Consider the following 222,303-nt stretch of genomic DNA (forward strand, 5'->3'; position numbering starts at 1 on the left):
CCAGCGTCCATAGCTTTCCTCGGGCAGGTCATAGCCACGCGCGCCACAGCGCAGGACCGCGCGGCGGGCGGCCTCATAGGCCTGGCGGGCGGCTGTTTCCGAACCACCCGAATACTCGATCATGCGCAAGGTGCCCTCAATCGGGCGCGCGTCGCGGTCCAGTTCGAAGGCAATCGCAACGGTGGTGCCCTGCGCCTCGGTCGACAGCGAGCCCACATTCCAACAAGCGCTGACGGCCACGCGGAACCCTTCGGCGACGCCCTGGCTAATCGGCGGACCGGCTGGGATCGAGTCTGCCGCCGGTTCCTCTGTCTCGACCGCCTCGGCCACGGCACCCGCAATGGCCGCCGCCAGCGGATCTTCTTCCGGCTCGACGCTGGCCGTGTCTTCAACGGGGGTCTCCGGGGCGGGGTCCTCGGCGGGTGCTTCCACCTCGGCCACAGCCTCCTCGACCGGCTCTTCCACCGGCGCGGGGCGATTGGGGCGTGCCGTCGGGCGGACGGAGGCCGTCGGCGCGAGTGCTGCTGCGGGTTCCTCGGCCTCGGTCACGATCTCGGTCGTGGCCTCCTCCGGCGCGGTCTCGGGCACCTCTTCAACCGGAGTTTCTTCAGCAACAGCCTCTTCCGTTGGCTGCTCCAATACCTCTGGCGCGGTTTCCACATCCGGTTCTGGCAACGGCGCGGCAACCGGCGCGATGCGCGGCGCTTCCTCAGGCGTCGGCGTGTCAGACGGCTCGGCGTCCGTGACATCGGGTTGCGGGGCGAGTGCGATAAGATCGTCGCTGACCTGCGTATCCGGGATCGGGTCAACCGGCACAGGATCGCTTTCCGGCGCGGGGGCGGCGGTTTCCGTTGGTTGTTCCGTTGACGGCGGCGGCGCTTCTTGCGTTGGCACCTCAGGTGCTTCTGTGACCTCGGGCAAAGACGGCGCTTCGGGCGCTTCGATCACTGCAGGCGCGTCTGCGGCACCGCTGGTCAGCGCCTCAAATTCCTCCGCCGTGATCAGCGCCACACCTGTCACCTCAAACTCCACCTCCGGGCTGCGGTCGAACAACAGCCCGCCAAAGGCGACCCAGGCCAGAAGGCCCACATGGATCGCGGAAGAGGCGTAGAGGGATCGGCGCATGGGGGTATCACTCCTCCCCATCCGAGTTGGGCCCATCGAGCGTCGGGCCACCGGCATCGGTCACAAGACCGATTTCGCGGAAGCCTGCCGCGTTCAGCGCCCCCATGACCTGCATGACTTCTTCATAGGGGATGCCCCCGTCAGCGCGCACGAAAATGCGCGGGCTGTCGCGTTCTGCGGCGATGGCTTGCAGGCGCGGGATGATCTCGTCGCGGGTCACTTCGGTTGTCTGCAACATCACACGCCCGTCAGCGGCAAGCGTCACTGTCAGCGGCTCTTCATCCTCACTCGGCAGCGCCTCGGCGGACGTATCTGGCAAGTCGATCGGCACGCCTACTGTCATCAACGGGGCGGCCACCATGAAGATGATCAAAAGGCACAACATCACGTCCACAAAGGGTGTGACGTTGATCTCGGACATCGGGCGCGACGCGCGGCGGCCCCTGCCCCTGCGGCGACGCTGACCGCCGCCCGTCTGGACGGAGGCGCCCATTAGTCAAGCTGCCTGCTGAGGAGCGTTGAGAATTCGTCAGCAAATCCTTCGAAGGTCGCCACGATCTCATCCGCATCGCTGGAAAGCTTGTTGTAGAGGATCACGGCCGGGATAGCCGCGAGAAGACCCAAGCCCGTGGCGAGAAGCGCCTCAGCGATGCCGGGGGCCACAACGGCAAGCGAAGTCTGCCCGGAAATCGCGATTTCCTGAAACGACCGCATAATGCCCCAGACGGTGCCAAAGAGACCCACGAAGGGTGCCGTCGCGCCAGTCGTAGCCAGAAAATTCAACCCATTGGTCATCCGCTGGCTTTCGCGGGCGATGGCGACGTCCATCGACCGGTCCACCCGCTGCTGCACACCGGGGATCAGCGCGCCATCATCGCGAAGCGACCGGCGCCATTCGGTCATACCGGCGACAAAGACCCGTTCCGAGGCAGAGCCCGGCGCATCGGCCACCTGGTCGTAAAGCTCATCCAACGGCTCGCCCGACCAGAAGGCCGCATCAAACCCTGCCGCATTGCTGCGCGCCTTTCGGAACATTGCGAATTTCGCGAAAGCAATCGCCCACACCCAGACAGAGGCGACAATCAGCGCCACCATCACGAGTTGAACGATGAAACTTGCACGGAAGAAAAGGGCGACGAGGGTGAAATCCGCCTCGGTCGCCAAAGCGAGCGTCTCTGTTTCCATAACTGGTTTGCTGTCCTCTGCCCGGCCTCAATCGTAAAGGGCGCGATTTTTGATGCGCCTCATTTGAGCGTTAGATTAACAGCAATAAAGGGTTATGGCGAACACTTCTGCGTCACGGGCCATCACTTGCCGCGATTGCTGTGACTTTTGCGCGAATATCCGCCGGAAGACGGGCCGCACGCCCTGTTTCATTGAGGATCACGACCTTGATCCGCGCCTCCAGCAGCACCTCTTCCCCTCGCAAGATACGCTGTGGCATGTCGAAAGAAGCGCCTTTGAGGGTGTCGAGGCGGGTCTCGACCACCAATTCGTCGTCATAACGGGCAGGTTTGAGATAATCGGCCTCCACTCGGCGCACGGCGAAAACCAGCCCCGCCGCTTTCATGTCCAACTGGCTGATGCCCGCTGCGCGCACCATTTCGGACCGGCCGCGTTCAAGGTATTTGAGGTAGTTCGCATAGTAGACGATCGCCGCCAGATCGACGTCTTCATAGTAAACGCGAAGAGGCCAGTGGTGGATCATTGCACGGCTCCAATCCGGGCCGCGATCCGCAGGCAAGTGGCAGGTTCAATCGAGGCAACCGGTAGGACCGGATCGTATCCCGCCCGGATCACATCCGCGATCTCGGGCCGCAACACAGCCGCCCCGTTTTCAAGCACCGCAAGCGGCGATGTCCCCAGGAACGCCTGATCCGACCAGAGCAGGATCGTTTGCACCACCTGGCTCAGCGCAATTGTCTCCGCCGGGGCGGCGGACATCGCCTCGTCCATCCGGACGAACACAAAGGCCGCCTTGATCCCGCCATCGGCATCGAACCGGAAGCTGCGATACTGGTTTGCATCTGCGCCTTTAAGCCGTGCGACCGTCGGCGCAAGGTCAGGGATCAACCGGTCCAGATCGGGCACCTCGACCAATTCATCCCAGTCGCGGATGAAGAAGATCATCAGGTTTGCGCCAAGCTCAGGGTCCGTCTCGGCCATCTTGTGATCGGCCAGCGCAACCACCGCTTCAATCGCCCCTTTCAGGACGCTGACCGTCGCATCATCGACGCCAAACACCACCGGCACGATAGGCCGCCCCCAGCGGGCAAACAGGAATTGTCCGTCGGCGCGCGTGAAAAGGGCCTCGATCTCGGTCGCGTCGCTCATTCAAACCAATCCGAAATCGCCGCGCGGAAGGCCGTATCATTCCCAAGCCCAAACACCCGATCCGGACTGCCCGAGGATCGAATGATTGCCGCACCGACGCCATCGCTGATGCGCAAACCAAGTGCTCCCATATCCAGCCCGCAAGCGTGGGGCTGGCAGCCTGTCGCGATCACCCAATCGCCCACCTGCATGACCTCACCACCAACCAGAAGCCGCACCCAAAGGTCCTGCATCTCCCATGTTTGCAGGATGTCCGCCAATCGCGCGCGCTCGCTGGCATCTTCCAAAATGTCTGAGCCATGCGCACCGATCCAACGGGTGACATCTGGACCGGGCTCGGCGGCGTCGGCAGGCGGGGCGCAATGAAAGGTCTCGGAATAGGCATCGCCCTGCCAGCGCAGCGTGACAAGCGGCACAAGGATGTTGGTGTCCGTCCGGTCGATTTCGATCGCATCGCCATCGTTGCGGATCTCGACAAACCAGCCATCGCAGTCGCTGATCGGTTGCGAATAGTCGACCCCATCCGCCCCGACCCGCAGGATATAAGTGGCCCCTCCGCAGGAATTTCCGCCGTGATGGTGTGTCGCCAGCACCCAGTCGAACCCCGCGTCGGAGGGCGCCTGCCATTGCACAAACCAGCGTCCATCCTCGGGCAAGGGCAATTGGGTCTGATTGTGCCAGAGCGTGAACTGAAAATTTGCCCCGACCGCATGGATCTCGCCAAACCGTGTATCGACCCGCTCAGCATAGTCCAGTTCGACCTGAGCGTTCGCCGCCCCAGCCAAAGCAAGGAGTATCGCCAGCCATCTCATAGCAATTCCCCCTGATCCGGACGCTTCGGCGCGGCAAGCCCCAAATGGCTCCACCCTTTGTGCGCCAGCATACGGCCGCGCGGCGTGCGCGCGATCAGGCCCTGTTGCAGGAGGAAGGGTTCAATCACCTCTTCCAGCGCATCACGCGGCTCCGCCAGCGCAGCGGCGACAGTTTCAATCCCGACCGGCCCGCCGTGGTAATTCTCCGCGATCAGCGAAAGGTATCGCCGATCCGCACCGTCGAGGCCCAGTTCATCGACGCCGAGCCGCGTCAACGCGCTGTCGGCAATGGATTGGCTGAGCCGCCCGTCCCCTTCGACCACCGCAAAGTCGATCACCCGGCGCAACAATCGCCCGGCGATCCGCGGCGTGCCGCGCGCCCGTTTGGCGATTTCGCGCGTGCCCTCAGGGTCAGCGTCAATCCCTGCAAGCCGCGCGCCACGCGCAACGATCAGGTCCAGTTCATTTTCGGTATAGAAGTTCAGGCGCGTGGGAATGCCGAAGCGATCGCGCAAGGGTGTTGTCAGAAGCCCAAGTCGCGTTGTCGCGCCGACCAGCGTGAAAGGCTGCAACTCGATGCGCACCGTCCGTGCGGCTGGCCCTTCGCCAATCACCAGATCCAGCTCAAAATCTTCCAGCGCTGGGTACAGCACCTCTTCCACCGCCGGGTTGAGCCGGTGGATTTCATCGATGAACAGAACGTCCCGCGCTTCCAGGTTCGTCAGGATCGCGGCCAAATCACCAGCCTTGGCCAACACTGGGCCCGAGGTCATGCGAAACCCGACCCCCAGCTCTTTCGCCATGATCTGCGCCAGCGTTGTCTTGCCGAGGCCCGGCGGGCCATGGAACAACACGTGATCCATCGCTTCGCCGCGCCGCTTGGCGCTTTCGATGAACACGCGCAAATTGGCGCGGGCCTCTTCCTGACCGGTGAAATCGTCCAGGCTTTGCGGACGCAAAGCGCGGTCATCCTCGGGCAGTTTGTCCGGGCGCAGGGTGGGATCGGAGTCGGTCATGTTCATCGCTTATGTCCCGTCGCCGCGCGCGCCGCTAGTCCTTGGGCGCCAGCAATCGCAGTGCTGCGCGGATCAAGCCGGACGTATCGCTTTCACCATCCGCCGCCTCGGCCACGGCACGGGCCGCGTCTGCTGGCGCGTAGCCAAGGTTTTGCAGGGCTGACAAAGCCTCGGCCTGCGCATTGGATGCCGCCGCACGTGGCTTGGGCTCTGGCGCATCCTCGACAACCAAAGGCTCCGCCGCGTCATCCCCCATCGCAGCCCCAAGGGAGCCGCCCTGCGCCATTGCCGCAGGCGCCTTGTCTTTCAACTCATTGACCACGCGCTGGGCCAATTTCGGCCCAACGCCCTGCGCCGCCTTCACAGCCGACGCATCGCCAAGTGCGATCGCGCGCGCCACACCTTCTGCGCCCAAGGTGCCAAGGATCGCCATGGAGGCCTTGGCACCAACGCCTTGAACGGAAATCAGCAACCGATGCCATTCTCGCTCATAAGGCGTTGTGAACCCGAACAGCTGCAGCAGGTCTTCCCGCACCAAAAGCTCGGTATAAAGCGACACAGCCTCGCCCGGGCCGGGCAACGCGGCCAGCGTCCGATCTGAGCAATGCACCACATAGCCCACGCCACCCACATCGATCAGCGCATGATCATTTGCACGGTAATCCAAACGGCCTGTCAGCTTGCCGATCATGACGCGGCCCCGATTGCGGCTGCCAAACGGCCCGACGTTGCAGCATGGAAGGAATGGCAGATCGCTATCGCCAAAGCGTCGGCAGCATCCGCATTCTCTGGCGCGCATCCGGGCAATTGCAGGCGCACCATGTGGTCAATCTGTCGCTTGTCCGCATGGCCTACCCCTACCACCGCCTTCTTCACGGCATTGGGCGCATATTCCGCAACCGACAAGCCCGCCTGTGCCGGCACCAGCATCGCGATGCCGCGCGCCTGCCCCAGCTTCAACGTGCCTGCCCCATCGCGGTTCACAAAGGTCTGCTCGACTGCGGCCGTCTCGGGCGCATAGCGCGCAACAACGTCAGACAGCTGAACGTGAAGCGACAGCAACCGGTCCGCCAGATCGGTGCCTGTGCTTTTGCAGGTACCATTGGCAACATGGCTCAGCCGTCCATTTTCGGCGTCGACCACACCCCAGCCCAGACATCTCAGCCCGGGGTCTATTCCAATGATCCGCATGCCCTGCTCTTCCCGCCTGTGTCCGGCCTTTGCGCGACGGTTAGCACGAAACGCGAACATCGCCAAGCGAAGCCTGTGCAAAGACGATTTTCGACGCGGCGATGTCGCTTTCAGACCGTGCGATAGATTTGCGACATTTTTCTGCAGATTTTCGACATCACGATCACGGATTCTTGTATGAAAAACGGTAGGTTACGCCGAGTTTAAGCTATGCAGAAAATGCATGGAACCCATGCAAAAAAATCGTCTTGTATGGCGCGATTTTCAACTCTAGATGCCGTCCAGCTTGAGGCGGCGAAATTCCTCGCCGGACAAGTGAGAAACACAAAACTGGAAAGGATGAGACCTATGGCCATCATCACCAATCGCCCGCTCGGCGCGGGGTTCAACGCCACCCGGATCTTCTCCGATCTGGTTGCAAAAGTCGCCGCCTGGAATGACGCGCGCGTCACTCGCAAAGCGCTGTCGGCTCTGTCGAACCGCGAACTCGACGATCTCGGCCTGAACCGCGGCGACATCGAAGACATCGCAGCTGGCCGTCACGTCCGCTGATCTGCGACTGCTCTCAATAAGAAAAGGGCGACCGGTGGGACATCCGGTCGCCCTTCTTTGGTGTCGGTGACGGGGTGGGACGACTCCGCAACCAGTTCAAAAATCAGATGCGAAGCGCGCGCGGTTTAGCGCAGGCCGCTCGCAATCAGTGCGTTAATCTCATCGATGCGGTCCACACCCCACATGGTCAGCGCATCAGGAAGCAAGATGATACCGGCGATCTGCTCAAAGCTGGACCCTGAAAGCAGGCTCTGCACTTCAAGCGTGTAGACTTCGACGCCAAGGAACCAGATCAGGTAGGACTTCACGGCCGCCACAACAAAGAGCGACAGCATGAGTCCCTTGAGCGGGAACGCGAACCGAAGACGGGACGAGGGTTGACCGATCGCAGTGACTACACCGTCAGGATGGACAACAAAGCCCATTCCGCCACGCTTCCGACGCCGAGAGCGTTGGATGCGGTGCAACCGCGACTGGAACTGTTCAGTTTCATTTACCATTGGGCAGCTCTAACACAACATTGCTGCCCCCACCGGGAATTTACATAGCAATTCTCTGGCTTAATTGCGACAGATTTTAGGCAACTCGTTTGCGTCGATCTGACGTTACGTCATTTTCGCCGCTGAAGCGTCAGGGTCGTCCATTCTCCGATTTCATCACGCGATCTCAGGTCAAATCCGACCGCGCCATAGGCCGTGACAACCTCGTCGGCTTGGGGGATCAAGATGCCGGACAGGATCACATGGCCATCCGCTGCTGTATGGGCTGCCATAGACGGCGCCAGATCAATCAGCAGCCCTTTCAAAATATTAGCAAAAACAAGGTCATAAGGTGCATTTTCCTGCAAATCCGGGTGTTCAAAGCCGGCCGCTTCAACGCAATTCACATGCGTCTCAACACCGTTTGCACGGGCATTCGCCACAGCCGTTTCAACCGCCTGTGCATCAATGTCGGACGCCATCACCGACCGGTTCAGAACCTTCGCGGCCGCAATCGCCAGAACAGCCGTTCCGCAACCGATATCAGCGACAGATTCCGGCAAATTCCGATCCGTAAACAGTTTGTCCACGGCCTCAAGACACCCTTTTGTGGTCCCGTGATGCCCGGTTCCGAACGCCATCGCAGCCTCGATTAACAGCGGAACCGACTCAGACGGCACCTTGTCAGCATCATGGCTGCCATAAACAAAGAAGCGTCCCGCCTCGACCGGATGCAATTCGCGCCGCACCTGCGCCACCCAATCCGTCTCGGGCAACTCCGACACGGCAAAATCCTTCGCCCCAAAGGCTCTCGACAGGATGGCCAAGGCGACCTCATCAGGGGCTTCGATGAAATAGGCCCCAACCTCCCACAGACCTGAATCGTCCTCGACCTCGAAGACACCCACTCCGGTCGGCGTCGGATCAATCTCCTCCAGCGCAAGGCCAAGTGCCTCGGCCTTTGGTTTGTCGGTCAATGTTGTCAGGGCAGTCCAGGTGGGCATGGGGCCTCCAATTCTCAGTCAAAGGACCGCTATCCGCTTCGTTGCGCAATGGCAAACAAGGCGATGGTATTCCTGACTACACCCTGAGGTGGAAATGCCTCTATCCTCCGGATCACATACAAAAGGAGCCCCAATCATGTTCCGTGGACCCCGAGGCCTGATCATTGGCCTGCTTTGCGCGGCTGTTGCCATCGGCTTTGCTATCACCTTCGGCCTGCGCGGCTCTAATCAGGATGCCGACACGGTGCGAGCCTTCCTGAACCATCTGGCCGCGGAAGAGATCACGCAGGCTCACGGCCTTCTGCACAACTCGATCACCGAGCGCTTGCCCGCGGAAGAATTGCGCGCCTCGGTTGCGGGGCTGCAAACCTTTGACGACATCTCATTCCCGTCGTTCAGCTTTTCCACATCCAACGGAACGCGCACGACCGAGTTGACGGGCACCGGAACAACTGCCAGCGGATGCGAAAGCGCGCTCGACTTCGAGCTGCTGAACGGCGTCATCACCTATTTCAACATCGAACCGCTTTGCCTGGGCGGCGCGACCGACACCTAGACCCTATTCGGCGGGCTGCGCCGCGCCTCGGGTCAGCACAGTCTCGTTGCCCTCTTTCGGGTGGCGTGGCACGAGGCACGATAGCCCGAGCGAGATGCAAGCCAAAAGTGCCGCAGCAACGAACACGGCCGTGGGTGAGGTCAGCCAAAGGTATCCAAGACCCGCAGGCAGGAACACGGCTGCAATGTGATTGATGGTGAACGCCACGGCGGCCGTGGGGGCAATATCGGCGGGATCCGCAATCTTCTGGAAATAGGTTTTGATCGCCAAAGCCAGCGCAAAGAAGATGTGGTTCACAACGTACAAGACCGCGGCAAATACAAAGCCCCAGTCAAAGATGTAGAGGCCCGCATACAACACGAAGACGGCGGCCAGGCCTGAATATTCCACGATCAGTGCCAGACGTTCCCCAAAGCGTGCAACCACACTGCCGAGCATTGGCGCCACAACAATGTTGACCAGAAGCGTCACCATATAGAGCGAGGTGATGTGATGCACCTCGAACCCGTAGCGCTCGACCATCATGAAGCCCGCGAAAACGACGAAGATCTGCCGCCGTGCGCCGGACATGAACTGCAGTGCATAATAAAGCCAATAGCGCCGCCGCAGCACCATCTGCTTGCGTTGAGGATTGGGGCTTTCAAATTGCGGATAGATCAGGAAACAGAGCAACGCCAGCAAAGCGGTCGCCCCACCCGACACCCAATAAACAAGGTCGTAGCTAAGATCGTAGGTCCGCCAAGTGACCACGATCAGCAGATAAGCCAGCAGGGTGGCGCCTGAACCCACGCTGAGCAACCAACCCAGCACCTGCGGGGCGCGATCCTTCTCGATCCACTGCAATTGCAGGCTTTGGTTCACGGTCTCGTAGTAGTGAAAGCCAATCGAACTGATCAGTGTCACAAACAGCAATCCACCCAGCGAGGGGAACTGTGCCGTCAGCGCCGTGGCGACACCCAGCAAGATGAGGGAGACCAGGCCAAGCACCTGCTCGCGGATAAAGAGCAGCAGGAAGATCACGCCAATCGCCAGGAAGCCGGGGATTTCGCGCACCGTGTGCAGCCAGCCAATGTCCGAGCCATCGAAGCTCGCAACCTCAATGACGAAGTTGTTCAAAAGCGCCGACCATGTTGCAAAGGCCACCGGCATGGCAAAGGCCATCACCGCCAACAGCGCAATGGGCGTGCGCCAGAAGGGCAGCTGACGCCCCTCATCCAGGGACGTGATCTTCAAGGTATCACCAATCGCCATGCGGCTGGCTTACGCCTGTTTTGGGGGAATGGCGAGGGCTGGGATCGCGCAAGTCGGCGTGCAATACTGCACAGACTATGGCCGACACCGCATCCCTAACCCAGCAATATGACCGCGCCGCGAACACGTGGGGCGATAAGATGCGCCTGCTTGGCTACGCGGATGCTTATCTGGGCTTTCTCACCGGCACAGGTTTGCGCGCAAATGCGTCAGACCGGGTCTGCGATGTCGGGTGCGGCACCGGTGCCTTCGCAGACGGGTGGAGCGCGATCTACGGGCCCGAGGCCGACATCACGCTTCTCGATCCCTCCGCCCCGATGCTAGATCGGGCCGAGACCGCATTGGTCCGGCGCGGCGGGACAGCCAGCAAGGTCCAAAGCGGCATTGATGATTTTTGCCCTGACCAGCCGTTCGCGCATTTGCTGATGGCCCATGTCATCGAACACGTGGCTGACCCGCACGCGGCCCTTGCAACCTTGCGCACATGGGTCGAACCCGGGGCAAAGCTCTGGCTGGTGCTGTCAAAACCGCATTGGTGCAATGCCATCATCTGGCTGCAATGGCGGCACCGCACGTTCGAGATCTCCGAGACCACCGCGCTTCTGGCAGGGACCGGTTGGCGGCTGGATCAAACCTATGCCTTCCCGTCAGGCCCCCCGTCCCGCACAAGCCGTGGCTTCCTCGCGACGGTGGTCTAAGACCAAGGGCCTTCCTTGTTCCATGAAAATGCAAATCCGCCCTGCGCTGCACAGGCCGAACCGGGCTGGTGTCCCTCTGCGGGAGGGTGGGCGGGGCGATGGCGATAGCCGAGCGTCGAACCCGCCCGACCCCTTAGCTCGCCAGCACGTTGCGGAACGCCCAAGGCTCGCTTTCGTCGATATCCTCCGGGAACATCTCCCAACGATCCTGCAGCGGCGTCCAATCGGTGTAATGGGCTTCAACGGGTCCCAGGTAGGGTCGCTGCACTTCAAGACAGCGCGCATGGTCCATCTCGTCAGCCTCCACGATCCCCGCTCCAGGGTTTTCCAGCGCCCAGACCATCCCGGCCAGAACGGCCGAGGTCACCTGCAATCCCGTCGCGTTCTGATAGGGTGCCAGGTCCCGCGTCTCTTCATTCGAAAGCCGCGAGCCAAACCAGAGCGCGTTCTTCTCATGCCCGTAAAGCAGCACCCCCAACTCGTCGATGCCTTCGACAATCTCGTCTTCGTTCAGGATATGATGCTCGGTCTGTGTGGTACCCGAGCCAAACATCTCGTGCAGGCTCAGCACTGCGTCATCGCAGGGGTGATAGGCATAGTGGCAGGTGGGGCGGTACTCGGGCTCATGCCCCTCGCCCACTGTATAATAGTGGCTGATCGACACGGCCTCATTGTGGGTCACCAGAAATCCGAATTGCGGCCCCGGCGTCGGGCACCAGGTATGGACCCGCGTGATGGCTCCGGGCCGCTCCATCCAGATCGCGGCTTTGCAGCCCGTTTCCTGCCGGTGGGCATTTTCCGGGAACCACGGCTCGTGCGTGCCCCAGCCAAGTTCTGCCGGCTGGAAGCCTTCGGCGATGAAGCCCTCGACCGACCAGGTGTTCACAAACACATTGCGCGGACGTGGCGCAAGGCGCGCTTGGGTGTCCCGCTCGGCGATATGGATGCCCTTTACCCCGAGGTCGCGCATCAGTGCGGCCCAATCCTCGCGGCTTTCCGGCGCGGCCTCGTGCCCGAGGTCATTGGCCAGCGTCAGCAGCCCTTCCTTCACGAACCACGACACCATGCCCGGGTTCGCGCCACAGCAGCTGACCGCCGTTGTCCCACCCGGATTTGCGACCTTTTCATCCCGAACGCGCTGGCGCAGGGCGTAGTTGGTGCGCGCAGCATTGTCTTCCGTTCCGAAGTAGTACCCAGCCCATGGCTCAACGACCGTGTCGATATACGGCACACCGATCTCACGGCAGAACTTCATCAGGTCGAGCGAGTCCGTGTCCACCGACAGGTTCACGCAGAACCCTTTGCCGGGTTCCAGCAGCCCACCCAGAACGTCCCGGTAATTCTCGGGCGTCAGGGACGTATCGATGAAATTCAGTCGATGTTGGCGCAGGAAATTGTGTTGGCGCGCGTCCGGCTCGATCACCGTGAACCGGCTGGCATCGTACTCAAAGTGCCGCTCGATCAGGGGCCAGGTCCCCTTCCCGATCGAGCCGAAGCCGATCATCACGATGGGGCCGTCGATCTTGGCGTAGACGGGATGAGATGTGGTCATGGCGTGCCCTCCGCAACAGATGCGGCCTGATACGCGCGGACAGGGGAAATAGGAACCATTTTGCACGCCAAAACGCCGGTGCAGGGGGTTTTCCGGCCGGTTGGAGAAGCGGCTCAGGCTGGAAAGGTGCGGGACAACGGGTCCGGCGGAAAAGAGCGAACAGGATGGGCAGCGCTGCCGGAATGCGATCGAAATGCCAATGGGTGCCACCCCAACGGCTGGATTGATGCGCGATCCGCGGCGCAAGGTTTGCGCCGTCAATCGTCCTGTCGTTTGGCGGGTTGATGGCCCACCGGCCTAGGCTGATCAGGGGTTATGCCGTGGCGCGGTTAAAAATGCGTTACGAGCGCGTGAACATGCCAAGCTGCGCCGCGACCGACTGGCCGAGTGCCTGTGTATCGGTGTCCGCATCCGGACCAATGACCAGCACACGAACATAGCGGTCCGTGAGGGTTGTGGTCGCCAGGCCATGACGGTGCGCCGTGGACGTGGACACCCCCACAATATCATCGGTGTTTTCCATGATGCAAACGGCGACCGGCCGACCATTGGTGTCAAGATACGCGAACTGGATCAAGGTCTGATCCTGCCAGCCAAGAATCTGTGCGCGACGGAAATCAAGGCCCTCAATATCCGCCAGCGCCGACAGGTCGTAGCCGAGCGCTTCGGAGACCTGTGCCACGCCGCCATCGCCTTGCATCGGCGCAGCCAAAGTCTCCGGCTGATAAAGTAGGTGATAAGCAGCTGCAAAATCGCGCCAATCCTCGCCCCCGCCCAACCGCGACCCGATCAAAGCCCCCGAGCACAAGCGCCAAGGCAACGGACGCCGCCATCGCAAGACCCGCAAGTGACCCGCGCGGCGCGGCGCCCTCCGACATCGGCGGGGCGTCTGCCAATAACGCATCTGCCTGAGCGCTCAGAGAAGAGAGATTGACATCAAGCGCGTCCAGCCGTGCCTGCACATCAGGGTCAGCCGCAATCTCGGCGCGCAGGGCTTGGGCCTCCGCCTCGGGCAAAGCTCCGTCCACAAGCGCCACAAGACGGGCATCCAGATCCTCTAGCATTCCCGGTCTCCCAACCGTTCCTTCAACTTGACCCGCGCAGCAGCCAGCCGGCTCATGACCGTCCCCACGGGGACATCCAACATGTCGGCGGCTTCGGCATAGGCATTTCCTTCCACGTAGACCAGCACAACCACGCTGCGCTGGACGTCAGAAAGCCCCATCACCGCAGATAACACCTCAGCCCCGAAAAAAGTCTGTTCCGGATCGTCGGGCGAGATCAGCCCCGCTTTTTCCGCATCGACCACGCCCGTCCCGCGCCGGACCTTGGCCGCGCGCAGCCGGTTCAGCCAGAGATTGTGCAGGATGCGCATCAACCAGCGATCGACCCGCGTGCCGGGGGCAAACTGCGCCGCCTTGGAAAGGCCCTGAGCAACGGCTTCTTGTGCAAGATCCTCTGCCTCCGACCGGTCTCGGGTCAGCGTCAGGCCATAGCGCCACAGGCGCGGCCAAACCTCTGGCAACGCGGCGCGAATTTCGCGCTCCGCTTGCGATGGAAAAAGGCGCCGAATAATTTCTCTGTCTCGCGTGTTGTCTTCCCAAGGACAGGCCAAGGCCGGGTCCGCGTACGACTTTAGGGAGGACACCATGTCGTTGAAACACATTATCGCCGCCGCGTTGATCACATTGCCGGGCGCAGCGCTTGCGCAGGACACGCCCGCGCCAGAGGGGGCGGCGGTCTACTTCGTGAACCTGGAAGACGGCGCATTCGTTTCGGGCCCGGTCACGGTGATCTTCGGGCTGGAAGGCATGGGGGTAGCCCCTGCCGGAACCGAGCGTGAGATGACAGGTCACCACCATGTATTCCTGAACCGTCCGCCGCTTGGCGAAGGTGAGGAAGGCGCGGAAGAGCTGCTCTACGGGATCCCGGCAGACGACAACCACATCCATTTCGGCGGAGGCCAAACGCAAGTGACGCTGGATCTGGAGCCGGGTGAGCACACGCTGCAGCTGGTTCTGGGCGATCTGAATCATGTGCCGCACGTGCCGCCGGTCGCATCCGAGCAGATCACGATTACCGTGGAATAACGCGCGCATTCGCCCCCGAAAGCGCAGCGTTTCGGGCGGCTTCCAGGGCCGCCCGCTACAACGTCTTTCCGCTATTTTGTGAACGCCCATGGCGCATTTGCTAAGGTTTTCCATAGCGGTGACGGGCTTGCCAGACAGGGTTGCCGTGAGCAGGATGACTCCATTCAAAGAAAAGGAGTTTTCCATGCGCACTGTCCTGGTGACTGCCGCCGCCCTTGTTCTCACAACTGGATTTGCAAGCGCTCAGACCGACCCTGTCGAGATTTGCCTTTTTGAAGAAGAAGATTGGGCCGCAACCCTAGAAGCCTGCACGACCGCTCTGGCCAACAGCGACGATCCCGTGGAACAGGGACGCTTCATCCTGCACAGGGGCTGGCTCACGATAACCTCGGGGATTTAGAAGCCGCGCGCCTGGACTACATCCTGTCTGGCGACTACCGGCCCGATTGGTTTCGAGGCTATGCCAATGCGGCCATCGTAAGTGACCTGTTGGGCGAACCAGAGGCGCATCTCCGTTGGGCGCAAGCCGCCATCGACGCCGAGCCTGACAACCCACGCGCCTACACTGAAATGCTGACGATCGCGAACAATGCGGACGATCCGGCCGCTTGCGAACCCGTTGTTGAGGCGGCTGTCGCAGCACTCCCCGACCTCGTCGACTGGCCTTTTCAAGCTACGTCGGACGAATATCTCATGGGCAACCTTGCCCTGTGCCTAGCCATCTTGGAACGCAATGAAGAAGCGCTGCTGGCCTTCCAATCGGCTGATTTTATGGGGCTGGATGATTATTGGTTCCACACCCACTACGCCTACTACGCACAATACGTCTTCGGTCGCCCTGATCTTGGGGCGGAACACGCGAGGCGCGCATTGGAGAGGGGTGAGCGCAACCTCTATGACGCCGACACGCTGATTTACGCGCTTGTGGATCTGGACGACGTCGATGGGGCGTTGGAGTTGGTGACTGATTACGCCGACCTCTTGGACACTCAGGAAGAGGATTGGGGCACCCGAAATGCGGTGGGCTGGCGTTTGTTCCTTGTTGATCGAATTGGCGAAGCCTCAACCGTGATGGAGGCTTGGGCCGATTGGGCGGAGAATGAACTCGCCGAAGGACGCCCGACCTACGGCTACATCTGGGATACCTTGGCTCACATTCGAGCCGCTCGCGGGGAAACGGAGGGCGCATCGGAGGCGTTTCGTCTGGCGTTCGAGCACTATGGCGACGAAGATTTCGCCCGTGAGCTTTATTCCGGCGGCCTCACCGCTCTTGGGTTCGATATCGGTGAAGGGGACGAAGGGCTGCTGGCCGCGCTTGAGGCCTGTGCCGCGACCGGGCCTGCGTGCCGCATTATCCCCGACGATGATCCTTTCGCCACGTCCACTGACTAAATTTCAAAGAAAAAGGCCGCCCGATGGGGGCGGCCTTCGTATTCGAAACTCGCAAAGAACCTTAGTTCTTCGCGTAGAATTCCACGACGAGGTTCGGTTCCATCACAACCGGGTACGGCACATCGCCAAGGCCCGGAGTGCGCACGAACGTGGCGGTCATTTTGGAGTGGTCGACGTCCAGATAGTCAGGCACGTCACGCTCGGCCAATTGGGCGGCTTCGAGCACGATGGCCAGCTGCTTGGACCGATCACGGACCTCGATCACATCACCTTCCTGCACACGGTAGGAGGGGATGTTGACCTTCTTGCCGTTCACTTTGACATGGCCGTGGTTCACGAACTGACGTGCCGCAAAAACGGTCGGCACGAACTTGGCGCGGTACACGAGGGCGTCGAGGCGACGCTCCAGCAGACCGATGAGAAGTTCACCGGTGTCACCACGCAGACGCTCGGCTTCGGCGTAGATGCGGCGGAATTGCTTTTCCGTCAGGTCGCCGTAATAGCCCTTCAGCTTCTGCTTTGCGCGCAGCTGCAGGCCGAAGTCGGACATCTTGCCCTTGCGGCGCTGGCCGTGCTGGCCGGGGCCGTATTCGCGGCGGTTGACGGGGATTTCGGACGGCCCCAGATGTTTTCGCCCATCCGGCGGTCGATTTTGTACTTGGCAGACGTGCGTTTGGTCACGGCTGATCTCCTTTTGCGGCATTTCAGCTTGTTCCGAAAACCGGTTCCCACTTTTCGGGCTGAAATTGCGTCTCCGCGGGGCCCAAAGTGCAAACCCGCCCGGAGGCTTCGTGCCAATGTAAAAGGGCGTTGTCCTCTAGGCTTGCGCCTCGACAGGGATCCTCTTGCGAGGGCCACCAACACCAAATGAAAACCCCACAACGTGCGCTGCGGGATTGGCGGGCTTTTAGGAGGGGTTTAGCGGGGTGTCAATGCACCGTGCCAAGGATCGGTTTGGTCGGCGCGCCGTGGATCAGAATGGCCGCTTCTGCCCGCGTCAGCATGCGCCGTACCGGGGCGCCGTAGGCGTGCGGATTGCGCGCCAGTTCAGGCCGCATCTCCAGCAGGCTGTCGCGCTGCAGGTTCGACAGATGCTCCAACCCCATAAAGCCGGGGTGGAACGTCTCCACCTCTAGCCCATTGGCCCAGATCACCTCGTGCCGGTCGAGCATCAGGTGAATATAGAAGGTCTCGCGCAGGGAATGATCGACCGTCACCCGGCTGTCGCCCACCAGATCGGCGGCCCGCACCAGAACCTCATGCTCGCCCCACAATTCAAGCGCCGCGCGACCCGTCACCAAAACGCGGTGCTCCGGGCTGACGATCAGATCACCGTCGGGCCGATCTATGCCAAGGGCCCCCGCCCGCATGCGGATCGGGCGTTGGTCAGGCATGGCAAACAGGCGCGCGCCGGACATCCGTCTATGGCCGGACCAGAGCACATCTTGCGGGCCATTGTCGCGCGTCAGGACGCGGTCGCCGGTGCCAAGCTCTTCGATCGCGACATCGCCGTCCTCGGTCCGGATGCGGGTGCCGGGAGTAAAGCAGATGACCGCCGGTTCATCCGTTGGCGTGGGTTTCAGCGTTTCCTCGTTGCGATGCACAATCGTCAACTCCCGGCCGGATGGCGGGGGATCACTGGCAAACATCAAGAGCGGCGGCGTGCCGTCTTCCAGCAGGATCGGGACAATCGTGTAGAATTTCGCACCGTCCGACACGATGAACGAACCCCGGTAAAGCGGGTCAGATTCTGACGCGGCAAATTCGGCGGGGCTCGGCGCCGGGTGCTGCAAAAGTTTGCGCACGACACGGGCCGCACGGCTGCGAAGCTCATCCTGATCCCGGCTGGCGGTCAGAAGAAGTGCCGCGGGATCTCCATCCAGCGGTTGGAGCTTCCCGTGCCAGCTCCAGTTCATTCCTTCGGCCAGTTCTTGTTGTGGTTCTGCCGGAAACCCTTCGATGCAGGTCTGCGCCCATGCGATCACGAACGCGCCCTGAAAGCCCGTAGCCATGTTGATATGCCCCGCCTCGGAGTTTTTGACGTGTTGGCCGGTGGTTGGTCCCCGACCTTTGGCAGGACGCTAGCAGAGGTGATTCGTCTGGGGCAAGCCTCCGATCTCGCATTTTGCGAATCGGGTGAGTCGTTTTTGTCAGAAACGCAGCATCAAAGAGAGCGTTCCAACCAACTGACCTTCGGGCTGGGTCACGAATTCTTCCGAAAGATACGTAATGCCGTAGGACAGGTCCGCCGGGCCGAACCCGTAATGCACTGCACCGCGCGCGCGCAAGCGCGTCTCTTCAAGATCCGGGCCTTGCGCGGGCAAAAGCGCGCTTTCATGGACATAAGCCACATCGGCCCCCGCCGAGAAGCTCCACCCCGAAACACTGTCGCCCGGCAAGGCCACGACGCGCTGTCCGGTCACGACATCGCGGACCAGAAACGCCCCACTGTCATAGTTGCCCAATCGGATATCTGCCCCGGCGCGCACCAGAGTTTCGACGCCTGCCTGTGCCTCAACAAAGGGTCGTAGATCGCTTGTACCAAGATCAAAGCTGCGGCCAACCTCGGCGGTCGCGTTAAAATACACGCCGTCCTCGATCATGAAGCTGCTGAGATCGACCGGTGTGCCGCCAAACGCCTGGTGGATGGAGTCGTGCAGCCCCATCAGGCCCGTCTGATCGCCGAGAATTGCGATATCGGCGCCAAGGCTGAATTCAAAAGCGGACCGCTCAAAATGGGTCGACGCGCCGAAGTAGAGCGCAGGCGCATAGAGGCGATCGTCCGCCGCCGGTACTGCAAGATTGTCTGGCGCGATGATCTCGGCCCGGACACGCGTCTCTATCAGGGCAAAGGGTCGATCCGGCAAATCGCCATCCCAATCCTGACCCCAAAACGCGCTCAGCTGGTAGGAGCCCGTCCGCCACCGATCAAATCGGTCGCCAATCGGCATGCCATACCAGTCGTTGGAAAAAATCTGCGTCACGCCCTGATAGGTATACGCGCTGTCTTGCGCCGCAACGGGTTGCGCCAGAAGGGCAGCGCACGCCGCCAAGGCCCGGATGGGTGAAATTGCCATTTGCTCTGCCTGTATCTTTGTTTCCGGTCTCAATGCCGGTGATTTGTGGCGAAATTAGCACCAAAGCAGGCAATTGCCGGGAAAAGTTGCGCATTCAAGGACAGCACGCGTCGGGATGCGACCTATCTGCGACACCTAATGGCGCATTAGAATCGCAGAAACGCCAATGCACTGCCGTGCTTCGCGCTCTCGCGTCATTGACGATTTTTGATGTTCCAGGTTCGACCCAAAGCGCTTCAGTCGAACAAATCGCGGATCGCAGCATCAGCCCGGTCAAGCGGTTTGGGCATCCGCGCCCAGTGTCCCCGCCGCCAGACGAGCTTGCCGGTTTGCGTGGTGATCAGGTGATCTTCCACGCGCCGAAACATGGGCTTAGCCGCACTTGGAATGGCCGCAATTGCCGCAAGTCATGCAGCCTTCGACCATCCGCATTTCATACTGACCGCACGACGGGCAGGCCGGGCCGGGGCGGTTGCCGAGGTTCACAACCTGCGCCTGCGGGTCGGATTTCAGGCCCATCCCCTCACCCGCGAGGAAGCCGGTGGCGATCATGTGTTTTTCAATAACGCCACCAATCGCGGCCAGGATCGACGGCACATACTTGCCCTGCATCCAGGCGCCACCTCGCGGGTCGAAGACGGCCTTGAGCTCTTCGACAACGAAACTCACATCGCCGCCGCGCCGGAACACGGCCGAGATCATCCGGGTGAGCGCTACGGTCCAGGCGAAATGCTCCATATTCTTGGAGTTGATGAACACCTCGAACGGGCGGCGGTGCCCGTTCAGCACGATGTCGTTGATCGTAATATAGAGCGCATGCTCGCTGTCGGGCCATTTGACCTTGTAGGTATTGCCCTCAAGCTCGGACGGGCGGTCGAGCGGTTCAGACAGGAAGACGACTTCACCGGTCGCGGCCTCGGCGGCTTCTTGCGCTTGCGGTTTGTCCTCGGCCTCGCTGACAGACAAGACGGACCCCGTCACATCGTTCGGGCGGTAGGTCGTGCAGCCCTTGCAACCGGTGGCATACGCTTCCGCGTAGACGTCTTTGAACGCCTCAAAGCTGATATCGGCGGGCACGTTGATGGTTTTGGAGATCGATGAATCGACCCAAGGTTGTGCGGCGGCTTGCATGCGAACATGATCCAACGGCGCCAGAGTCTGGGCGGTGACGAAATAGTCAGGCAGCGGCGTGTCGCCATGGGTGTCACGCCATTGGGCGACGGCATAGTCGACCACTTCTTCTTCGGTTCGGGTGCCATCGGGTTGCAGGACCTTGCGGGTGTAGGAATTGGCAAAGATCGGCTCGATCCCCGACGAGACGTTGCCCGCATAGAGGCTGATCGTGCCGGTCGGCGCGATGGAAGTCAGCAGTGCATTGCGCAGGCCATGCTCAGCGATGAGGGCCTGGACGTCGGCGTCCAAGCGCTGGACCATGGGGGCCTTGGCGTAGGCGTCCGCGTCAAAGAGCGGGAAGGCCCCCTTCGCTTTCGCGAGCATGGCCGAGGCACGGTAGGAGGCGTTGGCGATGCGGGCCATCCACTCTTCGGTCAACGCGACAGCCTCGTCCGAGCCATAGCGCACGCCGCACATGGCCAGCGCGTCGGCCAAGCCGGTGACACCAAGGCCGATGCGGCGCTTTGCCTGCGCCTCTGCCGCCTGTTCAGGAAGCGGGAAGCGGGAGGCATCGACCACATTGTCCATCATGCGGATCGCAGTTGCGACGAGGTCATCGAGCGCGGCGTCAGGGATCGCACCGCCGTCAAACGGGTTTTCGACAAGCCGCGCGAGGTTGATCGAACCCAGAAGGCAAGCCCCATAGGGCGGCAGGGGCTGCTCACCGCAGGGATTCGTGGCAGCGATGGTCTCGGCGTAGCTCAGGTTGTTTTCGGCATTGATGCGGTCGATGAAAATCACGCCCGGCTCGGCGTAATCGTAGGTCGCGCGCATCATCTTGTCCCACAAATCGCGGGCCTGCACCGTGCGGTAGACCGTGCCGTCGAAGACCAGATCCCAAGGGCCATCGTCCTTCACCGCCTCCATGAACGGATCAGTCGCAAGGACGGAGACGTTGAACATGCGCAGCCGCGCCGGGTCCTGCTTGGCCTCTATGAATGCCTCGATATCGGGGTGATCGCAGCGCAGCGTCGCCATCATCGCACCCCGGCGGGAGCCTGCGGACATGATCGTGCGGCACATCGCGTCCCACACATCCATGAATGACAGAGGGCCGGAGGCATCCGCCGCCACCCCGCTGACCGCCGCACCCTTGGGCCGGATGGTGGAGAAGTCGTAACCGATCCCCCCACCCTGCTGCATCGTAAGCGCGGCTTCCTTCAGCATGTCGAATATGCCGCCCATGCTGTCCGGGACGGTGCCCATGACAAAACAGTTGAACAGCGTCACCGAACGGCCTGTGCCCGCACCGGCCACGATGCGCCCGGCGGGGAGGTATTTGAAATCCTCCAACGCGCCGTAGAATTCGTCGGAATAAGTGGCTTTATCCGTGTCCACATCGGCCAGCGCATCCGCGATCCGGCGCCAGGTGGCTTCGACATCTGCGTCCATGGGCGTGCCATCCGCCTCTTTCAGGCGATATTTCATGTCCCAGATCTGCTCGGCAATGGGGGCGGCAAAGCGGGTCACAGGCACTACTCCTTGGTGGGTGAGGGTCGGATTCTACCAGATAGGTTGTATGACACAAATGTCGCGGATTGGCCAGAAATGGCTTTGGAATCGGCCTTTACTTTGCGGTGGAGGAGTGACCCCGATGTCTCAATCTGCCGACTTCCGCGCAAAGGGCTATGCCGTCTTGCCGGAGCCGATCCCGGCGCAGGCGTTGAGCGCCTTGCGTACCGCCGCCGATGCATTGATCGCAGAGCCCGCTGCAGCCGATGGCGGCAATCACGACATCAACCGCGGTGCGGACCGGCAATTTCTGCACAAACGCCACGCGGATTTTCCAAGCGTGGAGCGCTTTCTGTTCAGCCCGTTCCTGCGCGACGTCACCCGGATCGCCTTGGGCGAGCCGCACCTGTTCAATGAGCAGTTCGTGGTCAAAGGCCCGCGCACAGGCGCAAGTTTCGCGTGGCACCAGGACGGCGCTTACGTGCCGTTTGAACACCGCCCTTACCTGTCCGTCTGGATCGCGCTGGACGACACGACACTTGAGAACGGCGCTTTATCGATCTTGCCGCGTGATCTGGACCGCGAAGGCCATATTGATCCGCACCGTTGGGACGAGGTCGGCAAGGAAAAGGTCGGCTATGACGGCCCGAATGAAGGGATCGCCCTGCCCTGTCCGGCGGGAACGATGATCCTGTTCTCGTCGCTGACCCTGCATCGGTCTGGCGCGAACACCACCGACCGGCCCCGCCGCGCCTACCTCGCACAGTACTCGGACGGGCCGATCCTTGATCCATCCACAGGAAATCCGCGCAATTTCGCCAAACCGCTGCGCTGAGCCTTGCCCTGACGGGTCAGCCTGCTAGCCTTCACTACCACATCATCGGGGGATGAGGCTTGGCTGACACCATACATCTTGTGAAACTCTGCGTCGGTGCGGAGAAGGTCGAAGACCTGCTGGATTGGCAGGCAAGCGCCCGCGCGAAAGGCCCCGACGGGCTGCCGCGCCACGTCACGCGGATGTGGCCGAAGCGCGCGGATCAGGTGCTGAACGGCGGCTCGCTCTATTGGGTCTTCAAGGGCTTGGTTCTGTGTCGCCAACCGATCCTGCGGCTCGATCCGGTGGACCGCGGTGACGGGATCAACCGCTGCGGTATCGTTCTGGACCCCGAGGTGACGCGGGTCGCGGCCACCCCGAAACGTCCGTTCCAGGGCTGGCGGTACTTGCAGCCCGGCGATGTGCCGCGTGATCTGCCCAAGGGCCGCTCGACTCAAGACCCCCTGCCCCCGCAGCTTGAGAATGCGCTGGCCGAGATTGGCGTGCTCTGAACAGCAAAAGGCCGGGCGCATTGGCCCGGCCCTCGCATTCATTTGGCGATGAATCAGAACGAGTTGATCAGCGCCGCGACGGCCGAGCGATACTCACCCCGCGCCGTGCGCGTGTTCGAGTTCAGCGGCGTGGTGGAGCCGTTGCCGATCGGGATCGTCACGCCAAGGGCGAAACGGTCAACGGTCAGGTCATTGCCCGCGGTCAGCAGGGGCGCCAGCGTGCCCAGATCGACATTGGTGCGCGAGTACTCAGCACTCAGCACCAGCGGCATGGAGCCCGATGCAGACAAGTCATAGGATGCACCGATGGTCGCGCCAAAGGCCGTGATGTCGTCGATGGGGCCCAGATCGCTCAAATCAAAGGTGGAGCCACCGACCGAGCCGTAGATGTCAAAGCCATTGCCCAGATCGTATTCCGCGCCAATCGCATAGGCCGTGATCGGAAGGCTCGTTGGACCCGTTTCGATATTGGTGCGCATCACCGAGCCGAAGATGTCCAGACCGTCCATCACTTCGTAAGAGCCGGACACACCGAAATCAGTCACGTCGGTATTGAGGGCAACCGGGAACAAGGCATTATCGCCAAGCTCGGACATGCCGTAGAAGGCCTCCACATGGCCCTGACCGAAGTCGTAGCCACCGAAGATGCCGTATTGCGAGGTGTCGATGCCGATGGTGACCGGACCAAAGATGGCCAGATCCAGATCACCCATGCGGTAATAGGCACCGACATAGGCGCCGCTCGAGAACTGGTAGACAGGCTCGATCGACAGGCTGATCAGATCAACGCTGATTTCACTTGGCGCGCCGGTGACATCCAGATTGCCGGTGTTGAAGCCCGCGCCGATCCCAACCGAGAACGACTCGTCAAAGTGCAGATCGCCATCGAAATCGAACGAGTAGCCGTTCAGCGTGATGTCCGTTCCGGGGATACCACCGATGGAGTTGAAGTTTGCGCCCGCCGTTACGGAACCGTCAAATTCCAAACCTTGGGCCATAGCGAGAGACGGCAGTGCCACGACGGCACCAGCCAACAAAATTGGTCGGATCATATCCATGTTCCTTGTTTTAAACTTTAGAAGGCGTCGCCGGGGGCAGAGTTTGAAAATTCCCGACGGCAGTCGTTAATGCAGGTTAAGAATACATTAACGCCCCCGAAGCGGGCAACTTGCGGGAAACCACACCTATAGATTGAGTGGGTTAGTATTTGGGTGTTGCCAAAAAAGCACGAAATCCCGCCCTCAGGCGCCGGTTTTGAGCTGCTTCTCAAAAATATCTAGCGCGGACCGGGTCGAATCGTTCCACTTCGCGGCCCGAGATCGGAACAGCGTCGCCTCCGATCTGTGGATCAATCCATCGCTCAGAATCGCTAGATGGTTGGCGCGCAACGTCTCACCGGTTGAGGTGATGTCGGCGATGGCCTCTGCCGTGCCATGGGCAACGGTGCCTTCCGTCGCGCCCTGGCTGTCGACCAGCCGGTAATCGGCCACACCTGCATCGCGCAGGAAATCACGGACAAGGCGGTGGTACTTGGTTGCAATCCGCAAGCGCTGGCCATGGGTCGCGCGGAAATCCGCAGCGACTGCATCGAGGTCATCCAAAGTGCGCACATCAACCCACCATGCGGGAACGGCGATAATCAGATCGGCATGGCCAAAGCCCATCTCGGCCAGAACCTCCACGGCTTGATCCCAGGCAGGGATACGCTCCTGCACGAGATCGCTGCCGGTGACACCCAGATGGATGCGCCCCGCAGCCAGTTCGCGCGGAATTTCACCAGCGCTCATCAGGCGCAGATCGATGGGCAGGCCCGCAACCTCAGCCCCATAATCCCGGTCAGATCCGGTGCGCCGCATCTCGACCCCGCGCGCGGCGAACCACTGGAAGGTTTTTTCCATCAAACGGCCTTTGGACGGGACACCAAGCGTGATCATGCCTGCGCCCTCCGCAAGGCATGGACCTGCTCGGGGCGGATGACGCCGCCAACGGCCGGGATCTCACGCCCGCCACCAAGCTGGCGGGTCAGTGCATCATAACGCCCACCGGTCGCCAGCGGGGGCAGGCTGGGGCTTGGCGCAAGAAGGCCGAACACAAAGCCGTCGTAGTACTCCATCTGCGTGCGCCCGTAAGACGCCTCATAGGGAATATCCGAGACGCTCACGCCCACATCCTTCAACGCATCCACGCGCGCCGCAAAATGCTCGACGGCCCCCTGCAAGCCCGGCAGATCAACGGCAAAATTCTGCAGCGCCTCCACTGCTTCGGACAGCGGGGATTTAAGCGCGAGCAGGCTGACAAGCACCTCCGCCTGGGTCTGATTAATTGGGTCAGCGGCGGCCTCTGCGCGCAGGCGTTCAAGGCGCGCGTTCATCTCATCCGTTGTGCGCAAACCGATCGGCGGGCCCGCACGCGCAATCAGGGCGGCAAGACCCTGGTCTTCCGCGGCTTTCAGGTACTCAGCACGGCCCTTGGCAGGTTTTCCCATCCCGGTGAACCGGTCCAACAGCGCGCGGAACCGGCGCGGACGCCAGACATGGCGGCGCAGCGCGGCCTTGCGTGCTTGCGTGGTGTCGAGTGCTTCAATGGCCGCCAGCAACACGCCAATATCACCCGTCACCGCGCGCACCGGAAGCCCATCCAACGCCTTGAGCATCAGGGCAAATACCTCGGCATCGGCTTTTAACGGATTGGCCCGGTCGAAGACCTCATACCCCAACTGGAGGTATTCCGTCGGGCGCCCGCTGCCGGCGTCCTGCATCCGGAACACCTCGCCCAGATAGGTATATCGCGCGGGCTCTGCCCCGCCATCCATGTGCATCTGCACAACAGGGACGGTGAAATCGGGCCGCAGCATCAATTCACCCCGGTCCGGGTCGTGGGTGGTAAAGGCGCGGCCCCGAATATCCTCACCGTAGAGGTCCAGCAGCGTATCGGCGCTGACGAGCATCGGCGCATCCACCGGCACGGCGTCTGCGAAGATGGCCTGAAGCGCCTCCGCCTCGGCCCGGATGTCGGATTTCAGGGTCACTGGTGACGGGCAATCATGGCTTGGACCTCTGCAACAAGGTCAGCAAGCGGCACTTCGGTCTGGGCGGGTTGGGATTTCCATTCTTCCAGCGTCGCGTCCTGCGCAAGCTTCGCCCCAAGGATCAGGTCCTTGAGCTGAACCACGCCACGCGCGGCCTCGTCCGAGCCCTGAATGACGGCAACCGGCGAGCGGCGCTTGTCTGCGTATTTCAGCTGATTGCCGAAGTTCTTCGGATTGCCGAGGTATACCTCAGCCCGGATGCCCGCATTGCGCAGGGTCGATGCCATGGCCTGGTAGTCGGCCATCCGATCCCGATCCATGACAGTCACGATCACCGGGCCCGCATCTTCGCCCTTCAACTTGCCGGTTGCGCGAAGGGCCGCGAGCAAACGGTCAACGCCGATCGACACGCCCGTTGCCGGAACCTCCTGCCCGGTGAAGCGCTTGACGAGATCGTCGTAACGGCCCCCGCCTGCGACGGAGCCGAACTGGACGGTCTGTCCTTTCTCGTTGTGGACGTCGAAGGTCAGCTCCGCCTCGTAGACCGGGCCGGTGTAGTAACCGAGGCCGCGCACAACCGACGGGTCAATGATGATGCGGTCCGGGCCATAACCCTGAGCGGCAAGCAGATCAGCGATTTGTTCGAGTTCTGAGACACCTTGTGTGCCGATATCGGAGCCATCGGTCAGCGCTTTCAGGTTGCCAATCGTCGTGGGGTTATCCCCAGCGGTTGCTTGCACAAACGCGATAATTTTGCCGGTCTGCTCCGCAGATAAGCCCGCGCCCTTTGTGAAATCCCCGCTTTCATCCTTGCGGCCTTCACCGAGCAGATCGCGCACGCCGCTCTCCCCCAACCGGTCCATCTTGTCGATGGCGCGCAGCACGATCCCGCGTTCGGCTTCCTTGTCGTCACCGGCCAGGCCGGCCACTTCCATCACGCCGTTCAAGACCTTGCGGTTGTTCACGCGCACCACGTAGTCGCCGCGCTCGATGCCCACGGCCTCAAGGCAATCGGACAGCATCGCGCAGATCTCCGCATCGGCCGCAACGGATCCGCTGCCGACTGTATCCGCGTCGCACTGGTAAAACTGCCGAAACCGCCCCGGCCCCGGCTTTTCGTTCCGCCAGACAGGCCCCATCGTGTAGCGTCGATAAGGCGAGGGAAGTTCATTGCGGAACTGCGCCGCGACACGGGCCAGCGGGGCAGTCATGTCGTAGCGCAGAGCCAACCACGTCCCGTCTTCCTCGAACGCAAAAACGCCCTCGTTCGGGCGGTCCACATCGGGCAGGAATTTGCCCAACGCCTCCACCGTCTCAACCCCGGACGTCTCCAACGGATCAAAGCCATAGCGATGATAGACCTCCGCGATCTTCGCCAGCATCTGCTGACGCTCGGACACTTCGGCGCCGAAATAGTCGCGGAAGCCCTTTGGCGTCTCGGCCTTGGGGCGGGGCTGTTTCTTCTGCTTTGCCATGGCGATTGGGGCCTTAAACTCAGGTCGCGCATCCTCTAACGGGTGGGGGGCCAAGGGGCAAGGAGAGTGCAGGCATGGATCAGCGATTGGAAGAACAGGTGGCACACCTGACAAAGGCCGTCGATGAGATGTCGGAGGTCGTGGCGCGGCAGGACGCCGAGATTGCGGTGCTGACGCGACGGGTCGAGATGCTGATGCAGCGCGAAGCAGAGCGGGAGGTCGACGCAAGCGGAACCGTTCCGCTCGCCGATCAGAAACCACCGCACTGGTGAGAGAGAGGACTTGGGGGCCAGCCCCCAAACCCCCGGCATTTTCGGGGAACAAAGAGGGGCGTGCGGGGCGCATCAGCCTTAGCCGTTGACTATGCAGGAACCGAGGCAGACCCCCGGGGTCGGGAGCGCGTCAGAATGTAGACCATGATCGCCACGTTCAGCGCGTTGAACGCGATGCCATTCAAGAAGGCGAGCTGATAGCTGCCGGTGGCGTCGTAGATCAGGCCCGATAACCATCCGCCGATGGCCATGCCGAAGATCGTGGACATGATCACAAAGCCCACCCGCGCCCCGGCCTCGCGCGCGGGCAGGTATTCGCGGACGATCACGGCATAGGATGGCACGATGCCCCCTTGGCTAAGACCAAAGACCAGGCTCACGATGTAAAGCGACGTCAGGCCCGAGGTTGGCAGGTACAGGAATAGGGCCAACATCTGCAGGGTTGAGCCGATCAGCAGCGTCATCACCCCGCCCAACCTGTCGGCCATCACCCCCGACACGAGCCGCGAGGCGACGCCGCCCAGCAGCATGAGGCTCAGCATCTCTGCCCCCACAACGGGCCCGTACCCAAGGTCCACACAATAGGCGACGATGTGAACCTGTGGCATCGACATCGCCACGCAACATCCAATCCCGGCGACAGCCAGCAACCAAGTGAGCGCACGGGGCTTAGCCCCGTGGTTTTCGCACGCTCCGCCGCGGCCACGTCAGACCGCGCCATGGCCTCCGGCGGCAGTTTGCGGCGCAACAGCGCGCAGGCGGGCAGCATCGCCACGATGCAGGACAGGGCCAGCACCAGATAGGCCGCGCGCCAGCCGTCGTCTGCAAGCGTCCCGGCCAGAAGCAGGGGCCAAATCGCGCCGGACAGGTAGTTGCCCGAAGCCGCAATCGCCACCGCGAGGCCACGACGGCGCAGGAACCATTGCGACGTATCCGCAATCAGGGGGCCGAAGCTGGCAGACGATCCGAAGCCGATCGCCAGCTGCGCCAGCGACAGCAGCCAGATCGACGGGGCCACCATGGCCAATCCATAACCCGCCCCCATCAAAACGGCCGAACCTGCCAGCGACCATGCCAACCCCAATCTGTCCACCGCACGGCCGATCAGGAAGTTGCCAAAGGCAAAGCCCACCATCGTCAGCGTGTAAGGCAACGCGGCTTCCGCCCGACCCACGCCGAATTCGGCCTGTACATCTGGCAGGATCAAGATGATCGCCCACATGCCCGCATTGCCGATCAGTGAGACCAGCAGCGCCAGGGCAAGCCGCCCCCACGAGGCGCGGCTATCCAATGTGGTCTCAGGGGTCATGGGCGGACCCTAGGGGCCATTTCTTACGGGGAAAAGCGAAAGGTTGTCGGCAGAATTGGCGCCTCGTGGCGAGGTCAGGAAATGTTCAATTGACACCGCGCGCCGCACGCGGCCTAACGTCAGCTATGGTTACTACACGCATTACCCCCGCCCTCACCCTTGCTTTCGTCTGCCTTGCCGCACCCGCCATGGCCGAGCCCCAGTGCTCGGGCGGTGGATATGTTGCGGATGCCATCGTGGTCCCCTCGGATGCGATCGGCAACATCACGGTCGCCACGCAATATGCGTGGGACGGTGGCGGACGCCTGCATGATGTCTGCAACCTTCTGACCGACAGTGGCTTTTTCGCGACCTGGTCGCTGTTCTCTGGCGAAGTCGATGCCAGCTATCCCGGTATCTGCGTCTCGTTGACCAACGACGCGGGCGAGGAATGGTTCTCGTGCCAGACGCCGGAGGCCACAACGGCGGCCTATAACGCGACGCCGGGCACCGAAGAAGCCATCCTGCGATTTGAGGAGTGGATGCCTGAGGCCCCGGTCCTTCAGTAAATCCTTTCTTCGGAAAGACTGACGCATCCAATGGAAAAGCCCCGTCTGCACGGGGCTTTTTTCCCTAAACTTCTTCCACGTCCATAACCCCGTCCAGGCTGCGCAGCGCGCCTTTGATCTGGGGAGAGACCGGGAAGTTGTCGCCCAGGATCACCTCGACTTCGCCCGGCAGATCCGGGGCCATCAGGCACAGGTGGATCGGGCCTTTCGCGGCCTTGGCCGCATCGGCGGCGGTGCGTTCCAGCAGGCTTTCGACCGAAATGATGCCGGTGGGGTCGTCGATAAACACGCGCAGGCCATTGGCCTCACCCGCAATTGCGTTATCGACGGGCGTGATCGCACGGGCCAGCAGTTTGAGCTGATCCGCCTCCAGCGTCGCTTCGGCCTGCACCTGCACATTGCTGCCGGTCTCAATGAATTCGCGGCTGGCCTCCAACGCCTCGGAGAAGACAGTGATCTCATAAAGGCCAGTGGGGTCGGACAGCGAGACAAAGGCAAAGCGATTGCCGCGCTGGCTTTTGCGTTCCTGTTTCACCGAAACTGCCCCGGCCATCTTCGCCACAAACGGCCCCTGCTGCACGCGCTGCTCAACCTCTGCAAGCGTCATCACCCCGCGCCGTTTCAGGGCGGGAAGGTAATCGTCCAACGGATGGCCCGAGAAATAGAAGCCAACCGCCTGATGCTCCGCTGCGAGTCGCTCATTCGGCAGCCAATCGGGCGGGTTGGGCAGGCGCGGTTCGGGCAGATCATCGCCCGCATCGCCGAATAGGGACACTTGATCGGACGCCGCCTGATCGTGCACCGCCCCGGAATAGGCGGTCAGCGCATCGAGGCTGTCGATCACCCGGCGGCGGTTGCGGTCGAGTTCATCGAACGCGCCCGCGCGGGCCAGCATTTCAAGCGAGCGTTTGCCGACACGCTTGAGGTCCACGCGGCGGGCGAGGTCGAACAGCGTCGCATAGGGTTTCTCTCCCTGTTCTGTCTGACGGCCCTCGACGATCATCTTCATCGCCTCAACGCCGACATTCTTCAGCGCGCCAAGTGCGTAGAGGATCTTGCCCTCTTTCACCGTGAAGGTCGCGGCAGACCGGTTCACGCAAGGCGGCAGCGTTTCAATGCCAAGCCGGTCAACCTCCTGCTTATACACCCCCAGCTTGTCGGTCAGGTGGATATCGCAATTCATCACGGCAGCCATGAATTCAACCGGATGGTTCGCCTTCAGCCAGGCCGTCTGGTAGCTGACGACCGCATAAGCGGCAGCGTGGGATTTGTTGAAACCGTAGTTGGCGAACTTGTCGAGAAGGTTCCAAACCTCCAGCGCCTTCTGCTCATCCACGCCATTCTCGGCGGCCCCTTTCAGGAACTTCGGACGCTCGGCGTCCATCGCTTCCTGGATCTTCTTACCCATCGCGCGGCGCAGAAGGTCGGCGCCGCCAAGGCTGTAGCCCGCCATTTCCTGCGCGATCTGCATCACCTGTTCCTGGTAAACGATGATGCCCTGCGTCTCGTCAAGGATATGGTCAATCGTCGGATGCAGAAGTTCGCGCTCGGAAATCCCGTTCTTCACCTCGCAGAACTTGGGGATATTCTCCATCGGGCCGGGCCGGTAGAGGGCCACCAGCGCGATGATGTCCTCGATACAGTCTGGCTTCATGCGCCTGAGCGCGTCCATCATGCCCGAGCTTTCCACCTGGAACACGGCGACCGTCTTGGCCGAGGCATAAAGCTCGTAGGTTTTCGCATCGTCCAAGGGGATCGCGTTGGCCTGGTTTTCCGTTCCGGGTTCGGGGGCGTAAAGCTGTGTTCCGTCCGGCCCCTCGTGCAATTGCCGCCCTGAGGCATGGATCAGGTCGATGGCGTTCTGCACAACGGTCAGGGTCTTCAGGCCAAGGAAGTCGAACTTCACCAGCCCCGCCGGCTCAACCCATTTCATGTTGAACTGTGTGGCCGGCATGTCGGAGCGCGGATCGCGGTAAAGCGGCACCAGCTCATCCAGCGGGCGGTCGCCGATCACGACACCAGCGGCGTGGGTGGACGCATTGCGCAGCAGTCCCTCCACCTTCTCCGCATAATCCATCAGGCGCCGTGTCGGGTTCACCTTACCGTCGCGCTTGTCCTGCTCCGTCTCGCGCATTTCTTCCAGGAATCGTGGCTCATCCTTGATGGCCTGCGCGATGCCTACGGGCTTTACGCCTTCAACAGGGATCATCTTCGACAGACGGTCCACCTGCCCGAATGGCATCTGCAAAACACGGCCCACGTCACGCACGGCGGCCTTGGACAACAACGCACCGAAGGTGATGATCTGTCCCACCCGGTCGCGGCCATACTTCTCCTGCACGTAGCGGATCACTTCTTCCCGGCGGTCCATGCAGAAGTCGATGTCGAAGTCGGGCATCGACACGCGCTCGGGGTTCAGGAAGCGCTCGAACAGCAGGCTATAGCGCAACGGATCAAGGTCAGTGATCGTCAGCGCATAGGCCACAAGTGACCCCGCACCCGAGCCACGGCCCGGCCCCACCGGAATGTCGTTGTCCTTCGACCATTGGATGAAGTCGGCCACGATCAGGAAATAGCCCGGAAAGCCCATTCCTTCGATAATCCCCAGCTCAAAATCGAGCCGTTTCTGGTATTCCTCGACCGACACCGCCTGGGGGATCACAGCAAGACGCGCTTGCAAGCCCTCATTGGCCATCCGCCGTAGCTCCGCCACCTCATCATCGGCGAATTTCGGCAGGATCGGATCGTGCGTCTCTGCCCGAAATGCGCAGCGTTGCGCGATCTCAATGGTGTTTTCCAACGCTTCAGGCAGATCGGCAAACAATGCCGCCATTTCCTCAGGTGTCTTGAAATAATGCTGCGGCGTCAGGCGGCGGCGCGGCTCAGACTGGTCGACATAGGCGCCCTGGGCCACGCACAGCATGGCGTCGTGCGCTTCATACATGTCTGACTTAGGGAAATAGACGTCGTTCGTCGCGACAAGTGGCAGGTCCAGCGCGTACGCAAGCTCAACATGGCCCCGCTCTGTCGTCCGTGTGCCGTCATCAGGGTGCCGCTGCAACTCAACATAAAGCCTGTCCGGGTAAATCGCAGAAAGCGTCTTCAACAGGGCCTCTGCCTTGGGCCGCTGCCCGCCCTGTAGATGCATCCCAACAGGCCCATCGGGCCCGCCGCTCAGGCAGATAACGCCGTCCGAATGCGCCTCCAACTCAGGCATGGTTACATGCGGCACGGATCCGTCCCCACGCAGATAGAGCGCGGAGTTCAACTTCATTAAGTTCTCGTACCCTTGCCGATCCTGCGCCAACAGGACCACCGGCGCAGGTGCACGCGGCCGCTCGCCCGGCGCGGCGACCTCGTATTCCACATCGATCTGACAGCCCACAATCGGCTGCACGCCTGCCTTTTTCGCCATTTCCGAGAATTCGAGCGCGCAGAACATGTTGTTTGTGTCCGTCACGGCAACAGCAGGCATGCCTGCATCGGCCACCATGCCGGGCAATTTCTTGACGCGCATAGCGCCTTCAAGAAGCGAATATTCCGTGTGAACGCGAAGATGGATGAATCGTGGGGCAGACATACAGACAGCCTATCTTGCGGCTCGGGAGGCAGAAACCCCAATCTGTGCTGTTTCCACGATTGTTTCCAAACCAGTATCTTGCCGCCGACACCCAGACGCATTTATGCCTTATTTTAGTCACTGTCTGCAAAGTGCGCCCGATGAAAATTGAACTGGAACAAGCGTTTGCGACGCTTGGCGTGCCTGCCAGCGCGTCTGCGTCCGATGTCCGATCTGCCTATCGGACATTGATCCGTCAAAACCACCCCGACCATGTCGCGGGTGATACGTCGGCCGCGACACAACGCCTCGCCGAGATCAATGCCGCCAAGGACCTGATCGACCGCCACCCGGCACCATCACCGCGTCGCCCGGCCGCGCAACAGGCCGCATCCGGCCCGTCCCGGACAGACACCCTGACCCCCGAAGAACAGCGTGCCCGCCGCGAAGCGGAGGCTCGCGCCTTCCGCAAAGCAATGGAATCGCGGGCCCATGCGGAGCTGGAGGCCGAGCGTCGCGCCCGGGCCGCCGCTGAAAAGGCCGCCCACAGGCGCAGCCATTCCCTCGACATGGCAGAAGCGCAAAGGCGCGCATCCGACGAAGCGCGTCGCCAACGCCAGGCCGCCTTCGCCGCAGCTCTGCGCAGTGGCTCCGAGGCAGCTGGCCCCGTGTCCCTGCTTGACCGGCTTCGCTCAATCGGGTCGCGGACATCGGCTGGGATCTGACGCCGCCCTTAATCCAATATCCGACGGGCTCGCTCCCTCAACGCTCCAGTAAGAAAATCGTGTCATTTCGGTCATACCGGGGAGCGGTCGCACCTCTTTCCCCCGGATGAGCTGTATACAACCGCCTGCCACTGCCTGTAGCTACGATCTACCGGACGCCGGGGACTGCGCTCGGACGACTGTAAAAGAATTGTCGGGAAAACCGATCTGATGGACCGTTTTGTAATCAATTCCGTTGTTGCCCTTGGCACCGGACTGTCGCTTGTTCTTATCATCGGCCTGGTGGAACTTCAGCCTGTGGGCGCAAGCACCGATGGCTATGAAACTGTGCTGAGCGCCACGCAGGCCAAACCCTCGAATACCTGAGACAACAGAAAGTTAGCTGATTGGCTATCTTTTTGAATTACGCCATGTTAGTTAGCCATATGGCTAACAATCTTGATCACATCTTTTCTGCGCTGTCAGACCCCACCCGCCGCGCAATCGTTGCGCGCCTTGGTCGGGGCGAGGCCCCGGTAAAAACCCTCGCTGCACCCCATGACATGGCTCTGCCGAGTTTCCTCAAACACATCGACATGTTGGAGCGCGCGGGCCTCGTCCAAAGCCGGAAAGAGGGTCGGGTACGGGTCTGCACCCTTCATCCAGAGGCCTTGGCCGCAGCTGAAACCTGGCTGGACCAACAGCGCAATCTCTGGGCTGGACGGATGGATCGCCTCGGCCGCTTGGCCGAACAAATTGCCAAAGACGAAAGGAACGCCAAATGACAACCGACACCGACACCTTCCATTTCACACGGTCCATGCCTCTGCCGGCGGACCGGATGTGGCATTTGATGACGGACACAACGATGCGGGAAGCCTGGGGCGCGCCTGGGGATCATGTACTTGAGACGATCACCGCTGACATGCGCGTCGGTGGCGTTGAGCGGCACCGGTGCGGCCCCGCCGACAACCCAGAATTCGAGGTCGAAACACGCTGGCTGCATCTCGACGCCCACGCAACTGCCGTCTTCACCGAGCAGATCGAGGCGGGCGGCATGACACTTGGTGCGAGCCTCGTCACATACCGAATAGCTCCGGCCGGAACAGGCTCAACCGTGACGGCCACGGTCGCCGTCTCCTCTTTCGTCGGGCCGGAGATGATTGCAGAATTTAAGGCGGGCTGGGAAGGTGGGCTCGTGAACCTTGTAAAGCTCGCAGATACCCAGGCGGAGGGTGCTTGATGGCAGATACAACTCTCACGCTCAGCGTTGAAACCGGCGCCTCGCCCGCTCAGGTCTGGCGCTGCCTGACGGAGCCGGAGCTTCTGAAGCAATGGTTCGCGCCCGCACCCGTCACGGTGACTGACGCAGAAATCGACCCGACACCCGGCGGTGGATTCCGCACGGTCATGCAAGTGCCCGACATGGGCGAAATGGATGGCGGTTGGGGATGCGTCTTGGTTGCGGACCCGGAAAGGCGGATCGTCTGGACCTCCGCGCTCGGCCCCGGGTTCAAACCGAACCCCGCACCGGGTGAGGGGGCCTTTGCCTTCACCGCGGACACTAGGCTGGCTGAAACGGCTGCGGGATGCACCTATACCGCAACAGTCCTACATGCCTCCGACGCGGACCGCGCCGCACATGAGGCCATGGGCTTTCACGATGGCTGGGGCGCCGCCGCGCAACAATTGGCAGATCTCGCCCGAACGCTTTGAAAGGCTTCCACAAAACCCATGTCCATGGCACCAATGTGCCATGCGATTTGCCCTTTGCCTGACGGCCCTTCTATCCACCCCAGCCGCCGCGTTCCCGGTCGAACGCTGTATCAACCTCGGTGCAGCGATGGAGGCCCCGGTTGAAGGCGATTGGGGCTATGTCATCGAAGAAGACCATATTGCCCGGATTGCAGAGGCCGGGTTCGACACAATCCGCCTGCCCGTCCGCTTTTCGGCCCATTGGGATGCGGAACGGCTTTCGCCACAGATCCTCGCTCGGACCGACCAAGTCATCGGCTGGGCACAGGCCGAGGGCCTGAATGTCATCCTCGACCTGCACCATTTCCGCGAGATGCTGTTCGATCCTGCCAGCCACGCGCGCGACCTTGTCAAAATCTGGCGCGCGCTGGCCGCGCATTACGCAGGCGCGCCGGACAGCCTGATGTTCGAGCTCTTCAACGAACCCGAAGGCGCCTTCACCACAGACCGCGCCATCCCGCTGTTCCAACAGATCATCGCCATGATCCGCGAAACCCACCCCGACCGCTGGATTATCACCGGCGGCGGCAACTGGAACGATCTCGACGAAATGCTGCGCCTGCCTGACCCGGGCCACCGCGAAGTGCGCACCTTCCATTACTACCGCCCTTGGGAATTCACCCACCAACAGGCCGCCTATCTCAGCAACCCGCCCCCGCCCGCCATCTGGGGCAGCGTCGAAGACCGCGCGCAACTGGCCGCCGACATGGCCCGCGCGGGCGACGCCGCAGGGCCGGTTTTACTTGGCGAATTCGGCGTCTATGGCGCCACGGACGCTGACCAACGCCTGAACTGGATTGCCTCCGTCCGTCGCGCGGCCGAGGATCAGGGCCTGCCCTGGTGCTACTGGGGCTTCAGCCAGGGCGAGGTCACGGGCTTTTCCGCCTTCACCCCATCCAGCAATACGTGGGAGCCCGGAATGCTCGATGCATTGGTGCCCTAAGGCTTGAAATTGTGCGGCATCCGCGTTTTCCTGTCCCACAGGCCCAAACCGGGGCCGCCCCTCTACGCCGCATCGAGGGGCGGGTGGCCACCCCAGCGCCAACAAGTAACGCGGCGGGCATGACATCCATGACGATCCGGTTTCTTCTCAACGGAGAACCGCAGGAGGTTGAGGCGGAGCCGACAACCACCCTGCTCGATTGGCTGCGCGAACAGGCACGTCTGACTGGCACGAAAGAAGGCTGCAATGAAGGCGATTGCGGGGCCTGCACGGTCATGGTCACCGACCCCGACGGCGCAGCCCGCAGCCTGAACGCCTGCATCCTGTTTCTGCCACAGCTGCAAGGCCACGCCGTGCGCACCGTTGAAGGCATCGCTGCTCCCGACGGCACGCTCCACCCGGTGCAGCAAGCCATGGTTGAACATCACGGCTCCCAATGCGGCTTCTGCACCCCGGGCTTCATCACCACCATGGCAACAGCGCACCTCAATGGCGCGACCGACCATGCCGATCAGATCGCCGGCAACCTCTGCCGCTGCACCGGCTACGCCCCGATCCTGCGCGCGGCCCAGGCCGCTGCCACCGCGCCCATCCCCGCGCATATGCGCACGGACGCAGCAGCTCTCGCCGCCGCCCCCTTCCTTGTTTCCGAAATACCTCCGGGGGGTCCGGGGGGCAGGCAGCCCCCGCTGCGCCGACCTCTGCCGACGAGCTCGCCGCCTGGTATATGGAAAACCCCGACGCCACGCTGATCGCCGGGGCCACGGATGTGGGACTTTGGGTTACGAAACAGCATCGCGACCTCGGACCGGTGGCCTTTCTCAACCAATGCGCCGACCTGCGCGGGATCGATGTGGATGAGACAACGGTCCGCATCCGCGCAATGACGAACATGGAAGACGTCCGCGCATTGCTGGCGGACCGTCACCCGAGTTTCGCCGAGATGCTGCGCCGCTATGGCTCGGTTCAGGTGCGCAACGCGGCCACCATCGGCGGCAATATCGCCAACGGCTCGCCCATCGGCGACAGCCCGCCCGCGCTGATCGCACTGGGCGCGACGTTGCACCTGCGCAAAGGAGACGCGCGCCGCGACCTGCCCTTGCAGGATTTCTTCCTCGACTATGGCAAACAGGACCGCGCACCCAGCGAATTCGTCGAAGCCGTGTCGTTCCCCGTCCAACCGGATACCTTGCGCGTCTACAAACTCTCGAAACGCTTCGATCAAGACATTTCCGCCGTCTGCGGCGCGTTTAACCTGACCGTCGAGAACGACACCATCTCTGATGCGAAGATCGCCTTCGGTGGCATGGCTGGCATCCCGAAACGCGCCAGCACCGTAGAAGCGGCCCTGATCGACCAGCCCTTGAACGATGCAACCGCGCATACCGCCCTTCCCGCCTTCGCGCAGGACTTCGCGCCGCTTTCAGACATGCGCGCCTCGGCCGATTATCGCCTTCAGGCCGCGCAGAACATGTTGCTGCGCTACGTGGCGGAGATGTCCGGCCAAGCCAGCAATGTTCTGGAGGTGCGACCATGAGTGTGCACAAGCCCCTCCCCCACGACGCCGCACATCTGCACGTCACCGGCGCGGCGCGATATGTCGATGACATCCCCACCCCACCCGATTGCCTGCATCTGGCCTTTGGGCTGAGCCGGGTCGCCAAGGGGCAGATCACGTCGATGGACCTGACCAACTCCTCCTCCGCCAAAGGCGTCATCGCCGTTGTTGCGGGAGCAGACCTCGGCGCGATCCCCGATTGCTCACCCTCAAACCATGACGAGCCGCTGCTTTCCGACGGTGCCATTCACTATGCGGGCCAGCCCCTGTTCATCGTGGCTGCAGACAGCCATCTGAAAGCCCGACGCGCAGCAGCGTTGGCGGAGGTGGAATATTCAGCGGAAACGCCGATCCTGACGCTGGATGACGCCCTCGCGGCGGACAGCCGGTTCGAAGACGGCCCGCGCATCTACGCCAAGGGTGATGTTGAGGCGGCGCTGTCACGGGCCGCCCATGTCATCGAAGGTCAAATCGAGATCGGCGGGCAGGAGCATTTCTACCTCGAAGGCCAGTCGGCCCTCGCCCTGCCGCAAGAAGGTGGGGATATGGTAATCCATTCCTCATCCCAGCACCCGACCGAAATCCAGCACAAGGTCGCCGACGCGCTTGGCGTTCCGATGCACGCGGTCCGTGTCGAGGTCCGCCGCATGGGCGGCGGGTTCGGCGGCAAGGAAAGCCAGGGCAACCATCTTGCGATTGCTTGCGCGATCATGGCCGCGCGCACAGGCCGACCCTGCAAGATGCGCTACGACCGCGACGATGATTTTGTCGTCACCGGCAAACGCCACGACGCGCGCGCGATATATCGCGCGGGCTTCGATGCCGATGGGCGGATCACGGGTGTCGATTTCACCCATCTGATCCGCTGCGGCTGGGCCATGGATTTGTCCCTGCCCGTGGCCGACCGTGCGATGCTCCATGCCGACAACGCCTATCTTCTACCGGCGGCGCGGATCACCTCCCACCGGCTCAAGACCAACACCCAGAGCGCCACGGCGTTCAGGGCTTCGGCGGCCCGCAGGGCATGGTCGGGATCGAGCGCGTCATGGACCATGCAGCGCACGAGATCGGGATGGATCCGGCAGAGATACGGCGCTTGAACTTCTACCGCGCGGCGCAGGCTGAAAATGCGGATGCCTCCGGCGGGCCTTTTCAAGGAACAAAGAAGGGCGGGCGCCTGGACGCGGCCGACCTTGCGGGGCGTGGATCAGTGCGAGTCTCAGGCGGCAGTGGGGGCGCAAAACGCTTCGGCGGCGCGCATTCTCCCGTCGCAGGCGGCGAAAATCCAAACACGACGCCTTATGGGATGAAAGTTGAGGATTTTATCCTGCACGACCTTCAGCACCAGTTATCCGAAGGCTGTTCGTTCGAAAATCGCAAGCAGGCTGTGGATAAGTGGAACGCGGAAAACTTGATCCTGAAACGCGGCATTGCGCTCACGCCTGTGAAGTTCGGCATCTCCTTCACGCTCACCCACCTCAACCAGGCGGGCGCTTTGGTGCATGTCTACCAGGATGGCTCCATTCACATGAACCACGGCGGGACGGAGATGGGCCAGGGCCTGTTCCAGAAGGTGGCCCAAGTGGCCGCTGACCGGTTCGGGGTCGATGTCGGTCACGTGAAAATCACCGCAACCGATACGGGCAAGGTGCCCAACACCTCGGCCACGGCGGCATCGTCGGGCACCGACCTCAACGGCATGGCCGTGAAGGCCGCCTGCGACACCATCCGGGATCGGATCGCCGAAGTCGTCGCCCCCGAATTGCAGGCCGAGCCCGACCAAATGATCTTCGCCGGGGGCGAAGTGCGCGCGGGATCCGCCGCCATGCCGTTCAAGGACGCCGTCACCAAAGCCTACATGGCCCGTGTCAGCCTCAGCGCGACGGGCTTCTACAAGACCCCCAAGATCGAATGGGACCGCATCAAAGGCCAGGGCCGCCCGTTTTTCTATTTCGCCTATGGCGCGGCCTGTTCCGAGGTCGTGATCGACACGCTCACGGGCGAGAACCGCATCCTGCGCACCGACATCCTTCACGATGCGGGCACTTCTCTGAACCCCGCGCTCGACATCGGGCAAGTGGAAGGCGGTTTTGTGCAAGGCGCGGGTTGGCTGACGATGGAGGAACTGGTCTGGGACGCGCACGGCACACTCAAAACCCACGCGCCGTCCACCTACAAGATCCCCTGCGCCTCCGACGCTCCAGAAATCTTCAACGTCGCGCTCTACGACGGCGCCAACCGCGAAGATACAATCTACCGCTCCAAGGCCGTGGGGGAGCCGCCGTTCATGCTCGGCATCTCCGTCTTTTCCGCGCTCGGCCATGCCTGCGCGGCGGTTGGTCCGAACTTCCCAGACCTGCAAGCCCCAGCAACGCCCGAAGCCATCCTCGCCGCGGTCGGGCGCGCCAGGGCTTAGGCATGGCGGACGAGATCACAGTCACCGTCTGCAACACCCGCGGCTCGGTTCCCCGAGAGGTCGGCGCAACCTTGCATGTGGGCGCAAACTATATCGACGGCACCATAGGCGGCGGCGCGCTGGAGTGGGAGGCGATCCGCCTCGCCCGCCAGATGCTGGCCGATGGAACGCAACAGATGCAGCGCAGCTTCCCCCTTGGCCCCGATCTGGGCCAATGCTGCGGCGGGGCAGTCACCCTTGATTTCATCGCTGGCGCGCAAGGCATTGAGCCTTCCGACCCGCCCATCTGGATCTGGGGGGCGGTCATGTGGGCCGCGCCATTGCCGCAACGCTTGCCCCGTTCGAGGCGCACCAAATCACCCTGATCGACGATGCATCTGAGCGTCTGCCAGCACCGCTTCCGCCACGGGTCACGCCCCTTGTCGCCGCTGACATGCCGCGCGCGGTGGCCCATGCGCGCAAAGATGCGCGCCATTACATCGTCACCTATTCCCATGACATCGACCTGGCCCTCTGCGACGCCCTCTTGCGACACGGCTTTACAAGCTGTGGTCTGATCGGCTCGGCCACCAAATGGGCGCGCTTTCGCAAACGGCTCGCCCAGATGGGCCATTCCGATGCACAAATATCGCGCATTCAGTGCCCAATTGGGGACCCAAACCTTGGCAAACACCCCCAAGCCATTGCGATTGGGGTGGCCGCACGGCTACTTGATGGGCAAATGCCACAAGAATCGGCACATGCTGCGCCAACGTCTGGGGGGACATGACCGCGCCACTTCTCGATCTCCGGGGGCTGACCAAGGCCTATCCCGGCGTCATCGCGAATGACGACGTATCTTTTGCGATTCAACCGGGCGAAGTCCACGCGTTGCTGGGTGAGAATGGGGCCGGCAAATCAACCCTGGTGAAGATGATCTACGGGCTGGTGAAGCCCGACAGCGGCACCATGGCACTGAACGACGCACCCTACACCCCGGCTGAGCCACGTGCGGCCCGCGCACAAGGTGTGGCCATGGTCTTCCAGCATTTCAGCCTGTTCGAAGCCCTCTCCGTTGCCGAAAACATCGCCCTCGGCATGGAAAACCCGCCCAAACCGCGCGACCTCAGCGCCCGCATTCGGGACGTCAGCCAAGCTTATGGCCTGCCGCTCGATCCCGAAAGCCTCGTGGGCGACCTCTCAGCAGGTGAACGCCAGCGAGTGGAGATAATCCGTTGCCTGCTTCAGGACCCCAAACTGCTTATCATGGATGAGCCGACCTCGGTCCTGACACCGCAAGAGGTGGAAATCCTCTTCCACACCCTCCGCAAGCTCAGTGCTGAAGGCACCGCGATCCTCTATATCTCCCACAAACTCGAAGAAATCCGCGCGCTCTGTGATGCTGCCACGATTCTGCGTCTTGGTAAGGTCGTGGGTGCCTGCGACCCAAAACAAACCTCTGCCGCGCAGATGGCCGAGATGATGGTGGGCAAATCGCTGGCCCAACCGGGCCGCGATGCGTCGGACCCCGGCGAGGTTCTGCTGAAGGCCACCGACCTCTCCCTGCCCGCTGCCTCCGCCTTTGGCACACCGCTCCGCGACATCAGTTTTGAGGTTCGCGCAGGCGAAATCCTGGGCATTGGCGGGGTCGCGGGCAATGGCCAGGATGAACTCCTCGCCGTCCTCTCGGGCGAACGCGCGACGCCGCGCGGCGCGGTCGAATTCAACGGCGCAGACCTTGCCACGCTGCCACCCGAGGCTCGGCGCGGCATCGGCATTCTGTCTGCTCCAGAAGAGCGTCTTGGCCACGCAGCCGCCCCGGACATGACCCTGACCGAGAACGCGGTTCTCACCGGCGCGACTCGCAAAGGTCTGGCAAAGAACGGTTTTATCAGCTGGGGCCGCGCCCGCGCCTTCGCGGATGAGATCATTGGGCGTTTCGATGTGCGCACCCCCGGCAACCATGTGGCCGCCCGCGCGCTATCGGGGGGCAATCTGCAAAAATACGTCGTCGGGCGCGAGATCCTGCAGGATCCCGTGGTGCTCGTCATCAATCAGCCCACATGGGGCGTCGATGCTTCTGCGGCTGCTGATATCCGGCAGGCGCTGTTGGACCTTGCCCAGAACGGCGCGGCGGTGATTGTCATCTCTCAGGACCTCGACGAACTTCTAGAAATCTCGGACCGGTTCTGCGCGCTGAACGAAGGTCGCCTCAGCGATCCACTCCCCGCCCGTGGCCTCAGCATGGAGGAAATCGGCCTCATGCTCGGTGGCGCCCACGGGATGCAGGAGGCCGCGATATGATCCGCCTCGAAAAACGCCCTACCCCCTCGCGTGCTTGGTCGCTTGGCACGCCGATCCTCGCCGTGATCCTGACGATGATCGCAGGCGGCGCGATGTTTGCAGCCCTGGGCCAGGACCCGTTTGAAACCATCCGCGTGATCTTCTGGGATCCACTCTTTCACGAACGTTTCGCCGGCTTCTCGCGCCCACAATTATTGGTGAAAGCGGGGCCCCTGATCCTGATTGCCATCGGTCTGTCGCTCGGCTTCCGCGCGGGTATCTGGAACATCGGGGCCGAGGGGCAATATATCGTCGGCACCTTGGCGGGTGCCGCCTTTGGCCTCGCCTTCTACCCCTCTGAATCCCCACTGCTCTTTCCCGGAATGGTCCTTGCGGGGCTGCTTGGCGGATGGCTTTGGGCGATGATCCCGGCGCTTTTGAAGGTCTTCGCCAACACCAACGAAATCCTCGTCTCGCTCCTGCTGGTCTATGCGGCCGAGGCGATGCTGGCCTCCGCCGCGACGGGCTGGTTGCGCAACCCCGAAGGCCAAGGCTTCCCGGGATCCCGCAACCTCAGCCGCCATCCCGGCACGGACAATCCTGAGCTTTTTGCAGGCACCGGCATCCATTGGGGCGTCCTTGCCGCGTTCATTGCCGTGATTGCCGCCTATGTCCTGTTTCAGCGGCACATGTTCGGCTACCAGATCAAGCTGGCCGGACAGGCCCCGCGCGCCGCGCGGTTCTCGGGCGTCAATCCGGGGCGGCTGGTAATCCTGTGCCTCGGCATCTCTGGCGCGCTGGCGGGCGCGGCGGGCCTGTTCGAGGTCTCGGGCCCCGCTGGCCAGATCACCATCGACTTCAACGTGGGCTACGGCTTTACGGCGATCATTGTGGCCTTCCTCGGCCGCCTGCACCCCATCGGCATCCTCTTCGCGGGTCTCTTGATGGCGCTGACCTATATTGGCGGCGAGCTGGCGCAACTGATCCTGCAAGTCCCCGCCCCCGCCATTCAGGCGTTTCAGGGGATGCTGCTGTTCTTCCTTCTGGCGCTGGACGTCTTGTCGAACTACCGCGTCCGGTTCGGACGGGAGGGTGTGGCATGACCCCTATCCTTCGCGATGCCCTGCTGTTCATCGTCGCGGCCGTTGCCGCGCATTTCCTGCTGATCGGACCCCTCTTTGCCTTCATGATCGTCACTGGCGGGGCTGCCGTTGCCGTACCAATTCTCGTCGTGATCCTCGCTGCAGCTTTTGCCATCGATCATTTCGCGATCCGCCGCTCCGGGCGCGCGGGTTGGCTGCTGACCGCCCCGGTCCTTGGGCTGTGCGCCAACGTGGCGTTTCTAGTTCTGACAACGCCGGAGCCAGGCCTATGACGGACGCCCAGTTTCGCCCCTTTGAACCCCGCGATCTGCCCTGGACCGCTTTTGGCCTCGCGTTCGGCATGTTTTATGGCGCGATGACCATCGCGATCATCACCGTCCTGGGGATGGGAACACTGGTTATCCTCATGGTCGGCTTGCCTTTCCTTATTCTCCAAATGGCGGTGATCTTCGGCTTTGATGCCTTCCTGAAATGGCGACGCCGGAATGACCCTCCGCCACCGCCCATAGCCTGGCTTCGCCACCATGCCGTGTCGATCGGGGCCGCGACCGGCGCGGCGCTCATGCTGATCTGGGTCTTTGTCGGACGCGTGGTCACATGATCATCGATCCCATCACCCTGATCGTGGCGCTGATCACCATCTCCACCCCCGTGCTTCTCGCCGCTCTGGGTGAGCTGGTCGTCGAGAAATCCGGCGTCCTGAACCTCGGCGTTGAAGGCATGATGATCATGGGCGCCGTTTGCGGTTTCATCGTCGCCAATCAAACGGGCTCGCCCACACTGGCCTTCCTCGCCGGGATGGCAGGGGCCGCGGCCCTGTCGTTCATCTTCGCCGTCCTGACGCAGTTCCTGATGTCCAATCAGGTGGCGACGGGGCTTGCCCTCACCCTCTTCGGCCTTGGCCTCGCAGCCCTTCTGGGCGTGGGGTATGAGGGGCAGCCGATCCCCGAGGTGGCCAAGCCACTGCCAGCCGCACTGGCCGAACTGCCCGTCATCGGCCCGATCCTGTTCAGCCATGATCTTGTGACCTACATCGCCATTGCGTCGGTCTTTGCCATCTGGTTCGTGTTCAAACATACCCGTATCGGCCTGATCCTGCGGGCCGTCGGTGAAAGCCATGATGCAGCCCATGCCTTGGGCTACAAGGTCGTGCGCATCCGTATCCTCGCCATCCTGTTCGGCGGCGCCATGGCGGGCCTGGGCGGCGCGTTCCTGTCCGTTGTCTATGTCGAAAACTGGGTACAGGGCATGACCGCAGGCGCCGGCTGGATCGCCCTGGCGTTGGTGGTGTTTGCCGCGTGGAAGCCCGGCCGCGTCCTCTTCGGCGCCTGGCTTTTCGGCGGCATCGCCGCTCTGCAACTCCGCCTGCAAGCGGCAGAGGTCGGCGTGCCCGTGGCCCTGCTTGATGCCTCGCCGTATCTCGTGACCATTCTCGTGCTGGTCGTCATGTCGTCCGATCGGGCGCGGGCCGCCTTGAACGCCCCGGCAGCCCTGGGCAAAACCTTCCACGCGAGCGGCTGACCGGATGGCGCGCAGCGATATCATAGCCATCCTGGACGGCGAGCATCCCCGCGTCGGGCGCGGCGTGGCCCTGTTCATCTACGGGCTGATCTGCGCCTCTGCCGTGGTGATTGCGCTGGAAACCCTGCCGGACCTCAGCCCGGCCATGAACACATCGCTTGTGATCGCCGAAATCGTCATCCTCGGCGTCTTCATCGTGGAATACGGCCTGCGGCTGACCTGTTCCGAAAAACCCTTGCGCTATGCGTTCAGCTTTTGGGGCATCATCGACTTTCTCGCGATTGTGCCTGCGATCCTGTTCCTGCTGCCGGATTTCACCACGATCCGCGCGATCCGCCTTCTGCGCATCCTGCGCCTGCTCAAGCTGTTCAAAGCCAATGCCGCCCTTGAACGCATCTCAGCCGCGATCGAACGGGCCAAGGCGGAATTCGCCATCTTCTTCTTCATCGCCGTGGTTGCGCTCTATCTCGCGGCCGTCGGCATCTACCATTTCGAACATGAGGCGCAGCCAGACGGCTTCTCCTCAATCCCGGAAAGCCTGTGGTGGGCCATCGCGACCCTGACAACCGTGGGATATGGGGATGTCTACCCCATCACCACGGGGGGCGCATCTTCACCGGGCTTGTCCTGCTGATCGGCATCGGCATTGTTGCCGTGCCCGCAGGCCTTGTCACAGCCGCCCTGACCGAGGCGCGGCCTGACGACAGCACCAAACCAAATGAGACCAAATCCAACGGAGAGGATAATCCATGAAACTGACAACCCGATTGCTCGCCAGCGCCGCACTTGCGACCGCGGCCCTGACAGGCACCGCCACAGCCGACGGACACGACCCGTTCAACGTCGGCTTCGTCTATATCGGCACCCCCGGTGACTATGGCTGGACCTATGAGCATGACCAGGGCCGCCTAGCCATCGAAGAAGCCTTCGGCGACAGTGTCGAGACCAGCTTTATCGAAAATGTCCCAGAAGGCCCGGACGCTGAGCGTGTGATGACACAGATGATCCTGAACGGCGCGGACATGATCTTCACCACCTCCTTCGGGTACGGCGAGGCCACAAACGCGGTCGCGGGCCAGTTCCCCGATGTGGTGTTCGAACACGCGACGGGCTACCTGCGCGAACATCCCAACGTGTCCACATACTCTGCGCGATTTTATGAAGGCCGTGCCGTAATCGGGCACATCGCGGGCCACATGACCGAAAGTAACATTGTGGGCTACATCGCCTCCTATCCGATCCCCGAAGTGATCCGCGGCATTAACTCGGCCTACTTGCACGCGCGTGAAGTGAACCCCGATGTCGAATTCCGCGTGGTTTGGGTCTACACTTGGTTCGACCCGGCGGTTGAAGGCGACGCGGCACAGGCGCTTATCGATGCAGGCGCTGACGTGATCATGCAGCACACCGATTCCACAGCCCCACAAGCCGTTGCGGAAGAGGCTGGGATCCTATCCTTTGGCCAGGCCTCCGACATGTTCCAGTTCGCCCCACGACCGCGCATCGCGTCGATTATCGACGATTGGGCACCTTACTATGTGCGCCGCGTCGGTGAGGCGATGGAAGGCACATGGGAGCAGTCCGACACATGGGAAGGCATGCCCGAGGGCATGGTTGTGATCGGTGAGATGACGGACGCGATCCCGGAAGAGGTCCGCGCCTCGGCCCAGGGCATGATCGATGCGATCACCGCGGGCGAATATCACCCGTTCACCGGCCCGATCAATCGCCAGGACGGCACAGCGTGGCTGGCCGAAGGCGAAGTGGCGGATGACGGCACGCTGGCGGGGATGGACTTCTATGTCGAAGGCATCACGGGCGAGATCCCGAACTGATCACCCCCGATCACGCATCTCAAACGGCCCGCACATCGTGGGCCGTTTTTCTTTGCAGTACATGAGGGGTTGCGCCGGCTTCGCCGTCGCCGGGGGCGGGCGCGCGGGCCTTGCGGCCCGCGCGCCCGCCAGACCCAATCGCTTGCCGATGCACACAATTGATCCTTCGTCACCCACCTAAACTGCAACCGCTGTCCATGGCAGCTAATGCAGGTTTTTTGCATTTTCATGGAACAAAGATGGACGGTTTTCACGCTCCTTTAACCATGGTGGACAATGCTGCAGAGGCGGAACAGCCAGGCATGGCGATGGCCGTGAACGAAGATGGCGCATCCTCTGCCCGCGAAGCCCTTTGGGATAGGGGCGGAGGATGACCGTCCTGCGCCCGTTCCGCGCATCTTTGTTCCATGAAAATGCAAGACGCCATTGCCACCCCCACCATGTCGCTGAAAACAATACGACCGCGCGCGCGGCCCCGTCAGGGGCGCGCGCGCCAGGTCCGGCGAGCCAATGCGCGACAGCGCAGTGCGAGGCGGAGCCCCCTTGCTTGCCGGCGCACCCCGTGCGACGCAAACCGGCATGACCTATGATTTTCTCGTGATCGGTGGCGGCATTGCGGGCACCTCTGCAGGCGCACAATTGGCGCAGCTTGGCAGCGTTTGCCTGCTCGAAGCCGAAGGCGCGCTCGCCTATCACAGCTCAGGCCGATCCGCCGCACTCTATGAGGCGCAATACGGCCTTCCCTCGACCGTTGCTCTGAACCTTGCCTCAAGAACCGCGCACGAAACGCTGGACGGCGGGCTGCTCACGCCGCGTGGGCTGATGCTGCTGGCCACGCAAGGCGATGAAGACGCCTTCGCAAACGATTGCACCAAGATGCATCTCACCCCGCTGAGCCCGGCTGAGGCACATGGCATGGTGCCAATCCTCGACACCGCCCACGTCACCACCGCCGCATATCATTCCGAGGCCTGGGACATCGACACCGACAGTATGGTTCAGCATTACGCCCGCCAGATCCGCAACAACGGCGCGCTGGAAACCGCGGCCCGCGTCCGCAAAATCACACGCACCGTAACCGGCTGGCAGGTCACAACCGAAACCACCCCCTATGAGGCACGCACCCTTGTCAACGCGGCAGGTGCCTGGGCCGACCAGATCGCGGCCCTAGCGGGCATCCCGCCCATCGGCCTCACACCCTACCGCCGCTCCATGGCGCGGATGCCTGCGCCGGGTGGCCATGACGTCTCGCGCTGGCCCATGCTCTTTGGCGTGAACGAAAGCTGGTATGCCAAGCCCGACGCAGGCGCATGGCTGGTCTCTCCGGCCGAGGAAGACCCCGCCGACCCCCACGATGCCTTCACCGACGATCTCACCCTCGCCGAAGGCATTGCCCTCTATCAGCCCTTCGTCACCGAAGAGGTCACGCGCGTGACCTCCTCCTGGGCCGGTCTGCGGACTTTCGCCCCCGATCGCAGCCTTGTCATCGGGCCAGAGCCTGCCGACCCCAACTTCCTCTGGTTTGCAGGCCAGGGCGGCTACGGGTTCCAGACCGCACCTGCGGCCTCGGCCCTGCTCGCCGACCTCGTTGCGGGCCGCGCGCCGGTGCTCGACAGGGGAACCGTGGCCTCCCTTTCCCCGTCACGATTGCGCTAGGTGCGGAAACCCCGCGCTTGCAGCCGCGGCCCATGGGCTTATCTTGGCCCCTAACCCAACATGGAGAGAGACATGACCCATCTCATCCTCCGCGCTGCCTGTATCGCGGCGCTGACGATCCTTCCCGCCACCGCCGCCCTGGCGCAGTCCGAGCTTGACCGGTTCGAAGCCGCGAGTGAGCGTGTGACGGCCCTCACCTACCAGGGCATCGCCGCCCAATACGGCGTCGCCGCCGATGTCTTCCCCGACACCGCCTGGGACCGCCCCATGCGCCGGGCCGGGCGCTGCATCCTGCGCGCCTATGAGGGGGAGGTTGGCGCGGATGGCGTGGCCGTGTTCCTGTCCGGCTTCGAGACCGCCGTTCAATCCGCCTCGCCCAACGATATTCTCGGCGGCTCCTTTTCGGGCCAACTGCCCGACGGGCTTACCCCGCAGCGCCAACAACAGATCCAAAGCGAATGCGGAATGCTGGAGCTTGAGATGACACGCCTCGCCGAATCCGGCGTGTTGCAGGCCCTGCAAAACCAATGATCCGCCCACTCGCCATCGGGGCCGCCCTGGCCCTGTTGCCGCTCACCGCCTCGGCGCAATCCACGTTCGACCGGTTTCAAGCGGTTGCCGAAGCCATGAACGCCATGATGAACGACGCGTTCGTGGCAGAAATCCCGGCGCTCGAAGGCAATCTGCCCGCCCCGGAATGGGACGAGCCGATGCTCGCCGCCTATAGCTGCATGTACGATGGCTATGTCGGGCGCGTCGGTGAAGAGCCTGTCGCCGATATGGTGACCGAGATGGAAGAGATGCTGGAAAGCATCGATCCCGTCGTGTTGATCGAAGGCGGCGCGGCGGTTGAGAACCCCGCAGGCATTTCCGATGACGAGGCGCTTCAAATCGTGACGGATTGCGGCCTGATGGAGGTCTACATGGCCCGTATGGCCGAATCTGGCGCCATGCAAATCCTGATGCAACAGCAGTGACCGATACGCCGCCCAAGCGTGGGCCCGACACGGGCTATGCGGGGGGCGAATATGCCGATGGCCGTTTGTCGGCTCCGGCCGCTCTGCGAAACCGAGACCACCTGACGACAGCATTGGCAGAAATCGCGCCCGCCAAAGGCCGCGCGCTTGAAATCGCATCTGGCACCGGCGAGCACGTGATCCGCTTTGCCCCTGCCATGCCGGGGCTGATCTGGCAGCCCACCGATCCTGCCCCGGATCGCCGCGCCTCCATCACCGCCTGGGTCAAGGCGGAACCATCCCCCAATATCGCACCGCCGCTCCCGCTGGATGCCTGCACCTCCGGTTGGGCGGCAACCCACGGCCCGGCTGACCTGATCTTTCTGGCCAACCTCCTGCACCTAGTCACAGAGGTCGAGGCACAGACCTGTCTGACCGAGATGCCGCAAGCCCTTGCGCCTGAGGGCCGCGCAGCCGTCTACGGCCCCTTCCTGCGCGACGGCCGGACCACCAGCGACGGCGATACGGCATTTGACGCGCGCATCCGGGCGGAGCATCCGGAACGTGGCTACAAAGACCTGGAATGGGTGCGCGACATATGGGCCAGCGCGGGCCTGATCCCCGACGCACCGCGCGCCATGCCCGCAAACAACCTGCTGTTGGTGGCCCGCAAGCCGGCCTAGGCGCCCGCCCGCGGAAACGTAACGTAACGGAAGGAAACCTTTCGCTTTTTCCGAAGGCACGTTTAAGGTCTGCGAAATTATTCGGGCCCCGGCAGACGCGCGGTCCGGCAAACAGAATTCTGACGACAGGCGAACATGACAATCGAATTCGCACCCGAGGGCCTGTTTGCCCTGCTTGAAGGGCCCGCGCTCTCGCAGCTCTCGCAAACTCCCGTCGAACGGGGCACCAAGCTGATCACGGCGGGGTCCGAGGCTGAAGCCATGTACCTCGTCTCAACCGGGCGCTTCCGGGTAGAACGCGACGGCATTGATCTGGCTGAAATTGGCGCGGGCTCGGTGATCGGTGAAATTGCCTTCCTGACCGGCGGCACCCGCACCGCCGATGTGGTCGCGGCCCGCGACAGCGTTGTCTACCGCATTGATCGACCCGCCTATGACAAACTCTGCACCGCTGTCGAAGGCCTGCCGCAAGCCATCGCGGCCGAGCTTGCGGATCGTCTCGCCAAGACCTCGGCGCGCGTTGTGCCTGACCCGGGCCGCCCCCCGCGCGCACCTTCTGCATTTTGCCTTGCGCAAATGCCCCGCTGCCGGAACGCTTCGTGCCCGACCTCGCACGCGCCGTCTCGATCCACCACTCCATTGCGCTGGTGACAGAGGCCGACTTCCGCGCCGCCCTCGGCGACCGTGCCGATCCCCAGTCGCCCGAGGCCATCGCCTGGATGAACGCGCAGGAACGCAATGCGCAGATCGTCCTCTTCGTGGCCAATCCCGATGCGTCCGACTGGTCACGTGCGGCGCTGAAACAGGCCGATCAGGCCGTGTTCGTGGCACAAGCCGTGAACTATCAGGACCCGTCAGAGATTGAGGACTTCGCCCTTCAGATCCTGCCCGAAAGCCAGCGCCGCCTGGTTCTGCTGCACCCGCACCGGATGCAAAAGGCTGCAGGTACGGGCCGCTGGCTCGATAGCCGCCCGGTCTTCCTGCATCACCACGTGGCCCTGACGGGCGGCGATGGCGACATTGCGCGGCTTGGGCGGTTCCTGTCGGGCCGCGCGATTGGCATGGTCCTGTCCGGTGGTGGTGCATTCGGCGTGGCCCATGTCGGCGTCTTCCGCGCCATGGCCGAGGCGGGCCTGCCGGTGGATATCATCGGCGGCACCTCCGTCGGCTCCGCCATGGGCGGGGCCTTTGCGCTGGGTGTTCCAGCCGAAGAAATTGGCCCCCGGGTCGAGAAGATCTTTGTGAAATCCGGCGCCATGCGCCGCGTGACGATCCCGAAATTCGCCTTCCTCGATCACAAGGTCCTCGACGCCGCCCTGCGAGAGCATTTCTACGACGACCCGATCGAGGATCTCTGGACACCCTATTACGCCGTCGCCGCCGATCTGTCGTCGATGGAGAAAACCGTGATCCGCCGCGGCCCGTTATGGGAGGCGATCCGCGCCTCTTCCGCCATTCCCGGCGTCCTGCCGCCCTTCTTCTCGCGCGATGGACGGATGCTTGTGGATGGCGGGTGCATCGACAATATGCCCTTCCGCACGATGCACGGGCTCAAATCCGGGCCAAACGTCATCGTCAACGTGCAAAAGGCCACCAACAAGCTGGTCCATGTCGATTACGAAAAGCTGCCCGGCCGGGCCGAGCTTCTTCGCAAAACCGTGGTGCCGTTTGGCAAGAAATCCGGCCCCCGTGTGCCGGGCGTGATCTCCACTGTCATGCGCTCGTTGCTGGTGGGGCAGTCCGATATGCTGACAGACCTTGATCCCACCGATCTCATGATCCGTCCGCCGGGCCTCAAAGGTGCGGGGTTTCTTGCCTGGAACCAGCACAAGCTGTTCTACGAGATTGCCTACAAAAAGGCCGCTGAAATCTTTGGGGGCCGCGATGACGAGGCCGATCAAACCGCCCTCACGGCCCTGCGCCAAGCAGCCGATGGATCGCGCCCTGCAGACGTCGCCGTGGACGGCGCAGCGTAATTCGGTTACGAGGCGTTCATCCAGCCGGAGGACCCTGCCAATGATCAAGACAGCCTGAACACACTCTGTCGCGCCTGACGGGCGCGCTGTTTTGATCTTCGGAGCAATCCCTTGCAACCTATCATCTATGACGTGGCGGTTTCCGCCGACGGCTTCATTTCAGGCCGTGATGCGGACGTGTCCGCCTTTCCCCACACCGGTCCAATCGTGGACGATTACGTCGACCGCCTCGGCACCTATGCCGTGGCTCTTATGGGCCGGGCGACCTATGAATTCGGCTACGCCTTCGGGTTAAAGCCGGGCGCAAATCCCTACCCGCACTTGCGGTCGGTCGTGGTGTCCAAAACCCTCGATCTGCCAGCTGGGGCAGAGGTTGAAGTCTGGCGCGATCTCTCCGGCCTCGCTGACCTTCGCGAAACGGCCACGGGCCCGATTTATCTCTGCGGCGGCGGTATCCTGGCCGGGGCCGTCGCCATTGCTGGCCATCTGACCGAGGTGCGCCTCAAACGCGCCCCGGTGATCCTAGGGGGCGGCACGCCGCTCTTCTCGGGCCTCACAGCGCCCCTTGCCCTCGCGCCGATGGATCAGACGGATTACGGCAATAACCTGCTGTTCCAATCCTTCGGGATATCCTGACCTTGGCCCCCTTGCGCGCCGCCGTCATGGTGGCGCGCATTGAGGCATCAGATAAGGACCACACCTATGTACAAGCTGACCCTGCTGGCCGGCGCCATGACCGCCGCCCTCGCCCTGCCCGCCATGGCCCAATCAGACCTCGACCGCCTCGCCACGGCAACTGAGGCCGCAGGCCAGAATATGGAGGCCTACTTGGTCGCCACCGTCCCCTCCCTGGCGGATGTCATGCCCGACTGGGCCTGGAGCCCGGAGATGCGCGAAGCCGCCGCCTGCACGCTCGACGCGATCCGCGCCGAAGGCGGGGATGAGGCCGTGACCAGCTACATCGCCGAGATGGAGGCTTTCTCTGAGATTGAGATCACTTCGCTCACCCAACTCTCAACCGTCACACCCGTCCCGATCAGCGCAGATTTCGCCGCCGCAACCGGTCAGACCTGCGGCAGCGCCGAATTGGCAATCCAGCAGATGTCCGAAAGCGGGCTGATGGCGGCGATGATGGACCCGGCGGTGATGACTGCGCTGATGGGGCAGTGAATATCGCGCGCCTACGTTGCGGGACGGTGGGGTTCGGCACGGTTCGCGAATGCGGCGATCTCACCGGCGGAGAGATCGAGTGTCGAACGGGCAGAGCCCCGGGCAAGGCGACGCGCCTTTGGCGCAAGCGTCTCCCCCATCCCCCTCAATAAAGCGTCCGCGCTGCCCGCCGCACGGCAAACCCGTTCCCACGAGCGTTCTGGCAGGTCACGCCGGTCTCGGCCATCTGGCAATCGAACCCCAGAACCGACCAAGCCGACCCATAGCCAATCGCGCCATGAATCGGCCAGAACACATCGCCATGGCATGTCCACCGCTCCCGCGCCGGGCCATTGGGCGGCAACACGATGGTCCGCGTCCGGTCCAGATCACAGGTCGGATCGTCATCCCCATAGTCATTCGGCGGCGTCCAACTCGCCTCGAACACCAAACACACGAAAGACCGCTCCTGAGGCGGCAATGGCCGGTCCCAATCATCTTCCAGATAGCAGGTGATATTCCCGCTCGGGCTCGCAAAGCCGGGCCGGTCGGCCAAAGCCGGACCAGCCATAACCATCAAGGCAAGGGCAAAGACGCTAACCGTCCACCCGGATAACCGCATTCTTCGGATCATAGGGGCTGTCCTCCACGACTTCCGCATCCCAAAGCTCGCGGAACATCCGCACCTTCAATTTGGTGCCGACCTCCGCAAGGTCTGGCCGAACGTAGCCCATCCCGATCTGCTTGCCAAAGGCCACGGAATACCCGCCCGAGGTCAGGCGTCCGACCTTCTCACCATCGACCAACAAAGCCTCACGCCCCCAAGGATCCGCGTCCTCAGGCCCGTCAATCAGAACCGTCACACATTTCGACCGCACACCGGTCGCAACCATCGCATCCTTGCCGTGGAAATCCTTCTCCAGATCGACAAACCGATCCAGCCCCGCCTCCAAAGGCGTCGCATCCCGGCCCAACTCCGTCCCGAACGCGCGGTAGCTCTTTTCCTGCCTGAGCCAGTTCTGCGCCCGCCCGCCAACCAGCTTCATCCCGTGCTTCTCACCAGCGGCAACCAACTGGTCCCAAAGGTAATTCTGCATCTCGATCGGGTGGTGCAGTTCCCACCCCAGCTCGCCCGTATAGGCCACACGGATCGCGCGCACCGGGCACATGCCCAACTCGATATTGCGCATGGACAGCCACGGGAACCGCTTGTTCGACAACACCGATCCCGGGTCCGCATCCTTCACCAACTCATTCAGCACATCGCGCGATTTCGGCCCGGCAATCGCGAAGACACCCCATTTCGTCGTGACATCTTCCTCGTTGATCCGCCCGAACCGGTCCTCTTTGGCCATGATCGCCTTGTAGAGGTAATCCTGATCGTACGCGTGCCATGCGCCTGCACTGACGAGGTAATAATCATCCTCCGCCACCCGCACGATGGTATATTCGGTGCGCGTCGTCCCCGCTTCGGTCAGCGCATAGGTCAGGTTGATCCGCCCAACCTTGGGCAGCTTGTTCGTTGTGAACCAATCGAGGAAACCCGTCGCCCCCGGACCGCTGATCCGGTGCTTGGCAAAGGCCGTCGCATCCAGCAGCCCCACGCCCTCGCGGATCGCCTCCGCCTCGGCCTTGGCGTACTCCCACCAGCCCCCGCGCCGGAACGACCGCGCGTCCTTGTCGAAGGACGTCGGCGCATCCAGCGGCCCATAATAATTCGGCCGCTCAAACCCGTTCACACAGCCAAACTGCGCCCCCGCCGCCTTTTGCCGGTCATAGGCCGGCGCTGTCCGCAAAGGCCGGCACGCCTCCCGCTCCTCATCCGGGTGATGCAGGATGTAGACGTGGTCGTAGCATTCCTCGTTCTTCCGCGCGGCATATTCGGTCGTCATCCAGTCCTGCCCGTAGCGCTTGGGATCGAGCGAGGCCATGTCGATCTCGGCCTCACCGTCGACCATCATCTGCGCCAGGTAATATCCCGTGCCACCGGCCGCCGTGATCCCGAAGCTGAACCCCTCGGCCAGCCACATATTCTCCAACCCCGGCGCGGGGCCAACCAACGGATTGCCATCGGGCGTATAACAAATCGGCCCGTTGAAATCGTCCTTCAGTCCGCTCTCCTCACACGAGGGCACACGGTGGATCATCGCCATATACTGCTCTTCGATCCGCTCCAGATCGAGCGGGAACAGATCGGCGCGGAAGCTGTCCGGCACCCCATGCTCAAAACACGCCGGCGCGCCCTTCTCGTAGACCCCCAGAATCCAACCGCCCCGCTCTTCACGCACATAGCTTTGCGCATCGGCGTCCCGGATCACCGGATGCTCAGGATTCTCCTTGCGCCAGTCCACCAGAGCCGGGTCCTGATCCATCACGATGAACTGATGCTCCACCGGCACCGCAGGCATCTTGATGCCCAACATCTTCGCGGTCCGCTGCACGTGGTTGCCGCTCGCCGTCACCACATGCTCGGCCGTGATCACTTGGGTCTCGTCGGAGGGCACAAGGTTGCCCCCTTTTCGACCATCCTCGTCACAGTCACTTCCCAGGCAGAGCCGTTCCACTCGAACGCATCCGCCTGCCACTTCCGTACAATCTCCACACCCCTTTGCCGCGCGCCCTTGGCCATCGCCATGGTCACATCCGCGGGGTTAATGTAGCCGTCTGTACTATGGTAAATCGCGCCCTTCAGATCTTCGGTGCGGATCAGCGGCCAGCGCGCCTTGATCTCCTCCGGCGTCAGCCACTCAAACGGCACACCCACGGTCTCAGCAGTCGAAGCATAGAGCATATACTCATCCATCCGCTCCTGCGTCTGCGCCATCCGCAGGTTGCCCACCACGGCAAAGCCCGCGTTCAGCCCGGTCTCTTCCTCCAGCGTCTTGTAGAATTTGACCGAGTAGTCGTGGATATGCGTCGTCGCGTAGGACATGTTGAACAAGGGCAGCAATCCCGCTGCGTGCCACGTCGATCCGCTTGTCAGCTCGTCCCGCTCCAGCAGCATCACATCGTCCCAGCCCGCCTTGGCGAGGTGATAGGCAATCGACGTGCCAACGGCACCGCCGCCAACAACAAGGGCTTTCACTTGGGTTTTCATCGGCGTCGCTCCGGCAAGTCTGATCACAAACCTACCTGCCCCATAGTGGCGCACCACGCCTTACCCACCCGACCGAAACCGGCGGGAAAACGACATCTTTCGCGGCGCCCTATCTGCGCAATGTGAACAGAAGGCCCTGCGCGTCCGACTCCACCGCGACAATGCCCCAATCCGCGAGCCCCAGACGTTGATCGCCAAAGCTGTCCATCCGACCAAATAGCGACACGATCAATCGTTCCCAGCCTGCGCGATTGGCCTCACTTTCGGGGCGGGCGGCACCGCCGTCAAAGGCAAGCCGCTCCGCGTCCTCCAAAGCGACGCGGGTGACAGCCAGACCGCCGGCGCGGACCGTCCAGGCCGCCGGGTCAGCGGGGATTTCCACGCGCAATGCCACATCGGGCGGAACGACACCGCCCGCCCCGATACTGAACCAGCGCCCCTCCCCCACCAGGATGAGGCCGTCCTCGTCTTCGACCGTCAGTTGTGAAAACCGCACTCTCGGCAAACGCCCAACATGCGGATCCTCCGCCAAGGCCGCGTCCAAAGCCGCCCGCACCTCCGCTTGGCTGACCCGAACCTCCAGTTCCGGTGGCGCACGAAGCATCCAAACCACGGCTGCTGCCACCAGCGCCACGACCCCAAGTCCCACTACAAACCGCAAATGCATTCCTCCAACTGCCAACGGGCGCCCTACGGGATGGCGGGAGGGGCGAGGGCGTCAGCCCAGCGTCTCCCCCATCCTCACCCAAAAATCGTGGCGTCAAACATCCGCCAGGCCTCTGGCTCATAAACCTGCGTGAAGATCGTGTGCCCCAGAAACAGATCGCGGTTGGCCCAAACCAGCTCGGCCATGTTCACGCCCCAATCCTCGCCGACATAGAAGGCGATCTCCGCATTCCCCAAGGCCGCCGCAAAACCGGCCACATCCGCTACGTCTGTGGCCCCCGCCTCACGCCAACTGCCCGCGTATTCGTCCCACAATTGCCGCGCCGTCTCGCGTCGCGCCTTTGCCAGCGCCTCCTCCTCGCGCGCAAGAAACCCGGCCAGAAAAGCCAACATCTCTTCTGGCAACGCGCCCGCCCGAAGGGCCGGCATCGCCACGCCATTTTCCCTCAACGTAATCCGCGGGCGCTCGGCGCTGACCAACACCAGGGCCGTCCCATCTTCTTCAAGGGATACATCGAAGGTTTTCGCGCCGAGTTTCAGGCTCACTCCACGCTCCGCCGCACCAACACCATCACCGACCACAACAAAAGCACCGGCAACACCAGCACACGCAGCACGAAAATCCCAATAATCGTCAGCGTGGCCGAAAACAGTGTATCCGCCTCCCGTGTGAACACCGCCGCCGCATCGACATAGCCCTGCACGCTGTCACGAGCGCCGGTGATGGCCGAAATAAAACCCGACAGCATGCCCTCGCCGCCCTCAGCCGCGTCGATCAAATCACCCTCGCCTGCGCCGATCAGCACCCGCGCCTCTCCGGCCACCGCATCCAACTCCGCCATCGCCGCGTCCCACTGCGCCTGCGTGGCCACCTCGCCCAGCCAGACACCGCCCGCGAAGACCAAGGGCAAAACCAACCCCAACGCCGCGCCCAAGCGCACCGCCCGCAAACTCGCCCGCGCCGTGGAACCACGGCCCAGCCCGTAGCCCACCAGCCCCACGCCCAACACGATCAACCCGATCGCCGCCACCGGCTGCAAACCCACCGTCGCCAACGCCGCCCCCGCGGCCACAGCGAACACCACATCCGCGACCCGCTCCACCGTGTCATCAACCGGCTCCAACACCTTCAACGGCTGCAAGCTCGCCTGCGCCCCGATGGAGGCGCCGACCTCCACCTCCTGCGCCGCCGACAAAGCCGCGTTGATCGCGCGCAAGCTCACGTAGACCCCCGCCGTCACCACGGCGACATCCTCCGCCGCTGCAACCGCTGGCGGCAAGGCCGGGTTTATCCCGCCGCCCCGCACAAGGTCCCACGCGCCCACGACCAGACACACCAAGCCGACAATCGCAAAGATCACAGGCCGCAACCCGGCCCTCTGCCCTTTGGGCGCGTCACCCCGACGCTCGCCCTGCAAAACAGGGCGCTCCGCCTCCACCGGTCGCTCCGGCGCCTTTAGCGGGGGTTCCCTGCGCTCAGTCACAGCATGCTCGGCACAACCAGATCCGGCGGCCTGTGCCCATCAGCGAAGGTCTTGATATTGATCAGAACCTTCTCGCCCATCTCAATCCGCCCCTCGCGTGTGCTCGATCCCATATGAGGCAGCAACACGACGTTCTGCAGATCGCGCAGGCGCGGGTTCACCTCGCGCCCCTTCTCGAACACGTCCAGACCCGCCCCCGCAATCTCACCCGCGCGCAACATCCGCGTCAGCGCATTCTCGTCAATCACCTCACCACGTGAAGTGTTCACGATCACCGCCTCCGGCTTCATCAGCTTCAGCCGCCGCGCATTCATCAGGTGGAAGGTGCTCGGCGTGTGGGGGCAGTTCACGCTCACCACATCCATTCGCGCGATCATCTGGTCGAGGCTTTCCCAATAGGTCGCCTGCAACTCGGTCTCCGTCTCGGAATGCAGCCTACGCCGGTTGTGGTAGTGCACCTGCATCCCGAACGCCGCCGCCCGCCGCGCCACCGCCTGCCCGATCCGGCCCATGCCCAGAATACCCAGCCGCTTGCCCGCAATGCGCCCGCCCATGAACGCCGTTGGCGACCAGCCCCTCCCAGTTTCCGGCCTGCATCGTGGCCATGCCCTCGGGCAGCCGCCGCAACACACCAAGCATCAGCGCCATGACCATGTCGGCGGTGTCGTCCGTCATCACGCCGGGCGTATTGCTTACCAAAATGCCCCTTTGCTGCGCAGTGGACACATCAATATGGTCCACACCCGCGCCAAAATTCGCGATCAGCTTCAGCCGATCCCGGGCCTGGCCCAGCATCCCACCGTCGATCTTGTCCGCGATACAGGGCACCAAAACATCCGCCCGCCCCATCGCGGCCACCAGATCTTCGCGGCTCATCGGGCTGTCATCTTCGCGCAATTCCACGTCGAACAATTCGCTCATCCGTGTCTCGACCGCCTCTGGCAACCGTCGCGTAACGACAACACTTAACCGCTCACCTGCCATGCTTCTTCTCCGAACGCTTGGTTTTGGCCCTCTCCCGTGACACTCTCCTATCGTTACCGGTGGCGCAAGATCACTGGAACGATTGAGGACACGTCTGGCCCAGTACGGGTCATTGGATTCGAGGCAGGACCCCATGCGCAACGCCATCGCAGGCTTTGTCACACTTCTCCTTTGCACATTCGCCTTGGCGCCCACCAAATCCGTGGCCCAAACGACCGAAGCCGCGCCGGAACGAGTTGGCCCCGTCACCGGCTTCCCGATCCCGCGCTACGTCTCGATGCGCGCGTCCGAGGGCAATGCGCGACGCGGCCCGTCCCGTTCCCACCGCATCGACTGGGTCTTCACCCGCCGCAACATGCCGATGATGATCGTGGCCGAACACGGCCATTGGCGCCGCGTGGTCGACCGCGACGGCGCGGGCGGCTGGATGCACTACTCCCTTCTCTCGGGTGAACGCTCCGCCATTGTCGAGATCGACATGCTACCGCTCTATTCCCGCCCTGACCTGACCTCGACGATCCGTGCCCATGCCGAACTTGGCGTCACCGGGCGGCTCGACGAATGCCAACCCGATTGGTGTCTGATGGAGGTCGGCGGCTATCGCGGATGGGTCCAGACCGCCGCGCTTTGGGGCGTCGATCCGGGTGAGGTGTTCGACTGACACTGAAAGACCTGCCCGACGGTCCAAGGAAGCGGCCAGATGGTCACACTTTCCAAACGGTCCGAATTGGCCGCAAAACTCTGACCAAATGATCGCATTTTTCGCGAAAAATCTGACCAGATGGACACAGATGTGACCACTTGGTCAGGATTTTTCGGGTGCCGGCCTCGGACAAGGATTTCAGAAATCGAAAGCTGCTAACCAGATCCCGTCACGCCGCATCATCCAGCCCACGGCCCTTCAGCAACGCCTCAACACCCGGCATCCGCCCCCGGAACGCGGTGTAAAGCACGTCCGCTTCCTGGCTTCCTCCCGCCGAAAGAATGTGCTTTTCCAGAGACTTAGCCATACTCAAGTCAAACGCGCCCCCGGCCTCCTCAAAGGCCTCGAACGCATCCGCATCCATCACTTCCGACCACATGTAGCTGTAGTATCCGCTGGAATAGCCATCGCCCGAGAAGACATGGGCGAATTGCGGGGTCCGGTGCCGCATCTCAATCGCGCGCGGCATCCCAATTCGTTCCAGCGTTTTCTCTTGCGATTCCATTGGGTTATTTGGCGCATTACCGTCATGGAAATCCAGGTCAACCAACGCTGCCGCGACATATTCCACCGTCGAAAAGCCCATATCATAGGTCTGCGCCGCCAAAAGCCGCTCCAGCATATCCTGCGGCATCGCCTTACCGGTCTCCACATGCGTCGCGAATTTCTCAAGAACTTCAGGCACTTCCAGCCAATGCTCGTAAAGCTGGCTTGGCAATTCCACGAAATCCCGCGCCACGGACGTCCCCGAAATCGACGCATAGGTCACGTCGCTCAGCATCTGGTGAAGCGCGTGCCCGAACTCGTGAAACAACGTCCGCGCATCGTCATAAGACAGCAAACTCGGATCGCCTTTCGCGAAGTTGCACACGTTCACAACAATCGGTCTGGTATCGCCACCGAGCTTCTTCTGAGACCGCATGGCCGAGCACCAGGCGCCCGATCTTTTCGACCCGCGCGCGAAGTAATCTCCAATGAAAACAGCGACATGCGCACCATCTCTCGTGACCTCCCACGCCCGCGCATCGGGGTGGTATAGGGCCACATCCAGCGGTTTGAACTCCAGCCCGAACAGCCGATTTGCGCAATCAAACGAGGCCGCAATCATCGCCTCCAGCGACAGATACGGCTTCAACGCCGCCTCATCCAGATCATGCTCCGCCTTGCGCCGCTTCTCCGAATAATACCGCCAATCCCAAGGCTCCAACGGCCCATTCACGCCATCCTCGGCCATCATCGCAGCCAGTATTTCGCCATCCACCTCGGCTTGGCGCTTCGCCGGCTCCCAAACTGCCATCAGCAAATCGCGCACATTGTCCGCCGATCCAGCCATCTCGGTTTCCAGCTTGAACGCCGCAAAATCGTTATATCCCAACAGCTTGGCGCGCTCATCGCGCAGCGCCAAGGTCTCGGCCGCGATCTTCCGATTGTCCGTCTCACCGCCATTTGCACCGCGCGCCGCCCAGGCCTTGTAAGCCGTCTCACGCAAATCCCGACGGGGCGAAAACTGCAAAAACGGCACAATCAAAGACCGCGACAAGGTCACCACCGGCCCGTTCGCGCCCTTCTCTTCCCCCGCCGCGCGGGCGGCATCAACCACGAAATCCGGCAGGCCCTCCAGATCGGATTCCTCCAATGGCATGAACCAGTTACGCTCATCCGCGAGCAGGTTCTGCGTGAACGATGTCCCCAGAACAGACAGCCGCGCCATCACCTCTGTCAGCCGTTCCCGTGCATCCCCTTCCAATGCCGCGCCCGAGCGGACAAAGCCGCGCCGGGTCAGATGCAACACACGCATCTGCTCATCGCTCAGGCCAAGCTCATTACGACGCGACCACAAATCATCAATTCGGGCGAACAATTTTGAATTGTTGGATATTTCCGAAGACAGCGCCGACAATTTCGGGGCAAAGTCCCGCTGCAATTCCTCCCGCGCCGAGTTCAGAATCCGACCCGGCAAGGTTGTAGAACACCCCGCGACCCTGTTCAAAAGCGCATCAGACAATTCCAACGCCTCGATCGTATTCTCGAAGGTCGGCGCGTCGGGGTTCTCCGCAATCGCGATAACCCCTTGGCGCGCCTCGGAAATTGCGGCCTCCATGGCAGGCGCAAAGTCCACGTCGGTGATCCGCTCGAACGGCGGCAATTCGAATGGCGTGTCCCAGGTCTCAAGCAATGGGTTTGTCATTGGCAGATCTCCTTTGGATCACAGATAGGCGCGGCGGCGCGAAAGGGCATCCTAGCGCCGCTCACTTTGTCTCAACCGAACCTCTAACCGCCTGAGAAGCAAAGACAATGTCACGGTCATGGTCAGGTAAATCAGCGCCACGACATTGTAGGTCTCGAAGTAGCGAAAGTTCGACGCGGCAATCACTTTGCCCAATTGCGTCACGTCCAGAACGCCCAAAACGGACACCAACGACGAGTCCTTTACCATCGCCACAAAGTCATTGCCCAAGGGCGGCAGGATCGTTCGAATGGCTTGCGGGAAAACGATATGTCTGAAGCGATTCCAACGGCTTAGGCCAAGTGCGTCCGCTGCCTCCAACTGTCCCTTGTCAATGGATTGCAGCCCTGCGCGGAACACTTCGGCTATGAAGGCCGAATACCCAATCGCCAGCGCGATTATCGCCCGCCAGAGAAGCGGGAAATCCCGCGTGCGGATTGTGTCAGCCCCAATGCTTTCGGCCACCCAATTGTAACTTGCCACCAAGGCGGGCGCGAAGACGAAGGCCACGTAGAGCAGCAATACGATGATCGGCACGCCCCGCACGATCTCCACGTAGAATCTTGAAATCTGGCGCAAAAACAGGCTGCGCGACAGGCTCATCAACGCCAGCCCCATCCCCATCAGCGACGCCATCGCGAAGCCCACCAGCGTGACCATCACCGTAATGCCCACACCGCGCCGCAAGGTGACGACAAGCTGTTCGTAGACCGGATCACCCCACATCCGCCACACGGCAAACACCCCGAGCGCGCCAAGCGCGACGAGCCACCAGGGGAAATCCTTGTCCCGTGGTGTTGGGGAGATCATTGGGTATGGCGCGCCGGAAAACCCAGCGCGCCCAATGCTTTACTGGCCAAGTGCGTAGTCGACGAACCAACGCTGGTCGAGTTCCGCGAGCGTCCCATCCTCGCGCATCGACTCGATGCCAGCATCAATGGCCGCGACCAGATCGCTGTCATTGGGGAAGATGAAGCCGAATTCCTCAGTTCCCAGCGGATCCCCGATCATCTGCAACCGGTCCGGGTTCGCGCTGACATAGCCCTGCCCGCCCGCGGAGTCCGCAAGAACCATATCCACGTCCTCAGTCATTAACGCCTGGATCGCGGCTGGGATCGTTTCAAACAGCACGATACGCGGATTGCCTTCGTCGCCGTCGAGCACGTCGTAGACACCAACATAGAACGGCGTCGTCCCGGCCTGAGAGCCGATCAGAAGCTCTTCATCCGCGCCGAATTCCTCTGCCGTGGCAAAGCGGTCTTCGTCGGCGGCCACCAACATACGCATCTGGCTGACCATGTAAGGTGCTGAGAAATCGACCAATTCGTCGCGATCCTCGCGGATCGTGATGCCGGTCATGCCCATGTCGTATTGCCCCTCGGACACCGCCGGGATCATCGCGTCCCAGCTGATGTTTTCGATGACCGGGGTGAAGTTCAAGCGCTCCGCCAGGATCTCCAACGCATCATATTCCCAGCCGATGGCCATGCCCGTAACTGGGTCAATGAATTGCAGCGGCGGGTAGGCGTTTTCCGTCACAACAACGATCTCGCGCCCTTCAAGGTCGGGTAAGTGCCCATCAGCGGATGCGGCGAACGGAACAAGTGCAGCCAAGGCGGCCAAAACAACGTGCTTCATGGTCAGACTCCTGTTTTTCTGAGGTCAGTATGGCCGAGCCGCACCAAGGCACAAGGCCCGCCCGCCTAGAGCGCGCCACAAACCGGGCAATCGGCCTTGCGCTGCACCTTGATGGTGCGTGTCTCGGCGTGGAGTGCATCGTAAATCAGCATCCGCCTGCGCAGGCCCTCCCCCGCCCCGGTGATCTCTTTCACGGCTTCAAGCGCCATCATCGACCCGACCACACCCGGCAACGCACCAATCACGCCGGTTTCCGCACAGGTGGCGGCAAGGTCCGGCGCCGGGGCGTGGGGAAAGATGCAGGCCATGCACGGCGCGCCGCCCGCGGGATCGTAGATCGTGATCTGCCCCTCCCACGCGCCGATGGCCCCTGCAATCACAGGCCGGCCAGCCGCCACCGCAGCGCGGTTGATCATGGCACGCACCTCAAAACTGTCCGTTCCATCGAGGATCAGGTCGAAATCAGCGAAAAGTGCTTCTGCGACATCCTCTGTCAGCGCGCGATCGTAAGGGCGCACATCAACATGAGGGTTCAAAGCCTTCACCGCCATTTCGGCAGAAAAGACCTTGGGCATGCCCGTGCGGTCATCTGTGTGAATAATCTGGCGTTGCAGGTTCGACAGGCTGACAACGTCGTGGTCGATCACCCCAATCCGCCCCACACCCGCAGCCGCCAGATAGAACAGGACCGGCGCGCCAAGCCCGCCTGCGCCCACCACCAGTACCTTCGCGTTTTTCAGCGCAAGCTGCCCGCCGCCGCCAATATCGGGCAAAGTGATGTGGCGGGCGTAACGCTCCAACTCCACGTCCCGAAACGGTCCTTCCGGCTGGTCTGTATCGGCCTCGCGCGCGGCTTCAATCTCTTCGGCGCGGCCGCGGATGCGCCCGAGCACAAGGCGGTAGCCCAGAACAAGGGCGACGAACGCACCAAGCAAAAGCCACAGGGCCGCAGACCCTCCGGTTGCCTCGCGCAGGGGATGGCCGAGGGGCAAAGCGATCTGGACGCCAAGCACCGCAATGTACAGCAAGCCAAGCATGTAGAGACGCGCCTGAACCGGCGTCTTCATCACATGGCCAATGCCCCACAACACGGCCGCAAGAAACAAAACGAACAGCATCAGCGCGTTCCCGTCGACCCGAACCCGCCAGCCCCCGCGCGGTGTCGGCCAGCGCCTCCACCAAACGGTAATCCGCCGTCACCACGGGTGCCACAACCGCCTGCGCGATGCGTGCGCCATGGTCGACCGTGAACGGCTCATGCCCAAGGTTGATCAGGATCACCCCCAGGGCCCCCGATAGTCGCTGTCGATGGTGCCGGGCGTATTCGCGAGCGTCACTCCGTTCTTCAGCGCAAGGCCCGACCGGGGGCGGATCTGCATCTCAAACCCGTCGGGGATCGCCACCCGCAGACCGGTCGGCACCAGCGCTCGCGTACCGGGGACCAAGACTAACCCGTCCCGGTCTGGTTCCGCGAAATTCGCACGCAGATCGGCACCGGCGGCACCCGCCGTTGCATAGTCAGGCAGGGCGACCTCGGCGTCGGCCCATTCCTCTCGCATCACCTCAATGTCCGGCACCTGCATCCCCCAGACGTCCCGATCCTACGCCGTCAAAGCCTCAGCGATCCGCGAAGCCAAGCGGCGAGCCACCTCATCCTTTCCCAACCTAGGCCATTCCTCGGCCCCGTCTTGGGAAATCAGCACGATCCGGTTCTCTGCCCCGCCCATGATCCCAGTCTCGGGCGAGACATCGTTGGCGACGATCCAATCACAGCCTTTGCGGGCACGTTTGGCTGTGGCGTTGGCGACGACATCATCGGTCTCGGCCGCGAAGCCAACCACCAGCGAGGGCCGCCCTTCGCTCCGCTGCGACACACTTGCAAGAATGTCCACATTCTCCGCAAATTCCAGCGCCGGGGCGTTGCCGCTGCCGTCCTTTTTCATCTTCGACCCGCTGGCATTTTCCACCCGCCAATCGGCTACCGCCGCCGCGAAGACAGCCGCGTCAGTTGGATGAGGGCCGCATCCACGGCCGCGGCCATCTCGGCCGCCGTCTCAACCCGCACAACCTCAACCCCCGCAGGGGGTGGCACCGAGGCCGGGCCGGTCACGAACCGCACTGATGCGCCTAGATCGCGTAGGGCTGCAGCAATTGCCGCGCCCTGCGCACCGGAGGAGCGGTTGGCGATGTATCGCACCGGATCAATCGGCTCATGCGTGGGGCCGGAGGTGACCAGCACATGCTTTCCCTTCAACGGCCCATCGCTCAGCGCTGCATCCACAGCGGCGACGATATCTGGCACTTCGCTCATCCGGCCAGGGCCGAATTCCCCGCAGGCCATATTGCCATCGTCGGGGCCAACGACCAGCACACCATCACCCTGCAAAGTCGCAAGATTGCGCTGGGTCGCCGGATGCTCCCACATGCGCACGTTCATGGCGGGCGCAATCAGCACGCGCTTGTCGGTTGCCATCAAAAGAGTGGAGGCCAGATCATTGGCATGGCCATGGGCCATCTTGGCCATCAAATCTGCTGTGGCGGGGGCAACCACCACCAGATCCGCCGCGCGCGACAGCTCGATATGGCCCATCTCGGCCTCGTCCGTCAGATCGAACAGATCGCGGTAGACCTTCTCGGCTGCCAGAGCAGACGCTGACAGAGGTGTCACAAACTCTTCGGCGGCTTTGGTCAGAACAGGCGTGACCGTCGCGCCCTGATCCCGCAGGCGCCGGATCAGGTCGAGCGATTTGAACGCGGCAATGCCGCCCCCGATGATCAGGAGAATTCGCTTGTTGGTCAGCATTCTGTGCCCCTTAGCCGTCGCGCGCACACGTTAGGCGCGTGCCCGCGCCCCTTCAATCAGATTCGGGACGGCACAAATGGGGGGCTTCAGGGCGCGACTATCGCCAAAGGTGCTTCAATCGGCGACGCGGTCGGTGGCGACACGAACAGCGTCACCACAAAAAGACCAGCTAACAGCACCAATGGCGCATGGAGGATCACACGGCGAAAAATGACCGAACCTCCTTCGATTGCGCCTCAAGCGTTTTGCGCATCTTGCCGAAGGCTGCGGCTTCCAACTGGCGCACACGTTCCTTGGAAAGGCCGAGCTCATTGCCAAGACTTTCGAGCGTCCGCGGGTCTTCACGCAACTTGCGTTCGCGCACGATGAACCGTTCCCGCTCGTTCAGGGCATTCATCGATGTAATCAGCCATTCGCGCAGCTGCATGCGGTCGTGATCGGCTTCCACAATCTCTTCCGCCTGCTCGCTGGTATCTTCCAGCGCGTCGATCCACTCGCGGCCCTCGTCATCGACCGATTGCGTGGCGTTCAGCGAATAGTCGGAGCCTGCAAGACGCCCTTCCATCATCTCGACATCGTGCAGCGGAACGCCGACTTCCGTTGCGATCATCTGGCGCAGCTGATGCTTGTCGAGCGTCTCGCCCACCTGCATCGCCTCGCGCTCCAGCCGGGCTTGCACGCGGCGCATGTTGAAGAACAGCGATTTCTGGGAAGAGGTGGAGCCTGTGCGCACCATCGACCAGTTGCGCATCACATAGTCCTGGATCGACGCCTTGATCCACCACACCGCGTAGGTTGAGAAACGCACGCCGCGGTCCGGATCGAATTTGTCGGCGGCCTTCATCAGGCCAAGGCCCGCTTCCTGGATCAGGTCATTCATCGGTGCGCCGTAACGCTTGAATTTCGCGGCCATCGAAATGGCAAGGCGCATATACGCTGTCACCAAACGATGCAGGCTTTCTTCGCACCGCTCATCGCGCCAGGCATAAGCCAGCCGCAATTCCGTCTCTGCATCCAGCAATTCCGCCTTCATCGCGCGGCGGGAAAGTGACTGGTCTGATCCCATATCCAATGCCATAACGACCCCCCGGTTTTGAACCTGTCTGAACACGCCTGTTTCGGCGGCTTTCAAATAGGGTTACGCAGGTAAAAAACGTTTGGATCACAATTCGGGACATTAAATTGCGTCTGCCCCCCTTAGCCTTGTTCTTGGCGGTGCCTCCAGCGGCAAATCCACCTTTGCCGAACGGATGGTGCATCAATCCGGCTTGGCCAAAGTCTACATCGCCACGGCTGAGATGCTGGATGGCGAGATGTCCGAAAAAATCCAGGCCCATCGCGAACGCCGTGTCGGTCAGGGGTGGCGCACGGTGGAAGCTCCCCATGATGCGGCCCGCGCCCTGGCGCAGATCGAGGGCGGCGAAGTCGCGCTCTTGGATTGCGTGACGTTTTGGCTGACCAACCTGATGATCGACGATGGCGACTGGCAGGAGGAATTGGACCTGCTGATCGACGTGCTGATCCAGATGCGCGCGCCGGTTGTTCTGGTCTCAAACGATGTCTCGGGCGGCGTGGTGCCGGAAAACGCACTGGCCCGGGCGTTCCAGCGGGCACAGGGCGAGGCCAACCAACGCATCGCAGCCGAATGTGATCTGGTCGTCTATGTCCGCGCAGGCCTGCCGCAAGTGCTCAAAGGCCAGCCAAATCTCGATGATGTGGACGATCCATGGTGAGGCGCCTGGTCTGGGTGCGCCATGGCCCAACCCATCAAAAGACGTTCACCGGATGGCGCGACGTACCCGCTGATTTGTCAGACCATGCAGCCATAGCCCGCCTTAGCGCGTGGTTGCCCCCGGATGCGCCAATCATCTCGTCCGACCTGAAACGGGCCGTGGCCACGGCAGATGCCGTTGCAGCAGGCCGCCTGCGCCTTGCGCATGCCCCGGACCTGCGGGAATTCAACTTCGGCGACTGGGACGGCGTGCATTTCACACAAGTCGCCGCCACCCATCCCGAGCTCAGCCGCGCCTTCTGGGAAGAACCGGGCGATGTCGCGCCCCCAAAAGGCGAAAGCTGGAATGCGGTCACGCGACGTGTCGCGCGGGCAGTGGATGACGTGTTGGCGCAACAGGAAGGCGATCTGATCTGCGTCGCCCATTTCGGTGTCATCCTGTGCCATATGGCCTACGCCACCGGCATGACGCCCTATGAGGCATTGGGCCACAAGATCGACCCGCTTTCGGCGACGATGCTTGTTGAAACCAACGGTATCTGGCGGGCGGAACAAATCAATCACACCCCGTGATGGAGCACATCAGGCCCTTTGGTTTGACGCCCACGCAAATCCCGGCATTGATGCGCCCATGACATATTCTCTGCTTATCGGGCAAAAGAGCTATTCCAGTTGGTCGCTGCGCGGCTGGCTCAGTTTTGCGCCTTTCGACATCCCCGTTTCCGTGCATTCGGCGGTCATCTATTCCGATACCTTCTACGACGACGTGGCCACCTTCGGCGCGCATCGCACCGTGCCCGCCGTTCGCACGCCCGACGGAGGCATGTTGACCGACAGCCTCGCCATCGGCTGGCATCTGGCCGAAGCCTTCCCTGACAAGGGCCTGCTCCCCGCCGACCCGGTCGCACGGGCCGAGGCGCAAAGCATCATCGCCGAAATGCATTCCGGTTTCACCGCAATCCGCGGCGCCTGCCCGATGAACCTGCGCACCGCCTGGGCCGGGTTTGAGCCATCGGACGACGTGCTTGCCGATGTCGAACGCATTGAAGAGGTCTGGACCCGCGCCTTGAACCGTTCCGGCGGGCCGTTCCTTTACGGCGACTTCACCCTCGCCGATGCCTTCTACGCCCCTGTCGTCACGCGCCTTCTGACCTATGGCTTGCCGATGTCCGACACCGTCGCCACATACGCGAAGGCGCTGACCACGCATCCCGGCTTCCTCAGCTGGCGCGCGGAGGGGCTCGTGGAGGATGCAGAGGTCGCGGTCTACGACAAGGCCCCTCTGGAACGCATCCCCTTCCCGACCTTCTCTTAAGGTTCGTTAACACTTCGCTAACCATGATCCGGCTAGGACTGGATCATGTTTGATTCACCTTCTCCCGAAGCGCTCGCGCTGACCCACACCGTCGCCTTCGAAGGGTTGGAGGCGCGTAGGGTTGAAGTGCAATGCGCCGTGACCGCTGGCTTGCCGGGCTTTGCCATCGTGGGCCTGCCTGACAAGGCCGTGTCCGAGGCACGTGAACGGGTAAAGACCGCGCTTCAGGCCATGGCGATCGCCCTGCCTTCGCGCCGGATCACGGTGAACCTGTCGCCTGCCGACCTTCCCAAGGAAGGCTCGCACTTCGACCTGCCCATCGCGCTGGCGCTTCTGGCCGCGCTGGGCATCGTGCCGAAAGAGCGTGTGGAAACCGCCATGGCCCTAGGGGAAATGTCGCTCGACGGACGCCTCGTTCCCGTGCTCGGCGCCTTGCCCACAGCCCTGGCCGCGGGGGAGGATGGGCGCACGCTCTTTTGCCCCTCAGGCTGCGGGGCGGAAGCCGCCTGGGTCGGCGCCACGTCCGTTTTCGCGGCAAGCTCGCTGGCCGAACTGATCGCCCACCTGACGGACCGCGCGCCATTGGAGCCCGCGAAACCGGGCGAAGTCGCCTCCGACACAGGCCCGAAATGCTTCTCGGAAGTGCGTGGACAGGAACGTGCCAAGCGTGCCGTGGAAATCGCCGCCGCCGGGCGACACCATCTGCTGATGATCGGCTCGCCTGGCTCGGGCAAATCCATGCTCGCCGCGCGCCTGCCGGGTATCCTGCCGCCACTGTCCGCGCCCGAGGCGCTGGAAACCTCGATGATCCACTCGCTCGCGGGGCTGTTGACCGAAGGCGGCATCTCGCGCACCCGGCCTTACCGCGCGCCGCATCACACGGCCTCCATGGCCGCCATCGTCGGCGGTGGGCGCGGCGCCAAACCCGGGGAGATCAGCCTCGCCCATAACGGCGTTCTGTTCCTTGACGAGTTCCCCGAATACCCGCGCCAGGTGCTTGAGACCCTGCGCCAACCTATCGAGACGGGCGATGTCGTGGTCGCCCGCGCCAATGCCCATGTCACCTACCCGTGCCGCTTTCTTCTGATCGCTGCCGCCAATCCGTGCCGGTGCGGGCAGCTTTACGATGCGAACCAGGCCTGCAACCGCGCGCCCGTCTGCGGGCAGGATTACATGGGCAAGATCTCTGGCCCCCTGATGGACCGGTTCGATCTGCGCCTTGAAGTGCCGCCCGTCGCCTATTCCGACCTTGACCTGCCTGCTTCGGGCGAGACCAGCGCGACCATAGCCGCGCGCGTTGCCCAGGCGCGCGCCGTGCAAGCGGACCGTTTCTCGACCCTTGGGGCAAACGCACTAGTCAATTCCGATGCCGAAGGCGCGTTGCTCGATCAGATCGCCACGCCAGACGCGCCGGGCAAGGAGATGCTTCTGAAAGCGGCCGACCAATTCCACCTGACCGCACGCGGCTATCACCGCGTTCTGCGATTAGCGCGCACCATCGCGGATCTGGAAGGGGTCGAGACGGTCAGCACCCCGCATATCGCTGAGGCCATCGGCTACCGCCTAATCGGATCGCGCGAGACTTAGGCGAGCTTTGATAAATTGCGCGGCCTTCTCGATCGCATCGCGCGACTCCGGCAGGGCGTCGCCGAAAATCTGCCATGTGTGAGGTGGGTTCGGCCAGGCCTGAACTACAACTTCGCCGCCTGCCTGTTGCAAGACCTCGGCCATTCGAAGCGCATCATCCCGCACGATCTCGGTCTGTGAGTGCTGGATGAGGGTTGGGGCCGGCGCGGTGAAATCGGCAAACAGCGGCGACAGGCGCGGGTCTGCCAGATCGGCGCCTTCAGCTACGGCAAACCCGATCAGGTCCGGCAAACGTTCAGCCGGCAAAAGCGGGTCGCGCTTTGCATTCTCGACCATCGACGCGCCCGAGCCTGTGAGGTCGGTCCAAGGGCAAAACGCAACGCAAGCCGCGGGCCGGACGCCCACCGCCCCAAGTTCCGCCATCAGCGACAGTGCCATGCCACCGCCCGCGCTGTCGCCCGCCAGCACGATCTCGTCGGGTCGCGTGCCTTGCGCGATCAAAACATCCCAGGCCGCCCGCGCATCGTCCTGCGCGGCTGGCAAGCGATGTTCGGGTCCCAAACGGTAATCCGGTGCCGCGACACGGGCGCCGCTGCGCCGCACAAGGCTGCGGATCAGCGCCCGATGCGACAAGGGCGATCCGGCGATAAAGCCGCCACCGTGGAAGTAAAGGATCGTACCCGCCCCACCGTCGGGCGGTTCAGTCACTGTCAGCGGTGGCGCACCCGCCACCTCCCGTTCCACAAGGCCCCTCGCCCTGCCACTCAGAGCACGGCCCAGTCGGTCGAAATCCTTGCGCTGGCTGCCAGGTCGCTTGACGTAGCGCAGCCGCGGTTTGCCAACCAGGCGGCAGCCGACATTCAGAACCGCCAGTCGCAGGCTCACCCCTCGGCGACGCGGCGCTCCACCGCCTCCCAGATCTTCGCGGCAATATTCACGCCATCAAAGCGCTCCAGCTCTTGAATGCCGGTGGGTGAGGTCACGTTGATCTCCGTCAGCCAGCCGCCGATCACATCAATGCCCACGAAAACCTGACCCATTTCACGCAGGCGCGGGCCGATGATGGAGCATATCTCCAACTCCCGCTCCGTCAGTGCAGTGGCCTCGGGTCGCCCGCCAACATGCATGTTCGACCGCGTCTCACCCTTTGCAGGCACCCGGTTGATACCGCCGACCGGCTCTCCATCGACAAGGATCACGCGCTTATCGCCCGCCGATACATCCGGCAGGAACTTCTGCATGATCAAAGGCTCTCGGTTGATGCCGGTGAACAGCTCATGCAAGGAATTCAGGTTCCGGTCCTCGGGCGTCAGGCGGAACACGCCCGCGCCGCCATTGCCGTAGAGCGGCTTGAGGATGACATCGCCATGATCTTCCTTGAACGCCTTCAGCATCTCGATATCGCGGGCGATCATCGTGGGTGGGGTCAGGTCCGGATAATCCAGCACCAACAGCTTTTCAGGGCAATTGCGTACCCAAAATGAGTCGTTCACGACCAGCGTTTTGCCTTTCAGACGGTCCAGCAAATGCGTGGTGGTGATATACCCCATGTCGAATGGCGGGTCCTGGCGCAGCCAGATTGCGTCCACATCGGCCAGGTCAACGATTTCCGCGGCCTCTGCCTGAACATGATCCCCCTGCACACGCTGCACCTTGATCCGACGCGCCCGCGCCAGCACGCGGTCTTCGCGGTAGAACAGATCGTCCGGCGTGTAGACCAGCAGATCATGCCCACGTGCCTGCGCTTCCTCTGCCAAACGGAACGAGGAATCGGCCGCAATATCGACCGCTTCGATCGGGTCCATCTGTAACGCCACCAACATGCCTGTCCCTCCGCATGAGCCAATGCCCTTCACTTGGCGTGGCCGTGGGGCCAGTGCAAGAGGCGATCAGGCAGACAGCGCATTCTGCAGGATATCAATACGGCCAGCACCATCGACCAAAGCGACGTCAAATCGCATCGGCGTCAGGCTGCCTCTGGGAAATCCGCCAAGGCAATGTTCCGCGCTTTGAAGAAGGCGGGCGATTTGCTTGCGGGACAGACTCTCGGCGGCACGAGCATGGGTCGTTGATTTCTTGACCTCAACGAAAACGACTTGTCCGTCGCGTTCCATGACCAGGTCAATCTCACCCCCGGCGCCGCGCCAGCGACGGGCCACCAGAATGTGCCCATGGTCCAAATACAGCCGCATAACCTGATCTTCGGCTGCTTTCCCGGAGAGATAGGCATCCTTCCCCTCAGCCGTCGTTTTTCAGCTTCAGGCCCAGTTGATAAAGATCCCGCTTTGACACGTTCAGCATCTCGGCCACCTGCGCCGCGGCCTTTTTCAATGGCAGATCGTCCATCGCCGCCCGCAAGGCGGCTTCGATGTCGGCATCTGAGATCGTCGGACCCGTTCCGCGCGAGAGCACCAGAACGATTTCGCCCTTCACCGGATGCTCCGCCAACCGGTCGCGGACCTGTCCACAGGTGCCGCGCAGGACCTCCTCGAAGCGTTTGGTCAATTCCCGGCACAGCGCTACCTCTCGTTCCTCTCCCAACACCTCGCACAATTCATCTAATGTTCGGCAAACGCGCTTGGGACTTTCGTAGAGGATGACTGTGGCCTTCGCCGCATCCAGCTCGGCCAGCCATTTGCGCCGCGCCCCGGCCTGTGGGGCGGAAAACCCGCGAACAAAAACCGGTCCGAGGCCAGCCCAGACACGCTCAGCGCCGCCAGGGCCGCCGACGCGCCGGGCGCAGAATATACCGCAATCCCCTCTTCAATCGCGGCGCGCCCCAACTGGTAGCCAGGATCCGCGACTAAAGGCGTGCCAGCCTCCGAGACATAGGCCACTGATTTTCCGCCCTGCAGCAGCTTCAGCAATCCCGCCCTCGCCTGCGCACTACTGTGATCGTGATAGGCAATCATCTGACGACCTGCGACGGGGACACCGTGGATTTCCATCAACCGCCGCGCCGTGCGTGTATCTTCCGCCGCGATGACATCTGCCGCAGTCAGCACATCCAATGCGCGCAACGTAATGTCTCGTGCCGAGCCGATCGGCGTGGCCACAAAATGCAATCCTGGCTGCACTTTTCCCCTGCCGTCATGCGCGCCGCTCCGCCATAAGCGGGCTGTGGGGCGTCAAGGCGCTTGCGTTCAAGGGGTCGGATGGTCCATCTGCAGCGCGGGGGCACTGGACGGCACGGTCGGATCGTTTACTTGATCTGGCATAGGCCGTAGCGTGCATACGCGGGCTCCCGCTATGAGAATTAAGTACGCCTCGAGGGAGGGCATCGTCCAATGGTTTCCGGTTTCGCAAAACTTCGCAACCCAGCTCGCATATTGGGCGCTCTGCTCCTGACCTTTGTTTTGACGGCTTGTCAAATCGGCGGTGGCCCGATCGGGCTTGGAACCGGCCCGCGCGTCAGTGGCCAGACCGTTGAAGTTGCTATGCTTTTGCCGATGTCCGGCGGCGGTGGCGACGCGCTTCTCTCGCGCAGCTTGGAAAATGCGGCCCGGCTTGCCGCCGCAGATGTGGCGGGCAACGCCACGATCAACATCACCGTCTATGACACCGCCGGCAATGCAGCAACCGCCGCCACCCGCGCACAGGAAGCGGTGGGCAACGGCGCTGATGTGATCGTCGGCCCGCTGCGCTCAGACGCAGCTGCAGCCGTCGGTGTGGCGGTCGCAAACTCGAACGTCGCCGTGCTCAGCTTCTCCAACAACACTGAGATCGCGGGCGGCAATGTGCTGGTGCTGGGTTATACCTTCGCCAACACCGCCGACCGCATCGTCAGCTACGCGGCCCGTCAGGGTCGGGGCAATATCGTGCTTGTGCACGCCAGCAACCTCGCCGGCGAGGTGGCACGCGATGCAGTTCGGACCGCCGCTGCCCGGAGCGGTGCCAATATCACCGCAACCATTCCCTACGAGTTCAGCCAGGTCGGCGTGGTCAACGTGGTCCCACAGGTCACGTCCGCAGCCCGCAACTCGGACGCGGTTCTTCTGACATCAGACAGCGCGGGCGCCCTCCCGCTTTTCGCGCAGCTGCTGCAAGAGAACGGGCTGAACCCCGCAACCACACAGATGATGGGCCTGACCCGCTGGGACATTCCGCCAGCAACCCTTGAGTTCTCGGGCCTCCAAGGCGGATGGTTCGCCCTTCCTGACACCGGTGCGGCTGCTGATTTCAACGCACGTTACGCCGCGACGAACGGCGCTGCCCCCCATGCGCTTGGCAGCCTGGGCTATGATGCGATCCGTGCGGTCGCGCAGACCGCTGGCACCGGCCGCCTCGGCGCCGGAGATTTCGTGGCCGCCGGCCAGGTGGACGGCGCTGGCGGTGTGTTCCGCTTCCTCAACGACGGAACGATCCAGCGCGCCCTCGCCGTGGCTGCAATCGTGAACCAACAGGTGAGTGTCATTGACCCCGCCCCAAGACGCCTTGGCGGTGCCGGTCTCTGACCGGCCACGCAACCCGTCCCTTTCAAACCCTTCCGAGCCGGGCACACTTCTGCTGCCCGGCGAGGCTATTGTAGACAGGCCAGCGCTGCAGGCCCGGATCGATAGCGCCTGCCAATCCGCCCCTGACGCAGCCGCGATCCGCGCGGCAACCGTCGCTGAATTGCTGGCGGCGCAGAAAACCGGTCGCACCCGCATCGCCGATGCCATCGTCGAAAATCCGCTTGCCGCGCGCCGTGCCACGCGAACCTATGCCCACCTGACCGACATTCTGGTCACCGAAGTCATGCGCGTGGCCCAGACCTTTTTGCACCCCACTGGCGTGCCCACCGGGTCTGAACGGATGAGTGTTCTGGCGGTCGGCGGCTATGGCCGCGGGGAAATGGCCCCCCATTCAGATGTCGACCTGCTGTTCCTCACGCCCTACAAAGTCACCCCGCAGATCGAAAGCGTCATCGAAAGCGCGCTCTACATGCTGTGGGACCTGCGCCTCAAGGTCGGCCATGCCAGCCGGACCGAAAAGGAATGCCTGCGCCTTGGCAAGCAGGATTACACGATCCGCACCACGCTGCTTGAGATGCGTCACCTCTACGGCGACCCGACCCTGAGTGCCGAGTTGGCCGAAACCCTGCGCACCCAGCTGTTCGAGAAAACGACTGGCGAGTTCATCGAAGCCAAACTCGAAGAACGCGCCACCCGCCACAAGCGCCAGGGCGGCCAGCGCTACATGCTGGAGCCGAACGTGAAGGAAGGCAAAGGCGGGCTGCGCGACCTGCAGACGCTCTACTGGATCGCCAAGTACGAACATGGCGTCAGCCGCGCGGCGGAACTGGTAAAGGCAAAGGTTTTCCGGCCCGAGGAGTTTGCCGCTTTCGACGCCGCCGAACGCTTTCTATGGGCCGTGCGCTGCCACCTCCACCTGATCGCCGGACGCGCGCAGGACATGCTCAGCTTCGATATGCAGGTCGAGGTGGCTGACCGCCTTGGCTATACCGACCATTCCGGCCGTCGCGCAGTCGAGCATTTCATGCAGGACTACTTTCGCCACGCCACTCAAGTGGGTGAGCTGACCCGCATCTTCCTGACGGGGCTGGAGGCGCGGCACGTCAAACAGGAACCGGCGATTCTGGGCTTCCTGCGCGGCGTGAACCGGCGCAAACGGCTCAAGCCCGGTTATGCGCTGAAACAAAACCGTCTGACGATCGACCGGCCCAAGACCTTCTTCAAGGACAAGCTGAATATCCTGCGTCTGTTCGAGGAGGGGTTGCGGACAGGCTATCTGATCCACCCCGACGCCATGCGCGAGGTTTCCGCGCGCCTTGACCTGATCGACGACGCCATGCGCCGCGACCCGGAAGCCAACCGCATCTTCCTTGACCTGATGCTCAAACACGGCAACCCCGAACGGGGTCTGCGCCGGATGAATGAGCTTGGGGTGCTGGCGGCCTTCCTGCCAGAATTCGCGCCCATCGTCGCGATGATGCAATTCAACATGTACCACAGCTACACGGTCGACGAGCATACGATCCAGGTCGTCTCCACCCTCGCCCAGATCGAGCGGGAGGAGCTGGTCGAAGAACTTCCCCTGGTCTCCGGCATCCTCAAGCGCGGCGTGAACCGGAAGGTTCTTTTTGTGGCCTGCCTGCTGCACGACATCGGCAAGGGCCGGAAAGAAGACCACTCGATCCTCGGCGCGCGTATGGCCCGTACCATCTGCCCGCGACTTGGCCTGAAACCAGCTGAATGTGAAACCGTCGAATGGCTAGTCCGCTATCATCTACTGATGTCCGACATGGCCCAGAAACGCGACATCGCGGATCCCCGCACCGTACGCGATTTTGCCAAGGCCGTGAAAACCCGCGAACGCCTTGATTTGCTGACTGTGCTAACGGTCTGCGACATTCGCGGCGTTGGCCCGAACACCTGGAACAATTGGAAAGCCACCCTGCTGCGGGGCCTCCACCGCGCCACCGCCTCCGCACTTGAAACCGGACTTGAGGATATCAACCGCGAGCAGTTGGAAGGCGACGCCAAGAAGTTCCTGCGCGTGGCTTTGGGCGACTGGCCGAAGGCCGACCTCAAGGCCGAAATGGATCGCCACTACGGCCCCTATTGGCAGGGGCTCGACCTGCCCACACAGGTCACCTTCGCGGAATTGCTGCGCGGGCTGGAAAACGACGAAATCCGCATCGACACCAAACAGGACGAAGATCGCGATGCCACCCGCGTCTGCTTTGCCCTACCGGACCATCCCGGCATTTTCTGCCGTCTGGCAGGCGCGCTATCGCTGGTGGGCGCAAACGTTGTCGATGCGCGCACCTATACCTCGAAGGACGGCTACGCGACCGCCGTATTCTGGGTTCAGGACCGCGACGGCCACCCGTACGAAAAAGCCCGCCTGCCGCGTCTGACCGGCATGATCCGCAAGACGCTCAAAGGCGAGGTGCTGGCGTCCGAGGCGATGGAGCGTCGCGACAAGATCAAGAAACGCGAACGCCCGTTCGACGTGCCGACCAACATCACCTTCGACAATGAAGGGTCCGAGATCTACACGATCATCGAGGTTGATACACGCGACCGGCCCGGCCTTCTTTATGATCTGACCAAGACCTTCGCGGCTTCCAACATCTACATCGCCTCTGCCGTCATCGCGACTTACGGCGTGCAGGTCGTCGACACTTTCTACGTCAAGGACATGTTCGGCCTGAAACTGCACTCGAAAAGCAAACGCGCCGGGCTTGAAAAGAAACTCCGCGCCGCGATTGCGCGCGTGGCCGAACGGGCGGGGGCCTGAAGGCATGGCAGCCACCCGGCCCATACGACTGATCGCCGGGTTCTTCACCGTTGGTGTCTGGACCTTAGTCAGCCGCATCTTGGGCTTTGTGCGCGATATCCTGCTGGCCGCGTTCCTTGGCACCGGCCCGGTGAATGAGGCATTCCTTGTCGCCTTCTCGCTGCCCAACCTCTTTCGTCGCTTCTTTGCAGAAGGTGCGTTCAACACTGCCTTCGTGCCGCTTTTCTCCAAGAAGGTCGAAGGCGGCGAAGACGCTCAAACCTTTGCGCAAGACGCTTTCTCGGGCCTCGCCACCATCCTCATCGTGCTGACATTGCTCGCAACCGCTGCGATGCCTTGGTTGGTTCTTGCCATGGCAGGCGGTTTTGCGGCGGATGAACGGCTGGATCTTGCAACGGATTACGGGCGTATCACCTTCGTCTACATCCTCTTTATTTCCCTCGCCGCGCTCTTCTCGGGCGTCCTGAACGCCCTCGGTCGCTTTGCCGCCGCCGCCGCCGCGCCCGTTCTTCTCAACATCATCCTCGTCGCCGCGATGCTGGGGGCCGAATGGTTCCAGCCCGACGGCAAGATGACCTCACTCGTCTACCCGGAGGAGCGCTACGCCACCGCCCTCGCCTGGGGCGTGCCGCTCGCCGGGATCGCGCAACTGGTGCTCGTTTGGGTCGCTGCCGAACGTGCAGGGATCCGCGTGCGGCTGCGCCTGCCCCGCCTGACGCCAGACATCAAGAAACTCGCCATCATAGCGCTTCCCGCCATGCTTGCCGGCGGCGTGGTGCAGATCAACCTGCTGGTGGGCCGTCAGGTGGCCAGCTTCTTCGACGGGGCCATTGCCTGGCTCTACTATGCCGACCGCCTCTATCAACTGCCCCTTGGCATGGTGGGCATCGCCATCGGGATCGTGCTGTTGCCGGACCTGTCGCGCCGCCTGCGCGCGGGCGATGCGGAGGGCGGGCGCAATGCGCTGTCGCGCGCGGCGGAGATCTCGATGGTTCTGACTGTGCCCGCCGCCGTGGCGCTGGCCGTCATTCCCGTGCCCCTCATCTCGGTCCTGTTTGAACGCGGCGCCTTCAGCACCGATGATACTGCGGCCACCGCCCTTGCCTTGACCGTCTACGCCATCGGCCTTCCGGCCTTTGTGCTGCAAAAGGTGCTGCAACCGCTTTACTTCGCACGCGAAGATACGCGCACACCGTTTCGCTTCGCCTTGGTTGCGATGGTCGTGAATGCGGTCGTGGCCATTGGATTGGCCCTGCTGATTGGCTTTCTGGGGGCCGCGATTGCGACGACGGCTGCGGCTTGGGTCATGGTGGCCCTGCTGTCCAAAGGCCGCCGCACCATGGGGGATGAGGCACAATTCGACACCCGCTTCCGCGGCCGGATCTGGCGCATCTGCGCTGCCGCACTGTGTATGGGCGTCGTCTTGCTGGGGGCTGAGATTATCCTCGGCCCCTTCTTCGGGGCCGAGGGCATCCGTTATGTCGCCTTGGCGCTGCTGATCTTGATCGGCATGGCCAGCTATTACGGCTTTGGTCGCCTCTTCGGCGCCTTCAGCCTGGCTGAAATGCGCAGCGCACTCAGGCGGGGTTAAAGCGGCGTGAGGCGCCCGACGTAATAGATCGTCCCGCCATTGCTGTCGGGGAAGTTCAGCTGCACCTGATCCCCGTTGAACAGAACCCGCAGGCATTCCTCGTCCTCGATGGGCACCAGCGTATTGCCCTGCAACATGGACACGGTCGTACAAATCTGCCGCCCCGAAACGCGCCAGATGGCCCAGGCCGCTTCTTCTCCATTTGCCATGAACCGCGCCACGTTGCCCGCGCGGAACTCCACCGTCATGGAGAAATCCGACGGCCCGTTCGGGTCGCGGTATTCGCTGACCGTCAAAAGCTGGTTTGTAAACGCTGCCTCAATCTCGGCCCGAGTCTGCGCGTCAGCCGCAGCGCCCATCAGGCCAAGGGCCACTGCCCCGGTAGCGAGGGTTTTCAATATGCTCATATCTGCTCGATGTCCCGTGTTCTTCGCCGCCACCCCATAGTGACGGGCAACACGAGGACTCTAGCGCTGACGCATCCGGCTTAGCAACCGCGCCCACCCGCCGGGGCTGACCACAAACGACAACATCAAGCCCGTCAGAAACCCGGTGAAATCTGCCACCACTGTCCCGAATTCGCCGTTGATCAACGCAAACAGCAATTGGATCGCAAGAAGCGCGCCGATCAACCCGAAGGCCCGCATCTGGCCTGACCGCCTTGCGCCTCTGCCCGCATCCACATCAGGAACGTGAACGCCCCGATCAGCCCGTAGACGCCGGGATAGCCGCCCACCAGCGGGAAAGGGCTGTCCATGATCAGCACGAACCCCAAGGCCCCCGCCACCGCCGACACCCAGAACACCGCCAGGAACGCGAGCGTCGAATAAACCTCCGCCACCATCTTGCCCAACGCCAGGATGAACACGACCACAAAGGCCGCATGGACAAAGCTGCCATGGATCAGCGGATAGGTCACAAAGCGCAAAAGCTGCTCTGGCGGGTAGATGCCGTTGGTCACCATCCACACCCAGACCTGATCCAGAACCGCGTAATCCTCCATCGCAGCCAGTCGCCAGCCGACGCCGCCCTGCCCGCCCAGAAACCCGGCCGTGGCCGCCTGAAACATCAGCTCCAGCCCAAAGATGACCACGGCCAACGCCACGACAACCGGCGGCAAGGCGTTGAAGGGGGATACGTTGTGATCTTCCACGGGCGGCGGACCTTTGGTTGACGGCTTGTGTCCCTGTGGGTAAGCCCTCCGGCGGCTCTTGGCCAGTGGGGCCAAAGGCATTGAGGGACCGACCATGGCAGAGACCCAATTCACCCCCCGCGTCTTTTCAGGCATCCAGCCGTCGGGCGGGCTGACCCTTGGCAATTACCTCGGCGCCATCAAGCGCTTCGTGGACATGCAGGACGAAGGCTCGTTCGAGACGGTCTATTGCATGGTCGATCTGCACGCGATCACCGCCAAGCTGCTCGACCCCGACGAACTCCGCCACAACACCCGCGAGCTTTGCGCGGGCTTCATCGCCTCCGGTATCGACCCCGAAAAATCCATTCTCATAAATCAAAGCCAAGTTCCCGAACACGCCCAACTTGCGTGGATTTTCAACTGCATCGCCCGCATGGGCTGGATGGAGCGGATGACGCAGTACAAGGACAAGGCCGGCAAGAATGCCGAAGCGGCCTCCCTCGGCCTGCTCGCCTATCCCGCGCTCATGGCCGCCGACATTCTGCTCTACCACGCCACCCACGTCCCCGTGGGCGACGACCAGAAGCAGCATCTCGAGCTGACACGCGACATCGCTGCGAAGTTCAACCACGACTATGACGTCGATTTCTTCCCGATCACCGAGCCGGTCATCGAAGGCGCGGCCACCCGCGTGATGAACCTGCAAGACGGCACCAAGAAGATGTCCAAGTCTGATCCGTCCGAAAAGACGCGGATCAACATGACCGATGATGCCGACACCATCGCCAAGAAGATCCGCAAGGCAAAGACGGACCCGGACCCGTTGCCCGACAACATGGACGCGCTGGCCGATCGCCCCGATGCCCGCAATCTGGTCAACATCTACGCGGCGCTCGCCGACATCACACCGCAAGCTGGTTCTGGATCAGCACGCGGGCTCGCTCTTCGGCCACTTCAAGGTCGCGCTCTCTGAGGTCGCCGTCGACAAACTCTCGCCCATTTCGGCCGAGATGAGCCGCCTGATGGACGACAAGGCCGAGATTGACCGCATCTTGCGCCGCGGCGCGGACCGTGCGCGCGAAATCACCGTGCCGGTGCTGGAGAAGACCTACGACATCGTGGGCATGCTGCGCAGCTGAACGCCTGAATTTTCGTACGAAAATTCGCGAACCCGATTATTCGTACGAATAATCGGCGCACACAAACCCTGCGCGCACGCAGGATTGTGCTGCACGACAGCATTCACCACTTCTGTCTTCGAAAGGAATTTTTCGATGACCTACAAAGCAGACCCCGACACCACGATTGGCCACACTCACCTCAAGGTGTCCGACCTTGACCGCTCCATTGCATTCTACCGCGATGTGATCGGGCTGGACCTTCAGCAAACCTACGGAAGCGACGCCGCCTTCATGTCCGCCGGTGGCTACCACCACCATATCGGGCTGAACACATGGCGCAGCCGGGGCGGCCCGCGCCCGGCACCCAACGCGACCGGCCTTTTCCATGTCGCCTTTCTTTACCCCACCCGAAAGGCGCTGGCCCAAGCGTTGGCAAACGTCCTCGCCCACAACGTTCGCATCGACGGGGCGTCCGATCACGGCGTGTCGCAAGCGATCTATCTGGATGATCCCGATGGCAACGGGATCGAACTCTATTGGGACCGCGCGCCTGAGGATTGGCCCCGAAATGCCGACGGTGATCTGTCCATGACAACGGATCGCCTGGATCTCGACGCTCTTTTGGCCGAGGCCTGAGGGCCAGCAAATCAAGGTGACGTTGCGCCATTGTGCATTCCTGCACAAATCTAACGCCTACGTTAACTTTACATTCACATTTCTGACGTTATGTTCCGCGATACTTCAGACATCGACAGCACCAGAAACGGGGAGATCTGCATGACTCGTCTCACCCGGTCGGATACGCCGACCGCACCCGCCACTGACCGTATCTCTGATCGGATCGTGGCCACTCAGACAACCTGCCGCACGAAGGCAGCCAAACACGCCCGGTCGGAACATCTCTCGACCCGCACCGCATCGCGCGCCGCAAAGACCGATGGCGCAAGCATGGACTATCAGCAGGGCTTCACCTCTGGACCTTCCATGTAACGACGCTCTACCCTCCCCCATCTCAGACGGGGGAGGGCACTATGGCCAATGGCACAAACATCAAGACATACGTGAACGGCGAATGGCACGATGATGACGTGCCGGTTATGCGTGCCGCTGACCATGCTACCTTCCAAGGCACGACCTGCTTCGACGGCGCGCGCTACGTCAACGGCCTCGCCCCCGACCTGCGCAACCATTGCGACCGTCTCGTCCGCTCCGCCAGGGCGCTCAGCCTGCATCCCGGCCTGACGGGCGAACAGATTTTCGACATCGTCTGGGAAGGCCTCAAGCGCTATCCCAAGGATACGCCCGTCTACATCCGTCCCAATTTCTTCGGCATCGACGGCGGCGCCTACGGCATCGTGCCCGCCGAGACCGAGGCGGGCTTTTTCATCTGCCTTGAAGAGGTCCCGATCGGCGCGCCCGATGCCTACTCGACCCTTACGACCACACGCTTTCACCGCCCCATCCTGAACACCGCCGTGCTCGACGCCAAGGCCGGTTGCCTCTACCCCAATAACGCCCGCATGCTGATGGAGGCGCGTTCCAAAGGCTACGACAACGCCGTTGTGACCGACGCCATGGGCAACGTGGCTGAGACCGCTACGGCCAACATCTTCATGGTCCGCGATGGCGAGGTCTTCACACCCATCCCCAACGGCACCTTCCTCAACGGCATCACCCGGCAACGGCACATGAAGAACTTGCGCGCGGATGGCTATCAGGTGACGGAGACCGTCCTTGGCTATGATGATTTCCGGGCTGCGGACGAGGTCTTCATGACCGGCAACCTGAACAAGGTCACGCCTGTGCTGGAATTTGACGGGACAAACTACCAGCACGGGCCCGTCACCAAACGCGCGCGGGAGCTTTACTGGGATTGGGCGGCCTCAGCCGCCTGAGGACCCGTCGAATTCGTTAAAATTTGGTAAACAAAATTTCAATTATCTCAATTTATCAATGACTTAACCCATGGTTGCAAGCGTGCAACCTGTGCGCCCTCGCCATCTTCCGCTAGACAGGCCCGCCCCCCTCCGTCATGCTCCATCGTCGGAAAGAGGGGTCCCCACAGATGCGCACATTTCTCGTCATCCTCGATGACACCCGCGAATGCCTCAACGCCATGCGCTTTGCCGCCATGCGCGCCCACAATACCGGCGGCGGGGTCGAGATCCTGTCGGTGATCCCACCCGATGAATTCAACCACTGGATTGGTGTCGGCGAGGTTATGCGCGCCGAGGCCCGCGAACGGATCGAGGCGCATTTCAACGTCTTCGCAAAATGGATGCGCGACAAGCAGGACATCGACCCGACCCTGGTGATCCGCGAAGGCGTGCCGGTCGAGGAAATCCTGGAACATATCCATATCAACAAGGAAATCGGTGTTCTTGTTCTGGGCGCAAATTCCGGCAAAGGCGGCCCCGGCCCGCTTGTGACGAGCCTGACACATCAGGCAGGCAACCTGCCCGTGCCGATGACCGTGGTGCCCGTCGAACTCAGCAAAGAGCAGCTTGAAGCCATCACATGACATCGCAAGCCGCGCGCTGACTGCATAGCAGCCCTACCTCGCTATCCGCTCGGACTGAGCATATATGTATGGCGCGAACAGGAGCGAAGCGATCCCCATGCCCAAACCTCGCATCGTCATTCTCGGTGGCGGCTTCGGCGGTCTCTACACCGCCCGTGCCCTCAAGCGCGAACTGCGAGACACCGCTGAAATTGAGCTGATCACAGCCGAAAACTACTTCGTCTTTCAGCCGCTTCTGCCCGAGGTCGGCGCAGGCTCCGTCACGCCGATCCATGCAACCTCCCCTTCCGCTTCCTCCTAAAGGGCGTGACCATCCGCAAAGCGCTCATCGACAGTGTCGATTTTGCGACCAAGACCGTCACGGTTTTCCAGGGCGTCCAGCGCCGCCCAACCGAGATCAGCTACGATCACCTCGTCGTCTCCCTTGGCCAAACCGTCGACCTCTCCCGCACCCCCGGCCTGCAGGACCATGCGTTGACGATGAAGGGCCTCGAAGACGCTCGCCGCCTACGCGCCCACGTGATCGAGCGGCTGGAGCATGCCGACATCACCAACCTGCCCGAAGTCAAACGCGGTGCCCTGACCTTCACCGTCATCGGCGGCGGCTTTTCGGGGATCGAGACGGTGGGTGAGATGGCCGAACTGATCGACCGCTCCCTGAAATACTACCCGAACGTCTCGCGCGACGAGGTGCGCATCATCGTTCTGGAATTCGCCGACAAAATCCTGGCCGAAATGCCGGAATCCCTCGCGCAGTACGCAGGCGAGCAGCTCAAGAAGCGCGGCATCGAAATCCGCCTGAACACCGGCATCGCCAGCGCCACCGGCACTCAGATCACCACCACGACGGGCGATGTGATCGACTGCCGCACCGTCGTGGCAACCATCGGCAACGCGCCCGCCCCCGTGGTCGAACGGATGGACCTGCCCCTGCAACATGGGCGTATCGCGGTGGACCGCGACCTGTCTGTCCCGGACCGCGACGGGGTCTGGTCCCTGGGCGATTGCGCCCTGATCCCGATGAAAGAGGGCGCCACCGACCGCGCCGATTTCGCCCCACCCACTGCGCAATTCGCAGTGCGAGAGGCCAAGCAACTTGCCGCCAACATCGCCCGAACGATCCGGGGCGAGCCGCGCAAACCGTTTGAATACACCTCCAAGGGCGCCATGGCCTCGCTCGGCGGGCGACGCGGCATAGCCGATGTGATGGGCATCAGGCTGAAAGGCTTCCTCGCCTGGGTGCTTTGGCGCGCCTACTACGTCGCGTTCCTGCCGGGTTTCCCCGCCAAGGTCTGGGTGCTCAGCCATTGGGTGCTGGATTGGGTGACGCCGCGCAGCCTTGTGAACCTCAATTCCTACACGCCACCGGCCGCACGTCACGTCCATTACCGGGCGGGCGACCGCATCTACGAGACCGGCAATCGCGCCGATGGCCTCTACACCGTCATCGAAGGCGCGGTGGAAGTGCGCCGCGACACCGAGGACGCCCCCAAAACCCGCCGCGTCGGGCCGGGCGAGCATTTCGGCGAACGCATGGTCTTTGGCGCTACCCGCCGCCTTGCCACGGCCCGCGCGTTGGAAGACACGACCGTCCTTGTCCTCGACCGCGCGCATTTCCTCAAGCTTTACGAGAGCTTGCCGCCGTTCCGGGACTATTTCGAACAGCACCTTGCGCGCGAAGGCCTGAATTGGCCGCTCGACAGTCGCGAGCGCCCGGAGGCAGCGGAGTAGTTTAGAACCATTCCAATCACCTTGACTCCGCGCAGGTGCAGTCGCATATCTGACTTAACCAGTAAGGATATGCGCCATGTTCATCCAAACCGAAGCCACCCCTAACCCCGCCACGCTGAAATTCCTGCCCGGCCAGACCGTGCTTGAGGCCGGCACCGCCGATTTCCCATCGGCTGACACGGCGGACAAATCCCCCCTCGCCACCCGCATCTTCGCGGTCGACGGTGTGACGGGCGTATTCTTCGGCACGGACTTTATCACAGTCACCAAAGCCGAAGCCATCGATTGGGATCATATCAAACCCGCGATTCTCGGCGCGATCATGGAGCATTTCCAATCCGGCGCGCCGGTGATGGACGGCGAAGCACAGGCCGCCGGCGGCCATGCCGAACATGACGGCGAAGATGGTGAAATCGTGGGCCAGATCAAAACCCTGCTCGACACCCGCGTGCGGCCCGCCGTGGCTCAGGACGGCGGCGACATCACCTTTCACGGCTTTGATCGCGGCGTGGTTTACCTGCACATGCAAGGTGCCTGCGCAGGCTGTCCATCCTCGACCCTGACGCTGAAAATGGGCATCGAGAACCTGCTGCGCCACTACATCCCCGAAGTGGTTGAGGTGCGCCCGGTTGCCGTCTGACACGGCACCCATCTCCGGACACTGCTATTGCGGGCGGACGGGCCTGACCGCCACCGCCCGCCCCCAGATTGTCACCTATTGCCATTGCACCGATTGCCGCCGCCTCTCGCGGCGCGCCCGTTGCGGCCTTCGCGGCGTTCGCACCACACCAAGTAACTTTCGCCCCCTCTCGCGGCCCCCGAAAAAGCTTCACCAAAGGCGTGAACCGCTGGTTCTGCCTCGATTGCGGCACGCAGCTTTGCGCCACCTACGACTATCTGCCGGATCAGCTCTACGTCCCCCTCGGCCTGCTCGATCAGGCCGATACGCTTGCGCCCCAAGGCCACAGCCATGCCGACAGCGCACTGCCTTGGTTGCATATCGCAGACGATCTGCCGCGCGATGCCGGGTCGGGCCGCGACCGCCTGACCAACTGACCCCGCTCTCTTTGTTCCAAAAATATGCCGGGGGAGCCGCCTCTGGCGGCGGGGGCAGCGCCCCCATAACCCGTCTCCCTCTTGGGCCATGCCTGCTGCTCGTCCGGGGCGGAGGCCGACGGGGGCGGGCGGGTGGGCCGGCGGCCTCCGCCCTGGGCTTGCAAGACCAGGACAACCTGCCTAACCCCGGGGCCATGATCCTCGGCTTCGACACATCCGGCCCCTGGGTGGGCACCGCGCTGTTTCGCGACGGCGATGTTGCTGCGGCCCATTACGTCAATATGGCGAAGGGCCAGGCCGAACATCTGATGCCGATGATCGAACAGACCCTCGGGGATGCCAATGCGTCCCTTTCCGACCTCACCGCCATCGGTGTCGGTATCGGGCCGGGCAACTTCACCGGCATCCGCATCTCTGTCTCAGCAGCACGTGGGCTTGCGCTCGCCCTCGGCATCCCGGCCATTGGAGTTTCCATTCTGGACGCCTTGGCGTTTGAGGCGCCGCGCCCCACTTTGGCGTCCATCAACGCGCCGCGCGATCAGGTCTACCTGCAACGGTTCGCCACAGGCGCAGATCGTGCGCCGGAACTGGTGGCAAGATCCCAGATCGGCGACTGGCTCCTTCCCGATATCACCTTTGTGGGGCAGGACTCGCCCCAATTGTCAGCCGACCTCGGCATAGACCATGCCCCCGCGGCCTATGCGCCAGCGTCCGCCATCGCGCGCATCGCGGCGATCCGCCTTGGCACACCGCAGCCCCGCCCCGCGCCCTCTACGTCAAGCCCGCCGACGCCGCCCCCAGCCGCGAGGCCGGGCCGAGAATGCTTTGACCCTCGCCGAAACCCTTGCCGCGCTGCACGCAGCCAGCTTTCCACGGGGCTGGTCGGCGCACGAGTTCGAAAGCCTTCTGGCCAACCCGTCCTACAAGATCGTCACGTCAGACCACGGGTTTGCGATGTTGCAGATCATCCCGCCCGAGGCGGAGTTGATCACTATCTCGATCCTGCCCACAGCCCGTAAACAGGGCCATGGCCGCCACCTGTTGAACCGCAGCCTTGAGGCCGTCCAAGCCGCCGGGGCAACCACTGTCTTCCTTGACGTCGACGCCGCCAACACGGCCGCCCTTTCGCTCTACCAAAGCGCCGGCTTCACCGAGTTCGGCCGCCGCACAGGGCTACTACGCCTCCGATGATGAGACGCAATCCGACGCCATCCAGATGCGGCTGGAATTCCCTGCCCAATCCTCGGGCAAATGATGCCAACGCAGGCACTGACGCCTCGTCAACCGCCAGAATCCGGTTGACCCTTCCGGCCCGCTTTGCCCTTATTCACGGCAAGGATTCCGTCCCGTGGGCGGGGTTTCTGCTTCGGGGACAGGCCAGACCAAAGGCCGGCAACCCCAGAACCAACCGGGAGACCAAAGAATATGACCATGATGAAATCGCTTCTTGGCGCCGCTGCCGTAATCGCCATGTCCGCCTCCGGCGCACTGGCCGACGGCCCCGCCGTCATCTTCGATCTGGGCGGCAAGTTTGACCGTTCCTTCAACGAGAGCGCCTTCAACGGTGCGGAGCGTTGGGCCGAGGAAACCGGCGGCACCTACCGCGAGATCGAGCTTCAGAATGACGCGCAGCGCGAACAGGCGATGCGCCGTCTGGCCGAAGCAGGCTCCAACCCCATCGTGATGGCGGGCTTCAGCCAAGCCTCCGCGCTTGAGGTCGTCGCCCCCGACTACCCTGACACAACCTTCGTGATCATCGACGGCGTGGTTGACGCGCCCAACGTGCAGTCGATCATCTTCTCCGAGCATGAAGGCTCCTACCTCGTCGGCATGATGGCCGCGATGGCGTCCGAGACGGGCACCGTGTCCTTCGTCGGCGGCATGGACATCCCGCTGATCTCGCGCTTTGCCTGCGGCTATGCCCAGGGTGCCGTTGCGGCCAACCCCGATGCCACCGTGATCGCCAACATGACCGGCACCACACCCGCCGCATGGAACGACCCCGTGCGCGGTGGTGAACTGACCCGTGGCCAGATCGGCCAGGGCTCTGACGTTGTGTTCGCAGCCGCTGGTGGCACCGGCCTCGGCGTTCTGCAAACCGCCGCCGATGAAGGCATCCTGTCGATCGGCGTGGATGCGAACCAGAACTATCTGCACCCCGGCATGGTCCTGACCTCGATGGTCAAGCGTGTTGACGTGGCCGTCTATGACAGCTTCACCGCGGGCGCCGACGGTATCGAGCCCGGCATCTTCGTTTACGGCCTGGCCGAAGACGGTGTTGGCTTCGCGCTGGATGAATTCAACGCCGAGCTTGTCACCGAAGACATGATCGCCGCCGTTGAAGCCGCACAGGCCGAAATCATCGCGGGCACCCTTTCGGTGCACAACTTCACCGATGACGGCACCTGCCCGGTGGAAATGCAGTAAGGCGAAGGCCTTGCTGTAACGAAACAGACGGGCCGCGCCTTTCCCTAGGTGCGGCCCGATCTCTATCCGGCCCGACCCCCAAGCAGAGACCGTGCCCATGACAGCCCCTGCCATCGAACTCAAAGGCATCTCCAAAGCGTTCGGCCCGGTTCAGGCCAACAAGGACATTTCCCTGTCCGTGGCGAAGGGCGCAATCCACGGCATCGTCGGCGAAAACGGCGCGGGCAAATCCACTCTGATGTCGATCCTCTACGGCTTCTACAAGGCCGATGCCGGCGAGATCTGGATCAATGGCAAGCAGACCAACATCCCCGACAGCCAGGCCGCCATTCGCGCCGGCATCGGCATGGTCCACCAGCACTTCAAGCTGGTCGAGAATTTCACGGTTGTCGAAAATGTCATCCTCGGCGCCGAAGACGGCGCGATGCTGCGCCCGTCCATCTCCAAGGCGCGCAAGGTCCTGATCGACCTTGAGAAAGAATATGGGCTTGAGGTCGACCCGGACGCGGTGATCGAAGACCTCTCTGTCGGCCACCAACAGCGGGTCGAGATCCTCAAGCAACTCTACCGCGAAGCCGACATTCTGATCCTGGATGAGCCCACTGGCGTGCTGACGCCATCCGAGGCCGACCAATTGTTCCGCATCCTTGGCCGCCTCAAGGAAGAAGGCAAAACCATCATCCTGATCACCCACAAACTGCGCGAGATCATGGACATCACCGACACTGTTTCGGTGATGCGCCGGGGCGAGATGACGGCCACCGTCAAAACGGCCGAGACCTCGCCCGCCCAGATCGCCGAACTGATGGTTGGCCGCAAAGTCCTGCTGCAGGTCGACAAGGACCCCGCCAATGCCAGGCGATGTGGTCCTCGACGTGCAGAACCTCCGCGTCGTCGATCCCACCGGGGTCGAACGCGTCAAATCCATCTCTTTCCAGATCCGCGCCGGTGAAATCCTCGGCATCGCGGGCGTTGCGGGCAACGGCCAGACCGAACTGCTCGAAGTCTTGGGCGGCATGATTCCGGCGCAGGGCGGCACCGTGACGCTGCATGGGGAGCAGATCGACCTGACAGGTCGCGAAAGCGACGGTCAATCCCGGCGGAGGCGCGGCATCGGCCACGTGCCCGAAGATCGGCAGGTCGAAGGCCTCATCATGCCCTATGAAGCGTGGGAAAACGTGGCCTTCGGCTACCACCACGACGTGAAATACCAATCCGGGCCGCTGATGAACAACGCGGCCATCAAAGCCGACTGCGCTGAGAAGATGGAACGATACGACGTCCGCCCCCAACCCGCGTCTGCCTGCGCGCAACTTCTCGGGCGGGAACCAGCAGAAGATCGTTGTGGCGCGCGAAATGGATCGCCAGCCCGAGCTTTTGCTGATCGGTCAGCCCACGCGCGGCGTCGACATCGGCGCCATCGAATTCATCCATAAACAGATCATCGCGCTCCGCGATGCGGGCAAAGCCGTGCTGCTCGTCAGCGTCGAACTCGACGAAATCATGGGCCTCTCCGACCGCATCGCCGTCATGTTCGACGGCGTCATCAGCGGCGAACGCCTGCCGTCAGAGACCAACGAAGGTGACCTCGGCCTGCTCATGGCCGGCGTGAACGAGACCAAGGGGGCCGCGTAACATGGCCGAATCCACCTATATCGAGCGCCTTTTCCAAGGGTTTGAACGGAGAACAAGCGGTGGCATGCCCCTCTGGGCGGACGTGATCCTGATCCCCCTGGTCAGTGTGGCACTCGCCCTCTTCGCCTCGGGCCTCGTGGTCTACTTCATCATTGGCGAGAACCCCTTCCGCGCCATGTCCATCATGGTCAACGGGGCCTTCGGCTCGGCCTATGGCTGGGGCTACACGCTCTTCTACACCACCAACTTCATCTTCACCGGCCTCGCCGTTGCGGTGGCCTTCCACGCGCGGCTTTTCAATATCGGGGAGGGGCAGGCCTATGTCGCGGGCATCGGTGCCGCCATCGCCTGCCTGCTGATCCCCTGGCCGCATTGGTCGCTGGCCCTTATCGCGGTCACCTTCCTAACGGGCCTATTCGGGGCCGGATGGGCCGCGATCCCCGCCTATCTGCAAGCCAAGCGCGGCAGCCATATCGTGATCACCACGATCATGTTCAACTTCATCGCAGCCTCGCTGATGATCTACGTGCTCAACAACATCTTCACCATCCCCGGCTCGGCCGAGACCGCCTCCGTCCGCTTCCCTGAGGCGACGCATCTGCCCAATGCAGGCGCCTTCGCGGGCTTCCTTGGCTTCCGCTCTTCTACGCCCCTGAACGTCAGTTTCTTCATCGCCCTACTGGCGGCTGTCGGTGTCTGGCTCCTGATCTGGCGCACCCGGCTCGGGTACGAAATCCGTGCCTTCGGTCACTCCGAGACCGCTGCCGTCTACGCGGGCATCAGCCCCGTCAAAATCACCATGATTGCGATGCTCATCTCCGGCGGTTTGTCGGGCCTCATGGCCATCAACGCCGTTCAGGGCGAAAGCGAACAACTCCGCCTCGACTTCGTCGCAGGGGCGGGCTTTGTCGGCATCGCCGTGGCGCTGATGGGCCGCTCGCATCCGATCGGCGTTTGCTTTGCCGCGCTGCTGTTCGGGATGCTCTACCAGGGCGGCGCAGAACTGGCGTTCGAAATGCCCGCCGTCAGCCGAGAGATGATCCTGGTGATCCAGGCCCTTGTGATCCTGTTCACCGGCGCGCTCGACAACATGGTGCGCATGCCGATGGAGAAACTCTTCATGTCGATGCGGCGGGGCGCGTCATGATCGTCACGCTCCTCCCCTTTCTGCCCGCCTTCGCCGTTGCCTGGGGCATCCTCCTTGTCGGCGCCTCCTCGCCCGGCCCGGCTGTGGCGATGCTCATGGGCCTGTCACTTGGTCAGGGCCGCACCGCCGCCCTTATCGCGTGTACCGGCATCGCGCTCGGATCGGCTACGATCAACGTCCTGACAATCCTCGGCGTTGGCCTGATCCTCAGCCAAGCCGCCTGGGCCATGATGGCCCTGAAATTCGCAGGCTCAGCCTATTTGGCTTATCTCGCCTATGGCGCGTTTAAGAAGGCCATCCACCCGCCCACGATCACGGCCCAATCCGTCGCGCGGCAATCCACCCCGGCACTTTTCGCCAAGGGCTACCTGCTGCAAGTCACCAATCCAAAGGCCATCGCCTTTTGGCTCGCCATCGCAGCTGTCGGGGCCACCGCCAACGCGCCGCTGTGGGTGATCGCACTCTTCGTGATGTCCTGTGCGCTCCTCAGCTTCGCCTGCCACGCCGCCTGGGCCCTGGCGCTCTCCGCCACGCCCGTCCGCGCGGCCTATATCCGCTTGCGCGCTTACGTCGAAGGCGCACTTGGCGCCTTCTTCGCCTTCGCCGCCTACAAACTCGCCACGTCGAGGATCTGACCCATGGATTTCATGACAATCCTGCAACTCTCCGACAGCTCCCTCCGGCTGGCCACGCCACTTCTTCTGGCCTGCCTTGCGGGCCTGTTCTCGGAACGCGCGGGCATCTTCGACATCGGGCTGGAAGGCAAGATGCTGGCCGCCGCCTTCTTCTCAGCGGCCTTTGCCTTCCTGTCGGGCAATGTCTGGATCGGCCTTGGCGTCGGTATCCTCGCCTCCGTCGTGCTCTCTATCCTGCATGGCGTTGCCTCCATCACCTTCCGTGGCAACCAGCTGATCTCAGGCGTGGCCATCAACTTCCTTGCGGCGGGTCTGACCGTGGTGATCGCACAGACCTGGTTCAGACAGGGCGGGCGCACGCCCGCGCTGACGGGCGATGCCCGTTTTTCCGAGATTGTACTGCCGGGCGCGGCCTCCCGCATCCGCGACATCGCGCAACAGGAACCCATGGGGCAGGTTTATTCCGAGCTGCTCTCCGGTCATTCCATCCTCGTCTACATCGCACTCCTGATCGTGCCGCTGACGTGGTGGGTCTTGTATCGCACCCGCTTCGGCCTGCGCCTGCGCGCTGTGGGCGAAAACCCCGCCGCCGTGGATACCGCCGGCATCTCGGTCGTAGGCCTGCGCTACGCCGCCGTCATCATCTGCGGCGTCCTGTGCGGCCTGGCGGGCGCCTACCTCGCCACCGGCCTCTCCGCAGGCTTCGTGAAGGACATGAGCGCCGGTCGCGGCTTCATCGCCCTCGCCGCCCTCATCTTCGCCAAATGGCGCCCGTGGGAGGCGCTCGGCGCCTGCCTGCTCTTCGGCTTTCTCGACGCCGTCGGCAACCGCTTCCAGAATATTGAGCTTCTGACCTTCCTCAGCCTGACCTTCCTCTTCGTCGTGCTGATCGGGGGCATCATGCTGATCCTGCGCCTCATCGCGCTTCTGCGTGGAAAAGCCTCCGCTGGCAGCCTCGCGATCCCAGTCGTCACGCTCATCGCAGGCCTCGTCTTCGCCATTGGCCTGCCTGCGCTCGACACGTCGGAGGGCGTCGGCGCCGTCCTCAACGCCATCGTCCTTCCGGTGCAATTCATGCAAGCGCTTCCCTACATCCTGACAGTGGTTATCCTCGCGGGCTTCGTCGGCCGCGCCATCCCACCCCGCGCAGGCGGTGAGCCTTACGTGAAAGAACGCTAAAGCACTTTGCGTTTCATCCGAGGCACTCGTATCGCGTTCCGCGTTCGCGCCAACGGCGCGAGACAGCGGGTTGCGATCCGCACTCAAACGCCAAGTGCTCTGACAACCTCCGCACCGGCGCACAGCGCCCGTGCGCTCTCTCGCCTTTTCGCACAGTCGCAAACGCGCCATCTCTTGCGCATGAACGGGGCCAACCGCCCCACAACGCAGGAGAGACGCACATGTCCACCACCATCCCCGGCCTGCACCACGTGACCGCCATTTCCGGTCCCGCCCAGGCCAATGTCGATTTCTTCACCGGCACGCTGAAACAGCGCCTTGTGAAGAAGACCGTGAACTTCGACGCGCCCGACACCTACCACCTCTACTACGGCAACGACGCGGCGGAGCCCGGTACGATCCTCACCTTCTTCCCCTTCGCCGATGCAGGCCCCGGCCGCGCAGGCTCCGGCATGGCCGCCGCCTACGCCTATGCCGTGCCGCACGGCAAATTCGACGGCTGGATGGAAGACCTCGCCGAAAACGCCATCGACTTCCTCGGACCGAAAGAACGGTTCGGTGAGCGTGTGATCCTCCTCCGCGACCCCGACGGCGCGCCCGTCGAACTGGTGGAGACCGACCGACAACATGCGACGCCCCCCTCGACGGCTTCCATTCCGTCACCCTGTGGGAAGACGACATCGCCCCAACCGCCCGCCTGATCACGGATCACTTCGGGTGGGAAGAGGTCGGGCATGAGAGCCAAGATGGCACAGAACGCCTCCGCCTCCGCGCACCCGGCGATGCAAGAGGCGCAGTCGTCGATATCATGCGCTCCGACGCCCCCTCCATCGGGCGGCAGGGCGCGGGCACCATCCACCACGTGGCTTTCCGCGCCCGCGATGATGCCGAACAACTCGAATGGCAGGAGAAACTGCAAATCGCAGGCTTTGGCGTAACAGAAGTTCGCGACCGGCAATACTTCAACGCCATCTACTTCCGCGAACCCGGCGGCGTTCTCTTCGAGATCGCCACCGATCCACCGGGTTTCGCCACCGACGAAGATCCCGCCCATCTGGGCGAAGCGCTCAAACTGCCCCCGCAATACGAGGGCATCCGCGACAAGCTGGAACGGGTCCTCCCGCCCCTCAAAGTCGCATGAGCCCCCTACCAACCCGGCGCCCGTCACCTTGGCGGGCGCCTCCCCCACCCAAGCGCGCTTCGGCCTCGTCCTGGTGCATGGCCGCGGGGGCTCCGCCGCTGACATCCTCGGCCTTGGCCAAGCCCTCGGCCTGCCCGACATCGCTCTGGCCGCCCCGCAAGCCCCCGGCCACAGCTGGTGGCCCACATCCTTCCTCGCGCCGACGGCGCAGATGGAGCCCTTCGTTCAATCCGGCATAATCGCCATCGACGCAGCCATCGACGCGCTCAATATGCCCCGCTCCAAGATCGCCCTCGCGGGCTTCTCTCAAGGCGGCTGCCTGGCGCTCGAATATGCCGCCCGCTCCGGCGACCTCATGGCCGCCTTCGGCCTCTCGGCAGGCCTCATCGGCACCTCCGATGCAGACGGCTCCGCCACCGATGCACTCTACGGCCACGCCCCCAAACGCTTCGCCTACACCACGGACCTGAGCGATACACCCGTCCACATATCCGTCCACGAACAAGACCCGCATATCCCCCTCACCCGCGCTCAGAAAAGCGCCGCGATCTTCCGCGACCTTGGCGCAGAAACAACGCTCGTCACCGCCCCCGGCGCGGGCCATTCCATTCTGAAAGACGACATCACCGCCCTCCGCGCCACGCTGAACCGCTAAAGGCCCGACCGGCCCTTCCACTGGTTCGGAAATACCTCCGGGGAGTCGCGGAACGCGACGGGGGCGAGCAGCCCCCACCCGAGCCCCAAGCGTGGCACACGCGACGGCGAGAAGGAGTATGCGGCGCAAGCCGCTCCTTCAGATCAGATCACCGAAACCAGAAGTCCCAGCCACGCTGATAAGCGGCGACCAGCGGATGCCCCTGTATCGTGTTCACCGGCACCTCGCCTGCGGGCAGCTGATCCTCCCCAAAAGCCTGCGCCCCGCGCCAAACCTCAGCGTTCAAATACCGCAACCCCTCGGGCAAATCCGGCACACGTCCCTCACCCGGCACACCGGGCCCGGCCATCACAAATCCCCAATTCCCGAAACTCGGCAGATAAACCTGATACGGCAGCGTGCCCAACCCCTGGCCCGGCGCCACGGGGTTGCGGGTCGCGGCCAGGGTGGCCTCGGTGATCCAGAACGCGTCCGCGGCAAAGGTGGGCGATCCCGCTTGCGTCACCATCAGCCCCACGCCCGACAGCCGTTCCATCAGCATCGCGTAGAACTCAACAGAATAAAGCTTCGACAGGGCGATACTCTTCGGATCCGGCAGATCCGCGATGATGACGTCAAAGACCTCATCCCCATGCCCCTCCGCCGCCCAGACCCAGGCATCGGTGTTCACCACTTCAACCCGCTCGTCCAGCAACGCCCCTCCATTCAGTGCCACAAGGTCCGAGTTCGTCGAAAACAGCTCCGTCACACGCGGGTCGAGGTCCACCAGAACCACGCGCTCCACGCCTTCGTGGCGTAGCACTTCACGCACGGCCATGCCGTCGCCTCCGCCCAGAACCAGGACCGAGCGTACATCCGGCACCAATCCCATCGCTGGATGCACCAAAGCCTCGTGGTAACGGTGCTCGTCTAGGCTATCGAATTGGATCGCATGATCCAGAAACAGCCGATACCGCTCATCAAAGCGGGTAATGACAATCGACTGATAGGAGGTCGTCTCCGAGAAAATCACCTCATCCTGAAACAACCGCGCATCCACGGCCGAGACCATCCGCTCACTCATGCCAAAGGCGAGGAGCGACGCGAGGAGGAACCCGACCCACGCCACCCACATCGCGCGCCCGAAGCGGTCCCGGAACAGGTAAAGCGAGAACCCAGCCACCAACAGGTTCAGAATACCAAACGCCACAGACGCCGACATCAACGGCAGGTTCGGCACGATCAGCAGCGGAAAAGCCAACGAGGCCGCCAATGCCCCGATGTAATCGGCGGTTAATACGTTCTCGAACCGGAACTCCGCCGCCCCGATCTCTTTCATCACGCGGCTGATCAGCGGGATTTCCATCCCCGACAAAACGCCGATCGCGATCAGCCCACCATAGAGCGGCAGCCCCACCGCGCCGTAAATCGCATAGCTAAAAAATAGAAGCGGCCCCAACGCACCGCCAATGACGCCAAGCGCCATCTGCGCCCGCACGAACCCACCCAAGGCGTCACCCACAAAGCGCGAGGCCCAGGCGCCCACGCCCATCGCACTCAGGAACACCCCGATCACGAACGAGAATTGGCGAATTGAGTCGCCCAGAAGATAGCTGGATATGGTCGCCGCGATCAGCTCGTAGATCAGGCCCGCAACCGCCACCACGAAGGTGGCCGCCAAAAGCCATGCGACCTTGGGGGTCAGCTCCGCGCGGGACGAAGCTGACGCATCAGGCTTGCTCAAGACAGGATGACAGCCGCAATGATGATCGCCATCGACATGAACACCGACCCAATCAGAATGGCGAGTGAGGTGTTCTGATCCTCCTCGATCTCCTTCACGATCGGAAACGGCGACAGGAATTCGATGATCTTGTAGGCGATGTACATCAGCACCATCCCGATGACGCTGTAAAACAGCATCGAGATCAGTTCAGCGACGATGATTTGTTCAAACATCTGCAAAGGTTCCTATTGCTTGAGGCACTTCATTTGATCCGACCGAAGAAGGCAAAGCCGCCACTTCCGCCGCCCGATGATCCGGTACGGATCGATTGCGTTGAGGCTGCCAGATCGCGGCTTTCGCGTCCGACACCGTAGTAACTTAGGTAAGAGGCGCCCATCAGCGCCATGACCGCGCCACCGATGATGATAAGTCTGATCGGGGTCATCGCTTAATCCTCATCATGCCAGTCCGAGCCCGCGAAGCGCACCGAGTTGTGCATAGCGCGCCGCCCGGCAACGAAAAGCCATCCCAGGCCCGCGATGGCGGCCAGCACGAACATCCAGAAGGCCGTGGGCTTGCCCTGGCTCACCCGGACCGAGACGGAGAAGCTGTCCGCCGCATTGCCGCCCTCGGCCCGCTCCAGCCGCGATCGTGTGCGTGCCCAGTTGTTTCGGGCCGGAACCGGAACGAGGCATTGCGCGAGCCTTCCGACCAGCTTTCACCGCCTGAGCTTCCGGAATAGTAGGAGATCGCCCGCTGTGCCGCGACCACCGGGTTACCATCGGGACCCAGCACCTCCACCGCAAATACACCCCAGGCGTTTTGCATATTGCTTTCCAGCCGCACCCGCGACAGCTGGCTGCGGTTCGTCACCTCAAAGCTGTAGCTTTCGGGCAACTCGGCCAGCGTCGCGCGCGGCGTATCAAGGACAGTCCGTCCTCCCATGATCATGAAGACAATCCCCAACACGATCGAGGCGATCGCCGTCCATCCCAATGCCTTGCGCAGCAACCCTTCCTCGGCCATGGGCCTGTACGGCTGCAACGGGTGTTTCTGGGCCGGGCCAAGCGCGCTGACGTCAAAGCCCATATCCTTCGCGACGGCCTCGCGGTCCATCAGCTTGGTCAGCTCCACCTCGCGCTCCCGCGCAGATTTCACCAAACCAAGCATCGCATCCGGGCCAAGCAGGCTGACCACCTGCTTCTTCTCACCCAGTTTCGGCACCCAGTTGAACTCACCTTCCATGAATTCGATCTGCGTCACCGAGGTCTCGTAATACTTGTAAACCTGCCCCCCATAGGACCGGCGCGGCGGCGTCTCGGCACGCTCAACGGTCGAGGGGCTCAGCCAATGGCCCATATTGTAGTCGCGCACTTTGCGCGTGAACGTGATCTGCCCATTCTCGACATTCAGCCACAGATAGCCATGGGTGGGCGAGAACACCTGATGCTCCACCCAGCGCCAAGTTCGCCCGCCATAACGCTCCATGATCCCAAGCGTGCCGATGACAGTGAACTCGACGCCCTCATATTTCAGCGTCATGCCGATGGTCATTGGGCTGGCCGGATGGTCCCGCTTCCCGATATTGTCGAGGATCTTGTAATTGTCCTGCGTGTCCAGAACCGCACCGCAATAGCCGCACACATGGCTTTGCACACGCCCGCCGCCCAGAACCGAAAGGCCCGCGCCGCACGAGGTGCAGTTGATCGAACTCAGGCCGTGCGACACGCTCATGCCACCCGGCTCCCGTCCAACCGCTCAATCTTCAAGGTGAACGGGTCCAGCCACTCACCATCGCTCCAGCTATGGCCACCTTCCCAGAACTCACCGGACAAAAGCTGCCCCGACGGCCCGGACGCATTGATGAAATAGTGCTCGTCCCCCACCTGGATCAGCTCCGGAAACTGCCCGCGCACCGCAATGCATTTGGCCGTATCGCCTTCGGTCACCGTGTAGTCACGCCCGTTGTAGGACACCGTTTCACCCACGGCGGGCGGATCACTCCGGCGCGGCCCGGCATTGCCCGGAAAACGGGTACTGCACCGCCACATCACCTTCGTCGATGGACACCCAAGCGCCCGCGCCCTGGCTGTTCTCAACCCAGAACTCGTCCCATGTCCCGCGCCCGTAATCATACCGCGCATGGCCAACGACCAGGCATTTCTGCCCGCCAATCTCGACACTGTCATTCACGGCCAGCAGCATCGGATAATCGTGCATCTCACCGTTATTGCCGATTGGGTTCAGCGCAGCGCCCTCGCGAAACAGCGTCGTGTCGCAGGACGGGCAATCAAACATCCGCGTGGATTTGCGAAGATTGTCAAAGCCATAGCCGCAATTTGGGCAGGTGACGTGTGTGTCAGACATCTAGTGCGTTGTTCCGAAATGCTTTGCCTGTAATTGCAGGCAGACTAGCCGGATCACGACGCAGCCGTAAAGGGGGCCGGGGCTAAGGTTTCCCCCTATCCCAGAACTTCGGCGATCGCATCACGTGTGACCGATACAACCGTATCCGCCTCCGCCCGGCTCAGGCACAATGGCGGCGCAAACCCGATTATATCCGCCTGCGGCATGGCCCGCGCGATCACGCCGCGCCGGCCCATGGCCGCCACGATCTGCGGCACGATCTTCGCTGCCGGATCAAAGCCTTTGCGCGTGCCGGGCTCCGCCACCAGCTCCACCGCCGTCAACATGCCCACACCACGCACATCCCCCACATGGGGCATGTCGCCTACGGCATCAGTCATGCTTTGCGTCAGATACGGGCCAACCTCCGCCGCGTTATCCACCAGCCCCAGAGAGTCGAGCAGTTTCAGGTTCGCCACCCCGGCCGCCGCCCCAATCGGATGCGCCGAATAGGTCCAGCCATGGCCCAGCGGTCCATTCTCATCCGTGCCACGGGCCAGAACCTCGAACACCCGGTCATGCACGATGGAGCCTGATAGAGGCGCATAAGCGCTCGTCAGGCCCTTGGCGATGGTCATGATATCCGGCTCCAACCCGTAATGGGGGAGCCGAACATCGCACCCAACCGCCCGAAACCGGTAATCACCTCATCCACGATCAGCAGGATGTCATGCTTCCTCAGGATCGGCTGGATCGCCGCCCAATACCCTTCCGGCGGCGGCACGATCCCACCGGTGCCGATCACCGGTTCCGCAATAAAGGCCGCAATCGTATCGGCCCCCTCTGTCTCGATCATGGCCTCCAGATCGGCAGCACACATGGCGACAAACTCCGCCTCGCTCTGCGCCTCATCCTCGCGCTGGAAGTAGTATGGCGCCGTCGTGTGGCGGACCGTATCCAGCGGCAGATCGAATTTCTTGTGAAACAGCGAAAGCCCCGTCAGCGACCCGCTTACGATCCCCGAGCCATGATAGCCCCGCCACCGACTGATGATCTTCTTCTTCTCCGGTCGGCCGAGGATGTTGTTGTAATACCAGACCAGCTTGATGTTGGTCTCATTCGCGTCTGACCCGCCTTGTCCGAAATAGGTGCGGTTCATCCCCTCCGGCGCGCGCTCCGCGATCATCCGCGACAGCGTGACAGACGCCTCCGTGCCATGGCCGACATAGGAGTGATAATAGGCCAGCTCCCGCGCCTGCGCCGCGATGGCCTCCGCCACCTCTTGCCGGCCATAGCCGATATTGACGCAATACAAACCGGCAAAGGCATCCAAAAGCCGGTTCCCATCCCGGTCCGTCACATGGCATCCCTCAGCACTCTGAATGATCCGTCCCGGCGCCTCCCCTCGCGCGTGCTGCCCCAGATGCGTCGACGGATGAAAGAAGTGCTCGCGATCCCATTTGGAGAGTTGGTCGTTCGTCAGCATTGCGCGGCCTCCGGGTCAGAATGAATGGCTTCACGCTGGACCGGAGCCCTCGTTTGCGCAACCCTCCGCGGGTCACTCCATGGGAGTTTGCCCTTGTCCAAACCTGAGACCATCGACGCCTTTCACGCCATTCTTGCGCCGGAGGATCGCGCCATCGCGGACGCGCTTCGCGCCGCGATTTCCGCCGCTCTGCCCGAAGCACATGCCAAAATCTGGCACGCCCATCCCGTCTGGTTTCTGGATGGCAATCCGATCACCGGTTATTCCAAACTGAAATCCTGCATGCGCCTGTTTTTCTGGTCTGGCCAGTCCTTCCCAACCCCCGGCCTGGCAGCATCCGGCACCTTCAAAGCCGCTGAAAAACGCTACACAGACGCTGCGCAAATCGACCATGATCTCCTGGCGCGCTGGCTCTCAGACGCGCGTGAGATCCAGTGGGATTACAAGAACATCTACAAATCCAAAGGGCGCCTCGAACGACTGAAATAACGCTGGACGGCACCGTCCTCTGTCGGCAACGCTTTTCCTTAGACCGGGCTTCTGCCCGGACCGCAAAGGACCACGCCCATGCCCGACCGCATCCCCAACTTCTCACCCGACGAATACGCCGCTCGCCTCGCCAAGACCCGCGCACGCGATGGATTCGGCAAATGTCGAATGGCTCATCGTGACCGACCCGTCCAACATGGCCTGGCTCACCGGTTATGACGGCTGGTCCTTCTACGTGCACCAGGCGGTCCTCGTGCCGCCCACCGGCCTGCCGCTTTGGTGGGGCCGCGCGATGGACGGCCTCGGCGCGCTGCGGACGGTTTACATGCCCGACGATCACGTCATCGGCTACGATGACACCTACGTCCAGAATCCCGCGAAAGCATCCCCATGAAACCCTTGCCGATCTGATCCGGCAGCGCGGCGGCTCAGGCACCCGTGTGGGCGTGGAGCTGGACAATTACTACTACTCCGCTGCCGCCCACCAAACGCTGCTGCAACACCTCCCAGACACTCAATTCATCGACGCCACCGGCCTCGTGAACTGGCAACGCGCGGTGAAATCCGAGGCCGAAATCGCCCGCATGCGAAAGGCCGCCAGGATCGTGGAGGCCATGCACACCCGAATCCTCAAAGTGGCTGAACCCGGCCTGCCCAAACACCACCTCGTCGCCGAAATCCTCGCCACCGCCACCAAAGGCACCGGCGACGCCTGGGGCGACTACCCCGCCATCGTCCCTCTCACCCCCTCCGGCCTCGACGCCACCGCCCCGCACCTCACGTGGGACGACAAGCCCATGCAAACCGGCGAAGCCACCTTCTTCGAGATCGCCGGCGTCTACCGCCGCTACCATTGCCCGCAATCCCGCACGCTCTTCCTCGGCTCCATGCCAGAGCACTACAAAGAAGCGGAAAAAGCTGTGCTGGAAGCCACCCACAAAGCCCTCGACCAGGCCAATCCGGGCAACACCTGCGAAGACGTCGCCAATGCCTTCAACGGCACCCTCAACGCGCTGGGGTTCGAGAAAGACAGCCGCACAGGATACGCCATCGGCCTGTCCTACCCGCCCGATTGGGGCGAACGCACCATGTCCTTCCGGCGCGGCGACACGACGCCCCTCCAACCCGGCATGACCTTCCACTTCATGCCCGCCCTCTGGCTCGCCGATGGCGGCATCGAGATCACCGAACCCATCCTCATCACGGATACCGGCCACGAATGCCTCTCCACCCTCCCCCGCGAGGTCTTCGTGAAATGACCACGCTCACCATCCCCCTCGACCAACCCGGCAAGCACTTCGGCCATATCCGCATCCCCCACTCCGCCGATGACAGCGCCTGGGGTCATGTCATGATCCCCGTCTGCGTCATCAACGGCACCCGCCCCGGTCAAACCGCGCTCGTCACCGGCGCCACCCATGGCGACGAATATGAAGGCCCCATCGCCATCCGCCACCTCATCCGCAGCGCCGAGCCCGACCACATCCTAGGCCGCCTGATCCTGATCCCATCCCTCAACCATCCCGCCTTCATGGCCGCAACCCGCACCTCGCCCATCGACGGCGTGAACCTCAACCGCGCCTTCCCGGGCGACCCGACCGGCACCCTCACCCAGAAACTCGCCGCCTACTTCAATGACCACCTGATCCCCGCCGCCGACCTCATCATCGACATGCATTCGGGTGGCAAAACGCTCGACTTCCTGCCCATGGCCGTCAGCCACATCCTCGACGACGCGGACCAGGATCGCCGCTGCGCCCAGGCCGCCCGCGCCTTCTCCGCCCCCTACACCGCGCGCCTGCGCGAGATTGACGATACCGGCATGCTCGACGGGGCTGCCGAACGGGCCGGAAAGACCTTCGTCACCACCGAGCTTGGCGGCGCGGGGACGGCCACCGCCACAAGCGCGGAAATCGCAATAAACGGCCTCCGCCAATGCCTCGCCAACCACGTCATCTACGACTGGCCCGCGGGCATGAAACCGTCGCGCGCCCTCGATCTGTCCGACCCCACCGGCTTTCACTTCGCCACCCAGCGCGGCCTCTTCCACCCACAGGTCAATCTGGGCGACACGGTCGAACGCCACCAGATCCTCGCCCATATCTATCACCCGGAGGATTTTGAAACGGTCCCCAAACCCATCTACGCCCAACGCGCAGGGCTGATCGCGGCCCGCCATGTGCCGGGCCTCATCAAGCCCGGTGATTGCGCATTTGTCATCGGAACCGACGGCGGGCCGCTCGATTTTCCCTGACATGGTAAACGCTTAACCATTTGTCTCGAATTGTCTGTTTCCAGACCGCACCCTTGCGTGCTCAAGCCCCTGCGCCCTATCTCCACCAGGACGTCGTTGAAACCGACCGCGCGGGAGAATCCCGGTCATTTCCTCCTGAAAACAGCGATGAAACAGACCGAGACCGATGAACCACGAAACCCTGCTCGAAACCGTTCTTGGTGCCGTGATGAACAGCGACGCCGACCCCCTCTCCGTGATCTGGGCCCTGCGCCAGAACGCCCCCGATGCCCGCGCGACGGCGCTCATCCGCGCGCTTCTCGCCGCCGATCAAGTGATCGCCTCCACCTTCAACGGCAACAGCCCCGGGCGCGCCGACGCGAAACTGGCCCGCACCATGGCACTGATCATCGCGGAAGCCGCCGATGACATGGAAGAAGACGACACCGTCACCGCGCCTTTGCGGCTCTCCGATCTGTCGATCTGACCTCGCATCCCCCGCGCGGCCCCGCTAGGGTCGCGCCATGACCACCGCCCTCGCCCCTACCTTCTCCGACGATCAGGCCATGGCCCATGATCGCGTGGCCGAGGTGCTGCGGGATATGGGCGTCGATATCGACGACGAAACGACCACGCCAGCCGCTGAAGGGCGGGGTGCGGTCCTTGCCATCACCGGCAAAGCGGGCTCGGGCAAAACGCTCCTTCTGGCCGAAATCGTCAAGGCCCTGCAACGCTCCGGCGTTGATCTGATCTCAGGCGATTGGGAAGGCAAGCGCCGCAAAGACCGCCGCACCGTCGCCGTCCTCGCCCCCACCAACAAGGCCGCCTCCGTGCTGCGCAACCGGGGCGTTCCCGCCACCACGATCCACCGCATCCTCTACACCCCCGTCTACGACCCGGAATTCGAGAAAGTCGCCGAATGGATGGCGGGCCAGGGTGAACGCCCGGTGATCGAAGCGTTAACCGACGCCGCCCTCGACCGCGCCAAGGACGTCTACGACGCCACAAAATCCGTCCCCGCCGCCCTCGCCTCCGCAGGCCTGCGCGGCTCCGATTTCATCACGGGCTGGAAGCGCCGCGAAGACGCGCTCGACATTGGGCTGGTCGACGAGTCGTCCATGCTCGACGACAAGCAATATCAGGACCTCAAGGAAATCTTCCCCGTCCTGATCCTCTTCGGTGATCCGGCGCAGCTCGCCCCCGTGGGCCAATCCGGCGAAATGGTCTTCGATAAGTTCAAAGGCCCCAACCTCCTGCATCTGGGCCGCGTCCACCGCCAAGACGCCGATAACCCGATCCTCGACCTCGCCCATGCGCTTGGCGACCCCAACCTCGAATTTTCCGATTTTGAGCGCATGATCACCGAGGCCGCCGCAACCGATGACCGCGTACAGGTCGCCGGTGCCGTGAATTCCGACATGATGGCGCGCTCGCCCGTACTGGTCTGGCGCAACGCCACCCGGATCCGCCTGATTTCCGCCTTTCGCTCCGCCCATGGTGCGGCGGATGATGAGCTTCTGCCGGGGGAACCGCTCATCTGCGACGGCATCGAACTGCCGCTCAAGCACCGTAAGAAGCGCATCGACCTGGAGGCGCGCGGCCTCATCAAGGGCGCGCCCGTGATCTACCTCGGGCCGGGCAACCGCCCCGGCTTTTCTCGCCTGCACGTCATCGGCGCCGAAACCCCACGCTTTTCCGCCGCCTCCATCGTGAAGATCGAAAAACCGGATGAGGATGAGCCTTTTATTCCCTACGCCGCCCGCATGGGGGCCGCGTTCCTCCATGGGGCTGCGGTCACGACCCACAAGGCGCAGGGGAGCCAGTGGCCCGAGGTTCAGGTTTTCGCCCCCGATCTCTACGCGGCATCAAGGGCCGGCCGGATGGAAGCGGGCCAAGCCCTCTGGAAGCGCCTCGCCTATGTCGCGATCACCCGCGCCGAGGAGCGTCTGATCTGGGTCACGCGGTATCGTCTCTCGCGACCGACCGAGGCGCTGGGAATAGATGATCTGGAGGTGAAGGCCGCGCCGCTCGCGCTGGAGGCCGAAAGTGACGGAGTCGATCCGTGATGCACTACAATTGTAGTTACGAAAAAACTACAGGATCACTACAGGGTCTTGCACCCTGCGGAAGTGTCGGAGGACATCCATGAAAACCATCCTCATCACCGGTGCGAGCAGCGGGATTGGCCACGCCACGGCCCGCGCCTTTCTGGAAGATGGCTGGCGCGTTGGCCTCCTCGCCCGCCGCGCAGAACCGCTCGCGGAACTGGCTGCGGCGCACGAAAATGCGCTCGCCCTGCCTGGCGATGTCACGGATTTAACTCAGGTAGAACAAGCTGTTACGCAGCTTGTGGGAGAATGGGGCCGCCTCGATGCCGTCTTCAACAACGCTGGCATTTTCACGCCGCAAGGCACCATAGATGAAATCGACCCTGCCGATTGGCACAACAGCGTGGCGGTGAACCTCACTGGCATGTTCAACACCGCCCGCGCCGCCTTTGCCGCCATGCGCGCCCAATCCCCCCAAGGCGGCCGCATCATCAACAACGGCTCCCTTTCCGCGCACACGCCACGCGAGGGAAGTATCTGTTATTCCACAACAAAACATGGCGTGACTGGGCTGACCAAGACCCTAGCACTCGATGGTCGCCCGTTCGACATTGCAGCGTGCCAGATCGATATCGGCAACGCCCAAACCGAGCTCGTCAACGCCCTCAACGACCGCCTCATTGCCGAGGGTAAGCCCTTGATGCCAATGATGAAAGTCGAGGATGCCGCTCGTTCGGTCCTGCACATGGCGAACATGCCACTGTCGACAAACGTCCTGTTTCAGACGGTCATGGCCACCAACATGCCCTATATCGGCCGCGGCTAGTCCCCCGGTCGCCGAACCCATTGCCGCCGCCAGGCCGGTGCCTCGAATGGATCGGGCCAAAATTCTCTTTGCAAAGCAATGAGATCGCCGCGCACCGTGTGAAAGGTGATGGCGGTCGCGCGCATCTCACCATCGCTGATCCCAACCTCGGTGACGATCTGGTCGCCCTCGCCAACAATCCGGCGCAAATCAAAGGTCCAAAGCCCGTTGGCCGGATACGCCGTATTGACCGCAGCGAAGTTCTCTCGCCCTTCGATCATCTCTTCAGATTGCGGCCATTGCAGGCGGAAATCTTCAGTTAAACAAAGGCTTGCAGCGTGGAAATCGTTTGTCGCCATAGCCTTCCAGAACCGGCGGACGACAGCTTGGGCTTCGGCGGACACGGCCCTTCAGGCCCGGATATAGCGGAAGACGGCTGAGGCCAGCCATCCAGCCGCAATGGCAATGGCGAGCGAAAGGATGCCGTAAACCAACGGCCGTTCGTGGGCGAGATTGTAGATAAACCGTTCCAATCCGACTTTCCGCACCGCAATATCCTGCTCATACACATCGAGGACTTCGCCCCCACGCGTCAAGAATATGCGGGTCCTGTAGTCACCTTCAACAAGGTTTGCAGGCAAACGGATCGAAGTGTCGAACAAGGTTTCGTTACGAAGAGTGACGCCACCCTCGATGGTTTGGTAGAGATCCTCGGATTCTCGTATACGGATCAAAGCGTTGGTGAACTCTTCGGGATGCTCGACTCCAACGCCAACCGCCCGGATCGCGCGGGAGATTGAAACGTGGTGCCGCAGGTCTTCCACCTGACTTAACGCCTCATCAAAGGGTCCAGTCGTGGAAACGGCGTAGAACGACGGCGCTTCGTCGACCTCAATCGAGGCCGCATTTACCCAAATCCCAAAGCGTCGGTCCTTGCGTCGGACGGAAACTGGCTGGGACGGCCCTTCGATCGTGATGATGACTTCCAGGTCACCCTCAGGCGACGGGGCATCCCGCTCAACTGCCCCGAAAATCAGGATCTCAGAACCCACGAAATTGGCCGTGATGTTAATCGCATCGCGGCTCAGGCCTGCCACCACCGTTTCGGCCCGCAAAGGCAGACAAACTGCGAGGAGGGCTGCAAGCCCGACGAGAGTTTGTACCATGCGTCTCAATGTGCCGCTCCCGCGCCAATCGAGTAGAGTTCAGAGGGCATAACCAACAGATCAAACGCCAGTTTCCCACAAACCGCGAGCACCATCACCGCGAGCAGAATACGCAATTGCTCAGCCTTCAGACGCGTCCCGATCCGCGCCCCGATCTGCGCGCCAACCACACCGCCGACCAACAGCAGAACGGCCAGCACCATATCGACAGTGAAGTTCGTGGTTGCGTGCATCAGTGTCGCGAAACCTGTCACAAAGATGATCTGGAACAGCGACGTTCCGACGACAACTTTCGTCGGCATTCCAAGCAGATAGATCATGGCGGGCACCATGATAAATCCGCCGCCCACGCCCATGATGGCCGCGAGAACGCCAACGAACAGGCCCACCAAAAGAGGCGGGATCACCGAGATATAAAGGCCAGAGGTCCGGAAGCGCATCTTGAAGGGCAGCGCATCGATCCACCCACGCTGGCGGCGTTTGGGTACGGCCACGGCTCCACCGGCAGCACGGGCCTTGCGGATGGCGTTCAGACTTTCGAAGAACATCAGCCCACCGATGATCCCCAGGAAGACCACGTAGCAAAGCTTCACCAGCAGATCGACTTGCCCAATCGCGGTCAGTGCGGCGAAGACCTGCACCCCGATCGCGGCCCCGACAAGGCCGCCGATCAGCAGGACGACCCCCATCCTGAGGTCCACCGTCTTTCGCTTGAAATGCGCCAACACGCCGGAAAACGACGACGCGACGATCTGGTTCGCCTCAGTCGCAACGGCGACGGCTGGCGGGATGCCGATGAAAAACAGCAGCGGGGTCATCAGAAACCCGCCGCCCACGCCAAACATGCCCGATAGAATGCCGACAAGCCCACCCAGCCCCAGCAGAAGGAAAGCGTTTACGCTCACCTCGGCGATGGGGAGATAGATCTGCATTGGCACTGAGCTTTCGTTGAGTCGCGTCGCGTGTACCCCGGCTATCGGGATTCTGCACTGCGGCACCATGGCCAATCACGGCAATGAGACTCAGCCAATGGGGCAGTGCCTTCGTGTGGGACGGAGCGCATCCGCTCGTCAAGGGCATTTTGAGAATAAAAGTCTCATTTATCGAAAGCGTGCTCGTTGAACTTTTTTCTGAAATCGACCCAAGGATTGCCCCGCGCGCGCCGTCATAAGGTATGAGATGCGCATGGATGTGAGTGACGAAGACTTGGCCCTTGCGGCCGCGGGCGGTGACGCGACCGCGTTCGAGCTTTTGCTCGGGCGGGTCTATGACCGGCTGTTTGGCCTGTGCTTCCGTCTGACCGGGGCCAAGGCAGAGGCCGAGGATCTCACACAAGACATATGCCTCGCCTTACCCGGCAAACTCGCGGGATACCGGGGCGATGCGAAGGTTACAACGTGGCTCTACCGGGTGGCGGTGAACGCCGCGACCGACCGACGAAGACGTGCGGCAAGTTACAGCCGGGCCGCGGATGGATGGGCCGATTGGGAAGTGGATCGTCAGAAGACCGCGGCCGAGGCCGCAGAGGGCGCCGATTGGCTCTACCGCGCGATGGCGGGCCTTTCGCCCAGTCTGCGCGACACGTTGGCCCTGGTGCTGGATGACGTCACACAGGCGCAAGCCGCTGAAATCCTTGGGGTGTCCGAGGGAACGATCGCATGGCGCGTCTCTGAGGCAAAGAAGATGCTGCGCGAGATGAAAACAAGGGAGGAGGCACAATGACCTCCGACGATATGGACCTCAACGACCTGAAACGCGCGATGGAGGCAGCGACGCCCGCGCCCGATGCTGCGCGCAAGGCAGAGACACTGGCGCGGTCGCAGGAAATTTTCACGCGCACCCAAGGATCGCTACAGGCGGCCCGTCAAAGCTCTGACCCTTCGCCGAAGAAGGGATTTTTCAGAGGAGCTTTTGATATGCTTTTGACCCGTACCACCGGCGCATTGACCGCCACAACCGCCCTTGTCGCTGTGGGCGTCCTGACGCTCAGCCCCTATGGGCAGGATCTTTTGCGCGGCCCTGAGACGCTTACAAATCCCGGCATAAGCGAAGTTGATCCGCTGCCTGCCGAGGCAGAGACCGGATCGGTCCCAAATGCACAAGCCGAAGAGCTTGTGCTGGATGACGTGGCCCTGGCGCCTATCAGCACCGATGGCGCACCTGCGCCGACTCCGGCCCCGCAGCCGCGAACCGAGATCGCCGATGCTGAAGCTGCACCCGACATCGCTTTGCCAAGCGTGGCCGTACCAAATGGCTTCAATGCGACGGCAAGTGGTGAGCAAAATGGCGTCCTATCCTTTGAGGAATCCAGCGCCGTCGGCATCACTCAGTTTGGCAATGGCAACGCCACAGTGATCCAGCAGGAAGGTCGCGTCGCGACCGGTTTTTTCCAGGACGCCGCACCTCTTCCCACCCCGCAAAACACCGAGGAATTCGCTAACGCAGACGACAACCCGGTGCAAGTTGTGGCCGAGAACCCGGTCTCGACCTTCTCCAGCGACGTGGACACGGCGGCCTATTCCCTGCTGCGCTCGTCCCTGAACCGCGGCCAGCTTCCCGCCCCCGATGCCATCCGCATCGAGGAGATGATGAACTACTTCCCCTATGACCTGCCCGCCCCCGATGCAGATGATGTCAGCCCATTCCGTCCGACTGTTGAAGTCTTCCAGACCCCGTGGAACCCCGACACGCAGCTGGTCCATATTGGCATTCAGGGGGAGCTTCCGGCGATTGAAGATCGCCCGCCGCTAAACCTTGTGTTCCTTGTGGATACGTCGGGTTCCATGAACGACCCGACCAAGCTACCCCTGCTGATCCAGTCGTTCCGCCTGATGCTTGATCGGCTGAACCCCGAGGATCAGGTCGCCATTGTCACATATGCCGGCAGCGCCGGTGTGGCATTAGAGCCGACATCGGCCAGTGACACCACCACAATCTCGGCTGCGCTGACGGCCTTGCAGGCAGGTGGCGGCACCAATGGCGTGGGCGGCTTGCAGGCCGCCTATGACCTGGCCGCCGAGATGACTGAAGAGGGTGAGGTGTCCCGCGTGCTGCTGGCAACGGATGGGGATTTCAACGTTGGGATCAGCGATCCGAACGCGCTGGAAGACTATATCAGCGAGCAGCGTGATACGGGCATTTACCTGTCCGTCCTGGGCTTCGGGCGCGGCAACCTGCAAGACGACACGATGCAGGCGCTGGCCCAGAACGGGAATGGCACGGCTGCCTTTATCGACACCCTGCACGAAGCACAGCGGGTGCTGGTGGATCAACTGGCCGGGGCCCTCTTCCCAATTGCGGATGACCTGAAAATCCAGGTGGAATTCAACCCTGAGGTCATCGCCGAATACCGCCTGATCGGCTACGAGACGCGCGGTCTCGCCCGTGAAGACTTCGCCAATGACGCGGTTGATGCCGGTGAATTGGGCGCAGGGCATTCTGTGACGGCGATATATGAGGTCACACCCGTCGGTTCCCCCGCCACGCTGGTTGCCCCCCTGCGCTATGCCGCTGACGACGGGCCAGAGACGGAGTTTGGCGATGAGCTTGGCTTCATCTCGCTGCGCTGGAAAGAGCCAGGCGAAGAAGACAGCACGCTGGTCGATTTCGCCATCCCCGCAGCACCTTCGGAGCCGGGGCAGGAGGCACAATTCGCCGCTGCCATCGCAGGCTTTGGCCAGCTTCTGCGCGGCAACGAGTTCCTCGGCGATTGGGGCTATGACGAAGCCATTGCGCTCGCCAATGCCAATCGCGGTGAAGACGAGTTCGGCTACCGGCAGGAGGCCGTGCAGCTAATGCGCCTGGCACAAAGCCTCTCCCAATAGACCCTTTTTCATGACGTTCAGGCGCCCGGTCCTTTAGGGCTCGGGCGCCTTATTTCATTGCAAGTGGAATGGATCGCGCGCAGGCTTCCGCTGGGTAACACAAAGACGCGTATGACAAATTTCCGCCGGTTCACCGGCCTGCAATACTACCTCGCCCATGCACGCAATACCGTGCATGTGGTGGTCGATCTGCCCCGTGCCGTGACGGAAGAATCGTTTCTGCAGCTCGTGGGCGACGTTGTGGAAGCAGCGCCCCAGTTGATGTGGCGCGAGTCTTTACAGGACAACGGCCATGACTGTGACGCCACCGGCAATTGGCACACTCAATGCGCGTTCCAGGAATACGAAAACGCGCAAACCGCAGCACGGGACCTGTCCCATCGCCTCGCCCATCCGCTGCACGATACCGGCAAACCTGCATTTCGTGCGCTATGCCAGATCATTCCCTCCCCGAACGGCCCGCAAAGCCGGATCGTTTTTCAGACAACCCATGCCCTGATGGAAGGCGGGGATGTGGCCGACCTGCTTCGTGGACGCGACGCGATCCGGTCTGAGCGTTCGACTATCTCAGCCCGAATACCTGTATTGGCGCGACTGGGTGTCTGGCTTGTGATCCCGCTTCTGTGGGTCATCAACCTGAGCATGGCCGCGTTCGAGAAAACAGACCGCGCTGACTTTGCCATGGCGCGGATCCTTTTGGACCGAACGGACCTCAAGCGCGTCGCGAAGGGGATCGGCATTAGCCAGCGTGACCTTCTATTCGCCTTGACCACACACCACCGAAAGCCCGGCAAGAAGGGGATCTTTGCGGCTTATTCGAACCGGCCCGCAGCCCGCGTACACCTGTGCGACGACGAGTATCTGACCGTCCGCATGGATGAGGTGCGCATTCCCAAATCGGACGCTTTCGAAACCTACGCAAAAGATCTGGCCACAACGCTTAAGGCGCGCGGCCCAAGCCCGCTTTTCACTCAGATGTGGTATAGGCGGATCACACAAGTGCATCGCTGGCTGCATCCCCGTGCGCCCTGGCTTTATCCCAGGCAGCTTTTCGGGTTTGCGCCCTACGACGTCATTCTATCGCTCCTGCCGCCCGTCCGCGTCGGTCGCACCTTCCCGCTCCTTGCGGGCTCCCGGATCTTTGCCGGTAGCGATACGGGCACCGCTGAAAGCTGCATCTTCGCAATGGGCCCAAAGGAATTGACGATAAGCTTGTGGAGCGGGGCAGAGCGGGAAAGCCACGTCGCCGCAATCCGCGCCCGGGCAACGGAACTTGGGATCGACGCAGACGTCGAACGCTAGGCCCGGAACGTCGGGTTGCGCAGCCAGCCAAGCGTTGGGTCCGTAGGCCCACCGGGTTTGTATTCCGCCCCAAGCGGCGCGGTCCACCCAAGTGCGCGAATATGCTGAAAGATATGCGGGTAGTTGACCTCACCCACATCAGGCGGCCCACGATCCGGGACAGAGGCGAATTGGATGTGGCCGGTGAACGGCATGCATTCGGTCAGCAGGCGCGTCAGGTCGCCTTGCATGATCTGCAAGTGATAGCAGTCAAACATCAGCTTCAGGTTTGGAGCAGCGACCGCATCGATGATCTCGCGGGCCTTATGCGTCGTCTGCAGATGGTAGCCGGGCGCGTCGTGATGGTTCAGTGGCTCAATCAGGATCGTGATGCCATGCGGCGTCGCCTTTGCGCACGCATAGGTAAGATTTGCGATAAAGGTGGCATCTGCCTCAGGCCCTTGTGCGAACCCGGCCATCACGTGGACGGCGTGCGCACCAATCTCTGTCGCATAGGCGATGGATTGATCGATGGCCGCGCGCGCCTCCCCCTCGCGGCCTGGCAAGGCCGAGAGGCCGTTTTCACCGGCAGAGGTGTCGCCCCGAACGGTGTTGAGCCCGAGCATGGGCAAGCCCGTCTCTCGCAATGCGGCGGCCACGTCTTGCGATGGCGTGTTATAGGGCCAATGGCATTCGACCGCATCGAACCCGGCAGTTTTCGCGGCCCGGATGGCATTGGGCAGCGAGAGGTCGGTCCAGAGGAAGCCAAGGTTTGCGGAAAACGGCATGTGGGCTTGGTAACTCGCACCACAGGAAGTGTCTATATTGCGGACGATTTGCCCTTTCGGGAGCTTTTCGTTGAAAAGCCCCTGCCGGGCGACGTGTTTTTCGCTCTGCGAAAAACACTTGGTGGAGCCTAGCGGGATCGAACCGCTGACCTCCTGCATGCCATGCAGGCGCTCTCCCAGCTGAGCTAAGGCCCCATCGGTGGTGCGGTTTAAGGCCGGGCGGCGGACCGTGCAAGCGAAAAAATCGCTGCAAAGCCGCGTATCCCGGCCTCAACCAAAATCAGTCGTCGTCGCTGCCTTCGGCGGCTACATCAGCCAGATCATCAAGTGCGACGGTATCTTCGTCGTCATCATCCAGCACATCATCATCATCGATGTCGGCGTCGGCATCTTCTTCGATGTCGAGATCGTCATCGAGGACCAGATCTTCTTCCTCGGTCTCCGCTTCCTTAGCTTTGGTCGCGGATTTGTCGGCGACAAGGCTCTGCGCGCCGCCTTTGCCGGTCTCAAGGATTACGACTTCGCCCGTGTAGGGGCTGACGATCGGATCAGCGCCCAGATCGTAGAAGCGTTTTCCAGTGGTGGGGCAGACGCGCTTAACGCCCCATTCCTCTTTGGGCATGACACCCCCTTGCATAATCGGTATCGCGGGATGCGGTCCTCTGCCATAGTGTCAGAGGACTGTCAAAGGCTTTCCCCTATCCCGCCTGAGAGGTGTCATTTGGCTACGCGCGCGCCCGTTTCAACCCATGTCCTGCCGGGTGATCCCCCGGTGGAGGTTTTGGTGCGCCGCAATGCCCGCGCAAAACGGTTTTCTCTTCGCGTAAGCAGGGCGGATGGGCGGGTGTCCCTTAGCCTTCCGACATGGGCACCTGAGTCTGAAGCCCTGGCCTTTCTGCGCGCGCGGGAGGATTGGGTACGCCAGCATTTGCAGCGCGCACCCGAGGTCCAGCGTGCGCAAATCGGGGCTAGCGTTCCGATCTGTGGGCAGCCGCGCGAGGTCGTGGAAGGGCCGGGTCGAGCAGCCCGCTTCACAGATGGTCGCATTGAAGTGCCCGTGGGTCCACGGGAAGGGCCGCGCATCAAGGCCCTGCTGACGGCCCTTGCACGAGAGCGGCTGGCGGCGGCGGTGACGCGCCATGCAGGAAAACTTGGCCGCCCCTATGGCCGCATCACCCTGCGCGACCCCCGGTCGCGGTGGGGCAGTTGTTCGTCGAAGGGGGATCTGATGTTCTCCTGGCGGCTGATCATGGCCCCGCCCGAGGTCCTCGACTATGTGGCCGCCCACGAAGTCGCGCATTTGGCCGAGATGAACCATTCGGATCGCTTCTGGGCGGTCTGCAAGCGGTTGTGCCCTGACACGGACCTCCACCGCCGTTGGATCAAGCAAAACGGCGCCGACCTGCTGGCCTGGCGTTTTGACGGAGACCCGAGCTGACATGCTGATGAACCCTCGCCCCACGGAAACCGGTGCCGCCGTCGCCCATGATCGGGTCTACCGGGCCCTGCAGAACCCGCATCATGTATGGCGAAGTCGGCCCGGGTGAGGCGATGACCCTGCGCGGCCTGGGCAAGGAGTTCGGCACGTCCATGACGCCTGCGCGGGAGGCCGTGCGCCGGTTGGTGAGCGAAGGCGCGCTGTTTCTGTCCGCCTCCGGCCGGGTTTCGACGCCTGAGCTGTCCAACGAACGCATTGAGGAGCTTGCCGCGATCCGTGCGCTGCTTGAGCCAGAATTGGCCTCACGCGCCCTGCCCCGCGCGCACCCCGCGCTGATCGAACGGATGGAGGCGATCAACGCGCAGGTCGCCCAGGTGATCGCGCGCCGTGACGCGGTCGGCTACATCCGGGCAAATCTGGAATTTCACCGCACCCTCTATTTGCGCGCGCAGGCGCCTGCGATGCTGGCCCTGGCCGAAACCGTCTGGCTGCAGATGGGTCCGACCATGCGCGCGCTCTACGGCCGCTTGGGACGGACCGAGGCGCCACCGCACCACCGCCTGATCCTTGCAGCCTTGAAGGCGGGGGATGAACCGGGTCTACGGCTCGCCCTGCGGGCCGATGTCACCCAAGGGTTGCGGCTCTTGGCGAACTGATAAGACCGAGCACTGGGCCGTGCCCGAGGGTTCCGGAAACCCGTACTTGCGGCCCGTGCGGCAGGTTGCAACCATCTGGCATGATCCGTTCATTGCACACAGCCTCAGGCGTTTTGTTTGCCGCGCTTTATCTGCTGATCCCGACTACAGCCGTCAGTGACAGCCTGTGGTCCATGACAGATGGGTCAGTGATGCGCCTGTCCGATGCAGGGCAAGCCCGCATCATCCGGCACCTTTCCCCCAGCGAAGAGGCGCAATATGCAGGCGAATTTCCAAACGCCACCTTCTTCCAGGGACGCATAAATGGCAGCACGCTCGCCGGCTCAGTCATTCTGCGCAGCGAGGTGTGTGGTCAGACAACTTTCCCCGTGCGCGGACGGGTTGAACAAGACCCTCTGCGGATCACTTTCACCGGGGAAAGCATCGTTCGAGATTGCCTGATCCCGACGAACCAGTTCCGCGCACACCAAATTGTCTTGAGCTATATTGGGCCAGCCGAGTGACGGCAGCGCCAGCGCGCCGCCCCCACCAGACACGCTTTGCTCAGCTGTGGATCGGACCGTCGCCGCAGGCCAAAGCCGCTTCGCGCACCGCTTCCGAATAGGTCGGATGCGCGTGACAGGTCAGCGCCAGATCCTCGGCTGAGGCCCCGAATTCCATCGCCACACAGACTTCGTGGATCAGATCACCGGCCATCGGCCCGATGATATGCGCCCCCAAGATGCGGTCGGTTTCCTTGTCGGCGAGTATCTTCACAAAGCCATCGCCTGCGAAATTCGCCTTGGCGCGGCCATTTCCCATGAAGCTGAACTTTCCGACCTTGTAGGCCCGGCCTTGCTCTTTCAGGCTCTCCTCGGTTTCACCCACCGTGGACACTTCGGGGTGGGTGTAGATTACGCCCGGGATCACTCCGTAATTCACATGGCCATGCTTGCCTGCCGCCACCTCGGCGGCTGCCATGCCCTCATCCTCGGCCTTATGGGCCAGCATCGGCCCCTTGATCGCATCGCCGATGGCAAGAATGCCCGGCACGTTCGTGCGATATTGCCCATCCACTTCGATCTGGCCGCGATCCGACATCTTCACGCCAAGCGCCTCAAGCCCCAGCCCGTCGGTGTAGGGCTTCCGCCCCGTCGCCACGAGGACGACATCGGCATCGGCGACAACTTCACTGTCATCTTTGCGCAGCTTGTAAGTGACCTTTGCCTTGGTCTTCGTCGCATCAACTTTCTGCACGGCTGCCCCAAGCACGAAATCGATGCCCTGTTTCTTGAGCGTCCGCTGGAACACCTTCGACACCTCGGCATCCATGCCTGGTGTGATGTGATCAAGGAATTCGATCACCTGCACCTGCGTGCCAAGCCGCGCATAGACCGAGCCCAGTTCAAGCCCGATCACGCCGGCCCCAATCACCACCATCTTCTTGGGGATTTTCGACAGGCTCAGCGCACCCTCACTGTCTACAACAACCTTCTGGTCAATCTCGATCCCCGGCAGGCTCGATGGCTCGGACCCCGACGCGATGATGATGTGTTTGGCCTCGTGCACCTCATCGCCGACTTTGACTTTCCCCGCCTCGGGGATAGAGCCCCACCCCTTGAGCCAGTCGATCTTGTTCTTCTTGAACAGAAACTCGATGCCCTTGGTGTTCTGGCCGATCACATCGGTCTTGTAGGCCTGCATCTGGGTCCAATCGACGGACGGGCTTTTGCCCTTCAGACCCATCTTGGCAAAGTTATGCTCGGCCTCATGCAGTTGATGGCTGGCATGAAGCAGCGCCTTCGAGGGAATGCAGCCAATGTTCAGACACGTGCCGCCAAGGGTTTCGCGACCTTCCACGCACGCCGTCTTCAGTCCCAGCTGCGCGCAACGGATCGCACAAACATACCCGCCGGGGCCGGAGCCGATTACGATGACATCATAGCTGGACATGGGGGCCTCCTGAGGCGTGCTGGTCATTAGCCTGAACCTATGGAGCAGCAGCCCCTGCAACAACCCCAAGTTGCCGAGCGCGCCTGCGTGTCGCGGGCATTTTCGGCGCTTGTGATCACAAACGGAGGTTCAGGCGATAAGCGCCGCCAAAATCATCGCAATCGTCGCCAGAAATCCGGCAAACCAGATGAAACTGCGCCACGGCACCCAGCCAAAGGCATATGCGGGAACATAAAGGATCCGTGCGGCAAGGTAGATCCAGGCACAGAGTGCCGTGAAGGGTGTCGATGCATCGCCAAGCGTGACCACGACGACCGCGATCGTTAAGAGGATCAACGCCTCGAAATGGTTGTTCATCGCGCGGATCAGGCGCCCGGTGCGCGGGCTGACCTGTTCCTCGATCGACCCGCCGGATCGCCCCTTGTCCCGGGGCGACAGGGTTTTTCCCGTGCCAACCTCCAGATTGGCCGGAATCGCCATAAGGCCGAACTGGACGGCCTGCAAAAGGCCCGCCAAGGCAAGAACGGTCAGCTCTGGGGTCATCGACATCTCCGAAATGAGTTCAGCCGCAATGTGCGCTGATCCCGCCTCGGGTCAACTGGCCTCTTCAGGTGCGAAGTCGAGCGCGGCCCCATTGATACAATGCAGCATCTCACCCTGCACGATCAGGTAGTGGCCCAAATGGCTGCCACAGCGGCGACAATGCACCTCCGTTACTTGGCGGACCTCTTCAATCTCGGTCTCCGACATCTGCGCAGGCCATTCGTCGATGCCAAGCAGCACATTGTCGGGGCGGGCGTGGTGGAAAAAGACCCAGCCGATCAGGCGATTGGTCTTCTGATCGCTGTCATAGATCGTCAGATCGCAACCCTTGCAATGGTAATGGCCGGGTTCCTCCGATTGCCAGTAATCCGAGGAAAAGCGCGGCTCCGTCCCGAATTCCCGCAGGATGCGGTACTCGTGCTCGGTCAGCATGGCACGCCATTCTTCCTCGGTGCGGGTGACCTCATAAGCGAAGTCTTCGCTTCCGGGGGCTTCGGTATGGGCCTTGGCCATCGGGGCGGCGAGCGCAGTTGCGGCAGCTGTCCCGAGGAAGGCCCGGCGGTTCGGGTGGTGTGTCATGTCAGTGGCTCCTTGTCCTGCAGGCAAGGTCGCACGCGGCGGCGATCACTGGGAAAACACGAAGACGGGAGGTGCCGGGGATGTGAGGAGCAGCTATGCTTGCGCCGCATGCACAAGGACAGCGAAGGTAAGATTGGTGAGTTCGGGCGTCATATGTAGCCGCTAGTCTTTGCGGTATGGCGGGCACATGGAAAGATGACCAGTGGCTTACTCCCCAGTGTCGGAGAATTCTCCGTAGAACGGTCCCATTTCAGAATCCGTAACTTCCGCATCAAAAGGCACAAAAACAGTGCATTCGAAATGCCGAAGTCCTAGCGCGGTTTGCGCTTCAATTTCCACCTGCGCCATGTGAAGAGGCCCAAAAGCTGGCGTGAACGTGTCTAATTCCGTGTCTCCGGAAGAAAGAAGACCATTCCAATCGGTCCACACAACTCTATCCACTTCGCGCCGTTCGAAGTTTTCGCATGCCAATCGCTCGTAGGTTTCATTCGTGCGCAAGCCTGCATATCGACCTTCGCAAACCTGGCAGAGCAGCTCCTGAGAGCTCTGCCAGGTATCTGGTATGAAATCAGGCCCCGTTTCATTCCAAGCGGCCAAAACAATTAAGCCAGTGCAGATTGCTATTACTAAAAGCGATTTTCTCAAGCCTCACAAATCCATCAGCAACCGCCGCGGATCCTCCAGCGCCTCTTTCACCCGCACAAGGAACGTCACCGCCCCTTTGCCGTCCACGATCCGGTGGTCATAAGACAATGCCAGATACATCATCGGGCGGATGACGATCTCACCATTCACCACCATTGGACGGTCCTGGATCTTGTGCATCCCCAAAATGCCCGATTGCGGCGGGTTCAGGATCGGCGACGACATCAGAGAGCCATAAACCCCGCCGTTCGAGATCGTGAAGGTCCCGCCCTGCATTTCGGCCATGGACAGCTTGCCGTCCCTCGCCCGCGCACCCTTCTCGGCTATCGCCTTCTCGATATCGGCAAAGCTCATCGCATCCGCGTCGCGGATCACCGGAACCACGAGGCCCTGCGGCGTGCCAGCGGCGATGCCCATGTGGACGAAGTTCTTATAGACGATTTCCTGCCCGTCGATTTCAGCATTCACTTCCGGCACTTCGCGCAGCGCGTGGACACAGGCCTTGGTGAAGAACGACATGAAGCCAAGCTTCACGCCGTGCTTCTTCAGGAACAGATCCTTGTATTCGTTGCGCAGCGCCATGACCTCGGTCATGTCGACCTCGTTGTAGGTCGTCAGGATCGCAGCGGTGTTCTGCGCGTCCTTCAGGCGCCGCGCAATGGTCTGGCGCAGTCGGGTCATCTTCACCCGCTCCTCGCGGCTGGCATCTTCCGCCGGACTTGGGGCACGCGGGGCGGGCGCGGTCGCCGCAGGCGCCGGGGCAGGTGCCGCGACGGCCTTCATCACGTCTTCTTTCATGATCCGGCCATCTCGACCCGACCCTTGGACTTGATCCGCCTTCAAACCATTCTCGGCCATCATCTTCTCAGCGGCTGGCGCGTTGGCCACATCTTTCCCACCGCCAGACGGCTGCGCGGCGGGCGCCGCCTCCGCGGGCGCCGCGGAGGGGCCGGTTGCAACCGCACCACCAATCACCGCCAGCTTGGCGGAGGCTTCAACGGTCGTGCCTTCGGGCGCGAGGATTTCCGAAAGAACCCCCGCCGCCGGCGCGGGCACCTCGACCGAGACCTTGTCTGTCTCCAACTCACACAGCATCTCGTCCTGCGCGACGGTGTCCCCCACGGCCTTGAACCAGGACGAAACGGTCGCTTCGGTCACGCTTTCGCCGAGGGTCGGCACCATCACGTCAACTGCATCGCCGCTTGCCTCTTCTCGGGGCGAGGCAGAGGCGCCATCCGTGGCGGCCTCCTTCGCTTTCGGGGCGGCAGTTGATCCGGCATCGCCTTCGCTGAGCGTCGCCAAAAGCGCGTCAACGCCAACCGTTTCCCCTTCTGCGGCGACGATCTCGCCGAGGGTCCCTGCGGCGGGCGACGGCACTTCGACCGTCACCTTGTCAGTCTCCAACTCGCACAGCATTTCGTCCACTGCCACGGCATCGCCGGGTTTCTTGAACCAGGTCGCTACAGTGGCCTCGGTCACGCTTTCCCCCAGCGTCGGCACTCGGATTTCTACGGACATGGCTATTTATCCTTCGATGGTCAGCGCGCTGTCGATCAGCGCGGCTTGTTGGGATTTGTGGACAGAGGCCAGGCCCGTCGCGGGCGAGGCAGAGGCATTGCGACCCGCGTACCGGGGCCGTTTGGTATCAGCGCCGATGCGGGTCAGGACCCATTCCAGGTTCGGCTCGATGAACGACCAGGCGCCCTGGTTCTTGGGCTCTTCCTGGCACCAGACGATCTTGGCCTGCTTGAAGCGCTCCAACTCCTTGACCAAGGCAAGGGCCGGGAAGGGATAGAATTGCTCCAGACGCAGCAGGTAGACATCTTCGATCCCGCGCGCATCACGCTCCTCAAGTAGGTCGTAGTAGACCTTGCCCGAACAGATCACGACTTGTTTGATCTTGTCGTCGGCCACCAGCTTAGTGTCCGAATTGCCTTTTTGCGCATCGTCCCACAGGCACCGATGGAAGCTGGAGCCTGTGGTGAAATCCTCGGCTTCGCTGACGGCCAGCTTGTGACGCAACAGCGATTTCGGGGTCATCAGAACCAGCGGCTTACGGAAGTCGCGGTGGATCTGCCGCCGCAGGATGTGGAAATAGTTTGCAGGCGTAGTGCAATTGGCGACAATCCAATTGTCCTCTGCCGACATCTGCAGGAACCGCTCCAGCCGGGCGGACGAGTGCTCAGGTCCCTGCCCTTCAAACCCGTGCGGTAACAACATGACCAGGCCGGACATCCGCAGCCATTTCCGCTCACCGGACGAGATGAACTGATCGAACATGATCTGCGCACCATTGGCGAAATCGCCAAACTGCGCCTCCCACAGTGTCAGCGCGTTGGGTTCGGCCAGCGAATAGCCATACTCGAACCCAAGCACCGCATATTCAGACAGCATCGAGTCGATGACCTCGTAATGGGCCTGTCCATCTCGGATATGGTTGAGCGGATAGTATCGTTCTTCCGTCGATTGATCGATCAACCCCGAATGTCTCTGGCTAAACGTGCCGCGCGTGGAATCCTGTCCCGACAAGCGCACTGGATAGCCCTCAGTCATCAGGCTGCCAAACGCCAACGCCTCGCCAGTGGCCCAGTCAAAGCCCTTGCCGGTTTCAAACATCTGCTTCTTCGTCTCAAGCAGACGCCCGACTGTTTTGTGCAAGTTGAACCCATCAGGCGCTGTCGTCAGCGCACGGCCGATCTCTGCGAAGGTTTCCGGCTTGATCGAGGTCGTGCCCCGATCATATTCGTCCTTCTCGCGGTCGAGATGGCTCCACCGCCCATCCAGCCAATCGGCCTTGTTGGGCTTGTAATCCTTGCCGGCTTCGAACTCGTCATTCAGGTAGCTCTGGAACGCCGCCTTCATATCCTCGATCTCGCCCTCGGGGATGAGGCCGTCCTTGACCAGCCGCTCGGTATAGAGCGCAAGGGTCGTTTTGTGGCCCTTGATCTTCTTATACATGATCGGGTTGGTGAACATCGGCTCATCACCTTCGTTATGGCCAAAGCGCCGATAACAAATGATGTCGAGCACAACGTCCTTGTGGAACATCTGCCGGTATTCCGTTGCAACGCGGGCGGCGTGCACCACGGCTTCAGGGTCATCCCCATTGACGTGGAAGATCGGCGCCTCAACCATCAGCGCGATATCTGTCGGATAGGGGCTGGACCGGCTGAAATGCGGCGCTGTCGTAAAGCCGATCTGGTTGTTCACAACGATGTGGATCGTCCCGCCGGTCTTGTGTCCGCGCAAACCCGACAGGCCAAAGCCCTCGGCCACCACACCCTGGCCCGCAAAGGCCGCGTCGCCATGCAGCAAAATGCCCATGACCTTCGTGCGGTCGACATCGCCCTTCTGATCCTGCTTGGCGCGGACTTTGCCCAGAACCACCGGGTTCACGGCCTCAAGGTGCGACGGGTTCGCGGTCAGCGACAGGTGCACGTTGTTGCCGTCAAATTCACGGTCACTCGACGCGCCAAGGTGATATTTCACATCGCCCGACCCATCGACATCCTCAGGCTTGAACGACCCGCCCTGGAATTCGTTGAAAATCGCGCGGTAGGGCTTGCCCATCACGTTGGCCAGAACGCTCAACCGGCCCCGGTGGGGCATGCCGATCACGATCTCTTCCAGCCCCAGCGCGCCACCGCGTTTGATGATCTGCTCCATCGCGGGGATCAGGCTTTCGCCGCCATCCAATCCGAACCGCTTGGTGCCCATGTACTTGACGTGCAGGAACTTCTCGAAACCCTCGGCCTCGACCATCTTGTTCAGGATGGCCTTGCGCCCGTTCTTGGTGAAGGCGATTTCCTTGCCATAGCCCTCGATCCGCTCTTTCAGCCAGCTGGCCTGAACGGGATCAGAGATGTGCATGTATTGCAGCGCAAACGTGCCGCAATACGTGCGGCGCACAATCTCGACGATCTGCCGCATGGAGGCCATTTGAAGCCCCAGCACATTGTCGATGAAAATCGGGCGGTCCATATCCGCGTCGGAAAACCCGTAGGAGGCCGGATCAAGTTCCGGGTGCGGCGTCTGATCGCGCATTCCCAGCGGGTCGAGGTCGGCCACAAGATGGCCCCTGATCCGATAGGCCCGAATGATCATCAGCGCCCGGATCGAGTCCAGAACGGCGCGTTGAACTTGATCATCGGTCAGCTCGACCTTCGCCTCAGCCGCCTTTTCCTTGATCTTCCGGCCCGCCTCTTTCGCCTCTTCTGCTGGCCATTCACCCGTCAGCGCGGCGGTCAGATCGTCGCCCGGAACCGGCGGCCAATCGCGGCGCGCCCAGGATGGCCCTTCGGCCTCGGCGGGCGCCGCATCCGCATCGCCTAGCGCCTGGAAAAAGTCCGCCCAGGCCGCGTCCACCGCCGAGGGGTCCTTGGCGTATTGCGCGTACAACTGCTCCAGATATTCCGCATTGTGCCCCTGCATGAAGCTGGAGGCATGGAACTGGTCGTTGGGGGATTGCTCGGTCATCACAAGACCTCCCGGTTTGAACGTGGAACAAAGGTTGCGGAGTGGATCGAGAAGGTCATTCCAACGGGTCCTCCCCATATTGGTTTGGCCCAGACGTGCCCCGCGACGCCCAGAAGACGATGTTCACAATCGAAAAGGCGATGACACCGGCCAGACCCAGCCAGAACAAGGGACCGGCAGGGTTGAACGGATCACCCGTGAACATGCCAATGAACATCACGATCAAGCGGGATCAGCGGCACCAAGGTCCAAAGACCGGTTCGGTCGGTGTCATGCAACCGCCGCCAGGCCACCGCCGCATAGGGCAGAAGCGTGCCAAGATTCCAAAGCCCCGACAACGCATCCGACACGAGGGACAAGGCGATGTCGACTATCGCAAGGAACAGCGCAAACCACCAAAACTCCGACCGCCGCGCGCGCCCGGAGAAATCGACATATTTGCTGAAACAGGTGGCGATGCTCTCGGTGAAACTCATGCGACAGGATCCTCCCCGTGGCGGTTCGGGCCAATGGTGCCGCGCGACGCCATCCAGATGATGATCACGATGCTCGGCAGAGTCTGGATGGCCGACAGCATCGACGATGTGCGGTTCAGCTCTTCGAAATCTGCGATAGCCTGGTTCAGCTCAAAAACCGAAGAATTCGGGTCGAACACCACACTCATCAACTCGGCCGTCTGTGGGCCGGTGATATTGAAGACGACCACCGACATGACGGAGACGAATACAATCGTGGCCACAAACCACCATGCGGGCCGGTCCTGATCATTCATTCGACGCACGCCGCACGCCAGGATCGGAAGGTAGTTCAGCAAATACCAGAAAGTCGTGATCGGCATCACGTTGATGTAGAAATCGGTGATCGACTGGAAGTTCTCAGCCAGAAACCGACCGACCTCTCCGTCGCCGATCCCCGGCCAGAAAATCGCGAAGTCGAAGATGAACGCCGGGATCGATCCAAGAAACACGAACAAAACATACCACCAATAGGCCGACCGCGGGTCGCGATCCCGGAAGTTGGTGCAGTGCACGATGTTGTGCCGGATAGCCTCGGTGAATGTCATGCCAAAGGATCCTCGCCGTACTGGTTCGGACCATCCGTGCCTTTCGAGGCCATCATGATCAGAATGATGATCCCGGCCACGAACTGCACCAACGACAAGACGGACGCGATGCCCATGAAGCCCACAAGCGACATCAGTGCCTCATCGTCCTCAAAGGGAGAGGTCGCAAAATTGGGATCCTGGGCCGAGGTGATAGCGAAATCCATCATCACGCTGAAGAACTGGAACATGTAGATCGTGGCCACGACGGTTGAAACCAGTGCCAGCAGACAGATGATCGCGAAGGCCGTGCCAGACTTGTCGCAATCATGCCTGCGTCGGATGCCGCAGGAAAACAGCGGCACGATATTGATCACCGACCAGATGATCGTCACCGGCGCCAGCGTGAAATAGATCCACGGGCCTCCGGCAAACAGCTCAAGGATCTGCTCAGGCTCCTCCGGCGACTCCATCATGTTCAGAAACGAGTCCGCACGCAGAAGCAGAAGGGATGCATCAATCGCATTCGCGACAATCGAGCCGACAACCACGAACAGCACATACCACCAGAAGGACGACCGCGGATCACGACCGGCAAACCGGAACATGTTGCGAAGGTTGTGGGATATCGCCTCGCCGAAGGTCATGGCTCTAACCAATCGCCTCCAACACCGCTTCACCCAATGTCGCGGGGCTATCGGCGACAACGATACCGGCGCTTTTCATCGCCTCGATCTTGTCCTCGGCGCCGCCCTTGCCGCCGGCAACAATCGCACCGGCATGGCCCATCCGACGGCCCGGAGGGGCCGTGCGACCCGCGATGAAACCGGCAACCGGCTTCTTGCGGCCACGCTTGGCTTCATCCGCCAGGAATTGCGCGGCTTCTTCCTCGGCCGAGCCGCCGATCTCACCGATCATGATGATCGAATGCGTCTCGTCGTCGGCCAGGAACCATTCCAGCACGTCGATATGCTCGGTCCCCTTGATCGGGTCGCCGCCGATGCCAACGCAGGTGGACTGACCCAAACCGACGTCCGAGGTCTGCTTGACCGCCTCGTAGGTCAGCGTCCCCGAACGGGACACAACGCCAACCGATCCGCGGCGGTGGATATGGCCGGGCATGATGCCGATCTTGCAGGCATCAGGCGTGATGATACCCGGGCAGTTGGGCCCGATCAGGATGCTGCTGGACCCTTCCAGCGCACGCTTGACCTTCATCATGTCCAGCACCGGAATGCCCTCGGTGATGCAGCAGATAAGCTCCATCTCGGCATCAATGGCCTCAAGGATCGAGTCCGCTGCGAAGGGCGGCGGCACATAGATCACCGACGCATTCGCCTCCGTCACGGCCTTGGCCTCATGGACCGAATTGAAGACCGGTAGATCCAGATGGGTCATGCCCCCTTTGCCGGGCGTCACACCGCCGACCATCTTGGTGCCATAGGCAATCGCCTGTTCCGAATGGAACGTGCCCTGCGAGCCGGTGAAGCCCTGGCAAATCACCTTGGTATTTTCATCAACGAGTACGGCCATCGGGGCCTCCTGTGGTCGTTTGAGTGCGAGAATTCATCATGCGGCTTGCCTGAGATCGGGGCCGCCATGGGCGTCGGAGTAAAGTGCGATCAGCACGGCCAGCTCTTCCAGCGAGCCTTCGATCTGATTGTGCCAAACCGTCAGGCCTTTGGACCCGAGCAAGGCTTGGTCCAGTTTCGCGGCCGAACGCATGGCGCGCGACGGCACGACACGCGCGTGCGCCGCATCCGTGATCTGAACAATCAAACCGGATTGCCCCTTCACGTTGATCGAGCCAAGACCCGTGACCTCGGACCAGGCCACTGGCCCGCCGCCTTGCACCTCAAAGGTTACACCGTCCGGTGCCAGCGTGATCATGGGCTGACCGGCCTTGCGTTTTGTCACCACGACGGCAGCCAAGCCAAGCACACCGATGATGATACAAATCACCGCAGCAATCACGATGCCGGTTTCACCTTCTTCCGGTCCAATCCAGAAAATGCTTCCGCCAAGCGCAACCATAAACAGCGCCACCAGGATGTATTTCCAGCCTAGCGCACGTCTGTGGAGCGTCAGGGCCTCATTGGGGTTCACATCAATGGTCATGGCGCAATCGGCATCAGCCGCTCCACGAACATGAACGTCTCGATCCCATTGGGCCCCGGGCGCGTGCCAACATGCACCACCGCGATCCGGCGTGGGTTCAACTGGCGCGCACCGAGAAGCGCTGTGCCCTCATTCGGCTGATATCTGTCTGGGATCGGGGCCTCCGTGCGAATGCCTTCCGTCTCCAACCCGGCAATCACGGCGCTGGCGGCCAAATCGGCGTAATCTCCGTCGAACGCGACTTCACACCGGCGATCGGTGCCGGTGGTCGCAGCCCGCCCGGTCACTGGCGAAGGGGCCGCGTTCGAAAACGGATCAAGGTCGTAGAAATCGACCCGCACACCGGGGCCCGCAAGAACTTCGCCTGCACGCGCTGCGGTCATGAACGGGCTGAAACAATTCAGCGCAAAGGCTTCACTGGCATCCTCGGCCACCTGGCCTGCATCTTCCTGCCCCTGCACCCGCGTGGTCGTGGCAAGCGCCATCAGCCCGACAATCCCGGCCACATGCAGCATCGCCCATATCAGGCTGCGTTTGCGCGACGGGCCGATCATGCGGCCTCCCGCTCGAACAGGACGTTGATATTGTCATCCAGCGGCAGCCGGATGGGATTCAGCAACCGCACCGAAAACCCGGTCCGGCGCGCAAGGTCACGCAAGGTATCCAACGTGAAATACTGGACATGATCGGGATAGCGCAGACCGACCCATTTGCGCTGAAAGATCATGCGGCCAAGGCTGTTGAAATTCGGCACACGCACATACGCGCGCCCACCCGGTTTCAGGATGCGCGCCACATGTTGCAGAACCGTATGCGGGTGGTCTTCATGCTCAAGGTATGACCGCAGGATCACCCCATCAAACATCGCATCGGGAAAAGCCTTGATCGCCTCTGCCCCCGGCCCGTGCACGCAATATCCACCATGCGCCCGCAGGTTTTCGTCGGCCTTCTCCGCCAGATCCTCGGAGATTTCGATGCCGTATTGCGTGAAGCCCGGATATTGCACCGACGCTGCCGCGCATCCAACATTCAACAGATTGCCGCTGCCAAACCAGTTCGCATAGCGCACCGCATCCGGTTTGCGCCCGATCCGATGCCGCCAGCGCGTGGCCAGATCAGCGCGCTGCAGCAAAGGCCGCGCCTCAAGCCGTGCGGCCTTTTCGGCGGCCCAAGTCTTTTCCCAGGCGAAATCGTCGACAAGGGCCTCGTATCCCGGCGGGTTGGTCAGATAGACCAGATCGCAAGATAGGCAGCGCCCCATCCGCCACTCATCGCGATGGAATTTGGGCATCTCGGCAGGCCCGTCCGCCCCACAGGACGGGCAGGCGCGAACGGGCGTTTCCATTTGAACACCATCCGCCATCACCAACGCGCCTCCACGCTGGCCCGGAAGAAATTCTCTGCCACGCCGTCCAATTGCAGGATTTCGATATCCGTGGCCTGCACACCAACCATGGTCGCGGCAGAGCTGCGGAACGTATCAGCGGCCAGGGTGGCATCCGCTACGGAAAAAACCATCGAACAACGCTCACCCGCCGGGTTGACCGACATATCGAATTGCTGATGGAAATAGGTCCCTGTTTCCGGGTTTGGCACCATGCTCGCATTGGCCAGCATCTGCTGCGCATCCACCAAACTGCCGCTTTGCATGCAAGCCGCCACGAACACGCGCGCCAGAACGGCCGGGTTGGCCTCGGCGCTGCCGACGGACGGGGCCTGCGCGCCGGCCGCGCTGACCATGCCAAGGGCAAGCAAACCGCTCAAACACGCAAAGCGGACCAATCCCATAGTGATATGACGCCTCGTCTGGCTCACGCCTTGTCTCGCGCCTCCAGTATGTCGCCAAGTTGCTCATGGCTCCACAACGCCATCGTCCGGCGACGCTTCCACGGTCCAACAGTGGCGTCGGTCAGATCATCCAGATCAAGCTCATCATGGCTTTCAGGAATATGCCTTACCGGCTTGGGAAAGTGGAACGGCGCCAGCATCGGGTTGAAATTGGCATGTTGCCCATTCTCACTCAGCGGCACGTTTTCATTCACCAGATCAACGGTCAGCAAAAGATGCGGGATCTTCGCCTTGTGAATGTTCTCGATCACCTTCCAGCGGAAATCATCCGTCAGATGGATCAGGCATTCGCGCACCATGATCAGATCGCATTTCGGCAGCTTGTCCGTCGCCAGGTCGAGGTGCACAAACCGGCGCCCCGTCCCGCCATGGGCGGCCTTCACTTCATCAACCAGCTCTTTCGAGATGTCGCCACCGATATACTTCACCCCGGTCAGATCAACGGCGGCCATCCAGGTCCAGTCGCCACACGGCGCGTCAAGGAATGTCTTGACGTCAAGGTCCTTGAAGAGCCCAGGCAATGCGCGCCGCAACCGCCGGGTCCGCCGCACGGTCGAGCCCGAGCCAGAGCGCGGCTTGCCCTTTTCCTCGTCCGCCCATGTCTTTTTCTCGAAGACGTCCTGAAGGTTGCGGTCCATGGGCTTACCCCTTCACAGCGGCCACAATCTTCTCCGCACCGTCTTTCAAATCATCCGCCGCGATCACGTTCAGGCCGGAGGTATTGATGATCTCCTTGCCCTTCTCGACGTTCGTGCCCTCAAGGCGCACGACAAGCGGCACTTCCAGACCCACCTCTTTCACCGCGGCCACAACGCCTTCTGCGATGATGTCACAGCGCATGATGCCACCGAAAATGTTGACAAGGATGCCCTTCACGTTCGGGTCGCTGGTAATGATCTTGAAGGCCTCTGTGACCTTTTCTTTCGTCGCACCGCCACCCACGTCGAGGAAGTTGGCAGGCTCAGCCCCGTAAAGCTTGATGATATCCATCGTCGCCATCGCAAGGCCCGCGCCGTTGACCATGCAGCCAATCTCGCCATCCAACGCGATGTAGTTGAGGTCGAATTTCGATGCCGCCAATTCCTTGGGGTCTTCTTCCGTCTCGTCCCGCAGCGCGGCGATATCGGCATGGCGGTAGACGGCGTTTCCGTCGAAACCCACTTTCGCGTCCAGCACCTTCAGGTCCCCGCCATCGGTCACGATCAGCGGGTTGATCTCCAGCATCTCCATATCCTTCTCGACGAAGGCGTTAAACAGGATGCCCATCAGCTTCACGCATTGTTTGACCTGCTGACCTTCCAGACCAAGCGAGAACGCCACGCGGCGTCCATGGTAAGGCTGGTAGCCCGTCGCAGGATCAACGCTGAACGAAAGGATCTTTTCAGGCGTTGCTGCGGCGACTTCTTCAATGTCCATGCCGCCTTCGGTGGAGCAGACAAAGCTGATCCGGCTGGTCTGACGATCGACCAGAAGCGCCAGATACATCTCGGTCTCAATGCCCGAACCATCTTCAATGTAGATGCGGTTGACCTGTTTGCCGACGGGTCCGGTCTGATGCGTTACAAGCGTGCGGCCAAGCATCTTCTTCGCCTCGTCCGCCGCTTCTTCGACCGACTTGGCCAAACGCACACCGCCCGCCGCGCCGGCATCGGCTTCCTTGAAGCTGCCCTTGCCGCGTCCGCCTGCGTGGATCTGCGCCTTCACCACCCACAACGGCCCGTCCATCTCACCCGCGGCTGTCTTGGCATCTTCCGCTTTCAGAACCACACGCCCGTCCGAGACCGGAGCCCCATATTGCCGCAGAAGTGCCTTCGCCTGGTACTCGTGGATGTTCATGGGATCGGTCCGTCTGTTAGGTCACGTTCCCTCTGGATAAGCACAACTTTTAGGTGCAAGGAAACGGGAAAGTTCAGCTTTTACAGGGTTTCCATCGAAAATCCGACATTTGTGATCACAGTCTGAAAATGTGTGATCACAAATCCCAAGCTGTATACTTCTCGCATCGACTCACCCGGGACTTGCCCCATTGCGCAATCCATCGCAGCTTGCAGGCGACGGGATCGCGGAGCGGCAAGAGGGCACATGACAGGCACACCTCGCTGGGGCATCGTCGCAACCGTGGCCGAACCTGCGCCCCTGGTCCTGGCCTTTGTGGCCCACCACCTGACGCTCGGTGCGTCCGAAATCCACATCTACCTTGATGAGCCCAACGATCCGGTGGGCGACGCGCTCGAATGGCTGCCCCCTGTCCGCGTGACCCGATGCGACAAATCCTATTGGCAGGCAGTTGCCCCGCGCAGGCCACGCCGTCACAACAACCGACAATCCATCAACGCGACCCATGCACAATCCGTCTGCAACCTCGACTACCTGCTCAGTTGCGATGCCGATGAATTCCTGCGCCCTGGCTCTCGCGTCGATGACCAGATCGCGGAAATCCCGGAATGGGCGACGTGGACAAAGGTCTTCAACCTCGAACGCACGATGGTGCGTGGCGCCCCGCAACAGTCCATTTTTGATGGCGCATTCAAGGTCCACTACCAGGGGCGCGAGGATACGCAATTGCGCACCTCCGACCTCATGCCAATCGGGTTTACGGGGCATGCCGCGGGCAAGCCTATGGTGCGCACGAAGATCGGCATGAATATCGGCATTCACGTGCCCCGCTATGGCCACATCAAAGACCGCGTCGTGCCGCCCCACTACCCGGCGGATCAGATCGAATTGATCCATTTCGACGGGCTCACGCCGCTCCATTGGGCCGGGAAATTCATCCGCCAAGCGGCCAAAACCCCCGACCGCCTCGAACAATTGCCTCCCTTCCGCATCGCGCAATGGCGCAAGATCGCTGCTAGCCTGCACGACGAGCAGGCCCTGCGCGCGCTCTATGACGAGGTGAACGCCTATGATGAGGGTGAGCTGACCCACCTGGAAGAGGAAGGCTACGTCGTGCGCGAGGTCTTTGACCCCACAAGGGCTTTGGAAACCGTGTTCCCCGGCCAATCCGTTAATCTGAGCCCCATGCATTTCGACACCCTGTTACGCCCGCGCATCGACCAGTGGCTGCGCACCGCGCGTAAACATGGCGTCCTCTAGACGCAGGCCTGATCTGCCGAATAGGGTGTCGCAAAACCAAACACAGCAGGCCCCCACATGCCCCTTGCCCGGATCGGCGACAGGATCCTTTTCTTCGCACATATCCCCAAAACCGGCGGCTCCAGCGTCGAGACGTATCTGGATCAAAAGGGCGCCGTCGCCCTGCGCTTCAAGCGCCGCATGGGATGGTCCGAGACCACGGCACAGCATATGGAGGCGCGCATTCACACTCGCCTGGTGCCCGACGGGTTTTTTGATGCCAGCTTTGCGGTGCTGCGCGACCCCGTTGCCCGCATGGTCAGCGAATACCGCTATCGCCGGGATCGCTACGAACGGCAGCGCGATTTCCCCGCATGGGTGCGCGCAGCGTTCGATGCCTATGGCCGCGACCAATACGTCTTCGACAACCACATCCGCCCACAGGCCGAGTTTCTTCGGCCCGGCATGGTTCTGTTTCGGCTGGAGGCTGGCATGGACGCAGTCTGCGACTGGATCGATGCCGAAACCGGAACACCGCCCGCGTCGCGCGACATCTGGGAAAAGAAATCTGCCACCGAAAAAGTTGCCGTGCCGGAGGATCTGCGCGACGAAATCATCAAATTCTATGCGGCAGATTATGCCGTCATGGACCGGATGATAGAAAACGGCCGGGCACTGGACCCGGCCGCCTGAATTCCTTGACGTTCTGGCTTAAGCCAGCGTCTCGTCGATCTGCTTGCACGCATCGACCAGGCCTTTGACGGCCTCGACCGAGGCGTCGAACATGGCCTGCTCGTCCTTGTTCAGCTTCACGTCAACGACCCGCTCAATGCCGCCCGCACCGATCACGGTCGGCACGCCAACATACATGCCCTTCAGGCCGAACTGGCCGTCGCAATGGGCCGCACAGGGCAGAACGCGTTTTTGGTCTTTCAGATAGGCTTCGGCCATTTCGATGGCCGACGTTGCAGGCGCATAAAAGGCCGAACCGGTCTTCAGCAGGCCAACGATCTCGGCACCGCCATCGCGCGTCCGCTGCACGATTTCGTCCAGTTTCTCCTGGCTGGTCCAGCCCATCTCCACCAGATCAGGCAGCGGGATGCCGGCCACGGTCGAATAGCGCACGGACGGCACCATCGTATCGCCATGCCCACCCAGAACGAACGCCGTGACGTCTTTCATCGAGACGTCGAATTCTTCGGCCAGGAAGTGACGGAAGCGCGCGCTGTCCAGAACACCCGCCATGCCGCACACTTTCGCGTGGGGCAGACCGCTGAATTCGCGCAGGGCCCAGACCATCGCGTCCAGCGGGTTGGTGATGCAGATGACAAAGGCGTCGGGTGCATTGTCGCGGATGCCTTCACCCACGGCTTTCATGACCTTCAGGTTGATGCCCAACAGGTCGTCCCGGCTCATGCCCGGCTTGCGCGGCACGCCGGCCGTCACGATGCACACATCCGCGCCCGCGATATCGGCATAGTCGTTGGTGCCCTTCAGCTTGGCATCAAACTTCTCGGACGGGCCGGATTCGGCAATGTCGAGCGCTTTGCCCTGTGGCACGCCTTCGGCAATGTCGAACAGGACGACGTCGCCCAATTCCTTCAATGCCGCAAGGTGGGCAAGGGTGCCCCCGATCTGTCCCGCGCCAATCAGCGCAATCTTGGGTCTGGCCATATCTCTGGTCCTCGGTCCGGTGATTTGTCGGGCGGAGGGGTAGCCCCAGCCCGGCCCCGGCGCAAGGGTGCTGCGGCGCGGCGGATGGCCTCAACCAGAGGGCGAGCGCCTCAGATCAGAGGTCTTCACCCGCCGCCACAGGCTCCATCGTGGCGAAATGCTGGCCCGCAGCCATCAGGCACGTCATGCCATTGGGTGAGGTCACCGTGATCGTCCAAGTCCCTGTTTCCTCTGAAACAAACACCTCCACGATGCGGTTCTGGTGCGCCAGCCCCATGCCCCTTACTTCTTCGCCATAGCGGCCGGTAAGCTCGCCAACAACCATCTCGCGTTGGCCGCACAGCATGTTCTGCGCCTCAGCGGGAAGGCCCACAATTGTGATCAGCCCGGCAAAGGCAATGGATGCAGAATCTGTTCATCATGTCGTCAGTCCCGTGTCAGGGGCGCGACAGATTGCAGGCCGAAGCATTGGCAAATCGGCGCCCGGTTCCTCATGGAACGACCTCCGAATGTGCAAGGCTCTTGGGGCCTTTGATTTGGACAGCTTAGGCGCGGAAGGGTTAATTTCCGATGAACCGTCTCAAAATTCTCGAAAATCTGCGCGAAACTTTATTGCGTAACATTCTGCATTGCAGCAAGAGACTTGCGCTTGCGGCGTAGATATGGTCCCTCAAAGGAAACGACAGCCAAGGATTCCACCTGCGCCATGACCCGCCCGTATCGTTCCGTCCTTTACATTCCGGCCTCGCGTGCCCGTGCGATGGAAAAGGCCAAGACCTTGCCCATCGACGCCATCATCTTCGATCTCGAAGACGCTGTCGCGGTCGATGAAAAGGCAAATGCGCGCGCACTGCTTCAGGAAACCCTCGTCACAGGCGGCTTTGGGAATCGCGCACAAATCGTGCGGATCAACGGCTTTGACACCGATTGGGGTGCCGATGATCTGGCCACCATCGCGGCGGCAAAACCGCAGGCCGTCTTGCTGCCCAAGGTCAACGGGGCGGCAGATATCGAGGCGCTCGCAGCCCTGCTCGACGCAAACCCCGACACCGCCGGAACGCAAATCTGGGCGATGATGGAAACGCCTGAAGGCATCCTGAACGCGGCCCAGATCGCCGCCGCCCCCCGCATGGCCGGTTTCGTGATGGGCACCAATGACCTCGCCAAGGATCTGAACGCACGCAGCCGCGAGGCGATGCTGACCTCGCTGCAGCTTTGCCTATTGGCCGCCCGTGCCCATGGCCTTGTCTGCATCGACGGCGTCTACAACGCCTTCCGCGATGAAGAGGGGCTGGCACAGGAATGCGCGCAGGGGCGCGACTTCGGCTTTGATGGCAAGACCCTGATCCACCCGGCGCAAATCGCCACCGCCAACGCCATCTTTGCGCCAAGTGCGGACGAAATCGACCTCGCCCGCCGCCAGATTGAAGCGTTCGAGCAAGCCGAGGCGCGTGGTGAGGGCGTGGCAGTCGTCGACGGCAAAATCGTCGAAAACCTGCACATCGAAACAGCCCGCGCAACGCTCGCCAAGGCGGACGCCATCGCAGAAGCGGAGGCCGCATAATGGGCTGGGTTCTTCTGATCGCAGGCCTGGCTGTCTGGTACGGTGCGCATTTCTGGAAACGGCTTTCGCCCACCACACGAGAGCGTTTTGGCGATCCGGGCAAAGGCATTGTGGCGGTTCTCGTCGTGGCGTCGATCGTATTGATGGTATTCGGTTACCGAAACGCCTTCGGTCCCGTCTGGTGGGGCCGGTCCGGCGCGCTTGTCGGCATCAACAATCTGCTGATGATTGTTGCCTTCTACATCTATGCAAGCGGGGCCACGCCGCCCGGCAAACCCCGCAATCGCCTCGGCACGAAACTCCGTCATCCGCAACTCATCGGCTTCACACTCTGGGCTTTCGCGCACCTCATCCCCAATGGTGACCTTGCCTCGTTCGTGCTTTTCGGCGGCTTGCTGATTTGGGCGCTCATGGAAATCATGCTGATCAACCGGGCCGAGCCTGCATGGACCCCTCCGGAATGGGGCGGTCGTGCCAGCGAAATCCGCATCGCGGTGATCGGGGCCGTGGTGTTGGTCGTCACCATGGGCATCCACTTCTGGCTTGGCGTAACCCCCTGGGGATAAACGATGAAAATCTACCGCTTGCTGACCGAGGATGACACCTCGGCCTTCTGCCACAAGGTGTCCGAGGCCCTGTCGAAAGGATGGGAGCTTCATGGCGACCCGACCATGACCTTCGACGCCGCGCGCGGTGTCGTGCGCTGTGGGCAAGCCGTCACCAAAGACATCGACACCCCCTATTCGGCAGACATGAAACTCGGACATCAATGAGCAGCACGAAAACCAACCCAGGCTACTTTTTGAGGATTACAGCGTCGGCCAAATCCTCGATCACGCCACGCCGCGCACTCTGACGGACGGCGACGTGGCGATGTATCAGGCCCTCTACGGCCCTCGCTTCGCGATGCAAAGCGCGCGGACATTCGGCGGTTTGGTTGCGCTCGACGATCTGATCACCTTTCACGCCGTCTTCGGCAAAACCGTTCCCGACATCTCGCTCAATGCCGTCGCCAATCTCGGCTATGCCGAAGGCCGGTTTCTGGCGCGTGTCGAGTCCGGCGACACCATTCGCTCGACGTCCGAAATCATCGGTTTGAAAGAGAATTCCAACGGCAAGACCGGCATTGTCTGGGTCCGCACGCGCGGCTTCAAAAACCAGGATGTGCCCGTGCTGGAATACGTCCGTTGGGTCATGGTCCGCAAACGCGACACCGCCGCCCCCGCACCAGAACCTGTGGTGCCTGACCTCGCCAAAGTCGTTCCAGCCGATGCGCTCAGCGTTCCCGAAGCACTGGATTGGTCCGCCTATGATTTCGCCGCCGCAGGTGAGCCGCACCGCTGGGGCGACTACGAGGTGGGCGAGATCATCGACCATGTCGATGGCGTCACCCTCACCGACCCCGAGCACATGATGGCCACGCGCCTCTGGCAGAACACCGCTAAGGTGCATTTCGACGTCACCGCGCGGCCCGATGGCAAGCGCCTGATCTATGGCGGCCACATCATCTCCATGGCGCGCGCGCTGTCGTTCAACGGGCTGGCCAACGCGCAGCTCATCGCCGGCATCAACGCCGGCGCCCACGCCAACCCGGCCATGGCGGGCGACACGATCTACGCCTGGTCTGAGGTTCTGGACCGCGCCGAAACCACGTCACCCGATGTCGGCGCGCTGCGTTTGCGGCTTGTGGCAACCAAGGGCAAGGCGGGCGGACTCCGGGGCGAAGACGGTAAATACCTGCCTGACGTTCTGCTGGATCTGGACTATTGGGTGCTGATTCCGCGCTAGCGGCATCAATGTGATCACACCACTCCAAAGTGTGATCACACACATGCATTCTGCGGCGTTAAGCCCCATAATTCACCGCATTTTCAACACCTGCTCGCGTGACAGTTGCGTGAAACTTGCTATTGATATGGAAACGACCGGCATCCGCCAGACCTGACGGCAAACCCATAGGGGACTCCAGCCATGGCCGACGTGAACCGCGGCAACCGCCCGCTTTCACCGCACCTGACGATCTATCGTCCGCAGCTTAACTCGATCACCTCGATCTTCGTGCGCATCACCGGCAACGCGATGCTGGTCTCCGCGATCCTCGTCGTCTGGTGGATGATGGCCGCCGCCTCGGGGCCGGAGTATTTCGCGACAATCGATGGCCTGATCACGTCCTTCTTCGGTGACCTGGTCATGACGCTCTCGGTCCTCGGCCTCTGGTATCACGCCCTTGGCGGCGTGCGGCACCTGATCTGGGACACCGGGCGGGGCCTCGATGTCGACACGTCCGACAAGATGGGCTGGGGCATGATCATCGGCTCCGTCGCGCTCACCTTCCTGACCCTCATCGCGATCTAAGGGAGGCACGACATGGCATTCGTAACCGACCGCAAACGTGTCACCGGCCTGGGCGCCGCCCGCTCCGGCACCGGCCATCACTGGACCATGACCGTCACCTCCGTGGCGCTCCTGATCCTGACGCCCTTCTTCCTCGGCATCATCGGCTCCGCCCTAGGCTCTGAGCATGCAGATGTCGTGGCCACGTTGTCGCGCCCCATTCCCGCGCTGATCGTTGCGGCCTACCTCATTGTTGGCAGCCACCACCTGCGGCTCGGCATGCAGACGCTGATTGAGGATTACACACGCGGCCTGACACGCAAGGCCTGCATCATCGTGACCACAATCCTTAGCTACGGCATCGCGCTTGGCGGCCTAGTGGCCCTTGTTCAAATCGCTCTCTGAGAGGCATTTCAGATGAAAGATACCATCTCCCCGGCCTACGATGTGACCCATCACACCTACGACGTTGTCGTCGTGGGCGCAGGCGGCTCCGGTCTACGCGCTACGCTCGGCATGGCCGAACAGGGCCTGAAAACTGCGTGCATCTCCAAGGTCTTCCCGACCCGTTCGCACACCGTGGCGGCCCAGGGCGGCATCGCGGCCAGCCTCGGCAATATGGGGCCAGACCATTGGCACTGGCACATGTACGACACCGTCAAAGGCTCGGACTGGCTCGGCGACACGGATGCGATGGAATACCTCGCCCGCGAAGCACCCAAGGCCGTCTACGAGCTGGAGCATTACGGCGTCCCCTTCTCGCGCACCGAGGATGGCACCATCTACCAGCGCCCCTTCGGTGGTCACACGACAGAATTCGGCGAAGGCCCCCCGGTGCAGCGCACTTGCGCCGCCGCTGACCGCACGGGCCACGCGATCCTGCACACGCTCTACGGCCAGTCGCTCAAGAACGACGCCGAGTTCTATATCGAATACTTCGCCACTGACCTGCTGATGAACGATGACGGCCAATGCGTCGGCGTCGTGGCCTGGAAGCTCGACGACGGCACGATGCACGTCTTCCACGCCAAGATGACGGTGCTGGCCACCGGCGGCTATGGCCGCGCCTACTTCTCCGCCACCTCCGCCCACACCTGCACCGGTGACGGCGGCGGCATGGTCGCGCGGGCGGGCCTGCCGCTTACAGGATATGGAATTCGTGCAATTCCACCCCACCGGCATCTACGGCTCCGGCTGTCTGATCACCGAGGGCGCCCGCGGCGAAGGCGGCTACCTGACGAACTCCGAGGGCGAGCGTTTCATGGAACGCTACGCGCCGACCTACAAAGACCTCGCCTCCCGCGATGTGGTCAGCGCGCTGCATGACGATGGAAATCCGCGAAGGCCGTGGCGTGGGCGCCGGATGGCGACCACATCCACCTGCACCTCAACCACCTGCCACCGGAAACGCTGGCCGAACGCCTGCCGGGCATCTCCGAATGCGCGCGCATCTTCGCCGGTGTGGACCTCACGAAGGAGCCGATCCCGGTCCTGCCGACCGTCCACTACAACATGGGCGGCATCCCCACGAACTATTGGGGCGAGGTGCTGAACCCGACCAAGAAGGACCCCGACGCGATCGTGCCCGGCCTGATGGCCGTGGGCGAAGCGGGATGTGCCTCCGTGCACGGCGCGAACCGCCTCGGTTCCAACTCCCTGATCGACCTCGTCGTCTTCGGCCGCGCCGCCGCGATCAAGGCGGGCGAAGTGGTGGACCCGAATTCGGCCACCCCAAAAGCCAGCCAGGCGTCCATCGACAAGGCGCTCAGCCGCTTTGACGCCGTTCGCTACGCCGATGGCGGCACCCCCACCGCCGAACTGCGCCTTGAGATGCAGAAAACCATGCAGGCCGACGCCGCCGTTTTCCGCACCGACAAGACGCTAGCCGAAGGCTTGGAGAAAATGACCAATGTCGCGGGCAAGCTCGACGACATCGCCGTCACCGACCGCTCGCTGATCTGGAACTCCGACCTGATGGAAACGCTGGAACTGGGCAACCTCATGCCCAACGCTTTGGCCACCATCGCCGGCGCCGAGGCGCGCAAGGAAAGCCGCGGCGCCCACGCGCACGAGGATTACCCGGACCGCGACGACAAGGATTGGCGCGTGCACACGATCTCACGTGTCGATGGCAACAAGGTCGACCTCGAATACCGCCCCGTGCACCTCAACCCGCTGATGGGTCACAACGAAGGCGGCATCGATCTGGACAAGATCAAGCCGAAGGCGAGGGTCTATTGATGCCGGTCTGCTGGCCCCGAGGTGTGCATGGCTGAGCCGCTGCGCCTGTTCTGGTGGAACGCCAAGCCCAATTTTGGCGACGAGATCTCGGCCGCAGTCGTGGCCGATGTTTCAGGCCGCGAGGTTGAGCATGCGGCGGCTGGAGAATGCGATCTATTCGCTGTCGGCAGCGTTTTGCTGGATGCGCGCCGCGCCAACGGACAAGCGCGCGAGGATGGCACGCAGCCATGGATTTGGGGCAGCGGATGCTTTGGCCCGCAACGCTTGGACTTCATCAAAAATGTGCGCTTTGCCTCGGTTCGCGGTCCCATCACGCAAGAGCTTCTGAATTTGCCGCCCCTTCCCTATGGCGATCCCGGCCTGCTCATTGCCGAGGTGTTGGGGGAAAAGATCGAACAGGTTGCGGGCCGCGTGGGCGTCGTCCCGCATAGATCCACTTTGCGCCCCCTCAACCGCGAGGGGCGACTGGCAGCGCTCGATGGTGTCACGCTGATCGACCCACGACAGGATTGGCGCACAGTCGTGCGGACAATCGCCTCGTGCGAAGTGGTTTTCTCCTCCAGCCTGCATGGATTGATCGTCGCGGATGCCTTCGGTGTGCCAAATGTCTGGCTGGACCCAGCCGGCATCCACAAAGATTTCCCGCGGCTGAAATTCTACGACTATGCAGCCTCGATTGGGCGTCCGATGGGGCCACCAATTACGTTGGAAGAAATTGCCCCGATGCTCGACACGCGCGGCGTGCCGGCCTTCGACTACGGCGATGCGGTTGCAGAATGCATCGCGTCCATTCGGGCCTCCTTCCCGGCGGAGCTGCGCGCAGCATGACCCGTATCTCTCAACAGATCCCCCAGAATTGCCGCGGCTGGACGGGCCCGTCGCAAACGAATGCCCGACCCTCCGCCCGTTTGGCGAGGCGCGATCCGAAATGAAGGCACTTGCACTCATAATGGCCACGGTCGCACTCTCCGCCTGCGTCGGTGGGTTCCAGGACGCCGCCGACCAGATCGCCCGCGAACAGGCCCGCACTTACGTGAACCAAGAGGTTGAGCGCCGCTTCCCCGGCGTCGATGCAACCCTTGTGACCGATTGCGTCATCAACAACGCCTCCGCGCAGGAAATCATCACCATCGCGGGCGGCATCGCGCTTGGAAACACCGATGCGGCCTCCAGCACGGTGGGCGACATCCTGTCCCGCCCCTCGACGATCCAATGCACCGCGTCCGGCGCCCTTGGCCCGCTCGTCGGCGGTGGCCAGAACATCCTTCAGGGGTTGCTGCGATGATCCGCCCCTGCCTGAAACAACGCGCGCCACGGGCGCGACCCCGAATGACCCGAGTGGAGACCTGAGACTATGGTTGAACTGACCCTCCCGAAGAATTCCCGCATCCGCACCGGCAAGACCTGGCCCAAGCCAGAAGGCGCCACGAACGTGCGCAAGTTCCAGATTTACCGCTGGAACCCCGACGATGGCGAAAACCCCTCCGTCGACACCTATTTCGTCGACATGGATACCTGCGGCCCGATGGTTCTGGACGCACTCATCAAGATCAAGAATGAGATCGACCCGACGCTCACCTTCCGCCGCTCCTGCCGCGAAGGCATCTGCGGGTCGTGTGCGATGAATATCGACGGCATCAACACGCTGGCCTGCATCTACGGCCATGACGAGGTGAAGGGCGACGTCAAGATCTACCCCCTGCCCCACATGCCCGTGGTCAAAGACCTGATCCCCGACCTCACGCATTTCTACGCGCAGCACGCCTCCATCATGCCGTGGCTGGAGACCAAGACGAAGCGCCCCGAAAAGGAATGGCGCCAGTCCATCGAAGATCGCAAGAAACTCGACGGCCTCTATGAATGCGTGATGTGCGCGTCCTGCTCCACCTCCTGCCCGTCCTACTGGTGGAATGGCGACCGCTATCTTGGGCCAGCCGCCCTCCTGCACGCCTATCGCTGGATCATCGACAGCCGCGATGAGGCAACGGGGGAGCGTCTGGATGAGCTGGAAGATCCCTTCAAGCTCTACCGCTGCCACACGATCATGAACTGCACCAAGACCTGCCCCAAGGGCCTCAACCCCGCGGCGGCGATTGCGTCCATCAAGAAGATGATGGTCGAACGGCAGCTTTAACTCGGGCGATGGCCGAGTTCGTCATTGCAGCTGTCACCCTGGCGCTTGCGTACGGGCTGTTCGACCTCATCTGGCGCCATAGGTCACTCACGCGAATGCTCCATGCTGGCCTTGGCACGGCGCTCGCTTGTATTTTTATTTTTGATCAATGGTTTGCGGGGTTGATACTTGGCGTCATCGGTGGCGTATTCCTTCTGCCGATCACGTATCTTGAAGCTCTGGCTTTGCTCCCCCGGATGTCCTCGCGCCTGCGTTGGGCATTGGTCTGCTCTCGGCGTCCGCTGTCTACCTTCTGCTGCGGGTAATGGATGCGGAACCACTTGCCATTGCGGCTTTCATACTCGTGTTCACCGGGCTCAGCGCAACACTCGCCAATCGCTGGAATGCCGAAGCGATTGCCCAGGAAGCACAACGCTTGGGTCTGACGGTCGTGTTCATTCGCGATCTGAACAGCATTTCCAGAATCGACAACGGTCCTCCACATGCCTGCGCCGTATGGGATAATCAGGCTTTTGGATGGAGCTATTCCGACTACCGCTGGTATCCTGCACCCTATTCATGGCGTTGCGCAAATCCCCGCCATCACTTAGACTACGAAAACGGGTGACCTGCCCCCCTTCATCTTGGCCGAAAAACTCCGGGGTGAGCGCGCCAGCGCGAGGGGCAGCGCCCCTCACCCCAAGACCACCAACTCCTCAAACCAGGTCATATCCGCAAATGCGCAAAACGCAGGCGGCCTGAGCGGCAGAATGGGCGCCGCCTGCCACCAACTCAGCCTCAATGCGCGCCAATCCCTCTTCCCAGATGGCGACCTGCTCATCCGGCAGCCAATCCAGCGAATAGGCAAAGGTCATGTGGAAGCCATATCGGTCATGTTCCCCCTGCCGATAGCCGAACGCTTTGGCCAAAGCCTCCCGCCACTCGCGCGCCACAGCCTCATCCGCGTCCGTCGCACCCACCAGATCCAATCCCCCGGGGCGTACCGTGGCCACGCGCACCGCAAAATCGTCCGGGCCCTCGAACCCGCTCAGCCGTGCGCGCATCGCCTCCGTCACATCCTCAACCGACGCATCCGCGTCCATCCAATCCGGCCAGGCATCCGCCTGCCTGCGGTTGTCCAGGACCCCTTCAAACACCGTCATGTGCAGGCTCTCGACCGGCGTAAAGATGAACCGCTCTGCCCCCGGCAGCGCCATCATCGCCGCCCGCGCCGCAACCACCGCCTGCCCGCCGGGCCTGTCCAGATCCAGATGCCGCACGACCGTATTGCCCGGATCGGGCAGAAACCCATCCTTGTCATACCGCTGCCCCAGCCGCCGCGGCAGCTGCGCATTGGCGCGTTTCGAAAAGCTCTCAACCGTGTGATCCATAGTGCCACTACAAACGCAAACCGGCCGTTCACGCTACCCCCATACGCACGGCGCAAACACCCTTCCGCAACGAAACAAGTGACCCACGGCGCCCGCGCCGTTAGCCTCTCTCCATGAACTACGACACCATCATCATCGGCGCGGGCCTTTCAGGCCTCGTCGCCGCCTACCACGCCGCCGAACGCGGCCGCAAAGTCGCCCTTCTCGACATGGAAGGCCCGCAATCCCTGGGTGGTCAGGCGTGGTGGAGCCTCGGCGGCCTCTTCATGGTCGACACGCCCGAACAACGCCGTCTCGGCCTGCGCGACAGCCGGGATCTGGCCGCAAGCGACTGGTTCGGCTCCGCCCAGTTCGACCGCTCTGAGGACGCCAATCCCCGCGCCTGGGCCGAGGCCTATCTCGACTTCGCCGCAGGCCCGATGCGCGACTACCTCCACGACCTCGGGCTGCGCTGGTTCCCCGTGGTCGGATGGGCCGAACGCGGCGGCGCGCTGGCCTCAGGCCACGGCAATTCCATCCCCCGCTTCCACGTCACCTGGGGCACCGGCACCGGCGTCGTGAAGCCCTACGCCGAGCGCGTCCAAACCCACCCCAACATCACCCTCCACTTCCGCCATCGCGTCACGTCGCTGATCATCGAGGGCGGCACCGTGAAAGGCGTCGAGGGCGAGATCCTCGCCGACGACATGGCCGAACGCGGCCAATCCACCAACCGTACCGTCACCGGCCAATTCAGCTACACATCAGAAACAACCGCCATCACCACCGGAGGCATCGGCGGCAACCACGACCTCGTCCGCGAACACTGGCCTGTGGAACGCCTCGGCCCGCCGCCAATCCACATGATCTCCGGCGTCCCCGATTACGTGGACGGCCAAATGGCCGGACAGGCCAAAGCCCAAGGCGCCACCGCGATCAACGAAGACCGCATGTGGCACTACACCGAGGGCCTGCGAAACTACGATCCCATCTGGCCCAACCACGGCATCCGTATCCTGCCAGGCCCCTCCTCGATGTGGTTCGACGCGGAAGGCACGCGGATGGAGGCCCCTTGCCTGCCCGGCCACGACACCACTTCCACCCTCAAACGCATCCTGCAAACCGGCCACGACCACAGCTGGTTCATCCTGACCCAGTCGATCATCGAAAAGGAATTCGCGCTCTCAGGCAGCGAACAAAACCCCGACCTCACCTCCGCCAAATGGTCCGCAGTCTTGAAGGAACGCCTCGGCAAAGGCGCCACCGCAAGCCGTCGAAGCCTTCAAGGAAAAGGGTGAGGATTTCGTCGTCGCCTCCGACCTCGACACCCTCATCGCCGGCATGAACAAGATCACGCCCCAGGCCCCCCTCGACCCCACAAAAATCCGCGCCCAGATCGAGGCGCGCGATGCGCAACTCACCAACAAGGTCTCCAAAGACGCCCAGATCAACGCCATCCGCGCGACCCGCAAATATATCGGTGACAAGCTGATCCGCGCAGCCAAACCGCACCGCATCCTCGACCCCGCCCACGGCCCCCTCATCGCCGTGCGCCTCAACATCATCACCCGCAAGTCCCTGGGCGGCCTGCACACCGACCTCTCCGGCCAATGCCTCCGCCCCGATGGCACCCCGCTTCCCGGCCTCTTCGCAGCAGGCGAGGTCGCAGGCTTCGGCGGCGGTGGCTATCACGGCCACAATGCGCTCGAAGGCACGTTTCTGGGCGGCTGCATCTTCTCTGGCAAAACCCTGGGCGAAACGCTCTGACGCCAGCCCCTCCTCGGCCCTTAAGGCCCTCCTCGCAGCTGCCCCCTTCCTTGTTTCAGAAATACCTCGGTGGGTCGTCCTTTGGTGCGCCATTGGTTCAAGCCCAATGGACGACAGGCGGCGCCTCCAATCGGGCCAACGGCCCGACCGCCGCGCGCCAGCGCAAAACAATCAAACGCGGCGCAAGCCGCTCCTTTTGATAGACCAAAACAACCCCGAAACCTGCACATCTCCTGCACACGCCCGCGAACACAGCGCCCTAGGGTCGGCACATCTGCCCCAACCCAAGGACCCGTCCATGCGCTCCCTCGGCACCCGTTTCCTCATCGTTGGCCTTCTGGCCGTCCTGATGTTCATCCCCACCTTCTTCGTCTCCCTCGTCGTCGAGGAACGCGATTATCTCGCCCAACAAACCATCCGCGACATCGGCCGCGAATGGGGTGGTGAACAGCTCCTCTCCGGCCCCGTCCTGATCCTCCCCGTCCAGGGCACCTTCCAGGTCAACGAAACCTTCACCGTGACCGACCCTGAAACCGGCGAGGAAACCGAGGAAACTCCGCCAGGTCCCCCGCATCCGGCGTACCGATCACATCTATCTTCTGCCCGAGGATTTCACCCTCGACCTCGGCACCGAGACTGAGATTCTCTCCCGCGGCCTCTTCGATGTCCCTGTCTTTCAGGCGCTTGCCACCATGGGCCTGACCTACGACCTCGACGCGGCGGAAGACCTGATCCTCTCGAACGAGGAGATCCTCTGGTCCGAGGCGTCCTTGCGCCTCACGGTCTCCGACAACCGTGCGCTGCGCGGCGTGGCAAACCTTCAAACCGGCACCGACACGATCCAACTTGAACCCCGCGCCGACGGCCAGGCCGGTGTCATTGCCGCCCTCGGCGACCCCCGTGGCCATGACGGTTACACGCTCACCTTGGGCTTCAACGGCGCCGACACGCTGCGCGCCACTCCGATGGGCCGCCAATCCACCGTGACGATCACCTCCGACTGGCCCCATCCCAGCTTCACCGGGGCTTTCCTGCCCAACACCCGTGAAATCACCGAGGATGGCTTCACCGCCACATGGGACATCCCCCACCTCGCCCGTCCCCTCCCCCAAGCCTCGCGGCAGGACCATGACGCCACCGCCCGGCAACAAGCCGCCTTCGGTGTGCAGTATTTCCAACCCAACGATTTCTACCAAAAGGCCTACCGCGCCGCCCGTTATGGCATCCTGTTCGTGGCGCTGACCTTCCTGACCGTCCTACTGATCGAAGGGGCCACCAAACGCCCGACCCATCCGGTGCAATACATCCTCATCGGCCTCGCGCAGTCGACCTTCGTGCTGCTCATGGTCTCCTACGCCGAACAAATCGGCTTCGGCGCGGCCTACCTGCTCTCCGCCGGGGCCACGACTGCGCTCCTGACCCTCTTCGGCCTCGTCGGTCTGAAACTCGGCATCCGCACACTGATCCTTGGCCTCATGCTCGCGATCACCTACGCGGTCCTCTACCTGATCCTACAATCGGCCGATTACGCCCTCCTCGCAGGCTCCACCCTCGCCTTCTTCGCCCTGGCGCTCACCATGTACATGACCCGGAACGAAGATTGGTACGGCCCCCACGCGACCCCTCCAAAACCGTCTGGGGCACCCCCAAACACGGCTACCCCCAACCCAACACCTCGCAGAAGACGCCCACTCCAACGGCCCCACAGGCGCCGCCCGAGCCCCCTGTCTCTCCCCAGAGCTCGTAACCGGCAGGCCAAGTGGCCCCGTCTTCTGCCCCTAGAGTGCACGGCCAAAGACCTGGCCAACAGCCTTTGGCCGTGCACCGCACAACGATCGAGTGTTGTGCAACGACCGCCCAATCCCCTGTCCTGGATTAGTGGCACGTCGCTGGACCCCGAGGTTCTTGTCCAACTTCGGGGTCTTTTTCGCGCCACGCGAAGCGTCTCACGTAAGGAGTAGCAACCGAATGAAAGATCTTTCCAGATCCACGCTTCAGCTCGTTTTCAAGGTCGTTTCGTCCGTTCTCGGCATTGCCTTTTTATATCTTGGAGCACTCAACACGGTTCTGGCTCGGGTTGCCGGAACCTGCACACAAGGCGATGCGACCCGCCTCTACGGGATCATTTTCACAGGCATTCTCTGTGGCCTTGGCCTGCTGGCTCTAAGGTATTCATCGCATTCACGGGTGGTCGACTGGGTGCTCTATCCACTCTTCGCCTTTGCGGTGTGGCAAAGCTGGTTTTCAATCCGCCTCGCCTACGAAATCTTGGCATTGGGGCGCTCTGCATGCGACGTGCTTCATGGCGCGACACCCGCATACCCGATGAGTGGATCCGAGCCTTTCTTTGCCATCTCATGGCCTTTCGTATCTATCACCATCATGATCAGTCTTTGCTCGATCCTCGTTGCGCGCCATAAGGATCGAGGCACCTCGCTACGCGCGTAGGTTGCGCATACCCCACCACGCACCGGATCACCGCCATGCCCAATCGCCGCCCCAAGCAATCCACACCACCAGCCGATGCGGAAGCCCGCCGCGCCATTGTACCCGTCGTCTGCTACCCGCCCGAAACACTCCCCGAACCGCAAAACCTGGGCCCCGCCACACCCGCTGGCCCGATAACCGCGCTCCTCGCCCAACCGCGCGAGGCCACCACCTTCCGCGCCCGTGCCGGCCAGACCATCCGCATCACCTCCGTCGACGGCCCCCAGGTCGGCGATCTGAACCTCTGGAACGCCCACGACCTGTCTGAGCGTTTCTTCTCTGGCAAAACCCGCGCGCTCCACGGCACCCATGTCACCACCGGCGACACGCTCTGGTCCAACATCCCCCACCTGCGCGCCATGGCGACCATCACCCACGACAGCCTCGATTGGTACGGCATCGACGCATATGGCGGCGCGGTACACGACGTCATCGGCACGCGCTGCGACCCCTACACCAATGCACTGCTGAACTCCGGCGACCAATACCACCACTGCTGCCATTCCAACCTCACCCGTGCCCTCGCCGATGAGACCGGCCTGCCCCTGCAGGAGGCCGAACTTCTTGTACATGATGTTCTGAACGTCTTCATGTGCACCGGCTTCACCCGCGACACCGGGCAGTACTTCATGAAGGCCTCCCCAGTCCGTCCCGGCGACTGCCTAGAGTTCCGGGCCCAGATTGACCTTCTCGGCGCCCTCTCCGCCTGCCCCGGTGGCGATTGCGGGGCCGAGCATTCGTCCGACACAACCCCCTGCTACCCGCTGAAGATCGAGGTCTTCGATACCGCGCATACGGCGACGCATCAGCCGCCCGCAGCGAACCCTTATGACAGGACACACGGGCGCGGCTAGATGTGCTCAGTTGAGCGCAAATCTGCTCCGCTGATCAGAGATTATGGGGCACCGCAAAACTGACCGAAAAAGCGATCAAATGAACGGGGTTTGCTCGAATAATGTGATCCGTTGAACGCAAACCCGCTTAGCTGAGCGGATTTTCTGAAATCGGCTGACGATTTCTCTTGATCCGAATCCGCATCTGCCCCAGATGCGCGCCATAGACGCCAACGCACGCGCCTCTGTCACGGGTGGTAAGTCGGTTTCGCGCAGGTCTCACGCGCCGAGCCGGGATAACCATCGCAGTTACGTAGCGACGGTAACGTCTCCCTTTGAATGCAACGCGTCCCCTTAAATGGGGCGTTCCGTCCACTTGGAGAACGTGATGACCGCTACGTTTACCGCCCTTTCCGGGGCGCCCGTTTCCGTATCCCGTACCGAAGCCTATGCTCGCGCGCACAGCTTTGACCGCCCAACGCTGATCCTCGACATCGACCGTGTCGTGCAGCAATATCAAGCGCTTAGCACCGGCTTGGGCCGCGCCCACATCCACTATGCGGTCAAGGCCAACCCGCAGCCCGAGATCCTGGAACGCCTTGTCGCGCTTGGCTCCGGCTTCGATGCGGCCTCCCGTCACGAGATCCAGATTTGCCTCGATGCCGGGGCTGCGCCCGCACACATCTCCTTCGGCAACACCGTCAAAAAGCCCGCCGACATTGCGTTTGCCCATTCCGTCGGCGTCGATGTCTTCGCAGCTGATGCCGTCGAAGAGCTTGAAAAGATTGCCGAAAACGCCCCCGGCGCGCAGGTCTACATCCGCCTGCTGGTCGAGGCGTCCGGTGCCGATTGGCCCCTGACCCGCAAATTCGGAACAACCCGCGACAACGCGATTTCCCTCATGCACGCGGCCCGCACCCTTGGCCTGCGCCCCGTCGGGCTCAGCTTCCACGTCGGCTCCCAAACCCGCGATCCCGCGATGTGGGCGCCGGTCCTCGACGGCATCGCTCAGGTCTGGAAAATGGCGCAGGATCAGGGCTTTACCCTTGATCTTTTGAACATTGGCGGCGGCTTTCCAGCCTTCTACGGTGACGACATCCCGCACCCGACGACATATGCCGCGAAGGTGATGGACCTTGTCCACGCCCGCTTTGGCGATGTCCCCCGCATCATGGCCGAACCGGGCCGCGGCCTTGTGGCCGAGGCGGGTATGATCGCGGCCGAAGTGCTGCTCGTGTCCCGCAAATCGCCCGATGACCTGCACCGCTGGGTCTATCTCGATATCGGCAAATTCTCGGGCCTTGCCGAGACAATGGACGAAGCCATCCGCTATCAATTCGCCACAGACCGCGACCATGAGGCCACTGGCCCCTGCATTCTCGCGGGCCCATCGTGCGATTCAGCAGACGTTCTGTACGAAAAACGCCCCGTCGCCCTGCCGCTTGGCCTCAAGGCCGGTGACCGCATCTGGATCCGGAATTGTGGCGCCTATACAACCACTTACGCCTCTATCGGCTTCAACGGCTTTCCACCGCTCGACGTCGTGATCCTGTAAGACACCTTACGGGACGGCGGGAGGGGCGAAGTTCGCGATCTTTTGCAAAGCAAAAGACGCGGACCAGCGTCTCCCCGCCGCGCCCGCCTAGCCGTAGATCTCGACCGCCGCCCATTGTGACGGCGCGTAACGCGCGCCATGCGCGAACCCGATGGGCAACAGCCGCTCGATCTCAGCCAGATCCTCGTCCGACAATGCGATCTCCGCGCCTTTCACCAATTCCGTCAGGTGCGCCGCCGACCGGGTTCCGGGGATTGGGATAACGTGTTCCCCTTGCGCAAGCACCCATGCCAAAGCCGTCGCCGCCGTGCTCCAACCCCGCTGCGCACACCAAGACCTAAACCCCTGAATATACCGCATATTCGCCTGGTAATTCGGGTCCAAAAACCGTGGTTGCCCCTTCCGGAAATCTCCTTCTGGAAACGCGTCTCGCCCGGGAAAGCCATCGCTTAACACGCCACGGGCCAGCGGTGAGAACGCAACAAAGGCCACGCCCAGTTCCGCACTGGTCTGGATCATCCCAAGCTCCGGCTGGCGCGACCATAGGGAGTATTCGGACTGAACTGCGGCCACCGGATGCACCGCATGGGCACGCCGCAAGCTGGCCGGTGAAATCTCGGAAAACCCGATGCCGCCGATAAGCCCCTCTTCGATAAACCGCGCAAGTGTTTCCGTCACCTCCTCAATCGGACGATCTGCTTCGCGCCGGTGGACGTAGAACAACTCGACCCGGTCCCGCTCCAACCGCTCCAATGACCCGTCCAGGGAACGCCGCAGGTCATCTGCTGCGTTGCTGAAATGCCGTGTAGGTTGCGTGTAGATGCCAGCCTTGGTGGCCAACATCACCTGCGCACCCGTCTCAGCCAGAAACTGGCCAATGGCTTTCTCACTGACGCCCGCGCCGTAGATTTCAGCCACATCCCAATGGGTTACACCCAGATCCACGGCGGCCTGCATGCACGCGAAGCTCTCCTCCACGTCCGTGGCCCCGTAGATGCCGCCAAAACTCATGCAGCCCAAGCCGACAGGCCCGACCGGATTCCCCGCCAGGCGCCTCATGCGAAGGCCGCTTCCAGCGCGATTTCCACCATGTCCGAGAAACTGGATTGGCGATCCTCCGATGGCAGCGCCTCCTCTGTCAGCAGGTGATCTGAAACGGTCAACACCGCAAGCGCCCGGCACCCATATCGCGCCGCCAATGTGTAAAGCTCCGCTGCCTCCATCTCGACTGCCAGAACGCCATGGCGCACCATCTGTTCATTCAGATCGGGCCGCTCATCGTAGAAAACATCGGACGAATAAATCCCGCCCACGTGAACTGGCATCTGGCGCGCGTCCGCGACGTGAAACGCTTTGTGGAGCAGCCCGAAATCCGCGCTCGGCGCGAAATTCAACTCGCGGAAGAACCCGCTCGATGGGGTTGAAAGAGTTGACGAGGTGGTCGCCAAGATCACATCACGCAGCTTGATATGCTCCTGCATAGCCCCGCAGGATCCGATGCGGATCAGTGTCTTGGCGCCATAGTCGCGGATCAATTCATTGGTATAGATCGACAGGCTCGGCATCCCCATGCCTGAGCCGTGGATCGTGACGCGATTTCCACGCCAAGTGCCCGTGAACCCCAGCATGCCCCGCACTTCATTGACGCAAACCGTATTCTCAAGGAACCGCTCCGCCGCCCATTTGGCGCGCAGCGGGTCGCCTGGCATCAGAACCGTCTCCGCAATGTCTCCGGGCTGTGCCCCAATATGAACCGTCATCGCCGCGCTCCCTGATGGATGTGTTTGCAACGGGATACCCCGCCCAGGCAGCGACGCATAGCCAATTGCCCACGAAAAAGGCCGCCCCGCATGGGACGGCCTTTTTCAAATCAACGCAAAGCGCAGTTCAGATCGCCATGGAGTCGAGCGTTTTGCCCTTTGCCAGCGCCTCTTTCACCCAATTGGGCTGACGTCCGCGTCCGGTCCATGTCTGCGAGCTATCCGCAGGATTGGCATATTTTGCCACGCCCTTGGGTTTTGCTCCGCCTTTTGCTTTGCCGCCAACAACGTCTTCCAGCGAGAAACCGTATTTCTTGGCCACTGCTTTCAGTTCGCTGAGGCATTCGGAACGCCGCTTTTTCTCGTAGCCCTTAATGGTGGCTGCGACTTCCTTTTGATGGACTTCCAGTTCTTCCAAGGTCATTTTGTCCAATGCTTTTGCCATTTTGGTCTTCCTTCTTTTTAGGCAGTCTGCAATTCGCGCATGCAGGAATGACATGCCAATGGCAAGCAAACTTTTAGACATGTCCTTTTTTGAGCGGAAAGCGCCGAAGGTGTTATTCAGCGGCGATTGGAGCCGGATCAACGAGTGTCACGATGTCCATCATGATGCGATTCAACTCGAAATCCTTGGGCGTATAAACCCGTGCAACGCCATATCCCAAAAGGGTTGCGCGATCCTCATCAGGAATAATGCCGCCAACCATGACAGGGATATCGAGCCCTTCGGCGTGCAGTCGCTCCATCACATCCTTGATCAACGGCACGTGGCTTCCGGACAGGATAGAAAGCCCGATAACATGGGCATTGTCCGCTTTGGCGGCCTCCACGATTTCGGCAGGCGTCAGGCGAATTCCTTCATAGGAAATATCCATGCCGCAATCCCGCGCGCGGAATGCAATTTGTTCGGCGCCATTCGAATGGCCATCAAGCCCCGGCTTGCCGACAAGGAATTTCAGGCGACGGCCGAGCTTGTCTGACACCGCATCAACCGCCTCACGAATATCATCCAGCCCTTCGGTCTTGTTTGACACCGCGCCAGACACTCCCGTTGGCCCGCGATATTCACCATGCACGGCGCGCATCACACCGGCCCATTCGCCCGTCGTGACACCGACCTTTGCGGCCCGGATCGAGGCCGGCATGACATTCTTTCCGTCTTTTGCCGCAACCCGCAAATCCGCCAATGCCGCTGCAACCGCCTCCGGGTCGCGCTCTGCGCGCCACGCGTTCAGCCGCGCAATCTGGTCTTGCTCCACCGCAGGATCGACAACCATGATCCCGCCATCTTCGCCCATCAACGGCGACGGCTCGGAGGCTGTGTATTTGTTCACACCGACTACGACGGTTTCGCCCCGTTCAATGGCATTCACACGATCGGCATTCGATTCAACCAAACGGCCCTTCATGTAATCAATCGCAGCGATTGCCCCGCCCATTGACTCAAGGTTCGCCAACTCTGCCCGTGCGCCCTCTTTCAAGGCTTCGACCTTTCCATCGACCACGGGATTTCCATCGAACAGGTCATCGTATTCCAGAAGGTCCGTCTCAAACGCCATGATCTGCTGCATCCGCATCGACCATTGCTGATCCCAGGGCCGCGGAAGACCAAGCGCTTCATTCCACGCCGGCAATTGTACCGCGCGCGCGCGTGCCTTTTTCGAAAGCGTCACCGCAAGCATTTCTATCAGAATACGATAGACGTTATTCTCTGGCTGCTGTTCCGTCAGCCCTAGCGAATTGACCTGCACCCCGTAGCGGAAGCGCCGCATTTTCGGATCGCTCACGCCATAGCGCGTTTCGCAAATCTCATCCCACAGATCGACAAAGGCGCGCATCTTGCACATCTCGGTCACGAACCGAATGCCCGCATTCACGAAGAAGGAAATGCGCCCCACCAATGTTGGGAAATCCTCTGCCGGAACGCGGGGGCGCAATTCATCCAGAACCGAAACCGCTGTGGCCAATGCAAAGGCCAATTCCTGCTCAGGCGTCGCACCGGCCTCTTGCAGGTGATAGGAACACACATTCATCGGGTTCCATTTTGGAACCTCTTTGTAACAATACTCGGCCACATCCGCGATCATCGCCAGGCTCGGCTTTGGCGGGCAGATATAGGTCCCCCGCGACAGGTATTCCTTCATCAGATCGTTCTGGACCGTGCCTTGCAGCTTGCTGATATCCGCGCCCTGCTCCTCCGCCACTGCGATATAAAGCGCCAGAAGCCAGGGCGCAGTCGCGTTGATCGTCATAGAGGTGTTCATCTGCTCCAGCGGGATCTCGTCAAAAAGCGTCCGCATATCACCCAGATGGCTGATCGGCACGCCGACCTTGCCGACCTCACCCCGCGCCAGAACATGGTCGCTGTCATAGCCCGTTTGCGTTGGCAGATCGAAGGCTACCGAAAGCCCTGTCTGGCCTTTCGCCAGATTACCCCGATAGAGCGCGTTGGATGCCTGCGCCGTGGAATGGCCGGCATAGGTCCGGATCAACCAGGGCCGGTCGGCTCGCCGCGTGGCGTCACCAGCTATGCGGTCCTTCTTCACATCCGACATGGTATTCTCCGACTCGATCCAAGCAACATCGTTTCGTCAGACCGCATCTAGACGGAACAAAATATCCCTGTCAATTCGCTGCACACGCAAAGCTGCACTGCGGCGCAGTCAGACAATTGCGGGACGGTGGGAGGGGCGAGATGCGGCTTGAACGCATCAGCGTCTCCCCCGACCCATCCGCAAATGCGGCGTCAGTAGGCCAACGCCCAAAAGGCACCACCCCAACACACCCTTTCCATGCGACGACAACGTGCTGCGGCCCGTGAAGCTCAAATGCCCCCACATCTCAGCCACGCTTGGGACTTGCGGGATCACCCAGCGCGGCGGCAAATCCTCAAAGATCACACGGTAATAGGCATAGTAGGCCTGCGGTGACATCCAGACGAACGCCCAGAACACCAAAACCGCGACGACGACGCGAACCGCCCAAACACGCCCTCGCGCCACCAACCGCACACCGCACAGGCAGACCGCCGCCATCACGCACGAAAGGGCCACAAGCCCCACACGTTCCCACTGGGTCAGCGTGAAGAAGGAATCGAAATCGTACATCACCGCAGCATCGTCACCGGTCTCGCTTCGGGCACAAGCAGCTGCGCATCACGAACGCGCCAGATTGCACCAAGGGCGGATTCCTGACACCTTCCGCCCATGACGGCGCCCGTAACACTTCCCCTCTGGCTTTTTGTCCTGATTGTCTTGTTTGCGGCCTTCACCTTCGCATCGCATTTCCTGTTTCCGTCGGTCCGCTGGTTCCTCCGCCGCAGGCTCGAACGGGCCGTCTCGCGCCTCAACACCCGCCTCAAACGCCCGATCCAGCCTTTCAAACTGGCGCGCCGCGCCGACACCGTACGGCGTCTCCTGTTTGACCCACAAGTCGCCCAAGCCATCGCCGACCATGCGCGTGAGAACAACATCCGTGTCGATGTCGCTGCCGAAAAGGCTGAGCGCTACGCGCGCGAAATCGTGCCGGGCTTCTCTGCCTTCACCTATTTCTCGTTCGGCACCCGTGCCGCCCGCTGGCTAAGTCAATCGCTCTACCGTGTGCGGCTAACCAACCCCAATGATGACGCGCTGGAACAGGTTCCAGAAGACAGCACGGTCATCTTCGTGATGAACCACCGCTCCAATATGGATTACGTGCTGGTCACTTGGATCGTCGCCGAGCGTTCCACGTTGGCCTATGCGGTCGGTGAATGGGCGCGGGTCTGGCCGCTGCGCAGCCTGGTGCGTGCCATGGGCGGCTATTTCATCCGCCGCCGCCACAACAACCCGCTCTACCGCAAAGTCCTTGCCCGCTACGTCCAGATCGCGACCGACGAAGGCGTCACCCAGGCCGTTTTCCCAGAAGGTGGACTTTCGCGAACCGGGGGCTTGGGCAAACCGAAACTCGGCCTGATCTCCTACATCCTCGACGGCTTCAGCCCCGGCAACTCCCGCGATGTCGTGTTTGTTCCTGTCGCGCTGAACTACGATCGCGTCATGGAAGACCGGAACCTGATCGAGGCGCAGACAGGTGGCACAGCCGGGTTCAAGTTTTCCCTTACCCCTATCTTCCGCTACCTCCGCCGCCAGATCTGGCATCGCATCACCGGAAAGTTCCACCGCTACGGTTATGCCGCCGTCAGCTTTGGCGATCCGCTATCCCTCACCGATTTCCTTGCGACCGACCGCACTGACCAACCTGCTGCGCTGGGTGATGCCCTGATGGACCGCATCGCCGCAGTCACGCCCGTTGTGCCCGTCCCCCTCGTTGCCCACGCACTCCGCGACGGCAACGTCACGGCTGAGGCGCTGGATACCGCCATAGCCACCCGCATCACGCGCGCCGAGACCAAGGGCGTCGGCATCCACCTCGCCCGCGACGATTTGCAATACACCGTCGAGGCCGGCCTGCGTGCCCTTGAGGAGCGTGGATTCATCGATCGCGACGAAGACCCCGAGCGGATCACGATCCCCGACCGCGGCAAACCTGTGGTCGAATACTATGCCGCCAGTGTCGCGCATCTGTTGGATGCGGAGCGATTGGAGGATGCGGCGGAATAGCTCCACTGCCGTCTGCTTCTGTCCAGCCCGCTATGGCGAAGGTCCCTCCTCCGTCAGCTCGCCTCGGCACATTTGATAATCCGTGACGACATAAAATTACCGAAACATACACTTTCGTGTTGCTTTCTTGCGCACCCACAAATATCTCTCGCATCAGCAGCAAATGATTCCGCAGTGCGGCATGCCCGCCCGGAGGTACCTGATGACGGAGACAGCCATGGCCCTCGACGCCCCCAAGCAAGATGCCCCCTACGACGCGCCTATGAAGGACCTCTACGAGATGGGCGAAATGCCCCCCATGGGCTACGTGCCGCCCAAGATGTACGCGTGGACGATCCGTCGTGAGCGCCATGGCGAGCCGGACAAGGCGTTCGAAGTTGAAGTCGTCGACACCCCCACACTGGACAGCAACGAAGTCCTCGTCCTCGTGATGGCCGCAGGCGTCAACTACAACGGTGTCTGGGCCGGTCTCGGCCAGCCGATCAGCCCCTTCGACGGCCACGGCGCGCCCTATCATATTGCGGGCTCCGACGCTTCGGGCATCGTCTGGGCCGTGGGCGAGAAGGTGAAGCGCTGGAAGGTCGGCGACGAGGTCGTCATCCACTGCAACCAGGACGACGGCGATGATGAGGAATGCAACGGCGGCGACCCGATGTACTCCAACAGCCAGCGGATCTGGGGCTATGAGACGCCCGACGGCTCCTTCGCGCAGTTCACCAACGTGCAATCGCAGCAGCTCATGCCGCGCCCCAAGCACCTCACCTGGGAGGAGGCCGCGTGTTACACGCTGACGCTCGCAACCGCCTACCGGATGCTGTTTGGCCACGAACCCCACGACCTCAAGCCCGGCCAGAACGTGCTGGTTTGGGGCGCGTCGGGTGGTCTCGGCTCCTACGCGATCCAGCTGGCGAATACGGCAGGTGCCAACGCCATCGCCGTCATCTCGGACGAGAGCAAACGCGACTTCGTCATGTCCCTCGGCGCAAAGGGCGCCATCAACCGACGTGATTTCAACTGCTGGGGCCAGCTTCCCACGGTGAACACGCCCGAATATGCCGAATGGTTCAAGGAAGCCCGCAAGTTCGGCAAGGCGATCTGGGACATCACCGGCAAGGGCAACAACGTCGACATGGTCTTCGAACACCCGGGCGAGGCGACCTTCCCCGTCTCGACCTTCGTCTGCAAAAAGGGCGGTATGGTCGTGATCTGCGCCGGCACCTCAGGCTTCAACTGCACCTTCGATGTCCGCTACATGTGGATGCACCAGAAGCGCCTGCAGGGCAGCCACTTCGCCCATCTCAAGCAAGCGTCAGCCGCCAACAAGCTGATGTGCGAACAGCGTCTCGATCCCTGCATGTCCGAAGTCTTCCCTTGGGCCGAACTGCCCGAGGCGCACATGAAAATGCTCCGCAACGAACACAAGCCCGGCAACATGTCGGTGCTCGTTCAGGCCCCACGCACTGGCTTGCGGACATTGGAGGATGTGCTGGAAGCCGGACCCACCGCCTCCTGACCCAATAGAATGGGCCCCAAGACTACGCGCCCCGCGTCGGAGAAACCGGCGTGGGGCTTTTTGTGGTGTGGCCCGCGATTCTTGCGGGAAACAGGGCCGCCATCAAAAAAACGCAATCCAGCGCTCTTGCGGAAACAATGGCCGGCAGGCCGGAGGACTTGTTCCGCCGCTGACCATGGACATGACCTTTTGGTCAAGTAGCCGTGGGCGGTGAAATGATGGCATATATTGCATACCGGTGGCCCGATTTCAGGCCCCGCGGCTTTCGAGTTGTGTTGCCGCATGTAGCGGCTCGCGTGACCAGTCCAGTTGAATTCATCTACCGACCCCGCACAACCCGCACGCGTACGAGGGTCCCTTGAGATCGACAACGTAACGCGAGGGAGCGCCTCTGCCTCCCTCGCACCGCGTGTCACGCGTCAAAACTCCGCAAAACCTGACGGCATACGGTTCGCTCCGCAGGTAAGTGCTTGCTTCTGAACGTATTTGTGTTCGAAATCCCGCCATGGATGTATTGATCGCGTTCTTTCTTCTTTGTGGAATTATCTGGCTTGTGTATCGCATCGGGGCTTCCGCGTTTCGTGGACCCGACCTGATCGACGATCGGGACACTGCAAATCGGGCCGACCGGCGGCCACCGAACCCGGTCAGGCCAAGCACCCTCCGAAATCCCGCACCGCCTGCTGAGAAACCGCGCGAAAGCCGTCGACCGGAACGCCCGGCGTCTAGCTATGACAGCCAGCCCACCCCAGCCGGGGCGCAAGGGCGGTTTTCGGCGGCGACGGCTGCCCAAGTTCGCACGCCCCAGATCCTTTCTGGGCCCGCCTACATCGTCGACGGCGACACCATCCGGATTAAGAAGACCCAGATCAGGCTCTTCGGCATCGATGCGCCTGAGATGAACCATCCCTTTGGCAAGAAAGCAAAGTGGGCGCTGGTCCATTTGTGCAAAGGGCAACATGTCCGGGCAGAGATTCTTGAAAAAGACGCCCATGGCCGCACCGTCGCCAAATGCACCCTGCCCGATGGTAGCGATCTGTCGGCCGAGATGGTGAAGGCAGGAATGGCGATTGATTGGCCGAAGTTCTCTGGCGGACTCTATACCGCGCTTGAGGTGCCGGGTGTACGCAAGAAGCTTTGGCTCGCCGATGCCCGACAGAAAGGACGGATGCATGTCTGGGAGGCGTTCGAAGCCCGTCAACAGCAAGGCGCGAAATGAGCCGGTTCTTGGGTAAACAGGATTTTAAGAAGGAACGATATTTCGTTTTGAAACAGACATCTAAGTGCCTTGCTCACGCGTGAGCAAACCCGATCAGCCCCCTGCCTTTATCGCCGCCACATGCTCGGCGACGGCTTCCTTGTACAGCGCCTGTATCCGCGCCGTCACAGGCCGTTGACCCGTCCCCACCGGTTTCCCATCCAGCGACGCAACCGGCGTCTGCGCGCCGAAGGTGCCAGTGAGAAATGCCTCCTCCGCACCGTGCACATCGACCAGCGAAAAATTCCGTTCGAACACCGGGATCCCATCGTGGCGACACAATTCGATGACCTTCGCCCGAGTGACGCCGTTCATGCAGTAGTCGCCGGTCGAGGTCCAAACCTCGCCCCGCTTCACGATGAAGAAGTTGCAGGCATTCGTTGTGTTCACGAACCCATGCGGGTCCAACATCAACCCCTCATCCGCACCCGCCTGCTCGGCCTGCAAACACGCGATCACGCAGTTGAGTTTCGAGTGGGAATTGTACTTCGCATCCTGGCTCATCGGCAGCCCGCGCGCCTGCGGAACGGTGGCCAGCCGAATGCCCGCGCCCTGCAAACGGTCGACAGGCTTCGAATGCTCCATGATGATCACAAGCGTCGGCCCCGATTGGCTGAGCGACGGGTGCTGAAACGGCCGCACCTTCACGCCCCGCGTCAGCATCAGGCGGCAATGGACATCCGTTTCCATCCCATTCGCAGCGCGGGTCGTCTCCAAAGCATCAAAGATGCCTTGCCGATCCATCCCGACATCAAGGCTCACGGCTTTGCAACTGTCGAAGAACCGATCCATGTGCTCATCGAAAAAGGCCCAGACCCCATCGTAGAGCCGCAACCCCTCCCACATGCCATCCCCGAGCATGAAGCCGCTGTCATAAACCGAGACTTTCGCGTCATCCCGGTGCACGATCTCGCCATTCACATAAATGCCGATATCGGCATTGCGTGGGTCCTCCAGCGCGTCGTGGGTGATGTGCCCGTTCATCCGGCCGCAGCCCTGATGGCCCGGATATTCTCGCCGTAAGGACCAGGGGTTTCGACCGAGCCGCCCCGGAACACGGCGGAGCCAGCGACCAGCACGTCCGCGCCTGCCCCCGCCACAATCGGCGCGGTGTTCACGTCAACACCACCGTCAATCTCGATGTGCACCTCACGGTCCCCGATCATTGCGCGTAGCTCGGCAATCTTGCCGGACATGTCGATAAAGCTTTGGCCCCCGAAGCCCGGGTTCACGGTCATCACGCAGATCAGATCACACAGGTCCAGAACATGCGCTATGGCGCTGGCAGGTGTGCCGGGATTGAGCGCAACGCCCGCCTTCATCCCCGCCCCACGAATGGCCTGGAGCGTTCTGTGGATGTGCGGCCCGGCCTCCACGTGCGCGGTCAAAACGTCCGCGCCTGCATCTGCATAGGCCTCGATATACGGATCGACGGGTGCGATCATCAAATGAACATCCATCACCGTCGACACATGGCGGCGCAACGCTTTGACCATCGGCGGGCCGAATGTGAGGTTTGGCACGAAATGCCCGTCCATCACGTCGATGTGGATCCAGTCTGCCCCCTGCGCCTCGACCGCCTGAACTTCAGCGCCAAAATTGGCGAAGTCGGCGGCAAGGATCGACGGCGCGATCTTGATGGAACGGTCAAACGACATGGGCTTCCCTCCGGTTATCGCGGTCCTAGCTTGCGCGTGCACTCTTGGCAATTCCGGTTGGTCGGCGCATCGTCACACTCCACTCTGCCGGAGGCGCGCCATGTCCAGCCAATACATCTTCGCCCTGATCGCCGTCGCCGTGGGCGGGGCGTGTATTTCTACGCAGGCCCCCATCAATGCCCGCCTGGGCAGCTTCGCGGGCGATCCGGTTGTGGCGGCTGCGATCAGCTTCATCGTGGGGGCCATTGTCTTGTCCATCATCGTGGTTCTGCGCGGAGCGGTCCCCAGTGTCGGCCAAATGGCCGCTGCCCCCTGGTGGGCCTGGATGGGTGGTGCACTTGGTGCCGTTTATGTTTGGGCTGCAGTCTGGTCAGTCGGCACGCTTGGGGTGGTGACACTGGTCGCCGCCTTGATCTTCGGCCAGCTTGCGGCGGCCCTTGTGCTGGATGCGATCGGCGCGTTTGGCTTGCAGGTGCGAGAGGTCAGTTGGACACGTATCGCCGCCATTGGGCTGGTCGCCGCAGGCCTTGTTCTGTCCCGCATCTGATTTTTGACCGTTTGGTCAACCTTGCCTTCCATGCCCCCGCGTGAGACCTTAGGGACAACGCGCATCAGGGCCGTCCCATGACCGACACGCTTCACCACGCCACCACAACCGCCACCGACCAACTGCCACAGGTTCACCTGCCTCGAAACGATGGCATGGAGCTGGACCTCGACTGGGTTGCCTCGGTTCAGGCCAATACCTCGGCCATCGAACGCCGTGCAGCGACCTTGCCGGGTCGGCGCTCCGTCAAGAAAACGCATCAGGCCGCGTGGCTGGCCAAGGCGATCACTCTGATCGACCTGACGACATTATCCGGCGATGACACAGAAGGCCGGGTGCGCCGTCTGTGCGCCAAGGCGCGCCAACCGGTCCGCGCCGATCTGCTGGAGGCGCTTGGTCTGCCGCCAATCACCACCGGTGCAGTGTGCGTCTATCATGACATGATCGAGACCGCCGTTGAGGCGCTGCAGGGCACGAATATCCCCGTCGCCGCCGTCTCCACCGGCTTTCCCGCTGGCCTCAGCCCGTTCGAACTCCGCGTGAAAGAGATAGAGATGTCGGTCGCCGCCGGTGCGAAGGAAATCGACATCGTCATCTCCCGTCGTCACGCGCTGACCGGGAACTGGCAGGCCCTTTACGATGAAATGAAGGCATTCCGCGAAGCCTGCGGCGCGGCGCATGTGAAGGCGATCCTGGCCACCGGCGAACTCGGCACGTTGCGCAACGTCGCCAAAGCCTCGCTTGTGTGCATGATGGCCGGTGCCGATTTCATCAAGACCTCTACCGGCAAGGAAAGCGTGAACGCCACGCTTCCCGTCAGCCTCACCATGATCCGCGCCATCCGCGCGTTCGAGGCGCGGACTGGCTACAAGGTCGGCTACAAACCGGCAGGCGGAATTTCAAAGGCGAAGGACAGCCTCGTTTACCTGAGCCTGATGAAAGAGGAATTGGGCAATCGCTGGCTCCAACCGGATCTGTTCCGTTTCGGAGCGTCTTCGCTTTTGGGCGATATCGAACGGCAACTTGAGCACCATGTCACCGGCGCCTATTCCGCCGGTTGGCGGCATCCGATCGGGTGAGGCCATGCCAATAGACTTCAACTTCATCCTCCTGCTCATCGTGATTGGCGTCAGCCTCTGGCTGATGATGCGCGTCAATCGACCGCTCAAGGAAGAGGCGCTGAAGCTAACGGTCGATCAGGCACGTACCTTCAACAAGAAGTACCGCAACAAGGCCAATCGCGCCGACATGCCCGCGGAGTTCCGCGCCGTGGCCGACGCCGCAGACCGTGCACGACCCGTGACCATTGCTGCAGCCCTTACCATGACCGCGTCCCTTGCCGCCTACATCCTGATTGGGACGTGATCGATGCACCTGAGTTTCAACGCAATCATCATTCTCTGCCTTGTCCTTTACGTCATCTGGATGGGCTATTCGGAGCATCGCAAGGAAACCGCTTCAACCGCGACGCTGACGCCCGAACAACTGGCGCGCTTCAACGCAGCTTATGCCTTTGCCCAACCCGCCGCAGAATACGACGCCGACCTGCAACCTCACGCAGCCATTGCGCAACGCGCACGGATCCGAAAAGCAGTGGCGTTGATCCTGCTTGTGGCGGTGGCTGCCCTCATCCTTTTCAGGGGTCTTTGATATGAACACCCGCGATATCTTCGAAAGCATGGAGTACGGCCCGGCCCCTGAATCGTCTGCCGAAGCCATTGGATGGCTGGCCGATCGCGGTGGCATCGCAGGCCATTTCATCGGCGGCACATGGGGCCCTCTGCGCGATGATTTCGCGTCGAACAACCCCGCAACCGGCGAGAAATTGGCGGGCGTGACCAAGGGCAGTCCTGAAGAGGTTACCAAGGCCGTTGCCGCCGCCCGCAAAGCCCAACCGAAATGGGCCAAGGACGCCTCCGCACGTGCCCGCGTTCTTTATGCCATTGCGCGGTTGATGCAGAAGCATTCGCGCCTGCTGGCGACGATGGAGACGCTCGACAATGGCAAACCGATCCGCGAGTCCCGCGACATCGACGTGCCGCTGGCGATCCGGCATTTCTATTACCACGCGGGCCTTGCGCAGCTGGTCGATGCTGAGATGCCCGGCTTTGCCCCCATCGGCGTATGCGGCCAGATCATCCCGTGGAATTTCCCGCTCTTGATGCTGGCCTGGAAGATCGCGCCTGCGCTGGCCGCCGGGAACACGGTGGTGCTGAAGCCGGCTGAATACACGTCGCTTTCGGCCATGGTCTTTGCGGAGATCTGTCAGGAGGCGGGCGTGCCGCCTGGCGTTGTGAACATCGTCACCGGGGACGGGGAAACCGGGGCCGCGTTGGTCGACGCGGACGTCGACAAGATCGCCTTCACCGGCTCCACCGCCGTAGGCCGTCGTATCCGGGAACAGACTGCAGGCACCGGCAAAAGCCTGACGTTGGAGCTTGGCGGCAAGTCCCCCTACATCGTGTTCGAGGACGCCGACATCGACAGCGCCATCGAAGGGCTGGTGGATGCGATCTGGTTCAACCAGGGCCAGGTGTGCTGCGCAGGCTCTCGCCTTCTGGTGCAGGAAGGCATCGCCGATGATTTCCATACCCGCCTAAAGGCTCGCATGGCGAACCTGCGCATCGGCGATCCGATGGACAAATGCATCGATGTGGGCGCCATCGTTGACCCGGTGCAGCACGCCACGATCACCAAGATGGTCAGCGAAACGGACGGCGAGGTCTACCAGGCGCCGATCCCTGTGCCGGAGACCGGCTGCTTCTACCCGCCCACGTTGATCACGGGCCTGCATACGGCAGCCCCCCTGATGCAGGAGGAGATCTTTGGGCCGGTGCTTGTCTCCACCACTTTCCGCACGCCGGCGGAGGCGGTCGAGGTCGCCAACAACACCCGATACGGGCTGGCCGCGACGCTGTGGACGGAAAACCTGAACCTTGCCCTCGACATCGCGCCGAAGCTGGTGGCAGGCGTGGTCTGGGTGAATGCCACGAACCTGTTTGACGCCGCGGCCCCCTTCGGCGGCGTGCGCGAAAGCGGGTTTGGCCGCGAAGGCGGGTGGGAGGGGCTGCAAGCCTATCTCAAACCGACCTCGAAACTGTCCCCCGCAAAGGCGCTGCCTGTGCCGAACGCACCCGAGGCTCCGACAGCCGAGGGGATGGACCGCACCGCGAAGATGTATGTCGGCGGCAAGCAGGTCCGGCCTGATGGCGGCTACAGCCAAGCCCACTACAGTAAATCGGGGGCGCTTTTGGGCCATACGGGTCTGGGCAATCGCAAGGATATTCGCAACGCCGTGGAAGCCGCTGCGGCCGCCAAAGGCTGGTCCAAGACCACAGGCCATCTGCGCGCGCAAATCCTGTACTATCTGGGCGAGAACCTATCGGCCCGCGCGACGGAATTCGCCGACCGGATCCGCGACACGACGAACACCTCCGCCGCGAAGGCACGGGCCGAGGTCGATGCCACGATCAACGCGCTTTTCACCTATGCCGCCTTCGCCGACAAATATGATGGCGCGGCAAAGGGCGTTCCGATCCGCGGCATAGCTTTGGCCATGCACGAGCCGGTCGGTGTGATCGGCGCGCTCGCGCCCGATGACGCGCCTCTCCTGGGCTCTGCGACCCTCGTCGCAAGCGCGATGTCGATGGGCAATCGGCATGGTGCTGGTGCCAAGTCAGGCGGCCCCACTCGTGGCGACGGACCTCTATCAAGTGCTGGAAACCTCAGACGTTCCGGGCGGCGTGGTGAATATCGTAACAGGACAGCATGGCGATATGGCCAAGACGCTGGCCGCCCATGCCAATGTCGATGCGCTGTGGTCGTTCTCGCCGCACGCTGATGTGGCTGAGCTTGAGCGTGCAAGCGCCTTGAACCTGAAACGCGCCTGGGTGAACCACGGCGGCAACCCGGATTGGGCGACGCTTGATCCGAAGTTGGCCCTGGCACAGGCGACCGAGACCAAGACGATCTGGGTGCCCTACGGCGAGTGATCCGACAGATTTGTTTGCACGCAAGCAATGCCTCCGGCGGGCATTTTCAGGGAACAAAGATTGGGGCGGAGAAGGATGGCTCAGCCGCGACCGGAGAGCCGATCTCTGATCTTCGCCCACCTGACCGATGCGGCATCCACGATGGGCAGGATGACCCGATCTTCAAACCGTTCCCATATGCGCCAGATCATGAACAGGATCAGGGCAAACACCAGCAGGATCACGAAGGGCATCCACGGGATCAGGGTGACATCCGGACCGTCGACCCGTTCAATCGACAGGGCATTGGGGTAGGACGACAAAAGGTTGTTGCGCCATCCGTAGTGCGTGATCGCCACCCAGACTGGCGCATCCCGGGTTGAGCGGAGATCCTGCGCCTCGGTCTGCAAATCCTGGCTGTCGATCTTGAAATAAGGCGGCCAGCCAAAGATACCGGTATCTTCGTTGCGGTAATCAATCGGCGTATCGTCGGGCCGTACGGCGCTGATGATGCGCACATCTCGCTGCACGGATGTGCCCTCAACGCCGCTGTCGGATTGCGCGTAGAACCACGCCGTCCAACCAGAAATCTCGGTCAACTGCAGCTGAGTATCCACGATCCGCACGACATCGCGCTGCGGCAAGGTGTAGTGCAGGAACGCCCCGAAGACCGCGAACACACACAGCAGAAAGATGATCCGGGCCCAACGCATGAGACGTCCTTCAGTTGGTCAGCGCCACAAAGGCGAACAATCCAACAACCGGAATGACATAGACAAACAGGACAAGCCACACCCGAATCCGCGACGCAGCCACTCCGATCCTGGCGGCCACCCAGGCCTCGCGCGTGTCAGGTCGTCCGGCCTGCACCCATTCCTCTTCCAGCCGCATGCGCGCGCCCGAACGGAGGTAGAAGAACATGCAAACGTAAACGACGGTCAGCCCGATCATCATCACAATGGCAATGCGGCCCAGTCCAAGCATTCCGTCCTCCGTCAGTATGGGTCCCAACAGATATAGGGCGAAACCCGGTCGAATGGCAGGGCTTGCGGCCAGATCACGCGCGGCGCAGATTTGGCCCATGTCTGAGCACGCCCTTCTGAACGCCATCACGGCCCGCCGCGACGACCTGATCGCGCTGACCCAAGACCTGATCCGCATTCCAACGCTGAACCCGCCCGGCCGGAATTACCGCGAGATTTGCGGCTACCTGGCCGACCGGCTCGGCCCGCTCGGCTTCGAGGTTGAACTGATCCGCGCCGAAGGGGCGCCGGCTGACAGCACGACTTATCCCCGCTGGAACCTTGTCGCGCGGTATAAGGGCGGACCGGGCGAGTGTGTGCATTTCAACAGCCACCATGATGTCGTGGCCGTGGGCCATGGCTGGACGAAGGACCCCTTCGGCGGCGAACTCGAAGACGGCAAGATCTTCGGGCGCGGGGCGTGTGACATGAAGGGCGGGCTCGCCGCCTCCATCATCGCGGCCGAGGCCTTCGTCGACACGCACCCAAGCTTCAACGGATCGGTTGAGATCAGCGCCACAGCCGATGAAGAATCCGGCGGCTATGGCGGCGTCGCTTATCTGGCGGAGCAGGGCTATTTCGACCCGGACCGGGTGCAGCACGTCATCATCCCGGAACCACTCAACAAGGATCGCATCTGTCTCGGCCATCGCGGGGTTTGGTGGGCCGAGATCGAGACCCATGGCCGGATCGCCCATGGCTCCATGCCCTTCCTTGGTGACTGCGCCGTCCGCCATATGGGTGCGGTGCTGGAAGAGATGGAGCGCTCGCTCTTCCCGCTTCTGGCCACCAAACACACTGAGATGCCCGTGGTGCCCGAAGGCGCACGGCAATCCACGATGAACATCAATGCCATCCATGGCGGCGAGCCTGTGCAGGGCGCGGACTACACCGGCTTTCCCTCTGCCTGCGTGCCGGATCGCTGCAAGATCACGATCGACCGCCGCTACCTGATCGAGGAAAACGAAGGCGAAGTGCGGGCCGAAATCGAAGCTGTGCTGGAGAAGGTGAAGGCTGCACGCCCCAACTTCCGCTACGAACTGAAAGAGCTCTGGTCCGTCTCCCCCACCATGACAGAGCGCGATGCGCCGGTTGTGAAAACAGTCGAGGCCGCAATTGCCAACGTCCTCGACACCCAAGCCGATTTCGTCGTCTCACCCGGCACCTACGACCAAAAGCACATCGACCGGATCGGCAAATTGAAAAACTGCATCGCCTACGGGCCAGGGATCCTTGACCTTGCCCACCAGCCAGACGAATGGGTGGGCGTGCAGGATATGGAGGACAGCGCCAAGGTCATGGCGCTGACGCTAGCAGAGTTGCTGCTTTAGTGGCGCTCAGGCGTATTCGACGAACCCGAGATGACGCAATGCGCGACTTGCAAGGTCCCGCGCGGCAGCGTCTCCGGCAATCAGATCCTCGTTCAGGCGCTTGATCAGGTCCGTCAGCGTTTTCGCGCTGGCCTGATCCTGGATGAATTTAGCGATCTGATCGCGTCCCAGCGCCAGAATATCTTCCGAACTTGGCATTTGGCGTCCCCCCAATGCGCGTTTCGTTGACTGTTCGCACAGCCACGCTAGAGGGATTCGCATCAGGCGAGATGCCAAAAACGACCCATGTGACACTTCTATCCACAGAAAATTTTCGCCTTGCCCAATCTCGCAGCAGCGCACTCTGACGCCGCGTTTCGCACTTTTCAGTAGGATTCCGCCCCAACCCTGCGCCACAATGGGAAAAACACGACCTCAGGGAGATCATACCATGACCCGTCACCTTCGCCTGTCCGCCGCCATGCTGGCACTGACCGCAGGTGCTGCTTTCGCGCAGCAAACCGACATCACCATCGGAATGCAGCTTGAGCCGCCCATGCTCGACCCTACCGGCGGGGCCGCCGCCGCGATTGATGAGGTCGTCTATGCGAATGTCTTCGAAGGGCTGACCCGCTTTGCCGCCGATGGCTCGATCATCCCCGGCCTCGCGGAGGCTTGGGAGATTTCCGAAGACGGCACGACATACACCTTCACCCTGCGCTCAGGCGTCACCTTCCACGACGGCGAAGCGATGACGGCCGAAGATGTCGTCTTCTCGCTCGACCGTGCGCGGGCCGAGGATACGACCAACGCGCAAGCCGCGCTTTTCGCCAACATCGTCAGCGCCGAGGCGGTGGATGACAGCACCGTTGTTATCACCCTCGACGGCCCCGATGGCGCGTTCCTGTTCGACATGGCCTGGGGGGACGCCGTGATCGTTGATCCGGCCTCGGCCGAGACCAACGCCACCAACCCCATCGGCACCGGCCCGTTCCGCTTTGTCGAATGGCGGCAGGGCGACAGCATCGAACTGGCCCGCAACGATGAATATTGGGGGGAGGCCGTGGCGCTTGAAGCCGCAACCTTCCGTTTCATCTCGGACCCCAACGCAGCTTTCGCTGCAATGATGGCGGGTGACGTGGATGCCTTCCCCGTCTTCCCCGCGCCGGAGACGCTGGCGCAGTTCGACGGCAACCCGCAATTCAACGTCATCGTCGGCTCCACCGAGGGTGAGACGATCCTTGCCATGAACAACGGCGCCGAAGCGCTCATGGATGTGCGCGTTCGCCAAGCCATCACCCATGCGATCAACCGCCAGGATATCATCGACGGCGCCATGTTCGGCTACGGTACGCCTATTGGCACCCACTTTGCGCCGCACAACCCCGACTACGTGGACCTGACCGGAAATTCCGAATTCAACCCGGACCGCGCCCGCGAACTGCTGGCGGAGGCCGGCGTTGAGAACCTGACCCTGCGCATGATGCTGCCGCCGCCCTCCTACGCCCGGCGCGGTGGAGAAATCATCGCCAGCCAACTGCGCGATGTCGGCATCGAGACCGAGATCACCAACCTCGAATGGGCGCAGTGGCTGGAACAGGTGTTCCGCGGCTATGACTATGATCTGACCATCGTCAGCCATACGGAACCCGCCGACATCAACATCTATGCGCGGCCGGAATACTACTTCCAATACGACAGCGCTGAGTTCCAAGCCCTTATGGACGAACTTTCCGTCACCTCAGACCCGGCAGAGCGCACCCGCATCAATCAGGCGGCGCAGGCGATGATCTCGGAAAACTACGTCAACGCGTACCTGTTCCAGCTCGCCAAAACCGGTGTCGCCAACGCCAATATCGTGGGGCTTTGGGAAAACTCACCCACACAGGCCAACGACCTGACAGGCGTCAGCTGGACCCAGTGATACGCTCCTTTATCAAAGCTTTGGCCCTCGCATGTGCGGGGGCCTTTCCGTCTGCGGCCGATGACCTTCCGCAGGGTGAATTCCTTCTGGCCGCGCAAATCGTGCCGGACGAATTTCTTGCCCGTTATGTGACGCTTGCCATCGAAGGGGATCGGATCGATGTGATCCTGTCCTCGCGCCTGCCGCTGGACTACGAGGCCTGCATGCAGGATCAATTAGCCTGTGTTTACCGCCAGATCGCAGCCACTGCACGGGGCGCACTGGACGGCGGAGAGCTTCAACTACAGGACGTCGCAATCCAAACCGATGCGGTGATCGAAGAGCAATTCCGCCATGACGCGCCCCTTTACACGTTGATCACCGAGCCGCTGGTGGAGGTGCTGGAGAAGACACAATTCACGCCCACCGATACGGGATTCACCCTAACCGCAAACGGCACATCCCTGCCGTTCTACCGCGCGACGGCGCAAGCACAGCAAGCGATCATGGTGTTCCCGTTCATGATGGAAATGTCGATCCGGACGCTTGGTGGCTGCGAAGTTGCTGCAATCGCCCCGCAATTTGAGGCAGGCGGCACGGCCTTCACCGATGCGCTTTTGGCCGCAACACGGGTGCACGATCTGGTGCGAGAGGCCGACGCGCTTGCACCGATCACCCGCGATGTCAGTGCGGAGGATGAACAACGCGCGTCGCGGCTCAACCGCATCGCAAGCCTCCCACAAATGCTGGCCTTCGTCACCGACCCAGGCCCGCTGGAGCCGCGGGTGGAGGCGCTTTGGACCGATGGCCCAGGCGCCGCCTTGTTTGACGATGATCGCGAGGCGTTTGATGAGGCGGTCGCGGGCTTTAGGCCGGAGCTTGAGCCTCTGGTCGGCTTCCTGACTCATCTGCGGACAAGCGGCGCGCAACCGACGGCAGAGGCCGCGTGCGGCGACCCCAGTTTTGGCTTTCTCGCAGCGCAGGGCGGTTAAGCCACGCGCCGCGACGGGTTCATTCCGGGTAAACCGCACCCACGGCCATCTGTACGGCAAAGCCAAGGCCCAGATCCTCGCGCCCGTCCATCATGCGGGCGGTCAATTCCTCCGCTGACGAGGTCTCTTCCAGCGCCTGTTGCCAGACATCCAGATAATCGCGCGTGAAGGCGAAGACACTGGCGTCGTTGGTGGAACTCTCCAGCCGGTGGCCCGGGATCACCGTCGCCGCGCCCATAGCCTCCAACGCGTCAAGGTTCGCGCGCCAAAGGTCCAGCCGCTCAACGCTCGTGTTCTCGGCCACCCAAACGTGGCAATCGACATAGGCCATATCCGCCGCGATCAGTGTATCGAGCGAGGCCACGTAGAGTGGCGTGATCACGTCTGTATCGCCGTGCATCGGGCCCAAAACCTCGATCTCTTCGCCCTCCAGCATCAGCGGGCCATCCAGCGCTTCGACCGCACCAATATCGGCGACGGGCAGCAGGGCCAGCACGTCCGGGTGCGCCACGGCACGCAGATCAGGGAAGCGTTCGCGGATGATGGGCAGGCCGGAATAGTGATCGGGATGAGCATGGGTGATGAACACAGTCTCAAGCGTGCGGCCAGTGGCCTCGATCACATCGGCCAGACGTGTCGCGTTTTCCGGAGTGAATTGCGTGTCGACGAGCAGCGCATTGCTATCCCCCATCAAAACGACGCTGTCGACATTGCCGCCCATGACGTCCCCGGTGAAGACCTCAGCGCCCGTAGGTGCGGCATTGGCAGAGGCGGGCCAAAGGGCTGCGGCCCCGGCACTGGCGGCGGTCAGTTGAACGAAGGTGCGGCGATCAAGCAGGAACATCTGGTTCTCCTTGCAAGGTTGGTTACAGAATCAATACCAACACTACATACGGAACCGATTTGATCCGTGAAGGAGGCACTTTTTGGTAACCAAGCCCACCGTCCCGGATGCCTATGGTCATCTGATCGAATACGACCCGCAAATCTGCCCGGTGCGCCATGTCCTGAACGGGATTGGCGACAAGTGGACCATTCTGGTGCTGACGGCGCTGAAATCCGGGCCCATGCGGTTTTCGGAGCTGCGCCGGGCAATTGCCGATATCTCGCAACGCATGCTGACCGTGACACTGCGCAAGCTGGAACGCGACGGATTTGTAAGCCGGGCGGTCACGCCAACAGTGCCTGCGCGGGTCGATTATGAGCTAACGGATCTGGGGAAATCGCTGGTCGGCACACTTGCCCCGCTGGCGGAATGGGCGCTCAACCACCGTGAACCCATCGCCAAATCCCGCGCTCTCTACGACCACGCAAACAATAGCTGACCCCACGGTCCCGATCATGTCATGGTGCTGTCATGTCGCGCGTCTAGACCACGCGGGAACCGAAAGATTGGGGGATGACACGCAATGACCTTGACCCGTTTTCTGGGCGCAACCGCGCTGACCCTTTCCTTTGCCTCGCCCGGCCTGGCGGACACTTTCGTTGTGACAAACCCCGGCGACAGCGGCGACGGCACTTTGCGCCAGGCCTTGGCCGATGCCGCGGCAAATACGGACGGCGTCGATTTCATCCACATTACAACCGATGATGACATCACGCTGGACGCGCCCCTTCTCTACGACGGGGAAGACCCGCTGGAGATCACCGGCCATGGCCATATCCTTCAGGCATCCGGCGATTTTGCCATCCTGACCACAACCCGCACAACCAGCCTGACCCTCAATCGCCTTCACCTTGCGGGAACTGGCGGCTATTCCATCGAGGCGCAGGGAGAAACGGGCGCACCTGGGCTACTCGTGGACGTGCCAGAAAATGCGTCCGGCCTCGTTCAGCTATTCCTCAATGGCGTCGAGGTGTCCGGCACAGCCGGGCACGGCATCCATGTCTCCGACTGCACGCTGGCTGAGGCCTGCGGCAGCGGTGAAGGCGGGGCTGGCGAAGGCTCGGATGCCTCCATTGCGCTGACTTTGACGCAAGTGACCGTCCGAAACAGCGCAAACGGGCGCTTCGATGCCGACGGCATCCGCGTCGATGAACGCGGCCCCGGCAGTATCCATTTCAATGCCATCGACCTTGTCGTCGAAGGCGTCGGCGCCGATGGCGTGGAGCTTGATGAAGGACAAGCCGGTGATGTGATCGTGACCGCTGCGGGCGGCAGTTACGTTGGAAATGGGGCGTATTGCGACCCCGGAATGCTGGCCGGCTTCCTGCCCGCCGAGGATGAAGGCGAATTTGTCGAAGGCACCACAGCCGCCGACGCAATCCCCGGCCCGATCACCGGCTCACCCGACGATGGCTGCTTCGAGCGTGAGGTGGACCTCTACGACGATGGCAGCGTCGAGGCCTATGAATTCGGGATCGACGTGGATGACGGCTTCGACATTGACGAAGACGGACCGGGCGACATCGTCGCCACCTTTCACGGCACGGCCATGACCGGCAATTTCGATGAAGGCTTCGACTTTGACGAAGCAGGCATGGGGGGTGTCGAGGCAAGTTTCATCGCCGTCTTCGCCGCAGACAATGTGGACGACGCCATCAAGATTTCCGAGGAAGGACCGGGCGACGTGGTCGGCACGGTGACGACAACCGAGGCCATCAGCAATGGCGGCGTCGGCATTGTCTATGAGGAAGACGATGACGGCGATCTACACCTTGTCATTCTGCGCTCCGCCACCGTTGGCAATGACGGCGGGGCGCTTGGCATAGAGGCTGTGCAGGACGGGGACGGGGATGGCTTCGTGTCCGTCATCGACACCGAAGTTGCCGATGGCATCGAAGTCGATGGCGCACAAATCGACCCGGACTGATCCGGGGACCCCGACCCTGATAGGATCGGGGCACCTGATCTCAGATCACGTTGAACTCCGGGCCGTACGGATAGCCCGTAGTGTTTTCCGCGCCGTCGTCTGTGACGATCAGAATGTCATGCTCGCGGTAGCCGCCCGCGCCGGGGTGACCATGGGGGATGGTCAGCATCGGCTCCATCGAGATGACCATGCCGGGCTCGAGGACCGTATGGATATCTTCGCGCAACTCCAGCCCGGCCTCGCGCCCGTAATAATGGCTCAACACACCGAAGGAATGACCGTACCCAAAGCTGCGATATTGCAGCAGGTCCCGTTCAGCGAAGAAAGCGTTGATCTGATGTGTGATCTCAGCACAGCTGACGCCGGGACGGATCAGGGATAACCCCAATTCATGCGCACCGATATTGGCCTGCCATATGGCCAGCGAGGCCGCGTCGACATCTTGCGCAAAAAGCGTCCGCTCAAGCGCGGTATAGTATCCTGAAATCATCGGAAAAGCGTTCAGGCTCAGCACATCGCCCCGCTCAATCGCGCGGCCCGTCACCGGGTTGTGCGCCCCGTCCGTGTTAAGACCGGATTGAAACCAGACCCACGTGTCGCGGTATTCCGCATCGGGGAAGGTGTCTGCGATATGCCGCTCCATCGCGTCACGTCCTGCCATGGCCACGTCGATTTCCCGCGCACCAACCTTGATCGCCTCGCGGATCGCATACCCGCCCACATCAGCGGCCATTGCGCCTGCGCGGATTAGATCCCGTTCGGCGGGCGATTTCACCAGGCGCTGCTGCATCGTCGCGGCGGCGATATCAACCGTCCCGGACGCGGCCAAAAACGTGTGCATCGCTTGATGTTGCGCCAAGGTCAGGTGGTCGCCCTCAAACGCCACGCGCCGCCCGCGACCGGCCACATGCGCCACCGCGCGCCAGAAATTGTCGCGCTCCCAATCCGTGTAGGTGATCGCCTCGAACGCGGACCGGCGCCAGGGCTGACCCGCATCAATGCCGGCGCTGACCACAACAGCCCGATCTGCGGTGACAACCAGCGCGTAGGGCCGACCGAACGCACAATAGAGGAAGCCGGAATAATAGGCGACGTTGTGCATTGAGGTCAGAACGGCAACCTCCGCGCCCTCCGCCTCAAGGATGTCCCGCAACCCGGCTAAGCGCGCCTCGTATTCAGACGGCGCAAATGGCAATGCAGCCTTTTCGCCGTTTTCGAAGGAATGAAACTGGGGGCGTGTGGCAGATGTTAGCATGACGCCGACCCTCCCTTTTACAAGAAGACCCCGGCGTTCAGGGCAGTATGGCATATGGGGGGTGACGCCATCACCCAAGCCGTGCTGGTTCGGTAAACCGCCGGTGCGCGTTCGGTCAAGTCCCCTCTGGCCCCGGCTGCGCCCGCGCCTTAACCTGCGCGGCAATGCTGCGTTACCTCCTCATCCGCGCCCTGTCGCTTTCGCTCAGCCTGATCGTGGCCAGCATCGTGATCTTTGCGGTGATCGAGGTCATTCCCGGCGATCCTGCCGCGTTCATGTTGGGCCTGAACGCCACGGACGAGGCCATTGCCAATCTTCGCGCGGAACTTGGCCTGGGTGGATCAATGGTGGAGCGCTATGCGAGCTGGATCACCGGGATGCTTCAGGGCGATTTCGGCACCTCCTACACCTACCGTGTGCCGGTGGCCGAGCTGATCGCCGACCGCATCTGGGTCTCCCTGCCATTGGCGATCTTCGCTCTCATCCTCTCCACCCTTATCGCCATTCCCGTGGGCATCATTGCGGCCACCAACCGGGGCGGCGCGGGCGACTTTTCCATCATGGGTCTGACACAGCTTGGCATCGCGATCCCGAACTTCTGGTTCGCCATGCTGCTGGTCCTGCTTTTCGCAGTGACCCTGCCGTGGTTCTCCGCCGGTGGCTTTCCGGGGTGGGACAATCCCGGCCCCGCCCTGAAATCCCTCGTCCTGCCCGCCATCGCACTGGCCCTGCCGCAAGCCTCCATCCTCGCCCGCGTCATGCGCTCCGCCCTGATCGAGACACTCGATCAGGACTATATCCGCACCGCCCGCGCCCGGGGCCTCACGCGCGGCCAAACGATCCGCCGCCACGCGCTGCGCAATGCGCTGATCCCGGTGCTGACGATCATCGGCCTGCAATTCAGTTTCCTTCTGGCGGGCGCAATCATCATCGAAAACGTCTTCTTCCTGCCCGGCCTTGGGCGGCTGGTGTTCCAGGGCATAACTCAACGCGATCTGGTCGTTGTGGAATCCGTCACCATGCTGCTCGTCTTCGCCGTGATCGTCGTCACCTTCCTCGTCGATATCGCCTACGCCATCGCCGACCCAAGGCTGCGCCGCAAATGACAAGGCTGCCACCCTCCCTCGTGATCGGTGCCGCCATCACGCTGATTTACGCCGCCGTTGCGCTGCTCTCGCTGGTCTGGACGCCCTACGACATCACCAACCTGCAAATCTCCAATCGCCTTCAGCCCTGGTCGTCCGACGCATCTGTTCGGCACCGACCAGTTCGGCCGCGACATGGTCTCCATGCTGATGGAAGGCGCTCGCACCTCCATCGCCGTGGCCATCGTCGCTGTGGGCATCGGTGTTGCCATCGGTGTCCCCCTGGGCCTCGCCGCCGCCGCGAACCGAGGCTCCCTGCTTGATGAGATCATCATGCGCGGCAACGATCTGATTTTCGCCTTCCCCTCGCTGGTCATCGCAATCCTGATCACTGCGATCTGGGGTCCGTCCGCCACCAATGCGATCCTCGCCATCGGCATCTTCAACATCCCCGTCTTCGCCCGTGTGGCACGTGGGGGGCGCTCCCGATCTGGACGCTCGACTATATCCTCGCCGCCCGCACCGCTGGCAAATCCCGCGCCCGGATCAGCGCCGAACATGTTCTGCCCAACATCGCCAACCTGCTGATCGTGCAAGCCACGATCCAGTTCTCCCTCGGCATCCTTGCCGAGGCGGGCCTCAGTCCTATGTGGGCCTTGGCGCGCAGCCACCCACCTCTTCGCTCGGGCGCATGCTCAGCGAAAGCCAGACGATGATTTATTCTAATGCCTGGCTCGCCGTCCTGCCGGGTCTTGCCATCGTGATCCTCGTCCTCGGCCTCAACCTCTTGGGCGACGGCCTGCGCGATGCACTCGACCCAAGGCTGCGGAGGGCGCGGGAATGATCGACATCCGCAACCTTTCCGTACAGATCGCCGCGCTCGACATCCTGCGCGACGTATCATTGACCATCGCCCCCGGCGAAATCTTCGGCCTTGTCGGTGAAAGTGGCTCGGGCAAATCCATGACGGCGCTCTCGCTCATGGGCCTGTTGCCCCGCGTGATGCGGGCCGAAGGGAGTGCAACCCTGGACGGCACAGACCTGATCTCCCTGCCAGAAGACGCCCTCTGCGCGCTTCGCGGCAACGACATTTCGATGATCTTTCAAGAGCCGATGACCGCGCTCAACCCGGTCCAGACCATCGGCGATCAGGTGGCCGAAGTGCTCTCGATCCATGGCAAGGCAGACGGCCAACAGGCCCGCGACATCGCCCGCAACCGGCTCGACCGCGTGGGCCTGTCCCATATCGGCCTCGACCGCTATCCCCACGAACTCAGCGGCGGCCAGCGCCAGCGCGTCTGCATCGCCGCCGCCATCGCGCTGCACCCGCGCCTTCTCATTGCAGATGAGCCGACGACCGCCCTCGACGTCACCACGCAGGCGCAAATCCTCGACCTGCTGAAGGTATTGGTGGCTGAGGAGAACATGTCCCTCCTCCTGATCACTCACGATCTCGCCGTTGTCTCCGAAATGGCCGACCGCATCGCCGTGATGGAGAAGGGCGTGATCGTCGAACAAGGCGACACGGCGCAGGTTCTTCGCGACCAGAAGCACCCCTATACCCGCAAACTCTTCGCGGCGTCCTCTCACCAACCCGACCGTGATGGCGACGCAGCATCCGATGCGATCCTGCGCGTCGAAGGCGTCCACCGCCACTATCCCGGCGCACGCGACGGTTTCCGGCGCGGGCCGCCGGTGAAAGCGGTCAACGGCGTCAGCTTCGCCATCCAACGCGGCGAAAGTCTGGGCCTTGTGGGCGAGTCGGGTTGCGGTAAATCCACGCTTACCCGCACGATCCTCGGCCTTGATCCCGTGACCTCCGGCACCATCACTCTGAACAGCAACGCGATCTCACCCACATGCCGCGTGCCCAACCGCGCCGACATGCAGGTCGTTTTCCAAGACCCCTATGGCAGCTTCAATCCCCGCTGGCGCGTCGACCGGATCATCGCCGAACCCTTCCATCTGCTCGCCCGCAAGCCCGAGCCCTACGACATTGCCGAGGCCCTCGACGCGGTCCGTCTATCGCCCGATGACGCCCTCAAATACCCGCACGAATTCTCCGGCGGACAACGCCAGCGCATCGCCATCGCCCGCGCGCTTATTACCCGCCCGAAGCTGCTGGTGCTGGATGAAGCGGTCAGCGCGCTGGACGTCTCGGTCCGCGCGCAAATCCTCGATCTGTTGGCCGACCTGCAAAACCGCTTCGACCTCTCCTATCTCTTCATCTCCCACGATCTGACTGTCGTGCGCTCCATCACCGACCGCGTGCTGGTGATGCAGGCCGGTGAGATCGTCGAACAGGGCGCGACCGAACAAGTCTTCACCGCGCCCACCCATCCTTATACCCAAAACCTCCTCGCCTCGGCCCCAACGCTGGAGATCCCCTCATGACCGACCTGCCCCTCTGGTTTGACCCGTCTCTCGTCTTCATTGGTGCTGAATGGCGCGCGTCGGCGAGTGGCGAAACGCTTCCTGTATTGGACCCTTCTAACGGCACAGAAATCGCTCGGATTGCACGCGGGATAGACGCGGACATCACAGCCGCCGTGGATGCCGCCGAAGCGGCCCTCGGAAGCGAATGGGGCGCACTGACCGCTGCCGAACGAGGTCGCATTCTGTTCCGCCTTGGCGATTTGGTCCTGCAAAACGCCGAAGCGCTGGCCACGCTTGGAGGCCATCGACGTCGGCAAGCCGCTCAAACAGGCGAAGAACGACGTCATGGCCCTCGCCCGCTATTGCGAATTCTATGGCGGCGCGGCGGACAAGCTGACCGGCGATACCATTCCCTTCAACGCAGGCTTCACGGTCTACACCCTACGCGAACCCCATGGCGTGACCGGTCATATCATCCCGTGGAACTACCCGATGCAGATCATCGGCCGTTCCATCGGCGCGGCGCTTGCCACCGGCAATGCCTGCGTCCTGAAACCAGCCGAGGAAGCGTGCCTGACGGCACTGGCCTTCGCCGACCTCGCGCGGCAAGCAGGCCTCCCGGAAGGCGCGCTGAACGTTGTGCCGGGCCTTGGGACCGAAGCAGGCGCAGCGCTCACATCCGATGCCCGCGTGCGGCACTTGTCGTTCACAGGCTCGGTCGCCACAGGCAAGAAGGTCCAGATCGCGGCGGCCGAAAACATCGTGCCCGTCACGCTGGAATTGGGCGGCAAATCCCCGCAAGTTGTGTTCGAAGATGCAGACCTCGAAAAGGCACTACCCTTCCTTGTGAACGCGGGCATTCAGAACGCGGGCCAAACCTGCTCGGCCGGGTCGCGCATTCTGGTGCAGCGTTCGATCCACGATGAACTGGCTGCCCGGCTGGCCGGGGCCATCTCCGCCCTCAAAGTCGCCCCCGCCATGGCAGATGCCGATGTAGGTCCCCTCGTCTCCACCCGGCAGAAAAGCATCGTCGATGGCTTCCTCGCGCAAGCCACGCCGGATCAAATCCTGGCCCAAGCCACGTTGCCAAGTGGCCTGCCCGAAGGCGGCAACTACGTGCCCCCAACGCTGCTCGGCAATCTCTCTGCCGATCATTCCCTAGCCCAGGACGAAATCTTCGGCCCAGTGCAGGTCCTAATCCCCTTCGAAGACGAAGACGACGCCGTCCGCATCGCCAATGGCACCAAATATGGCCTCGTCGCATCGGTCTGGAGCGCCGATGGCGGCCGGCAGATGCAGTTGGCCAAGCGCCTACACGCCGGGCAGGTTTTCCTGAACAACTACGGGGCCGCTGGCGGGGTTGAGCTTCCATTCGGCGGAGTCGGCCATTCCGGCCATGGCCGCGAGAAAGGCTTCGAGGCGCTCTATGCCTTCACCAGCCTGAAAACCGTCGCGGCGCATCACGGCTGACCCTGTCACCTGCAAGGGCTTCCCCATGGACGGACGCCCGGCACCGGGGTAGCGTTCAACCGGAAGCTGAGGGCCGCATGATGGGCAAATTTCCAATCTTCTTTCTGCTGCTGTTCCTGGCGGCGCTTGGCCGCCGCCCTGTTCGGCGCCGCGCACAACCAACTCAGCTATTCCGTGGGCCCGACCTATTTCACCGAATTCAAATTCGACCAGTTCCAAATCGCGGAAGACACGCCAAACCGCCTTGGTGCGTCCATGGTCGGCGTGCTGGCCAGCTGGTGGATGGGTCCGCTCATCGGGCTGCCTGCGTTCCTCTACGGCCTCATCGCCGTGCCCAAGGCGCGCACCTACCTCGCAGCCGGTCTCGGCGCGATCTTCATTGTCGTGCTGCTGACGACCTTCGGGGCGCTCACCGGCCTGATCGGCGGCCTCGTGGCCGACAACACTGGCCTCCTCGATCCCTACCTGACCTTCCGCGACGGCCCCACGCGCTCGGACTTCCTGCGCGCAGGCTTCATGCATGACGCCAGTTACCTTGGCGGCGCGCTCGGCCTGATTGCCGCGTTCTTCCCGATGCGGCGCGCGCGCAAGATTGACCATCACATCGCAATGCAGGAGACCCAGAATGCTGCGACTTGAGGGCAAGACCGCCATCGTCACCGGTGCCGCCTCTGGCTTTGGCGCAGGCATCGCACGGGTCTTTTCGCGCGAAGGCGCGTCGGTGATGGTGGCGGACCTGAACGAGGAAGCCGCCGTTGCAATAGCCGATGACATCGGCGGCGCGGCGATCAGGACGGACGTGGCAGACGGCGCATCGGTCAAGGCCATGACGCAGGCCGCGCTCGATCAATGGGGCCAGATCGACATCGTGGTCAACAACGCCGGGATTACGCACCAGAAAGGCAATCTGGAGGATGTCAGCGAGGATGAATTCGACCGCGTCCTGGCCGTGAACGCCAAGTCCGTCTACCTGACCGCGCGCGAAATCGTGCCGCACATGAAGAAAGCAGGCACCGGCGCGATCCTCAACGTGGCCTCCACCGCTGGCCTCTCCCCCGCCCGCAACTCAATTGGTACAATGCGTCAAAGGGCTGGATGATCACCGCGACCAAGACCATGGCCGTCGAGCTCGCGCCCTGCCGGCATCCGGGTCAACGCGATCTGCCCAGTGGCCGGCGAAACGCCGCTTCTGGCCAGCTTCATGGGCGAAGACACGCCCCAGATGCGCGAAAAGTTCCTCGCCACGATCCCCATTGGCCGCTTCAGCCAGCCGGAAGATATGGGCGAAGCCGCCGCCTTCCTCTGCTCGGACGCGGCCTCAATGATCACTGGCGTTGCACTGGAAGTCGACGGGGGCCGCTGCATATGAGGGAGTTCTGGCGCATTTACCACGCCAGCCTTGGCTCATTTGGTGCCGTGTTGGGATCGCAATGGCGAGAACGCCAGATGGGCAGCACCGGCGACCGCGCGACCGATCTCAACCGTATCAACCTTTTCGCCGGGCGTTTCGCCTCGGAAGAAGACCTGTTTGCCTATTGCTTTACTCCTGTGACCGAACATGGACCCGAACAGATCAACCTTGATCTGCCCGAGGCCTCGATCGACACGTTCCAGGTTGATGCAGTCATGCACGACCAGATCGTTTCGCGCCTGGCGGAATACTTTGGCCCAAAGATTCGTCGACGCATCTTACGAAAACTCAAACCCGGTGAGGCGCTTATCCTCGTCCCCACAGCCGCGTTCTGCGGCGCGGAGTATCGCCTCCATAGCACATCGAAGTTGCGCCATCTTGGTTATGAGACAAGTCTCGCAACTGCGATTCAGAGCCAACTCGGCGCGGAATATCCTCTGTGACCGGCTACACCCGCCACGATCTGCCCGCCGACATCGCCGTCTTCGCGGGCGACTTCGCTAGTCAGCCGCTTGCCTTCGCGCACCTGCTCGACGAAGCGCCCGACCTCGACCTCACCCATGTAGAAGTTATCCAGTCCAACCATGCCGCCCGCCTCGCGACTTATTTCAACCCAGCGCCCGAACTCCCCACGGATCAAACCCTCGTCCTGATCCTGCCTGCGGCCCACGAAGGCCTTACCTGCCCAATCACTCAAACCGCACATCTCCGCCCGCTCGGCACCTTCCGCGGCACTGTCCCTCACCTGAGCCCGTCTCCATGATCCAACCCGGCCCCCGAAACCTCATCACCGACGTCACTGGCCTTCGCGTCGGGAATGCGCAGGACGCCCATATCAAGACCGGAACCACCGTCCTTGTCGGCGACCGCCCCTTCACCGCGGCCGTTCACGTCATGGGCGGCGCGCCGGGCACCCGCGAAACCGACCTGCTGGCGCCTGACAAACTGGTGCAGGAGGCCGACGCGCTGGTCCTGTCCGGCGGCTCTGCCTTCGGCCTTGATGCCGCATCCGGCGTTGCCGATGCCCTCCGCGCGCAGGGGCGCGGCTTTGCCGTGGGGGATCAGACCGTGCCGATTGTCCCCGGTGCGATCCTGTTCGACCTGATCAACGGCGGCGACAAGGACTGGCCCGAGAACCCCTATAAAGCCCTCGGCGCGGAGGCGCTCGCAAACGCCTCCGAGGCCTTCCAACTCGGCAGCCATGGCGCAGGCACCGGCACGCTCATCGCTGATCTCAAGGGCGGTCTCGGCTCCGCGTCCGCCACCCTGAACGGCATCACCGTTGGCGCGCTGGTCGCCGTCAACGCTTTGGGCCGCGTGACAATAGGCGACACAAAACACTTCTGGGCGGCCCCGTTTGAGATGCAGGCTGAATTTGGCGGCCATGGCCCCGCTCAATCGTTCAACCCACACGCCATCCCCCCTGTCAAAGGCGGCGACGCGCAGAACACCACGATCGCCATCGTCGCCACTGACGCCGCACTCACGCAAGCGCAAGCCACCCGCATGGCCACCGCTGCCCATGACGGCATGGCCCGCACGATCTATCCCAGCCACACGCCGATGGACGGTGATCTCGTCTTCGCCGCGGCGACCGGCACCGCCGATGCGCCGAAGCTGATCCCCTCATGCTCGGCCACCTCGCCGCCCTCTGCCTCACCCGCGCCATCGCGCGCGGCGTTTATGCCGCGACAGCAGCGCAGGACGATCTGCTCCCGACCTATTCCGCAAAACACGGGTGAGTCTTCTGGGGGTCAAGGACGGCGAAGCCGCCGCGCGATGCGCGGCAATCCTTGAGGCCCAGACGACTCGCCCAGACCATCGCAACCGCGCCTTGACGGGGCAGACCTGCCCCTCAAGCGCTTCTCAGCAGAGTCCAATTCCTCACCTCCGGCACAACGCCAGGATCTTGTTCGCAAGGCGGGATGGTGCGACGGGGCGGGCGGGTGGGCGGCGCGCCATCCCGCCGCTCTCTCAAAAACGAAAAGGCCCCGCCTCAAATCGGGCGGGGCTTCTCAATCCAGTAACGCGACAACCTCAGTGCAGCTGACGCTCCACCTCAGCAATCGCATCGTCGATCATCTTGTTCTGATCGGCCGCTTTCGTGCCCTTGGCAATCACCTCAGCCGCAGCCGCAACCGCCACCGAGGCCGCTTGATCACGCACAGCGCGATTGGCTTTCTGTTCGGCACTGGCGATCTGATCTTCCGCCGCCGCCAAACGCCGCGCGATGGACCGCGCGATCTCACCTTTGGCCTGCTCGGCAGCGTCCTCGGCATTGGCCTTCGCCTCGGCCACGATCCGCTGGCTCTGCTCTTCCACTTCGCGCGCCTTGCGCTCGTAGGAGGCCAGAAGCGTCTGCGCCTCTTCGCGCAACGCGCGGGCTTCATCCAGCTCGGCCTTGATGCCTTCCGCACGCTTGTCGAGCATACCGCCCAACATGGCAGGCACGCCGAAGTAGAACACGATGCCAAGGAAGACGAGGAAGCCGATCAGGACAACCCAGTCGGTGTTGAACAACGACACAAGGCCATAGCCGGGCTCGTATCCGTCCTCAGCGGCCATGGCTGGGGTCGCCAGCGCAAGGAATGCAATCGTCAGATACCGCATGTCTCTCACCCCTGCACCCGCGCCGACACTGCGGCAGCCACCGCGTCAGCATCTACATCCTGTCCAGGCGCCAGCGCCTGAACGATTTCCGCGGCCACGTCGCGCGCCACTTCTTCCGCGGTCGCCACGGCGCTCGCCTGGATCTCACCGATCCGTGCGGTCGACTCCGCGGTCTTGGCGGCGATCTCGGCATCTGCCTTGTCGATCTCGACCTGCAGCTGTGCCTGGATCTCGTCACGGGTCTCCTGGCTGATCCGCTGCGCTTCCGCGCGCGCATTGGCCAGAGCCGTGTTATAGCTTTCTTCCGCCTCAGCCGCCTGACGCTTCAGATCTTCGGCCGCCGCCAGATCGTTCGTCAGCGTCCCCTGCCGTTCCGCAATCACCGCCGAAATCCGCGGCAAGGCGATCTTCGACAGGATCAGGTAAATCGCGACCAGCGTCACAACGAGCCAGAAGACCTGGTTGTCGAACGTGGCAAAATCCAGTTGCGGCATACCGGGGGCGTCCGTCGCACCGTGATCGGTTCCGACAGCAACCTCTAGGCCGGCTTCAGCACCGCCATGGCCTGTATTTTCGGCATCGTCTGCCATGATATCCTCCGGGCCGGGTGGTTTACGTGGCGCGCCACCGCTTGGATGGCGCGCCCGACGTAAGGATCTTAGCTCTCTGTCTTAGACAGCGAACATCAGCAGCAGCGCGACGAGGAAGGCAAAGATGCCCAGTGCCTCGGCGAACGCGATGCCGATGAAGAGGGTTGCGGTCTGACCAGCAGCCGCGGAGGGGTTGCGCAGGGCGCCGGCGAGGAAGTTGCCGGCCACGTGGCCCACACCGATGGCAGCAGCGCCCGAGCCGATGGCTGCGAGGCCTGCACCGATGAATTGACCCATGCTTGCGATATCGCCTTCCATAACAGTTCTCCTTACGTTGGAAGTTGCGTTCTCACAGGGCGCGCTTGCCCCGCAAGAGAATTAGTGATGCGGGTGAAGCGCGTCCTTCAGATAGACACACGTCAGAATGGTGAACACGTAGGCCTGAATGGCCGACACCAGCACTTCGAGGCCATAGATCGCCACCACCCCAAGGATCGGCGCGACACCGGCCAGGCCCAAAGCGCCCGCAAAGCCCGCGAACACCTTCAGAACCGCGTGGCCCGCCATGACGTTACCGGCCAGACGAATGGAATGGCTGACGGGACGCACGAAGTACGAAATCAACTCGATGATCGCCAGGATCGGGCGCAGCGCAAGCGGTGCCGACGACACCCAGAACAGGCTCAGGAACCCGGCGCCATTCTTCACGAAACCCAGGATCGTCACCGTCAGGAACACCGCCGCCGCAAGGATCGCCGTCACGGCGATGTGCGAGGTTGTGGTGAAACTGCCACGGGATCAGGCCCAGAAAGTTGGCGCACAGAATGTAGAGGAACAGTGTGAAGATGTAGGGGAAGTACGGCAACGCATCCTTGCCTGCCACGTCCTCCACCATGTTGCGCACGAACCCATAGGCAAGCTCCGCAATGGACTGGCTGCGCGACGGGATAACCGCACGACCGCGCGTGCCCAGCACCATGATCGCAATCACCGCCAAAACCGCCAGACCGAACCACATCGTCGCGTTGGTGATCGTGAACGGACCAACCGCTCCGTCCCCGAACAGCGGCGACACGATGAACTGATCCATCGGGTGGATCGAAAGCCCGCCGTCATAGTCGTCCATCAGCGCTGCGATGAACGCGATGATGCAGCCAGACCGAACAGAACAAAGCCAACAACCTTGCCGCCACCGCTTTTGGCCTGCGAATTCGTGCTTTCAGTCGCCATCCTGCGTCTCCGTTTGCGCCTGCTTTTCAGCGGCTTTTTGAACCTCTTTCGCCGAGCGGATCATGGTTTTGACCCCGGCTATGAAGCCCAGAAGTATAAACACGATCATCAGCCAAGGCGTTGTGCCGAAGTGCCCAATCGAGCCCGTATCCAATTCCAAAGCCAATCGCCATTCCGGCCACCAGCTCAATCACCATCCGCCAGGCAAGCTGCGCCTGCGAATAATGCTCCTCCATGTGCTTGCGCTCCGGCTCGGCCCTGGACTTTGCCGCCGCGATCCGCGCTTCCAGCGCGCGCATGCGGTCTTCGTCACTCTCGGCCATGCCTGAAACACCCCACAGGGAAGTAGCGCGGAACCTATGCAGCGGGACACCCAGAGTCAACGCATCGGTTGAGCATCTATAGTCATTGAAAGATGCTTACATTATTTTACAGTGCGACAGTCTCGCCGCACCCTGCCCGGCCCAAAGCTCATATTCAACCATTTGGTTGACGATTGCACCTCAAACGCCCTAATCGCTCCATGGCCCAAACGCTCGACACTGTCTTTGCCGCCCTGGCGGACCCCACCCGCCGCGCGATCCTGCAGATGTTGCTGGAGGATGACATGGCCGTCACCGACGTGGCCGATCCGTTCGAGATGTCGCTTGCAGCCATCTCCAAGCACCTCAACGTCCTGACCAATGCGGGCCTCATCACCCAGGAAAAACGCGGCCGCGTGAAATGGTGCAAGCTGGAACCCGACGCGATGAAAGCCGCCTCCGTCTGGATGCAGGGGTTCGGTCAGTTCGAGCCGGTGAACCTCGATGCGTTCGAGGCGTTTCTGGAACGTGAACTCGGCACCTCCGAAAGCCCTGACCCATGATAGAGCCGCCTTGGGTCAAATTTCCCCAAGCCCACCCCATATACATCGCATGGCGGATGGGCGCGGGCGAAGACTATATCCACACCTTCCACGCCTGATGGCGCGATCATGCAGCAGACCTCGATGAAACCGGCCGTCTCGCCTATCTCGCGTGGGTGGCCGATGCCGCCCGCATGGGCCCACATTGCCATCGAAATGGTCTGGCCGGGGCTTTCTGAGGACATCGACATGATCTTCGATCCGGATCACCCGTCCCGCGCCCGTATTTTTGCAAAGGCCCAAGCCGCAGGCCTGCCCTCGGAAGAGGCCTGGTGGACCGATTTCAACGACGAACGCTGGGGCGCCTGAGGGACGCGCGCACAGGAAAACCCCCAGCGACGCAAAACGGCAAACCTGCTAAGCTTGCGTCCGAAAGGATCCTTTCCATGCGCCTCGCCCTTACTGCCCTCCTGGCTCTCACGGCCTCCCCGGCCCTCTCCCAAGCCACCTGCACCGAGCCCACAGGCCCCATTGAGACCTGTCTCGTCGGCGCGTGGATCGGCGACAGCACGATCCCCGAGGCGCTTGAACAAGCGATGCGCTCCATGCCCGACACGGTCCGCGCCAATTTCAACGACCTGGGCCGCCCCGTGGGCATGGTCATCTACGACGACGGCTTCTTTGAAACCTTCCCCATCGGCGTGAACGGCGTCACCGCCACCCGCGACGACGAGGGCAACGTCACGACCTTCGAGATGACCGGCCAGACCGTCACCACCGTGGGCTATTTCTCCGCCATCGGCGGCACGCTCGACATGTGCTTCCTGCCCGGCGGTGCCGGCAACCTGACCGGGCAGACCACCGTTACGACGTCCGACGGAACAACCGGCACGATCCCCCTGATGCCTGCACCTCCGGGTGGCGGCTTCAACCCGGTCATCACCTACACCTGCTCCGGCGACCGCATGACCCAAACCGTAGCTCTCCCCGCGCCCCTCGGCGCGATCACCTACGACCTGTCCCGCATTCCCGACGATATGTTCGAGATGGTGATGCAATGGACAACCGAGGATTTGCCCGGCGAGGGCGGCGATGATGGCTGGGACATCCCGGAGTCCGAATAGTCACCGCGCTGCCTTCATCCGCGCCCGCACATACTTCGCCGCAGACCGGAAATGGCTCGGCCCCGCAGCCTCGGCATAGCGCCCCCGCGTCCAACCCGTGCCACCCGGCATAGGCCCGCCGTAAAGCGTGGCCTCGTCCTGTGCCGCAATCCAGTCGCGCAGCCGCTCGGCCTCCCGCGCCAACGTTCGCTCGGGCCTCCGTCCAAGGGACGTCCGCATAAAGCTCCCGCAAGCCCGCATTGTAGGGCTTCAACGCATTCCACTTGACCCCATGGTCCGGCATCTGCGCGGCCTCGCCTTCCGCCTGCCATTGAAAGAACAACCCAATCCAATGCGCCCGGTGTGTCAGAATATCCTTGATGCTGGTCTCATCCGCATCCTTCGTCCCTGCCAAGTCATCCGGCACGGCCTCCAGCAACGCCGACAACTTGCGCCACTCCTTGTCGTGAACGTCCAATAGCTCAGCTCGGGTGGTTGCAGCGGGCATGGAAAGTCTCCTTTCCCGCCAAAGCTAACAAACGTGGCCAAAGCGCGCCTTGATCCGCCTCAAAGCACCCGCGTCGCGCGCCGCGCTCACTCCTTCAACAGCATCCCCAGCGCCAGCACCGTCAGCCCGATGCCCACCAGAACCAGCCCGCCGGGCACCGGCTGGCCCAGCGCGATCTCCCACAGGATCACCCAGCTTGGCGTCAGGTAGGTGTAGGCCATCACCTTCGATGATGGCAGCCGCATGGAGGCGAACTGGATCAGGAACACCGTCGCTGCACTGGCAAAGATCGCGACGTAGGCAATGGCAATCCAGACCATCGGCCGCAGCCCAGCCCAATCGGTCGCCGCCAAATCCCCCACACCCCAGATCGCGATGCACCCCGCGCAGGCCACCAGCGTCAGGAACGAGAAGACCAGCACAGGCTCTCCCCGGTTCAGCTTCCGCACCATCGGCGTGTAAACCGCATGCGCAATGCAGCCCACGAAATAGATCGCCTCCCCCCGGCCCACTTCGAACGCCAGCAGCGCCGAAAGGTCCGCGCGAAAGATCACCCAAGCCGCACCCACCGCCCCGATCGCCAACGCCAGCGCAATCCGTCCATCCACCACCTGCCGCAGCAGCAACCAGCCAAACAACGCCGACATCAAAGGCGTCAACGTGAACACCGCCGCCGCACTAACTGGCGGCGCCGTCTTCAACCCCTCGAACATCAAAACGAAATAGATCGCGAACAGCCCACCCAGGATCAGATAGCGCCACGGCGCCACCAAGGCCGATCGGACCGCTGCACCCCGCGCCCACACAACCGCCCCCATAATCACCGCGGCAATCGCGAACCGCACCGCGTTCAAACGCCGTCGGCGCAATCTCCTGCCGCCACCTGCCCACCAAGGCTAAACGATCCCGCCACCAGCGCCGAGAACAGGAGCATCGCCAGATGTCCGCCGCGTGCCGTGCCGATGGCCGCGCTCATCTTTGTTCCCTAAATATGCTCGGGGAGCGTCAGCGGGGGCAGACAGCCCCCTCGACCGTCCGCAATCCCGCGCCGCCCCGAACCGACCGGATGCAACCGCCGGCGCAGGCACGGGGCGCATGCGCCCCCGGCTGCGCCGGCCTGGTCGCGCGCGGCCGCGCCGCGGCGAAACACCTGGCGCGGTCCGGCTCATGGCATCACTCAACGGGCCAGGTCTTCACCTCATCCTTCAGGTGGCGCACGAAGGTCTGCACCTTCGCCGTGCGATGCAGATCCATATGCGTCACAAGCCAGATCTTCGCTGTCCAATCCTCAAGCGGCGGCAACATCTCCACCAGATCATCGGTCCGGTCCAGATCCCAGGACGCCACAAAACCGATCCCGATCCCCGCCAAAACCGCCTCCTTCACCGCCACCATTGAAGACGCGCGGAAAAAGATGGTGCTGCCTGGAACATTCTCATTCAGCCAGCGAAAGTACGGCGCACGCGGGGTCTCTTCCGTGGTGCCGACAAAGCGATGCTCGCTCCACATTATCGCCCGTCAGCATCCCGAACCGGTTCACATAACTGCGGCTGGCAACCAGCTTCAGGGTCTGTGTGAAGAAGTGCTGCACGATATTGTCCGGCTGGTCCGGTAACTTGCCCGCCCGGATCGCGACATGCGCCTCGCCATATTCCAGCCGGAACAACCGCGCGTCCGAGATCAGGCGCACCCGCAGATCCGCAATGCTTTTCCTGAAACCGCGCGACCGTTGGAACCAGCAATGGCGACAACGCGCCAAGCGAGGTGACGATCAACTCACCCGTCACCTCATCGCCGCGCCCCTTGATCCGGCCCGCAAGCTGCGTGAACTGATCGTCCGTCTGGCCAGCCACCGAAAGCAGATCCTGCCCCGCCTCGGTTGCGGTATAGCCACGGGCATGGCGTTGGAACAACTTCGCCCCCAAACGCCCTTCCAGCGCATCTATGTGCCGAATGACCGTCGCATGGTGCACACCCAGCGCCTCCGCAGCCCCGGACACAGTCCCCAATTTGGCGACCTGAAACGCCGTTCGCACCTCATCCCAATTGTCCATGGTTCTGTGCGTCCTTTCACAAAGATCAGCATTTCCACGACCATGCGCGCACAAATCGCGCAATGCAACGCCAACAAATCAACGGCTTCGCAGAAATGGTGCGAAAATGAACAGAATAGCTGCGCAATCATAGAATTGTGGATTTTGGCGCACATCGCAACTTTCGGGCATCGAATGCATCCCAAAAGGACCCGACCAATGACAGATACCGTTCTCCGCATTGATGCCTCCGCCCGCCGCGAAGGATCGACCTCACGCGACCTGACCACCAAGGTCATTGATCATCTGGCGCCTGTGCAGATCATCACCCGCGACCTCGCCTACGGCCTTCCCTTGATTGATGAAGCCTGGGTCGGCGCAAACTTCACCCCCGCTGATCAACGCAGCGCCGAACAGGCCGAAAAACTCGCCCTTTCCGACACCCTCGTGGCCGAGATCAAATCCGCCGACACCCTCGTCATCGGTGTTCCGATCTACAATTTCGGCGTGCCAGCCGCGTTGAAAGCATGGGTGGATCAGGTCGCCCGCGCCGGCGTGACGTTCAAATACACCGAGACCGGGCCAAAGGGCTTGCTGACTGGCAAGCGCGCGATCCTCGTCGTCGCCTCCGGCGGGACCGAGGCCGGGTCCGACATCGACTTTGCCACCGACTATATGCGTCACGTCCTTGGCTTCATCGGCATCACCGATGTCAGCCTTGTCACGGCGGACAGGCTCATGGTGGATGCCGAAGCGTCCATGTCGAAAGCAAACGCGCAGGTCGAGGCGCTGGCAGCATGATCAGCAAATACCTCCCTCGCCGTGAAGGCCCTGCTGACGCTGGCCTTTGTCGCGGCAGGCGCTGCGAAACTGATCGGCGCGGACATGATGGTCGCCACGTTTGACGCCATCGGCTGGGGCCAGTGGTTCCGCTATGTCACCGGAATGATCGAGGTTGGCGCCGCCATCCTGCTGTGGGTGCCGGGCAAGCAGGCATTCGGGTCGGCCCTGCTGGTGGCAACCATGATCTGCGCTGTCGGCTTCCACCTTCTGGTGCTCGGCCCCTCGGCGCTCCCCGCCGCTGTTCTGGGTCTTCTCGCCGCCTACGTGCTCTACGTGCATCGCGGGCAATTGACGGGCCAGCCAGCCTGAACAGGCCAAACCCGCCGCGCTCGATTTGTGCGGCGGGCAATCCGTGCTACCCTCGCGCCATGCGCTGGATCACGACCGCCCTTGCCCTGTGCCTTGCCGCCCCTGCCACGGCGCAGATCTGCACCATCGACTTCACCATCGAGGTCACGCAAGGCGTGGGCTTCATCGCACCCGGAACCGAGATGCCCGGCACGGCCGAGTTTGAGACCGACGGCCGGACCTTCCGGCAAGAGGGGGCACAATGGCCCATTTCGCCACCGGCCAGATGACCATCGGCGATGCCATCTCAGGCCGGATCTGGACGCTTATCACCACCTCACGCGGATCGGCGGCGGACCTGATCGGGGTCTACGCCTATGATGTAGAAGGGCTGACCTTCGCCGGCCAGAACTTCGATGGCCCCATGGCGCTGACCTTGTTCGGCGATCCCGGCACAAGGCCAACCACAGCGCCCCCCGCCACACAGGCGGAGTGGGACGAGATGAGCCTGCGACGCTCCTTCACGCTCCATGCGGACGCGGACATGCTGGCCGGTGATGTTGTCGACCTAACAGCGACGTGCACCAGCTAAGCCTGTCGACATTGATCTATTATTCGCCGCCCCGCATCGTTGAACGGACCGAGAAGAGCTTGGTGGTCCAACAAAGCAGCCGCCGCCACTACTTTGCACGTCTGATCTTCGCCCTTACGTTCCTCGGCGTTGCGCTCTTGTTCCTGGCAACCGGTCTGATCTCCACACCCGCATTGGTCTACGCGGCAGGGGCCGTCGTTTTGGTGACATCTTGCCTGCCGTTTGAGAAAATCGTGACCTTCAACGTAAAGGGCCGCGTCATTTCGATTGCGCAACGCGGGCCATTGGGAACATCACGCCAAACCATCGACGCAGGATCGCTGGAATGGATCGGCGCACGAACACTGAACGCGCGTGATCCGATCGCAAATGCGTCTCCTGTGGATATCACAATCGCCTTCTCCGCTGACGCCTCCCGTCAGGCGCTGTTCCGCACCTCGCGTGACGACGCGTTGGAGTTTCTCGCAGAACTCGACCATTGCAGGTTGCGCGCCCTTGGCGCATCCACACGTACCCGCCGGACAGCGATCCGGCTCTATTTAGCTCCGCCAATGATTGACTCCACACGCTGACACTCCTAAACGAACTCTCGAATAGCCGGAAAGCCAAAGCTTCCCGGTCCCGCGCGCGTTCGTAGGATCGCCCCCCGTCAGCGAGTTTCGCCCACGGGGGTAAGTCGCATTGGGACTTGGGTTGACGGGCACCGCCCCCATCTAGGGGGTTCACCCGGCAAACCGCGAGAAGGGGCACAGCCCGATGTTTGAAAATCTGTCCGAACGCCTTTCCGGCGTCTTTGACCGCCTCACCAAGCAAGGTGCGCTGTCCGAGGATGACGTCCGCACCGCCATGCGCGAAGTGCGCGTCGCCCTGCTTGAGGCCGACGTCTCCCTCCCCGTCGCCCGCTCCTTCATCAAAGCAGTCGAAAAGAAAGCCACCGGTGCCGCCGTCACCAAATCGGTCACGCCCGGCCAGCAGGTCATCAAGATCGTCCATGATGAGCTGATCGCCACCCTCACCGGCGACAGCGACCCTGGCAAACTGAAGATCGACAACCCGCCCGCCCCGATCCTCATGGTCGGCCTCCAGGGCTCGGGCAAGACGACGACCACCGCCAAACTCGCCAAGCGCCTCAAGGATCGCGAGGGCAAGAAAGTCCTCATGGCGTCCCTCGACACCAACCGCCCCGCGGCCATGGAACAACTGGCCATCCTCGGCACGCAGATCGGCGTCGACACGCTGCCCATCGTGCCCGGCGAAGACCCCGTCCAGATCGCCAAGCGCGCCAAGACCCAAGCCTCCCTCGCAGGCTACGACGTCTACATGCTCGACACCGCCGGCCGTCTCCACATCGACCAGGAGCTGATCGCCCAGGCCGCCGCCGTCCGCGACGTGGCCCAACCCCGCGAAACGCTCCTCGTCGTCGACGGCCTCACCGGCCAGGACGCCGTGAACGTCGCCACCGAATTCGACGACAAGATCGGCGTCTCGGGCGTCGTCCTCACCCGGATGGACGGCGACGGGCGCGGCGGTGCCGCGCTGTCAATGCGTCAGATCACCGGCAAACCCATCCGCTTCGTCGGCCTCGGCGAAAAAATGGACGCCATCGAAACGTTCGAGCCCGAGCGCATCGCGGGCCGCATCCTCGGCATGGGCGACATCGTGGCCCTCGTCGAAAAGGCGCAGGAAACGCTGGAGGCCGAACAGGCCGAGCGCATGATGAAGCGCTTCCAGAAGGGTATGTTCAACATGAACGACCTGCGCCAGCCAGCTTGAGCAGATGCAGAAGATGGGCGGCATGCAGGGCATGATGGGCATGATGCCCGGCATGGCCAAGATGTCGAAGCAGATCGAAGAGGCGGGCTTTGACGACACCATGGTCAAACGCCAGATCGCACTGATCAACTCCATGACCAAACGCGAACGCGCCAATCCGGGCCTCCTCAAGCCTCCCGCAAGAAGCGCATCGCCGCCGGTGCGGGGCAAGAGGTCTCAGACCTCAACAAACTGCTCAAGATGCAGCGCCAGATGGCCGATGCCATGAAGAAGCTCGGCAAAATGGGCAAGAAGGGCATGATGAAGGGCGGCCTCGGCGCGCTTCTGGGCAAAGGCGGCATGCCCGGTGGGATGCCCGGCGGACTGCCCGCCGGCATGGACCCGTCCAAGATGGACCCGGCTGCTTTGGAACAGGCCATGAAGGGTATGGGCGGTGGCCTTCCGGGCGGCAGTGCCCGGCCTCCCGGGCCTCGGGGGCGACAAGAAGAAATGACCGCAAAGCGCTGCACCCAGCCCCCAACGGGGCCGGCAGCGGACGCTGCGGCGATGCATCGGGCCTCCATCCCGGTGCTGGAAACCGCACGCCTGCGCCTGCGCGCGCCCACCTTGCACGACCTCCCCGCCTGGACCGCGATCTTCGCCGCCCCCCGTTCGAGGCTGACGCCGAAGAAGCCTGGACGGAGTTCAGCTACTACAACGCCGGTTGGATGCTTCACGGCCACGGCCTTTGGGCGGTCGAGCTGCACGACGGAACGCTTGGTCGGCTTCACCCATGTTGGCCTCGAATGGGGCGACGACGAGCCCGAGCTTGGCTGGATGTATCTGCCCGAACATCACGGCCATGGCTACGCCACTGAAGCCGCCAGCGCCGCGCGCGATTTCGGCCTGTCGCTCCTGCCCACATGCGTCAGCTACATTGACCCCGACAATGCCGCATCCAGCGCCGTCGCGCGCCGACTAGGCGCGCAGCGCGATGCCACCGCCGAGACGCAGATCGCGGAAACCGAAAACGTGACCATCGAGGTATGGCGGCACGGAGATGCCGCATGATCTTGCACATCCGAGCCATACTCACAGATTTATCCACCGTTTCCCGTCCAATCCTTTGCGGTTTCTCAACCTTGTGGAGGGATGCGGCATGATCCCCCGCCTTGTGGATATCCCCCAGCTCGAGACCGAGCGTCTGATCCTCCGCGCGCCCGAGGCCCGCGATTTCGACGTGCTCGCCCCCTTCGTCATGTCCGACCGCGCCAGCTTCATCGGCGGCGGTGCCGACAAGGATATCAGCCACGCTTGGCGCATCCTTGCGATCCTGTCCGGCCACTGGCACCTGCGCGGCTACGGCGTCTACGTCCTCCAACCCAAAGGCTCCGACGATCCCATCGGTTCCATGGGCCCATGGAACCCCGAGGGCTGGCCGGAACCCGAACTCAGCTGGACGATCTGGGACGCCGAGGCCGAGGGCCAAGGCTATGCCTACGAGGCGATGGTCGAAATCCGCCGCTACGCCTATGACGTGCTCGGCTGGGACACCGCCGTCAGCTATATCGACGCCGCCAACACCCGCTCCATTGCGCTCGCAGAACGGATGGGCTGCACCATCGACCGCGCCGCCTCCGGCCCGCACCCCGACGATGTCGTCTACCGCCACCCACCCTTCGCGGAGGTGCTGGCATGATCCCGACCCTGACGACCGAACGCCTCACCCTGCGCGCGCCGCGCTTGGATGACTTCGACGCGATCGCCGCCTTCCGCGCCTCCGACCGCGCGCGGTTTGTGGGTGGCCCGTCGACCAAGACGCAAAGCTGGAACTACCTTGCAGCTCTGATCGGCCATTGGGATATGCGCGGCTATGGCCGCTGGATTGTTACCGAAACCGGTGGCGCTGATACCGCTCTAGGCCTCGTAGGCCCGCTCTATCCTTATGACTGGCCCGAACCCGAGATCGCCCGGACCCTGTTCGAGGGCGGCGAAGGCAAGGGCTACGCCTATGAAGCCGCACTCGCGGCGCGAGACTACGCCTATTCCACATTGGGTTGGTCCAAGGCCGCCAGCTTCGTGAACCCGGACAATACCCGGTCTGTCGCACTTGCCCGGAAACTCGGATGCCACCCGGATGGCTCGTTTGACCACGACGTGTTTGGCAAGATGCACATCTGGCGTCACCCAGCGCCGGCGGAGGTCGCCGCATGATCCCCGTCCTCCACACCGAGCGTCTCACCCTGCGCGGCCCCGAGGCGCGCGACTATCCCGCCTTCCGCGATTTCTTCGCCTCGGATCGGTCCATCCACACCGGCGGTCCGAAAGACCCGAAAAGCGCCTGGATTCTCTTCGCGGCCGAGATCGGCCATTGGCACCTGCACGGCTTCGGCATGTGGACCGTCGAACGTGATGGCGCACCCATCGGTCTTGTTGGCTGCTGGTATCCGGACGAATGGCCCGAGCGTGAGATCGGCTGGCTGATTTGGGACGGCTTCGAGGGCAAGGGATACGCCTACGAGGCCGCCCAGGCCGTGCGCATCCAATGCTATGGCCCCTTCGGCTGGGACACCGCCGTCAGCTACATCCACCGCGACAACACGCGCTCCATTGCGCTCGCCGAACGGCTGGGCTGCACCCGCGATGAGGCGGCCGCGCACCCCAATCCCGACGCGCTCGTGGTCTACCGCCACCCTGCACCGGCAGGAGGTCGCCGCATGATCCGCGCATGCACTACAAATGTAGTTACAGAAAAACTACAGGAAAACTACAGCTTCACTACAGCGGTTTTTGCCGCCCCGGAGGCCCCATGACACAAGACGCCACCACGCGCGCCGCCGAGGTTTTGGCAGGCCACCGCGACAGCATCGACCGCCTCGATGCGATCCTCATTTACACCCTGGGTGAGCGCTTCAAGCACACCCAGGCCGTCGGCCAATTGAAGGCCGAACACGACCTTCCCCCGAGCGATCCGGCCCGCGAGGCCACGCAGATCGCCCGGCTCGAAGACCTGGCAAACCGGGCCGATCTGGACCCGGAATTCGCCAAGAAATTCCTACGTTTCGTGATCGACGAAGTCATTCGCCACCACGAGCAACATCAATCGTAAGGCACCCGCCTTACTCAGCCAATTCAAGGAGTTATCACTCATGGCAATGAAAATCAGACTGGCCCGCGGCGGCTCCAAAAAGCGCCCCTTCTACCGCATCGTGGCCGCCGACAGCCGCATGCCCCGCGACGGCCGCTTCATCGAAAAGCTCGGCACTTACAACCCGCTCCTGCCCAAAGACAGCGAAGAGCGTGTGAAGATGGACATGGAGCGTGTGCAGCACTGGCTCGACAAAGGCGCCCAGCCCACCGACCGCGTGAGCCGCTTCCTTGAGGCCGCAGGCGTGATCGAGAAGAAAGAGCGCGCCAACATGCAAAAAGCGCAACCCGGCAAGAAAGCCGTCGAGCGCGCCGAAGAGAAAGCCGCCAAAGCTGCAGAAGCAGCCGAAGCCGCAGCCGCCCCCGCCGAGGAAGAAGCCCCGGTTGAAGAGGCCCCCGCAGAGGAAGCCGCAGCCGAAGAAACCGCATCCGAATAAGGATGTTGCCGGGGGTGGGCCTGTATTGCGCCCACCCCTTTTTCGCGTCTTCAGCAGAAAGGCTTGCGCCTTGTGGGTCGCTCCATTTTTCATCCTGTTTCTTGCGGTCAGCCTCATAATGATCATCACGGGAAACCGTTTGGGCGGCGTACTTGTAGCACTTTTCTCGATCCCGGCTTTCGTCTTGATCACCGTGTATTTTCAAAGCTGATGGAGAATGCGGCCGATGCCTGACCACATCTGCGTCGGCGCCATCATGGGCGCCTTTGGCGTGCGCGGCGAAGTGCGCGTGAAAAGCTTCTGCGCGGAACCGTCCGATATCGCTTCCTACGGCCCGCTTGGGACGGAGGATGGCACCACAACCTTCAAGATCACCCTGACCCGCCCCGTCAAAACCGGCTACGCGGTCAAACTCTCGGGCGTGCAAACCAAGGAACAGGCCGACGCGCTTAAGGGCACCCGCCTTTACGCCCCGCGCACGGCCTTGCCTAACTTGCCGGATGATGAGTTCTACCATACCGACCTGATCGGCCTCACCGTCCTCGACACGGGTGGCGAGACAATCGGCAAGATCGCCGCCGTTCTCAACCATGGCGCAGGCGACCTGTTGGAAGTGCGCGGAAAAGGCCTCGGCAATGGCGTCCTTATCCCCTTCACTGCCGCCATCGTCCCCACCGTCGACCTCACATCCGGTCGCGCCATCATCGACCCGCCAGAGGGCCTACTGGACGCTCCGGCCAAGACGGGCAAACACACCGACTAGGACTCTTCCTTGTTTCAAAAATACCTCGGGGAGTCGCGCAAGGCGCGGCGGGGCAGCGCCCCCGTGCCTGAGTGCCGCCTGCGCCAGCAGGCAAGCGAGGCAAAGACGACGCGGCGCAAGCCGCTCCTTCAGATCACGCGCGGATCCGCCAGCCGGTTTTGAAGATCCAGCCAATGGTCAAGATACACGCCCCGGTGAACCCCAGAATCGCGATGATCGACCAGACCAAAGCCACATCCGCCGTACCAAAGAAACTCCACCGAAAGCCGCTCACCAGATAGACCACCGGGTTGAACAGGCTGATCGTCTGCCAGACATCCGGCAACATGGTGATCGAATAGAATGATCCCCCCAGGAACACCAAGGGCGTCACCGCCAAAAGCGGGATCAACTGCAATTGCTCGAAATTCTGCGCCCAGATGCCGATGATGAAGCCGAACAGGCTGAAAGACAGACACGTCAGGACAAGGAAGGTCAGCATCCAGACCGGATGCAAGATCTGCAGATCGACGAAGAAAAACGCCGTGATCAGGATGATGATCCCGATCATGAATGACTTCGTCGCTGCGGCCAGCACATACCCCGCCGTGATTTCCAGGAACGAGGCCGGGGCGGACAACAACTCGTAAATCGTGCCAATAAACTTCGGGAAATAGATCCCGAACGACGCGTTCGAGATCGACTGAGTCAACACCGTCAGCATGATCAGCCCCGGCACGATGAACGCGCCGTAGCTCACCCCCTCGACTTGGTCGATGCGAGATCCAATCGCCGTGCCGAACACCACGAAGTAGAGCGATGTCGACAGGACCGGCGACACGATGGACTGCGCAATCGTGCGGAATGTGCGTGCCATTTCAAAGCGATAGATCGCGCGGACAGCTTGCAGGTTCATGGCTGCTCTCCCTCTTGAACAAGGCCCACGAAGATTTCCTCAAGGCTCGATTGCTTGGTTTCCACATCCGCCACCTGAACGCCCGCCTCCTGCAAGGCGCTCAGCAGCCGGACAATGCCCGTCCGCTCCGCGCGCGTGTCATAGCGATAGGTCAGGCGCTTGCCATTCTCGGCCAGTTCCAGATCGCGGTCGGCCACCGCCTCGGGCACAGCCTCCAAAGGAGCCGCCAGATCAATGCGCAATTCCTTCTGACCCATCCGAGCCATCAGATCGCCCTTCTCCTCGACCAACAGGATTTGCCCCTTGTTGATCACGCCCACCCGGTCGGCCATTGCCTCGGCCTCTTCGATGTAGTGCGTTGTCAGAATGATCGTCACGCCAGACTCCTGCAGGCGGCGGACGACCTCCCACATGTCGCGGCGCAATTCCACGTCGACACCCGCTGTCGGCTCATCCAAGAACAGCACCCGCGGCTCATGGCTCAGCGCCTTGGCAATCAGAACCCGGCGCTTCATGCCGCCCGACAACTCGCGGATGGCACTGTCTTTCTTGTCCCACAAAGACAGGTCGCGCAGGATCGCTTCGATCTTCGCGTCATCGGGCGCCTTGCCAAACAGCCCACGCGAGAACCGCACCGTGTTGATGACCTTCTCAAATGGCTCAAGATTGATTTCCTGCGGCACCAATCCGATCAGCTTACGTGCTTCGCGGTAGTCGCGTTGCGTGTCATGGCCACCCACCGTCACAGCACCGCTGGTCGGCTGCACAATCCCGCAGATCGCCGAGATCAGCGTTGTCTTCCCCGCACCGTTCGGCCCCAGAAGGGCGAGGATCTCCCCCTCCATGATCTCAAGCGAGACCGCATCGAGCGCGGTGAACCCGCCCTCATAGGTCTTGGTCAGCGTGTCGACTTTCAGGATCGGGGATGTCATCGGCGTCTCTCCTTGGGCCGCAACAGCTACGCCCATGGCTCGCGCTCGGCAAGGCACGCCCATGCATGGGACCTCTGCATTTCTGAACAATGCTGACATCATCTGCCACGATTGATCCCGCGCGCACGCGGGCGTAGACCCGCCCCATGAATGACAAACCTGCCCGGTCCCATGGCCGCCTCAGCCAATCCGCCAGCCTCCAACCGCGTGAGCTGATGACAGACCGTCCTCGTCTGAAAGGCGCATGGACGGCAAAGGTACTGACCCTGTTTCCTGAGACCTTCCCCGGCGTCCTTGGCGCCTCGCTGACGGGTAAGGCCTTGAAGGACGGACTTTGGGCGCTGGAGCCCATTGGACTGCGCACGTTCGGCACCGGCAAGCACAGGCAGGTCGATGACACACCTGCGGGCGGCGGCGCGGGTCTGGTGATGAAGCCCGATGTCATGGGCCGCGCGCTGGATATGGCACTGGCGGGCACGCCCATCGGACCCTGTTAAATGGCCGCGCGTCTACCTTTCCCCACGTGGCAAGCCCTTTGACCAACGCGACGCGGAACGCTTCGCGCAAGCCGAGGGGATGACGTTGGTCTGCGGTCGGTTCGAAGGCCTCGATCAACGGGTGATCGACCACTACGCGCTCGAAGAAATCAGCATCGGCGATTACGTCCTGACCGGCGGAGAACTGGCCGCACAGGTCCTGCTGGACGCCACCGTCCGCCTGATCCCCGGCGTCCTTGGCAACGCGGAAAGCACGCAGGAGGAGAGCTTTCAGAACGACCTCCTCGAACACCCACAATACACCAAGCCAGCTGAATGGCGCGGCCACGACATCCCTCCGGTCCTGCTCTCCGGCGACCATGGCGCGGTCGCGAAATGGCGGCGGGAGCAGGCAGAAGCACTGACCAAGGCGCGCAGGCCCGATTTGTGGATGAAATGGATGAAACACCAAGACAATAAGGCTTGACCCCCCACCAAGACAATACGGCTTGCATCGCCCCCGTCGACTCGGCCGCCGTGATACGCATCCCGCACGTGCCCAACGCGGCCCCATACGACTCGGGCCGCTGTGATCGTTTGCCGGAACGTGTCCGGCGGCAAAAAAGAAATGATCCGCGGGCAAACCGCGCAGAACCATATGAAAGGAGCGCATCAGATGGACCTGATCGCACAGATCGAGGCGGAACAAGTCGCCGCCCTCGGGAAAGACATTCCCGATTTCAAAGCCGGGGATACCGTGCGCGTGGGCTTCCGCGTGACGGAAGGCACCCGCACCCGTATTCAGAATTTTGAGGGCGTCTGCATCGCGCGCAAGAACGGCGACGGCATTGCCGGATCGTTCACCGTGCGCAAGATTTCGTCCGGTGAGGGCGTGGAACGTGTGTTCCCCCTGCACTCGACGAACATCGATGCGATCACCGTCGTGCGCCGTGGCCGTGTCCGCCGCGCCAAGCTTTACTACCTCCGCTCGCGCCGCGGTAAGTCCGCGCGGATCGCCGAGGATACCAACTACAAAGCGCCCAAGGGCGCCGAAGCGTAAGGAGAACGTGAGATGAAAAAGGATCTGCATCCCGATTATCACGTGATCGACGTGAAAATGACCAACGGCGACATCGTTCAGATGCGCTCTTCCTGGGGCTCCGAGGGCGACACCCTGTCGCTCGACATCGACCCCACGGTGCACCCGGCCTGGACCGGCGGCGGCGCCCGCCTGCTAGACACCGGCGGCCGTGTTTCAAAGTTCAAGAAGAAGTACGAAGGTCTGGGCTTCTAAGCGCTCAAAACCATTCAATTCTAAAACGCCGCCCCTTCCCGGGCGGCGTTTTTCCTTTGCCGTCCCATCCGCAATCATGCGTCCGGTGCAACAGCGCGCGTCACACCTGACGGGCCTTCCAAAACAGGGCCAATCGTTGCGTTCATACCGCTGATATAAGGAACGCTGCCCATGCCCTCTGGCAAAATCTCGGACAGATACATCTCGGCATGGGCGCGGCTGGCAAAAAGATAGGTGCCACTGGCATCCCGCGTGACGCGGTCCAGCGTCCACACTTTCCATTCCAGGCCCGGTACGTTTGACAGGAACGGCGCAAACCCATCCATCCGCGCTTCAAATTCGTCCAGATCCCCCTCCGCCGTAAAGGTGACGTGCAGCAAGACTGGTGGGCTGTCTTCGGGCAGTTCCTGCCCGGTTTGCGCGGTATAACCCGCGGCAATTCCCAGCATCATCAGCGACGCCGCACCCGAGGCGACGCGCTCGGCAAAGGGCTGTGGAACGGTACGCTCCGGCGCGGCGCGGGACAGGCCAATCACGGCCAGCCCCGCAACTCCTAGCATAGCGACAGTCAGAATAGCGATACGGCGAAGACGTGGCATGATATGTCCTTTCAACGGCATATGTGATCGTTGCTCACATATAGATATGCCCCTCCCCTTGCCCTTGTCCAGAAAAATGTGATCGTTGCTCACAATAAGGAGCAAAATTATGGCCAAACGCCCGTATCATCACGGAAACTTACGCGCGGCCTTGGTCGAGAAGTCGCTGGATTTGGTGCGCTCAGACGGAGTGGAGGCGCTGACTACCCGTGCGGCAGCCAAGGCCGCTGGGGTCGCGTCCTCCGCCGTCTTTCGTCATTTCGCCGATCGCAAAGCGCTCGCCACCGCTGTCGCCGCCCGCGGGTTCGAGATGATGCTCACACATATTCGCAGGGAAGAAGCGCAGGCCGAAACACCCATGGCCCAATTTCGTGCGGTCGGCGTCGGGTATCTCGATTTCGCTTTGACGGAACCGCACCTCTTCCGGCTAATGTTCAGGGCCGAACATCTGCATGCCGATGATCCAGCGCTTCTCGCCGCAAGTGCGCCCCTGAACGACGTGACCGCATCAGGGCTCAGTGGGCTGGGTCAGCCAGAAGGCGATCTTTCCGTGCTGGGATGGGCCATTGCCCATGGGCTTGCGACGCTCGCACTCGACAGCCAGCTTGACCAGCTTTTGCCAGCAGACCCCCAGGCCCGTCGCGCGGCGCTTGTGGGCGTACTCGTGCGATCTGCCCCGGCCTTTGCTGCGCCTCAGGCATAACCCGCCAAGGGTGCTGCCTCGGCAAAGATCGGGCGCCGCGTCGCCGCGGCCCGCTTGGCCTCGTCCTTCCGGCCCAGACGCATCAGGCACAGCATCCATGTCAGCTCCAATAGATCCCGCTGCGCCCGGCTGCCGCCGAACCGCGCATGATCGGCCATTACCGGCGTCAACGCGTCCAGCGCGCCCTCCCAATCCTGCCGCGCCACCGCGCCCCATCCTCGGGCCACGGGGCGAACAAGGTCTGCCGCAAACCCACGGGACGCCTCGACCAACCGCGCCAGCGCCGCCCCATCACCGGCCATTGCATGGGCGAGGGCCGCATGCATGTCTGCGAAACTCTGTCCGGGATTGGCGAACTGCGCGCAGGCATAAGCGCTCACATCCCGCCAGCGTTCGGGCGCGATGCTGTGCCCGGCCAACTCCGCGCGCCACAAAGCGCCGCCGCATCTGTCAACACGTTGATCGGAAGGGCAGATCCCGGCCCGGTGCCCGGCCCAACACCGCCGTCATACCAGCTCCAGAACGCCTCCATATCGCCCTGCTCCAGCGCCCAGAGCGCCGCGTGCCACGACAAATGGCCGTGCAGCAGCCCACGCGCGTCATACGCCTCCATCCAAGCATCAAGATAGGCGCGGCCCTCTGCCGTCTGCCCCATCTCGTACATGGCGTGGGATTTGAAATGGCTGGCATTGGCGTTGCCATTGTTCAACTCCAGCGAGCGTTCCATCACCTCCAGCGCCCGGTCCGGACGGCCATTCTCACACAAGGATTGCGCATGGACGGACAGGAACCACCAATCCTCGCCATAGGCTGGCGCTAGGGCCGAGGTATAGGCAAGCATCTCCGCCTCCCGCCCCGCGCATCCCGAAAACCCGATCAGCCCAAACACCTGACAGTTCAACTGCGCCACAATCGGATCACAGGGCCAGTCACGCACATGGGTGTTGACGGCGGCGCGTGCCTCAACCGGTTTGCCGCCCATCAAAAGCTCATAGATGCGAATATGCGACCGCTCCCGGTCGCTTAACCCGTCCGCAAGCGCAACGGCACGCCCCACCGCGTCGCGCGCGCCACCCATGTCATTGGCGTACATCAAAGCCCGCGCATGGGCGATGTGGCCCAGGGCAAAGCGATCATCCAATTCGACCGCCCGCGCCAGCGCCTCAACCCCGCCATAGGTGTTGCCCAAAACATGGTCCACACCCTCCACATAAGCCATGGCCGCCTCGGCCGAGCCTGTGCTCAAGGCATTCCCATACCGATCCTGCTGCATAAGGTCCCCTCCCCGTTGCGGCAAAAGCGTCGCACGGGTGGCACGATTCGGTCCATTCCCCTGCGCTTTCACCTTAACAGCCCCCCAGACCGCCCTTATAGTTCGGCCCAACACCTCGCGCCCCGTCAATGAAGGGCGCCCAGATAAGGCGGCCCGGCACATGAGGGTCGCACAGCCAAAAGGCGGGACAGGCAAATGGCACATATTATCGTGCTCGGGAATGAGAAGGGCGGTTCGGGCAAATCCACCACCGCTATGCATATCGCCACGGCCTTGGCGCGGATGGGCCATGTGGTGGGCGGGCTGGATCTGGACCTGCGCCAGCGCAGCTTTCACCGCTACCTGCAAAACCGCGAGGCCACCATCGCCCGCAAAGGCATGAATGTCGCCTGCCCGTTGGTCCTCGACCTGCCCGACATGTCGCCCGATGACATCGGCGAAGGCGAGAATATTTACGACCGCCGCCTCTCCGCCGCCGTCGCCGACCAGGAAGAGCGGTGCGATTTCATCGTCATCGATTGCCCCGGCAGCCACACGCGCCTCAGCCAGGTGGCCCACAGCTTGGCCGACACGCTTGTCACGCCCCTCAACGACAGCTTCGTCGATTTCGACTTGCTGGCAAAGATCGACCCCGAGACCTATGAGCTCAAGGGCCCGTCCGTCTATTCCGAGATGGTCTGGCACGCCCGTCAGCTGCGCGCGAAAGCCGGCCTTCAACCCACCGATTGGGTGGTCGTGCGCAACCGCCTGCCCTCGCAGCAGATGCACAACAAACGCAAGATCGGCAAAGCGCTGGAAGAACTCGCCCGCCGCATCGGCTTCCGCGTGGCCCCCGGCTTTTCCGAGCGTGTGATATTCCGCGAACTCTTCCCCTCGGGCATGACCCTGCTGGACCTGCGCGATCTGGGCGTTGAGCGGCTCAACATCTCCAACGTCGCCGCCCGGCAAGAGGTCCGCGATCTCGTCGCCGCCCTCAACCTGCCCGGCGTCAGCGTCGATTTCTGACCGCCCTGCCTCAGGCCTGGGCTGTCTTCAAAACGCAAAGCCGTCCTAGCGGCTGCGCCTCTCCTTCCACTGGTCCGAAATACCTCAGGGGGAGTGGCGTAAGCGACGGGGGACAGCGTCCCCCCAACCCGAGCGCCAATAGGCGCGAGACAAAGGGCGTGCAGGCGAAGCCTGCGCATCCTGATCAGCGGTGCGGCGCCTTAATCATAGCGCAGCGCCGTCGCCTTGCCGCGGAAGATGTAATAGGCCAGCACCGAATACCCCGCGATGGTCGGCACAACGAAACAGGCCCCCACAAGGATGATCATCAGGCTTTCCGGCGCCGCCGCGGCCTCGTAAATCGTCAGCTGCTCCGGCACCACGTAAGGGTAGAAGCTGTAAGCAAGGCCAATATAGGCCAGTGCAAAGATCGCAGTAGAAACGGCAAAAGGCAGCCAGGACCGCGCGTCATTCTCGAACGGCATTTGGCGGATCATCCGCCACAGCACCACCACCAGCACCAGCGAGATGATCGGGATCGGCGCCAGATAGAACGCGTTGGGGAAATCCAGCCACCGGTCGAAAATCCGCGTCGACACCAGCGGTGTGGCCAATGACACCGCCCCGATCCCGATGATGATGCCCCACAGGCTCTCCTTCGCCCATTGCACCGCTTTCAGCTGCAATCCGCCCTCTGCCTTGTGGATCAGCCAGGTCGCCCCGATAAAGCTGTAGCCCACCGCCAGTGCCACGGCGGTCAGCGCGCCGAAGGCATAGGTGGCCAGTGTCTGTTCCAACCCCATGATATACAGGCCCAACATGAACCCCTGCGAAAGCGCCGTCAGGGTGGAGCCCACGAAGAACAGGTTGTTCCACAGCCGCTTGTGCTTGGCATGGGCCTTGGCCCGGAACTCGAACGCAACGCCGCGCAGGATCAACCCGATCAGCATGATGAAGACCGGCAGATATAGCGCCGTCAGGATCATCCCATGCGCGGTCGGAAACGCCACCAGAAGCAGCCCGACCGCCAGCACCAGCCACGTCTCGTTTGCATCCCAAAACGGCCCGATTGAACCGATCATCCGGTCCTTCTCGGCATCATCGGCGAGGGGAAACAGGATCCCCACACCCAGATCGAACCCGTCGAGGACGACGTAGACAAGGATGGAAAACCCCATCAGCGAGGCAAATGCCCAGGGTAGCCACTCGGCGGGGTTGGAAAAATCAGGAAACATCTGTGCTTACTCCGCCGGTTGCAGCGCAGCGACCTGCGCCTTGCCGGAATGTTCCATATCGATCGCGCGGCCATCGTCGCCTCGCGCCGCTTTGCGGGCGAGGTAGACGATCACGCTGATATAGGCGAAGAGTAGCGCCGCGTAGGCTACGAGGTACCCGACCAGCGTGCCAGCAACCATGCCGGCAGGCACTTGCGCCACGGCCTCAGCCGTCGTCACGACCCCATTCACCAGCCAGGGTTGGCGGCCAATCTCGGTCGTGTACCAGCCCGCAAGGGTCGCAACCCAACCGCTGAACGCCATCGGCACCAACGCGTAAAGCATGACCTTCGGCAAACCTTCAACGGCCAACCAGTGCTTCGTTGTCGACGCATCGTGCATCCGCCGCCGTTTCCACATCAGGAACACGCTAAGCCACGACATTGCCAACATCGCCATGCCGGTGCCCACCATGGTCCGGAAGCTCCAGAATACAGGCGCCACGGGTGGGTGCATCACAGTGCCGTCTTCTTCGACGAACTCATTCAAGCCTACGACTTCCCCGTCCCACGAATGGGTCAGGATCAGTGAGGCAAGGCCCGGAATGCCGATTTCATAGTCATTCGACCGCGTCTCTTCATTCGGCAAGGCGAACAGGATCAGCGGCACATTTGTGCCCGTCTCCCAATTGCCCTCCATCGCCGCCACTTTGGCGGGCTGATAGACCTTGGTGTTCAGGCCATGCATGTCGCCCACATAGATCTGTACTGGGATCAGCATCGCGCCCAGAACCAGACCCGTTTTCAGCATGGTCTTCACTTCGCGCGACCCGTCACCCATCAGGCGCCGCAGCGCGCTGACGCCTGCGATCAGGAAAGCCACGGTCAGGAAGCTGGCGATCATCATGTGCGCAAAGCGGTAGGGCATGGAGGGGTTGAAGATTATCTCCCACCAGTTGGTCGCGAAGGCCACGCCGTCGACCATCTCAAAGCCCTGCGGTGTGTGCATCCAAGAGTTCAGCACGATGATCCAGAACGCCGACATCGTGGTGCCGAACGCCACAAGGAACGTGGCGAGCATGTGCAGCCAGCCCGGCACGCGCGAAAAGCCGAACAGCATGATCCCGATGAACACAGCTTCAAGGAAGAAGGCTGTCATCACCTCGTAGGCCAGAAGCGGCCCGGCGATATTGCCCACGGTTTCCATGAAGCCCGGCCAGTTGGTACCGAACTGGAACGACATCGTGATGCCGCTGACGACGCCCATCGCGAACGACAGGGCGAAGATCTTCACCCAGAACCGGTAGGCGTTCATCCACTTTTCATCACTCGTCTGCGCAAAGCGCACCCGGAAGAAAAACAGCACCCAGCCCAAGGCGATCGTGATCGTCGGGAACAGGATGTGGAACGAGATATTGGCCGCAAACTGAATGCGGCTGAGCATCAATGTGTCGAGCGCTTCCATGTCACTTAACCTCTTTCCGGCGCCCGAGCGTGAGGGCACCACTTGTCTTGTCGATCAGGCCAGCAATCTTGCTGCCAAGGGTCATCATCTTGACCAGCCGTTCGGTCTCCAGCTTCTGCATGTCGTCGTAGAAGCCGGTCATCAGTTCGATCATCTCGCGCAGCTCGGCGATGCGGGCCTCGGCATAGTCGTCGCCTTGGGGCCCCTCCATCTCCAGCTCGCGCAATTTCGTTAAGGTCGGGTCAATCTCGCGCTTCTTGCGTTCTGCAATCAGGATGCGCGTGATTTCCCACATATCCTCTGGGGTGGTGAAATAGTCCCGCCGGTCGCCGGGGAAATGGCGCAGGCGCACCAAATTCCACGCCTGAAGCTCTTTCAGGCCCATCGACGTGTTCGACCGGCTGACACCAAGCCCTTCGGTAATCTGCTCCGCGTTCAGCGGCTCCGAGGACAAAAACAGCAGCGCGTAGATCTGACCAACCGTGCGGTTGATCCCCCACCGGCTGCCCATCTCACCGAAATGCAGGACAAAATCCTGCTGTAAGTTCGTCAGTTTCATCAGTCCCGATCGCGCGATTCTGTGATTTCAGTAATTTCTGAAATTTAGATAACGCTTGCACCCGCAAAGGCAAACGGGATCGGGTGCGACACGTTGGCCGCACTGAAATTCAGGGATCAGTCAGACAGATCATCCGGTCGCTTCGGGAACGGCATCTTTGGCATCTCGCCACCGTCCAGCTTTGCGCGGGCCTCTTCCATCACAGTGACCGCTTCTGCCACGCGGTCCGGATCCAGACCCAGGTTCATCCACCCTTGGTGAACCACCCGCCGCGCTTCGGTTAAAACCGTGTGCCCGTAAGGCGTAAGCTCCAACACGATGCGCCGTTCATCCTTCGGATCGCGTATCCGGTCGATGATTCCGAAATTCGCCATCTTCTTCACGATGGGCGAGATTGAGTTCGGCTCCACTCCAATCCGGGCGGACAACTCTCCCAGCGATTGCGCCCCACCCTCGCCCAAAGCCATCAAGATAACGAATTTCGCATAGGTAAAGCCTGTCTCACCGAAACCGGCGCTGTAATAGCGGCCAAAGGCAAGGTTCAGCCGATATGCGCTGAAGCACATCAGATCATCCAAAGCCATGTCGTCTTGGGTTTTACTCATGGCCAAAGACATAGAGTCTGGCCCTTCCGAAAAGAAAGCGTTGACGTAGATTATATCTTATACGATTGCTTCTATCACGAACTAATCGTTTCCGATTCTTTATGAGGTTCCCATGACACGTCTCTCTCGCCGCGCCTTCGGCGCCGCCGCCCTTTCCTCACCGCTGCTTGCTGCCACCCTTCCAACACTGGCCAAGGCCGATGGCCACGCAGCCCCGTCGGGCGCACCCGCGCTTTATGACGCGTCGCTTGGCAATTACACCATCACTGCTATCCTCGACGGCGTCGCGCCGTTGGGGCGTACCTTCTTCTTCGGCGAGGATGCCGCCGCTATTGATATGACGCTGGCCGAGGCGGGTGTTGGCCCCGATGTTCTGCCGGCACCCGTGTCGGCCTTCCTGCTTCGATCCGCCGATCGCACGATCCTGATCGATGCCGGTATGGGCGATATCCAGATGCTAGGGCCGGGTTTCGGGCGGCTTTCGGCGGGTCTGGCTGCACTTGGCGTCGCGCCCGGAGATGTCGACACCATCCTGCTGACCCACGCCCATCCCGACCATCTGGGCGGCCTCTTGGCCGACAACGCCCCCGCCTTCCCCAATGCAGAACTGATCGTGGCCGAGGTTGAGGCCGGGTTTTGGTCCGACACAGCCATGATGGCGCAAGCCCCGGAAGAGGCTCAGGGCCTGTTCCAGATGGCTCAGGGCACGCTCGGTGCGTATGGCGATCAGGTCACGCTGGTGGCTGACGGGGCAGAGGTTGCCCCCGGCATCACCCTACAGATCTCGCCAGGCCACACGCCGGGCCATTCCATCCTGCGCATCGATGGCGGCGACCGGCAGTTGATGATGGTGGCAGACAGCCTGCATTCTGCCGATCTGCACACCGCAATGCCAGAGGTCGGCTTCGGTTTCGACACTGACCCAGCCCTGGCGGCGCAATCGCGGGCCGCCTTGTTCGACATGCTGGCCACGGATCAGATGCTTGTAGCCGGCAGCCACATCCACTTCCCCGGCTTTGGCCGCATCCTGCGTGCGGACGACGCCTATCGCTTCGCCCCCGCCACCTGGACCTGAGCCGAGGCACATCGTGAAAAGGGCCCCGTGAACCAAATCACGGGGCCAGTATTAAGCGGATGAGACGTCGGGACAGAGGGGATAGGACGCTCACCCGGCTTGCATGGAGGATCAGACGGCGATTTGCCCCCTCCCTGCCGCGTGACCACCACAACCGATGGGCGTGGTGGCATATTGTCGGCGAAGTCCGGCCAGCGCGTGGCGGGATCCTCAAACGTCGAGGCACGCTCGAAACCTGCAAATTCGCCGGTGCCATCGGTGCCGGGATGCTGGACGGCCAGGAACAGCGTCTGGTCATTGTCGGCAAAGTACGGCCCGCACAATTCGCCCCCCACGGGGCAGCGGAAGAACAGCTTCGCGTGGCCGCGCAGATCGCCTTCGGTCTCAAGCGAGTAGAGGCCATCTGATTTGCCCGTCCGACCCCAGCCAGAGCCCTGGTCCGTCGAAATCCAAAGGCGTCCCGCCGTGTCGACCGCCGCATTATCAGGCGAGCTGAACCAACCGTTCTCGGACGTGGCAGAGTTCCAGACCGCGCCGACCTCGGCAATCTCCGGGTCGCCGCATTGCACAAGGATATCCCAGGTGCCGGTCAGCGCCGCATGGTCGCCGCCCGCTTCGTTCATCTGCAGGATATGGCCGAAATAGCTTTCCGGCCTCGGGTTCACAGCATTGACCTCTTCGCGCCGCGAATTGTTGGTCAGCATCAGGAACACCGCCCCGCCTTCACGCGGCTGGATATCCTCGGGCCGGTCCATCGGCGTGGCCCCCAACAGGTCCGCCGCCAGCCGTGTGTCGATCATCACATCCGCCTGGGACATGAAGCCGTTTTCCTCGGTCAACGGACCTTCGCCGTGGACAAGGGGCAGCCACTGGTACGTGCCATCATCGTTGTATTGCGCAACGTAGAGGGTCCCTTCGCTCAAAAGCTGCATATTCGCCGCGCGATCCTCGCCGACCGTTCCGGCGGATACGAACTTATACGCATAGTCAAAGCGGTTATCGTCACCGGAATAGACAACGATCTGGCCGGACGGAGCGATGATCGACTCCGCACCTTCATGGCGGAAACGACCAAGCGCCGTGAGCTTCACGGGCACCGAATTCGGATCCAGCGGATCAACCTCCACGATCCAGCCAAAGCGGTTGGGCTCGTTGGGTTCCACATCGATGTTGAAACGATCATGGTACTGACCCCACGCATACCAGCGCGCCGGGCGTTCCATAGCGTGCCATCGACACGGCCTCTGCCTGCGCCGACACGTCAGGATCACCGTCGGCATCCAGAACGTCCGTCCAGAAATAGCCGTGGAAGTTCTCCTCAGCCATCAGGTAGGTGCCCCAGGGCGTGATCCCGCCTGCACAATTGTTGATCGTGCCCAGAACGGTCATGCCTTCGGGGTCTGCGCCCGTCTGCATCCGCGCATGTCCGGCAGCGGGGCCGCTAAAGGTCATCTCCGTTCCGGCATGGATACGCCGGTTGTATTGGCTTCCCAGCACAACTTCCCACACACCATCGCCATTCTTCGCAATCTCGAAGACAGATCCGCCATGGGCGGCCATCTCAATATCCACGATCTCCTGCGTCATGCCCTCGAAATCAGCGCGATCCTGACGGCCAAGGCCGGGGAACATGACCTCTTCATTCGTGTATTCGTGGTTGACGCACAGGACACCACGGCCCGGCTCAAGCTCCACAAAGCCCACATAATCGTTGTTGTAGCCAAAGCGCTGCAATTGATCTTCGGCGGACTGGTTCATCGGGTCGAATTCAGCCACACCTTCAAAGATCGGGTCGCCCCAACGGATCAGGACATTGGCATCATAGCCATCGGCAATGTGGTGCGTTTCGTCATTACCCCAGGCCAATTCGTCAAACGCATAGCGATCGCCATGGGCATCCGCCTGCGCGCGGCCCGTGCTCAGCGCGGTGGTGCCAAACAGCGTCGTTGTGGCCGTCACGGCCAAGGCACCGCGCATCAGCTCACGGCGGCCAAAGCGACGATTGATCACGTCGCCAATCGTATTGCCGAGGTTCGGGTTGGTCGGAATATCGTCGAACGCCTCAAAGGCTTCGGCCTTGTTGCCATGCTCTGCGCTGGCAATGATTTCTTTGCGGTTCATCTGGGTCTCCCTGGACAGAACAAACGGACCGATCGGGCAAACACCCCGACCATCCGTTTTATGCGTGCAGTCCCAGTTGCAGGGCCCAGTGTAACAGAGAGATGGCGATCCCGTTACAGCTCAAAGTTATCCACAGATTTCCGTCAGCTCCGGGCCAATGGCCCCGCGTCCGATCACAAGCCGCGCAGCAGCAGCTCGTAATATTGCACCGCCAGCCCAAGGTTCTCGACCGAGATCCGCTCATCCGGCGCATGCAACAGCCCCACATCCTCCCCGGTCGCCACGAACGGCAAGAACCGGTAGCTGTGATCGGTCAGCACCGCGTAATGCGACGAATCCGTTCCCGCGACGGTCAGGCCCGGAACGACCACCACATCGCCGAACACCTGCCGCGCCGTATCGGCCAGATGGGCGAAGACCGGCCCCTCATGGTGGGCAACGGGGCTCGCCACCCGCGCGGACAGAGTTTCGACCTCAAAGCCCTCGTCGGGCAAAAGCCCCTCGATATGGGCCAGAACCATCTCCGGCGTGTCGCGCGGATGCAGGCGGAAGTTGACGACGACACTGGCCTCCGTCGGCAGCACATTCTCTGTCTCTGACCCCGAAAGCATCGTGGGCGCGGTTGTCGTCCTCAGGATCGCGTTGGTTGTGTTGGTGCCCGACAAGACGCCCTCGATCAACGGCGCGAACAGCCATTGGTTGGCAAACAGCATCCGTTCCACAAAGCTCATATGCGGCCCGAGCGTGTCGAACATATCACCCGTCACGCCATCCAAACCGCCGGGCACCTGATTGGCCTGCAAGGCGCTGATCACTTCGGCCAGCTGCGCAATCGCATTGTCGTTCTGCGGCATGGAGCTGTGGCCGCCATCAGCCGTCGCCGTGATGCGGACGGTCATATAGCCCTTCTCGGCCACGATTGATCATGGCGATGTCGCTGGAAATCCCGCTCAACATATCGCGCAGCACGAAGGAGCCTTCGTCGAGCGTCCAGTCGATCTCGATACCTTCGTCCAGCATGTATTGCGCCACCGCCGCCGCGCCACCCTGCCCGCCGATTTCCTCGTCCTGCGTCAGGGCAATGTAGATGTCCTGCTGCGGCGCGAATCCACTTGCCACGACACGGTCAACCGCATGCAGCAAGGCCACCAAACCGCCCTTCATGTCCATGGCGCCTCGGCCCCAGACATAGCCATCGGCAATCTCGCCGGCCCAGGGGTCGCGTGACCAATCGCCCTCGATCGGGACCACGTCGTAGTGCCCGCTGATCAGGATCGCACCTGCATCCGGATCGCCGCCTTCCCAGTGGTAGATCGGGGTGAACCCGCTCACCAATGTGCGGTCCATGGCCTCCTCGATATGGGGAAAGGTCGTGCCAACCCAGTCAAGGAACGCCCCATAATCGTCTGGCCGATCCGGCGCGCCCAACGGGTGAGAGATCGTCTGGAACTGGATCGCCTGGCTCACCTGCTCGGCCACGCGCAAGCGGATCCACGTCCGGCACCTCTATTGCCGCAACCTCCACCGACTCCGGGGACATCCGGAAGGTGTTCACCAGCAAGACCGCGACAAGGGCCACGATGGCCAGACCAACCCATTTCAAAACGCGCAGCATGAATGCCCCTCCCGGATGCGGACCATGCCAGCAGCCTAAGCGTCAGGGGGCAAGGCGGGAACTGTGACGCAGGGTCAAAGGGGCACGGCGACCGGCCATGCCCCTCTGGTGCTTTCTTGGATCAGCCGCCAGACTGCGCATCAAAGAAGGCAATCACCTCGGACGCGATCATCGCGTGATCGACCGCACGGTCCGCGCCACCATTCTCGCACACCATCACATCTTCGGGGTTTTCCTCCGTCAGGATGCCAATCGCCTGTTCGGTGCAAAGCCCCAGGAAATCGAAATGCGCCAGCCCCTCAGGCTCGATATACCGAAACCCGTCCGGCAAGCGGGCGACCAAGGCACGGCTTTCCACATCCAGATCGATCCCCGAATTTGCGATGGGTGCACCGAATCACGATCAAGGGCGTCTCGATCCCGGCAAGGCTCTCGTCCGAGAAGGTCTGCGTGCCCCCCAGATCAAAAACCGCGACACCGGCCAACCTTGGGTCAGACCAATCCTGCGCGATGACCGCGCGATCGGCCTCAGCCATACCCACCTGCCACATCTGAAAGATGCCGCAGACCAGATCATCGGGGTTTGCGGCGCAAAAGCCGTCAATCCGGGCGGTATCGTATTGGCCACCGGCCAGCATCATCAGCCGTCCATCCGCCAAGCGAATGGCCCGCCATGAAGATCCGGTCTTCGTCGATCTCGACCGCGTCCATCGCCAGCACGTGGTCGATGGTCCGGCTGATGTCATGGGGTCGCTCCCACAGCTCCCGCGCATCGTCGGGGTCGCGCTGGAACGTGCTGGTGCCGGGGTGATCGATCGCCGCCACAACATAGCCCGCCGCCGTCAGCTCAGCCGCCAGCCAGGCCTGATTGCGCGCATTGCCGAACATGCCGTGGGACAAGACGACAAGCGGGCGCGCACCCCCGGCAGGCTCCGCATCCGGCAATGACGCGAATAGCCTCCCACACAGCATTGCCATGGGCGCGCAGGGCTTGCCCCTCCGCTTCCGTCGGATACCAAAGCGAACCCGTCCAAGGGACGCGCTCCATCGGGCACATTCATTTGCATCAGGCCAGTATTGTAGTCCTGCGCCATCGCCACGGACGCGGACGAGCCCCATAAAGGCGGCCAGGATTGGTGTTTTGATCTGCATTGGTCTATCTCCTCAAACCGAGCTAGTGATGACCCAGACATTTCCCGCAAACCCCAATAAAACAACGGGTTGAGGGGCAGATCCCTGTCCTTGATCGTGATGCGGGACACGATCTGCAGCGATCGAGGACAGCGCACACGCGAAGAAGGACAGACAAGATGATGCAGGCCCTGCCCCTTCCGATCTTCACGTTCGTGCTGAGCGGTGTGGCCTGCGTGATGTTCTGGCGGCTGGATGTCGGCAATCGCCTGGCACGTACCTTCTTCACGCTGGTCTTCGTCCTGATCGCCGCAGGTACCTTGCTGACCGGTCTGCGCTTTGGCTACGGGATGCAGCACCTCGCCCCCATCCAGCGCGTGATCCCGCTGTTCGTCGGGCCGCTGATCTACCTCGGCTTTCGCACCTACACCTGCACGCCGGCCGCCTTGCGCCTCCCGATCATGGCCCATATCGGCGCCTGGCTGGCGGTGGCCATTCTTCCGCAAGCGATCCCGGAGTTTCGTGGCGCCTACGATATCGCCATCGGCGCAAGCTACCTGATCTACGCAGCACTCCTGTTCCAGATGTACCGGCGCGGGCCGGACGCGCTGCGCTTTGCGCCGCTGCACCTGACCCGGGGCCTTCGCATCTGGATGCTCGTCTCTGCCGGCATGCTGCTGTTGATGCTGGCGTTCGACACCGCCATCGCGGTCAGCTTCGCAACAGGGCAGACGGAAAATGCCCTGACCCTCATTTCCGTGGGCTCCGTTGTCTCTGCCATCAGCCTGATCGCGGCCATCATGGCCTTCTCCGGCCGGCCAGCGCCCGCAAGCGCGCCACAGGGCAAGCGCCCAACGTCCGAGGCCGAGACAGTGGAACAAGCCGCACGCGCACTTTTGACCGAGACCCGGCTTTACCTCGAAACAGATCTCACACTCGACCGCCTCGCCCGCCGCCTGACATTGCCGACCCGAACGGTGTCCGAGGCCATCAACCAGACGCAAGGCATGAATGTCTCGCAATACGTCAACGGCTTCCGCCTCGCCCATGCCGCGCGCCTGTTGCGCGAAACAAATGATCCCGTCACTCAAGTGATGGAAGCCTCAGGCTTTCTCACCCGGTCCAATTTCTATCGTGAATTCGAACGGGTCTATGCGCAGTCCCCATCGGCCTATCGCAAAACCGCGCCCTAGGCGCGCCGTTCAGTCGGCTTCCCACCGAAACGCGTCCCCATCCGCCCGAACCCGACCGGTCGAGGGCAGCAGGAAATGCGTGCCCAGAACCTTGGCACCACTCTCCGCGACCGTCTCAAGCAGATGCCGCCGCGCGGCAACCGCCGCCTCCTTGTCGGCGTCATAGACGAAATGCCAGTCCGGATAGGCGCATTGCGGCGTGCAGTGGATCGCATCGCCAGTGATCACGGCCTCCGCCCCGCCCGACGCGACCCTGACAGAGACATGGCCCGGCGTATGCCCGGGCGTCGCAATGAGTGAGACCGCCTCGCCAATCCTGTAATCCGGGCCGACCTCTTCGACCTGCCCCGCCTCAACCACCGGCAAAACGCTCTCGCGGTATTGATCCGGCCCAACCTCCTCCAGAAACGGCAGGTCCGATCCCGGCATCAGATACGTGGCATTGGGAAAGGTCGGCACCCACCGCCCATCGACCAGCTGCGTGTTCCAGCCCACATGGTCGGTGTGCAGATGCGTGCACATCACATAATCCACATCCCCCGGCGCCGTGCCCGACGCCTCGAAGCGCGGCCATGAACCGACCCGTGTCGCGCATGTTCCAATCGGGGAAATTGTTGGTCTTGTGATTGCCCACACAGGCATCGACCAACACCACATGGGTCGGCGTCTTCAGCAGAAACCCCTGGACCGGCAAGATCACCTTGCCCGCGGCATCCACCTGCCCCGGCGCCATCTCGTTCATGATCCGCGCCACGTCCGGCCCCGCCGTCGGAAACAGCATCTCCGCCTCGCGAAACGGGCCGTTCATCTCAAGGATGCGCCACACTTCGACATCACCGATTTTGCACAGCATCGCCTTACCCTCCGTTGCCGCTTGGCCCCACCCTAGCGCGCAATCTTCGCCTCGTCCCGTGACATCTGCCGCCACCGCGCGCAGGCTGCGCGGATGGAGTTGTTCGACGGAGAAGACGGCCTTTTCAAAGCCGCACTGGAAGGCTGCCGCACCTATGGCGAGTACGGCCTGGGCGCCTCAACCCTTTGGGTGGACGCCCGGACTGAGGCCACCATCATCGGGGTCGAAACGGACCGCGCCTGGGTCGAACAGACCCAAGCCGCCCTCACCCGCCCCACAGTCCATGACCTGCGCCATATCGATGTCGGCCCCGTCGCCAAATGGGGCAAGCCGCGCACCTATCGAAAACGCCACAACTTCATCCACTATATCGAAGGACCGTGGTCCAGCCTCGCCAAACCCGAGGTGGTGCTGATCGACGGACGCTTCCGCGTGGCCTGTTTCCTGACCAGCCTGCGCATCGCCGATCCGGGCACGGCGATCATCTTCGACGACTATATGGGCCGGAAAACCTACCACATCGTGGAGGAATTCCTGCGGCCCGAGGCGACGAACACCCGCCAGGCCGTCTTCATCGTGCCAAAAGCACGCAACAAGGCAGCGATCGAACGGATGCGCGACCAATTCCTCATGGTCATGGACTAATCCGCCCCACCGGGCCGGCGCGAAATCCCTAAAAGGCTTCATTTCAGGTAAGGCGCATCTTTACCTGTGGACGCTAGGCGTTGGGGAACGTGAACGTAGTCCCGAGTCCTTGTGTCCATGCCCAATGCCCCAAAGCTCCGGTTACGGAACCTGATCGATCTGTTCCGTTTCGCGCCCTACCGCGCAGATCAGTTCCCCCTGATGCCGCGAAACGGTTCCGGCGCGACTTGATTTGCGGGACGCTGGACGAAACGCAATGGCTGTTGCTGTGCAACACGATCTTCGCCCCGATGTTCGCGGTTCAGGTTCTTCCGGCCGTTGGGTGGATCCCGGTTGCCGCATGGTCGGTTGCGATGGTGGCCATGTCATGGTGGCTCTATTTCTGGACAAAGCCCCTGCACCACAGCGAAGGAACGATCGCAGACATGCGCCGCATGAAACTGCGCGCGATGATCGACGGTGCGATCTGGGCAATCGGCATGGCCTGGTTCTACCCGCTTGCGGAAGACGGCGGGAAAACCATCATCGGCATCATCGCGACAGGTGCTGTCGCCCTTGGAACCTTGGGGTATTCGCGCGCCGTGGGCCCGGGAATGATCTATCTGTCATGCACGGCCTTGGGCTGCGGGGCGTCCGCTTTGGTCACAGGCCTGACCATTGGCACGTCAACGGATATTGCCGTCGGCATCCTTTCTGTTTTCGCCTTTGCGGCCCTCACGAAATCGGTGCTCGACCGGGGGCGATCCACAATCGAAGCCTTCTCAAACCTCGAAAAACTGGCCGAAAAGACCGAGGTCGTCGAACTGCTGGTCAAGGATTATGAGGCGAAGGCAACGGAATGGCTTTGGCAGACCGACCGCGACGGCCAAATCATCATGGCCCCTGACCTGATTGTGGAGCTTTTGGGCGGCCCGGATGTGTACGATGGCACGGAAATGACCCTGCAAAGGGTCGAACGCCTCGTCAGCCCGGAATCTCAGGCCGATTTCGACCGCCTCGCGCATGCCGTACGGTCCCGAACGGAATTTCATGACATTGTTCTCGCCTTTCCCCACGGGGCGTCGGGCGATCTGCGCTGGATCGCGGTGAAAGCAAAACCACAGTTCGACAAGGCTGAGTTTCTGGGCTTCCGCGGGATTGTGGCCGATGTCACACAAGCTGTTGTGGCAGAGCGTCAGGTGCAGAAGCTGGCAGCCTACGATTCCCTTACTGATCTCTATAATCGCAACTCCGTGCAAAAGAACCTGGGCGCCCTCGACCCTGCAGCCGATCGCGCGGCTGCCTTCATGATCGACCTCGATGGCTTCAAGCAGATCAACGACAGCTACGGCCACGACATTGGCGATGCTCTACTCTGCGCCGCCGCCGACCGGATGCGCACCTTCCTCAACGGGGATGCCTGGGCCGCACGGCTGGCCGGTGATGAATTCATGATGCTGTTCCCAGATCCGGGAACCCGATCAGATGAAGACCTCTTCATGCTTGGCCAGGACGTTTGCGACCGCATGTCCGAGCCGTTCCAGATCAAGGATTTTGAACTGCAAATCTCGGCCTCCGTCGGCATCGCCCGCTTCCCCACCGACACCGAGCGCGGGAATGATCTGCTCTCCTTGTGCGACTTGGCCCTGTATGAGGCCAAGAATGGCGGGCGCGACCGGCCTTGCCTGTTCGATCCAGACATGTTGGCCCAACTCAACAAGCGCATCGCCGTGGTTGATCGCCTCAAGCTCGCCGTGCGCACCGGAAAAGTGACCCTCCACTACCAATCGCAACATCGCCTGTCCGATGGCCGCCTCATCGGGTTCGAGGCGCTGGCACGCTGGATCGACGATGACCTCGGGTTTGTCGGCCCGGACATCTTCATCCCGATTGCCGAACAGACAGGCTTGATCGTGGATCTTGGCGAACAGCTTCTGCGTCGTGCCTGTGACGATGCAAAGCGGTGGTATGATCAACTGGGCGCGGCGGCCCCCGTCGTGTCCGTCAACATCTCGCCCGTGCAATTCGCCCGCATCGACGTCGCCGGGCTCATGGGCAATTTGCTTGAGGAAACGGGCCTCCCCCAATCTGATCGAGATCGAAGTGACCGAAGGCGTCCTGATTTCAGACAAAAGCCGCGTCGCCAAAACGCTAGAGCGCTTGTCCGCAATGGGCATATCGATCGCGCTCGACGATTTTGGCACCGGATATTCCTCTCTCAGCTACCTCAAGGCTTTGCCGCTCAACCGCCTCAAGATCGACCGTTCCTTCGTGAACGACCTTGTCGATGACCCCGACAATCCAATCGTCAGCACCGTTGTTCAATTGGGCCACAACCTCGACCTCAACGTGATCGCCGAAGGGGTCGAAACAGCTGATCAAGTGGAAAAACTGGTCGCCTTGGGCTGCGATGACGGTCAGGGCTACCACTATTCGCGCCCTGTCCCCGTTCTAAAGGCGGACGCTTATGTCGCGTCACTGCATACCGCGCGCAAGGCTGGTTAGGCGCGCAGCCCTATTCGTCCGGCCACAAGGCAGTATCGGGGTGGAACTGCGACCACGCGAACCAGAAGGCTTCATGGCTGCCCAGATCCGCACCATCGGGACCAATCGCGCGCAGCCCGCCCGCCGCCTGCACGATCCGCACATCTTCGAACACAACCTCCGCCCCATCCGTCAATGCCGCCAGCGCCAGCCCGCGCGGAAACGCCACCGGACGCCCCGCGCCGGTGAACACCCCCACAACGTCCTCCTGCACCGGCAAGCGCGGGTCCACATCACCGACCGGAAAGATCGGCCCATCCGCATCGCGCGTGTTGCGGAAATCGAAATCCCGGCCCAGGGCAAGCTCTTCCACCAGGACCGTCGTCTCCGGATAGGCGTCCCGCCAAGAGGCCCAGTCGGTGGTGATCACGCTGGCCTGCTCCAGTTGCAATCCACGCTCTGCCAACGGGCCAGTCACGGCCTCCCCGGTAAAGGTGTCAAACACCGACATGGACGTGATGTCGTACATCACCTTGTTCGACCGGATCAGCAACCCGGAGGTGCGCAACACGGGTCGCTCCACCCCAATCGGCAGCTCATCAGTGAAATAGGCCTGCGCCGCACCGCACAAGCGTGCAGTAAGGAATGCCCAGATGCCGCCCGCCAAGCGTGTCGTTGACCATCTCGCGCACTTCCATGATCTGGCGCGGATAGGCGCGGGCCTCGCCGTTGATCTCGATCCCGAAGACGATGTCGTCGTCGTCCAGCCAGGTCGCTTCATCTGCCGTCTGAACCGGTGGATTGTCCGAGGCCGGGATGC

General features: G+C 62.2%; 222 protein-coding genes, 1 tRNA gene and 35 pseudogenes (2 of these 258 running past the window's edge). 139 read left to right on the forward strand and 119 right to left on the reverse strand.

Features of this window, described 5'->3' with window-relative positions; all coding sequences use genetic code 11:
* The 9 genes from ACZ1HK_RS09045 to ruvC all read right to left on the reverse strand — a co-directional run.
* A protein-coding gene (locus ACZ1HK_RS09045) for a hypothetical protein (RefSeq protein WP_472628439.1) crosses the window boundary here: on the reverse strand, nucleotides 1-1,125 show its 5' portion. The gene continues 48 nt to the left of window position 1, outside the view; 1,125 of the gene's 1,173 nt are visible here — the first part of the coding sequence; the start codon lies at nucleotides 1,123-1,125; its stop codon lies beyond the left edge, outside the window.
* 7 nt (nucleotides 1,126-1,132) lie between these two features.
* Entirely contained in the window at nucleotides 1,133-1,618 is a 486-nt protein-coding gene (gene tolR / locus ACZ1HK_RS09050; RefSeq protein WP_472628440.1) for a protein TolR, read from the reverse strand.
* A complete protein-coding gene (tolQ, locus tag ACZ1HK_RS09055; RefSeq protein WP_472628441.1) occupies nucleotides 1,618-2,310 on the reverse strand; it encodes a protein TolQ in 693 nt (230 codons plus the stop codon). The genes tolR and tolQ overlap by 1 nt, the downstream gene beginning before the upstream one ends.
* A gap of 112 nt (nucleotides 2,311-2,422) precedes the next feature.
* Nucleotides 2,423-2,833 carry a tol-pal system-associated acyl-CoA thioesterase gene (gene ybgC, locus ACZ1HK_RS09060; protein ID WP_472628442.1) on the reverse strand — a complete coding sequence of 137 codons (411 nt, stop codon included), beginning with the start codon at nucleotides 2,831-2,833 and terminating at the stop codon, nucleotides 2,423-2,425.
* A complete protein-coding gene (locus ACZ1HK_RS09065) occupies nucleotides 2,830-3,459 on the reverse strand; it encodes a hypothetical protein (RefSeq protein ID WP_472628443.1) in 630 nt (209 codons plus the stop codon). Before ACZ1HK_RS09065 ends, ybgC begins: the two co-directional genes overlap by 4 nt.
* Nucleotides 3,456-4,271 (reverse strand): hypothetical protein, encoded by an 816-nt coding sequence (locus ACZ1HK_RS09070; protein WP_472628444.1) that lies wholly within the window; start codon nucleotides 4,269-4,271, stop codon nucleotides 3,456-3,458. The genes ACZ1HK_RS09065 and ACZ1HK_RS09070 overlap by 4 nt, the downstream gene beginning before the upstream one ends.
* On the reverse strand, nucleotides 4,268-5,287 hold the full coding sequence (ruvB, locus tag ACZ1HK_RS09075) for a Holliday junction branch migration DNA helicase RuvB (RefSeq protein ID WP_472628445.1): 1,020 nt from the start codon (nucleotides 5,285-5,287) through the stop codon (nucleotides 4,268-4,270). The genes ACZ1HK_RS09070 and ruvB overlap by 4 nt, the downstream gene beginning before the upstream one ends.
* A 34-nt stretch (nucleotides 5,288-5,321) precedes the next feature.
* Nucleotides 5,322-5,978: a Holliday junction branch migration protein RuvA gene (gene ruvA / locus ACZ1HK_RS09080; RefSeq protein WP_472628446.1), complete on the reverse strand. Its 657-nt coding sequence runs from the start codon at nucleotides 5,976-5,978 to the stop codon at nucleotides 5,322-5,324.
* Nucleotides 5,975-6,478 (reverse strand): crossover junction endodeoxyribonuclease RuvC, encoded by a 504-nt coding sequence (gene ruvC / locus ACZ1HK_RS09085; RefSeq protein ID WP_472628447.1) that lies wholly within the window; start codon nucleotides 6,476-6,478, stop codon nucleotides 5,975-5,977. The genes ruvA and ruvC overlap by 4 nt, the downstream gene beginning before the upstream one ends.
* A 348-nt stretch (nucleotides 6,479-6,826) precedes the next feature.
* Between ruvC and ACZ1HK_RS09090 the strand changes: the two genes are divergently transcribed.
* Nucleotides 6,827-7,030: a DUF1127 domain-containing protein gene (locus ACZ1HK_RS09090; protein ID WP_472628448.1), complete on the forward strand. Its 204-nt coding sequence runs from the start codon at nucleotides 6,827-6,829 to the stop codon at nucleotides 7,028-7,030.
* A gap of 125 nt (nucleotides 7,031-7,155) precedes the next feature.
* Here the strand turns inward: ACZ1HK_RS09090 and ACZ1HK_RS09095 are convergent, their stop codons facing one another.
* Both ACZ1HK_RS09095 and ACZ1HK_RS09100 read right to left on the reverse strand, forming a co-directional pair.
* Nucleotides 7,156-7,365, reverse strand: coding sequence for a hypothetical protein (locus ACZ1HK_RS09095; RefSeq protein ID WP_472628449.1), 210 nt, complete (start codon nucleotides 7,363-7,365; stop codon nucleotides 7,156-7,158).
* Between the two features lie 275 nt (nucleotides 7,366-7,640).
* On the reverse strand, nucleotides 7,641-8,513 hold the full coding sequence (locus tag ACZ1HK_RS09100) for a 50S ribosomal protein L11 methyltransferase (protein WP_472628450.1): 873 nt from the start codon (nucleotides 8,511-8,513) through the stop codon (nucleotides 7,641-7,643).
* Nucleotides 8,514-8,649: 136 nt separating this feature from the next.
* Here ACZ1HK_RS09100 and ACZ1HK_RS09105 point away from each other — a divergent pair, with 136 nt between their 5' ends.
* Nucleotides 8,650-9,069: a hypothetical protein gene (locus ACZ1HK_RS09105; RefSeq protein ID WP_472628451.1), complete on the forward strand. Its 420-nt coding sequence runs from the start codon at nucleotides 8,650-8,652 to the stop codon at nucleotides 9,067-9,069.
* Nucleotides 9,070-9,072: 3 nt separating this feature from the next.
* Here ACZ1HK_RS09105 and ACZ1HK_RS09110 read toward each other — a convergent pair whose 3' ends face one another.
* Complete coding sequence (locus tag ACZ1HK_RS09110) at nucleotides 9,073-10,320, reverse strand: MFS transporter (protein ID WP_472628452.1); 1,248 nt, start codon at nucleotides 10,318-10,320, stop codon at nucleotides 9,073-9,075.
* A 77-nt stretch (nucleotides 10,321-10,397) separates the two neighbouring features.
* Between ACZ1HK_RS09110 and ACZ1HK_RS09115 the strand changes: the two genes are divergently transcribed.
* Nucleotides 10,398-11,018 (forward strand): class I SAM-dependent methyltransferase, encoded by a 621-nt coding sequence (locus tag ACZ1HK_RS09115; protein WP_472628453.1) that lies wholly within the window; start codon nucleotides 10,398-10,400, stop codon nucleotides 11,016-11,018.
* A gap of 133 nt (nucleotides 11,019-11,151) precedes the next feature.
* Here ACZ1HK_RS09115 and ACZ1HK_RS09120 read toward each other — a convergent pair whose 3' ends face one another.
* The 3 genes from ACZ1HK_RS09120 to ACZ1HK_RS09130 form a co-directional block, all read right to left on the reverse strand.
* Complete coding sequence (locus tag ACZ1HK_RS09120; RefSeq protein ID WP_472628454.1) at nucleotides 11,152-12,570, reverse strand: homospermidine synthase; 1,419 nt, start codon at nucleotides 12,568-12,570, stop codon at nucleotides 11,152-11,154.
* Nucleotides 12,571-12,910: 340 nt separating this feature from the next.
* Nucleotides 12,911-13,390: a hypothetical protein gene (locus tag ACZ1HK_RS09125; RefSeq protein ID WP_472628455.1), complete on the reverse strand. Its 480-nt coding sequence runs from the start codon at nucleotides 13,388-13,390 to the stop codon at nucleotides 12,911-12,913.
* Between the two features lie 237 nt (nucleotides 13,391-13,627).
* Nucleotides 13,628-14,095 carry an RNA polymerase sigma factor gene (locus tag ACZ1HK_RS09130; RefSeq protein WP_472628456.1) on the reverse strand — a complete coding sequence of 156 codons (468 nt, stop codon included), beginning with the start codon at nucleotides 14,093-14,095 and terminating at the stop codon, nucleotides 13,628-13,630.
* A 124-nt stretch (nucleotides 14,096-14,219) separates the two neighbouring features.
* On the opposite strand from ACZ1HK_RS09130, the gene ACZ1HK_RS09135 reads away from it, so the two are divergent.
* Together ACZ1HK_RS09135 and ACZ1HK_RS09140 are read left to right on the forward strand one after the other, a co-directional pair.
* Complete coding sequence (locus ACZ1HK_RS09135; protein ID WP_472628457.1) at nucleotides 14,220-14,660, forward strand: DUF4399 domain-containing protein; 441 nt, start codon at nucleotides 14,220-14,222, stop codon at nucleotides 14,658-14,660.
* A gap of 285 nt (nucleotides 14,661-14,945) precedes the next feature.
* Nucleotides 14,946-16,052 (forward strand): tetratricopeptide repeat protein, encoded by a 1,107-nt coding sequence (locus ACZ1HK_RS09140; protein ID WP_472628458.1) that lies wholly within the window; start codon nucleotides 14,946-14,948, stop codon nucleotides 16,050-16,052.
* 61 nt (nucleotides 16,053-16,113) lie between these two features.
* Here the strand turns inward: ACZ1HK_RS09140 and rpsD are convergent.
* The 5 genes and pseudogenes from rpsD to ACZ1HK_RS09165 all read right to left on the reverse strand — a co-directional run bounded on the left by rpsD (nucleotide 16,114) and on the right by ACZ1HK_RS09165 (nucleotide 21,772).
* Nucleotides 16,114-16,733: pseudogene (rpsD, locus tag ACZ1HK_RS09145) on the reverse strand (30S ribosomal protein S4).
* A gap of 248 nt (nucleotides 16,734-16,981) precedes the next feature.
* Nucleotides 16,982-18,064 (reverse strand): Hint domain-containing protein, encoded by a 1,083-nt coding sequence (locus ACZ1HK_RS09150; RefSeq protein WP_472628459.1) that lies wholly within the window; start codon nucleotides 18,062-18,064, stop codon nucleotides 16,982-16,984.
* A gap of 138 nt (nucleotides 18,065-18,202) precedes the next feature.
* Nucleotides 18,203-19,129, reverse strand: a complete 927-nt coding sequence (locus ACZ1HK_RS09155) for a lipid A-modifier LpxR family protein (RefSeq protein WP_472628460.1) — start codon at nucleotides 19,127-19,129, stop codon at nucleotides 18,203-18,205.
* A gap of 236 nt (nucleotides 19,130-19,365) precedes the next feature.
* Nucleotides 19,366-19,497 (reverse strand): hypothetical protein, encoded by a 132-nt coding sequence (locus ACZ1HK_RS09160; RefSeq protein ID WP_472628461.1) that lies wholly within the window; start codon nucleotides 19,495-19,497, stop codon nucleotides 19,366-19,368.
* A 4-nt stretch (nucleotides 19,498-19,501) separates the two neighbouring features.
* Entirely contained in the window at nucleotides 19,502-21,772 is a 2,271-nt protein-coding gene (locus tag ACZ1HK_RS09165) for an adenosylcobalamin-dependent ribonucleoside-diphosphate reductase (protein WP_472628462.1), read from the reverse strand.
* 124 nt (nucleotides 21,773-21,896) lie between these two features.
* On the opposite strand from ACZ1HK_RS09165, the gene ACZ1HK_RS09170 reads away from it, so the two are divergent.
* Together ACZ1HK_RS09170 and ACZ1HK_RS09175 are read left to right on the forward strand one after the other, a co-directional pair.
* A complete protein-coding gene (locus ACZ1HK_RS09170) occupies nucleotides 21,897-22,589 on the forward strand; it encodes a phytanoyl-CoA dioxygenase family protein (protein WP_472628463.1) in 693 nt (230 codons plus the stop codon).
* A 59-nt stretch (nucleotides 22,590-22,648) separates the two neighbouring features.
* Nucleotides 22,649-23,080 (forward strand): DUF1489 family protein, encoded by a 432-nt coding sequence (locus ACZ1HK_RS09175; RefSeq protein WP_472628464.1) that lies wholly within the window; start codon nucleotides 22,649-22,651, stop codon nucleotides 23,078-23,080.
* A 53-nt stretch (nucleotides 23,081-23,133) separates the two neighbouring features.
* Here ACZ1HK_RS09175 and ACZ1HK_RS09180 read toward each other — a convergent pair whose 3' ends face one another.
* From ACZ1HK_RS09180 to hisS, 4 genes are all read right to left on the reverse strand, one after another.
* Nucleotides 23,134-24,132: a porin gene (locus tag ACZ1HK_RS09180; protein ID WP_472628465.1), complete on the reverse strand. Its 999-nt coding sequence runs from the start codon at nucleotides 24,130-24,132 to the stop codon at nucleotides 23,134-23,136.
* 189 nt (nucleotides 24,133-24,321) lie between these two features.
* Nucleotides 24,322-25,014 (reverse strand): ATP phosphoribosyltransferase, encoded by a 693-nt coding sequence (gene hisG, locus ACZ1HK_RS09185; protein WP_472628466.1) that lies wholly within the window; start codon nucleotides 25,012-25,014, stop codon nucleotides 24,322-24,324.
* A complete protein-coding gene (locus ACZ1HK_RS09190) occupies nucleotides 25,011-26,108 on the reverse strand; it encodes an ATP phosphoribosyltransferase regulatory subunit (protein ID WP_472628467.1) in 1,098 nt (365 codons plus the stop codon). The genes hisG and ACZ1HK_RS09190 overlap by 4 nt, the downstream gene beginning before the upstream one ends.
* The gene (gene hisS, locus ACZ1HK_RS09195) at nucleotides 26,105-27,583 is read right to left on the reverse strand and encodes a histidine--tRNA ligase (RefSeq protein WP_472628468.1); all 1,479 of its coding nucleotides are present in this window, start codon (nucleotides 27,581-27,583) and stop codon (nucleotides 26,105-26,107) included. The genes ACZ1HK_RS09190 and hisS overlap by 4 nt, the downstream gene beginning before the upstream one ends.
* A 74-nt stretch (nucleotides 27,584-27,657) precedes the next feature.
* On the opposite strand from hisS, the gene ACZ1HK_RS09200 reads away from it, so the two are divergent.
* Nucleotides 27,658-27,855 carry a SlyX family protein gene (locus tag ACZ1HK_RS09200; RefSeq protein ID WP_339987022.1) on the forward strand — a complete coding sequence of 66 codons (198 nt, stop codon included), beginning with the start codon at nucleotides 27,658-27,660 and terminating at the stop codon, nucleotides 27,853-27,855.
* An 89-nt stretch (nucleotides 27,856-27,944) separates the two neighbouring features.
* Here ACZ1HK_RS09200 and ACZ1HK_RS09205 read toward each other — a convergent pair.
* Nucleotides 27,945-29,164: pseudogene (locus tag ACZ1HK_RS09205) on the reverse strand (MFS transporter).
* A gap of 188 nt (nucleotides 29,165-29,352) precedes the next feature.
* Between ACZ1HK_RS09205 and ACZ1HK_RS09210 the strand changes: the two are divergent.
* Entirely contained in the window at nucleotides 29,353-29,712 is a 360-nt protein-coding gene (locus ACZ1HK_RS09210) for a hypothetical protein (RefSeq protein ID WP_472628469.1), read from the forward strand.
* A gap of 64 nt (nucleotides 29,713-29,776) precedes the next feature.
* On the opposite strand, the gene dnaE is transcribed toward ACZ1HK_RS09210, so the two are convergent.
* On the reverse strand, nucleotides 29,777-33,292 hold the full coding sequence (gene dnaE / locus ACZ1HK_RS09215; RefSeq protein WP_472628470.1) for a DNA polymerase III subunit alpha: 3,516 nt from the start codon (nucleotides 33,290-33,292) through the stop codon (nucleotides 29,777-29,779).
* A 140-nt stretch (nucleotides 33,293-33,432) separates the two neighbouring features.
* Between dnaE and ACZ1HK_RS09220 the strand changes: the two genes are divergently transcribed.
* From ACZ1HK_RS09220 to ACZ1HK_RS09340, 25 genes and pseudogenes are all read left to right on the forward strand, one after another.
* Nucleotides 33,433-33,996, forward strand: coding sequence for a J domain-containing protein (locus ACZ1HK_RS09220; RefSeq protein ID WP_472628471.1), 564 nt, complete (start codon nucleotides 33,433-33,435; stop codon nucleotides 33,994-33,996).
* Nucleotides 33,997-34,206: 210 nt separating this feature from the next.
* Nucleotides 34,207-34,362 carry a hypothetical protein gene (locus ACZ1HK_RS09225; RefSeq protein WP_472628472.1) on the forward strand — a complete coding sequence of 52 codons (156 nt, stop codon included), beginning with the start codon at nucleotides 34,207-34,209 and terminating at the stop codon, nucleotides 34,360-34,362.
* A gap of 59 nt (nucleotides 34,363-34,421) precedes the next feature.
* Nucleotides 34,422-34,760 (forward strand): ArsR/SmtB family transcription factor, encoded by a 339-nt coding sequence (locus ACZ1HK_RS09230; RefSeq protein ID WP_472628473.1) that lies wholly within the window; start codon nucleotides 34,422-34,424, stop codon nucleotides 34,758-34,760.
* Entirely contained in the window at nucleotides 34,757-35,218 is a 462-nt protein-coding gene (locus ACZ1HK_RS09235; protein WP_472628474.1) for an SRPBCC domain-containing protein, read from the forward strand. The genes ACZ1HK_RS09230 and ACZ1HK_RS09235 overlap by 4 nt, the downstream gene beginning before the upstream one ends.
* Nucleotides 35,218-35,691, forward strand: a complete 474-nt coding sequence (locus ACZ1HK_RS09240; RefSeq protein WP_472628475.1) for an SRPBCC domain-containing protein — start codon at nucleotides 35,218-35,220, stop codon at nucleotides 35,689-35,691. Before ACZ1HK_RS09235 ends, ACZ1HK_RS09240 begins: the two co-directional genes overlap by 1 nt.
* 40 nt (nucleotides 35,692-35,731) lie before the next feature.
* Complete coding sequence (locus tag ACZ1HK_RS09245; protein ID WP_472628476.1) at nucleotides 35,732-36,673, forward strand: glycoside hydrolase family 5 protein; 942 nt, start codon at nucleotides 35,732-35,734, stop codon at nucleotides 36,671-36,673.
* Nucleotides 36,674-36,801: 128 nt separating this feature from the next.
* A pseudogene (xdhA, locus tag ACZ1HK_RS09250) lies at nucleotides 36,802-38,210 on the forward strand (xanthine dehydrogenase small subunit).
* Nucleotides 38,207-40,647, forward strand: a pseudogene (locus ACZ1HK_RS09255) (xanthine dehydrogenase molybdopterin binding subunit). Before xdhA ends, ACZ1HK_RS09255 begins: the two co-directional pseudogenes overlap by 4 nt.
* A gap of 2 nt (nucleotides 40,648-40,649) precedes the next feature.
* A pseudogene (xdhC, locus tag ACZ1HK_RS09260) lies at nucleotides 40,650-41,416 on the forward strand (xanthine dehydrogenase accessory protein XdhC).
* A complete protein-coding gene (locus ACZ1HK_RS09265; protein WP_472628477.1) occupies nucleotides 41,413-42,930 on the forward strand; it encodes an ABC transporter ATP-binding protein in 1,518 nt (505 codons plus the stop codon). Before xdhC ends, ACZ1HK_RS09265 begins: the two are co-directional and overlap by 4 nt.
* Entirely contained in the window at nucleotides 42,927-44,012 is a 1,086-nt protein-coding gene (locus ACZ1HK_RS09270) for an ABC transporter permease (protein ID WP_472628478.1), read from the forward strand. Before ACZ1HK_RS09265 ends, ACZ1HK_RS09270 begins: the two co-directional genes overlap by 4 nt.
* Nucleotides 44,009-44,284, forward strand: a complete 276-nt coding sequence (locus tag ACZ1HK_RS09275) for a hypothetical protein (protein WP_472628479.1) — start codon at nucleotides 44,009-44,011, stop codon at nucleotides 44,282-44,284. Before ACZ1HK_RS09270 ends, ACZ1HK_RS09275 begins: the two co-directional genes overlap by 4 nt.
* A complete protein-coding gene (locus ACZ1HK_RS09280; RefSeq protein ID WP_472628480.1) occupies nucleotides 44,281-44,613 on the forward strand; it encodes a hypothetical protein in 333 nt (110 codons plus the stop codon). The genes ACZ1HK_RS09275 and ACZ1HK_RS09280 overlap by 4 nt, the downstream gene beginning before the upstream one ends.
* Complete coding sequence (locus tag ACZ1HK_RS09285) at nucleotides 44,610-45,533, forward strand: ABC transporter permease (RefSeq protein ID WP_472628481.1); 924 nt, start codon at nucleotides 44,610-44,612, stop codon at nucleotides 45,531-45,533. The genes ACZ1HK_RS09280 and ACZ1HK_RS09285 overlap by 4 nt, the downstream gene beginning before the upstream one ends.
* Nucleotides 45,534-45,537: 4 nt before the next feature.
* Nucleotides 45,538-46,167, forward strand: a complete 630-nt coding sequence (locus ACZ1HK_RS09290; protein WP_472628482.1) for an ion transporter — start codon at nucleotides 45,538-45,540, stop codon at nucleotides 46,165-46,167.
* Between the two features lie 115 nt (nucleotides 46,168-46,282).
* Nucleotides 46,283-47,368, forward strand: a complete 1,086-nt coding sequence (locus tag ACZ1HK_RS09295; protein ID WP_472628483.1) for a BMP family ABC transporter substrate-binding protein — start codon at nucleotides 46,283-46,285, stop codon at nucleotides 47,366-47,368.
* A gap of 158 nt (nucleotides 47,369-47,526) precedes the next feature.
* Nucleotides 47,527-47,742 (forward strand): hypothetical protein, encoded by a 216-nt coding sequence (locus ACZ1HK_RS09300; protein ID WP_472628484.1) that lies wholly within the window; start codon nucleotides 47,527-47,529, stop codon nucleotides 47,740-47,742.
* Between the two features lie 205 nt (nucleotides 47,743-47,947).
* Entirely contained in the window at nucleotides 47,948-49,024 is a 1,077-nt protein-coding gene (locus tag ACZ1HK_RS09305; RefSeq protein ID WP_472628485.1) for an NAD(P)/FAD-dependent oxidoreductase, read from the forward strand.
* A 72-nt stretch (nucleotides 49,025-49,096) separates the two neighbouring features.
* Entirely contained in the window at nucleotides 49,097-49,555 is a 459-nt protein-coding gene (locus tag ACZ1HK_RS09310; RefSeq protein WP_472628486.1) for a hypothetical protein, read from the forward strand.
* The gene (locus ACZ1HK_RS09315; protein ID WP_472628487.1) at nucleotides 49,552-50,001 is read left to right on the forward strand and encodes a hypothetical protein; all 450 of its coding nucleotides are present in this window, start codon (nucleotides 49,552-49,554) and stop codon (nucleotides 49,999-50,001) included. The genes ACZ1HK_RS09310 and ACZ1HK_RS09315 overlap by 4 nt, the downstream gene beginning before the upstream one ends.
* Nucleotides 49,998-50,663: a DUF938 domain-containing protein gene (locus ACZ1HK_RS09320; RefSeq protein ID WP_472628488.1), complete on the forward strand. Its 666-nt coding sequence runs from the start codon at nucleotides 49,998-50,000 to the stop codon at nucleotides 50,661-50,663. The genes ACZ1HK_RS09315 and ACZ1HK_RS09320 overlap by 4 nt, the downstream gene beginning before the upstream one ends.
* A gap of 135 nt (nucleotides 50,664-50,798) precedes the next feature.
* Complete coding sequence (locus ACZ1HK_RS09325; RefSeq protein ID WP_472628489.1) at nucleotides 50,799-51,314, forward strand: Crp/Fnr family transcriptional regulator; 516 nt, start codon at nucleotides 50,799-50,801, stop codon at nucleotides 51,312-51,314.
* Entirely contained in the window at nucleotides 51,263-52,639 is a 1,377-nt protein-coding gene (locus ACZ1HK_RS09330) for a patatin-like phospholipase family protein (RefSeq protein WP_472628490.1), read from the forward strand. The genes ACZ1HK_RS09325 and ACZ1HK_RS09330 overlap by 52 nt, the downstream gene beginning before the upstream one ends.
* Before the next feature lie 111 nt (nucleotides 52,640-52,750).
* Entirely contained in the window at nucleotides 52,751-53,275 is a 525-nt protein-coding gene (locus tag ACZ1HK_RS09335) for a dihydrofolate reductase family protein (protein WP_472628491.1), read from the forward strand.
* 66 nt (nucleotides 53,276-53,341) lie between these two features.
* On the forward strand, nucleotides 53,342-53,809 hold the full coding sequence (locus ACZ1HK_RS09340) for a hypothetical protein (RefSeq protein WP_472628492.1): 468 nt from the start codon (nucleotides 53,342-53,344) through the stop codon (nucleotides 53,807-53,809).
* Between the two features lie 145 nt (nucleotides 53,810-53,954).
* Here the strand turns inward: ACZ1HK_RS09340 and ACZ1HK_RS09345 are convergent, their stop codons facing one another.
* The 6 genes and pseudogenes from ACZ1HK_RS09345 to ACZ1HK_RS09370 form a co-directional block, all read right to left on the reverse strand.
* Nucleotides 53,955-54,422 carry a hypothetical protein gene (locus tag ACZ1HK_RS09345; RefSeq protein ID WP_472628493.1) on the reverse strand — a complete coding sequence of 156 codons (468 nt, stop codon included), beginning with the start codon at nucleotides 54,420-54,422 and terminating at the stop codon, nucleotides 53,955-53,957.
* Nucleotides 54,385-56,885 (reverse strand): annotated as a pseudogene (locus ACZ1HK_RS09350) (GcvT family protein). Before ACZ1HK_RS09350 ends, ACZ1HK_RS09345 begins: the two are co-directional and overlap by 38 nt.
* A gap of 109 nt (nucleotides 56,886-56,994) precedes the next feature.
* Nucleotides 56,995-57,546, reverse strand: a complete 552-nt coding sequence (locus tag ACZ1HK_RS09355) for a hypothetical protein (RefSeq protein ID WP_472628494.1) — start codon at nucleotides 57,544-57,546, stop codon at nucleotides 56,995-56,997.
* An 80-nt stretch (nucleotides 57,547-57,626) separates the two neighbouring features.
* Nucleotides 57,627-58,097: a hypothetical protein gene (locus tag ACZ1HK_RS09360; RefSeq protein WP_472628495.1), complete on the reverse strand. Its 471-nt coding sequence runs from the start codon at nucleotides 58,095-58,097 to the stop codon at nucleotides 57,627-57,629.
* Complete coding sequence (locus ACZ1HK_RS09365; protein WP_472628496.1) at nucleotides 58,094-59,035, reverse strand: hypothetical protein; 942 nt, start codon at nucleotides 59,033-59,035, stop codon at nucleotides 58,094-58,096. Before ACZ1HK_RS09365 ends, ACZ1HK_RS09360 begins: the two co-directional genes overlap by 4 nt.
* A pseudogene (locus ACZ1HK_RS09370) lies at nucleotides 59,032-60,019 on the reverse strand (2-hydroxyacid dehydrogenase). The gene ACZ1HK_RS09365 and the pseudogene ACZ1HK_RS09370 overlap by 4 nt, the downstream one beginning before the upstream one ends.
* A 133-nt stretch (nucleotides 60,020-60,152) precedes the next feature.
* On the opposite strand from ACZ1HK_RS09370, the gene ACZ1HK_RS09375 reads away from it, so the two are divergent.
* Nucleotides 60,153-60,680, forward strand: coding sequence for an SH3 domain-containing protein (locus ACZ1HK_RS09375; protein ID WP_472628497.1), 528 nt, complete (start codon nucleotides 60,153-60,155; stop codon nucleotides 60,678-60,680).
* A gap of 211 nt (nucleotides 60,681-60,891) precedes the next feature.
* Here the strand turns inward: ACZ1HK_RS09375 and ACZ1HK_RS09380 are convergent, their stop codons facing one another.
* The 7 genes and pseudogenes from ACZ1HK_RS09380 to ACZ1HK_RS09410 form a co-directional block, all read right to left on the reverse strand.
* On the reverse strand, nucleotides 60,892-62,910 hold the full coding sequence (locus ACZ1HK_RS09380) for a M3 family metallopeptidase (RefSeq protein WP_472628498.1): 2,019 nt from the start codon (nucleotides 62,908-62,910) through the stop codon (nucleotides 60,892-60,894).
* A 51-nt stretch (nucleotides 62,911-62,961) separates the two neighbouring features.
* Nucleotides 62,962-63,759: an amino acid ABC transporter permease gene (locus ACZ1HK_RS09385; RefSeq protein WP_472628499.1), complete on the reverse strand. Its 798-nt coding sequence runs from the start codon at nucleotides 63,757-63,759 to the stop codon at nucleotides 62,962-62,964.
* Nucleotides 63,760-63,798: 39 nt separating this feature from the next.
* On the reverse strand, nucleotides 63,799-64,587 hold the full coding sequence (locus ACZ1HK_RS09390; protein ID WP_472628500.1) for a transporter substrate-binding domain-containing protein: 789 nt from the start codon (nucleotides 64,585-64,587) through the stop codon (nucleotides 63,799-63,801).
* Between the two features lie 65 nt (nucleotides 64,588-64,652).
* On the reverse strand, nucleotides 64,653-65,705 hold the full coding sequence (locus ACZ1HK_RS09395) for a HesA/MoeB/ThiF family protein (protein WP_472628501.1): 1,053 nt from the start codon (nucleotides 65,703-65,705) through the stop codon (nucleotides 64,653-64,655).
* Nucleotides 65,705-66,170 (reverse strand): annotated as a pseudogene (dut, locus tag ACZ1HK_RS09400) (dUTP diphosphatase). Before dut ends, ACZ1HK_RS09395 begins: the two are co-directional and overlap by 1 nt.
* An 18-nt stretch (nucleotides 66,171-66,188) precedes the next feature.
* Nucleotides 66,189-67,390, reverse strand: a pseudogene (gene coaBC / locus ACZ1HK_RS09405) (bifunctional phosphopantothenoylcysteine decarboxylase/phosphopantothenate--cysteine ligase CoaBC).
* A gap of 196 nt (nucleotides 67,391-67,586) precedes the next feature.
* Nucleotides 67,587-68,468 (reverse strand): RNA polymerase factor sigma-32, encoded by an 882-nt coding sequence (locus ACZ1HK_RS09410; protein ID WP_472628502.1) that lies wholly within the window; start codon nucleotides 68,466-68,468, stop codon nucleotides 67,587-67,589.
* A 103-nt stretch (nucleotides 68,469-68,571) separates the two neighbouring features.
* Between ACZ1HK_RS09410 and cobU the strand changes: the two genes are divergently transcribed.
* From cobU to ACZ1HK_RS09430, 4 genes are read left to right on the forward strand one after another with little or no spacing between them, the layout of a single operon-like run.
* Nucleotides 68,572-69,123 carry a bifunctional adenosylcobinamide kinase/adenosylcobinamide-phosphate guanylyltransferase gene (cobU, locus tag ACZ1HK_RS09415; protein WP_472630810.1) on the forward strand — a complete coding sequence of 184 codons (552 nt, stop codon included), beginning with the start codon at nucleotides 68,572-68,574 and terminating at the stop codon, nucleotides 69,121-69,123.
* Nucleotides 69,117-69,695, forward strand: a complete 579-nt coding sequence (locus ACZ1HK_RS09420) for a histidine phosphatase family protein (RefSeq protein WP_472628503.1) — start codon at nucleotides 69,117-69,119, stop codon at nucleotides 69,693-69,695. Before cobU ends, ACZ1HK_RS09420 begins: the two co-directional genes overlap by 7 nt.
* A 58-nt stretch (nucleotides 69,696-69,753) precedes the next feature.
* Nucleotides 69,754-70,437, forward strand: coding sequence for a glutathione S-transferase (locus ACZ1HK_RS09425; RefSeq protein WP_472628504.1), 684 nt, complete (start codon nucleotides 69,754-69,756; stop codon nucleotides 70,435-70,437).
* Nucleotides 70,438-70,482: 45 nt separating this feature from the next.
* Nucleotides 70,483-72,024: a YifB family Mg chelatase-like AAA ATPase gene (locus ACZ1HK_RS09430; protein ID WP_472628505.1), complete on the forward strand. Its 1,542-nt coding sequence runs from the start codon at nucleotides 70,483-70,485 to the stop codon at nucleotides 72,022-72,024.
* Here the strand turns inward: ACZ1HK_RS09430 and ACZ1HK_RS09435 are convergent.
* From ACZ1HK_RS09435 to rsmI, 4 genes and pseudogenes are all read right to left on the reverse strand, one after another.
* Nucleotides 72,001-72,909, reverse strand: coding sequence for an alpha/beta hydrolase (locus ACZ1HK_RS09435; RefSeq protein ID WP_472628506.1), 909 nt, complete (start codon nucleotides 72,907-72,909; stop codon nucleotides 72,001-72,003). The genes ACZ1HK_RS09430 and ACZ1HK_RS09435 overlap by 24 nt on opposite strands.
* Nucleotides 72,906-73,847, reverse strand: coding sequence for a glutathione synthase (gene gshB, locus ACZ1HK_RS09440; protein ID WP_472628507.1), 942 nt, complete (start codon nucleotides 73,845-73,847; stop codon nucleotides 72,906-72,908). The genes ACZ1HK_RS09435 and gshB overlap by 4 nt, the downstream gene beginning before the upstream one ends.
* Nucleotides 73,848-73,913: 66 nt before the next feature.
* Nucleotides 73,914-74,261: pseudogene (locus ACZ1HK_RS09445) on the reverse strand (YraN family protein); the annotation flags it as partial.
* A gap of 1 nt (nucleotide 74,262) precedes the next feature.
* Nucleotides 74,263-75,101 (reverse strand): annotated as a pseudogene (rsmI, locus tag ACZ1HK_RS09450) (16S rRNA (cytidine(1402)-2'-O)-methyltransferase).
* Nucleotides 75,102-75,353: 252 nt separating this feature from the next.
* Between rsmI and ACZ1HK_RS09455 the strand changes: the two are divergent.
* Genes ACZ1HK_RS09455 through murJ form a run of 3 tightly spaced genes read left to right on the forward strand, consistent with a single transcriptional unit; the run spans nucleotide 75,354 to nucleotide 80,860 of the window.
* The gene (locus ACZ1HK_RS09455) at nucleotides 75,354-76,478 is read left to right on the forward strand and encodes an ABC transporter substrate-binding protein (protein ID WP_472628508.1); all 1,125 of its coding nucleotides are present in this window, start codon (nucleotides 75,354-75,356) and stop codon (nucleotides 76,476-76,478) included.
* The gene (locus ACZ1HK_RS09460; protein ID WP_472628509.1) at nucleotides 76,438-79,269 is read left to right on the forward strand and encodes a [protein-PII] uridylyltransferase; all 2,832 of its coding nucleotides are present in this window, start codon (nucleotides 76,438-76,440) and stop codon (nucleotides 79,267-79,269) included. The genes ACZ1HK_RS09455 and ACZ1HK_RS09460 overlap by 41 nt, the downstream gene beginning before the upstream one ends.
* Before the next feature lie 4 nt (nucleotides 79,270-79,273).
* Nucleotides 79,274-80,860 (forward strand): murein biosynthesis integral membrane protein MurJ, encoded by a 1,587-nt coding sequence (gene murJ, locus ACZ1HK_RS09465; RefSeq protein ID WP_472628510.1) that lies wholly within the window; start codon nucleotides 79,274-79,276, stop codon nucleotides 80,858-80,860.
* Here the strand turns inward: murJ and ACZ1HK_RS09470 are convergent.
* The 3 genes from ACZ1HK_RS09470 to ACZ1HK_RS09480 form a co-directional block, all read right to left on the reverse strand.
* A complete protein-coding gene (locus ACZ1HK_RS09470; protein ID WP_472628511.1) occupies nucleotides 80,857-81,258 on the reverse strand; it encodes a hypothetical protein in 402 nt (133 codons plus the stop codon). The genes murJ and ACZ1HK_RS09470 overlap by 4 nt on opposite strands.
* 69 nt (nucleotides 81,259-81,327) lie before the next feature.
* Complete coding sequence (locus tag ACZ1HK_RS09475; protein ID WP_472628512.1) at nucleotides 81,328-81,507, reverse strand: hypothetical protein; 180 nt, start codon at nucleotides 81,505-81,507, stop codon at nucleotides 81,328-81,330.
* Nucleotides 81,489-82,013 carry a rhomboid family intramembrane serine protease gene (locus ACZ1HK_RS09480; RefSeq protein WP_472628513.1) on the reverse strand — a complete coding sequence of 175 codons (525 nt, stop codon included), beginning with the start codon at nucleotides 82,011-82,013 and terminating at the stop codon, nucleotides 81,489-81,491. Before ACZ1HK_RS09480 ends, ACZ1HK_RS09475 begins: the two co-directional genes overlap by 19 nt.
* 94 nt (nucleotides 82,014-82,107) lie before the next feature.
* Between ACZ1HK_RS09480 and trpS the strand changes: the two are divergent.
* The 20 genes and pseudogenes from trpS (at nucleotide 82,108) to ACZ1HK_RS09580 (ending at nucleotide 97,243) form a co-directional block, all read left to right on the forward strand.
* Nucleotides 82,108-83,134, forward strand: a pseudogene (trpS, locus tag ACZ1HK_RS09485) (tryptophan--tRNA ligase).
* A 135-nt stretch (nucleotides 83,135-83,269) separates the two neighbouring features.
* Nucleotides 83,270-83,752, forward strand: a complete 483-nt coding sequence (locus ACZ1HK_RS09490; RefSeq protein ID WP_472628514.1) for a VOC family protein — start codon at nucleotides 83,270-83,272, stop codon at nucleotides 83,750-83,752.
* 141 nt (nucleotides 83,753-83,893) lie between these two features.
* Nucleotides 83,894-84,106: a hypothetical protein gene (locus ACZ1HK_RS09495; RefSeq protein ID WP_472628515.1), complete on the forward strand. Its 213-nt coding sequence runs from the start codon at nucleotides 83,894-83,896 to the stop codon at nucleotides 84,104-84,106.
* Nucleotides 84,107-84,147: 41 nt separating this feature from the next.
* Complete coding sequence (locus tag ACZ1HK_RS09500; protein WP_472628516.1) at nucleotides 84,148-85,011, forward strand: branched-chain amino acid aminotransferase; 864 nt, start codon at nucleotides 84,148-84,150, stop codon at nucleotides 85,009-85,011.
* A 170-nt stretch (nucleotides 85,012-85,181) separates the two neighbouring features.
* The gene (locus tag ACZ1HK_RS09505; RefSeq protein ID WP_472628517.1) at nucleotides 85,182-85,637 is read left to right on the forward strand and encodes a universal stress protein; all 456 of its coding nucleotides are present in this window, start codon (nucleotides 85,182-85,184) and stop codon (nucleotides 85,635-85,637) included.
* Nucleotides 85,638-85,734: 97 nt separating this feature from the next.
* Complete coding sequence (locus tag ACZ1HK_RS09510) at nucleotides 85,735-85,938, forward strand: tryptophan 7-halogenase (protein ID WP_472628518.1); 204 nt, start codon at nucleotides 85,735-85,737, stop codon at nucleotides 85,936-85,938.
* A 5-nt stretch (nucleotides 85,939-85,943) separates the two neighbouring features.
* Complete coding sequence (locus ACZ1HK_RS09515) at nucleotides 85,944-87,368, forward strand: FAD-dependent oxidoreductase (protein ID WP_472628519.1); 1,425 nt, start codon at nucleotides 85,944-85,946, stop codon at nucleotides 87,366-87,368.
* 76 nt (nucleotides 87,369-87,444) lie between these two features.
* The gene (locus tag ACZ1HK_RS09520) at nucleotides 87,445-88,008 is read left to right on the forward strand and encodes a NifU family protein (protein WP_472628520.1); all 564 of its coding nucleotides are present in this window, start codon (nucleotides 87,445-87,447) and stop codon (nucleotides 88,006-88,008) included.
* Nucleotides 87,998-88,069 (forward strand): annotated as a pseudogene (locus tag ACZ1HK_RS09525) (hypothetical protein); the annotation flags it as partial. The gene ACZ1HK_RS09520 and the pseudogene ACZ1HK_RS09525, both read left to right, overlap by 11 nt.
* A 7-nt stretch (nucleotides 88,070-88,076) precedes the next feature.
* Complete coding sequence (locus ACZ1HK_RS09530) at nucleotides 88,077-88,424, forward strand: GFA family protein (RefSeq protein WP_472628521.1); 348 nt, start codon at nucleotides 88,077-88,079, stop codon at nucleotides 88,422-88,424.
* A 158-nt stretch (nucleotides 88,425-88,582) separates the two neighbouring features.
* Complete coding sequence (tsaB, locus tag ACZ1HK_RS09535) at nucleotides 88,583-89,443, forward strand: tRNA (adenosine(37)-N6)-threonylcarbamoyltransferase complex dimerization subunit type 1 TsaB (protein ID WP_472630811.1); 861 nt, start codon at nucleotides 88,583-88,585, stop codon at nucleotides 89,441-89,443.
* Nucleotides 89,331-89,615, forward strand: a complete 285-nt coding sequence (locus ACZ1HK_RS09540) for a GNAT family N-acetyltransferase (RefSeq protein WP_472630812.1) — start codon at nucleotides 89,331-89,333, stop codon at nucleotides 89,613-89,615. The genes tsaB and ACZ1HK_RS09540 overlap by 113 nt, the downstream gene beginning before the upstream one ends.
* A 234-nt stretch (nucleotides 89,616-89,849) precedes the next feature.
* A complete protein-coding gene (locus tag ACZ1HK_RS09545) occupies nucleotides 89,850-90,851 on the forward strand; it encodes a BMP family lipoprotein (RefSeq protein ID WP_472628522.1) in 1,002 nt (333 codons plus the stop codon).
* Between the two features lie 97 nt (nucleotides 90,852-90,948).
* Nucleotides 90,949-92,486 (forward strand): annotated as a pseudogene (locus ACZ1HK_RS09550) (ABC transporter ATP-binding protein).
* 64 nt (nucleotides 92,487-92,550) lie between these two features.
* Nucleotides 92,551-93,633, forward strand: a complete 1,083-nt coding sequence (locus ACZ1HK_RS09555) for an ABC transporter permease (RefSeq protein WP_472630813.1) — start codon at nucleotides 92,551-92,553, stop codon at nucleotides 93,631-93,633.
* Nucleotides 93,630-94,268: a LysE family translocator gene (locus ACZ1HK_RS09560; RefSeq protein WP_472628523.1), complete on the forward strand. Its 639-nt coding sequence runs from the start codon at nucleotides 93,630-93,632 to the stop codon at nucleotides 94,266-94,268. The genes ACZ1HK_RS09555 and ACZ1HK_RS09560 overlap by 4 nt, the downstream gene beginning before the upstream one ends.
* 3 nt (nucleotides 94,269-94,271) lie before the next feature.
* Nucleotides 94,272-95,447 carry an ABC transporter permease gene (locus ACZ1HK_RS09565; protein WP_472628524.1) on the forward strand — a complete coding sequence of 392 codons (1,176 nt, stop codon included), beginning with the start codon at nucleotides 94,272-94,274 and terminating at the stop codon, nucleotides 95,445-95,447.
* Between the two features lie 221 nt (nucleotides 95,448-95,668).
* A complete protein-coding gene (locus ACZ1HK_RS09570) occupies nucleotides 95,669-96,148 on the forward strand; it encodes a VOC family protein (protein ID WP_472628525.1) in 480 nt (159 codons plus the stop codon).
* Nucleotides 96,148-96,588 carry a VOC family protein gene (locus ACZ1HK_RS09575; RefSeq protein WP_472630814.1) on the forward strand — a complete coding sequence of 147 codons (441 nt, stop codon included), beginning with the start codon at nucleotides 96,148-96,150 and terminating at the stop codon, nucleotides 96,586-96,588. Before ACZ1HK_RS09570 ends, ACZ1HK_RS09575 begins: the two co-directional genes overlap by 1 nt.
* Before the next feature lie 28 nt (nucleotides 96,589-96,616).
* Nucleotides 96,617-97,243 (forward strand): alpha/beta hydrolase, encoded by a 627-nt coding sequence (locus ACZ1HK_RS09580; RefSeq protein WP_472628526.1) that lies wholly within the window; start codon nucleotides 96,617-96,619, stop codon nucleotides 97,241-97,243.
* Between the two features lie 148 nt (nucleotides 97,244-97,391).
* Here the strand turns inward: ACZ1HK_RS09580 and ACZ1HK_RS09585 are convergent, their stop codons facing one another.
* The 7 genes and pseudogenes from ACZ1HK_RS09585 to ACZ1HK_RS09615 form a co-directional block, all read right to left on the reverse strand.
* Nucleotides 97,392-98,966 (reverse strand): polyamine aminopropyltransferase, encoded by a 1,575-nt coding sequence (locus ACZ1HK_RS09585; RefSeq protein WP_472628527.1) that lies wholly within the window; start codon nucleotides 98,964-98,966, stop codon nucleotides 97,392-97,394.
* Entirely contained in the window at nucleotides 98,963-99,181 is a 219-nt protein-coding gene (locus ACZ1HK_RS09590; protein ID WP_368476290.1) for a DUF350 domain-containing protein, read from the reverse strand. The genes ACZ1HK_RS09585 and ACZ1HK_RS09590 overlap by 4 nt, the downstream gene beginning before the upstream one ends.
* Before the next feature lie 29 nt (nucleotides 99,182-99,210).
* Complete coding sequence (locus ACZ1HK_RS09595; RefSeq protein WP_368476291.1) at nucleotides 99,211-99,393, reverse strand: hypothetical protein; 183 nt, start codon at nucleotides 99,391-99,393, stop codon at nucleotides 99,211-99,213.
* Between the two features lie 3 nt (nucleotides 99,394-99,396).
* A complete protein-coding gene (locus ACZ1HK_RS09600) occupies nucleotides 99,397-99,537 on the reverse strand; it encodes a hypothetical protein (RefSeq protein WP_472628528.1) in 141 nt (46 codons plus the stop codon).
* Entirely contained in the window at nucleotides 99,534-100,682 is a 1,149-nt protein-coding gene (locus ACZ1HK_RS09605; RefSeq protein ID WP_472628529.1) for a DUF4178 domain-containing protein, read from the reverse strand. The genes ACZ1HK_RS09600 and ACZ1HK_RS09605 overlap by 4 nt, the downstream gene beginning before the upstream one ends.
* Nucleotides 100,679-101,315 (reverse strand): annotated as a pseudogene (locus ACZ1HK_RS09610) (DUF4178 domain-containing protein). The gene ACZ1HK_RS09605 and the pseudogene ACZ1HK_RS09610 overlap by 4 nt, the downstream one beginning before the upstream one ends.
* A 95-nt stretch (nucleotides 101,316-101,410) precedes the next feature.
* Nucleotides 101,411-102,780 (reverse strand): annotated as a pseudogene (locus ACZ1HK_RS09615) (aminotransferase).
* Between the two features lie 93 nt (nucleotides 102,781-102,873).
* Here ACZ1HK_RS09615 and ACZ1HK_RS09620 point away from each other — a divergent pair.
* The 6 genes and pseudogenes from ACZ1HK_RS09620 to ACZ1HK_RS09645 all read left to right on the forward strand — a co-directional run bounded on the left by ACZ1HK_RS09620 (nucleotide 102,874) and on the right by ACZ1HK_RS09645 (nucleotide 108,376).
* Nucleotides 102,874-103,269 carry a DUF1801 domain-containing protein gene (locus ACZ1HK_RS09620; protein WP_472628530.1) on the forward strand — a complete coding sequence of 132 codons (396 nt, stop codon included), beginning with the start codon at nucleotides 102,874-102,876 and terminating at the stop codon, nucleotides 103,267-103,269.
* A 78-nt stretch (nucleotides 103,270-103,347) separates the two neighbouring features.
* A pseudogene (locus ACZ1HK_RS09625) lies at nucleotides 103,348-104,528 on the forward strand (M24 family metallopeptidase).
* Nucleotides 104,525-105,523 carry an N-alpha-acetyl diaminobutyric acid deacetylase DoeB gene (locus tag ACZ1HK_RS09630; protein ID WP_472628531.1) on the forward strand — a complete coding sequence of 333 codons (999 nt, stop codon included), beginning with the start codon at nucleotides 104,525-104,527 and terminating at the stop codon, nucleotides 105,521-105,523. The pseudogene ACZ1HK_RS09625 and the gene ACZ1HK_RS09630 overlap by 4 nt, the downstream one beginning before the upstream one ends.
* Before the next feature lie 166 nt (nucleotides 105,524-105,689).
* A complete protein-coding gene (locus tag ACZ1HK_RS09635; RefSeq protein ID WP_472628532.1) occupies nucleotides 105,690-105,989 on the forward strand; it encodes a hypothetical protein in 300 nt (99 codons plus the stop codon).
* 37 nt (nucleotides 105,990-106,026) lie between these two features.
* The gene (locus ACZ1HK_RS09640; protein WP_472628533.1) at nucleotides 106,027-107,568 is read left to right on the forward strand and encodes an ATP-dependent DNA helicase; all 1,542 of its coding nucleotides are present in this window, start codon (nucleotides 106,027-106,029) and stop codon (nucleotides 107,566-107,568) included.
* 79 nt (nucleotides 107,569-107,647) lie between these two features.
* Nucleotides 107,648-108,376 (forward strand): SDR family oxidoreductase, encoded by a 729-nt coding sequence (locus ACZ1HK_RS09645; RefSeq protein ID WP_472628534.1) that lies wholly within the window; start codon nucleotides 107,648-107,650, stop codon nucleotides 108,374-108,376.
* Here the strand turns inward: ACZ1HK_RS09645 and ACZ1HK_RS09650 are convergent.
* From ACZ1HK_RS09650 to ACZ1HK_RS09660, 3 genes are read right to left on the reverse strand one after another with little or no spacing between them, the layout of a single operon-like run.
* Nucleotides 108,373-108,759, reverse strand: coding sequence for a nuclear transport factor 2 family protein (locus tag ACZ1HK_RS09650; RefSeq protein WP_472628535.1), 387 nt, complete (start codon nucleotides 108,757-108,759; stop codon nucleotides 108,373-108,375). The two genes, ACZ1HK_RS09645 and ACZ1HK_RS09650, sit on opposite strands and share 4 nt — an antisense overlap.
* 6 nt (nucleotides 108,760-108,765) lie before the next feature.
* Nucleotides 108,766-109,521, reverse strand: coding sequence for a TIGR02186 family protein (locus ACZ1HK_RS09655; RefSeq protein WP_472628536.1), 756 nt, complete (start codon nucleotides 109,519-109,521; stop codon nucleotides 108,766-108,768).
* A 5-nt stretch (nucleotides 109,522-109,526) separates the two neighbouring features.
* A complete protein-coding gene (locus ACZ1HK_RS09660; protein WP_472628537.1) occupies nucleotides 109,527-110,453 on the reverse strand; it encodes a sulfite exporter TauE/SafE family protein in 927 nt (308 codons plus the stop codon).
* A 253-nt stretch (nucleotides 110,454-110,706) separates the two neighbouring features.
* Between ACZ1HK_RS09660 and ACZ1HK_RS09665 the strand changes: the two genes are divergently transcribed.
* From ACZ1HK_RS09665 to ACZ1HK_RS09675, 3 genes are all read left to right on the forward strand, one after another.
* The gene (locus tag ACZ1HK_RS09665; RefSeq protein ID WP_472628538.1) at nucleotides 110,707-111,243 is read left to right on the forward strand and encodes an RNA polymerase sigma factor; all 537 of its coding nucleotides are present in this window, start codon (nucleotides 110,707-110,709) and stop codon (nucleotides 111,241-111,243) included.
* Entirely contained in the window at nucleotides 111,240-113,345 is a 2,106-nt protein-coding gene (locus ACZ1HK_RS09670) for a vWA domain-containing protein (RefSeq protein WP_472628539.1), read from the forward strand. Before ACZ1HK_RS09665 ends, ACZ1HK_RS09670 begins: the two co-directional genes overlap by 4 nt.
* A gap of 111 nt (nucleotides 113,346-113,456) precedes the next feature.
* On the forward strand, nucleotides 113,457-114,647 hold the full coding sequence (locus tag ACZ1HK_RS09675) for a hypothetical protein (RefSeq protein WP_472628540.1): 1,191 nt from the start codon (nucleotides 113,457-113,459) through the stop codon (nucleotides 114,645-114,647).
* Here ACZ1HK_RS09675 and ACZ1HK_RS09680 read toward each other — a convergent pair.
* The 3 genes from ACZ1HK_RS09680 to ACZ1HK_RS09690 form a co-directional block, all read right to left on the reverse strand.
* A complete protein-coding gene (locus ACZ1HK_RS09680; RefSeq protein WP_472628541.1) occupies nucleotides 114,644-115,414 on the reverse strand; it encodes a hydroxypyruvate isomerase family protein in 771 nt (256 codons plus the stop codon). The two genes, ACZ1HK_RS09675 and ACZ1HK_RS09680, sit on opposite strands and share 4 nt — an antisense overlap.
* 119 nt (nucleotides 115,415-115,533) lie before the next feature.
* Nucleotides 115,534-115,609 (reverse strand) — tRNA-Ala (locus ACZ1HK_RS09685).
* An 85-nt stretch (nucleotides 115,610-115,694) separates the two neighbouring features.
* Nucleotides 115,695-116,036 carry a TIGR02300 family protein gene (locus ACZ1HK_RS09690; RefSeq protein WP_472628542.1) on the reverse strand — a complete coding sequence of 114 codons (342 nt, stop codon included), beginning with the start codon at nucleotides 116,034-116,036 and terminating at the stop codon, nucleotides 115,695-115,697.
* A 99-nt stretch (nucleotides 116,037-116,135) separates the two neighbouring features.
* Here ACZ1HK_RS09690 and ACZ1HK_RS09695 point away from each other — a divergent pair, with 99 nt between their 5' ends.
* From ACZ1HK_RS09695 to ACZ1HK_RS09705, 3 genes and pseudogenes are all read left to right on the forward strand, one after another.
* Complete coding sequence (locus tag ACZ1HK_RS09695; RefSeq protein WP_472628543.1) at nucleotides 116,136-116,852, forward strand: M48 family metallopeptidase; 717 nt, start codon at nucleotides 116,136-116,138, stop codon at nucleotides 116,850-116,852.
* Nucleotide 116,853: 1 nt separating this feature from the next.
* Nucleotides 116,854-117,508: pseudogene (locus tag ACZ1HK_RS09700) on the forward strand (GntR family transcriptional regulator).
* 80 nt (nucleotides 117,509-117,588) lie between these two features.
* Nucleotides 117,589-118,011, forward strand: coding sequence for a hypothetical protein (locus ACZ1HK_RS09705; RefSeq protein WP_472628544.1), 423 nt, complete (start codon nucleotides 117,589-117,591; stop codon nucleotides 118,009-118,011).
* Nucleotides 118,012-118,051: 40 nt separating this feature from the next.
* Here ACZ1HK_RS09705 and lpdA read toward each other — a convergent pair whose 3' ends face one another.
* The 17 genes from lpdA to sucC form a co-directional block, all read right to left on the reverse strand.
* Nucleotides 118,052-119,440, reverse strand: coding sequence for a dihydrolipoyl dehydrogenase (lpdA, locus tag ACZ1HK_RS09710; RefSeq protein ID WP_472628545.1), 1,389 nt, complete (start codon nucleotides 119,438-119,440; stop codon nucleotides 118,052-118,054).
* Between the two features lie 129 nt (nucleotides 119,441-119,569).
* The gene (locus ACZ1HK_RS09715; protein ID WP_472628546.1) at nucleotides 119,570-119,983 is read right to left on the reverse strand and encodes an MAPEG family protein; all 414 of its coding nucleotides are present in this window, start codon (nucleotides 119,981-119,983) and stop codon (nucleotides 119,570-119,572) included.
* 51 nt (nucleotides 119,984-120,034) lie between these two features.
* Complete coding sequence (locus tag ACZ1HK_RS09720) at nucleotides 120,035-120,562, reverse strand: peptide-methionine (R)-S-oxide reductase (protein ID WP_472628547.1); 528 nt, start codon at nucleotides 120,560-120,562, stop codon at nucleotides 120,035-120,037.
* A 207-nt stretch (nucleotides 120,563-120,769) separates the two neighbouring features.
* Complete coding sequence (locus ACZ1HK_RS09725) at nucleotides 120,770-121,207, reverse strand: hypothetical protein (protein WP_472628548.1); 438 nt, start codon at nucleotides 121,205-121,207, stop codon at nucleotides 120,770-120,772.
* A 3-nt stretch (nucleotides 121,208-121,210) separates the two neighbouring features.
* A complete protein-coding gene (gene odhB / locus ACZ1HK_RS09730) occupies nucleotides 121,211-122,725 on the reverse strand; it encodes a 2-oxoglutarate dehydrogenase complex dihydrolipoyllysine-residue succinyltransferase (RefSeq protein ID WP_472628549.1) in 1,515 nt (504 codons plus the stop codon).
* A 6-nt stretch (nucleotides 122,726-122,731) separates the two neighbouring features.
* Nucleotides 122,732-125,683 carry a 2-oxoglutarate dehydrogenase E1 component gene (locus ACZ1HK_RS09735; protein ID WP_472628550.1) on the reverse strand — a complete coding sequence of 984 codons (2,952 nt, stop codon included), beginning with the start codon at nucleotides 125,681-125,683 and terminating at the stop codon, nucleotides 122,732-122,734.
* 55 nt (nucleotides 125,684-125,738) lie between these two features.
* Nucleotides 125,739-125,888 carry a hypothetical protein gene (locus tag ACZ1HK_RS09740; protein ID WP_472628551.1) on the reverse strand — a complete coding sequence of 50 codons (150 nt, stop codon included), beginning with the start codon at nucleotides 125,886-125,888 and terminating at the stop codon, nucleotides 125,739-125,741.
* On the reverse strand, nucleotides 125,875-126,159 hold the full coding sequence (locus tag ACZ1HK_RS09745; RefSeq protein ID WP_472628552.1) for a DUF805 domain-containing protein: 285 nt from the start codon (nucleotides 126,157-126,159) through the stop codon (nucleotides 125,875-125,877). Before ACZ1HK_RS09745 ends, ACZ1HK_RS09740 begins: the two co-directional genes overlap by 14 nt.
* Nucleotides 126,156-126,746 (reverse strand): DUF805 domain-containing protein, encoded by a 591-nt coding sequence (locus tag ACZ1HK_RS09750; protein ID WP_472628553.1) that lies wholly within the window; start codon nucleotides 126,744-126,746, stop codon nucleotides 126,156-126,158. Before ACZ1HK_RS09750 ends, ACZ1HK_RS09745 begins: the two co-directional genes overlap by 4 nt.
* Nucleotides 126,743-127,372 (reverse strand): DUF805 domain-containing protein, encoded by a 630-nt coding sequence (locus tag ACZ1HK_RS09755; RefSeq protein ID WP_472628554.1) that lies wholly within the window; start codon nucleotides 127,370-127,372, stop codon nucleotides 126,743-126,745. The genes ACZ1HK_RS09750 and ACZ1HK_RS09755 overlap by 4 nt, the downstream gene beginning before the upstream one ends.
* A gap of 4 nt (nucleotides 127,373-127,376) precedes the next feature.
* On the reverse strand, nucleotides 127,377-128,258 hold the full coding sequence (gene sucD / locus ACZ1HK_RS09760) for a succinate--CoA ligase subunit alpha (RefSeq protein ID WP_472628555.1): 882 nt from the start codon (nucleotides 128,256-128,258) through the stop codon (nucleotides 127,377-127,379).
* Between the two features lie 36 nt (nucleotides 128,259-128,294).
* A complete protein-coding gene (locus ACZ1HK_RS09765) occupies nucleotides 128,295-128,843 on the reverse strand; it encodes an STM3941 family protein (protein WP_472628556.1) in 549 nt (182 codons plus the stop codon).
* On the reverse strand, nucleotides 128,840-129,397 hold the full coding sequence (locus tag ACZ1HK_RS09770; protein ID WP_472628557.1) for a succinyl-CoA synthetase subunit beta: 558 nt from the start codon (nucleotides 129,395-129,397) through the stop codon (nucleotides 128,840-128,842). Before ACZ1HK_RS09770 ends, ACZ1HK_RS09765 begins: the two co-directional genes overlap by 4 nt.
* Nucleotides 129,394-130,188 (reverse strand): class I SAM-dependent methyltransferase, encoded by a 795-nt coding sequence (locus ACZ1HK_RS09775; protein ID WP_472628558.1) that lies wholly within the window; start codon nucleotides 130,186-130,188, stop codon nucleotides 129,394-129,396. The genes ACZ1HK_RS09770 and ACZ1HK_RS09775 overlap by 4 nt, the downstream gene beginning before the upstream one ends.
* Nucleotides 130,189-130,205: 17 nt before the next feature.
* On the reverse strand, nucleotides 130,206-130,583 hold the full coding sequence (locus ACZ1HK_RS09780) for a hypothetical protein (protein ID WP_472628559.1): 378 nt from the start codon (nucleotides 130,581-130,583) through the stop codon (nucleotides 130,206-130,208).
* 71 nt (nucleotides 130,584-130,654) lie between these two features.
* The gene (locus ACZ1HK_RS09785) at nucleotides 130,655-131,329 is read right to left on the reverse strand and encodes a class I SAM-dependent methyltransferase (RefSeq protein WP_472628560.1); all 675 of its coding nucleotides are present in this window, start codon (nucleotides 131,327-131,329) and stop codon (nucleotides 130,655-130,657) included.
* Between the two features lie 4 nt (nucleotides 131,330-131,333).
* Nucleotides 131,334-132,527 carry an ADP-forming succinate--CoA ligase subunit beta gene (sucC, locus tag ACZ1HK_RS09790; protein ID WP_472628561.1) on the reverse strand — a complete coding sequence of 398 codons (1,194 nt, stop codon included), beginning with the start codon at nucleotides 132,525-132,527 and terminating at the stop codon, nucleotides 131,334-131,336.
* A 246-nt stretch (nucleotides 132,528-132,773) separates the two neighbouring features.
* On the opposite strand from sucC, the gene ACZ1HK_RS09795 reads away from it, so the two are divergent.
* Complete coding sequence (locus ACZ1HK_RS09795) at nucleotides 132,774-133,787, forward strand: glycosyltransferase family 2 protein (RefSeq protein WP_472628562.1); 1,014 nt, start codon at nucleotides 132,774-132,776, stop codon at nucleotides 133,785-133,787.
* A gap of 57 nt (nucleotides 133,788-133,844) precedes the next feature.
* The gene (locus ACZ1HK_RS09800; protein WP_472628563.1) at nucleotides 133,845-134,459 is read left to right on the forward strand and encodes a sulfotransferase family 2 domain-containing protein; all 615 of its coding nucleotides are present in this window, start codon (nucleotides 133,845-133,847) and stop codon (nucleotides 134,457-134,459) included.
* 18 nt (nucleotides 134,460-134,477) lie between these two features.
* Here the strand turns inward: ACZ1HK_RS09800 and mdh are convergent, their stop codons facing one another.
* Entirely contained in the window at nucleotides 134,478-135,440 is a 963-nt protein-coding gene (mdh, locus tag ACZ1HK_RS09805; protein ID WP_472628564.1) for a malate dehydrogenase, read from the reverse strand.
* A gap of 115 nt (nucleotides 135,441-135,555) precedes the next feature.
* Nucleotides 135,556-135,813, reverse strand: coding sequence for a hypothetical protein (locus ACZ1HK_RS09810; RefSeq protein ID WP_472628565.1), 258 nt, complete (start codon nucleotides 135,811-135,813; stop codon nucleotides 135,556-135,558).
* 333 nt (nucleotides 135,814-136,146) lie between these two features.
* Here ACZ1HK_RS09810 and ACZ1HK_RS09815 point away from each other — a divergent pair, with 333 nt between their 5' ends.
* From ACZ1HK_RS09815 to ACZ1HK_RS09865, 11 genes and pseudogenes are all read left to right on the forward strand, one after another.
* Nucleotides 136,147-137,004 carry an HpcH/HpaI aldolase/citrate lyase family protein gene (locus ACZ1HK_RS09815; RefSeq protein ID WP_472628566.1) on the forward strand — a complete coding sequence of 286 codons (858 nt, stop codon included), beginning with the start codon at nucleotides 136,147-136,149 and terminating at the stop codon, nucleotides 137,002-137,004.
* Nucleotides 137,004-137,570 (forward strand): NnrU family protein, encoded by a 567-nt coding sequence (locus ACZ1HK_RS09820; RefSeq protein WP_472628567.1) that lies wholly within the window; start codon nucleotides 137,004-137,006, stop codon nucleotides 137,568-137,570. The genes ACZ1HK_RS09815 and ACZ1HK_RS09820 overlap by 1 nt, the downstream gene beginning before the upstream one ends.
* A 3-nt stretch (nucleotides 137,571-137,573) precedes the next feature.
* Nucleotides 137,574-137,777, forward strand: coding sequence for a DUF1737 domain-containing protein (locus ACZ1HK_RS09825; protein WP_472628568.1), 204 nt, complete (start codon nucleotides 137,574-137,576; stop codon nucleotides 137,775-137,777).
* Nucleotides 137,774-138,792, forward strand: a pseudogene (locus ACZ1HK_RS09830) (MaoC family dehydratase). The gene ACZ1HK_RS09825 and the pseudogene ACZ1HK_RS09830 overlap by 4 nt, the downstream one beginning before the upstream one ends.
* A 183-nt stretch (nucleotides 138,793-138,975) precedes the next feature.
* A complete protein-coding gene (gene sdhC, locus ACZ1HK_RS09835) occupies nucleotides 138,976-139,359 on the forward strand; it encodes a succinate dehydrogenase, cytochrome b556 subunit (RefSeq protein ID WP_472628569.1) in 384 nt (127 codons plus the stop codon).
* A 12-nt stretch (nucleotides 139,360-139,371) separates the two neighbouring features.
* A complete protein-coding gene (gene sdhD / locus ACZ1HK_RS09840; RefSeq protein WP_472628570.1) occupies nucleotides 139,372-139,743 on the forward strand; it encodes a succinate dehydrogenase, hydrophobic membrane anchor protein in 372 nt (123 codons plus the stop codon).
* Nucleotides 139,744-139,755: 12 nt separating this feature from the next.
* Nucleotides 139,756-141,579, forward strand: a pseudogene (gene sdhA, locus ACZ1HK_RS09845) (succinate dehydrogenase flavoprotein subunit).
* 27 nt (nucleotides 141,580-141,606) lie between these two features.
* Nucleotides 141,607-142,407, forward strand: coding sequence for a polysaccharide pyruvyl transferase family protein (locus ACZ1HK_RS09850; RefSeq protein WP_472628571.1), 801 nt, complete (start codon nucleotides 141,607-141,609; stop codon nucleotides 142,405-142,407).
* 121 nt (nucleotides 142,408-142,528) lie between these two features.
* Nucleotides 142,529-142,864 carry a succinate dehydrogenase gene (locus tag ACZ1HK_RS09855; RefSeq protein WP_472628572.1) on the forward strand — a complete coding sequence of 112 codons (336 nt, stop codon included), beginning with the start codon at nucleotides 142,529-142,531 and terminating at the stop codon, nucleotides 142,862-142,864.
* Nucleotides 142,865-142,933: 69 nt separating this feature from the next.
* Complete coding sequence (locus ACZ1HK_RS09860; RefSeq protein ID WP_472628573.1) at nucleotides 142,934-143,713, forward strand: succinate dehydrogenase iron-sulfur subunit; 780 nt, start codon at nucleotides 142,934-142,936, stop codon at nucleotides 143,711-143,713.
* 253 nt (nucleotides 143,714-143,966) lie between these two features.
* Nucleotides 143,967-144,320 (forward strand): hypothetical protein, encoded by a 354-nt coding sequence (locus ACZ1HK_RS09865; protein ID WP_472628574.1) that lies wholly within the window; start codon nucleotides 143,967-143,969, stop codon nucleotides 144,318-144,320.
* Between the two features lie 88 nt (nucleotides 144,321-144,408).
* Here ACZ1HK_RS09865 and ACZ1HK_RS09870 read toward each other — a convergent pair whose 3' ends face one another.
* On the reverse strand, nucleotides 144,409-145,083 hold the full coding sequence (locus tag ACZ1HK_RS09870) for a DUF1868 domain-containing protein (protein WP_472628575.1): 675 nt from the start codon (nucleotides 145,081-145,083) through the stop codon (nucleotides 144,409-144,411).
* A 113-nt stretch (nucleotides 145,084-145,196) separates the two neighbouring features.
* On the opposite strand from ACZ1HK_RS09870, the pseudogene ACZ1HK_RS09875 reads away from it, so the two are divergent.
* The 6 genes and pseudogenes from ACZ1HK_RS09875 (at nucleotide 145,197) to ACZ1HK_RS09900 (ending at nucleotide 151,704) form a co-directional block, all read left to right on the forward strand.
* Nucleotides 145,197-146,829: pseudogene (locus tag ACZ1HK_RS09875) on the forward strand (FAD-binding dehydrogenase).
* Nucleotides 146,830-147,127: 298 nt separating this feature from the next.
* Nucleotides 147,128-147,469, forward strand: coding sequence for an inner membrane CreD family protein (locus ACZ1HK_RS09880; RefSeq protein ID WP_472628576.1), 342 nt, complete (start codon nucleotides 147,128-147,130; stop codon nucleotides 147,467-147,469).
* On the forward strand, nucleotides 147,429-148,790 hold the full coding sequence (gene creD, locus ACZ1HK_RS09885) for a cell envelope integrity protein CreD (protein ID WP_472630815.1): 1,362 nt from the start codon (nucleotides 147,429-147,431) through the stop codon (nucleotides 148,788-148,790). The genes ACZ1HK_RS09880 and creD overlap by 41 nt, the downstream gene beginning before the upstream one ends.
* Before the next feature lie 7 nt (nucleotides 148,791-148,797).
* Nucleotides 148,798-149,277 (forward strand): hypothetical protein, encoded by a 480-nt coding sequence (locus tag ACZ1HK_RS09890; RefSeq protein WP_472628577.1) that lies wholly within the window; start codon nucleotides 148,798-148,800, stop codon nucleotides 149,275-149,277.
* 35 nt (nucleotides 149,278-149,312) lie between these two features.
* Complete coding sequence (locus tag ACZ1HK_RS09895; RefSeq protein ID WP_472628578.1) at nucleotides 149,313-150,170, forward strand: urea carboxylase-associated family protein; 858 nt, start codon at nucleotides 149,313-149,315, stop codon at nucleotides 150,168-150,170.
* 367 nt (nucleotides 150,171-150,537) lie between these two features.
* Nucleotides 150,538-151,704, forward strand: coding sequence for a type III PLP-dependent enzyme (locus ACZ1HK_RS09900; RefSeq protein WP_472628579.1), 1,167 nt, complete (start codon nucleotides 150,538-150,540; stop codon nucleotides 151,702-151,704).
* A gap of 87 nt (nucleotides 151,705-151,791) precedes the next feature.
* On the opposite strand, the gene ACZ1HK_RS09905 is transcribed toward ACZ1HK_RS09900, so the two are convergent.
* The 5 genes from ACZ1HK_RS09905 to ACZ1HK_RS09925 all read right to left on the reverse strand — a co-directional run bounded on the left by ACZ1HK_RS09905 (nucleotide 151,792) and on the right by ACZ1HK_RS09925 (nucleotide 156,571).
* Nucleotides 151,792-152,763 (reverse strand): aldo/keto reductase, encoded by a 972-nt coding sequence (locus tag ACZ1HK_RS09905; RefSeq protein WP_472628580.1) that lies wholly within the window; start codon nucleotides 152,761-152,763, stop codon nucleotides 151,792-151,794.
* A complete protein-coding gene (gene deoD / locus ACZ1HK_RS09910; protein WP_472628581.1) occupies nucleotides 152,760-153,464 on the reverse strand; it encodes a purine-nucleoside phosphorylase in 705 nt (234 codons plus the stop codon). The genes ACZ1HK_RS09905 and deoD overlap by 4 nt, the downstream gene beginning before the upstream one ends.
* Before the next feature lie 127 nt (nucleotides 153,465-153,591).
* The gene (locus tag ACZ1HK_RS09915) at nucleotides 153,592-153,909 is read right to left on the reverse strand and encodes an H-NS histone family protein (protein ID WP_472628582.1); all 318 of its coding nucleotides are present in this window, start codon (nucleotides 153,907-153,909) and stop codon (nucleotides 153,592-153,594) included.
* 112 nt (nucleotides 153,910-154,021) lie between these two features.
* Nucleotides 154,022-156,019, reverse strand: coding sequence for a methylmalonyl-CoA mutase family protein (locus ACZ1HK_RS09920; RefSeq protein ID WP_472628583.1), 1,998 nt, complete (start codon nucleotides 156,017-156,019; stop codon nucleotides 154,022-154,024).
* Between the two features lie 156 nt (nucleotides 156,020-156,175).
* Nucleotides 156,176-156,571 (reverse strand): hypothetical protein, encoded by a 396-nt coding sequence (locus ACZ1HK_RS09925; protein ID WP_472628584.1) that lies wholly within the window; start codon nucleotides 156,569-156,571, stop codon nucleotides 156,176-156,178.
* Between the two features lie 99 nt (nucleotides 156,572-156,670).
* Between ACZ1HK_RS09925 and ACZ1HK_RS09930 the strand changes: the two genes are divergently transcribed.
* The 3 genes from ACZ1HK_RS09930 to ACZ1HK_RS09940 all read left to right on the forward strand — a co-directional run bounded on the left by ACZ1HK_RS09930 (nucleotide 156,671) and on the right by ACZ1HK_RS09940 (nucleotide 160,797).
* On the forward strand, nucleotides 156,671-158,065 hold the full coding sequence (locus tag ACZ1HK_RS09930) for a 1-acyl-sn-glycerol-3-phosphate acyltransferase (RefSeq protein ID WP_472628585.1): 1,395 nt from the start codon (nucleotides 156,671-156,673) through the stop codon (nucleotides 158,063-158,065).
* A gap of 217 nt (nucleotides 158,066-158,282) precedes the next feature.
* The gene (ccrA, locus tag ACZ1HK_RS09935; RefSeq protein ID WP_472630816.1) at nucleotides 158,283-159,578 is read left to right on the forward strand and encodes a crotonyl-CoA carboxylase/reductase; all 1,296 of its coding nucleotides are present in this window, start codon (nucleotides 158,283-158,285) and stop codon (nucleotides 159,576-159,578) included.
* A 505-nt stretch (nucleotides 159,579-160,083) separates the two neighbouring features.
* Nucleotides 160,084-160,797: a thermonuclease family protein gene (locus ACZ1HK_RS09940; RefSeq protein WP_472628586.1), complete on the forward strand. Its 714-nt coding sequence runs from the start codon at nucleotides 160,084-160,086 to the stop codon at nucleotides 160,795-160,797.
* A 93-nt stretch (nucleotides 160,798-160,890) separates the two neighbouring features.
* On the opposite strand, the gene ACZ1HK_RS09945 is transcribed toward ACZ1HK_RS09940, so the two are convergent.
* Nucleotides 160,891-161,820 carry an aminotransferase class IV gene (locus ACZ1HK_RS09945; RefSeq protein ID WP_472628587.1) on the reverse strand — a complete coding sequence of 310 codons (930 nt, stop codon included), beginning with the start codon at nucleotides 161,818-161,820 and terminating at the stop codon, nucleotides 160,891-160,893.
* Nucleotides 161,817-162,494, reverse strand: a complete 678-nt coding sequence (rpe, locus tag ACZ1HK_RS09950; protein ID WP_472628589.1) for a ribulose-phosphate 3-epimerase — start codon at nucleotides 162,492-162,494, stop codon at nucleotides 161,817-161,819. Before rpe ends, ACZ1HK_RS09945 begins: the two co-directional genes overlap by 4 nt.
* Before the next feature lie 100 nt (nucleotides 162,495-162,594).
* Here rpe and ACZ1HK_RS09955 point away from each other — a divergent pair, with 100 nt between their 5' ends.
* The 5 genes and pseudogenes from ACZ1HK_RS09955 to ACZ1HK_RS09975 all read left to right on the forward strand — a co-directional run bounded on the left by ACZ1HK_RS09955 (nucleotide 162,595) and on the right by ACZ1HK_RS09975 (nucleotide 167,033).
* Nucleotides 162,595-163,041, forward strand: coding sequence for a DMT family transporter (locus tag ACZ1HK_RS09955; RefSeq protein ID WP_472628590.1), 447 nt, complete (start codon nucleotides 162,595-162,597; stop codon nucleotides 163,039-163,041).
* A 77-nt stretch (nucleotides 163,042-163,118) separates the two neighbouring features.
* Complete coding sequence (deoC, locus tag ACZ1HK_RS09960) at nucleotides 163,119-164,120, forward strand: deoxyribose-phosphate aldolase (RefSeq protein WP_472628591.1); 1,002 nt, start codon at nucleotides 163,119-163,121, stop codon at nucleotides 164,118-164,120.
* Nucleotides 164,121-164,124: 4 nt separating this feature from the next.
* Entirely contained in the window at nucleotides 164,125-164,406 is a 282-nt protein-coding gene (locus tag ACZ1HK_RS09965) for a hypothetical protein (RefSeq protein ID WP_472628592.1), read from the forward strand.
* A 3-nt stretch (nucleotides 164,407-164,409) separates the two neighbouring features.
* Nucleotides 164,410-164,691, forward strand: a complete 282-nt coding sequence (locus tag ACZ1HK_RS09970; RefSeq protein WP_472628593.1) for a hypothetical protein — start codon at nucleotides 164,410-164,412, stop codon at nucleotides 164,689-164,691.
* A 1-nt stretch (nucleotide 164,692) separates the two neighbouring features.
* Nucleotides 164,693-167,033 (forward strand): annotated as a pseudogene (locus tag ACZ1HK_RS09975) (aldehyde dehydrogenase family protein).
* An 80-nt stretch (nucleotides 167,034-167,113) separates the two neighbouring features.
* Here ACZ1HK_RS09975 and ACZ1HK_RS09980 read toward each other — a convergent pair.
* The gene (locus ACZ1HK_RS09980; RefSeq protein ID WP_472628594.1) at nucleotides 167,114-167,725 is read right to left on the reverse strand and encodes a DUF1523 family protein; all 612 of its coding nucleotides are present in this window, start codon (nucleotides 167,723-167,725) and stop codon (nucleotides 167,114-167,116) included.
* Between the two features lie 10 nt (nucleotides 167,726-167,735).
* Nucleotides 167,736-168,095 (reverse strand): hypothetical protein, encoded by a 360-nt coding sequence (locus ACZ1HK_RS09985; protein WP_472628595.1) that lies wholly within the window; start codon nucleotides 168,093-168,095, stop codon nucleotides 167,736-167,738.
* Between ACZ1HK_RS09985 and ACZ1HK_RS09990 the strand changes: the two genes are divergently transcribed.
* A complete protein-coding gene (locus tag ACZ1HK_RS09990; RefSeq protein WP_472628596.1) occupies nucleotides 168,094-169,365 on the forward strand; it encodes an acetylornithine deacetylase/succinyl-diaminopimelate desuccinylase family protein in 1,272 nt (423 codons plus the stop codon). The genes ACZ1HK_RS09985 and ACZ1HK_RS09990 overlap by 2 nt on opposite strands.
* Before the next feature lie 6 nt (nucleotides 169,366-169,371).
* Here the strand turns inward: ACZ1HK_RS09990 and ACZ1HK_RS09995 are convergent, their stop codons facing one another.
* Nucleotides 169,372-169,563, reverse strand: coding sequence for a hypothetical protein (locus ACZ1HK_RS09995; protein ID WP_472628597.1), 192 nt, complete (start codon nucleotides 169,561-169,563; stop codon nucleotides 169,372-169,374).
* A 232-nt stretch (nucleotides 169,564-169,795) separates the two neighbouring features.
* On the opposite strand from ACZ1HK_RS09995, the gene ACZ1HK_RS10000 reads away from it, so the two are divergent.
* Both ACZ1HK_RS10000 and ACZ1HK_RS10005 read left to right on the forward strand, forming a co-directional pair.
* Nucleotides 169,796-171,268 (forward strand): ABC transporter substrate-binding protein, encoded by a 1,473-nt coding sequence (locus ACZ1HK_RS10000; protein WP_472628598.1) that lies wholly within the window; start codon nucleotides 169,796-169,798, stop codon nucleotides 171,266-171,268.
* Nucleotides 171,265-172,239 carry a hypothetical protein gene (locus ACZ1HK_RS10005; protein ID WP_472628599.1) on the forward strand — a complete coding sequence of 325 codons (975 nt, stop codon included), beginning with the start codon at nucleotides 171,265-171,267 and terminating at the stop codon, nucleotides 172,237-172,239. The genes ACZ1HK_RS10000 and ACZ1HK_RS10005 overlap by 4 nt, the downstream gene beginning before the upstream one ends.
* Before the next feature lie 19 nt (nucleotides 172,240-172,258).
* Here ACZ1HK_RS10005 and ACZ1HK_RS10010 read toward each other — a convergent pair whose 3' ends face one another.
* A complete protein-coding gene (locus ACZ1HK_RS10010; protein WP_472628600.1) occupies nucleotides 172,259-173,083 on the reverse strand; it encodes an MBL fold metallo-hydrolase in 825 nt (274 codons plus the stop codon).
* 82 nt (nucleotides 173,084-173,165) lie between these two features.
* Between ACZ1HK_RS10010 and ACZ1HK_RS10015 the strand changes: the two genes are divergently transcribed.
* Nucleotides 173,166-173,564 (forward strand): winged helix-turn-helix transcriptional regulator, encoded by a 399-nt coding sequence (locus tag ACZ1HK_RS10015; protein WP_472628601.1) that lies wholly within the window; start codon nucleotides 173,166-173,168, stop codon nucleotides 173,562-173,564.
* 84 nt (nucleotides 173,565-173,648) lie between these two features.
* Complete coding sequence (locus ACZ1HK_RS10020) at nucleotides 173,649-175,052, forward strand: hypothetical protein (RefSeq protein WP_472628602.1); 1,404 nt, start codon at nucleotides 173,649-173,651, stop codon at nucleotides 175,050-175,052.
* 40 nt (nucleotides 175,053-175,092) lie between these two features.
* On the opposite strand, the gene ACZ1HK_RS10025 is transcribed toward ACZ1HK_RS10020, so the two are convergent.
* Nucleotides 175,093-176,307: an aminopeptidase P family protein gene (locus ACZ1HK_RS10025; RefSeq protein WP_472628603.1), complete on the reverse strand. Its 1,215-nt coding sequence runs from the start codon at nucleotides 176,305-176,307 to the stop codon at nucleotides 175,093-175,095.
* A gap of 164 nt (nucleotides 176,308-176,471) precedes the next feature.
* Between ACZ1HK_RS10025 and ACZ1HK_RS10030 the strand changes: the two genes are divergently transcribed.
* The 7 genes and pseudogenes from ACZ1HK_RS10030 (at nucleotide 176,472) to ACZ1HK_RS10060 (ending at nucleotide 183,092) form a co-directional block, all read left to right on the forward strand.
* Complete coding sequence (locus tag ACZ1HK_RS10030; protein WP_472628604.1) at nucleotides 176,472-177,413, forward strand: ABC transporter permease; 942 nt, start codon at nucleotides 176,472-176,474, stop codon at nucleotides 177,411-177,413.
* Nucleotides 177,410-178,236 (forward strand): annotated as a pseudogene (locus tag ACZ1HK_RS10035) (ABC transporter permease). Before ACZ1HK_RS10030 ends, ACZ1HK_RS10035 begins: the two are co-directional and overlap by 4 nt.
* A complete protein-coding gene (locus ACZ1HK_RS10040) occupies nucleotides 178,233-179,786 on the forward strand; it encodes an ABC transporter ATP-binding protein (protein ID WP_472628605.1) in 1,554 nt (517 codons plus the stop codon). The pseudogene ACZ1HK_RS10035 and the gene ACZ1HK_RS10040 overlap by 4 nt, the downstream one beginning before the upstream one ends.
* A pseudogene (locus tag ACZ1HK_RS10045) lies at nucleotides 179,783-181,238 on the forward strand (aldehyde dehydrogenase family protein). Before ACZ1HK_RS10040 ends, ACZ1HK_RS10045 begins: the two are co-directional and overlap by 4 nt.
* Nucleotides 181,239-181,364: 126 nt before the next feature.
* Nucleotides 181,365-181,877 carry a hypothetical protein gene (locus tag ACZ1HK_RS10050; protein WP_472628606.1) on the forward strand — a complete coding sequence of 171 codons (513 nt, stop codon included), beginning with the start codon at nucleotides 181,365-181,367 and terminating at the stop codon, nucleotides 181,875-181,877.
* Nucleotides 181,864-182,607: pseudogene (locus ACZ1HK_RS10055) on the forward strand (glucose 1-dehydrogenase). The gene ACZ1HK_RS10050 and the pseudogene ACZ1HK_RS10055 overlap by 14 nt, the downstream one beginning before the upstream one ends.
* A complete protein-coding gene (locus ACZ1HK_RS10060) occupies nucleotides 182,604-183,092 on the forward strand; it encodes a hypothetical protein (protein WP_472628607.1) in 489 nt (162 codons plus the stop codon). Before ACZ1HK_RS10055 ends, ACZ1HK_RS10060 begins: the two are co-directional and overlap by 4 nt.
* On the opposite strand, the gene ACZ1HK_RS10065 is transcribed toward ACZ1HK_RS10060, so the two are convergent.
* Complete coding sequence (locus ACZ1HK_RS10065) at nucleotides 183,059-183,394, reverse strand: hypothetical protein (protein ID WP_472628608.1); 336 nt, start codon at nucleotides 183,392-183,394, stop codon at nucleotides 183,059-183,061. The genes ACZ1HK_RS10060 and ACZ1HK_RS10065 overlap by 34 nt on opposite strands.
* A 17-nt stretch (nucleotides 183,395-183,411) precedes the next feature.
* On the opposite strand from ACZ1HK_RS10065, the pseudogene ACZ1HK_RS10070 reads away from it, so the two are divergent.
* Nucleotides 183,412-184,391: pseudogene (locus tag ACZ1HK_RS10070) on the forward strand (P1 family peptidase).
* A 295-nt stretch (nucleotides 184,392-184,686) separates the two neighbouring features.
* Here ACZ1HK_RS10070 and ACZ1HK_RS10075 read toward each other — a convergent pair.
* The 5 genes and pseudogenes from ACZ1HK_RS10075 to ACZ1HK_RS10095 all read right to left on the reverse strand — a co-directional run bounded on the left by ACZ1HK_RS10075 (nucleotide 184,687) and on the right by ACZ1HK_RS10095 (nucleotide 187,402).
* Nucleotides 184,687-185,268, reverse strand: coding sequence for a F0F1 ATP synthase subunit B (locus ACZ1HK_RS10075; RefSeq protein WP_472628609.1), 582 nt, complete (start codon nucleotides 185,266-185,268; stop codon nucleotides 184,687-184,689).
* Nucleotides 185,265-185,849, reverse strand: coding sequence for a F0F1 ATP synthase subunit B' (locus ACZ1HK_RS10080; RefSeq protein WP_472628610.1), 585 nt, complete (start codon nucleotides 185,847-185,849; stop codon nucleotides 185,265-185,267). Before ACZ1HK_RS10080 ends, ACZ1HK_RS10075 begins: the two co-directional genes overlap by 4 nt.
* A gap of 81 nt (nucleotides 185,850-185,930) precedes the next feature.
* Nucleotides 185,931-186,167: a F0F1 ATP synthase subunit C gene (locus tag ACZ1HK_RS10085; protein ID WP_368476381.1), complete on the reverse strand. Its 237-nt coding sequence runs from the start codon at nucleotides 186,165-186,167 to the stop codon at nucleotides 185,931-185,933.
* A gap of 60 nt (nucleotides 186,168-186,227) precedes the next feature.
* Nucleotides 186,228-186,975: pseudogene (locus ACZ1HK_RS10090) on the reverse strand (F0F1 ATP synthase subunit A).
* A gap of 93 nt (nucleotides 186,976-187,068) precedes the next feature.
* Nucleotides 187,069-187,402, reverse strand: a pseudogene (locus ACZ1HK_RS10095) (AtpZ/AtpI family protein).
* 200 nt (nucleotides 187,403-187,602) lie between these two features.
* Here ACZ1HK_RS10095 and ACZ1HK_RS10100 point away from each other — a divergent pair.
* The 3 genes from ACZ1HK_RS10100 to ACZ1HK_RS10110 all read left to right on the forward strand — a co-directional run bounded on the left by ACZ1HK_RS10100 (nucleotide 187,603) and on the right by ACZ1HK_RS10110 (nucleotide 189,047).
* The gene (locus tag ACZ1HK_RS10100) at nucleotides 187,603-187,944 is read left to right on the forward strand and encodes an ArsR/SmtB family transcription factor (RefSeq protein ID WP_472628611.1); all 342 of its coding nucleotides are present in this window, start codon (nucleotides 187,603-187,605) and stop codon (nucleotides 187,942-187,944) included.
* 108 nt (nucleotides 187,945-188,052) lie between these two features.
* A complete protein-coding gene (locus ACZ1HK_RS10105; RefSeq protein WP_472628612.1) occupies nucleotides 188,053-188,292 on the forward strand; it encodes a hypothetical protein in 240 nt (79 codons plus the stop codon).
* A gap of 77 nt (nucleotides 188,293-188,369) precedes the next feature.
* The gene (locus tag ACZ1HK_RS10110; RefSeq protein ID WP_472628613.1) at nucleotides 188,370-189,047 is read left to right on the forward strand and encodes a hypothetical protein; all 678 of its coding nucleotides are present in this window, start codon (nucleotides 188,370-188,372) and stop codon (nucleotides 189,045-189,047) included.
* Here ACZ1HK_RS10110 and ACZ1HK_RS10115 read toward each other — a convergent pair whose 3' ends face one another.
* The 4 genes and pseudogenes from ACZ1HK_RS10115 to ACZ1HK_RS10130 form a co-directional block, all read right to left on the reverse strand.
* Complete coding sequence (locus ACZ1HK_RS10115; protein ID WP_472630924.1) at nucleotides 189,048-189,266, reverse strand: ClbS/DfsB family four-helix bundle protein; 219 nt, start codon at nucleotides 189,264-189,266, stop codon at nucleotides 189,048-189,050.
* Between the two features lie 22 nt (nucleotides 189,267-189,288).
* Nucleotides 189,289-189,534 (reverse strand): annotated as a pseudogene (locus ACZ1HK_RS10120) (ClbS/DfsB family four-helix bundle protein); the annotation flags it as partial.
* A gap of 86 nt (nucleotides 189,535-189,620) precedes the next feature.
* Nucleotides 189,621-190,510 (reverse strand): annotated as a pseudogene (locus tag ACZ1HK_RS10125) (DMT family transporter).
* Nucleotides 190,511-190,707: 197 nt separating this feature from the next.
* Nucleotides 190,708-191,588, reverse strand: a pseudogene (locus ACZ1HK_RS10130) (LysR family transcriptional regulator).
* 198 nt (nucleotides 191,589-191,786) lie between these two features.
* Between ACZ1HK_RS10130 and ACZ1HK_RS10135 the strand changes: the two are divergent.
* The 13 genes and pseudogenes from ACZ1HK_RS10135 (at nucleotide 191,787) to rimM (ending at nucleotide 199,389) form a co-directional block, all read left to right on the forward strand.
* Nucleotides 191,787-192,368 (forward strand): FMN-dependent NADH-azoreductase, encoded by a 582-nt coding sequence (locus ACZ1HK_RS10135; RefSeq protein ID WP_472628614.1) that lies wholly within the window; start codon nucleotides 191,787-191,789, stop codon nucleotides 192,366-192,368.
* Nucleotides 192,369-192,389: 21 nt separating this feature from the next.
* Nucleotides 192,390-192,719, forward strand: coding sequence for a DoxX family protein (locus tag ACZ1HK_RS10140; protein ID WP_472628615.1), 330 nt, complete (start codon nucleotides 192,390-192,392; stop codon nucleotides 192,717-192,719).
* A 59-nt stretch (nucleotides 192,720-192,778) separates the two neighbouring features.
* Nucleotides 192,779-192,988: a hypothetical protein gene (locus ACZ1HK_RS10145; RefSeq protein ID WP_472628616.1), complete on the forward strand. Its 210-nt coding sequence runs from the start codon at nucleotides 192,779-192,781 to the stop codon at nucleotides 192,986-192,988.
* Entirely contained in the window at nucleotides 192,961-193,290 is a 330-nt protein-coding gene (locus ACZ1HK_RS10150) for a hypothetical protein (RefSeq protein ID WP_472628617.1), read from the forward strand. Before ACZ1HK_RS10145 ends, ACZ1HK_RS10150 begins: the two co-directional genes overlap by 28 nt.
* 11 nt (nucleotides 193,291-193,301) lie before the next feature.
* The gene (locus tag ACZ1HK_RS10155; RefSeq protein ID WP_472628618.1) at nucleotides 193,302-193,862 is read left to right on the forward strand and encodes a hypothetical protein; all 561 of its coding nucleotides are present in this window, start codon (nucleotides 193,302-193,304) and stop codon (nucleotides 193,860-193,862) included.
* 184 nt (nucleotides 193,863-194,046) lie between these two features.
* Nucleotides 194,047-195,540 (forward strand): annotated as a pseudogene (gene ffh, locus ACZ1HK_RS10160) (signal recognition particle protein); the annotation flags it as partial.
* 69 nt (nucleotides 195,541-195,609) lie between these two features.
* Nucleotides 195,610-196,113 (forward strand): GNAT family N-acetyltransferase, encoded by a 504-nt coding sequence (locus ACZ1HK_RS10165; protein WP_472630817.1) that lies wholly within the window; start codon nucleotides 195,610-195,612, stop codon nucleotides 196,111-196,113.
* 88 nt (nucleotides 196,114-196,201) lie between these two features.
* Nucleotides 196,202-196,741, forward strand: coding sequence for a GNAT family N-acetyltransferase (locus tag ACZ1HK_RS10170; protein ID WP_472628619.1), 540 nt, complete (start codon nucleotides 196,202-196,204; stop codon nucleotides 196,739-196,741).
* On the forward strand, nucleotides 196,738-197,256 hold the full coding sequence (locus tag ACZ1HK_RS10175) for a GNAT family N-acetyltransferase (protein WP_472628620.1): 519 nt from the start codon (nucleotides 196,738-196,740) through the stop codon (nucleotides 197,254-197,256). The genes ACZ1HK_RS10170 and ACZ1HK_RS10175 overlap by 4 nt, the downstream gene beginning before the upstream one ends.
* Nucleotides 197,253-197,855, forward strand: coding sequence for a GNAT family N-acetyltransferase (locus ACZ1HK_RS10180; protein ID WP_472628621.1), 603 nt, complete (start codon nucleotides 197,253-197,255; stop codon nucleotides 197,853-197,855). The genes ACZ1HK_RS10175 and ACZ1HK_RS10180 overlap by 4 nt, the downstream gene beginning before the upstream one ends.
* Nucleotides 197,852-198,151, forward strand: a complete 300-nt coding sequence (locus ACZ1HK_RS10185) for a chorismate mutase (protein WP_472628622.1) — start codon at nucleotides 197,852-197,854, stop codon at nucleotides 198,149-198,151. Before ACZ1HK_RS10180 ends, ACZ1HK_RS10185 begins: the two co-directional genes overlap by 4 nt.
* 40 nt (nucleotides 198,152-198,191) lie before the next feature.
* Nucleotides 198,192-198,626, forward strand: a complete 435-nt coding sequence (gene rpsP / locus ACZ1HK_RS10190; protein ID WP_472628623.1) for a 30S ribosomal protein S16 — start codon at nucleotides 198,192-198,194, stop codon at nucleotides 198,624-198,626.
* Nucleotides 198,627-198,852: 226 nt separating this feature from the next.
* On the forward strand, nucleotides 198,853-199,389 hold the full coding sequence (gene rimM / locus ACZ1HK_RS10195; RefSeq protein ID WP_472628624.1) for a ribosome maturation factor RimM: 537 nt from the start codon (nucleotides 198,853-198,855) through the stop codon (nucleotides 199,387-199,389).
* A 133-nt stretch (nucleotides 199,390-199,522) separates the two neighbouring features.
* On the opposite strand, the gene ACZ1HK_RS10200 is transcribed toward rimM, so the two are convergent.
* Both ACZ1HK_RS10200 and ACZ1HK_RS10205 read right to left on the reverse strand, forming a co-directional pair.
* Nucleotides 199,523-200,284, reverse strand: coding sequence for an ABC transporter permease (locus ACZ1HK_RS10200; RefSeq protein ID WP_472628625.1), 762 nt, complete (start codon nucleotides 200,282-200,284; stop codon nucleotides 199,523-199,525).
* The gene (locus tag ACZ1HK_RS10205; RefSeq protein ID WP_472628626.1) at nucleotides 200,281-201,216 is read right to left on the reverse strand and encodes an ABC transporter ATP-binding protein; all 936 of its coding nucleotides are present in this window, start codon (nucleotides 201,214-201,216) and stop codon (nucleotides 200,281-200,283) included. Before ACZ1HK_RS10205 ends, ACZ1HK_RS10200 begins: the two co-directional genes overlap by 4 nt.
* A gap of 146 nt (nucleotides 201,217-201,362) precedes the next feature.
* Here ACZ1HK_RS10205 and trmD point away from each other — a divergent pair.
* From trmD to rpmE, 3 genes and pseudogenes are all read left to right on the forward strand, one after another.
* Nucleotides 201,363-202,179, forward strand: a pseudogene (trmD, locus tag ACZ1HK_RS10210) (tRNA (guanosine(37)-N1)-methyltransferase TrmD).
* Nucleotides 202,180-202,368: 189 nt separating this feature from the next.
* Nucleotides 202,369-202,752: a 50S ribosomal protein L19 gene (gene rplS / locus ACZ1HK_RS10215; protein WP_472628627.1), complete on the forward strand. Its 384-nt coding sequence runs from the start codon at nucleotides 202,369-202,371 to the stop codon at nucleotides 202,750-202,752.
* 12 nt (nucleotides 202,753-202,764) lie between these two features.
* Complete coding sequence (gene rpmE, locus ACZ1HK_RS10220; RefSeq protein ID WP_368476404.1) at nucleotides 202,765-202,986, forward strand: 50S ribosomal protein L31; 222 nt, start codon at nucleotides 202,765-202,767, stop codon at nucleotides 202,984-202,986.
* 74 nt (nucleotides 202,987-203,060) lie between these two features.
* On the opposite strand, the gene ACZ1HK_RS10225 is transcribed toward rpmE, so the two are convergent.
* The gene (locus ACZ1HK_RS10225; protein WP_472628628.1) at nucleotides 203,061-203,585 is read right to left on the reverse strand and encodes a YdhR family protein; all 525 of its coding nucleotides are present in this window, start codon (nucleotides 203,583-203,585) and stop codon (nucleotides 203,061-203,063) included.
* Nucleotides 203,586-203,694: 109 nt separating this feature from the next.
* On the opposite strand from ACZ1HK_RS10225, the gene ACZ1HK_RS10230 reads away from it, so the two are divergent.
* On the forward strand, nucleotides 203,695-204,288 hold the full coding sequence (locus ACZ1HK_RS10230) for a TetR/AcrR family transcriptional regulator (RefSeq protein ID WP_472628629.1): 594 nt from the start codon (nucleotides 203,695-203,697) through the stop codon (nucleotides 204,286-204,288).
* On the opposite strand, the gene ACZ1HK_RS10235 is transcribed toward ACZ1HK_RS10230, so the two are convergent.
* Together ACZ1HK_RS10235 and ACZ1HK_RS10240 are read right to left on the reverse strand one after the other, a co-directional pair.
* Nucleotides 204,279-204,707, reverse strand: a complete 429-nt coding sequence (locus ACZ1HK_RS10235; protein ID WP_472628630.1) for a hypothetical protein — start codon at nucleotides 204,705-204,707, stop codon at nucleotides 204,279-204,281. The two genes, ACZ1HK_RS10230 and ACZ1HK_RS10235, sit on opposite strands and share 10 nt — an antisense overlap.
* A complete protein-coding gene (locus ACZ1HK_RS10240) occupies nucleotides 204,665-205,561 on the reverse strand; it encodes a tetratricopeptide repeat protein (RefSeq protein WP_472628631.1) in 897 nt (298 codons plus the stop codon). The genes ACZ1HK_RS10235 and ACZ1HK_RS10240 overlap by 43 nt, the downstream gene beginning before the upstream one ends.
* Before the next feature lie 195 nt (nucleotides 205,562-205,756).
* Between ACZ1HK_RS10240 and ACZ1HK_RS10245 the strand changes: the two genes are divergently transcribed.
* A complete protein-coding gene (locus tag ACZ1HK_RS10245; protein WP_472628632.1) occupies nucleotides 205,757-206,566 on the forward strand; it encodes a division plane positioning ATPase MipZ in 810 nt (269 codons plus the stop codon).
* 200 nt (nucleotides 206,567-206,766) lie between these two features.
* Here ACZ1HK_RS10245 and ACZ1HK_RS10250 read toward each other — a convergent pair whose 3' ends face one another.
* The 4 genes from ACZ1HK_RS10250 to ACZ1HK_RS10265 all read right to left on the reverse strand — a co-directional run bounded on the left by ACZ1HK_RS10250 (nucleotide 206,767) and on the right by ACZ1HK_RS10265 (nucleotide 210,387).
* Nucleotides 206,767-207,780, reverse strand: a complete 1,014-nt coding sequence (locus ACZ1HK_RS10250) for a cytochrome d ubiquinol oxidase subunit II (protein WP_472628633.1) — start codon at nucleotides 207,778-207,780, stop codon at nucleotides 206,767-206,769.
* Between the two features lie 6 nt (nucleotides 207,781-207,786).
* Nucleotides 207,787-209,223, reverse strand: a complete 1,437-nt coding sequence (locus tag ACZ1HK_RS10255) for a cytochrome ubiquinol oxidase subunit I (RefSeq protein ID WP_472628634.1) — start codon at nucleotides 209,221-209,223, stop codon at nucleotides 207,787-207,789.
* 1 nt (nucleotide 209,224) lies between these two features.
* On the reverse strand, nucleotides 209,225-209,782 hold the full coding sequence (locus ACZ1HK_RS10260) for a GbsR/MarR family transcriptional regulator (protein WP_472628635.1): 558 nt from the start codon (nucleotides 209,780-209,782) through the stop codon (nucleotides 209,225-209,227).
* Nucleotides 209,783-209,898: 116 nt separating this feature from the next.
* Nucleotides 209,899-210,387: a MarR family winged helix-turn-helix transcriptional regulator gene (locus ACZ1HK_RS10265; protein WP_472628636.1), complete on the reverse strand. Its 489-nt coding sequence runs from the start codon at nucleotides 210,385-210,387 to the stop codon at nucleotides 209,899-209,901.
* Nucleotides 210,388-210,499: 112 nt separating this feature from the next.
* Between ACZ1HK_RS10265 and ACZ1HK_RS10270 the strand changes: the two genes are divergently transcribed.
* Complete coding sequence (locus ACZ1HK_RS10270; protein WP_472628637.1) at nucleotides 210,500-211,462, forward strand: MBL fold metallo-hydrolase; 963 nt, start codon at nucleotides 210,500-210,502, stop codon at nucleotides 211,460-211,462.
* Nucleotides 211,463-211,584: 122 nt separating this feature from the next.
* Here ACZ1HK_RS10270 and ACZ1HK_RS10275 read toward each other — a convergent pair.
* The 6 genes and pseudogenes from ACZ1HK_RS10275 to ACZ1HK_RS10300 form a co-directional block, all read right to left on the reverse strand.
* A pseudogene (locus ACZ1HK_RS10275) lies at nucleotides 211,585-213,583 on the reverse strand (PhoX family protein); the annotation flags it as partial.
* Between the two features lie 173 nt (nucleotides 213,584-213,756).
* Entirely contained in the window at nucleotides 213,757-214,482 is a 726-nt protein-coding gene (locus ACZ1HK_RS10280; RefSeq protein WP_472628638.1) for a M20/M25/M40 family metallo-hydrolase, read from the reverse strand.
* Nucleotides 214,454-215,062, reverse strand: coding sequence for a M20/M25/M40 family metallo-hydrolase (locus tag ACZ1HK_RS10285; RefSeq protein ID WP_472628639.1), 609 nt, complete (start codon nucleotides 215,060-215,062; stop codon nucleotides 214,454-214,456). The genes ACZ1HK_RS10280 and ACZ1HK_RS10285 overlap by 29 nt, the downstream gene beginning before the upstream one ends.
* 257 nt (nucleotides 215,063-215,319) lie before the next feature.
* Complete coding sequence (locus tag ACZ1HK_RS10290) at nucleotides 215,320-215,541, reverse strand: hypothetical protein (RefSeq protein ID WP_472628640.1); 222 nt, start codon at nucleotides 215,539-215,541, stop codon at nucleotides 215,320-215,322.
* Nucleotides 215,498-215,839, reverse strand: coding sequence for a hypothetical protein (locus tag ACZ1HK_RS10295; RefSeq protein ID WP_472628641.1), 342 nt, complete (start codon nucleotides 215,837-215,839; stop codon nucleotides 215,498-215,500). The genes ACZ1HK_RS10290 and ACZ1HK_RS10295 overlap by 44 nt, the downstream gene beginning before the upstream one ends.
* Entirely contained in the window at nucleotides 215,799-216,350 is a 552-nt protein-coding gene (locus ACZ1HK_RS10300) for an alpha/beta hydrolase family protein (protein WP_472628642.1), read from the reverse strand. The genes ACZ1HK_RS10295 and ACZ1HK_RS10300 overlap by 41 nt, the downstream gene beginning before the upstream one ends.
* 158 nt (nucleotides 216,351-216,508) lie before the next feature.
* Between ACZ1HK_RS10300 and ACZ1HK_RS10305 the strand changes: the two genes are divergently transcribed.
* On the forward strand, nucleotides 216,509-217,522 hold the full coding sequence (locus tag ACZ1HK_RS10305; protein ID WP_472628643.1) for a helix-turn-helix domain-containing protein: 1,014 nt from the start codon (nucleotides 216,509-216,511) through the stop codon (nucleotides 217,520-217,522).
* Nucleotides 217,523-217,531: 9 nt separating this feature from the next.
* Here ACZ1HK_RS10305 and ACZ1HK_RS10310 read toward each other — a convergent pair whose 3' ends face one another.
* Nucleotides 217,532-218,179: an MBL fold metallo-hydrolase gene (locus ACZ1HK_RS10310; protein WP_472628644.1), complete on the reverse strand. Its 648-nt coding sequence runs from the start codon at nucleotides 218,177-218,179 to the stop codon at nucleotides 217,532-217,534.
* A gap of 289 nt (nucleotides 218,180-218,468) precedes the next feature.
* Here ACZ1HK_RS10310 and ACZ1HK_RS10315 point away from each other — a divergent pair, with 289 nt between their 5' ends.
* Nucleotides 218,469-219,020 carry a hypothetical protein gene (locus ACZ1HK_RS10315; protein WP_472628645.1) on the forward strand — a complete coding sequence of 184 codons (552 nt, stop codon included), beginning with the start codon at nucleotides 218,469-218,471 and terminating at the stop codon, nucleotides 219,018-219,020.
* 935 nt (nucleotides 219,021-219,955) lie between these two features.
* Nucleotides 219,956-221,504: pseudogene (locus ACZ1HK_RS10320) on the forward strand (putative bifunctional diguanylate cyclase/phosphodiesterase).
* Between the two features lie 10 nt (nucleotides 221,505-221,514).
* Here ACZ1HK_RS10320 and ACZ1HK_RS10325 read toward each other — a convergent pair.
* Nucleotides 221,515-222,054, reverse strand: coding sequence for a DUF3179 domain-containing (seleno)protein (locus tag ACZ1HK_RS10325; RefSeq protein ID WP_472628646.1), 540 nt, complete (start codon nucleotides 222,052-222,054; stop codon nucleotides 221,515-221,517).
* Between the two features lie 28 nt (nucleotides 222,055-222,082).
* Nucleotides 222,083-222,303, reverse strand: partial view of a DUF3179 domain-containing (seleno)protein gene (locus ACZ1HK_RS10330; RefSeq protein ID WP_472628647.1) — the 3' portion only. Its footprint extends 577 nt past the window's final position; 221 of the gene's 798 nt are visible here — the last part of the coding sequence; its start codon lies beyond the right edge, outside the window; the stop codon is at nucleotides 222,083-222,085.

It is taken from the genome of Gymnodinialimonas sp. JB5-7 (assembly GCF_055693405.1).

Coding starts and splice junctions, on each gene's coding strand:
- ACZ1HK_RS09745 (WP_472628552.1), bottom strand. CDS start 126,159: ATGAGTTTCACCGAGAGCATCGCCACCTGTTTCAGCAAATATGTCGAT.
- sdhC (WP_472628569.1), top strand. CDS start 138,976: ATGGCCGACGTGAACCGCGGCAACCGCCCGCTTTCACCGCACCTGACG.
- ACZ1HK_RS10225 (WP_472628628.1), bottom strand. CDS start 203,585: ATGCCACGTCTTCGCCGTATCGCTATTCTGACTGTCGCTATGCTAGGA.
- ACZ1HK_RS09780 (WP_472628559.1), bottom strand. CDS start 130,583: ATGGTCAGCGCGGCCGGCGCGCAGGCCCCGTCCGTCGGCAGCGCCGAG.
- ACZ1HK_RS10000 (WP_472628598.1), top strand. CDS start 169,796: ATGACCCGTCACCTTCGCCTGTCCGCCGCCATGCTGGCACTGACCGCA.
- deoC (WP_472628591.1), top strand. CDS start 163,119: ATGACCGACACGCTTCACCACGCCACCACAACCGCCACCGACCAACTG.
- ACZ1HK_RS09495 (WP_472628515.1), top strand. CDS start 83,894: ATGACTCGTCTCACCCGGTCGGATACGCCGACCGCACCCGCCACTGAC.
- ACZ1HK_RS09880 (WP_472628576.1), top strand. CDS start 147,128: ATGCGCTCCCTCGGCACCCGTTTCCTCATCGTTGGCCTTCTGGCCGTC.
- ACZ1HK_RS09100 (WP_472628450.1), bottom strand. CDS start 8,513: ATGCCCACCTGGACTGCCCTGACAACATTGACCGACAAACCAAAGGCC.
- ACZ1HK_RS09170 (WP_472628463.1), top strand. CDS start 21,897: ATGTCTCAATCTGCCGACTTCCGCGCAAAGGGCTATGCCGTCTTGCCG.
- ACZ1HK_RS09510 (WP_472628518.1), top strand. CDS start 85,735: ATGCCCAAACCTCGCATCGTCATTCTCGGTGGCGGCTTCGGCGGTCTC.
- ACZ1HK_RS09555 (WP_472630813.1), top strand. CDS start 92,551: ATGCCCCTCTGGGCGGACGTGATCCTGATCCCCCTGGTCAGTGTGGCA.
- sucC (WP_472628561.1), bottom strand. CDS start 132,527: ATGAACATCCACGAGTACCAGGCGAAGGCACTTCTGCGGCAATATGGG.
- ACZ1HK_RS10165 (WP_472630817.1), top strand. CDS start 195,610: ATGCATCGGGCCTCCATCCCGGTGCTGGAAACCGCACGCCTGCGCCTG.
- ACZ1HK_RS09755 (WP_472628554.1), bottom strand. CDS start 127,372: ATGACCTTCGGCGAGGCGATATCCCACAACCTTCGCAACATGTTCCGG.
- ACZ1HK_RS09800 (WP_472628563.1), top strand. CDS start 133,845: ATGCCCCTTGCCCGGATCGGCGACAGGATCCTTTTCTTCGCACATATC.
- ACZ1HK_RS09560 (WP_472628523.1), top strand. CDS start 93,630: ATGATCGTCACGCTCCTCCCCTTTCTGCCCGCCTTCGCCGTTGCCTGG.
- ACZ1HK_RS09750 (WP_472628553.1), bottom strand. CDS start 126,746: ATGACATTCACCGAGGCTATCCGGCACAACATCGTGCACTGCACCAAC.
- ACZ1HK_RS09375 (WP_472628497.1), top strand. CDS start 60,153: ATGCGCAACGCCATCGCAGGCTTTGTCACACTTCTCCTTTGCACATTC.
- ACZ1HK_RS09280 (WP_472628480.1), top strand. CDS start 44,281: ATGACGGACGCCCAGTTTCGCCCCTTTGAACCCCGCGATCTGCCCTGG.
- ACZ1HK_RS09545 (WP_472628522.1), top strand. CDS start 89,850: ATGACCATGATGAAATCGCTTCTTGGCGCCGCTGCCGTAATCGCCATG.
- ACZ1HK_RS09940 (WP_472628586.1), top strand. CDS start 160,084: ATGGATGTATTGATCGCGTTCTTTCTTCTTTGTGGAATTATCTGGCTT.
- ACZ1HK_RS09245 (WP_472628476.1), top strand. CDS start 35,732: ATGCGATTTGCCCTTTGCCTGACGGCCCTTCTATCCACCCCAGCCGCC.
- ACZ1HK_RS10085 (WP_368476381.1), bottom strand. CDS start 186,167: ATGGAAGGCGATATCGCAAGCATGGGTCAATTCATCGGTGCAGGCCTC.
- ACZ1HK_RS10245 (WP_472628632.1), top strand. CDS start 205,757: ATGGCACATATTATCGTGCTCGGGAATGAGAAGGGCGGTTCGGGCAAA.
- ACZ1HK_RS09605 (WP_472628529.1), bottom strand. CDS start 100,682: ATGAGCGTGTCGCACGGCCTGAGTTCGATCAACTGCACCTCGTGCGGC.
- ACZ1HK_RS09595 (WP_368476291.1), bottom strand. CDS start 99,393: ATGACCCCGATCAGACTTATCATCATCGGTGGCGCGGTCATGGCGCTG.
- ACZ1HK_RS09420 (WP_472628503.1), top strand. CDS start 69,117: ATGGTGAGGCGCCTGGTCTGGGTGCGCCATGGCCCAACCCATCAAAAG.
- ACZ1HK_RS09770 (WP_472628557.1), bottom strand. CDS start 129,397: ATGATCGGCCCGTCGCGCAAACGCAGCCTGATATGGGCGATGCTGCAT.
- ACZ1HK_RS09735 (WP_472628550.1), bottom strand. CDS start 125,683: ATGACCGAGCAATCCCCCAACGACCAGTTCCATGCCTCCAGCTTCATG.
- ACZ1HK_RS09115 (WP_472628453.1), top strand. CDS start 10,398: ATGGCCGACACCGCATCCCTAACCCAGCAATATGACCGCGCCGCGAAC.
- ACZ1HK_RS09895 (WP_472628578.1), top strand. CDS start 149,313: ATGCCCAATCGCCGCCCCAAGCAATCCACACCACCAGCCGATGCGGAA.
- ACZ1HK_RS09670 (WP_472628539.1), top strand. CDS start 111,240: ATGACCTCCGACGATATGGACCTCAACGACCTGAAACGCGCGATGGAG.
- ACZ1HK_RS10260 (WP_472628635.1), bottom strand. CDS start 209,782: ATGAAACTGACGAACTTACAGCAGGATTTTGTCCTGCATTTCGGTGAG.
- ACZ1HK_RS09210 (WP_472628469.1), top strand. CDS start 29,353: ATGGCCGAGCCCCAGTGCTCGGGCGGTGGATATGTTGCGGATGCCATC.
- deoD (WP_472628581.1), bottom strand. CDS start 153,464: ATGACGGTTCATATTGGGGCACAGCCCGGAGACATTGCGGAGACGGTT.
- ACZ1HK_RS09970 (WP_472628593.1), top strand. CDS start 164,410: ATGCACCTGAGTTTCAACGCAATCATCATTCTCTGCCTTGTCCTTTAC.
- ACZ1HK_RS09135 (WP_472628457.1), top strand. CDS start 14,220: ATGTCGTTGAAACACATTATCGCCGCCGCGTTGATCACATTGCCGGGC.
- ACZ1HK_RS10170 (WP_472628619.1), top strand. CDS start 196,202: ATGATCCCCCGCCTTGTGGATATCCCCCAGCTCGAGACCGAGCGTCTG.
- ACZ1HK_RS09385 (WP_472628499.1), bottom strand. CDS start 63,759: ATGATCTCCCCAACACCACGGGACAAGGATTTCCCCTGGTGGCTCGTC.
- ACZ1HK_RS09785 (WP_472628560.1), bottom strand. CDS start 131,329: ATGGACCGCAACCTTCAGGACGTCTTCGAGAAAAAGACATGGGCGGAC.
- ACZ1HK_RS09155 (WP_472628460.1), bottom strand. CDS start 19,129: ATGGCAATTTCACCCATCCGGGCCTTGGCGGCGTGCGCTGCCCTTCTG.
- ACZ1HK_RS09775 (WP_472628558.1), bottom strand. CDS start 130,188: ATGGAAACGCCCGTTCGCGCCTGCCCGTCCTGTGGGGCGGACGGGCCT.
- gshB (WP_472628507.1), bottom strand. CDS start 73,847: ATGTTGGTGGCGTTACAGATGGACCCGATCGAAGCGGTCGATATTGCG.
- ACZ1HK_RS10030 (WP_472628604.1), top strand. CDS start 176,472: ATGCTGCGTTACCTCCTCATCCGCGCCCTGTCGCTTTCGCTCAGCCTG.
- ACZ1HK_RS10025 (WP_472628603.1), bottom strand. CDS start 176,307: ATGCTAACATCTGCCACACGCCCCCAGTTTCATTCCTTCGAAAACGGC.
- tolR (WP_472628440.1), bottom strand. CDS start 1,618: ATGGGCGCCTCCGTCCAGACGGGCGGCGGTCAGCGTCGCCGCAGGGGC.
- ACZ1HK_RS09860 (WP_472628573.1), top strand. CDS start 142,934: ATGGTTGAACTGACCCTCCCGAAGAATTCCCGCATCCGCACCGGCAAG.
- ACZ1HK_RS09890 (WP_472628577.1), top strand. CDS start 148,798: ATGAAAGATCTTTCCAGATCCACGCTTCAGCTCGTTTTCAAGGTCGTT.
- ACZ1HK_RS09230 (WP_472628473.1), top strand. CDS start 34,422: ATGGCTAACAATCTTGATCACATCTTTTCTGCGCTGTCAGACCCCACC.
- ACZ1HK_RS09640 (WP_472628533.1), top strand. CDS start 106,027: ATGACCACCGCCCTCGCCCCTACCTTCTCCGACGATCAGGCCATGGCC.
- ACZ1HK_RS09240 (WP_472628475.1), top strand. CDS start 35,218: ATGGCAGATACAACTCTCACGCTCAGCGTTGAAACCGGCGCCTCGCCC.
- ybgC (WP_472628442.1), bottom strand. CDS start 2,833: ATGATCCACCACTGGCCTCTTCGCGTTTACTATGAAGACGTCGATCTG.
- ACZ1HK_RS10175 (WP_472628620.1), top strand. CDS start 196,738: ATGATCCCGACCCTGACGACCGAACGCCTCACCCTGCGCGCGCCGCGC.
- ACZ1HK_RS09315 (WP_472628487.1), top strand. CDS start 49,552: ATGATCCGCCCACTCGCCATCGGGGCCGCCCTGGCCCTGTTGCCGCTC.
- ACZ1HK_RS09265 (WP_472628477.1), top strand. CDS start 41,413: ATGACCGCGCCACTTCTCGATCTCCGGGGGCTGACCAAGGCCTATCCC.
- sucD (WP_472628555.1), bottom strand. CDS start 128,258: ATGGCCGTACTCGTTGATGAAAATACCAAGGTGATTTGCCAGGGCTTC.
- rimM (WP_472628624.1), top strand. CDS start 198,853: ATGCCTGACCACATCTGCGTCGGCGCCATCATGGGCGCCTTTGGCGTG.
- ACZ1HK_RS09630 (WP_472628531.1), top strand. CDS start 104,525: ATGACCACGCTCACCATCCCCCTCGACCAACCCGGCAAGCACTTCGGC.
- ACZ1HK_RS09690 (WP_472628542.1), bottom strand. CDS start 116,036: ATGCCCAAAGAGGAATGGGGCGTTAAGCGCGTCTGCCCCACCACTGGA.
- ACZ1HK_RS09675 (WP_472628540.1), top strand. CDS start 113,457: ATGACAAATTTCCGCCGGTTCACCGGCCTGCAATACTACCTCGCCCAT.
- hisS (WP_472628468.1), bottom strand. CDS start 27,583: ATGGCAAAGCAGAAGAAACAGCCCCGCCCCAAGGCCGAGACGCCAAAG.
- ACZ1HK_RS09065 (WP_472628443.1), bottom strand. CDS start 3,459: ATGAGCGACGCGACCGAGATCGAGGCCCTTTTCACGCGCGCCGACGGA.
- ACZ1HK_RS09850 (WP_472628571.1), top strand. CDS start 141,607: ATGGCTGAGCCGCTGCGCCTGTTCTGGTGGAACGCCAAGCCCAATTTT.
- ACZ1HK_RS09110 (WP_472628452.1), bottom strand. CDS start 10,320: ATGGCGATTGGTGATACCTTGAAGATCACGTCCCTGGATGAGGGGCGT.
- ACZ1HK_RS09565 (WP_472628524.1), top strand. CDS start 94,272: ATGGATTTCATGACAATCCTGCAACTCTCCGACAGCTCCCTCCGGCTG.
- sdhD (WP_472628570.1), top strand. CDS start 139,372: ATGGCATTCGTAACCGACCGCAAACGTGTCACCGGCCTGGGCGCCGCC.
- ACZ1HK_RS09740 (WP_472628551.1), bottom strand. CDS start 125,888: ATGTTCACGGGTGATCCGTTCAACCCTGCCGGTCCCTTGTTCTGGCTG.
- ACZ1HK_RS10200 (WP_472628625.1), bottom strand. CDS start 200,284: ATGAACCTGCAAGCTGTCCGCGCGATCTATCGCTTTGAAATGGCACGC.
- ACZ1HK_RS09955 (WP_472628590.1), top strand. CDS start 162,595: ATGTCCAGCCAATACATCTTCGCCCTGATCGCCGTCGCCGTGGGCGGG.
- ACZ1HK_RS10040 (WP_472628605.1), top strand. CDS start 178,233: ATGATCGACATCCGCAACCTTTCCGTACAGATCGCCGCGCTCGACATC.
- tolQ (WP_472628441.1), bottom strand. CDS start 2,310: ATGGAAACAGAGACGCTCGCTTTGGCGACCGAGGCGGATTTCACCCTC.
- ACZ1HK_RS09765 (WP_472628556.1), bottom strand. CDS start 128,843: ATGACCATTGATGTGAACCCCAATGAGGCCCTGACGCTCCACAGACGT.
- ACZ1HK_RS09390 (WP_472628500.1), bottom strand. CDS start 64,587: ATGAAGCACGTTGTTTTGGCCGCCTTGGCTGCACTTGTTCCGTTCGCC.
- ACZ1HK_RS10230 (WP_472628629.1), top strand. CDS start 203,695: ATGGCCAAACGCCCGTATCATCACGGAAACTTACGCGCGGCCTTGGTC.
- ACZ1HK_RS10135 (WP_472628614.1), top strand. CDS start 191,787: ATGACAGATACCGTTCTCCGCATTGATGCCTCCGCCCGCCGCGAAGGA.
- ACZ1HK_RS10295 (WP_472628641.1), bottom strand. CDS start 215,839: ATGATGCTGGCCGGTGGCCAATACGATACCGCCCGGATTGACGGCTTT.
- ACZ1HK_RS10115 (WP_472630924.1), bottom strand. CDS start 189,266: ATGCGGACGTCCCTTGGACGGAGGCCCGAGCGAACGTTGGCGCGGGAG.
- ACZ1HK_RS10080 (WP_472628610.1), bottom strand. CDS start 185,849: ATGGCAGACGATGCCGAAAATACAGGCCATGGCGGTGCTGAAGCCGGC.
- ACZ1HK_RS09295 (WP_472628483.1), top strand. CDS start 46,283: ATGAAACTGACAACCCGATTGCTCGCCAGCGCCGCACTTGCGACCGCG.
- mdh (WP_472628564.1), bottom strand. CDS start 135,440: ATGGCCAGACCCAAGATTGCGCTGATTGGCGCGGGACAGATCGGGGGC.
- ACZ1HK_RS09995 (WP_472628597.1), bottom strand. CDS start 169,563: ATGCCAAGTTCGGAAGATATTCTGGCGCTGGGACGCGATCAGATCGCT.
- ACZ1HK_RS10150 (WP_472628617.1), top strand. CDS start 192,961: ATGGCCCATTTCGCCACCGGCCAGATGACCATCGGCGATGCCATCTCA.
- ACZ1HK_RS09915 (WP_472628582.1), bottom strand. CDS start 153,909: ATGGCAAAAGCATTGGACAAAATGACCTTGGAAGAACTGGAAGTCCAT.
- ACZ1HK_RS10240 (WP_472628631.1), bottom strand. CDS start 205,561: ATGCAGCAGGATCGGTATGGGAATGCCTTGAGCACAGGCTCGGCCGAG.
- ACZ1HK_RS09410 (WP_472628502.1), bottom strand. CDS start 68,468: ATGGCATTGGATATGGGATCAGACCAGTCACTTTCCCGCCGCGCGATG.
- ACZ1HK_RS09645 (WP_472628534.1), top strand. CDS start 107,648: ATGAAAACCATCCTCATCACCGGTGCGAGCAGCGGGATTGGCCACGCC.
- ACZ1HK_RS09820 (WP_472628567.1), top strand. CDS start 137,004: ATGGGCTGGGTTCTTCTGATCGCAGGCCTGGCTGTCTGGTACGGTGCG.
- ACZ1HK_RS09980 (WP_472628594.1), bottom strand. CDS start 167,725: ATGCGTTGGGCCCGGATCATCTTTCTGCTGTGTGTGTTCGCGGTCTTC.
- ACZ1HK_RS09925 (WP_472628584.1), bottom strand. CDS start 156,571: ATGTACGATTTCGATTCCTTCTTCACGCTGACCCAGTGGGAACGTGTG.
- ACZ1HK_RS10250 (WP_472628633.1), bottom strand. CDS start 207,780: ATGTTTCCTGATTTTTCCAACCCCGCCGAGTGGCTACCCTGGGCATTT.
- ACZ1HK_RS09815 (WP_472628566.1), top strand. CDS start 136,147: ATGACCCGCCCGTATCGTTCCGTCCTTTACATTCCGGCCTCGCGTGCC.
- ACZ1HK_RS09680 (WP_472628541.1), bottom strand. CDS start 115,414: ATGCCGTTTTCCGCAAACCTTGGCTTCCTCTGGACCGACCTCTCGCTG.
- ACZ1HK_RS09340 (WP_472628492.1), top strand. CDS start 53,342: ATGTACAAGCTGACCCTGCTGGCCGGCGCCATGACCGCCGCCCTCGCC.
- ACZ1HK_RS09930 (WP_472628585.1), top strand. CDS start 156,671: ATGACGGCGCCCGTAACACTTCCCCTCTGGCTTTTTGTCCTGATTGTC.
- ACZ1HK_RS09900 (WP_472628579.1), top strand. CDS start 150,538: ATGACCGCTACGTTTACCGCCCTTTCCGGGGCGCCCGTTTCCGTATCC.
- murJ (WP_472628510.1), top strand. CDS start 79,274: ATGGCAGCCACCCGGCCCATACGACTGATCGCCGGGTTCTTCACCGTT.
- ruvC (WP_472628447.1), bottom strand. CDS start 6,478: ATGCGGATCATTGGAATAGACCCCGGGCTGAGATGTCTGGGCTGGGGT.
- ACZ1HK_RS10185 (WP_472628622.1), top strand. CDS start 197,852: ATGACACAAGACGCCACCACGCGCGCCGCCGAGGTTTTGGCAGGCCAC.
- ACZ1HK_RS09070 (WP_472628444.1), bottom strand. CDS start 4,271: ATGAGATGGCTGGCGATACTCCTTGCTTTGGCTGGGGCGGCGAACGCT.
- rpe (WP_472628589.1), bottom strand. CDS start 162,494: ATGTCGTTTGACCGTTCCATCAAGATCGCGCCGTCGATCCTTGCCGCC.
- ACZ1HK_RS09220 (WP_472628471.1), top strand. CDS start 33,433: ATGAAAATTGAACTGGAACAAGCGTTTGCGACGCTTGGCGTGCCTGCC.
- ACZ1HK_RS10255 (WP_472628634.1), bottom strand. CDS start 209,223: ATGGAAGCGCTCGACACATTGATGCTCAGCCGCATTCAGTTTGCGGCC.
- hisG (WP_472628466.1), bottom strand. CDS start 25,014: ATGATCACGCTTGGTGTCCCGTCCAAAGGCCGTTTGATGGAAAAAACC.
- ACZ1HK_RS09635 (WP_472628532.1), top strand. CDS start 105,690: ATGAACCACGAAACCCTGCTCGAAACCGTTCTTGGTGCCGTGATGAAC.
- ACZ1HK_RS09855 (WP_472628572.1), top strand. CDS start 142,529: ATGGCCACGGTCGCACTCTCCGCCTGCGTCGGTGGGTTCCAGGACGCC.
- ACZ1HK_RS10310 (WP_472628644.1), bottom strand. CDS start 218,179: ATGTGGTGTTGGTCGATGCCTGTGTGGGCAATCACAAGACCAACAATT.
- lpdA (WP_472628545.1), bottom strand. CDS start 119,440: ATGTCCAGCTATGATGTCATCGTAATCGGCTCCGGCCCCGGCGGGTAT.
- rpmE (WP_368476404.1), top strand. CDS start 202,765: ATGAAAAAGGATCTGCATCCCGATTATCACGTGATCGACGTGAAAATG.
- ACZ1HK_RS10180 (WP_472628621.1), top strand. CDS start 197,253: ATGATCCCCGTCCTCCACACCGAGCGTCTCACCCTGCGCGGCCCCGAG.
- ACZ1HK_RS10205 (WP_472628626.1), bottom strand. CDS start 201,216: ATGACATCCCCGATCCTGAAAGTCGACACGCTGACCAAGACCTATGAG.
- ACZ1HK_RS09105 (WP_472628451.1), top strand. CDS start 8,650: ATGTTCCGTGGACCCCGAGGCCTGATCATTGGCCTGCTTTGCGCGGCT.
- ACZ1HK_RS09500 (WP_472628516.1), top strand. CDS start 84,148: ATGGCCAATGGCACAAACATCAAGACATACGTGAACGGCGAATGGCAC.
- rpsP (WP_472628623.1), top strand. CDS start 198,192: ATGGCAATGAAAATCAGACTGGCCCGCGGCGGCTCCAAAAAGCGCCCC.
- ACZ1HK_RS09490 (WP_472628514.1), top strand. CDS start 83,270: ATGACCTACAAAGCAGACCCCGACACCACGATTGGCCACACTCACCTC.
- ACZ1HK_RS09090 (WP_472628448.1), top strand. CDS start 6,827: ATGGCCATCATCACCAATCGCCCGCTCGGCGCGGGGTTCAACGCCACC.
- ACZ1HK_RS09290 (WP_472628482.1), top strand. CDS start 45,538: ATGGCGCGCAGCGATATCATAGCCATCCTGGACGGCGAGCATCCCCGC.
- ACZ1HK_RS09225 (WP_472628472.1), top strand. CDS start 34,207: ATGGACCGTTTTGTAATCAATTCCGTTGTTGCCCTTGGCACCGGACTG.
- ACZ1HK_RS09305 (WP_472628485.1), top strand. CDS start 47,948: ATGACCTATGATTTTCTCGTGATCGGTGGCGGCATTGCGGGCACCTCT.
- ACZ1HK_RS09905 (WP_472628580.1), bottom strand. CDS start 152,763: ATGAGGCGCCTGGCGGGGAATCCGGTCGGGCCTGTCGGCTTGGGCTGC.
- ACZ1HK_RS10300 (WP_472628642.1), bottom strand. CDS start 216,350: ATGCAGATCAAAACACCAATCCTGGCCGCCTTTATGGGGCTCGTCCGC.
- ACZ1HK_RS09505 (WP_472628517.1), top strand. CDS start 85,182: ATGCGCACATTTCTCGTCATCCTCGATGACACCCGCGAATGCCTCAAC.
- ACZ1HK_RS09345 (WP_472628493.1), bottom strand. CDS start 54,422: ATGATCCGAAGAATGCGGTTATCCGGGTGGACGGTTAGCGTCTTTGCC.
- ACZ1HK_RS09120 (WP_472628454.1), bottom strand. CDS start 12,570: ATGACCACATCTCATCCCGTCTACGCCAAGATCGACGGCCCCATCGTG.
- ACZ1HK_RS09965 (WP_472628592.1), top strand. CDS start 164,125: ATGCCAATAGACTTCAACTTCATCCTCCTGCTCATCGTGATTGGCGTC.
- ACZ1HK_RS09160 (WP_472628461.1), bottom strand. CDS start 19,497: ATGTTTCGGCGCGTGGAAGATCACCTGATCACCACGCAAACCGGCAAG.
- dnaE (WP_472628470.1), bottom strand. CDS start 33,292: ATGTCTGCCCCACGATTCATCCATCTTCGCGTTCACACGGAATATTCG.
- ACZ1HK_RS09570 (WP_472628525.1), top strand. CDS start 95,669: ATGTCCACCACCATCCCCGGCCTGCACCACGTGACCGCCATTTCCGGT.
- ACZ1HK_RS10110 (WP_472628613.1), top strand. CDS start 188,370: ATGCGCCTCGCCCTTACTGCCCTCCTGGCTCTCACGGCCTCCCCGGCC.
- ACZ1HK_RS09150 (WP_472628459.1), bottom strand. CDS start 18,064: ATGGCTACGGGCTTTCAGGGCGCGTTCGTGATCGCATGGGCGCAGACC.
- ACZ1HK_RS09590 (WP_368476290.1), bottom strand. CDS start 99,181: ATGTTTGAACAAATCATCGTCGCTGAACTGATCTCGATGCTGTTTTAC.
- ACZ1HK_RS09990 (WP_472628596.1), top strand. CDS start 168,094: ATGTCTGAGCACGCCCTTCTGAACGCCATCACGGCCCGCCGCGACGAC.
- ACZ1HK_RS09310 (WP_472628486.1), top strand. CDS start 49,097: ATGACCCATCTCATCCTCCGCGCTGCCTGTATCGCGGCGCTGACGATC.
- ACZ1HK_RS10280 (WP_472628638.1), bottom strand. CDS start 214,482: ATGACCGTCCGCATCACGGCGACGGCTGATGGCGGCCACAGCTCCATG.
- ACZ1HK_RS09395 (WP_472628501.1), bottom strand. CDS start 65,705: ATGCTGTTCGTTTTGTTTCTTGCGGCCGTGTTGTGGGGCATTGGCCAT.
- ACZ1HK_RS09380 (WP_472628498.1), bottom strand. CDS start 62,910: ATGACAAACCCATTGCTTGAGACCTGGGACACGCCATTCGAATTGCCG.
- ACZ1HK_RS09425 (WP_472628504.1), top strand. CDS start 69,754: ATGACATATTCTCTGCTTATCGGGCAAAAGAGCTATTCCAGTTGGTCG.
- ACZ1HK_RS10265 (WP_472628636.1), bottom strand. CDS start 210,387: ATGAGTAAAACCCAAGACGACATGGCTTTGGATGATCTGATGTGCTTC.
- ACZ1HK_RS09655 (WP_472628536.1), bottom strand. CDS start 109,521: ATGGTACAAACTCTCGTCGGGCTTGCAGCCCTCCTCGCAGTTTGTCTG.
- ACZ1HK_RS09705 (WP_472628544.1), top strand. CDS start 117,589: ATGATCCGTTCATTGCACACAGCCTCAGGCGTTTTGTTTGCCGCGCTT.
- ACZ1HK_RS09475 (WP_472628512.1), bottom strand. CDS start 81,507: ATGCGGGCCTTCGGGTTGATCGGCGCGCTTCTTGCGATCCAATTGCTG.
- odhB (WP_472628549.1), bottom strand. CDS start 122,725: ATGTCCGTAGAAATCCGAGTGCCGACGCTGGGGGAAAGCGTGACCGAG.
- ACZ1HK_RS09920 (WP_472628583.1), bottom strand. CDS start 156,019: ATGTCGGATGTGAAGAAGGACCGCATAGCTGGTGACGCCACGCGGCGA.
- ACZ1HK_RS09795 (WP_472628562.1), top strand. CDS start 132,774: ATGACAGGCACACCTCGCTGGGGCATCGTCGCAACCGTGGCCGAACCT.
- rplS (WP_472628627.1), top strand. CDS start 202,369: ATGGACCTGATCGCACAGATCGAGGCGGAACAAGTCGCCGCCCTCGGG.
- ACZ1HK_RS09870 (WP_472628575.1), bottom strand. CDS start 145,083: ATGGATCACACGGTTGAGAGCTTTTCGAAACGCGCCAATGCGCAGCTG.
- ACZ1HK_RS10010 (WP_472628600.1), bottom strand. CDS start 173,083: ATGTTCCTGCTTGATCGCCGCACCTTCGTTCAACTGACCGCCGCCAGT.
- ACZ1HK_RS09095 (WP_472628449.1), bottom strand. CDS start 7,365: ATGCTGTCGCTCTTTGTTGTGGCGGCCGTGAAGTCCTACCTGATCTGG.
- ACZ1HK_RS09235 (WP_472628474.1), top strand. CDS start 34,757: ATGACAACCGACACCGACACCTTCCATTTCACACGGTCCATGCCTCTG.
- ACZ1HK_RS10305 (WP_472628643.1), top strand. CDS start 216,509: ATGATGCAGGCCCTGCCCCTTCCGATCTTCACGTTCGTGCTGAGCGGT.
- ACZ1HK_RS09275 (WP_472628479.1), top strand. CDS start 44,009: ATGACCCCTATCCTTCGCGATGCCCTGCTGTTCATCGTCGCGGCCGTT.
- ACZ1HK_RS10105 (WP_472628612.1), top strand. CDS start 188,053: ATGCAGCAGACCTCGATGAAACCGGCCGTCTCGCCTATCTCGCGTGGG.
- ruvA (WP_472628446.1), bottom strand. CDS start 5,978: ATGATCGGCAAGCTGACAGGCCGTTTGGATTACCGTGCAAATGATCAT.
- ACZ1HK_RS09430 (WP_472628505.1), top strand. CDS start 70,483: ATGTTTGATTCACCTTCTCCCGAAGCGCTCGCGCTGACCCACACCGTC.
- ACZ1HK_RS09825 (WP_472628568.1), top strand. CDS start 137,574: ATGAAAATCTACCGCTTGCTGACCGAGGATGACACCTCGGCCTTCTGC.
- ACZ1HK_RS09520 (WP_472628520.1), top strand. CDS start 87,445: ATGTTCATCCAAACCGAAGCCACCCCTAACCCCGCCACGCTGAAATTC.
- ACZ1HK_RS09285 (WP_472628481.1), top strand. CDS start 44,610: ATGATCATCGATCCCATCACCCTGATCGTGGCGCTGATCACCATCTCC.
- ACZ1HK_RS09715 (WP_472628546.1), bottom strand. CDS start 119,983: ATGACCCCAGAGCTGACCGTTCTTGCCTTGGCGGGCCTTTTGCAGGCC.
- ACZ1HK_RS10315 (WP_472628645.1), top strand. CDS start 218,469: ATGGAGTTGTTCGACGGAGAAGACGGCCTTTTCAAAGCCGCACTGGAA.
- ACZ1HK_RS09200 (WP_339987022.1), top strand. CDS start 27,658: ATGGATCAGCGATTGGAAGAACAGGTGGCACACCTGACAAAGGCCGTC.
- ccrA (WP_472630816.1), top strand. CDS start 158,283: ATGGCCCTCGACGCCCCCAAGCAAGATGCCCCCTACGACGCGCCTATG.
- ACZ1HK_RS10145 (WP_472628616.1), top strand. CDS start 192,779: ATGCGCTGGATCACGACCGCCCTTGCCCTGTGCCTTGCCGCCCCTGCC.
- ACZ1HK_RS09665 (WP_472628538.1), top strand. CDS start 110,707: ATGGATGTGAGTGACGAAGACTTGGCCCTTGCGGCCGCGGGCGGTGAC.
- ACZ1HK_RS09945 (WP_472628587.1), bottom strand. CDS start 161,820: ATGAACGGGCACATCACCCACGACGCGCTGGAGGACCCACGCAATGCC.
- ACZ1HK_RS10060 (WP_472628607.1), top strand. CDS start 182,604: ATGAGGGAGTTCTGGCGCATTTACCACGCCAGCCTTGGCTCATTTGGT.
- ACZ1HK_RS09985 (WP_472628595.1), bottom strand. CDS start 168,095: ATGGGCCAAATCTGCGCCGCGCGTGATCTGGCCGCAAGCCCTGCCATT.
- ACZ1HK_RS09720 (WP_472628547.1), bottom strand. CDS start 120,562: ATGACACACCACCCGAACCGCCGGGCCTTCCTCGGGACAGCTGCCGCA.
- ACZ1HK_RS10100 (WP_472628611.1), top strand. CDS start 187,603: ATGGCCCAAACGCTCGACACTGTCTTTGCCGCCCTGGCGGACCCCACC.
- ACZ1HK_RS09270 (WP_472628478.1), top strand. CDS start 42,927: ATGATCCGCCTCGAAAAACGCCCTACCCCCTCGCGTGCTTGGTCGCTT.
- ruvB (WP_472628445.1), bottom strand. CDS start 5,287: ATGACCGACTCCGATCCCACCCTGCGCCCGGACAAACTGCCCGAGGAT.
- ACZ1HK_RS09325 (WP_472628489.1), top strand. CDS start 50,799: ATGACAATCGAATTCGCACCCGAGGGCCTGTTTGCCCTGCTTGAAGGG.
- ACZ1HK_RS10020 (WP_472628602.1), top strand. CDS start 173,649: ATGACCTTGACCCGTTTTCTGGGCGCAACCGCGCTGACCCTTTCCTTT.
- ACZ1HK_RS10270 (WP_472628637.1), top strand. CDS start 210,500: ATGACACGTCTCTCTCGCCGCGCCTTCGGCGCCGCCGCCCTTTCCTCA.
- ACZ1HK_RS09660 (WP_472628537.1), bottom strand. CDS start 110,453: ATGCAGATCTATCTCCCCATCGCCGAGGTGAGCGTAAACGCTTTCCTT.
- ACZ1HK_RS09180 (WP_472628465.1), bottom strand. CDS start 24,132: ATGATCCGACCAATTTTGTTGGCTGGTGCCGTCGTGGCACTGCCGTCT.